This is a genomic window from Bacillota bacterium (genome assembly GCA_012837335.1).
Classification (GTDB): Bacteria; Bacillota; Limnochordia; order Darwinibacteriales; family DTU012; genus DTU012.
Map to the genome: position 1 here is coordinate 1 of DURM01000064.1, position 161,790 is coordinate 161,790.

175 protein-coding genes, 1 tRNA gene, 1 pseudogene and 1 riboswitch are annotated in these 161,790 nt (G+C 47.4%); of the genes and pseudogenes, 167 read left to right on the plus strand and 10 right to left on the minus strand.

All coding sequences use genetic code 11. From position 1 onward, the window contains the following. From GX019_08530 to GX019_08575, 10 genes are all read left to right on the plus strand, one after another. On the plus strand, positions 1-411 hold a 411-nt coding region (locus GX019_08530), incomplete at its 5' end, for a hypothetical protein (GenBank protein ID HHT37201.1). A 34-nt stretch (positions 412-445) separates the two neighbouring features. Further along, the gene (locus tag GX019_08535; protein HHT37202.1) at positions 446-1,969 is read left to right on the plus strand and encodes a carboxylesterase family protein; all 1,524 of its coding nucleotides are present in this window, start codon (positions 446-448) and stop codon (positions 1,967-1,969) included. A gap of 26 nt (positions 1,970-1,995) precedes the next feature. Beyond that, positions 1,996-4,203, plus strand: a complete 2,208-nt coding sequence (priA, locus tag GX019_08540; protein HHT37203.1) for a primosomal protein N' — start codon at positions 1,996-1,998, stop codon at positions 4,201-4,203. A 47-nt stretch (positions 4,204-4,250) separates the two neighbouring features. Beyond that, positions 4,251-4,721, plus strand: coding sequence for a peptide deformylase (gene def / locus GX019_08545; protein HHT37204.1), 471 nt, complete (start codon positions 4,251-4,253; stop codon positions 4,719-4,721). A 1-nt stretch (position 4,722) separates the two neighbouring features. Continuing rightward, positions 4,723-5,661 carry a methionyl-tRNA formyltransferase gene (locus tag GX019_08550; GenBank protein ID HHT37205.1) on the plus strand — a complete coding sequence of 313 codons (939 nt, stop codon included), beginning with the start codon at positions 4,723-4,725 and terminating at the stop codon, positions 5,659-5,661. After that, positions 5,651-6,376, plus strand: a complete 726-nt coding sequence (locus GX019_08555) for a DUF116 domain-containing protein (protein ID HHT37206.1) — start codon at positions 5,651-5,653, stop codon at positions 6,374-6,376. The genes GX019_08550 and GX019_08555 overlap by 11 nt, the downstream gene beginning before the upstream one ends. 43 nt (positions 6,377-6,419) lie before the next feature. Further along, positions 6,420-7,106 (plus strand): zinc metallopeptidase, encoded by a 687-nt coding sequence (locus tag GX019_08560; protein ID HHT37207.1) that lies wholly within the window; start codon positions 6,420-6,422, stop codon positions 7,104-7,106. 44 nt (positions 7,107-7,150) lie between these two features. Continuing rightward, positions 7,151-8,482, plus strand: coding sequence for a 16S rRNA (cytosine(967)-C(5))-methyltransferase RsmB (rsmB, locus tag GX019_08565; GenBank protein HHT37208.1), 1,332 nt, complete (start codon positions 7,151-7,153; stop codon positions 8,480-8,482). Positions 8,483-8,566: 84 nt separating this feature from the next. After that, a complete protein-coding gene (gene spo0A / locus GX019_08570; protein ID HHT37209.1) occupies positions 8,567-9,340 on the plus strand; it encodes a sporulation transcription factor Spo0A in 774 nt (257 codons plus the stop codon). A 114-nt stretch (positions 9,341-9,454) separates the two neighbouring features. Further along, positions 9,455-9,531: transfer RNA gene (locus GX019_08575), tRNA-Pro, on the plus strand. 22 nt (positions 9,532-9,553) lie between these two features. On the opposite strand, the gene GX019_08580 is transcribed toward GX019_08575, so the two are convergent. Then, positions 9,554-9,835, minus strand: a complete 282-nt coding sequence (locus GX019_08580) for a hypothetical protein (GenBank protein HHT37210.1) — start codon at positions 9,833-9,835, stop codon at positions 9,554-9,556. 70 nt (positions 9,836-9,905) lie between these two features. Between GX019_08580 and rlmN the strand changes: the two genes are divergently transcribed. From rlmN to GX019_08625, 9 genes are all read left to right on the plus strand, one after another. Next, the gene (gene rlmN, locus GX019_08585) at positions 9,906-10,955 is read left to right on the plus strand and encodes a 23S rRNA (adenine(2503)-C(2))-methyltransferase RlmN (protein HHT37211.1); all 1,050 of its coding nucleotides are present in this window, start codon (positions 9,906-9,908) and stop codon (positions 10,953-10,955) included. Next, positions 10,942-11,691, plus strand: coding sequence for a DUF3662 domain-containing protein (locus GX019_08590; GenBank protein ID HHT37212.1), 750 nt, complete (start codon positions 10,942-10,944; stop codon positions 11,689-11,691). Before rlmN ends, GX019_08590 begins: the two co-directional genes overlap by 14 nt. Before the next feature lie 106 nt (positions 11,692-11,797). Beyond that, a complete protein-coding gene (locus GX019_08595) occupies positions 11,798-12,508 on the plus strand; it encodes a Stp1/IreP family PP2C-type Ser/Thr phosphatase (GenBank protein ID HHT37213.1) in 711 nt (236 codons plus the stop codon). Between the two features lie 12 nt (positions 12,509-12,520). Beyond that, positions 12,521-15,034, plus strand: a complete 2,514-nt coding sequence (locus GX019_08600) for an FtsW/RodA/SpoVE family cell cycle protein (GenBank protein ID HHT37214.1) — start codon at positions 12,521-12,523, stop codon at positions 15,032-15,034. A gap of 15 nt (positions 15,035-15,049) precedes the next feature. Next, a complete protein-coding gene (gene pknB / locus GX019_08605) occupies positions 15,050-16,978 on the plus strand; it encodes a Stk1 family PASTA domain-containing Ser/Thr kinase (protein HHT37215.1) in 1,929 nt (642 codons plus the stop codon). Positions 16,979-16,982: 4 nt separating this feature from the next. Further along, complete coding sequence (rsgA, locus tag GX019_08610) at positions 16,983-17,855, plus strand: ribosome small subunit-dependent GTPase A (GenBank protein HHT37216.1); 873 nt, start codon at positions 16,983-16,985, stop codon at positions 17,853-17,855. A gap of 5 nt (positions 17,856-17,860) precedes the next feature. Next, entirely contained in the window at positions 17,861-18,505 is a 645-nt protein-coding gene (gene rpe / locus GX019_08615) for a ribulose-phosphate 3-epimerase (protein ID HHT37217.1), read from the plus strand. A 471-nt stretch (positions 18,506-18,976) separates the two neighbouring features. Further along, a riboswitch (TPP riboswitch) is annotated at positions 18,977-19,079 on the plus strand. Between the two features lie 71 nt (positions 19,080-19,150). After that, entirely contained in the window at positions 19,151-19,702 is a 552-nt protein-coding gene (gene thiT / locus GX019_08620) for an energy-coupled thiamine transporter ThiT (GenBank protein ID HHT37218.1), read from the plus strand. Then, on the plus strand, positions 19,677-20,342 hold the full coding sequence (locus GX019_08625) for a thiamine diphosphokinase (protein ID HHT37219.1): 666 nt from the start codon (positions 19,677-19,679) through the stop codon (positions 20,340-20,342). The genes thiT and GX019_08625 overlap by 26 nt, the downstream gene beginning before the upstream one ends. 42 nt (positions 20,343-20,384) lie before the next feature. Here the strand turns inward: GX019_08625 and GX019_08630 are convergent, their stop codons facing one another. Beyond that, the gene (locus tag GX019_08630) at positions 20,385-20,576 is read right to left on the minus strand and encodes a 50S ribosomal protein L28 (protein HHT37220.1); all 192 of its coding nucleotides are present in this window, start codon (positions 20,574-20,576) and stop codon (positions 20,385-20,387) included. A 171-nt stretch (positions 20,577-20,747) separates the two neighbouring features. Between GX019_08630 and GX019_08635 the strand changes: the two genes are divergently transcribed. The 7 genes from GX019_08635 to GX019_08665 all read left to right on the plus strand — a co-directional run bounded on the left by GX019_08635 (position 20,748) and on the right by GX019_08665 (position 27,452). Then, a complete protein-coding gene (locus GX019_08635) occupies positions 20,748-21,119 on the plus strand; it encodes an Asp23/Gls24 family envelope stress response protein (protein HHT37221.1) in 372 nt (123 codons plus the stop codon). 16 nt (positions 21,120-21,135) lie between these two features. Beyond that, positions 21,136-22,809, plus strand: coding sequence for a DAK2 domain-containing protein (locus tag GX019_08640; protein ID HHT37222.1), 1,674 nt, complete (start codon positions 21,136-21,138; stop codon positions 22,807-22,809). An 18-nt stretch (positions 22,810-22,827) separates the two neighbouring features. Continuing rightward, entirely contained in the window at positions 22,828-23,679 is an 852-nt protein-coding gene (locus GX019_08645; protein ID HHT37223.1) for a DegV family protein, read from the plus strand. Positions 23,680-23,730: 51 nt separating this feature from the next. Next, positions 23,731-25,737 (plus strand): ATP-dependent DNA helicase RecG, encoded by a 2,007-nt coding sequence (gene recG, locus GX019_08650; protein ID HHT37224.1) that lies wholly within the window; start codon positions 23,731-23,733, stop codon positions 25,735-25,737. Positions 25,738-25,912: 175 nt separating this feature from the next. Next, positions 25,913-26,470, plus strand: a complete 558-nt coding sequence (rsmD, locus tag GX019_08655) for a 16S rRNA (guanine(966)-N(2))-methyltransferase RsmD (GenBank protein HHT37225.1) — start codon at positions 25,913-25,915, stop codon at positions 26,468-26,470. A 1-nt stretch (position 26,471) separates the two neighbouring features. Continuing rightward, a complete protein-coding gene (gene coaD, locus GX019_08660) occupies positions 26,472-26,963 on the plus strand; it encodes a pantetheine-phosphate adenylyltransferase (GenBank protein HHT37226.1) in 492 nt (163 codons plus the stop codon). A gap of 6 nt (positions 26,964-26,969) precedes the next feature. Continuing rightward, positions 26,970-27,452 carry an ATPase gene (locus GX019_08665; protein HHT37227.1) on the plus strand — a complete coding sequence of 161 codons (483 nt, stop codon included), beginning with the start codon at positions 26,970-26,972 and terminating at the stop codon, positions 27,450-27,452. Position 27,453: 1 nt separating this feature from the next. Here the strand turns inward: GX019_08665 and ylbJ are convergent, their stop codons facing one another. Then, entirely contained in the window at positions 27,454-28,668 is a 1,215-nt protein-coding gene (gene ylbJ / locus GX019_08670) for a sporulation integral membrane protein YlbJ (GenBank protein ID HHT37228.1), read from the minus strand. Positions 28,669-28,851: 183 nt separating this feature from the next. Here ylbJ and GX019_08675 point away from each other — a divergent pair, with 183 nt between their 5' ends. From GX019_08675 to rnc, 14 genes are all read left to right on the plus strand, one after another. After that, positions 28,852-29,775: an iron chelate uptake ABC transporter family permease subunit gene (locus GX019_08675; GenBank protein HHT37229.1), complete on the plus strand. Its 924-nt coding sequence runs from the start codon at positions 28,852-28,854 to the stop codon at positions 29,773-29,775. After that, the gene (locus GX019_08680; protein HHT37230.1) at positions 29,772-30,716 is read left to right on the plus strand and encodes an iron chelate uptake ABC transporter family permease subunit; all 945 of its coding nucleotides are present in this window, start codon (positions 29,772-29,774) and stop codon (positions 30,714-30,716) included. The genes GX019_08675 and GX019_08680 overlap by 4 nt, the downstream gene beginning before the upstream one ends. A gap of 3 nt (positions 30,717-30,719) precedes the next feature. After that, positions 30,720-31,475 (plus strand): ATP-binding cassette domain-containing protein, encoded by a 756-nt coding sequence (locus GX019_08685; GenBank protein ID HHT37231.1) that lies wholly within the window; start codon positions 30,720-30,722, stop codon positions 31,473-31,475. 20 nt (positions 31,476-31,495) lie between these two features. Beyond that, the gene (locus GX019_08690; GenBank protein ID HHT37232.1) at positions 31,496-32,416 is read left to right on the plus strand and encodes a siderophore ABC transporter substrate-binding protein; all 921 of its coding nucleotides are present in this window, start codon (positions 31,496-31,498) and stop codon (positions 32,414-32,416) included. A gap of 163 nt (positions 32,417-32,579) precedes the next feature. Further along, positions 32,580-33,098: a DUF177 domain-containing protein gene (locus GX019_08695; protein ID HHT37233.1), complete on the plus strand. Its 519-nt coding sequence runs from the start codon at positions 32,580-32,582 to the stop codon at positions 33,096-33,098. A 23-nt stretch (positions 33,099-33,121) separates the two neighbouring features. After that, positions 33,122-33,304 (plus strand): 50S ribosomal protein L32, encoded by a 183-nt coding sequence (rpmF, locus tag GX019_08700; protein ID HHT37234.1) that lies wholly within the window; start codon positions 33,122-33,124, stop codon positions 33,302-33,304. 114 nt (positions 33,305-33,418) lie between these two features. Beyond that, a complete protein-coding gene (gene fapR, locus GX019_08705; GenBank protein ID HHT37235.1) occupies positions 33,419-33,997 on the plus strand; it encodes a transcription factor FapR in 579 nt (192 codons plus the stop codon). Continuing rightward, positions 33,993-34,979: a phosphate acyltransferase PlsX gene (plsX, locus tag GX019_08710; GenBank protein ID HHT37236.1), complete on the plus strand. Its 987-nt coding sequence runs from the start codon at positions 33,993-33,995 to the stop codon at positions 34,977-34,979. Before fapR ends, plsX begins: the two co-directional genes overlap by 5 nt. Then, positions 34,976-35,929 carry a ketoacyl-ACP synthase III gene (locus GX019_08715; GenBank protein ID HHT37237.1) on the plus strand — a complete coding sequence of 318 codons (954 nt, stop codon included), beginning with the start codon at positions 34,976-34,978 and terminating at the stop codon, positions 35,927-35,929. The genes plsX and GX019_08715 overlap by 4 nt, the downstream gene beginning before the upstream one ends. Then, complete coding sequence (gene fabD / locus GX019_08720) at positions 35,926-36,795, plus strand: ACP S-malonyltransferase (GenBank protein ID HHT37238.1); 870 nt, start codon at positions 35,926-35,928, stop codon at positions 36,793-36,795. The genes GX019_08715 and fabD overlap by 4 nt, the downstream gene beginning before the upstream one ends. A gap of 11 nt (positions 36,796-36,806) precedes the next feature. Next, positions 36,807-37,529, plus strand: coding sequence for a 3-oxoacyl-[acyl-carrier-protein] reductase (fabG, locus tag GX019_08725; GenBank protein HHT37239.1), 723 nt, complete (start codon positions 36,807-36,809; stop codon positions 37,527-37,529). 26 nt (positions 37,530-37,555) lie between these two features. After that, complete coding sequence (locus GX019_08730) at positions 37,556-37,789, plus strand: acyl carrier protein (protein HHT37240.1); 234 nt, start codon at positions 37,556-37,558, stop codon at positions 37,787-37,789. A gap of 67 nt (positions 37,790-37,856) precedes the next feature. After that, positions 37,857-39,095: a beta-ketoacyl-ACP synthase II gene (gene fabF, locus GX019_08735; GenBank protein ID HHT37241.1), complete on the plus strand. Its 1,239-nt coding sequence runs from the start codon at positions 37,857-37,859 to the stop codon at positions 39,093-39,095. Further along, a complete protein-coding gene (gene rnc / locus GX019_08740) occupies positions 39,096-39,785 on the plus strand; it encodes a ribonuclease III (GenBank protein HHT37242.1) in 690 nt (229 codons plus the stop codon). Here the strand turns inward: rnc and GX019_08745 are convergent. Beyond that, the gene (locus GX019_08745) at positions 39,776-40,357 is read right to left on the minus strand and encodes a hypothetical protein (protein ID HHT37243.1); all 582 of its coding nucleotides are present in this window, start codon (positions 40,355-40,357) and stop codon (positions 39,776-39,778) included. The two genes, rnc and GX019_08745, sit on opposite strands and share 10 nt — an antisense overlap. A gap of 239 nt (positions 40,358-40,596) precedes the next feature. Here GX019_08745 and GX019_08750 point away from each other — a divergent pair, with 239 nt between their 5' ends. The 16 genes from GX019_08750 to GX019_08825 all read left to right on the plus strand — a co-directional run bounded on the left by GX019_08750 (position 40,597) and on the right by GX019_08825 (position 54,613). Then, the gene (locus GX019_08750; protein HHT37244.1) at positions 40,597-41,298 is read left to right on the plus strand and encodes a sigma-70 family RNA polymerase sigma factor; all 702 of its coding nucleotides are present in this window, start codon (positions 40,597-40,599) and stop codon (positions 41,296-41,298) included. Between the two features lie 75 nt (positions 41,299-41,373). Continuing rightward, positions 41,374-44,913 carry a chromosome segregation protein SMC gene (smc, locus tag GX019_08755; GenBank protein HHT37245.1) on the plus strand — a complete coding sequence of 1,180 codons (3,540 nt, stop codon included), beginning with the start codon at positions 41,374-41,376 and terminating at the stop codon, positions 44,911-44,913. 18 nt (positions 44,914-44,931) lie between these two features. Continuing rightward, entirely contained in the window at positions 44,932-46,002 is a 1,071-nt protein-coding gene (gene ftsY / locus GX019_08760) for a signal recognition particle-docking protein FtsY (protein ID HHT37246.1), read from the plus strand. 65 nt (positions 46,003-46,067) lie between these two features. After that, entirely contained in the window at positions 46,068-46,454 is a 387-nt protein-coding gene (locus tag GX019_08765; GenBank protein ID HHT37247.1) for a putative DNA-binding protein, read from the plus strand. Positions 46,455-46,466: 12 nt separating this feature from the next. Beyond that, positions 46,467-47,807 carry a signal recognition particle protein gene (ffh, locus tag GX019_08770; protein ID HHT37248.1) on the plus strand — a complete coding sequence of 447 codons (1,341 nt, stop codon included), beginning with the start codon at positions 46,467-46,469 and terminating at the stop codon, positions 47,805-47,807. Positions 47,808-47,856: 49 nt separating this feature from the next. Continuing rightward, on the plus strand, positions 47,857-48,111 hold the full coding sequence (gene rpsP, locus GX019_08775) for a 30S ribosomal protein S16 (GenBank protein HHT37249.1): 255 nt from the start codon (positions 47,857-47,859) through the stop codon (positions 48,109-48,111). A gap of 29 nt (positions 48,112-48,140) precedes the next feature. Beyond that, entirely contained in the window at positions 48,141-48,371 is a 231-nt protein-coding gene (locus tag GX019_08780) for a KH domain-containing protein (protein HHT37250.1), read from the plus strand. Next, entirely contained in the window at positions 48,371-48,904 is a 534-nt protein-coding gene (gene rimM / locus GX019_08785; protein HHT37251.1) for a ribosome maturation factor RimM, read from the plus strand. Before GX019_08780 ends, rimM begins: the two co-directional genes overlap by 1 nt. Before the next feature lie 11 nt (positions 48,905-48,915). Then, a complete protein-coding gene (gene trmD, locus GX019_08790) occupies positions 48,916-49,677 on the plus strand; it encodes a tRNA (guanosine(37)-N1)-methyltransferase TrmD (protein ID HHT37252.1) in 762 nt (253 codons plus the stop codon). Beyond that, positions 49,664-50,011, plus strand: coding sequence for a 50S ribosomal protein L19 (gene rplS, locus GX019_08795; GenBank protein ID HHT37253.1), 348 nt, complete (start codon positions 49,664-49,666; stop codon positions 50,009-50,011). Before trmD ends, rplS begins: the two co-directional genes overlap by 14 nt. Before the next feature lie 72 nt (positions 50,012-50,083). Then, positions 50,084-50,638, plus strand: coding sequence for a signal peptidase I (gene lepB / locus GX019_08800; GenBank protein HHT37254.1), 555 nt, complete (start codon positions 50,084-50,086; stop codon positions 50,636-50,638). Positions 50,639-50,653: 15 nt separating this feature from the next. After that, a complete protein-coding gene (ylqF, locus tag GX019_08805) occupies positions 50,654-51,469 on the plus strand; it encodes a ribosome biogenesis GTPase YlqF (protein HHT37255.1) in 816 nt (271 codons plus the stop codon). Between the two features lie 6 nt (positions 51,470-51,475). Further along, complete coding sequence (locus tag GX019_08810) at positions 51,476-52,084, plus strand: ribonuclease HII (protein HHT37256.1); 609 nt, start codon at positions 51,476-51,478, stop codon at positions 52,082-52,084. After that, on the plus strand, positions 52,081-53,142 hold the full coding sequence (locus tag GX019_08815; GenBank protein ID HHT37257.1) for an HD-GYP domain-containing protein: 1,062 nt from the start codon (positions 52,081-52,083) through the stop codon (positions 53,140-53,142). The genes GX019_08810 and GX019_08815 overlap by 4 nt, the downstream gene beginning before the upstream one ends. Then, positions 53,139-53,474, plus strand: coding sequence for a YraN family protein (locus GX019_08820; GenBank protein ID HHT37258.1), 336 nt, complete (start codon positions 53,139-53,141; stop codon positions 53,472-53,474). Before GX019_08815 ends, GX019_08820 begins: the two co-directional genes overlap by 4 nt. Next, complete coding sequence (locus tag GX019_08825; GenBank protein ID HHT37259.1) at positions 53,471-54,613, plus strand: D-alanyl-D-alanine carboxypeptidase; 1,143 nt, start codon at positions 53,471-53,473, stop codon at positions 54,611-54,613. Before GX019_08820 ends, GX019_08825 begins: the two co-directional genes overlap by 4 nt. Positions 54,614-54,638: 25 nt before the next feature. Here GX019_08825 and GX019_08830 read toward each other — a convergent pair whose 3' ends face one another. Continuing rightward, positions 54,639-54,908 (minus strand): cell wall hydrolase, encoded by a 270-nt coding sequence (locus tag GX019_08830; GenBank protein ID HHT37260.1) that lies wholly within the window; start codon positions 54,906-54,908, stop codon positions 54,639-54,641. 236 nt (positions 54,909-55,144) lie between these two features. Between GX019_08830 and GX019_08835 the strand changes: the two genes are divergently transcribed. Both GX019_08835 and GX019_08840 read left to right on the plus strand, forming a co-directional pair. Further along, entirely contained in the window at positions 55,145-55,636 is a 492-nt protein-coding gene (locus GX019_08835) for an Lrp/AsnC family transcriptional regulator (GenBank protein ID HHT37261.1), read from the plus strand. Further along, positions 55,623-56,084 (plus strand): Lrp/AsnC family transcriptional regulator, encoded by a 462-nt coding sequence (locus GX019_08840; protein ID HHT37262.1) that lies wholly within the window; start codon positions 55,623-55,625, stop codon positions 56,082-56,084. The genes GX019_08835 and GX019_08840 overlap by 14 nt, the downstream gene beginning before the upstream one ends. Here the strand turns inward: GX019_08840 and GX019_08845 are convergent, their stop codons facing one another. After that, on the minus strand, positions 56,085-57,539 hold the full coding sequence (locus GX019_08845) for a YifB family Mg chelatase-like AAA ATPase (GenBank protein HHT37263.1): 1,455 nt from the start codon (positions 57,537-57,539) through the stop codon (positions 56,085-56,087). A gap of 126 nt (positions 57,540-57,665) precedes the next feature. Between GX019_08845 and GX019_08850 the strand changes: the two genes are divergently transcribed. From GX019_08850 to GX019_09295, 90 genes and pseudogenes are all read left to right on the plus strand, one after another. Continuing rightward, complete coding sequence (locus GX019_08850) at positions 57,666-57,902, plus strand: hypothetical protein (GenBank protein HHT37264.1); 237 nt, start codon at positions 57,666-57,668, stop codon at positions 57,900-57,902. Between the two features lie 16 nt (positions 57,903-57,918). Next, positions 57,919-58,962, plus strand: a complete 1,044-nt coding sequence (gene dprA, locus GX019_08855; protein ID HHT37265.1) for a DNA-protecting protein DprA — start codon at positions 57,919-57,921, stop codon at positions 58,960-58,962. 93 nt (positions 58,963-59,055) lie between these two features. After that, positions 59,056-61,122, plus strand: coding sequence for a type I DNA topoisomerase (topA, locus tag GX019_08860; GenBank protein ID HHT37266.1), 2,067 nt, complete (start codon positions 59,056-59,058; stop codon positions 61,120-61,122). Continuing rightward, complete coding sequence (gene trmFO, locus GX019_08865; GenBank protein ID HHT37267.1) at positions 61,119-62,411, plus strand: FADH(2)-oxidizing methylenetetrahydrofolate--tRNA-(uracil(54)-C(5))-methyltransferase TrmFO; 1,293 nt, start codon at positions 61,119-61,121, stop codon at positions 62,409-62,411. The genes topA and trmFO overlap by 4 nt, the downstream gene beginning before the upstream one ends. Continuing rightward, on the plus strand, positions 62,411-63,295 hold the full coding sequence (xerC, locus tag GX019_08870; protein ID HHT37268.1) for a tyrosine recombinase XerC: 885 nt from the start codon (positions 62,411-62,413) through the stop codon (positions 63,293-63,295). Before trmFO ends, xerC begins: the two co-directional genes overlap by 1 nt. 28 nt (positions 63,296-63,323) lie before the next feature. Next, entirely contained in the window at positions 63,324-63,881 is a 558-nt protein-coding gene (gene hslV / locus GX019_08875) for an ATP-dependent protease subunit HslV (GenBank protein ID HHT37269.1), read from the plus strand. Next, positions 63,878-65,275 carry an ATP-dependent protease ATPase subunit HslU gene (gene hslU, locus GX019_08880; GenBank protein ID HHT37270.1) on the plus strand — a complete coding sequence of 466 codons (1,398 nt, stop codon included), beginning with the start codon at positions 63,878-63,880 and terminating at the stop codon, positions 65,273-65,275. Before hslV ends, hslU begins: the two co-directional genes overlap by 4 nt. Positions 65,276-65,311: 36 nt before the next feature. Beyond that, complete coding sequence (codY, locus tag GX019_08885; protein HHT37271.1) at positions 65,312-66,094, plus strand: GTP-sensing pleiotropic transcriptional regulator CodY; 783 nt, start codon at positions 65,312-65,314, stop codon at positions 66,092-66,094. A 153-nt stretch (positions 66,095-66,247) separates the two neighbouring features. Then, positions 66,248-66,625: a flagellar basal body rod protein FlgB gene (gene flgB / locus GX019_08890; protein HHT37272.1), complete on the plus strand. Its 378-nt coding sequence runs from the start codon at positions 66,248-66,250 to the stop codon at positions 66,623-66,625. Positions 66,626-66,630: 5 nt separating this feature from the next. Continuing rightward, positions 66,631-67,056, plus strand: a complete 426-nt coding sequence (flgC, locus tag GX019_08895; GenBank protein ID HHT37273.1) for a flagellar basal body rod protein FlgC — start codon at positions 66,631-66,633, stop codon at positions 67,054-67,056. 13 nt (positions 67,057-67,069) lie between these two features. Beyond that, complete coding sequence (fliE, locus tag GX019_08900; GenBank protein ID HHT37274.1) at positions 67,070-67,360, plus strand: flagellar hook-basal body complex protein FliE; 291 nt, start codon at positions 67,070-67,072, stop codon at positions 67,358-67,360. 19 nt (positions 67,361-67,379) lie between these two features. Continuing rightward, positions 67,380-68,891 (plus strand): flagellar M-ring protein FliF, encoded by a 1,512-nt coding sequence (gene fliF / locus GX019_08905; GenBank protein HHT37275.1) that lies wholly within the window; start codon positions 67,380-67,382, stop codon positions 68,889-68,891. A gap of 11 nt (positions 68,892-68,902) precedes the next feature. After that, a complete protein-coding gene (fliG, locus tag GX019_08910; GenBank protein ID HHT37276.1) occupies positions 68,903-69,907 on the plus strand; it encodes a flagellar motor switch protein FliG in 1,005 nt (334 codons plus the stop codon). Then, positions 69,900-70,670, plus strand: coding sequence for a hypothetical protein (locus GX019_08915; GenBank protein ID HHT37277.1), 771 nt, complete (start codon positions 69,900-69,902; stop codon positions 70,668-70,670). The genes fliG and GX019_08915 overlap by 8 nt, the downstream gene beginning before the upstream one ends. After that, the gene (gene fliI / locus GX019_08920; protein HHT37278.1) at positions 70,660-71,979 is read left to right on the plus strand and encodes a flagellar protein export ATPase FliI; all 1,320 of its coding nucleotides are present in this window, start codon (positions 70,660-70,662) and stop codon (positions 71,977-71,979) included. The genes GX019_08915 and fliI overlap by 11 nt, the downstream gene beginning before the upstream one ends. Positions 71,980-71,993: 14 nt before the next feature. Then, entirely contained in the window at positions 71,994-72,419 is a 426-nt protein-coding gene (gene fliJ, locus GX019_08925; GenBank protein ID HHT37279.1) for a flagellar export protein FliJ, read from the plus strand. 12 nt (positions 72,420-72,431) lie between these two features. Further along, on the plus strand, positions 72,432-72,950 hold the full coding sequence (locus tag GX019_08930) for a hypothetical protein (GenBank protein ID HHT37280.1): 519 nt from the start codon (positions 72,432-72,434) through the stop codon (positions 72,948-72,950). 12 nt (positions 72,951-72,962) lie between these two features. Next, positions 72,963-74,678, plus strand: a complete 1,716-nt coding sequence (locus GX019_08935; protein HHT37281.1) for a hypothetical protein — start codon at positions 72,963-72,965, stop codon at positions 74,676-74,678. A gap of 14 nt (positions 74,679-74,692) precedes the next feature. Beyond that, positions 74,693-75,142, plus strand: coding sequence for a flagellar hook assembly protein FlgD (flgD, locus tag GX019_08940; GenBank protein HHT37282.1), 450 nt, complete (start codon positions 74,693-74,695; stop codon positions 75,140-75,142). 22 nt (positions 75,143-75,164) lie between these two features. After that, on the plus strand, positions 75,165-75,524 hold the full coding sequence (locus GX019_08945; protein HHT37283.1) for a hypothetical protein: 360 nt from the start codon (positions 75,165-75,167) through the stop codon (positions 75,522-75,524). A 72-nt stretch (positions 75,525-75,596) separates the two neighbouring features. Continuing rightward, positions 75,597-76,856 (plus strand): flagellar hook protein FlgE, encoded by a 1,260-nt coding sequence (locus tag GX019_08950; GenBank protein HHT37284.1) that lies wholly within the window; start codon positions 75,597-75,599, stop codon positions 76,854-76,856. 51 nt (positions 76,857-76,907) lie between these two features. Next, positions 76,908-77,711 (plus strand): flagellar motor protein, encoded by an 804-nt coding sequence (locus GX019_08955; GenBank protein HHT37285.1) that lies wholly within the window; start codon positions 76,908-76,910, stop codon positions 77,709-77,711. A gap of 40 nt (positions 77,712-77,751) precedes the next feature. Continuing rightward, a pseudogene (locus GX019_08960) lies at positions 77,752-78,429 on the plus strand (OmpA family protein). Positions 78,430-78,435: 6 nt separating this feature from the next. Continuing rightward, positions 78,436-78,894 carry a flagellar basal body-associated FliL family protein gene (locus GX019_08965; protein ID HHT37286.1) on the plus strand — a complete coding sequence of 153 codons (459 nt, stop codon included), beginning with the start codon at positions 78,436-78,438 and terminating at the stop codon, positions 78,892-78,894. 12 nt (positions 78,895-78,906) lie between these two features. Further along, positions 78,907-79,854 (plus strand): hypothetical protein, encoded by a 948-nt coding sequence (locus tag GX019_08970; GenBank protein HHT37287.1) that lies wholly within the window; start codon positions 78,907-78,909, stop codon positions 79,852-79,854. Positions 79,855-79,917: 63 nt separating this feature from the next. Next, a complete protein-coding gene (locus tag GX019_08975) occupies positions 79,918-80,205 on the plus strand; it encodes a hypothetical protein (protein ID HHT37288.1) in 288 nt (95 codons plus the stop codon). Between the two features lie 20 nt (positions 80,206-80,225). Continuing rightward, complete coding sequence (gene fliP / locus GX019_08980) at positions 80,226-80,867, plus strand: flagellar type III secretion system pore protein FliP (protein HHT37289.1); 642 nt, start codon at positions 80,226-80,228, stop codon at positions 80,865-80,867. An 11-nt stretch (positions 80,868-80,878) separates the two neighbouring features. Further along, positions 80,879-81,148 carry a flagellar biosynthesis protein FliQ gene (fliQ, locus tag GX019_08985; GenBank protein ID HHT37290.1) on the plus strand — a complete coding sequence of 90 codons (270 nt, stop codon included), beginning with the start codon at positions 80,879-80,881 and terminating at the stop codon, positions 81,146-81,148. Positions 81,149-81,161: 13 nt separating this feature from the next. Beyond that, positions 81,162-81,908: a flagellar biosynthetic protein FliR gene (fliR, locus tag GX019_08990; protein HHT37291.1), complete on the plus strand. Its 747-nt coding sequence runs from the start codon at positions 81,162-81,164 to the stop codon at positions 81,906-81,908. Positions 81,909-81,917: 9 nt separating this feature from the next. Continuing rightward, the gene (flhB, locus tag GX019_08995) at positions 81,918-83,021 is read left to right on the plus strand and encodes a flagellar biosynthesis protein FlhB (GenBank protein ID HHT37292.1); all 1,104 of its coding nucleotides are present in this window, start codon (positions 81,918-81,920) and stop codon (positions 83,019-83,021) included. Positions 83,022-83,042: 21 nt separating this feature from the next. Continuing rightward, on the plus strand, positions 83,043-85,127 hold the full coding sequence (gene flhA / locus GX019_09000; GenBank protein HHT37293.1) for a flagellar biosynthesis protein FlhA: 2,085 nt from the start codon (positions 83,043-83,045) through the stop codon (positions 85,125-85,127). After that, positions 85,102-86,148, plus strand: coding sequence for a flagellar biosynthesis protein FlhF (locus GX019_09005; protein HHT37294.1), 1,047 nt, complete (start codon positions 85,102-85,104; stop codon positions 86,146-86,148). Before flhA ends, GX019_09005 begins: the two co-directional genes overlap by 26 nt. Before the next feature lie 2 nt (positions 86,149-86,150). Beyond that, the gene (locus GX019_09010; protein ID HHT37295.1) at positions 86,151-86,987 is read left to right on the plus strand and encodes a MinD/ParA family protein; all 837 of its coding nucleotides are present in this window, start codon (positions 86,151-86,153) and stop codon (positions 86,985-86,987) included. 13 nt (positions 86,988-87,000) lie between these two features. Beyond that, complete coding sequence (locus GX019_09015) at positions 87,001-87,624, plus strand: hypothetical protein (protein HHT37296.1); 624 nt, start codon at positions 87,001-87,003, stop codon at positions 87,622-87,624. A 13-nt stretch (positions 87,625-87,637) separates the two neighbouring features. After that, positions 87,638-88,399, plus strand: a complete 762-nt coding sequence (locus GX019_09020) for a FliA/WhiG family RNA polymerase sigma factor (GenBank protein HHT37297.1) — start codon at positions 87,638-87,640, stop codon at positions 88,397-88,399. A gap of 22 nt (positions 88,400-88,421) precedes the next feature. Then, on the plus strand, positions 88,422-88,679 hold the full coding sequence (locus GX019_09025) for a hypothetical protein (GenBank protein HHT37298.1): 258 nt from the start codon (positions 88,422-88,424) through the stop codon (positions 88,677-88,679). 14 nt (positions 88,680-88,693) lie between these two features. Continuing rightward, the gene (locus GX019_09030) at positions 88,694-89,071 is read left to right on the plus strand and encodes a DUF2802 domain-containing protein (GenBank protein HHT37299.1); all 378 of its coding nucleotides are present in this window, start codon (positions 88,694-88,696) and stop codon (positions 89,069-89,071) included. A 139-nt stretch (positions 89,072-89,210) separates the two neighbouring features. Next, the gene (gene rpsB / locus GX019_09035; protein HHT37300.1) at positions 89,211-89,969 is read left to right on the plus strand and encodes a 30S ribosomal protein S2; all 759 of its coding nucleotides are present in this window, start codon (positions 89,211-89,213) and stop codon (positions 89,967-89,969) included. An 86-nt stretch (positions 89,970-90,055) separates the two neighbouring features. Beyond that, a complete protein-coding gene (gene tsf / locus GX019_09040) occupies positions 90,056-90,709 on the plus strand; it encodes a translation elongation factor Ts (GenBank protein ID HHT37301.1) in 654 nt (217 codons plus the stop codon). A gap of 94 nt (positions 90,710-90,803) precedes the next feature. Continuing rightward, on the plus strand, positions 90,804-91,535 hold the full coding sequence (locus tag GX019_09045) for a UMP kinase (GenBank protein ID HHT37302.1): 732 nt from the start codon (positions 90,804-90,806) through the stop codon (positions 91,533-91,535). After that, positions 91,528-92,085 carry a ribosome recycling factor gene (frr, locus tag GX019_09050; protein HHT37303.1) on the plus strand — a complete coding sequence of 186 codons (558 nt, stop codon included), beginning with the start codon at positions 91,528-91,530 and terminating at the stop codon, positions 92,083-92,085. The genes GX019_09045 and frr overlap by 8 nt, the downstream gene beginning before the upstream one ends. Beyond that, complete coding sequence (locus tag GX019_09055; protein HHT37304.1) at positions 92,082-92,306, plus strand: hypothetical protein; 225 nt, start codon at positions 92,082-92,084, stop codon at positions 92,304-92,306. The genes frr and GX019_09055 overlap by 4 nt, the downstream gene beginning before the upstream one ends. Positions 92,307-92,326: 20 nt before the next feature. Next, positions 92,327-93,037, plus strand: coding sequence for an isoprenyl transferase (locus GX019_09060; protein HHT37305.1), 711 nt, complete (start codon positions 92,327-92,329; stop codon positions 93,035-93,037). Between the two features lie 34 nt (positions 93,038-93,071). Continuing rightward, positions 93,072-93,830 carry a phosphatidate cytidylyltransferase gene (locus GX019_09065; GenBank protein ID HHT37306.1) on the plus strand — a complete coding sequence of 253 codons (759 nt, stop codon included), beginning with the start codon at positions 93,072-93,074 and terminating at the stop codon, positions 93,828-93,830. A gap of 25 nt (positions 93,831-93,855) precedes the next feature. Further along, positions 93,856-94,791, plus strand: coding sequence for a sporulation integral membrane protein YtvI (ytvI, locus tag GX019_09070; protein ID HHT37307.1), 936 nt, complete (start codon positions 93,856-93,858; stop codon positions 94,789-94,791). A 36-nt stretch (positions 94,792-94,827) separates the two neighbouring features. Next, complete coding sequence (locus GX019_09075; protein ID HHT37308.1) at positions 94,828-95,967, plus strand: 1-deoxy-D-xylulose-5-phosphate reductoisomerase; 1,140 nt, start codon at positions 94,828-94,830, stop codon at positions 95,965-95,967. A 1-nt stretch (position 95,968) separates the two neighbouring features. After that, the gene (gene rseP, locus GX019_09080) at positions 95,969-96,991 is read left to right on the plus strand and encodes an RIP metalloprotease RseP (GenBank protein ID HHT37309.1); all 1,023 of its coding nucleotides are present in this window, start codon (positions 95,969-95,971) and stop codon (positions 96,989-96,991) included. A gap of 10 nt (positions 96,992-97,001) precedes the next feature. Next, complete coding sequence (gene ispG, locus GX019_09085; GenBank protein HHT37310.1) at positions 97,002-98,060, plus strand: flavodoxin-dependent (E)-4-hydroxy-3-methylbut-2-enyl-diphosphate synthase; 1,059 nt, start codon at positions 97,002-97,004, stop codon at positions 98,058-98,060. 15 nt (positions 98,061-98,075) lie between these two features. Then, on the plus strand, positions 98,076-99,773 hold the full coding sequence (locus GX019_09090; protein HHT37311.1) for a proline--tRNA ligase: 1,698 nt from the start codon (positions 98,076-98,078) through the stop codon (positions 99,771-99,773). A 10-nt stretch (positions 99,774-99,783) separates the two neighbouring features. Further along, positions 99,784-100,410 (plus strand): glycosyltransferase family 2 protein, encoded by a 627-nt coding sequence (locus GX019_09095; protein HHT37312.1) that lies wholly within the window; start codon positions 99,784-99,786, stop codon positions 100,408-100,410. 23 nt (positions 100,411-100,433) lie between these two features. After that, positions 100,434-103,841 (plus strand): PolC-type DNA polymerase III, encoded by a 3,408-nt coding sequence (locus GX019_09100; GenBank protein HHT37313.1) that lies wholly within the window; start codon positions 100,434-100,436, stop codon positions 103,839-103,841. A gap of 211 nt (positions 103,842-104,052) precedes the next feature. Continuing rightward, positions 104,053-104,514: a ribosome maturation factor RimP gene (rimP, locus tag GX019_09105; protein HHT37314.1), complete on the plus strand. Its 462-nt coding sequence runs from the start codon at positions 104,053-104,055 to the stop codon at positions 104,512-104,514. Between the two features lie 19 nt (positions 104,515-104,533). Further along, entirely contained in the window at positions 104,534-105,982 is a 1,449-nt protein-coding gene (gene nusA, locus GX019_09110; GenBank protein HHT37315.1) for a transcription termination/antitermination protein NusA, read from the plus strand. A 9-nt stretch (positions 105,983-105,991) separates the two neighbouring features. Then, positions 105,992-106,255, plus strand: a complete 264-nt coding sequence (locus GX019_09115) for a YlxR family protein (GenBank protein HHT37316.1) — start codon at positions 105,992-105,994, stop codon at positions 106,253-106,255. After that, on the plus strand, positions 106,248-106,571 hold the full coding sequence (locus GX019_09120) for a 50S ribosomal protein L7ae (GenBank protein HHT37317.1): 324 nt from the start codon (positions 106,248-106,250) through the stop codon (positions 106,569-106,571). Before GX019_09115 ends, GX019_09120 begins: the two co-directional genes overlap by 8 nt. An 11-nt stretch (positions 106,572-106,582) precedes the next feature. Further along, positions 106,583-108,679, plus strand: a complete 2,097-nt coding sequence (gene infB / locus GX019_09125) for a translation initiation factor IF-2 (protein ID HHT37318.1) — start codon at positions 106,583-106,585, stop codon at positions 108,677-108,679. Positions 108,680-108,698: 19 nt separating this feature from the next. After that, complete coding sequence (rbfA, locus tag GX019_09130; protein ID HHT37319.1) at positions 108,699-109,058, plus strand: 30S ribosome-binding factor RbfA; 360 nt, start codon at positions 108,699-108,701, stop codon at positions 109,056-109,058. Then, positions 109,051-110,007, plus strand: a complete 957-nt coding sequence (locus tag GX019_09135; GenBank protein HHT37320.1) for a bifunctional oligoribonuclease/PAP phosphatase NrnA — start codon at positions 109,051-109,053, stop codon at positions 110,005-110,007. Before rbfA ends, GX019_09135 begins: the two co-directional genes overlap by 8 nt. Continuing rightward, the gene (gene truB, locus GX019_09140; GenBank protein ID HHT37321.1) at positions 110,004-110,939 is read left to right on the plus strand and encodes a tRNA pseudouridine(55) synthase TruB; all 936 of its coding nucleotides are present in this window, start codon (positions 110,004-110,006) and stop codon (positions 110,937-110,939) included. Before GX019_09135 ends, truB begins: the two co-directional genes overlap by 4 nt. Then, positions 110,940-111,866 carry a riboflavin biosynthesis protein RibF gene (gene ribF / locus GX019_09145; GenBank protein ID HHT37322.1) on the plus strand — a complete coding sequence of 309 codons (927 nt, stop codon included), beginning with the start codon at positions 110,940-110,942 and terminating at the stop codon, positions 111,864-111,866. Between the two features lie 87 nt (positions 111,867-111,953). After that, positions 111,954-112,220: a 30S ribosomal protein S15 gene (rpsO, locus tag GX019_09150; GenBank protein ID HHT37323.1), complete on the plus strand. Its 267-nt coding sequence runs from the start codon at positions 111,954-111,956 to the stop codon at positions 112,218-112,220. Between the two features lie 85 nt (positions 112,221-112,305). Further along, positions 112,306-114,402 (plus strand): polyribonucleotide nucleotidyltransferase, encoded by a 2,097-nt coding sequence (gene pnp, locus GX019_09155; GenBank protein HHT37324.1) that lies wholly within the window; start codon positions 112,306-112,308, stop codon positions 114,400-114,402. Positions 114,403-114,460: 58 nt separating this feature from the next. Beyond that, positions 114,461-115,555, plus strand: a complete 1,095-nt coding sequence (locus tag GX019_09160; GenBank protein HHT37325.1) for a DUF3866 family protein — start codon at positions 114,461-114,463, stop codon at positions 115,553-115,555. Positions 115,556-115,703: 148 nt separating this feature from the next. Beyond that, positions 115,704-116,321, plus strand: coding sequence for a histidine phosphatase family protein (locus GX019_09165; GenBank protein ID HHT37326.1), 618 nt, complete (start codon positions 115,704-115,706; stop codon positions 116,319-116,321). A 59-nt stretch (positions 116,322-116,380) separates the two neighbouring features. Then, positions 116,381-116,998 (plus strand): stage II sporulation protein M, encoded by a 618-nt coding sequence (gene spoIIM / locus GX019_09170; GenBank protein HHT37327.1) that lies wholly within the window; start codon positions 116,381-116,383, stop codon positions 116,996-116,998. 15 nt (positions 116,999-117,013) lie between these two features. Then, the gene (gene xerD / locus GX019_09175) at positions 117,014-117,931 is read left to right on the plus strand and encodes a site-specific tyrosine recombinase XerD (protein HHT37328.1); all 918 of its coding nucleotides are present in this window, start codon (positions 117,014-117,016) and stop codon (positions 117,929-117,931) included. Positions 117,932-117,936: 5 nt separating this feature from the next. Further along, complete coding sequence (locus tag GX019_09180; GenBank protein HHT37329.1) at positions 117,937-119,103, plus strand: phosphopentomutase; 1,167 nt, start codon at positions 117,937-117,939, stop codon at positions 119,101-119,103. A 5-nt stretch (positions 119,104-119,108) separates the two neighbouring features. Further along, entirely contained in the window at positions 119,109-120,419 is a 1,311-nt protein-coding gene (locus GX019_09185; protein ID HHT37330.1) for a thymidine phosphorylase, read from the plus strand. 46 nt (positions 120,420-120,465) lie between these two features. Then, the gene (locus GX019_09190; protein ID HHT37331.1) at positions 120,466-121,647 is read left to right on the plus strand and encodes a D-alanyl-D-alanine carboxypeptidase; all 1,182 of its coding nucleotides are present in this window, start codon (positions 120,466-120,468) and stop codon (positions 121,645-121,647) included. Between the two features lie 108 nt (positions 121,648-121,755). Continuing rightward, positions 121,756-122,088 carry an anti-sigma factor antagonist gene (locus tag GX019_09195; protein HHT37332.1) on the plus strand — a complete coding sequence of 111 codons (333 nt, stop codon included), beginning with the start codon at positions 121,756-121,758 and terminating at the stop codon, positions 122,086-122,088. A gap of 16 nt (positions 122,089-122,104) precedes the next feature. After that, entirely contained in the window at positions 122,105-122,536 is a 432-nt protein-coding gene (locus GX019_09200; protein ID HHT37333.1) for an anti-sigma F factor, read from the plus strand. Between the two features lie 5 nt (positions 122,537-122,541). Continuing rightward, a complete protein-coding gene (locus GX019_09205; GenBank protein HHT37334.1) occupies positions 122,542-123,282 on the plus strand; it encodes a SigB/SigF/SigG family RNA polymerase sigma factor in 741 nt (246 codons plus the stop codon). Between the two features lie 6 nt (positions 123,283-123,288). Then, entirely contained in the window at positions 123,289-124,107 is an 819-nt protein-coding gene (locus tag GX019_09210) for a PHP domain-containing protein (protein ID HHT37335.1), read from the plus strand. A gap of 118 nt (positions 124,108-124,225) precedes the next feature. After that, positions 124,226-124,768 carry a GNAT family N-acetyltransferase gene (locus GX019_09215; protein HHT37336.1) on the plus strand — a complete coding sequence of 181 codons (543 nt, stop codon included), beginning with the start codon at positions 124,226-124,228 and terminating at the stop codon, positions 124,766-124,768. A 183-nt stretch (positions 124,769-124,951) separates the two neighbouring features. Continuing rightward, positions 124,952-125,575 carry a MotA/TolQ/ExbB proton channel family protein gene (locus GX019_09220; GenBank protein HHT37337.1) on the plus strand — a complete coding sequence of 208 codons (624 nt, stop codon included), beginning with the start codon at positions 124,952-124,954 and terminating at the stop codon, positions 125,573-125,575. Beyond that, complete coding sequence (locus GX019_09225) at positions 125,565-125,969, plus strand: biopolymer transporter ExbD (protein ID HHT37338.1); 405 nt, start codon at positions 125,565-125,567, stop codon at positions 125,967-125,969. Before GX019_09220 ends, GX019_09225 begins: the two co-directional genes overlap by 11 nt. 19 nt (positions 125,970-125,988) lie before the next feature. Next, positions 125,989-127,002 carry a TonB family protein gene (locus tag GX019_09230; protein ID HHT37339.1) on the plus strand — a complete coding sequence of 338 codons (1,014 nt, stop codon included), beginning with the start codon at positions 125,989-125,991 and terminating at the stop codon, positions 127,000-127,002. A 20-nt stretch (positions 127,003-127,022) separates the two neighbouring features. Continuing rightward, positions 127,023-129,056, plus strand: coding sequence for a hypothetical protein (locus GX019_09235; protein HHT37340.1), 2,034 nt, complete (start codon positions 127,023-127,025; stop codon positions 129,054-129,056). Positions 129,057-129,076: 20 nt separating this feature from the next. Next, positions 129,077-130,423 carry a hypothetical protein gene (locus tag GX019_09240; GenBank protein ID HHT37341.1) on the plus strand — a complete coding sequence of 449 codons (1,347 nt, stop codon included), beginning with the start codon at positions 129,077-129,079 and terminating at the stop codon, positions 130,421-130,423. Between the two features lie 173 nt (positions 130,424-130,596). Then, the gene (locus GX019_09245; GenBank protein ID HHT37342.1) at positions 130,597-131,100 is read left to right on the plus strand and encodes a chemotaxis protein CheW; all 504 of its coding nucleotides are present in this window, start codon (positions 130,597-130,599) and stop codon (positions 131,098-131,100) included. Positions 131,101-131,136: 36 nt separating this feature from the next. Next, entirely contained in the window at positions 131,137-132,114 is a 978-nt protein-coding gene (gene fliM / locus GX019_09250; protein ID HHT37343.1) for a flagellar motor switch protein FliM, read from the plus strand. A gap of 4 nt (positions 132,115-132,118) precedes the next feature. After that, positions 132,119-133,171, plus strand: coding sequence for a flagellar motor switch phosphatase FliY (gene fliY, locus GX019_09255; protein ID HHT37344.1), 1,053 nt, complete (start codon positions 132,119-132,121; stop codon positions 133,169-133,171). A gap of 20 nt (positions 133,172-133,191) precedes the next feature. Next, complete coding sequence (locus tag GX019_09260; protein HHT37345.1) at positions 133,192-135,252, plus strand: chemotaxis protein CheA; 2,061 nt, start codon at positions 133,192-133,194, stop codon at positions 135,250-135,252. Then, positions 135,245-135,607 carry a response regulator gene (locus tag GX019_09265; GenBank protein HHT37346.1) on the plus strand — a complete coding sequence of 121 codons (363 nt, stop codon included), beginning with the start codon at positions 135,245-135,247 and terminating at the stop codon, positions 135,605-135,607. The genes GX019_09260 and GX019_09265 overlap by 8 nt, the downstream gene beginning before the upstream one ends. A gap of 11 nt (positions 135,608-135,618) precedes the next feature. Next, a complete protein-coding gene (locus tag GX019_09270) occupies positions 135,619-136,224 on the plus strand; it encodes a hypothetical protein (GenBank protein ID HHT37347.1) in 606 nt (201 codons plus the stop codon). After that, positions 136,221-136,703, plus strand: coding sequence for a chemotaxis protein CheD (locus tag GX019_09275; GenBank protein HHT37348.1), 483 nt, complete (start codon positions 136,221-136,223; stop codon positions 136,701-136,703). The genes GX019_09270 and GX019_09275 overlap by 4 nt, the downstream gene beginning before the upstream one ends. 50 nt (positions 136,704-136,753) lie before the next feature. Then, positions 136,754-137,779, plus strand: a complete 1,026-nt coding sequence (locus tag GX019_09280; protein ID HHT37349.1) for a chemotaxis response regulator protein-glutamate methylesterase — start codon at positions 136,754-136,756, stop codon at positions 137,777-137,779. A gap of 2 nt (positions 137,780-137,781) precedes the next feature. Further along, a complete protein-coding gene (locus GX019_09285) occupies positions 137,782-138,540 on the plus strand; it encodes a protein-glutamate O-methyltransferase CheR (protein HHT37350.1) in 759 nt (252 codons plus the stop codon). 23 nt (positions 138,541-138,563) lie between these two features. After that, complete coding sequence (locus GX019_09290) at positions 138,564-140,522, plus strand: FapA family protein (GenBank protein HHT37351.1); 1,959 nt, start codon at positions 138,564-138,566, stop codon at positions 140,520-140,522. Between the two features lie 16 nt (positions 140,523-140,538). Continuing rightward, positions 140,539-141,045: a Gx transporter family protein gene (locus GX019_09295; protein ID HHT37352.1), complete on the plus strand. Its 507-nt coding sequence runs from the start codon at positions 140,539-140,541 to the stop codon at positions 141,043-141,045. A gap of 1 nt (position 141,046) precedes the next feature. Here GX019_09295 and GX019_09300 read toward each other — a convergent pair whose 3' ends face one another. Both GX019_09300 and GX019_09305 read right to left on the minus strand, forming a co-directional pair. Beyond that, a complete protein-coding gene (locus GX019_09300) occupies positions 141,047-141,427 on the minus strand; it encodes a DUF4363 family protein (GenBank protein ID HHT37353.1) in 381 nt (126 codons plus the stop codon). A 1-nt stretch (position 141,428) separates the two neighbouring features. Beyond that, a complete protein-coding gene (locus GX019_09305; protein HHT37354.1) occupies positions 141,429-142,106 on the minus strand; it encodes a DUF421 domain-containing protein in 678 nt (225 codons plus the stop codon). A gap of 128 nt (positions 142,107-142,234) precedes the next feature. Between GX019_09305 and miaB the strand changes: the two genes are divergently transcribed. From miaB to GX019_09380, 15 genes are all read left to right on the plus strand, one after another. Further along, positions 142,235-143,569, plus strand: a complete 1,335-nt coding sequence (gene miaB, locus GX019_09310) for a tRNA (N6-isopentenyl adenosine(37)-C2)-methylthiotransferase MiaB (GenBank protein HHT37355.1) — start codon at positions 142,235-142,237, stop codon at positions 143,567-143,569. 21 nt (positions 143,570-143,590) lie between these two features. Further along, positions 143,591-143,941 carry a hypothetical protein gene (locus GX019_09315; protein HHT37356.1) on the plus strand — a complete coding sequence of 117 codons (351 nt, stop codon included), beginning with the start codon at positions 143,591-143,593 and terminating at the stop codon, positions 143,939-143,941. Between the two features lie 89 nt (positions 143,942-144,030). After that, positions 144,031-146,628, plus strand: a complete 2,598-nt coding sequence (gene mutS / locus GX019_09320) for a DNA mismatch repair protein MutS (GenBank protein ID HHT37357.1) — start codon at positions 144,031-144,033, stop codon at positions 146,626-146,628. Further along, positions 146,625-148,472 carry a DNA mismatch repair endonuclease MutL gene (gene mutL / locus GX019_09325; GenBank protein ID HHT37358.1) on the plus strand — a complete coding sequence of 616 codons (1,848 nt, stop codon included), beginning with the start codon at positions 146,625-146,627 and terminating at the stop codon, positions 148,470-148,472. Before mutS ends, mutL begins: the two co-directional genes overlap by 4 nt. Before the next feature lie 4 nt (positions 148,473-148,476). Next, positions 148,477-149,409: a tRNA (adenosine(37)-N6)-dimethylallyltransferase MiaA gene (gene miaA / locus GX019_09330; GenBank protein ID HHT37359.1), complete on the plus strand. Its 933-nt coding sequence runs from the start codon at positions 148,477-148,479 to the stop codon at positions 149,407-149,409. 101 nt (positions 149,410-149,510) lie between these two features. Then, positions 149,511-150,449 (plus strand): AAA family ATPase, encoded by a 939-nt coding sequence (locus GX019_09335; GenBank protein ID HHT37360.1) that lies wholly within the window; start codon positions 149,511-149,513, stop codon positions 150,447-150,449. Continuing rightward, entirely contained in the window at positions 150,446-151,054 is a 609-nt protein-coding gene (locus GX019_09340) for a GTP-binding protein HSR1 (GenBank protein ID HHT37361.1), read from the plus strand. Before GX019_09335 ends, GX019_09340 begins: the two co-directional genes overlap by 4 nt. Further along, positions 151,035-151,631, plus strand: coding sequence for a hypothetical protein (locus GX019_09345; protein HHT37362.1), 597 nt, complete (start codon positions 151,035-151,037; stop codon positions 151,629-151,631). The genes GX019_09340 and GX019_09345 overlap by 20 nt, the downstream gene beginning before the upstream one ends. Positions 151,632-151,886: 255 nt before the next feature. Further along, a complete protein-coding gene (locus GX019_09350; protein ID HHT37363.1) occupies positions 151,887-153,017 on the plus strand; it encodes an MFS transporter in 1,131 nt (376 codons plus the stop codon). Further along, positions 153,014-154,222 carry a hypothetical protein gene (locus GX019_09355; GenBank protein HHT37364.1) on the plus strand — a complete coding sequence of 403 codons (1,209 nt, stop codon included), beginning with the start codon at positions 153,014-153,016 and terminating at the stop codon, positions 154,220-154,222. Before GX019_09350 ends, GX019_09355 begins: the two co-directional genes overlap by 4 nt. Positions 154,223-154,335: 113 nt before the next feature. Then, positions 154,336-154,971, plus strand: coding sequence for an RNA polymerase sporulation sigma factor SigH (sigH, locus tag GX019_09360; protein ID HHT37365.1), 636 nt, complete (start codon positions 154,336-154,338; stop codon positions 154,969-154,971). A 70-nt stretch (positions 154,972-155,041) separates the two neighbouring features. Beyond that, the gene (locus GX019_09365; protein ID HHT37366.1) at positions 155,042-155,698 is read left to right on the plus strand and encodes an MgtC/SapB family protein; all 657 of its coding nucleotides are present in this window, start codon (positions 155,042-155,044) and stop codon (positions 155,696-155,698) included. Between the two features lie 10 nt (positions 155,699-155,708). Continuing rightward, the gene (gene surE / locus GX019_09370; GenBank protein HHT37367.1) at positions 155,709-156,464 is read left to right on the plus strand and encodes a 5'/3'-nucleotidase SurE; all 756 of its coding nucleotides are present in this window, start codon (positions 155,709-155,711) and stop codon (positions 156,462-156,464) included. Between the two features lie 140 nt (positions 156,465-156,604). Further along, positions 156,605-156,814 (plus strand): hypothetical protein, encoded by a 210-nt coding sequence (locus tag GX019_09375; protein HHT37368.1) that lies wholly within the window; start codon positions 156,605-156,607, stop codon positions 156,812-156,814. Positions 156,815-156,898: 84 nt separating this feature from the next. After that, positions 156,899-157,258, plus strand: coding sequence for a hypothetical protein (locus tag GX019_09380; protein ID HHT37369.1), 360 nt, complete (start codon positions 156,899-156,901; stop codon positions 157,256-157,258). A gap of 98 nt (positions 157,259-157,356) precedes the next feature. Here the strand turns inward: GX019_09380 and lexA are convergent, their stop codons facing one another. Beyond that, complete coding sequence (gene lexA, locus GX019_09385; protein ID HHT37370.1) at positions 157,357-157,986, minus strand: transcriptional repressor LexA; 630 nt, start codon at positions 157,984-157,986, stop codon at positions 157,357-157,359. Between the two features lie 180 nt (positions 157,987-158,166). Between lexA and GX019_09390 the strand changes: the two genes are divergently transcribed. The 3 genes from GX019_09390 to GX019_09400 all read left to right on the plus strand — a co-directional run bounded on the left by GX019_09390 (position 158,167) and on the right by GX019_09400 (position 159,982). Further along, positions 158,167-158,472 carry a LysM peptidoglycan-binding domain-containing protein gene (locus GX019_09390; GenBank protein HHT37371.1) on the plus strand — a complete coding sequence of 102 codons (306 nt, stop codon included), beginning with the start codon at positions 158,167-158,169 and terminating at the stop codon, positions 158,470-158,472. Positions 158,473-158,567: 95 nt separating this feature from the next. Continuing rightward, entirely contained in the window at positions 158,568-159,617 is a 1,050-nt protein-coding gene (locus tag GX019_09395) for a putative lipase (protein HHT37372.1), read from the plus strand. Positions 159,618-159,664: 47 nt separating this feature from the next. Next, positions 159,665-159,982, plus strand: a complete 318-nt coding sequence (locus GX019_09400) for a hypothetical protein (GenBank protein HHT37373.1) — start codon at positions 159,665-159,667, stop codon at positions 159,980-159,982. A 94-nt stretch (positions 159,983-160,076) separates the two neighbouring features. Here the strand turns inward: GX019_09400 and GX019_09405 are convergent, their stop codons facing one another. Next, complete coding sequence (locus GX019_09405; GenBank protein ID HHT37374.1) at positions 160,077-160,640, minus strand: GNAT family N-acetyltransferase; 564 nt, start codon at positions 160,638-160,640, stop codon at positions 160,077-160,079. Between the two features lie 151 nt (positions 160,641-160,791). Between GX019_09405 and GX019_09410 the strand changes: the two genes are divergently transcribed. After that, positions 160,792-161,595, plus strand: coding sequence for an AAC(3) family N-acetyltransferase (locus GX019_09410; protein ID HHT37375.1), 804 nt, complete (start codon positions 160,792-160,794; stop codon positions 161,593-161,595). The last annotated feature ends 195 nt before the right edge of the window (positions 161,596-161,790 follow it).

Below are 161,790 nucleotides of genomic sequence, written 5' to 3' on the forward strand. Positions count from 1 at the left end.
GTTCTGGGCGGATACCGCTTTGTTTCTGTAAACTACGGAAATGGACTTGGTCAAACTGTGCTGGCAACGGGACTCCAGGATCTGTTTGCCCATGTCGGTGCCTTCTCTAATGCTCCTACTTCCAGTACCGGGAGTGTGTTAGGCGCAGGTATTGCAGCAGCTGAGCACAAGCTGGATCTGCTCTACATTACCTGCGGCGATGCGGATCACATCTCGCTTCAGACCTACCGCGCCTCAGTTAATGGACTCGCGGATGCTGCCGGCGAAAACCTTAATGCCTTGTATCTAATTGAATTAAAGGGTGAAGACCACACCTTTGCAGTGTGGACCCACGGCTTGTATAATTTTGTGCGCTTATGTTTTAAAGGAAATTACCAGCCGCAGATTACTGCTTTAGCCCTTGATAAATAATGCCCGAGCGGGTAAGCTGAAAGGAGTGTTAGCTGTGCTGAGGGAAGTTAGGACTGAAAACGGGATTGTGCGGGGCCTGCCCGCTGCTGATCCCCGCATCACCAGCTTTAAAGGAGTTCCATTTGCCGCGCCGCCCATTGGCAAAAATCGCTGGCGGGCACCTCAACCGGCAGAAGATTGGGATGGAGTCTTGGAAGCGTTTCAGTTTGCGCCCATCTCGATGCAGGCGAGACCGGGGGTAAATAAGAAGGATCTGTACAGCCGGGAGTGGCATGTCGATCCGGATCTGCCCATGAGTGAGGATTGTCTGTACTTGAATATCTGGACACCGGCAGTAAGCGCCGATGAGAGGCTGCCTGTCTATGTCTGGTATTTCGGCGGCGGGCTCCAGATGGGCTACACCTCAGAAATGGAGTTCGATGGGGAGCGGATCGCCCGTCGGGGAATCGTAGTAGTTACAGTTAACTACCGGGTGAATGTGTTTGGGTTTTTAAGCCACCCAGAGCTGACGGCAGAAGCACCTGATGCTCCCACGAATTTTGGTCATCTGGATCAGCAGTTCGCCCTCAAATGGGTCAAACGCAACATCGCAGCTTTTGGAGGCGATCCGGATAACATCACCATCGGCGGCCAGTCTGCCGGTGGAGGCAGCGTATTGGTTCAGCTCACTTCGCACCAGAACGAGGGCTTATTCCAGAGGGCGATAATTCAAAGCGGCATGTTTGCTCCTGTGTATGGACGCCGCCGGTCGCCGCTGTTAGGCACAGGTTTAGCTGAAGCGGAGCAGAAGGGTATCGAGTTTTTCAAGTTTTTGGGCGTATCTTCCCTTGCTGAAGCCCGGGATTTAGATGCCCAGTACTTAATGGATAAGGCTTTAGAGTATAAAGGATTCTGGGGAACTGTGATTGATGGTGTGTTCTGCCCGGGCAGTCCTTTTGACATGTTTTTGGAAAACAAGCGCCTTCAGGTGCCGGTGATGGCTGGGCACACTTCTTCAGAGTTTTTTGCAGTGCTGCAGGCAGCATCGAAACCGGAGTTTGAGAATTTAGCAGTGGAGATTTTCGGTGACGATGCGGAGGAGTTTTTAAGCATCTGCCAGTTGGAATCCGGTGCCACTGCCGAAGTGGTCCGGCGCACAGCGGTCAACAGCATCGAGTATGCAATTAGGGTTGCTGGCAGGGCTAATGCCGAGACAGGCGGAAAAACACCGCTTTATTATTATAACTTTGACGGGGAAATACCGGGTTGGGATAATCCCGGAACATTCCATTCTGTTGATTTATGGTTTTTCTTTGAAACTTTAGCTAAGTGCTGGCGGCCTTTTGTAGGCAAACACTATGATTTGGCACGCCAGATGTGCAATTACTGGGCTTATTTTATCAAGAGCGGAGATCCCAACGGCCAAGATATTACCGGTGAAGAACAGCCCCACTGGCGCCCCTATACACCGGAACATCCTCACTGCATGGTGTTTCGCGAGGGGCCAGAGCCGGTTGAAGCTTACCCGAGTGAGCTGATGGAGTTCCTGGTCAACCGTTACTTTAAGACTAAAAAATAGATTTTTGGCAGATTAGCAGAGGGGAGGTGACACCAATTCTTAAGTTTGCTGGTGTAATTGTCGATGTAAAAGTCAGTTCAGTTAATAAACCATTTCACTACCGCATACCGGAGCACCTCCAAGATCTGAAGTGCGGTCATCGTGTTTTAGTCTCTTTTGGGCGGCGCCGGGTAGAAGGTTATGTGGTGGAGATCGTTGATAAAGTGGATCTGGCACCGGACAAAATTAAGCCGATCATCAAAATTCTTGATCCAGAACCGGTGTTAACTCCGGAGCAGCTGGATACAGCCCGCTGGATGGTGGAAACCTATGCGGGGCTGTATTCTCAAGCGCTCCAGTGTTTTCTGCCGGCCGGAACCAGGTATGGGAAAGAAAGAGTGAGCGAGAAAAAGCAGCTGGCAGCAGCGCTTGTCGATCCGGAAAAGGTGGATGGGTATTTGGCCCAGCTTTCTCCTCGCGCGGTAAAACAGCGGCAGGTACTTTTGGAACTTATGGAAAACCCGCGGCAGCTGGCGAGCGGCCTGTGTCAAAAGACAGATACGGGCTATCAAACGCTGCGGGCTTTAGAGGCCAAAGGCTTTATTACTCTGGAAGAGGAAACGATTGAGCGGGAGCTTAAGTTTAGAGCAGATGAAAAAGCGGTGCCAGTTTTAACACCCGATCAAAATCAAGCGCTGACCGCTGTAATTGAAGAGTGCACCGGTGCTAAAAAGCCCATCTTAATTCATGGTGTCACTGACAGCGGCAAAACCGAGGTTTATCTGCGGGCGATCGATCACTGCCTGAACCAGGGCAGACAGGCGATTATGCTTGTTCCGGAAATTGCCTTAACTGGGCAGACGATCGCCCGGTTTACCCAGAGATTTCCCGGACAAATTGCGGTGCTTCACAGCGGGTTATCGGAGGGTGAGCGCTATGATCAGTGGCTGAGCATTTTCCGCGGTGAGGTACCGATCGTGATTGGAGCAAGGTCAGCAGTGTTTGCGCCTTTGAAAAATATCGGACTGATTGTAATTGATGAGGAGCATGAAGGCGCATACAAACAAGCTGATGGCCTGTTAAAATATCATGCCAGGAGTGTGGCGATTAAAAGGGCAGAGCAGCATGGGGCAGTGGTGGTGCTGGGAAGCGCCACTCCTTCTCTTGAGAGCTACCACCGCGCTCTGAGGGGTGAATTCCGTCTGGTAGAGATGCCGCGGCGGGTAAACAATCGTCCTTTTCCGGAAGTCTCTTTAGTGGATATGCGGGAGGAGTTTGCTGCGGACAACCGCACTATGTTCAGCAGGCAGCTCACTGAGGAGCTTAACTTAACCCTGGCCAACGGCGAGCAGGCGATTATCCTCCTGAATCGGCGGGGGTACTCAGCTTTTGTCCTCTGCCGCGAGTGCGGTTATGTGGTGGGCTGCCCCAACTGCCATGTCTCACTGACCTATCATCAGGATAATAGGTTGAAATGCCATTACTGCGGCTATATGCAGGAACTCCCTCCAAGCTGTCCGGAGTGTGCCAGCCGCTATTTAAGGCAGTTTGGCACCGGAACGCAGCAGCTGGAGGCGTTTATCCGCCACAACTTTCCTCAAGCCCGAACAGTGCGCTTGGATTCGGATACAACTAGGCGAAAAGGCGCCCACGAGCGGCTGTTAAGTCAGTTTCGCCGTGGAGAAGCCAATGTGTTAATTGGCACCCAGATGATTGCTAAAGGTCTCGATTTTCCGGACGTGACTCTGGTGGGCGTAATCAGCGCCGATTTCGCCCTCAATTTCCCGGATTTTCGCTCGGCAGAGCGCACTTTTCAGCTGTTAATGCAGGTTTCAGGGAGGGCTGGACGGGGTGAAAAACCCGGTCGGGTGATCATTCAGTGCTATGATCCGGAACATTATGCGGTGGCAGCGGTAAAAAAACATGATTATCTTGAGTTTTACCGCCAGGAAGTTTCTTACCGCCGGGCATTGGCCTATCCTCCCTATGGGCATATGGTGCGGATCCTGATTCAGGGAAGTGAGGCTGCGGTTTCCCAAAAAAGCAGGGATCTGCATAAACTGCTGACAGAGCGGGTACCTGATGCAGTGATTTACGGACCGGCACCGGCACCGATTTCCAAAATCAAGGGACGCTACCGCTGGCATATTATCATCAAATCAGGCCGCAAGATCAGTCAACTATTGACGGATCTACCGCAGAATGACGGTGAGTTCACAGTCAGCGTTGATCCCGATCCCTTGTTCTTATTATAAGCAGTGTGGTATAATTAATTATGCTGATTTGGAAAGAAGGGTTAATAATGGCTGTAATGAAAATTGTAACAATAGGTGATCCGGTTCTGAGGCAACCGACAGAACCGGTTACAAAAATAACGAAGAAGATATCAAGACTGATCCAGAACATGATTGAAACCATGTACGCTGCTGATGGGGCAGGTTTGGCCGCACCTCAGGTGGGGATAAGTAAAAAGATCTGCGTAATCGACGTGGGTGAGGGACCGATTGTTCTAATCAATCCCGAGATCGTGTCCGGATCAGGTGAAGCTATCGATGTGGAAGGCTGTTTAAGCATTCCAGGCAAACAAGCCTATGTCAAACGCATGGCGGAGGTTGTCGTAGAAGCGATCAATGAAGAAGGCAAACCGATCCGCATTCAAGGTGAAGGATTATTAGCGCGGGCTCTGCAGCATGAAATTGATCATCTCAACGGTATTATGTATGTAGACTTAGTCGACAAAAAAGATATTTTTTCTGTAGAAGGGGACGAGTAGCATGCGGGTAGTTTTCATGGGCACTCCGGAGTTTGCCGTGCCGAGTTTGGAGGTTACCGCTCGTGACCATGAACTCTTGGCCGTGGTAACTCAGCCGGATCGCCGGCGGGACCGGGGCCAAAGCATTAAGTTTTCTCCGGTTAAGGAGAAGGCCCTTGAGTACGGTGTTCCGGTTCTGCAGCCAGAACGAGTGGGCACAAAAGCGTTTTTAGCCGAGATGGAGCAGCTGAAACCAGATGTAATTGTGGTGGTTGCTTTCGGCCAAAAAATTCCCAAAGCTCTGCTTGAACTGCCGCAGCATGGGTGTATTAATGTCCACGCATCACTTCTGCCTAAATACCGGGGTGCAGCGCCGATCCAATACGCAATTATCAATGGTGATGAGGTAACCGGTGTCACCACAATGTATCTCAGCGAAGGCTGGGATGAGGGAGACATGATTTTAAAAGCAGAGGAACCGATTTATCCCACCGATACCGCTGGTGCCCTTCATGACCGCCTAGCTGTCAAAGGCGCTGAGCTGCTGGGGGAAACCTTGAAGCAGATTGCAGCCGGCACAGCTCCCCGCATTCCGCAGGATCATGATCAGGCAACTTTTGCATATAAATTAGAGAAAAGCCATGGAGAAATCGACTGGAATCAGGATGCGGCAAGCATCCACAACCTGGTAAGGGGCCTGAATCCCTGGCCGACTGCTTATACTTATTTTGAAAGCCGGATTTTGAAGATATGGGAAACTGAAGTTATTGAAATCAGCGGCGGCAGCCCGGGTGAGATTTTGGAGATTGCGCCAGAAGGCATAGTGGTGGGAACAGGGAAAGGTGGTCTCCTTTTAAAGCAGGTACAGCGCCAGGGCGCTCGGATCATGTCTGCCTATGATGCGGCCAATGGAATGCGGCTTCAGATTGGCCAGTATTTAGGAGCACCCGATGAGAGTTAATCAAAGTCCCCGCCTGTTTGTGGGGTTAGTGGGCGGATGTTTAGCCCTGGTGTTCGCGCTTACCCTTGGTATCTTTTATTTCAGTTTTACCAGTTATTTTCTGCTCGCGGTGATTGGCATTATTTTCGCTGTGGGCATTCTGATCTTACTCGGCCTCTCAATCACTCTCCACCGCGGCAGAACCATACCCGGCTTGGAAGGTCCATCAATCTGGCTGATTAACTTCCTGTATCCGGCAGCTGTTGGTCTGGGCAGTTTGTTCGGAATTGATAAGGATCGGGTGCGGGGCTCGTTTATTGCTATCCGCAACCGTTTAACCAGCCTCCGGACTGTAAAGGCCAGACCTGAGCAGGTGCTGATTCTGCTTCCCCACTGTCTGCAGCTTGCCGACTGCCAGTATAAGGTTACCACCGATGCTGACAACTGCCGCCGCTGCGGCCGCTGTGTGATTGCTGATATTCTCAAGCTTAAAGACCGCTATGGGGTGAATGTAGCGGTAGCCACTGGCGGCACTCTTGCCAGACGGCAGGTGAAGGAACTTAGACCCAAGGTGGTGCTGGCTGTTGCCTGCGAGCGTGATCTTGCCAGCGGGATCGCGGACATTGAAAGGGTCCAAGTTTACGGCATTACGAACGAGCGACCCCATGGTCCCTGTTTTAACACTACTGTTGATTATCGGGAAATCGAAAAGGCGGTTCAGGCTGTATTAGAGTAAAATGGGCTGAACTGCAAAAACTATGAGTAAAGGGAGTGCTGAAATGTTCTTTTATTATGATCCTACCTGGATTTTAGTACTGCCGGCATTAATTTTTGCCATGTGGGCTCAGAGCAAGGTTAGCTCGACATTCCGCAAATATCTGCGGGTGTTCGCCTCTTCTAACTACACAGGGGCGCAGGTGGCCCGCTATCTTTTGGATGCCAATGGTCTCCATGATGTGCGGATTGAAATGGCCAGAGGTACTCTGACCGACCACTATGATCCGCGGACCAAAACCCTGCGGCTCTCCAAACCGGTTTATGAAAGCAGCAGTGTGGCTTCTTTAGGTGTTGCGGCCCATGAAACCGGTCACGCGGTGCAGCACGCGGAGAACTATGTTCCCCTGGGAATTCGCAATAATCTGTGGCCTGTAGCTAGCTTTGGCTCTCAGGCAGCGTTTCCGCTGTTTTTCATTGGTCTTTTATTCGGAATTCCGGTTTTAACAACGATCGGAATTTGGTTCTTTGTTGCTGCTCTGGCGTTTCAAGTTGTTACTCTGCCTGTTGAGTTTAACGCATCGCGGCGGGCACTGAATATGCTGACGGAAGCAGGGTTTATTACCCAGGCCGAGCGGCCTAAAGCAAAGGAAGTACTGTCCGCAGCCGCTTTAACCTATGTGGCGGCAGTAGCTGTTTCAGCAATGCAGCTGCTTCGGCTGCTGGTGCTGCGCAACGCAAGAGAACGATAAATCAGCCGGCGAGCTAATCGCCGGTTTTTTTGAGGTGTGTACCAATGAACAGCAAACTAAATCCACGGAAAGCAGCTTTAGATGTACTACTGATGGTCGAAAACGGAGCTTTTATCAGTGATGCCTTGAATCAAGTGTTTGGAGAATACCATCTTTCGGAGCTGGACAAGGCATTAGCGGCTGAAATTGCCTACGGCACTGTGAGAATGCAGAAAAGCCTTGATTATCTCTTGAACAAAGTAAGCCGCCGCAGAGTGGATCAGCTGCAGCCTAATATCCGCTCTATTCTCCGGCTGGGTGCTTACCAGCTCGAGTATCTGGATCGGATTCCGCCTGCAGCTGCCGTTAACGAAAGCGTGAAGCTGATTCCCAAAAAAGAGCGGCGGGGTGCCGGAGGCTTTGTTAACGCTGTGCTTCGCAATCTGATTAGAAAGCGCAGCGAGATAGATTTTCCTAGTTTAGAGGCGGATCCCGTGCGGCACATCGCGGTTAAGTACTCCCATCCCGAGTGGATGGTCAAGCGCTGGGTCAAGCGCTGGGGAGAACTTGATTCCATCAAGCTCTGCGAAACTAATAATCTTAATCCCAAATTCCATGTCCGGGTAAATACGCTTAAGATTACTCGAGATGAGCTGAAAGCCTATTTTTTGGAGCGGGGGATCAATGCGGTTCCCGCGCAGTTCGCGCCAGATGTTTTGATCTGTGATAAAAGCATTGATCTAGCGAGTGAGCCATATTTCCAAGCGGGGTACTACTACATCCAAAACGAAAGCTCTGCTTTGGCCGCCCACGCCTTGGGTCCCCGACCGGGTGAGACTGTCTATGATCTGTGCGCCGCTCCTGGCGGAAAAAGCACCCATTTGGCTCAACTGATGGACAATGAAGGCCGAGTTTTAGCTGTTGACCAAACTGAAGCTAAGACAGGTCTGATTCGGAATAATGCCGAGCGATTGGGTGTCTCCATTATTGATATTAGAGTAGGCGATGCCGCTGGGATTGAGCTTCCTCAGGCAGACCGAGTCTTGGTTGATGCCCCCTGCTCCGGATTGGGTGTTCTGCGCCATAAACCTGATGCCCGCTGGCATAAAACGGAGCAGAATATCTTCGATCTGGCTGAGATTCAGCGCAAAATTTTGGGAAATGCCGCCAGATTGGTAAAACCAGGAGGAATCTTAGTTTATTCCACATGTACATTAGAACCTGAAGAAAATGAAGACATGATCGCCTGGTTATTAGAAAAATATCCCTCTTTTCAGTTATCGCCCCTTCCGGAATGGTTTCCACCTTCCCAAACCGAGGGAATGCTCACCATTCTTCCATTTGTTTATGGTATTGACGGGTTCTTTATATGTAAAATAGCAAACAATCTATTTTGAGCAGGAAAGTGTAATTTTGTGGCGAATTGAAAAATTACTATCTTTAGAGAGGAGAAGGGGATGAAGGGATGAGGGAAAATTAAAATGATGCGGATCTTGGTTGTTGATAATAATGTCGAATTGTGCAGTATATTGGCGGAATTTTTCGACAGTCAGCCAGATATGGAAACGGTCGGAGTTGCTTATGATGGGGAAGAGGCTTTGGTCAAGCTGACTGAACTGCGGCCGGATGTAATGATTTTAGATATTACCATGCCGCATCTTGATGGAATTGGTGTTTTAGAGCGGATGGAAACAATGGATTTAGATCCTCGCCCGAGGATTATTGTCCTAACTGCTTTCAGCCGCGACGAACTCCTGTCCCGTCTCACCGAACTAGGTGTCGATTACTTTATAGTCAAACCCTTTAGCCTAGCCCTACTTGCAGAAAGAATCCGTGAATTTACACAGGAGGGTCCGGAAACTGGCCGGGAAATCAGCCATCAAGATCATGGAAAGTATCATAGGCCGGTGCGCGAGTTGCCGGAAAAGCGCATTGTTAAGCTCTTACATGAAATGGGGATCCCACCGCATTTTAAAGGATTTACTTATCTGCGGGATGCGGTGCTGATGTGCCAGAGCCGCGGCTATGTCGGGGGAGCCCTTACCAAAGAAATTTATCCGGCCCTTGCAGACAAATATAATGCAACGATTGGAGGCGTGGAAGCCGCGATCCGCAACGCTGTAGTAGCTGCGTGGGAAAACGGCAACACCGAATACATAAGCGAGTTATGCGGCACTCATCGAGGGGAAAGGGTGCCCACCAATTCGTTAGTAATTGCAAAACTGGCAGAAGAAATAGCTGTTGCCGCGATGTAAATCACTTCTGAGTCCCGCTCCGGCTGTGTCTGTGTGGAGTATAATCTTCAGCTGGAATAAAAAATTATGGTTGACAATTTCCAGCTTAAGGGTTATACTAAACAAGTAAGCATACGGGGCGTGGCTCAGCTTGGTAGAGCGTCGCGTTCGGGACGCGAAGGTCGCACGTTCAAATCGTGTCGCCCCGACCATGATTAAAAACTGGATGAGCAATCATCTGGTTTTTTTTAATATTAGGGAAAGATTTTCGATTGCCAGTACTTCGCTGCCGAAGACAAAGAACTTCCGGAGTGTTCTGCGCAGACGGTTTTTATAAGAAGTTGATTGGGCAGAATGATTGATGAAGTTGATTACATCTGCCTCAGTAATATTGGCTAAAAGATAGCGAAGGAAGCGGCTGGCATCGCCGACGTAGTATTCTTCAGAACGGATACCGCTGGTTAGTAGGTATTCTACATAGGCGGTCAGAAAGTGGACCTTGCTGCTTTTATGCATGACATCACCTCATTAAGTAGATTAACCTCTCGGCAGCAGCTCTATCCGATGGGATATAGGAGGAAAGATTGTGCAAAAACGGGATAAACTAGAGATCAATAGTCTCACATTAGATAATTTGCAGACAATTATCGGGGAAGATCAGTTTCCGCGGTTTCGCGCCGTGCAGATTTTCCAATGGATTCACAAGCATGGAATTAATGATCTGGACCTGATGAGCAACCTGCCAAAAGATCTTAAAGAGTATCTTCAGGAGCGGTTTCGTTTTACTGTGATGGATCAGGTGATCAAGCAGGTGAGCCGCGATGGCACAGTTAAGTACCTGTTTAGGCTCTATGATGGGCGGACCATTGAAGCGGTGATGATTCCAGAGCAGTCCCGCAGGACCATCTGCGTATCCTGTCAGGTTGGCTGCGCCATGGGCTGCACCTTCTGCGCTACAGGTAAGGCCGGCTTTGATCGCAACCTCACCAGCGGTGAGATCTGCCGCCAAATTGAGTTCATCAGCAGGGATTGGGGCGAAATAACGAATATTGTCTTTATGGGTATGGGCGAACCCTTTCACAATTATGACAAGGTGATGGAAGCGATCTCAATTCTTAACTCCAACGCGGGAATGAACCTGGGGTGGAGGCGGTTTACCATTTCCACCTGCGGGCTCGTACCTAAGATTTACCGGTTGGCCAATGAAAACGATCAAGTAGGCCTAGCGGTTTCCCTCCACGCTGCTGATGATGAGAAGCGTAGGAGCATCATGCCCATAGCCAGAGCTTACTCTCTGGCCGAGCTGATGGAAGCCTGCCGCTACTATTGCGATAAAACAGGCAGGCGGATTACTTTTGAGTATGCCCTGATTGCCGGCTTTAATGACAGCCCGGCTGATGCCAAAAATTTGGCAGATTTAATGTCAGGTTTAAACTGCCATGTCAATCTAATTCCGGTAAATCCTGTCTCTGCCGGGTATGAGCGGCCCCCGCAGCAAGTTACGGAAGGTTTTATGAATCTGTTGAGTGATTACCAAATCCCCACCAGCATCCGCCGAGAGCGCGGCACCGATATTGACGCGGCCTGCGGACAGCTAAAACAGTCAACTAGGGAGGATCTTGATGAAGATTCTTGACCGTATTGAGGATCTGATTGAAAATTTACTGGAAGGAGTATTTCGCAGAAATAATCCCAGTCCCATTCAGCCGATCGAGATCGGCAGGAAACTTTTAAAAGTTATGGAAGGCAATAAACGTGTCAGCATTGCTAAGACTTATGTGCCGAATCAGTATCAGATTTATCTCAATCCTAATCAGCTGATTGAATTTGAGTCCCTAAAGCAGACTCTTGCTCAGGAATTAAAAGGAGTTTTACAGCAAAAAGCCGAAAAAGAAAACTTAAGCTTTATTGGCAATTTATGGATCAATTTCACGGCAGATCCTGATTTGGATTTGGGTGCGATCCGTATCGAGGCTGGTTTTTTAGAACAGAGTGAAAGTGAGACCGGTGAGTTTTCGGTAACCGCACCCCAGGCTGATTTTGGTCACACGCAGATCTTTAGTATTCCAGATAAGATCAAAAAGCAGGCTCATCTAGTCATTGAGAACCATGAACATGAGTATGTCCATTCATTAAGCGGTGGACGGCAGAGCCTCGGCCGAAGCCACAAATGCGATATCGTTATTAAAGATCAGAACGTGAGCCGAGTCCACGCCTGGCTGGAGTCGGTGGACGGACAGTGGAAACTTATCGATAACGAAAGTACTAATGGCACTTTTGTCAATAACCAGCGGATTGGTGAGCAGGTATTACAAAGTGGAGATCAGATCCGAGTCGGAACTACCACCATCATTTTTCAGGATGGTGAATAAGGTGAGTCTGCTTCAGAGTTTAATCAAAGTGATAATTGTGCTTTGGCTCTTGAGTTTTGGCATCCGGATGGTAAAGGCGATGCTTAAGGAGTTCGACTGATACGAGGTGAGAAGCGTGCGAGTGGGAGCAGCAACAAGCAATGGATTAGTGAGGGACCACAACGAAGATGCCTACTGGATATCTGAACATGTCTTTGCGGTCTGCGATGGCATGGGAGGGCACCAGGCGGGGGAAGTGGCGTCGCAGCTGGCTGTTGATGTATTTAAAGATTACAGATTTAATGAGGAGGAGCCTTTAGAGGCCGTTTTGGGTGCCATTACAAAAGCTCACCGTGTGGTCCAGACAGAAGCTCAGACTCCAGATTACAGCGGAATGGGAACGACTGTCACTCTTGCCTATATAGCTGAAGAGCAGGGAGAGTATCAGCTGTATATCGGCCATGTGGGCGACAGCCGCGCCTATGTGTTAACAAACGGTAAGCTGGAGCAGGTTACCTCTGATCATTCTTTAGTGGGTGAGCTGATCCGCAACGGCAATTTATCAAAAGATGACGCTGTTAACCACCCCCACCGCCATGTGGTGACTCAGGCCTTAGGCATCGGTGAGATTGAGATTGAGACTTTTACCCGAACGCTTAATTCTGCAGATCTAGTGCTGCTCTGCACCGATGGTCTAACTGATGTAGTGGAAGATGCGGTAATTGCTGATATTTTAAAGGATTACAGTCCAGAGGAAGCGGCACAGAAACTGGTTGCTCTGGCCAATGAAAAAGGTGGGCCTGATAATATTACTGTAATAATAATCAAGATCCCCTAAGGGGTGAACAATTTGAGCTGGCCGATCAAAGCTTGCTTAGAGCTGGGAGCGCTGAGTTTTGCTGCTTTTTTATGGCTGACGCAGATAAGATCGTTTGCGTCTTGGTGGCAGTTGGCTTCAATCTGGGCAGTTTGGACAGTGTTTGTGATTTTCCTTAATAAACGCAAGCTGCCGGTGGATGGATTGGTCTGCTGCGGACTGCTCCTGATGATTGGATGGTTGTTTATTTTCCGCATCGACCCGGTTTTAGCTCTAAATCAATGGTGCGGTATTTTGCTTGGGTTTATCGGTTTTTCGGCCTGTCTCTTGGTTAATTGGCATGATTTTAAATATAAATATATCAGCGGTAGCGCAGCCCTGCTCCTGCTTCTAGTAACTCTTATCTTCGGCGAAACAGCAGGAGGCGCTAAGGCGTGGCTGCAGATCGGATCAATTAGATTTCAGCCGGTTGAAACAGTCCGGATTTTACTGCTGTTATTTCTCGCAGGTTATTTTTATGATCATGAAGAACTGCTGCGGTTAAACCGGCGCTGGCCGCAGTTGAAGTATTGGGGTCCGTTGCTGGTGCTGATGGCCGGTGTATTTTTGTTCTTGGCGGTCCAGCGCGATTTAGGTCCAGCGCTCTTATTCTTCGGCTTGTTTGTGACTTTGGCTTTATATATCAATTTTAACTGGTACTTGGTTTTGATTTATCTATTGGCAGCAGGCGGGGGAGTAGTGCTGGCTTGGTTTGGTTTTCCCCATATCCGCCGCCGCTTTCTGGTATGGGTGGATCCTTGGGTTGATTCTACCGGTGCGGGCTATCAAATTGTTCTGGGCTTATTTGCAGTTCATAACGGCGGTTTGTTCGGTAGGGGTCTGGGTTTCGGATTAGGAACGGATCTGCCGGCTGTGCACACCGATTATATTTTTGCGCTGATCAGTGAAGAACTTGGTTTGATCGGAACTGTGGTAATTTTGCTGATTTACCTGCTGCTGTTGTTTTTTGGTTTAAAGTCGGCCAAGAAACTTAAAGGCAGAAGCCATATTCTGGCGATCGGAATCGTATTAATCTGGGGATACCAGGTGTTTATTGTCAGTGGTGGGATTCTCAAGGTAATACCTCTAAGTGGTATGACCCTGCCTTTTATCAGCTATGGAACTACTTCGCTGATCGCAAATATGTGTTTGTTAGGCATATTGACGAAGCTTGGATCAGGATCAGATCCGAAGCAGGACGAGGGGAAACTTAGAGAAAAGCGCAATCCAAGGCTGGTCTTAAATTTAACTGTGCTTTTATTTGCAGTTTTATTGAGCGGACTAATCTACTGGCAGGTGCTGCGTCCGGATCTGGACAATCATCCGCAAAATCCAAAAGGGCTGATGGTATTTAAAACGGAACGGGGAACTATTTATGACCGCAACGGCACAGCTTTAGTCAGTACCGATAGCGAAACTTTACGGAGGATATACCACGGTCACCCCAGTCTGGTTCATCTAATTGGCTATTTCCATCCCCGCTATGGGATTACCGGTCTGGAATCGGCATATAACCGCCAGTTAAGCAGCAGACAAGATTTGTACCTCACTGTTGATGCCGAGCTGCAGGCCTTAATTGATGGATTATTTAAACCCCATCAAGGCGCTGTAGTGGCGATCAATCCCCAGACAGGTGAAGTGTTGGCATTATATGCTGCGCCTTATATTGATCCGAATCAGCTTGATCAAGCTTGGGAGCAGTTTCAAAAAGATCCCCACAGCCCATTTTTTAATCGGGCGGTAAGTGGAGCCTATCCACCCGGTTCAAGTATAAAACCGCTGTGGTTGGCGGCTGCGTACCAGACTAAAGCGGCGGCGCCGGAGCAGTTCTGGCAGGACCAGGGCTTGATCGAGTTTGGCGAGCAGAGCATTCAGAACTTTAACCGCCGCAGCTTTGGTTCGATTACAACTCAGCAGGCTTTAAGCCTTTCCTCAAATACAGTGTTCGCTGAGCTGGCAGTGCTCTTAAAGGCTGAAGGCTTAGAGTATCTGAGGATGTTCGGCTTGGGAACAGCTCCGGGCAATCTGCCCGAACCACAGCTGAGCGATTATGGCTGGGCACAGCTGGGCATCGGCCAGGGCAGTATTGCAGTGAGTCCGCTGCAGATGGCTGCTGCCATCGGCGCCATTGCCAATCGGGGGATGGGCATGGAGCCTTATTGGGTTGGATCTTTAACAGGCAGCTGGCTGACCAGAAGAATCTACCGGCCGCGGGTGAAGAGCCAGGTGATAACTGGGTTAACTGCAGGGCTGTTGCGAGACGCGATGGTGGAATGTGTCAACTCGGGCACCGGTCAGGCAGCCCGCATTCCTGGAATCACTGTCGCGGGCAAGACGGGAACAGCGGAAAATCCCCACGGGCAAGATCATTCTTGGTTTGTAGGGTTTGCCCCGGCGGATTACCCGGAAATTGCAGTGGCGGTGGTTGTCGAACATGGAGGTCAAGGCGGAGGGCTGGCAGCTCAGATAGCCCGAGAGGTTATGGCCGCTTGGCTGAACAGGCTTTAACGAAAGGTTGATACCATGATTGGCGAAGTACTTTCAAATAGATATGAAATCGTAGCTAAAATCGGCGATGGAGGCATGTCCCTGGTCTACAGCGCTAAGGACACACTTTTGAATCGCTTAGTGGCGGTCAAGGTGCTTAGGGAGCAGTATGCCAATGATCGGGAGTTTCTTGAGCGCTTTCACCGCGAAGCTCAAGCGGCTGCCAGTTTGTCCCATCCCAATGTGGTCAATGTCTATGATGTTGGCACCGTCAATGAGACTCCATTCATCGTGATGGAGTATGTGGAAGGGAAAAACTTAAGCGAGATTATCAGGGAGCAGGAACGCCTGAGTCCTGATTATGCTGTGAAAATTGTGCTGCAGATTTGTTCAGCCCTGGCGCATGCCCATAAGTATAAAATAGTGCATCGAGATATTAAGCCGCATAATATCTTGATCACCGGAGATAACCAGGTGAAAGTCACTGATTTCGGCATTGCCGCCGTATCATCCATGAGCATTACTCAAACCGGAGTTGTGCTGGGCTCTGTGCTGTATTTTTCACCAGAGCAGGCTCGGGGTACTAAGGTGGATCATTTATCTGATTTATATTCTTTAGGTATTGTGATGTATGAAATGCTCACCGGCAGAGTGCCTTTTCGAGCTGATACGCCCATATCCACCGCTTTAAAGCACATCCAAGATCTTCCCAAACCTCCGTCACAGCTTAATCCTGATATTCCAGCGGATCTGGAGCGGATAATTCTGAAACTGCTGGCGAAGAAGCCGGAAGAGCGATTTCAATCAGCACAGGAATTAAGCCGCGCTTTAGAGAAACTGGAATTTAATGCTGGTATTGAGAAGACCCAGAAGTTTGTAATAGATCCGGATCAGATTGCACCAGACGAGAGGGAGGAGGAAGATGATTTGGCCCGTGCCAGCAGGAAGATGAGCAGCAGAAAAAAGAAAAGCAAGCAGAAGAACCGTTTACCGCTAGTTTTACTGTCCTTACTTGTTCTGTCCGTTATGGTTTACGGTATTATTGAGTTCATTCCCCGGGTACTGTTTCCCGACGATGTGCAGGTACCTGATGTTACCGGTTTAAGTGTGGAAGAAGCAGAAAGACTGCTAAATCAGCGGAATCTGAAGATGGCAGTAGAAATCGAGGTGTTTGATAACGAGTTTCCGAAAGGGACAGTGATCAGTCAGGATCCCCGGGCGAACCGGATGAAAAAAGAAAATCAATTTGTTTACGTGCGGGTGAGCAAGGGTCCGGAGTTTGTGGATATGCCCAGCGTAATAGGAATGTCCAATCGGGAAGCCCAGGTATTCCTCACCCAGTTCGGATTCACTCTGGGTGAAATCAGCTACCAACCCACTGATGAACATCCGGTCAATACGGTTATCGGTCAAATACCGGAGCCGGGGGAACATACAGCTTTAGGAACTCCGATTGATCTGATTATCAGCCAAAGTATTGACGAAGCTCCATTGATTATGCTGCCTGATTTCCGCGGGCAAAACATTAACGATGTCCGCCAGCAGCTTGCGGAGCTTGGTCTTAAAGAAGGACTCTTGATCCAGGAGTACAGCACTACCGTTCCTAAGGATCTGGTTATCGAGCAGAATCCGCCGCCCCGCACCGAGGTAGAAGTGGGCTGGACGGTAGATCTGGTCTACTCCCAAGGTCTGCCTACCAGCGGCAGACCGGACAGCGAAGGTATCCTGCATTGGACTACCGGTGATGATTGGCATGAAGAAGTAATCAATATCTATGTTCCGGAAGGGCGCGACCAGGAAGTAGCGATTATTATCGTCGATGATTTTGGCGCTCGCGAAGTTTATCGAGAGATTCATAAGGGTGATACCAGTTTTACCTACACCGCTCGTGGTAGAGGAAATAATGCCCGGGTGCAGGTATATATTGGAGGCAGATTATTTATTGATCGCGATCTAGTGGAGTGATGCTATGCAGAATAATATCATTGTGCGTGGAATCGGAGGCTTCTATGATGTGCTCACACGGGATGCGAAGGTGATCCGGTGCAAGCTGAGGGGAAGACTCCGCCTTACCATGGATAGAGTGCTGGTTGGCGATTGGGTGGAAGTGACACCTCTCAATGATGAAGAGGGCGTGATTGAAGAGATCCTGCCCCGAAAGAATGAGCTGGTTCGTCCTGCCATCGCCAATGTGGACCAGGCTGTAGTTGTGCTGGCCTGCTCCGATCCTAAACCGGATTGGCTGTTTTTAGACCGGCTGTTAGTTTTGATTGAAGCGAACGGCTTAGAGCCGGTAATCTGCTTCAACAAGAGTGACCTGATTGATGAGATTGAGGGGTATTTAGATATTATTGAGATTTACCGGGCTGCGGGCTATCCAGTTGTGATTACCAGCGCTGCTGCGGGAGAGGGAATCGAAGAGCTGAGAACGCTGCTTAAAGATCGGGTCAGCACTTTTGCCGGTCCGTCAGGGGTCGGCAAATCTTCACTGCTGAATAAGATCGAGTCAGGGCTCGAACTGGCCGTGGGAGCGATCAGCGCTAAGTTAAGAAGGGGAAAGCATACAACCAGACAGGTAGAGCTGATTCAGCTTTCATTTGGCGGACTTGTTGCTGATACACCCGGATTCTCTCAGCTGAGTCTAACTGGGATCAAGCCCCAAGAACTGCAGCAGTATTTTCCTGAGTTCTACGAAGCATCGTTCGACTGCAAGTTTAGAGGCTGCATGCATGTCAAGGAGCCGGATTGCGCTGTAACAGAGTTGGTTAATTCTGGTAAGATTTCCAAGCTGCGCTATCAGAATTACCTAACACTGCTGGAAGAAATAGAGCAGATGAGGTGAGCAGAATGGAGAGAATCGCAGTATGTCCATCAATTCTTGCCGCAGATTTTACCCAGTTAGGAGCTGAGCTGGAGCGGGTTAAAAACGCTGATTATATTCATATTGATATTATGGACGGCCATTATGTGCCCAATCTCAGTTTTGGTCCGATGATTGTTAAGGCTGTTCAAACCGTTGTTGAGATTCCGTTGGATGTGCACTTGATGGTGACCAATCCCGAGGATTATCTTGATGTTCTGCTGCCCATGCAGCCAGGATTTATTACTGTTCATTATGAAACCTGCACCCATCTGCAGCGTACTTTGAGTAAAATCAGGGCGGAAGGGGTTAGGGCAGGTGTAGCCCTTAATCCCCACACACCTGTCTCTGGATTGGAGTATGTGCTGGATGATTTGGATCTGATTTTAGTAATGACTGTTAACCCCGGATATGGAGGGCAGCAGTTTATTCCCAGCATGTACCAGAAAATTCGCGACGCCCGGAGCCTAATCGGGGAACGAACGATCAGGCTGCAGGTGGATGGTGGAATCAGTTTAGAGAATATCGGCAGGATTGTGGAGGCTGGTGCCGACACCATTGTGGCCGGGTCAGCTGTCTTTCACGCTGATGATCCAGCCGCTTATATTGACCAGCTGCGAGCCGCACAGTAATGTGCGGTTTTTAATTTATCCGGTATAATGTAAAGTTATCCGAAATAAGGTTGACATATCAGAAAGTTTGTTTTATAATAGTGTTGCGGCTCTAACAGAGTAGTCGGCGAAGTTGCAGAAATTGCACAGAAAGGCGGTGATGCATGTACATTCTCAATACTAACCCAAGGACTTGCACCCAAAGAAGTGAGATCGATTACCACATAGACGCTATCTGTCTAGCACATCTCTTCTCTTGGGTGTGGATATGGGACTCCTTTAACCCAAGCGGATAGATAGCAGTAGCACCTCCGCTGCAAGTCTGATTCCCATATTAGCGCAGCTTCGTTGGCTATGTGGGCACTCTGGGGCTGTGTCGAAAGTAGTAGCACTAGGCGCCGACCGGGATGGTTGGCGTCTATTATTTTAGGTAAATAAAAATTAAAGCAGGAATTCTGCATGATCTAGAGAATAATATAGGCGTGAAACTTAATATTCCGCTGGGGGTGCTGGATACAGCTGAGAGCAGCGCAAGGCTGCAACCCTTGGAACCTGTCAAGGTAATTCTTGCGGAGGGAAGCGGTGATGCCTGGATAGAAAGTAATTTTGGAAACTGCGGCTTCACGGCTGCGGTTATTTTTTTACCATTTTTTAGGAGGGATTAATGTGAAGCGATTCAGTATCAGTGTACAGGTTGAGACAGCTATTGCCGTAGCTTTGGCAATCGTTCTCTCATACATCAAGTTTTTTCAAATGCCGCAGGGAGGATCGGTTTCTCTGCAGATGGTTCCCATTGTGCTGCTGGCAGTGAGAAGGGGACCGAAGGTAGGACTTCTGGGTGGACTGCTTTTCGGTGTTTTGAAAAGCATGCTTAATCCCAGCTTTTATGTTGATCCGGTTCAGCACATCCTGGACTACCCAGTTGCGTTTACCGTAATTGGTTTAGTGGGACTGTGGGTAAAATACGGAAAGACACGGAAAGATCTGATCGGCAACGCGGCAGCGGTCTGTTTCGTGTTCGGACTGCGCTTTCTGGTGCATGTGCTGTCGGGCAAGATCTTCTTCGGAATCTATGCGCCGGAAGGGATGAATCAGTGGTGGTACAGCTTGACCTACAACGCAGCCTATCTGCTGCCGGAAATGATTGTAACCCTGGTTGTGGTAATGTTTCTTTTAACCCGGAGGGATCTGGTTGAGGTTGACCAAAATGGAAGATAAATTCAAGCGGGCTGTGATTATCGGATCCGGGGAAGATGTACCTGGGGAAGCACCAATTATCGCAAAGGATACCCTGGTCATCGCTGCTGACGGAGGTCTGAAGCAAGCATATCAGTGGGGCTTGACCCCCGATTATCTCCTTGGTGATTTTGATTCCCTGGACCTTGGTAGAGAGCAGATTGATCTGCCGGCAGACAGGATTATTCGCTTTCCGGTAGAGAAAGATCAAACTGATCTGGAGCTGGCGGTGGATTTTGCCCTCGCCCGCGGCGTCGACGAGATTATCCTTACCGGAGCGTGGGGCGGCAGCATCAGCCACAGCTTGGGCAATCTGGAACTTTTGTATCTTTTAGCACAAAAACAGATCCAGGCTGAGATCATCACCAATTCAGCCCGCATCTATACAGTTAAGGGCGAGCTAAAGCTTGAGCTGCCAACTGATAGCCGCATCTCATTGGTACCCCTCAGTGAAACTGCAGCGGGTGTTACTACTAAGGGATTGTATTATCCGCTGCGGGATGCGGTAGTGGCTAAAGGAAGCACATGGACGATCGGTAATAAAACGGTGGAAAAATGCATACAAATAAGCTGTACATCGGGAATTCTCATAGCAGTGGTTGAATTGAAAAACCCCAGGTAATAACGCTTACCTGGGGTTTCGATCTCAATTTTAGCTAAGGGGTTAAATGACTCTCTCGATTTTGTTGCTTTTAATGCATCGAGTACAGACATAGGCACGCCGGGGAACCCCTTTAATCATCACACGGATTTTTTGAAGATTTGGTTTCCATGTGCGGCGATTCTTATTCATTGCATGACTGCGTGTGTTGCCAAATGCAGTACCTTTGTCACAAACAATACATTTTCTTGCCATAGCGTTAACCCCCTTTAACTCTTCGTTCCCTGTGCATAAAACGCCACTGTTATTCATTGTAGCACAGCGAATCTCAGTTTGCAAGCTAAAAATACTTTACAATTACACTCATAACGGATAAAATGAAGCTAGTATAAAATTGCTTTGGTAAATTTAGGGGGGATATTGTTGATGACCCAAAAGATTCAGACTGAACTCGGAACAATCAATATCAGCGAAGAGGTCATTGCTGTTATCTGCGGAGTAGCAGCCATGGAGTGTTATGGATTGGTTGGAATGGCCTCCCGCAATGTGCAGGATGGAATCACTGATCTGCTGCGCAAAGATTACTATGAGCGCGGCGTTGATGTTCAGTATATTGAAGATGATAAAGTGAGTGTTACACTTTATATTGTGGTGGAATACGGAGTGAAAATCTCTGAAGTGGCCCGCAACATCCAAGAGCGGGTCAAGTATGCTGTTGAAAACACGCTGGGACTGCAGGTAGTCAGCATTGATATTCGCGTGCAGGGTGTTAGAGTAACAGATGCGAAACGAAAGTGAGCAGGAGGATAAGAAATTGCAAGTACTAAATGGGGTAGAACTCAAAAGGATTATTACAGCGGCGGCGCAGGTGTTGGATGATCATAAAGAAGAAGTCAATGCTCTCAATGTGTTTCCAGTTCCGGATGGAGATACAGGCACTAACATGGCATTGACCTTAAAGGCTGCTGTTCGCGATTTAGATAATTTAGAAACCGATACTGTTTCTAAGGTTGCATCCACCATCGCCCGCGGTTCGCTGATGGGTGCCAGAGGCAACAGCGGTGTAATTTTATCCCAATATTTTCGTGGATTCAGCGATGGTTTAGCCAATCTCCAAACAGCGAACGGCCCTCAGCTTGCCCAAGCATTCAACCAGGCTGCTAAAACAACTTATAAAGCGGTGATGAAGCCGGTAGAAGGCACCATGCTTACTGTCGGACGCGCTGTTGCTGAAGCATGTATGGAAGCTGTTCAAAACGAGGAGTTGTCGCCGGTTGAGGTGTGGGGAATCGGTGTTGAAGCTGGTGCAAAAGCCCTAGCTAACACTCCCAACATTCTGCCGGTACTGAAAGAAGCCGGTGTAGTGGACGCTGGCGGCAAAGGCCTGCTTTTAGCGCTGGAGGGAGCGTATAAAGCGTTAATCGGCGAACTCGATTTAAAAACAGTCACGGAAAAACCAGCTGCAGCTGTTGTGCAGCCGCAGGAAGGCATTACCCGAATCGATGGGGTGCTGGTTAACAAGTACTGCACCGAGTTTATCATTAAAGGCAGCAATCTTAAGGTCGAGGAGATCAAAAAGACCCTCGAACCCCAGGGCGAATCCATGCTGGTAGTTGGCGATGAATTGGTAGTTAAGGTACACATTCACACCGACCATCCTGGAAAAGTATTGGAATACTGCAGTCAGCTTGGTGATTTGACTGAGATCGCCATCGATAATATGAAGCTTCAGAACGAAACGATAACCGAAACCGAGGACAATCACAGCAGTAATGTGGTTTCATTTCCGCTCAATAAAGTTAACTCCGCAGCTAATGCTCAGAGTGAGCCGAAACCCATCGGTATTGTGGCTGTTGTACCCGGTGACGGTTTGACGGAGATTTTTACCAGCCTTGGTGTAGACTATATCATTCACGGCGGGCAGACCATGAATCCCAGCACGGAAGAAATCGTTCGCGCTGTGGAAGAGATCAATGCCGAAACAGTGATCATTCTGCCCAACAATAAAAACGTGATTTTTTCAGCCAATCAGGCCAAAGAGCTGTGTGAGAAGAGGGTGGAAGTGATTCCTACCAAGACAATTCCCCAGGGTATTGCTGCCATGGTTGGCTTTGCAGAGCACTGCGATGCAGAAGAAAATCTCGAGTCAATGGAAGCGGAGATTGCCAATGTCCGCTCCGGTGAGATTACTTTTGCAGTTCGCTCCACTAAAGCGGGCGAGTTGGATATTGAGGAACAGGATTATATCGGACTGGCTGAAGGTAAAATCGTGACAGCCGGACGTTCACTTACAGCGGTTGGACTTGAACTGCTGGAAAAACTTGTTGACGATGATTCATCCCTGATCAGCATTTATGTAGGAAATGATCAGGATATGCAGGCAGCTGAGGAGTTCAAGGCAGAAGTTGAGGCCAAATTTGACTTTTGCGAAGTGGAGCTGTACCATGGAGGTCAACCACTGTACTATTACATCATGTCAGTGGAGTAAAAAAGGGAGGTATCAGCTATGCCAAGAATCCATATTGTAACCGATAGCGGCAGTGATTTACCGAAATCGACGAAGGAACAGTACAATATTCATGTAGTCCCTTTAAGCATTCAGTTTGGCGAGGAAATCTACCGCGATGGTGTGGAGCTGAGCGCAGAGCAGTTCTATCAGCGGCTGGCCGAATCGGCCGATCTGCCCAGTACCTGCCAACCCTCTCCCGCGGATTTTGTTAAGTGTTATGAAGAGATTTCTGAACCAGGCGACGAGATTATCTCGATCCATTTAAGCAGCAAGTTAAGCGGCACTTACCAATCAGCTGTTTTGGCAACAACTATGGTTGAGGATCGCAAGATTCATGTGATTGATACCAAAGCAGCATCGATGGGGATTGGACTGGTAGTAGTAGCAGTTGCAGAAGCAGTTCAAAACGGAGCATCGGTTCAGGAAGCGGTTGAACTGGCAGAGCGGGTAATCGATGAGCTCAATGTCTACTTTGTAGTTGACACGCTGGAGTATCTGCGGCGCAACGGCCGGATTGGCGCTGCGTCAGCATTGGTTGGTTCTCTGTTGAACATCAAGCCGGTGTTAACGCTGGAAAATGGCATCGTTACTCCCTTCGATAAAGTGCGCGGCAAAGCGAAAGCTGTAAGAAAAATCTATGATCTGCTAAGCGATTACGCTAAAGCGAGACCAGGACAGAAAATCCGCATTGGGCTGTCTCATGGTAATACAATGGAGGAAGCTCAGCGGGTAATAGATAAAATTAGAGAAGAGTTTTCCAATTATGATTTAATTGTAGAACTGGTTGGACCCACTATTGGAGTGCACGCCGGACCCGGTACAGTCGCTCTGATGTGGTATTCAATGTAAGATTAGACCCCTGGGGAAACCTAGGGGTTTTGGCTGTAATGGAGGTGGGCAATGTTAACACATCCAATCACGGTATTACCAGGAGTAGGTAAAGCCAAGGCCAAACTGGCAGCCAAGTTGAATCTCGAAACGATTGCCGATGTGCTCCACAGTTATCCCCGCACTTATAAGGATTTCACAAAAGTAATCAGCCCAGACCAGGCGGAAATCGGCAGCGAAGGCTTGTTTTACGGCCGGCTGATCGATCTTAATGAGCGAGAGGTGCGCAGCAGGCGCCGCTTAATTCAAGCCCGGCTGCTAGGCAGCCACAAAGCTCTAACATTAAGCTGGTTCACGGTGCCATACCGCCGCGGCCCAAGCTACCAGTATCAGCAGCTCGCTAGGGTAGGCGAACTGTGGGTATATGGACAGGTAAAACAGGGCTTCTATGGTCCGGAGATAGCCAGCGGCGAGTATTATACCTCGCGGCCTAAACACTTAGGCTTAGTTCCCGTCTATCCGCTGGTCGCCGGCATCACTAACCGGATGCGGTTGGAGTGGATTGAGTTCGCCCTAAAATACTTGGATCAGGTGGAAGAGTGCCTCCCTGCTCATCTTTTCGATCAGTTTATGGGCCGAAAGCAGGCGGTGCGAGCCATTCATTTTCCCAAGAATGATGCTGAGCTGGCTCAAGCTAGGAAGCGGCTTATTTTTGAAGAGTTTTTCCTGTTTCACCTTAGTTTGGGGGCCGGCAGCCAGATCAAGGAATCGATTGCCCATAAACCTGATGGGAAGTTAACTCAAGCGTTTTTAGCCGGGCTTCCTTTTGAGCTTACTCCCGGGCAGATGCGGGCAATCAGAGATGTGCGGGAGGATATGGAATCGAAGCTGCAGATGCGCCGGTTAATTCAAGGCGATGTGGGCTCCGGAAAAACAGTAATTGCTCAGTATGCCACCTTAAAAGCAGTTGATTCCTGCGGCCAAGCAGCAATCATGGTACCGACCGAGATTTTGGCTCGGCAGATGTTTGAGCGGATGGAAGCTGCTTTTCGGCCGCTTGGTGTCAAGATTGCGCTTTTGATCGGCAAAACCACTGCCAAGCAGCGGGAGCAGATTCTGGAGGACTTAGCATCGGGAGAGCTTGCGGTGGTCGTGGGCACCCATGCGCTGATCACTGATGAAGTCAAGTTTGCTAATTTAACCCTCGCTGTTATTGATGAGCAGCACCGCTTTGGTGTGCGCCAGCGGACTGCGTTAAGCGAGAAGGGCAGCGCTGATCTGTTGGTGATGAGCGCAACACCCATTCCGCGATCATTGGCACTGACTCTCTATGGAGATTTAAACACTACGATTATTCGTGATCTGCCCAAAGGCAGAAAGCCAATAGATACACGGTTAATTCATCCTAATCAGCGGGATGATGTCTACCGCTTTGTAGTTAAAAGAGTTAAAGCGGGCGAGCAGGCCTTTGTAGTCTTTCCTTTAGTTGAAGAGTCGGACAAGCTCGATGTGCGGGCAGCGATTCAGGAGATGGAAATGCTGACTCAACACCAATTGGCTGAAGTGCGTGTAGGACTCGTCCATGGCCAGATGGGAAAAGCTAAAGATGAAGTGATGCAGGACTTTTACGAAAAAAAGCTCGATGTGCTGATTTCCACAACGGTGATCGAAGTTGGCATGAATGTGCCTTCAGCCACAGTAATGGTTATAGAAAATGCTGACCGGTTCGGCCTGGCACAGCTGCACCAGCTGCGGGGGAGAGTCGGCCGGGCGGACCAGCAGGCCTACTGCTTCCTCATTGCTGATCCGAAAACCGATCATGCCAAACAGCGCTTGGATATTATCAGGCATACAAATGATGGTCTTAAAATCGCGGAAGAGGATCTAAAACTGCGGGGTCCCGGTGATCTGCTGGGAACCAGGCAGTCAGGGGAGCCCTGGTTTAAGCTTGCCGACATCGTCCGGGATCAGCCTCTGCTTGAGCTTGCCGCCCGGGAAGCTCGCAAGCTCGTTTTGGCAGATCCAGATTTGGACAACCATCCGATTCTGGCTGCAGAAGTTAAAAGGCAGCAGCCGTAACAGCTGCTGCCTATGGGAGAGGAGAAACCGGAGGAAGAATAGAACCAAATCAATGGTTGCACTTCCTGTGCCTTTTGGGGAGGGCCAATCTCTTCACTGCTATTATGTGGTAGAATGTCCATCAAATATTCAAAAATCACTGCGGTATTTTTTTCCAGTTTTAGGAGGAATGAATGTGCGGGTAATCTCCGGCAGTGCCCGGGGCCAAAAACTAAAGAGTGTGCCCGGTGTCACTACTAGACCAACCACTGATCGCGTCAAAGAGAATCTCTTTAATATTCTCGGCAGTCGGGTGATCGATGCCGTGTTTTTAGATTTGTTTGCCGGAAATGGCGGGATGGGGATTGAAGCTTTAAGTCGAGGAGCAAAACTAGCTGTCTTTATTGATAAAAGCCGCGCCTGCACGAAAATGATCAGGACAAATCTTGAGGAAGTAGGTTTTGTCGATCGAGCGCGAGTGTATACCAATGATGCCCTGAAAGCAGCGGCTGTTTTAGGCAGGCAGGGTGCAAAGTTTGATCTTATTTATGTCGATCCGCCTTATCAAACTGGCTTAGTCGCAAAATCTTTAGCTGCTATCAGCCAATTCAGCCTGCTGGCAGAAGATGGATTAGTGATCGCTGAATATGGAAAGAAAGAGGAAATTGCTCAATTTGCGTTGAACTTAGTTCGAGTAAGAGAAGAAAAATATGGAGACACAGTTTTAGGATTTTATCGCAGCAAGGGGGATTAGTGTGAGAATTAGCGTATGTCCCGGCAGCTTTGATCCGGTTACATATGGACATATAGACATCATCGAGCGGGCGTCCGAGTTGTTTGAGCATGTGTATGTGGCAGTACTTCAGAACCGCGGTAAAACAGCCTGCTTTACCACCGAAGAACGCCTGGAAATGCTGGCAGAATCAGTGAAACATTTAACTAATGTTTCGGTAGAAAGTTTTGATGGTTTGGTAGTGGACTACGCGCGGAAAAAAAAGGCGCTGGCGATTGTGCGGGGGTTAAGGGCTGTCACAGATTTTGAATACGAGTTTAAGCTGGCCGCTATGAACCGCAACCTTGCCCCAGAAATCGAGACCGTATTCATGATGACCAGCAGCCAGTACTCGTTCTTAAGTTCTTCAGCTGTTAAGGAAGTTGCCAGCTTTGGCGGCGATGTTTCCCAGTGGGTTTCGCCGGCTGTTGCTGAACGCTTATATGCCAAGTACGAAATCAGTGGAAAGGAGTAGGCTGAATTGAACAGGATCAATTTGATTATTCTCCTCGACAAATTAGAAGACATTATTGACAATGCTCCTGAAATTCCTTTGACCGGGCGGGTGCTATTAGACTCGGATGAACTGCTGGAATTAATTGAAAAAATCCGCAACGCTGTACCCGAAGAGGTTAAGCGGGCGGAAATGGTTTCCACAGAAAAGGATCGCGTAATTTCCGAAGGACAGCAGCGGGCAGAGCGAATTATTGCCCAAGCTAAGGAGCAGGCGGCGCGGATGCTGAAAGAAAGTGAGATTTACCGTCAAGCCCAGCAGGAAGCAAAACAGATTCTAGCGGAAGCGCATCAGCGGGCTCAGGAGCTGATTAAAGGCTCAGAAGAATACGCCTTTAATGTCCTTTCAGAGCTCCATGAAACCCTGGATAAGACTATCAAAGTTGTAGCTAGGGGTCAGGAAGAACTGCAGAAAGATAATCGGAATACTGCTGCCGCCGCAGCTGAGTAAGTTAGGATTTTGGTCCAATCCACACAAAGATAATGCGGTTGATTAAGCAGAAAACCACTGCAGTTAGAAACAGCAGGATACCGACTGCCACAGCCATTTTAGCCGACACGGCCAAGATGGCAATAAAGGATGGTTGGGCAGCTGCGTAGACTGCAGATGCTGGAGCAGAAAGTTTAAAACGGCTCCAGATGCTGGTCAGCGGTGGATAAACAAGGGCTGCTGTTATCCCTGCGCACAAAGCGTGAAGTACACGAGCAGTAATATATGGTTTCATTCTGATATCTGTGCCGTGGATCATGGCAGCTACTTGTGCATGGACCGAAAGGCCGCTCCAGGCAAGCACTGCGCTGACAGCGGTTACCATCTGCCGGATTGGTGCTCCGCTTTTACTGATTGCTAAAGCGCCGATGTCAATTTCCAAGACTCCGGCGATCACCGCTGCGGTAAGCTCGCGGCTGATCCTAAACCAGGATAGGATGGGGGCGAGCAGATCCGCGGCTAGAGGTGTAATGCCGGTTAGCACTAAGATGCGCGATAAAACTGAAAATGCTGTGATACAGCCGCCAATAAAAAGCAGTGAGGTAAAAGCTCCCGATACTGCCTCGTAAAACATAACGCCAAATGGCCGGCTGTTTTTTCTGCGTGCCTCGACCAGAGCCTGCACAGCTTTGGAAAGAGGTTTTTTTGTTGTTTTTTCGAGTTTAACCGGTTCGCGGCTCCCGTAAAAACGCATTAAAATCCCCACCATAAAGGCCGAGAGGTAGTGGGCGGTAAATAAAACTGCGGCTAAATCGGGGCGTCCGAACATGCCCACACTCACCGCTCCGGCAATAAAGAGGGGGCCGGCTGTGTTAGCAAAGCAAAGCAGCCGCTCTGCTTCAATTTGGGTGCAGAGTTCTTCCCGGCGCAGCTCAGCGGTAATCTTAGCTCCCATTGGATATCCTGAAGCTAACCCTAAAGCCACCGCAAAAGCACTAGCACCCGGTATGCGGAACAGGGGGCGCATCACCGGTTCCAGTAAAGCCCCGATAAACTGCACAACTCCCCATTCCATCAGAAGCCTGGCCATAACCATGAAGGGGAGCAGGGCAGGCAGAACCACTTCAAGCCACAATTTCAAGCCTTCCAGTGATGCCGCAAAAGCTTCCTGGGGGAAAATCACCAGGGCAGCTGCCAGCAGAAACCCGATCAAAGCTGTTAAATAGATGCGGCTCATTCCAGTCCCTCCCTAGTCTGTCTATACCAATACATATTGACTAAATTATCGTTTTATGCCGATGCTGTTTTTACTTGATTTTTCCTTTAGCAGGTGGTAGTATAAACATAAGACGAGAATGAGACTCGTTCTCAATCTAATGTAGATAAAGGAAATTAACAGCAGCGGTTAGGTAGGTGCACTATGAAAAACAGTTATCTTTTGATAATCCTGGTACTTTTAGCAGCAGCGTCAGTAATGATCGGAGCAGCAGATTTCATAAGCGGCGAAATCAATATTATCCTGTTAAGCCGCATTCCCCGAGTGGTTGCGATTATTATCGCCGGGATGGGAATGAGTATTGCCGGGGTGATTATGCAGCAGTTAAGCCGCAATAAGTTCGTGGCCCCGACCACTGCTACCACTGTTGATGCCGCTAAATTTGGAGTTTTACTAGCACTGATCTTATTTCCTGGATCAGGTTCACTGGTAAAAATGCTGATCGCGTTTGCCGCAGCCCTCCTTGGAACACTGCTGTTTATGGGGATTATGAGAAACCTCAAGCAGAAGAACATTATTTTTGTTCCGCTGATTGGGATCATGTTGGGCGGCGTTATCGATGCGATCACTACCGTGATCGCGTACCGCTATGAGCTGGTCCAGAATATCTCAACCTGGATGATGGGTAATTTCTCAATGATTATCAAAGGCCGTTACGAGCTGCTGTACTTAAGCATTCCGCTGTTAATTGTGGCATATTTATATGCGCAGCACTTTACCATTGCGGGTATGGGGGAGGATTTTGCCACAAACCTTGCCTTAAACTACAACCGCATTGTCAATACCGGTGTGACGATCGTGGCTCTGATTACAGCTTTAGTGATTATCACTGTGGGCCGAATCCCATTTTTAGGACTGGTTGTTCCCAATATTGTCGGACTTTACAAAGGTGATAATCTGCGCAACACCATTATCACAACAGCTCTGTTCGGTGCGGTTTTTCTTTTGGTCTGCGACATTTTCAGCCGCATCATCATCTTCCCTTATGAAATTCCCATCGGTCTAACCGTCGGGGTAGTGGGAAGCATCATGTTCTTGTATTTAGTGGTGCGGAGGAGAGAGCAATGAGTAATAAACGTCGACTTTTACTGCTGGGATTGATCGCTGCGGTCACCATCATCCTGTACCTTTCCATTGGTTTAAATGCCCGCAACTGGGATTACGCTTTATCAAGGCGGTTGCCCCGAATTCTTGCCATTGTGACTACGGGTGCTGCTATCGCCGTATCCACAACTATCTTCCAAACCATCACCCACAATCGGATCTTGACGCCAAGTGTGATGGGACTAGATTCACTGTACATGCTGTGGCAGACAGTAATTGTGTTCTTTTTTGGTTCCGGAAGTGTTTTGGTCCGCAATGTCAATCTCAATTTTGTGATTACCGCAGTCCTGATGGTTGGATTTACCCTGGTAATCTTCAAGTTTTTGCTGCGGCGCGAAGCAGGCAATGTGTTTTTCCTGCTGTTAATCGGATTAATCGTCGGGACACTGTTTCAAAGCCTCTCGTCATTTATGCAGATGATTATTGATCCGAATGAGTTTACAGTGCTGCAGGGAAGGATGTTTGCCAGCTTTAACAGCGTAAATGTCAATGTTTTGACCATCGCTGTGATCAGCTGCGGCGCTGTCTTGGTAGCGAGCATCCGCTATTTTCCCATTCTTGATGTATTAGCGTTAGGCCGCGAACAGGCTATCAATCTGGGGGTGGCTTATGACAAAGCAGTCTGGCGGCTGCTGATTATGGTCATAATTTTGGTCTCGACGGCTACCTCGCTGGTTGGACCAATTACCTTTTTGGGTCTGTTGGTTGTAAATTTAGCCTGGCAGCTGTTAGCAACCTACCGCCACCGCACGATTATCTGGGGAGCATTCCTTCTAAGCATCATCACCTTAGTGGGCGGACAGCTGGTAGTAGAGCATGTTTTGAATTTTGCCGTGCCGATCAGCACTTTAATCAATTTAATCGGCGGCATTTACTTTATCAGATTACTAGTAAAGGAGAAGTAGACTGTGATCGAGATCCGCAATGTTACCAAAAGCTATGGAGATTTAAAAGTAGTCGATGAAGTCTGCATCAGGATTCCTAAAGGTAAAATTACTTCCTTAATTGGGCCTAACGGCGCCGGGAAAAGTACCTTACTGTCGATTATCAGCAGGCTGATATCTAAAGATGATGGTGAGGTGTATATCGATCAGAAGGAACTGAGCGATTGGGATAATAGGGAGCTGGCGAAGAAAATCTCCATTCTCAAGCAGGCTAATCACACCGATCTGCGCTTAACCATTCGTGAACTGGTAAGCTTCGGACGCTTCCCGCACTGCCGCGGCAATTTGACTAAAGCAGACTGGGAGCAGGTGGATCAGGCAATTGAGTATATGGGCCTGGCAGATATCCAGCATAAGTATCTCCACCAGTTAAGCGGCGGCCAGCAGCAGCGAGCTTATATTGCCATGGTAATAGCCCAGGATACCGAGTATATCCTCTTGGACGAACCTTTAAACAACCTGGATATGAAGCACTCGGTGGAAATTATGAAAATGCTCCGCAGATTGGTGGCAGAGCTCGGCAAAACAGTCATTATCGTCATCCATGATATTAACTTTGCCTCCTGCTATTCTGACTATATTATTGCCATGAACGATGGTGTGGTGGTCAAAGTTGGCACGGCAAATGAGATCATCGATCAATCTCTTTTGACAGACATCTATGATCTTGATTTTCACATTGAAACTGTTAACAACAACCGCATCTGCATCTATTACTAAAAAATTATGGGGTGAATCTAATGCAAACAAAAAATAGAGTGGTACGCATGATCTTTGGTGTAGTATTTGCGCTGGTATTGGCGGCAGCAAGCTCGCCGGTGCTGGCAAAGGTAGAAGTCAAACATGAACTTGGGACAGCAGTCGTGGCGAAAAATCCTCAGACAGTTGTAGTTTTCGATTATGCAGCTCTTGATTCTTTAGATAATATGGGGATCGAAATTACTGGTCTGCCCAAAGCAAGTATTCCGGAGTACCTCTCCAAATTCAACGATAAAAAATATGTTGATGTAGGCACTCTTTTTGAACCAAACTTTGAAAAAATTTATGAGCTGAGACCGGATGTGATCTTTATCAGCACCCGCCAAGCCGAAGTGTATCCGGAACTAGCTCGGATTGCTCCAACTGTGTACCTAACCATTGATACTTCCGATTTCTTAGGCTCCTTTGCCGCTAACCTGCGGATCTTGGGCGAGATTTTCGAGCAGACAGAGTTTATCGAAGCAGAAATTGCAGGTATTGAGGAGGAGTTTGCTGCAGTAAATGCCAAGATCCAAGAGCTTGGAGCAAAGGGCCTTCTGATTATGGCTAATGACGGTGCTTTAAGCGCCTATGGACCTAACTCGCGCTTTGGTGTGCTCCATAAGGAATTTGGCTTCCCGCCAGCGGATCCGAATATTGAAGTTGCCAATCACGGGCAAAACATCTCCTTTGAGTATCTCGCCAGGATTAACCCTGATTACTTGTTTGTAATCGACCGGGCAGCCACTGTGGGCGGCAGCATTTCTGCTCAGCAGGTTTTAAACAACGATATTGTTAAATCTTTAAACGCTTATAAATCTGATCGGATCATTTACCTGACCTCCCAAGTTTGGTATGTAGCCTCCGGCGGATTAACCGGAACCAAGATCATGATTGAAGATATCAAGCAGGTATTTAAATAAAACACTGATAAAAACCGACCGGGAGCAGGAATTTACTTCTAACTGGCAAATATAATGATTTGAGTTTTGGTTAGTATCCCCTTGACGGAGAAATAATGAGGATATGGGCGCATTTGACTTGACAGTCAGAGCCAATCTTTGTATAATTTATGAGGTGAACAGCATGCAGATTAAGATTTCTGCTCTCAGTAAGGTCGGCAGTATGCTGACTTTTGAGGAAGTCGTTCCTGCTGAAAGTTTTCCGGATTTAATCCAGCTGGGTGAGTTTCATTCTCCCCTCGATATTCAAGTTACAGTAGTGAAGACTGAGTCCGGCTTTCTGGTATACGGGAGCGCTTCTGGCGATGTAACGCTGAGATGCTCTCGGTGTTTAGAGCCATTCGTATATCATGTTGAAGCAGAGTTTGATGATGAATTTGTACCCCAGTCAAGCATAAACAGCGAGCCTGAGTTTGCTGACCTGGGAGACGAAGTATCCACATATCAAGGTGATTATATCGACATTAAAGAGCTGATTACCGAATCGGTTCTCCTTGATGTACCAATGAAAGTCGTGTGCCGCGAAGACTGCAAAGGAATTTGTCCTGACTGCGGTCAAGCATTAAATGAAAAGACATGTCAGTGTAATCCACATAAGCCAGATCCTCGCTTGGCTGTATTAGCTGACTTGTTTAAGGAATAATAGCATGAGAGGAGGATGCAGCAATGGCAGTACCAAAGAGAAAGGTTTCGAAAAGAAGGGGTCGCAATCGCCGTGCCCACTGGAAGGTCAATCTTGTTAACAGCGTCGAATGTCCTCAATGTCATGAGCCCAGATTACCACATCGCGTATGCTCCAACTGCGGGTATTATAAAGGCCGTCAGGTTGTGGAAGTTAAAGCTGAGTAGTTTTTAACAGTGATAGAGAGAAATCTCTATCATTTTTTTTTGCCTTGGACTTTACAAACATCCTCTTTTTGGATATACTGATACTTGCTTAGTACCAGGTATTATTAGGAGGTCATGATAATGACATCCAATCGAGAACAGCGTCGCAGGCAGCTGCAGACTTTACTCAGCCAAGAACCATTTTTGACTGACCGCCAGATCGCAGAGCGGTTGGATGTCAGCGTTGCCACAGTCCGCTTGGATCGGATGGCTTTGGGAATTCCAGAGCTGAGGGAAAGAATCAAGACAGTAGCTAAGAAAAATTATTCCAAGGTGCGTGCCATGGAAGGGCACGAGGTGATCGGCGAGCTGATCGATCTCCACATCGGACAGCAGGCAATTTCGCTGTTGACTACGACCCAAGATATGACATTTAAGCGCACTGATATTCTCAGGGGCCATTACTTGTTTGCCCAGGCAAATTCTCTGGCAGTAGCACTGGTGGATGCAGAAGTCGCTTTAACTGCAGCGGCGAAAATTAACTATCTGCATCCGGTTCGCAGCGGGGAGCGGGTTGTGGCAAAAGCGGAGTTGATAAAAAAACAGGGTTCTCGGCACACTATAAGCGTTGACAGCCGGGTAAATCAGCGGGTTGTCTTTCGCGGTGAGTTTGAAATTGCTGCCTTGGACAATAAGGAGAGTGATTCCAATTAAGATTGCGGTGGATGGATTTGGCGGAGATTATGCTCCCGAACAGATTGTGATGGGATGTCTTCAGGCAGCCAGCATGGATGGGATACCCATTCTGCTCACGGGGGATGAAAAAGTGCTGGCTCCAATGATCGCCGGCAAACCCGGCAGCGAGCTGATTGAGATCGTCCACGCTTCTGAACAGATCGGCATGGATGAGTCGCCGGTAGAAGCAGTGCGGACGAAAAAAGACGCATCCATCAATGTGGCTGCCCGCCTGGTGAAGCAGGGTGATGCGGTAGGAATGGTAAGCGCAGGCAACACAGGCGCCTGCATGGCAGCAGCTTTATTCGGTATCGGCAGAATCAAAGGGATTGAGCGTCCAGCAATTACTTCGCTGATGCCAACCGTGAAAGGTGTCTGCTTGATGGTAGATGTGGGAGCCAATGTTGACTGCCGACCGAGCCAATTGGTGCAGTTTGCCCACATGGGCGCAATTTACGCCGAACGAGTATTAGGCAGAACACGGCCGAAAGTGGGACTGCTCAATGTAGGGGAAGAGCCGTCCAAGGGCAATGAGGCCGCGCAAAAAACCTATGCAGAACTGATCGAAGATGGGAATATAAATTTTATCGGTAATATTGAGGGCCGCGATATTCCCACCGGAGAAGTGGATGTTGTTGTCTGCGATGGATTTGTAGGCAATATCGTGCTGAAATTTGCAGAAGGACTGGGAACGGGACTGTTCAGCATGCTCAAAGATGAGCTGACCGCTTCCTTACCGCGCAAGCTGGCAGCTTTAGTTCTCAAACCCGGTTTTGCTAATATCAAGAAGAAAATGGATTATACTGAGTACGGCGGAGCCCCACTCTTGGGTGTAAAAGGGGCTGTGATTGTCGCCCACGGCAGCTCCAATCAGAAAGCAATCCGCAATGCCATCCGGGTGGCAAGAGAAGCTGCAGAAAACCAGGTAGTAGAAGCGATCGCTGAAAGGATGGGAAGGTGACACAAGTGCGTCCGGATGTCGGCATCTATGGTTTGGGCAGGGCAGTACCCAAGCGCATCTTAACGAATCAAGATTTGGAAGCAATGGTTGATACCAGTGATGAATGGATTACTACCCGCACCGGAATAAAACAGCGCTGCATTGCCGATCCGGAGATTGCCGCTTCAGATTTAGGCTGGGAAGCCGCGGTGCAGGCGCTCCAGGCAGCTGAAGTTGCTCCTGATGAGCTTGACCTGATTATTGTGGCAACTACAACACCGGATATGGCTTTTCCATCGACCGCCTGCTTAATCCAGGAGCGCCTCAAGGCGAAACGGGCCGCCGCTTTCGATCTGGCAGCAGCCTGTTCGGGATTTGTCTATGGATTAGAAATAGGACGCTCAATGGTTAAAGCAGGGTATCAAAAAGTGCTGGTCATCGGGGTAGATCTCCTCAGCCGCTTGCTTGATTACACCGATCGTTCCACCTGTGTGCTGTTTGGCGACGGAGCGGGGGCCGCTGTTTTAGGTCCCACATCAGCGGGGTACGGTATTTTAGCTTCTGAAATCGGAGCTGATGGTTCTGGTGCCAAAATGCTCCATGTTGATGAATACGTGAAAATGTCCGGCCGAGAAGTTTTCAAGTTTGCTGTTAAAGTGATTGTCGATTCCACTAAGCGGGTTGCGAAGCAGGCCGCCATCGATATCTCTGATATCAGCTGGTTTGTGCCTCATCAGGCAAATATCCGGATTATTAACGCTGCAGCAGAGCGCTTGCACATTGATTCGGAACGAATCTTTGTCAATGTGGATAGATACGGCAACACATCAGCTGCCAGCATACCCATTGCCCTGACAGAACTTGCTGAGTCAGGCAGGCTGCGGAACGGAGATTTAGTGTTATTGGTTGGATTTGGCGCAGGATTAACCTGGGGTTCAACAATCCTGCGGTGGGGAGGATTAATTACATGATTGCTTGCGCATTCCCCGGCCAGGGGGTACAAAAAGTCGGTATGGTCTCGGATCTGTATGCGTCCCAGCGCCGTTATTTCGAAACAGCCAGTGAAATATTAGGCTATGATCTTTTGCAGCTGTGCCAAGAAGGTCCACAGGAAAAGCTGTCCAGCACCCAGTTTGCACAGCCGGCAGTAATGGTAGCCTGCATTGCTTCCTGGTCAGAATATATTATGACGGCAACTCCTTCAATCTTACTCGGCCACAGCCTCGGGCTGGTCACAGCGTTTATTGCTGCCGGGGCGGTAGAGTTCAGTGATGGGGTAAGAATTGTCGCGAGAAGAGGAGAGCTGATGCATGATGCTCCAGTTCCGGGGCAGATGACAGCGATTCTCGGTTTAGAACTGGATGCTGTCCAAGAAATTGTGGAAGAAGCTGGAAGTAGGGGTACCGTTGCTGTCGCCAACTACAACTGTCCAGGCCAGTTTGTGCTGAGCGGTGAAACAGGGGCGGTTGAGTACGCGGGCGAACTAGCCCTGAAAAAGGGAGCTAAGCGGGCAGTTAAACTCGATGTCAGCGGACCTTTTCATTCCAGCTTGATGCAGGGACCGGCTGAGCACTTCGAAAGATTCTTAGAGCAGTTTAGATTTGCTGATCCGAAATATCCGGTGATAAGTAATATTAACAGCCGCTTGATTACTAGCGCGGAACAGGTTAAAATGGAACTGGTTGCTCAGCTTACTAACCCAGTAGACTGGATCGGCAATATTCAAGCTTTAGAACAGCTGGGGGGAACTCAGCTGGTAGAGATAGGTCCGGGCAGTGTGCTTACCGGTTTAACTAAGAGGATTACTAAAAATCTGGAACTGATCTCGTTTGCCTAGGAGTGGTAAAGATGAGCGAAACTAAAAAAACCGCAATTGTTACCGGTGCAACCCGAGGGATTGGCAGAGCCATTGCCTTTAAGCTTTTGGAAGCGGGTATGAATGTTGCTGTGTGCGGACGCAGTGAGGCCCAGCTTGCTGAGTTTGATCATCCGCAGGTTCTTCCGGTTAAAGCCGATATCAGCTCAGTAGAAGATGTTAACAATTTGGTTAAGCAGACGCTGGAGCATTTTGGCAGAATTGATGTGCTGATCAATAATGCCGGAATTACCAGGGACGGCCTTTTGATGCGGATGAGCGATGAGGATTGGGATGATGTAATCCAAGTGAATCTCTCCGGCACGTTTTATCTGTGCCGGGCAGTGATCCGCCATATGCTCAAGCAGCGGTCCGGACGAATTGTCAACATCTCATCAATTGTAGGTGTTGCCGGCAATCCCGGTCAGGCCAATTACGCTGCTGCTAAGGCTGGTATCATTGGATTGACTAAATCTTTGGCTAAAGAAGTTGCCTCAAGGCAGATACTAGTAAATGCTGTCGCTCCTGGGTATATTGATACTGAAATGACCCGTGTGTTAAGCGACAAGCAGAAAGAAGAAGTCACCAGGCTGATACCCCTGGGTAGAGTCGGTGATGTGTCAGATGTTGCGGAATTAGTATATTTTTTAGTTTCTGATGCTAACCAATACATTACAGGTCAAGTCATCCATGTTGATGGCGGCCTAGTAATATAAACAGTGTTTATGAGGAGGTGACTGGAATGGAAATTTTCGATCGCGTAAGAGATATCCTGGTTGAACAGCTTGGTGTTAAACCTGAGGATGTTACCATGGATGCGTCTTTTCAAGATGACTTAGGCGCTGACTCTTTGGATGTTGTTGAGCTGGTTATGGCCTTTGAAGAGGAATTCGACCTCAGCATTCCGGATGAGGATGCAGTTAGCATCAGTACTGTAGCGGATGCTGTGGAGTATATAAAAGCTCAAGTTAATTAATTTCAAACTGATTTTTGAGACCCCTAGTTAAGCTAGGGTCTCATTTTTCATATAGTGAGGTGGAAGTATGACTCGCAGAGTTGTTGTCACCGGAATCGGAGTGATCTCGCCTTTGGGTCCAAAGGATGCCCTTTGGGACAATCTCATTAACGGCGTCAGCGGTGTAGGCCGAATCACACATTTTGACGCCTCAGAGTATCCGGTCCAGATAGCTGCTGAAGTAAAAGACTTTGACCCTAGTGAATACATGGATTACAAAGCGGCTCGCCGCATGGATCTGTTCTGCCAGTACGCAGTAGCAGCAGCAGTGCAGAGCCTGGCGGATGCAGACTTGGAGATAACAGAGCAGAACGCCCATCGAATCGGAGTTCTGATTGGGTCGGGAATCGGTGGAATTAATACTATTGAAAACCAACTGCATGTCTTAAAAGAAAAGGGCGTTGGCCGGGTCAGTCCGTTTCTGGTGCCAATGCTGATTCCCGATATGGCAAGCGGTCAGACAGCAATCATTACCGGCGCTAAGGGGCCGAACTCCTGCACTGTCACTGCCTGCGCATCCGGAACCCATTCCATCGGCGATGCCTTTCGGATTATTGAGCGGGGCAACGCAGATGTGATGCTGGCAGGAGGAGCTGAAGCTGGAATTACCCCTCTGGCCATGGCCGGATTTATCGCTGCTAGAGCCCTGTCCAGCCGCAACGATGATCCGGAGAGCGCAAGCCGGCCGTTTGATTTAAACCGCGATGGATTTGTGATGGGCGAAGGCGCAAGTGTGCTGGTATTAGAAGAATTAGAGCACGCCAAGGCTCGAGGAGCGCGGATTTATTGCGAACTTGTCGGTTACGGCGCGAGTGGTGATGCATATCATATTACTTCGCCGGCTCCGGAGCATGAAGGTGCCCAGCGGGCTATGAAGGAAGCGCTGGCAGATGCGGGTCTTTCTCCTGAGGATGTCAGCTACATCAACGCCCACGGCACCAGCACTAAATATAACGACTACTATGAAACTGCGGCAATTAAGCGGGTTTTTGGAGAGAGGGCAAAAGAGATTCCCGTCAGCTCTACCAAATCCCTGACCGGGCATCTGCTCGGAGCTTCAGGCGCCTTAGAAGCAGCGATCTGCGCTCTGGCGCTGACCCATCAGCTTATTCCGGGCACCTACAACTATCAAGAGCCGGATCCGGACTGTGATTTAGATTATGTCCCGAACCAGGCGCGGGAAGCCAGCATTGAGATAGCGATGAGCAACTCCTTTGGTTTTGGCGGACATAATGCAGTACTAATTATGAAACGGTGGGTTGATTAGATGCGCGGTGAGCAGAAGTTATCTGAGTTAGAGCAGAAGTTGAAGTATAGATTTAGAAATAGGGAGCTTTTAGAGCTGGCCTTAACCCATAAATCTTATAAGGGATCAGACAGGGGCAATAATGAGCGTCTTGAGTTTTTGGGAGATGCAGTGCTGCAGATTGTGGTCAGCGAATACCTGTATAAAGAATATCCGGATCTGGCTGAAGGTAAGCTTGCAAAACTGCGGGCAGTTTTAGTCAGTCAGCCGACTTTGGCTGAGCATGCTCGGGAGCTGGGTTTAAACAGGTACCTTAAGGTGGGGAAGGGCGAAGTAAGGTCTGGAGCGCGCGAGCGCGATTCGCTGCTCTGCGATGTGTACGAAGCAGTAATTGGTGCTGTTTACTTGGATTCTGGATCAGACCTGGAAACAATGAGGCCGATTATCCTCAGCCATCTTCCGGAATTGGACAAGTCGCAGCTGCCAATTATTGATGCTAAGAGCACACTTCAGGAGCATCTCCAGCAGACCAGCCAGGTTTTACCCACCTATCATTTGGCAGAAGAGCATGGTCCGGATCATGATAAGAAATTTGTAATCGAGGTCTTATTTAAGAACAAGGTTTTAGGCAGAGGAGTAGGCAATACAAAAAAAGAAGCTGCTCAAAACGCAGCTCGCGAAGCATTGATGAAATTAGAACTTCAGGACTGAGGGTAGTTCCGCCACTGCTGAATTATCCCGCCGATAATGTCAAAATCCTTGCGGCAGAGCGGCTCAAGCGAGTTGATGTCAATCAGGTTTTTCTGATCATCGCAGCGGGCGATGAAGTGCGAACGGCCCTTTTTCAAAAGTACCCATCCTGCTTGGGAAGGCTCTGCTTCCGAGTTGACAATTATCATGTCGCCTTTTAAATACCAGGGTGCAAAGTCGTTAGATTCAACCGTCACTGCAAATAAGCCCCGGGGATTGGGCGTGTCGTAAAACAGATAAACCCAGTTATGGGTATTATCTGTTTTTTTTGGGTTCCACTGTTTAACTGGAATTTTAATTAAGAACTTAGTCTCACCATTTTGAATGACGCCGAGACCCTCTAAGGTTTCGGCTTGATCCTTTAAAATGGCCTGTTTAAAATCACCGATTCCCTGAAAATTAGCTTTGCCCAACCAGTAATAAACCGATTTATTATCAGCGAATTTAAGACGATCAGCTATTTCCCTAACAGTGATATTTGGATTTTCCCGAACCAAGTATGCCATGTATGCCAAGGTTTCATTAAGCTGCAAGCTGATTCCCACCCATCTTAGAAATATCCACGAATATACTGTTAGTTTATAATCCCGGCTCGGAAAACCTTTACACAATACATGGATATATCTGCGGTTTTGGCAAATTAGAGGCGGTTTTATCCATGGCTTATGGTTCGATTTAGGGGGAAATCTTAGTCTAAAAAGCATATCGCCTGTTTTTCCTCATATAGATAGTAGTGGAAAGACATGCCATTACAGTCTGGGGAGGAACATGAATGGCTGAGACTTCTCGTTCTGAAGCTAATCAAAAGAAGGATTACCAGCTGATCACCCGCATTCGCGTAGGGGATGAGCATGCAAAGGAAGAGCTGGTGCTCAAGTATGTGCCGATGGTTAAGCATATCGTTCGCAATTACTATGCTAGTTTTCTGGATTTCGATGATTTAATGCAGGAAGGTATTATCGGGCTGTTGAATGCTATAGAGGAATATAAACCGGAGCAGTACAATGTCAAATTCAGCTCTTTTGCCTACATCTGCATTATCCGTAAGATTTACAATGTAATTAAGCAGACGACCGGCAATAAACACAAAGCGTTAAATGATGCCCTTTCTCTCCAATCCCAACTCGGCATCGATGATAACCGGATCATGCAGGATTTGGTGATTAATCAAAACTCCACAGTCGATCCCCAGCAGCTGATCGAAGACAAGATTATCAATCAGCACTTAGATCAACTGTTAAGCAATCATCTGTCACTGCTGGAGTACTCGGTAATTATGATGCTGCTCAAAGGATACACCTGCGGTGAAATTGAAAACGAGATCGGTGTTGGGTCAAAAGTCGTGGATAACGCCCGCACCAGAGTAAAAGCTAAGCTGCGGCGGCTAATTCGAGAGTATGGTTCGCTGTTAAGTCCGAGGGTGCCGACCACTGTGCGCAAAAGAGAGGATCTGTACTTAAAACTGGGGGGCTGATTCCTCCAGTTTTATCAAATTATGAGCTTTTTATGATACAATACTTACAGTACTACTACCGCCCTGGAGGTCATTATGCGCTTAAAAAGGTTAGAGCTAGTGGGTTTTAAATCATTTGCCAATAGAGTCAAGCTAGAATTTGACGATGGAATTACCGCCATTGTCGGCCCGAACGGCAGCGGCAAGAGTAACATCGCCGATGCTGTGCGCTGGGTTTTAGGCGAGCAGAGCATTAAAAGTCTCCGCGGTTCTAAACTCGAAGATGTTATCTTTGCCGGCAGTGACGGGAAAAGACCGCTGGGAATGGCGGAAGTACAGCTCACTTTAGATAACTCTGATGGATTCCTGCCCATCGATTACAACGAGGTAACAATTACTAGACGGGTCTACCGCTCGGGTGAGAGTGAGTTTATGATCAACCGCCAGGCCTGCCGCCTTCGGGATATCCAAGACCTGTTCACCGATACCGGTCTAGGCCGCGAAGGCTGCGCAATCATTGGACAAGGCCAGATTGATGCTGTTCTGAGCGCCAATCCTATGGACCGGCGCTTTATTTTAGAGGAAACAGCGGGAATCTTAAAATATCGAAGCCGGAAAGAGCAGGCGCAGCGGAAAATGACTCAAACTGAATATGATCTAGTGCGAGTCTCGGACATTCTTTCCGAGCTAAAGGACCAGCTGGGACCTCTGGAAGAGCAGGCGCAGAAAGCCCGTAAATACCAGAACTTATCCCAAGAGCTGGAAGCAGTTGTTTTAGACCGCATGGCCCTAAAGCTCGCAGAGCTTGTCACTAAAGAAACAGAATCTAAAACCGCACTTGCTGCGTGCCGAGCTGAAGCTGAAGAACTAACTGAAGAACACCGCGAGCAGGAACAGACCCTCCTTCAGGATCAAGAGCAGCTCAATGACTTGGAGTACCGGATAGAACTCAATCAAGAGCAGATCGCTCAGATTAATGAGCAGATCAATCATACTATGCAGACGCTTGGTTTAATTGAAGAGCGGTTGAAGCATAATCTCGACAGCCGCGCAGAAAAAACTGAGCTATCTCAGGATTATGCGGAGCAGATTGAAGTCCTGTCTGCTAAGCTTGAACAGCTCCAGCATGATTTTGAGCTGAAGCAGGAGGAGCACAGAGAGCTCGATCAAATGGTGCGGGACAGCGAGCAGACAGTGGAGCAGAAGCGGCAGCAGCTCCAAAGACAGCGCCATGAGCTAGAGCAGAAGAAAAGTGCTTTTATTGAGTTTGTGCGGGAGCTTGCTGATGCCCGCAACTTTGGACTCAACTACCAGCAGCAGATGGGTCAACTTGAGCGGGAGCTGAAAGCTGCAGAACAAGATGTGGCGGAGTTTGGAAAAGCAGTCGCAGCACAGCAGGCACTGATTTCCGCGCAGAGACAAAAGAGCCTGGAACTTGAACAAGCAGTGCGCAGCGCTTCCCAACAGCTGGAGCAGGCTGCCCAGGCCTGCAGTGAACTTGAACAGAAACTGCAGCAGCTGGAAGTTCAGGAGCAGCAGGCCGTAAAGCAGTATCAGCAGACTAATTCCCGCCTAGAAGCGCTTCAGGATTTAGAAGCAGAATACGAAGGGTATAATTTCAGTGTGCGCCGCTTATTTGCCGCGAACATTCCCAATGTTACCCTGCTGGGAACAGTAGCGGATGTCATTTCCGTTCCGGAAGGGCTGGAAACAGCTATTGAGGTTGCTTTAGGCGCGGGACTCCAGTACATAATAACACCTCATGAGAAGGATGCGAAGCGGGCCATCGAGTGGCTCAAACAGCATCGCGCCGGACGCTGCACATTTTTACCACTGAATAATATCAAAGGCAGCACCTTCCCCCAAAACTATGCCAAGCACTGGCAGGAACCAGGATGTTTGGGACCGGCAGTTAATCTGCTGGACTTTGACCCTAAATACAGTCCCGCCCTCAACGCCTTATTAGGCAGGGTTGTAGTTGTGGAAGACTTAGATACTGCGCTGATGATGCAGCGCAAACTGCCAAGTTTCAGCCGCATTGTAACCCTAGCCGGCGAAGTGGTTATGCCTAACGGTTCTCTGACCGGCGGCAGCATCAACCAGAGATCATCTGGGATTTTAACGAGGAAAAATGAAATTGCTAGGCTTAAGCAGGAAGCGGCAGCTTATCAGGAAAAGACAGCAGCGATTAATCAAGCGAAAACTCAAGTCGAGAATCAACTCAAAACTGCGCGAACAGAGCAGGAGCAGATCAGCCAGCACCGCTACCAGCTGCAGCTGGATGGTCAAGCAGCAGTGGGTGAACTAAATAACCTCGAAGCCGAGTTGAAACGACTTGAGCAGCAGCTGGCGTCAAAACAGCAGCTGCTTCAAGATTACCACACAGCTAGGCTTGAGCTTCAGGACCAAGCCGCTGCATCTCGCGATAATGTCGCAGCGCTGGAGGAGGACGAGCAGGTTAAAAGGCGGGAAATCAACCAATTGGAAGATGCTGTGATCCGTCTTGAGCAGGAGTTGGAAGCAGAGTCTGCTAAACTTACCGGTCAAAAAGTTGCCGCAACCAGTGCAGCTGGAGAGGTGAACCGGGCAAAAGAACAGCTCACTGGTGCCGCTCAGCAGCTGGAGCACAACCGCAGTGCGCTTTTGACAGTGCTGGAAGAGATTGAAAAGCTGAAAGAGCAGCAGCGGCAGCTGGAAGCAGATTTGACTGCTAATCGGAAACTGGAAGAACAGCTGAAGGCCGACCGAGTTAAACTTCTGCAGGTTGCGGAGATAAAGAAACAGGAACGGGAAATGCTCAAAGAGAGCATTAATCAAACCAATCACAAGCTGAAATCGATCCAAGCTAGAATTGCAAGAATCGATAAAAACATGTACAATTACCGCCTTGAGCTGGAACGCATTGAGTTAGAGCTGAGAAGGATTGAAGAAGACCTAAGCGAGCGGGAACTGGAACCTGCCGTCCTTGCTGACAGGTCTGTTTCCACGAAAGTGACTGAGCTCATCGAGCAGGAAAAACAGCTCCGAGAACAGATTCGCGAGCTTGGAATTGTTAATCTGGCCGCACTGCAGGACTATGAAAATGTCAGGGAGCGGGTGTTCTTCCTCCAAGCCCAGTTCGATGACCTGTTTAATGCCAAAGAAACACTCAATCAAACCATTACCGAAATTGATGCTGCTTCCGCTGAGCGTTTAGAAGCAACTTATAAAGAACTGCGGAGAGAGTTTCAATCCACGTTCATCCAGCTGTTCAAAGGCGGCAGAGCGGATTTAGTGCTGACGGATCCCGACAATATCCTGGAAAGTGGTGTGAATATTATCGCCCAGCCTCCAGGCAAAAAGCCCCAGAATCTCCTGCTGTTATCAGGGGGAGAGCGGGCTTTAACGGCAATAGCACTGCTTTTAGCAATCAGGACCGTTCAGCCCACGCCATTCTGCGTAATGGATGAGATCGATGCAGCTTTAGACGAAGTCAATCTAAAGCGCTTTACGGAACAGCTGCGGGTTTTGGCGGAAACCACCCAGTTTCTGATCATCACCCACCGCACCAGCACCATGGAGGTAGCTGACCGCCTGTACGGAGTTACCATGTCGGATGATGCGGTTTCGCAGCTGATGTCTGTTCAATTAACATAGGAATAGGAGTCGATAACCATGCTGAGAAGACTATTTGGCAGCAGAAATGCTAAAAAAGACAAAGTCAACCAGGAGCCGGAAGTCAAAGCTGAAGCAGTAAAGGAACAGGAACCGGAGCTTGAACCGGAGCAGCCTCAAGCAGCTGCTGAGCCGGAAACAGCAGAACCGGTTGTTACGAAGAAAAGTTTATTTGCCCGCCTCAAGCAGGGGTTAAGCAAAACCAGAACCGGGTTTATCGATCGGATCGGACAGATTGTCACCGGTAGAGCTATCGATGAGGAGCTGTTTGAGGAGCTGGAAGAGATCTTAATCCAAGCCGATGTGGGCGTGACCACTACCTTAGAGCTGATGGATACGATCCGGGAGCGGGTTAAGGCTGAAAAAATAACCGATGGCGGCGCCCTGCAGGGACTCTTAAAAGAAGAGATTGTAGCTCTGCTCTCAAAATACCACAAACCCCTGGTGCTGTCTGATGACCGGCCGGCGGGAATTATGGTGGTTGGAGTAAATGGTGCGGGGAAAACTACCACCATCGGTAAGCTGGCGTATCGGCTGAAACAGGAGCAGGCTAAGGTGGTCTTAGGAGCAGGAGATACATTTAGGGCAGCAGCGGTTGATCAGCTCAAAGTTTGGGCTGACAGAGTGGGCGTTGATATGATTGCTCATCAAGAAGGGGCTGACCCTGGCGCAGTTGCCTATGACACTGTCGCGGCAGCCAAAGCCAGAAATGCAGATGTATTTATCCTCGATACCGCAGGCAGGCTCCAGACTAAGAAAAATCTCATGGCTGAGCTGGGTAAAGTTTACCGGGTTGCCCAAAGGGAATTAGGTCGGGATTTGGATGAGGTGCTGCTGGTAGTTGATGCCACCACCGGACAGAATGCCCTATCTCAAGCTAAGCTGTTCAGTGAGTCGGCGCCAGTCACCGGGATTGTTCTCACTAAACTTGATGGCACAGCCAAGGGCGGCATTGTGCTCGCTCTGGCCAACGAGCTGAAGCTGCCGGTTAAACTCGTGGGCGTTGGTGAGCAGATGCTCGATCTCCAGGACTTCGATCCCCAGGAGTTTACTGAGGCATTATTCAGCTAAAAATGGCAAGGATTTATGCTTGACAGCTGCATCGTTTTTTTATATACTACCTCTGTAAAGTTAAAATGCTTAACAGAGGTATTGTTATGGAAGATACACTGCGCAAAAATCTTATCTATGATTTTTATGGGCCCTTACTTACTGAAAGGCAGCGGGATATTTATCAGATGTATTATGCCCAAGATATGAGTTTAGGGGAGATCGCCGAGCAGCTGGAGATCTCCCGTCAAGCTGTCTATGACATGATTAAAAGGTCCGCTGCAATCCTAGAAGATTATGAGAGCAAACTGGGATTGTTAAGCAAATTTCAAAGACAGCAGGCGTATCTCGATCAGATTGAGGAACACTTAGATAGACTTCAAAAGCAGGCTGCTGCCGGCAGATCCGATGGGCAGCTGGAGATTATGGGAGAAATTCAGCAGCTGATCAATAAGATTCGCGCTGAAGCTTAGGAGGCGAAATTAGTGCCTTTTTCGAATTTATCAGGTCGACTACAAGAAACCTTACGCAAATTGCGTACCCGGGGAAAACTAACTGAGAAAGATGTAGAAGCCGCTCTAAGAGAAGTAAGATTAGCGCTGTTAGAAGCAGACGTCAACTATAAGGTTGTGCGGGATTTTACCGCAAGAGTTAAAGAGCGGGCAGTTGGACATGAGGTATTATCGAGTCTGTCCCCGGCCCAGCAGGTTATTAAAATTGTAAATGAAGAGCTCACAGAACTCATGGGTGGAACACAGAGCAAAATCGCACTTGCTCCAAAGCCGCCGACGGTGATCATGATGGTGGGTCTGCAGGGAGCAGGTAAAACTACTACCAGTGGAAAACTGGCCCTGTCTTTTCGAACCAAAGGGCATCGGCCGCTGCTGGTTGCTGCAGATATTTACCGCCCGGCTGCAATTAAGCAGCTGACAGTTGTGGGCGAACAGGTAGATGTGCCTGTGTTCAGCATAGGCGAAACTAATCCGGTTGATATCGCCAAAGGAGCTGTAGCTCACGCCGAGAAGTACGGCAATGATATCGTCATCATCGATACAGCCGGACGCCTGCACATTGATACTGAACTAATGGGAGAACTGGCAGAAATCAAGGATGCGGTCAATCCCCATGAAATTCTGCTCGTGGTCGACTCCATGACCGGCCAGGAAGCGGTCAATGTTGCATCCAGCTTTAATGACCAGCTCGGCATTGACGGCGTAATTCTCACCAAGCTTGATGGAGATGCTCGAGGCGGTGCTGCTTTATCCATTAAAGCCGTGACCGGCAAACCGATTAAGTTTGCCGCTATGAGTGAGAAAATGGATGGGCTGGAAGTATTCCATCCGGACCGGATGGCATCCCGCATCTTAGGCATGGGTGACGTGCTCAGCCTGATTGAAAAAGCGGAAGCCAGCTTTGATGAGCAGAAAGCCAGAGAGCTGACAGAAAAAATGCGCCAAGACGCATTTACCTTGGAAGATTTTAAGGAACAGCTGAGTCAGATCAAGCAGATGGGACCCCTGGATCAGCTGCTGGGCATGCTTCCCGGGATGGGAAAAATGAATCAGCTAAAAGATTTAGATGTGGATGAGAGTCATTTAAAGAAAATTGAAGCAATCATTGACTCCATGACAGTTGAGGAAAGGCGCAATCCCGATCTTATCGGGGGATCAAGACGGCGCCGCATCGCCAAAGGGTCCGGAACAAGAGTGCAGGATGTCAACCGGCTTTTGAAGCAGTTTAACCAAACCCGCCAGCTGATGAAACAGTTTGCGGGCATGGAGAAGCGAATGAAAAAAGGCCGGGGCAAATTTAATCTCTTTCGCTAGTCCTCTCTCAAGAGAGTGATATAGATAATTTTGAGTGGGAGGTGACATAATGGCAGTAAGGATTCGTCTAAAGCGGATGGGTGCGAAAAAACGTCCATTTTACCGTCTGATAGTAGCTGATTCAAGAGCAGCCAGGGACGGAAGGTTTATCGATACCCTCGGATACTACAATCCGATTGCAGAACCCGCTGAGATCAAGATCGACATCGAGAAAGCTAAGAGCTGGATTGCAAAAGGTGCTCAGCCTTCTGATACAGCAAGAGCGCTTTTGAAAAAGAGCGGTGTGTTTGATCAAGCAGATTAAGGCTCTTTATTAAGAAAGGAGGCGCAATGTTGAAAGAATTACTGGCATTCATGACCAAATCCCTGGTAGAAGATGCAGAAGCAGTCGAAGTAACATCTGAAGAAACCGATGCCGAAACTGTTTACCATATCAAAACTGCTGATTCCGATATCGGCAGAGTGATTGGCAAGCAGGGCAGAATTATCAAAGCCATCCGCACAGTAGCCAAAGCTGCTGCCGTAAAGGAAGGAACCAGAGTAAGGGTTGAAATTGTAGAGTAATGAGATACAAATGGATTCTCATTGGTGAAATTGTATCAGCCCAGGGGAATAAGGGCGAAGTTCGCATTGTTGGTCATACCGATTTTCCGGAACGCTTCTTGAGCATGGATCATGTGCTGCTGTTTAGAAAAGCAGCCAGTGAACCGGCTTATCGATTGGAAATTGAGCACAGCCGGATGCACAAAGGGTTTATCATCCTGAAACTGGCAGGCATCGATACAATCGATCAAGCGTTAGCTCTTAAGGGACTGGAGATTAAAGTGGACCGCAGCGATGTGGTGCCACTGCCTTCAGGCCGCAATTATATCTTTGAATTGATTGGATTGAAGGTAGTAACCACTGAAGGATTAGAGTTAGGTGAGATTACTGATGTGCTCCAGACAGGTGCTAACGATGTTTATGTGGTCAAACCGAATCCTGGTGTTACGCAAAACCGCGAGATTTTAATACCAGTTATCGCAGAAGTGGTGCTTGAGGTTGACCTGGATAAACAGCTAGTGCTGGTAAATCTGCTGGATGGACTATTGGATTAAGGATTGAAAAGATGAGAATCGATGTGTTAACGCTGTTTCCCAATATGTTTACAGAAGTAATGGGAACAAGCATTATAGGCAGGGCGCAGGCCCGAGACTTAGTTGAGATTAATCTCTGGAATATTCGTGATTTTGCCCTAGACAAACACCGCGTTGTTGATGATACTCCTTACGGCGGCGGTGCTGGGATGGTCATGAAACCCGATGTGCTTGCAGCCTGCATTGAGCATGTCAAATCAGAAACCAGCGGCAGGGTAATTTATCTTGCACCTCAAGGAAGCGTTTTTAACCAGGCTCTAGCGGAAAGGCTAGCCAAAGAAGCGAACTTAATATTCCTCTGCGGACACTACGAAGGCATCGATCAGCGCATTCGCGACCACTGGATAGATGAGGAGATTTCCATCGGCGACTATGTTCTGACCGGCGGAGAACTTCCGGCCATGGTTGTTATTGATGCAGTAGTCCGTCTGATTCCCGGTGTTCTGGGAGATGATAATTCTGCTCAGGAAGAGTCATTTGCTGATGGGCTTTTGGAGTATCCCCATTATACTCGACCCGCAGATTTTGGCGGCTTAAAGGTGCCCAATGTGCTTTTAAGCGGCAACCATGAGTTAATCCGCAGGTGGCGTTTAAAAGAAGCTCTGCGCATCACCATGCAGCGGAGACCGGATCTTATCGAGAAACGCCAACTTACTGAAGAAGAGAAAACCATGCTGCAGGAATTAGCAGCTGAAACCGTAGGGAAGGGAGGTAACAACTGTGGACGTGATTAAAGCCATTGAAAGAGAGTACATGAAAGAAGATCTGCCTGAATTTCGGGCTGGAGATACTGTCAAAGTTCATGTTAAGGTAGTTGAGGGTTCTAACGAGCGGATCCAGATTTTTGAAGGTGTGGTTCTGCGCCGTATGGGAACCGGTATCAGCGAACGCTTCACTGTGCGCAAAGTTACTCAAGGTATTGGTGTAGAGCGGACTTTCCCAATCCACTCACCAAGAGTAGCTAAGATTGAAGTAGTTCGCCGCGGTAGAGTCCGCCGCGCTCGCTTGTACTACTTGCGTCAGCGCTCTGGTAAAGCAGCTCGCATTAAAGAACGGAGATTTTCCTAAAATGGTGGGGAGTGAAACCATGCACTCCCTATCATTTTTGACTTGGCGATCTTGTGGAGATGAGGTGCTGCGATGAGCAAGTCAGAGATTCGTGAATATGTGGAAGCATTTATAATTGCAGTAGTTTTGGCTTTATTCATTATTACTTTCATTGCCCAATCCTTTAGAGTAGATGGATCCTCGATGGAACCGACTCTGCATGATGGGCAGCGCTTAATTGTTGATAAATTATCTTACCGATTCGGTGCCCCAAAGGTGGGAGATGTGGTGGTTTTTCGCTATCCCACTGATCTGAGCCGCATGTTTATTAAACGGATAATCGGCATTCCGGGGGATGAGATTCTGATTGAGGATGGAATAGTCTACCGCAACGGGCGGCCTCTAGTAGAGAATTACATCAATGGACCAACTCATGGCGCCTTTACCCGCGACTATGGTCCGGTAATTGTTCCAGAAGACAGTTACTTTGTTCTGGGCGACAACCGCCTTAACAGCGATGACAGCCGTTATCCCGATGTAGGCTTCGTGGACCGCGAGCTTTTCGTAGGCCGCGCTGTTTTCGTGTATTGGCCGCTTAATTCCATCGAAATCATCAGCGTACCAGATTCACTGAAGCAAGAACGCTAGTTGTGGAGGGTTGATATGGATATACAATGGTATCCTGGACATATGGCAAAAGCTCGGCGCCAGATTAAAGAAAACCTCAAACTCATTGATCTGGTGGTTGAGCTTACTGATGCCCGTGTTCCCCAAAGTGCCCGCAATCCTGATATCCCCGAAATTCATCACAAACCATACATCCTCGCTGTTACCAAAACGGATTTAGCTGATCCTGCCCGCACAGAAGTCTGGCGCCAATTCTGGCAGAAGAACCAGGAGGGGGCGGTTCTCCTCGATTTAGCGTCAGGAAAAGGAGTTGAAAAGCTGCGCACCGAAATTACAAAAAGTCTTCCCGCTCTGCGCCGGCCGCCCAGAGTATTGGTGGTGGGAATCCCCAATGTGGGGAAATCCTCGCTGATCAACCGCTTAACCGGTAGAAGCGGTACTAAAGTAGGTGCCAAGCCCGGTGTTACTAGAGGTAAGCAGTGGATCAACGCCAAGGGTCTGCAGCTTTTGGACACGCCTGGGATCCTCTGGCCTAAATTTGAAGATCAGGAAACAGCCAAGAAACTTGCGGCTACAGCCGCAATTCGCGATGAAGTTGTTAACATCGAAGAAGTTACCTATTGGCTCCTGAACTATCTCCGTGAACATTATCCCGAGCTTTTGGTAAAGCGCTACAGCTTAGATCTTGGCATCAATAATACTCTAGAACTCTTTGAGCAGATCGGCAGGCAGCGGGGATGCTTAAGAGCACAGGGAGAAATCGATTATTTACAAACAGCGCAAGCAGTATTAAAAGATTTCCGTTCAGGTCTAATCGGACCTGTAACACTCGAATTACCAGAAAAGGAATGACAGTTGATGAGGGAGCTAGAAAGAGAACTGTGGAATCAGGGTTATCGCTTTGTTGTCGGCGTTGATGAAGCCGGAAGAGGTCCTCTAGCCGGGCCGGTTGTGGCAGCAGCCGTCTTCCTGCCTCAGGATGTGGAACTGCCTGAAGTCAGGGATTCGAAAAAGTTGACTGCAAAGAAAAGGACCGAGCTTTCCAACCAGATCTATCAAGTTGGAATGGTCGGCATTGGCTCTGCTTCCAACAGCGAAATCGATGAGTTCAATATTCTGCAGGCAGCACTCTTGGCAATGAGAAGAGCAGTAGAACAGCTGCAGGATCAGATTGAGGTTGATTTCTGTATTGTCGATGGCAATCAGCTGATCCCAAATTTATCCATTCCTCAGAAAGCAGTGGTTAAAGCAGATGCCACGTGTGCAGCTGCCGCTGCAGCGAGCATAGTTGCCAAAGTTCACCGCGACCGAATTATGGAAGAATACCACCTGCAGTATCCTGAGTATGGATTTGCCCTGCATAAAGGCTATCCCACCAAAAAGCATCTCGCGGCTTTAGCCGAACACGGCCCGTCTCCCATCCACAGGTTTTCCTTCGCCCGCGTTAAAGGGGGCATGATTTTATGAAGTATGTGTCTTACGAGAAGCTTCAACCAGGGATGTGCGTTGCGCGTCCTATTTACAGCAACGATGGGCGGGTGCTCTTAAACAGCGGCGTGATTTTAAATGAGAATTACATAGCTCGGATTATCGAGAAAGGAATCCCGGGTGTGTTTGTGGTCACTGATCCTGATGAAATGGTCGATATTCCTGAAGTAGTCAGCCAGCAGAGCAGACAGGAAGCAGTTCGCCAAGTCAAAAATGTATTTGAATCGATTGAAGTAGGGAAGACTTTTGATGTAGCGCCATTGAGCAAGACAATCAATGCGCTGATTGATGAGATTGTGTCGAACTCGAACATTCTGATCCATCTTACCGATATCCGCACTTATGATGGTTATACCTTCTCCCACAGTGTTAATGTGTGCATTCTGTCTATTATTATCGGTTTGAAGTTTCAGCTGAACGAACTTGAGCTGAGGGAACTGGCCATCGGTGCTGTGCTCCATGACGTGGGTAAGACCAGCGTGCCGATGCAGATTCTGCAGAAAAAAGGTCCCCTATCCCCAAGTGAGTTCAGCTTAGTTCAGAAGCATACGGTCAATGGATGGCAGATTCTCAAAAGTAATCCTGCAATTCCCCTGTTCAGCGCCCATATAGCGTATCAGCATCACGAACAACCTAATGGTAAGGGTTATCCCCGGAAGCTGATCGATGAACAGATCGATCTCTATGCCAAAATTGTTTCGGTAGCTGACGCTTACGATGCGATGACATCGGCTCGTGTTTACCGGCCTGCCATGCTGCCGTCCCAAGCACTGCGGGTGATCCGACAGCTGAGGGACATTCAGTTTAACAATGAGGTCGCTAATCATTTAATCAATTCTGTAGCACTTTACCCGGTAGGCTCACGCGTACAGCTCACCAGTCTAGAGATTGGCATCGTGGTTGATGTAAATACCGCTGAGCGGGACCGGCCAATTGTGCGCGTATTGTTTCAGGCTGACGGCAGAAAATACCGCAATCCCTATGAAGTGGACTTAGCAAAAGAGCGCTCTCTGGGAATTATCAGAACTCTGCCGTGACCAGGTCCGTGGGAGACCACGCAGAAGAACTGGCAAGGCAGTATCTGGAGAAGCAGGGATTAATAACCAGGGAGCAGAACTACCGCACTAAGTTTGGGGAATTAGACCTGATTATGCAGGACGGTGAAGTGCTGGTATTTGTGGAGGTGAAATACCGCAGTTCGGATCGATTCGGAAACCCGTTGGAAGCGGTTGATCTTCGCAAACAACGCAGAATTAAAATGCTTGCCCGCCACTATATGGCGAAGTTAAGATGTGAGCCGTTATGCAGATTCGATGTCGTGGGGATATTAGGTAATGAGATTTATTGGGTGAAGGGAGCATTTACATGAAATCGAGAACAATTTTTCTGGTTGCTTTCCTACTGATTGCTGTAACCTGGTCAGCATCAGCGCAGAACTTCTCAGTTGACGCCAGTGTCGGCCTGCTTTATGATTTTAATTCCAGTCAGGTTCTATTTGCTCAGCAGGCTGATGATGAGTGGATTCCAGCCAGTCTAGTCAAAGTTATGACTATGTATGTGGCGCTTGACCGCATTGCAGCTGACAATGTTGCCCTCGATACTGAAGTAGTTGTCAGTGAGCGAGCGTGGCGCATGGGTGGTTCCCAGATGTTTTTAGAAGTAGGCGACCGTGTTACATTGGAGGATTTATTGTATGGTATAGCGGTTGTTTCCGGCAACGATGCCTGTGTTGCCATTGCTGAAGCATTAGCGGGAACTGAATCTTTATTTATCCAGTGGATGAATAATAAAGCGAAAGAACTGGGACTTAATCTTCACTTTGTCGACGTGCACGGTCTCTCGGAAGATAACCGGATCACTGCGCGAGATTTTGCCATCTTGATTGAAAACTATCTCCGCGATCATCCAGAAGCGCTCCAGTACCACAGCAGGCTTTCTTTTGGTTATCAACCCCGTTCCAGCTCCTCTCCCATTGTTCAGTCAAACCGCAATGGGCTGCTGCGCACCTATGAAGGTGCCGATGGGTTGAAAACCGGGTTCTTAAGCAAGGCTGGAAATAACCTAACTGCTACCGCCAAACGTGATGGTCGAAGGCTGATTGCGATCGTGCTCGGCGCCGACAGCGAAGCAAAGCGGGAGCAGGAGGCCGCCAAGCTGTTGGATTATGGTTTCCGAAGCTTTGAATCAATTCATATGGACGAACTCCTGTCTGAACAAGAGGTAAAGGTGTATAAAGGACGCAGTAAGAGTGTTGAGCTGACAGTCGATACCAGTGTCAGCTTCCTGCGGGGCAGCCGGGAACAGCTTAACACAGTTGTGATAATAGACGAGTTAGAAGCCCCGATTGAGGCTGGGGAAAAAGTAGGCACCATCTCTGTTTATTTGGAAGACGAGCTGTTAAAAGAAGCTCCAATCCTAGCCGCTCAATCAGTGGAACGGGGCGGATGGTTTACTGTATTAATCGATTCGATTATCCTCTTTTTCAAAAAACTGTTCAGTCAGGCGTAGAGAAGGACCCGCCGGTCCTTCTCTTTTAAACGCAGAAAACATGGTCTCCGATTAAATAGATGATTTCTCGGGAGCGGATCCAGGATGTTGGGCTGACTTTATCGGGATTGTAGAAAAAAAGTGCTCCACCGGTCGGATCAGCGCCAGCCATTGCCATTTCTGCAGCTTTAACACAATCAGGATGGGGCTTGGTAATGCTGAATAGGCGGCCATCGGAGACCGGGGAAAACTGCTGCGGCTGAAAAATAATTTCTCTAATTGAATTGGGAAAGCGGGGATCTTTGAGCCGATTCATCACTACTGCTCCAACCGCAACCTTGCCGATAAACGGTTCCCCTTCAGCCTCTGCGTGGATCAATCGAGCTAACTCATAGACATCGCTCAATAAAACTCACCTCCAGTATAGATTACTCACTGGATTTTTTATTGCCACAAATATAATAACGAGAGAGGAATTTTACGATTTTCGTTGAAAGGATTATGTGCAAGTCAAAAAAAAGGAACTGAATCAAGCGCAGAGGAGGGATTACGTTGCAGATTGATGATTTAGATCGCGGGATTTTACAGCGTTTGAAGGAAGATGGCCGAACTAGCTACGTAACTTTGGCTCAAGAACTGGATGTGTCAGAAGGCACGATTAGAAAGCGAGTTCGGAGACTAGAAGAAAACGGGGTTCTCAAAATCGCCGGGGTAACTGATCCGTTCAAAGTAGGGTTGGATACTGTAGCTTTTATCTGGATGAAAATTGAGCGGAGCAGGTTAGAAGCGGTAATCAATGAATTGAGTACGCTCGATGAACTCCGCTATTTAGTGATCACAACCGGAAGTTACGATGCTGTAGCCATGGCTGTGCTGCCGAATCGAGAGCGTTTGGTTCAGCTTCTCAATAAAAAGCTGGCGTTAATTCCGGGTGTGCAGAGCACCGAGACTTCGATTGTACTTGAGATTCACAAGCAGATTTACAATTGGAGTCCGTTTGATCAGGAGGAACAATCAGGAGGTGATGCTCATGTCAGCAGTTGAACTGGACGATATTGACCGCAGTATTATTCAGATACTCCAAGAAGACGGCCGAGTTCCGTTTTTGACCATTGCCAATCAGTTAGGCGTTGCTGAAGGGACAATCCGGCGCCGGGTAGCGCGAATGATGGACGAAAACATTCTGCAGATTGTTGGTATTACTGATCCTCAAAAAGTTGGCATGCACACAGTTGCCTTAGTTGGCCTGAGTGTAGAGCGCCGGAGGATTGAAGATACAATTGTGCGTTTAAAGGATATGCCTGAAGTGCGCTATGTCGCGGTCGCAACCGGCATGTACGATATTATTATTGAAATCGTTGTGCCGAGCAATGACGCTCTGCTCGAGTTTTTAATTGGGAAACTCAATGAAATTCCCTGGATTGTAGATACAGGCACATCCCTGGTTTTAAAGATCGCCAAACAAGATCTGGCCTGGGCAATGGAGAATTAATCAAAAGAGATTCATTGCCTCCCAGCGGTAACGAAGCGCTTCACCGACATGGTACGGTTGGATTTCGGACATCCCATCCAACTCAGCAATTGTTTTTGCTATTTTAATGGTTTTGTAGTAGCCGCGGCCGGATAACCGCAACCGCTGAAGCGCTTTGTCCAGCAGATTCTTCACCGCTGCAGACAGCTGGATTTTCTGCACTTCCTCATCGCTGAGTAAGCCATTAGGATGGCATGATTTAAGCGGAATTGTTTCACTAGGATCATGGTCATTGTAATAGTCTTCGGTTTTAAGGGGCTCTAGAAAAGTAAACAAATCAATCCGATCCAAAAGCGGTCCCATCAGTTTTTTCTGGTAGCGGTGGATCTCACTGTGACTGCAGCGGCACTCATGATAGGGGTCGCCGAGATATCCGCATGGACACGCGTTTGTGGTAGCGATCAACAGGAATTTGGTCGGATATGTAACTCGTTCATTAGCCCTAACAATTGTGATTTTCTTTGCTTCCAGCGGTTCTCTTAAACCCTGAAGCACGTCACTTTTAAATTCCAACAGTTCATCGAGAATTAATACTCCGCTGCTGGCGAGGGAAACTTCACCTGGCTGAATGTTAGTACCACCGCCTAATAAACCGGCTTTGGTGATGTTGTGGTGAGGCATCCTGACCGGTCTTTGGGTGATCAGTCCCGAGTTCGGCGGCAGCAGGCCCGCTGAGCTGTATATTTTGGTTACTTCAACTGCTTCAGCTCTGGAAAGGGGTGGCATCATACTCTGCACCGAACGGGCAAGCAGCGTTTTGCCGGTTCCGGGCGGACCAACCAGCAGGGCGTGGTGATGTCCCGCAGCAGCAATCGCCAGCATCCGCTTGGCAATCTGCTGGCCTTTAACAATTCCCATTGGCCCGCTGGGAACGCTAGGCACGTACGCCGCCTGTTTAATTGGCGGAATATTGATATTGTTATTTAAAAAGGAGAATGCGTGACTAAGACTCGAGACCGGATAGACTCGACTGCAGGCAGCAGCAGCTTCTTGGCTGTTTGCTGCTGGAATAAGGAGAGATTTGCCCTGCTCCTGAGCCAGCTCTGCAATACTGATTAATCCTGGAATAGCCCTCAGCTCACCGTTTAAAGACAATTCGCCAACAACAAGATAGTCCGCTAGGTTTTCTAGAGGGAGCTGACCGGTAGCCGCCAAAATGCCGATCGCAATCGGCAGATCATACAGCGTACCGGTTTTCTTCAGATCCGCCGGCGCCAGGTTAACAATGATTTTATGCATTGGATAAGTGAAACCGGAATTTTTCAGGGCAGAGCGAATTCGTTCTCGGCTCTCTTTGACCGACAATCCTGCCATGCCCACAATTTCAAAGCCCGGCAGACCGGAGCGAATGTCCACCTCCACATCGATTGGTACAGCTTGGATACCAAGCACTGCGGCACTTTTTACTGTGACCATGCCAGAACCTCCTTTTTTAACTCTAATATTTGGAATTCTTCAATAACAGGGAAAATCCTGCACTAACATATATTCACCCCGGTTTTGGAATTATAACAGCAGAGACATCTTGGGAAGGGGTTCTATATGGATTTTGATATCGGCAGCACGCGTATATTCAACTGTCCGCTCTGCGGTGTGGATACACCTCACAGCATCAGGGCCCATAACGGTGATATCTACGGAATCGTCTGCACAAACTGCAGCTCAGGCGCGATTGTTCACGAGCTTGATCTGAGAATTTACCAGCTGAAATGGGAAGAAGAACTGCGGGAGATCCTCGACAGTTTGGTAGAACAGTCTTTTGGAAGTGACGATGATTAGTTGGGGAGGGGATATTTTGCAGAAATGTTCGCGTGAATACCTGATTGCTTTTAACATGGTGGAAGGTTTTGGACCAAGAAGGCTGAAAGCGCTGATCTCCCACTTTGGCACCCTGGAAAAGGCATGGAGCAGCTCTTACCTGGAGCTGATTAAGGTGCCCGGTTTAGGTCCGAAACTAGCTGCGCAGCTTGTAGAGAGCAGAAATCACATTGATCCGGCTCAGGAAACTGCCTGGGCGCGGAAGCATGCAGCCCGGATTGTCACCTGGGATGATAATGAGTATCCTGCTTGGCTCCACAACCTCGCTGACCCGCCACCAGTGTTGTATTACCGGGGTACGCTTCCTGAGCGGATGGGAATAGCTATTATTGGGTCCCGCAAAGCTACTCAGACTGGAAAGACACAGGCTTATAGTTTTGCTGCTAGGCTAGCAGAAAGGGGGCTACCGATTATCAGCGGTCTAGCCCGCGGCATCGACACCCAAGCCCACAGAGGTGCACTGACTGCGGATAACGGCTACACAGCAGCTGTAATGGGCACTCCCATCAATGTCATCTATCCACCGGAGAACCGCGAACTGGCTGAAAAAATTGCCCAAAGCGGCTGTTTGATCACAGAATTTCCCAGCACAAGCCGCACTAAACCCAATCATTTTCCTAGGCGCAATCGCTTAATCGCAGCTCTTTCCAGAGGTATATTGGTAGTTGAGGCCGGTTTAAAATCCGGAACATTATCTACAGTTGACGCCGGTCTGGAAATTGGGCGGGATGTATGGGCGATTCCCGGAGATATTTCGCAACCCCTCCGCCAGGGAACCCATGCCTTGATTAAACAAGGAGCAGGGCTGGTTGATTGTCCTGAAGATATTCTTAACAGCATACCTGAACTGGGTGGTGAAATCGAAAAGCGGCTTGACCATTCCACTAAAACTGTGCTTAAATATTACCTGCAGGGTTGCTCACCGGAGAAAATTTCCGCGCTTACCGGTCTTCCAGTCCGTCAGATCCAGCATATCATGACAATGTTGGAGCTGGACGGTTTATTAGAAGATACAATATAATATTGCTGGTAAAGGAACTAAATATTTGCATTATAAGCATAAAACTACTATAATAGTAGGGAATGGTTGGAGAGTCAAATAGGGGGTGAAAATGTGGCAAAATCTCTGGTTATCGTCGAATCACCGACTAAAGCAAAGACAATCAAAAGATTCCTAGGCAGAAACTACACAGTCAAAGCATCAATGGGACATGTCAGAGACCTACCTCGCAGTCAATTTGGCGTAGATGTTGAAAACGGCTACCAACCGAAATACATTACGATCAGAGGCAAGGGGAGTATTCTGCAGGAGCTGAGAAACTCAGCGAAAAAAGCAGATCGCGTGCTGCTGGCAACGGACCCGGACCGAGAAGGTGAGGCGATTGCCTGGCACTTAGCCCAAGCCCTCAAACTTGATGAGGATAAATGCCGAGTTGAGTTTAGAGAGATTACAAAGCAGGCCGTTACCAGCGCAATCAAAAATCCACGGGAGATTGCAGATAATCTGGTCGCTGCTCAGCAGGGGAGAAGGATCTTGGACCGCATTGTCGGTTACAAGCTTTCGCCGCTTTTGTGGGCTAAGGTTAAAAAAGGCTTAAGCGCCGGTCGGGTGCAGTCGGTTGCTGTAAGACTAATCTGCGACCGGGAAGCAGAAATTGAGGCGTTTGTTCCTGAAGAGTACTGGTCCGCAACAGGGATTCTGCAAAACCAGGCTGGAGAACTGTTTGAAGCAAAACTAATCCAGTATAAAAATAAAAAGATTAAGCTGCATAACGAAGCGGAAGCGCAGAAGGTAAAGAGCGATATTCAGAATCTTCCTTGGATTGTTGCAAAAGTCACCAGGAAAGAGCGGAAACGCAATCCTTCACCGCCGTTCACAACAAGCACACTGCAGCAGGAAGCTGCTCGCAAACTGAACTTTACAGCTAAGAAAACAATGCATATTGCTCAGCAGTTATACGAAGGCCTAGACGTTGGTGATGAAGGCAGCGTAGGATTAATAACCTATATGCGTACTGATGCGGTTAGAGTGGCAGACGAAGCAGTGACTGAGGTTCGCCAGATGATCAGCAGCAAGTACGGTAAAAACTTTCTACCGGCGCGGCCCAATCGATATAAATCTAAAAATCAGGCGCAGGAAGCCCACGAAGCAATTCGTCCTACCAGTGCGCTGAGAACGCCTGAGGCAGTTAAGCCGTATCTCAACCGCGATCAGCTGCGGCTGTACCGCTTAATCTGGGAGCGCTTCGTGGCTAGTCAGATGACTCCGGCAGTATACGACAGCGTATCAGCAGACATTGCGGTTGGCGACTATCTGTTCCGGGCAACTGGTTCTACCCTAAAATTCCCAGGCTTTATGCAGATTTATGTTGAAGGCAGTGACGAGAATGAAGAAAAAGAAGGCGCTTTGCCTAACTTAAACGAGAAGGAAAACTTGGTCTGCAAAAAACTCGAGCTGAAACAGCACTTTACCCAACCACCGGCCCGCTATACAGAGGCAATGCTTGTTAAAACTATGGAAGAAAAGGGTATTGGACGGCCCAGCACTTATGCACCTACTATTGATACTATTCTTCGCCGGGGTTACGTGGAACTGGAGGACAAACGCTTTAAACCGACCGAACTGGGTAAAATTGTAGTTGAAATTCTTAAAGAAAACTTTGCTGAGCTGATTGATGTAGATTTTACTGCTTCTATGGAACAGAAACTTGATGACATAGAAGCAGGGAGAGCCGACTGGGTTGAAATTATTGATGAATTTTATCAGGAGTTTGCTCAGCATCTGGAAAAAGCCCATCAGGAGCTGGAAAAAATTGAAATTGAAGACGAAGTCTCCGATCAAAAATGCGATAAGTGCGGAGCGTATATGGTTATTAAGTGGGGCCGCTTCGGCAAGTTTTTAGCCTGCCCCAATTATCCGGAATGCAAGAACACGAAACCACTATTATCTACGATAGGTGTGCCTTGCCCTGACTGCGATGACGGAGATATCGTCGAACGCAGAACCAAAAGGGGCAGGTTATTTTATGGATGTTCAAATTATCCGGATTGCGAGTTTTCCAGCTGGTCCCGACCGGTGGACAAGAAATGTCCCCACTGCGGAAAGCTGATGGTAATTAAGCGGCAGAACCAGGATCCTGTCTGTGATAACAAAGATTGCCCGGGAGGAAGCAGTCGATGAGAATCAGTGTAATTGGTGGCGGACTGGCAGGCAGTGAAGCAGCCTGGCAGATAGCCGAGCGCGGACTTACTGTTGATCTGTATGAAATGCGTCCGCATAAATTTACGCCGGCTCACCACACCGGTAAACTGGCTGAATTGGTCTGCAGCAATTCGTTAGGTGGAAAACAGATTACTAGTGGAGGCGGGCTGCTGAAAGCTGAGCTGATGCAGCTTGATTCTTTGATTATAAAAGCAGCTTATCAGTGTGAAGTTCCAGCCGGCGGTGCCCTGGCGGTTGATCGCAACCAGTTTGCAGAGCTGGTTACAAAAGCTGTGGAAAACCATCCACGCATTAACCTAATCCGATCAGAGTGCACCGAGCTTCCCGAGGGGGTTGTGGTGATTGCCACCGGTCCCCTGTCTTCACCGGCTATGACCGAGCTCATTCAGAAGCTTACCGGAAGTAAGCAGCTGTCGTTTTATGATGCGGCAGCACCGATTGTAACTGGCGATTCCGTTGATTATGACCAAGGGTTCTGGGGAGCAAGGTACAACAAAGGAACAGCCGATTATTTTAACTGTCCGATGAGCAAGGAAGAGTATGAGCATTTTTGGCATGAGCTGGTAAACGCAGAACAGGCTCCGCTCCATGAAGGAGTTGAGGATCTCCAGGTCTTTGAAGGCTGCATTCCCATTGAGATTATGGCCCGCAGGGGAATCGAAACGCTGAGATATGGACCCCTTCGGCCGGTCGGCTTAGCTGATAAAGACGGCAGCCGACTCTACGCGGTGGTGCAGCTGAGATTGGAGAACACCGCCAAGACCTTGTTTAACCTGGTTGGTTTCCAAACCAGGCTGAAGTGGGGCGAGCAGAAACGAGTTTTCCGTCTGATACCAGCCCTTAAGAACGCCGAGTTTGTGCGATACGGCGTAATGCACCGCAATACCTTTGTCAACGCACCGAAGATTTTAGAGCGCACCTATCAGCTGCGTTCCCATCCGCAGATATTCCTGGCTGGTCAAATTACAGGTGTAGAAGGATATGTGGAAAGTGTTTCATCCGGTCTAACCGCGGGAATCAACGCTGCCCGTTTAGCAAACGGTCAGCCTCCAATTGCGTTTCCCGAAGAAACTATGATCGGAGCGCTGGCGAAGTATATCACCACTGCGGGTGAGGATTTTCAGCCTATGAATGCCAATTTTGGTATTCTGCCGCCGCTTGAAGAAAAAGTTAAAAACAAGCTTGCCCGCAAGCAGGCCTATGCCGACCGCGCTCTGGCCTATTTTACAGAGGGTAGGTTATTTTAATGGATCAGGTGCTCAGCGATTACTTGCAGTATCTGCGGGTTCAGCGGAATTTGTCTGAGAATACACTCAAGGCGTACGAACGCGATTTGAGTGCGTTTTTGGATTTCGTGACAGAATTCTGGCAGCTCGATTTCAGGGAAGTAGACCGCCATCTGATTCGCGACTATCTGGCTGCACTGCGCCGCAGAGGTTATAAAAGCAGCAGCGCTGCCCAACAGCTGGCGGCACTGCGCAGTTTTTATCAATACTTGACGCAGTTCGGACATATCAAATCTAATCCAACCCTGGCGGTCAAGGTTCCTAAGCAGGAGAAAAGGCTGCCCCAAGTATTAAGCGTGGGCGAAGCCCATGTCCTCTTGGAAAGCATCGACCCATCCACTCCGCTCGGACTGCGGGATAGGGCGGTTTTTGAGCTGCTGTATGCCGCGGGAATACGCTTGTCAGAGTTAACAGCTTTGGATGTAGATAAAGTTGATCTGAAATTCCAGTATGTGCGGGTTTTTGGCAAGGGACGCAAGGAGCGGATTGTGCCGATCGGCGAGTATGCTGTGGAGGCTCTTTCCGCTTATCTGAAGGATGGCCGTCCCCAATTGGCCAAGCCCGATGAAACTGCTCTCTTTGTCAACTACCGCGGCGAACGCTTAAGCCAGCGGGGTGTTCAATACCTGTTAGATAAGCACATTGAAAAAACAGCGATAGCTAAAAATATTTCACCCCACAGTCTGCGCCACAGCTTTGCTACTCATCTGCTGGATGCTGGTGCAGATCTGCGGGTGGTGCAGGAACTGTTAGGACATGTGAGTCTATCAACGACACAGGTTTATACGCGCATCAGCCAAAGCAAACTTAAGTCCGTGTACAACAAAGCTCACCCTCGCGCATAAATACTAGATAGTTTAAAGGAGGGTCTATATGAAACAGATTAGGTCCACAACCATAGCAGCGGTACGCAGAGATGGGAAAATCGCTATGGCTGGCGATGGGCAGGTAACCTTTGGGGAAAATATGATTATGAAGCATGGGGCCAACAAAATTCGCAAGCTCCACAACAATACGGTCCTAGTTGGATTTGCAGGAGCCGCTGCAGATGCCTTTACTTTGTTTGAAAGATTTGAACGCAAATTGGAAGAATACCGGGGTAATCTAGAGCGTGCAGCCGTAGAGCTGGTCAAAGAATGGCGGACCGATCGGGCAATCCGCAATTTAGAAGCCCTGATTATTGCCGCTAATGCGGAGAAAATGCTTTTAATTTCCGGCTCAGGAGATATCATTGAGCCGGATCAAGACGTTATGGCCATTGGCTCAGGCGGAGCCTACGCTCTTGCGGCAGCCAAAGCCCTTCTTGCGCACACACAGCTTTCGGCTCGTGAGATCGCTCTGGAAGCATTGAAAATTGCTGCGGATATCTGCGTATACACTAATGATCAGGTCAACGTGGCAGAATTACCAGATGCAGAAGGGAGGCGGTGAGAGTGGAACTTACTCCAAAAGAAATAGTAGCCGAACTTGACAAGTACATCGTGGGACAGCAATCAGCCAAAAAGGCGGTAGCAATCGCACTGCGCAACCGCTACCGCCGCAGCAAGTTGCCGCTGGAGATTCGGGATGAAGTAATGCCGAAAAATATTCTAATGATCGGACCGACGGGTGTCGGAAAAACTGAGATCGCCAGGAGATTGGCCAAACTCGCCAACGCGCCTTTTATCAAGGTGGAAGCGACCAAGTTTACCGAAGTCGGCTATGTCGGCCGTGACGTGGAATCAATCATCCGGGACTTAGTTGACTCAGCAGTTCGCATGGTGAAAGCTGAGCGGATTAAAGCGGTTGAAGAAAAAGCAATGCGGGCTGCCGATGAGCGGATCTTAGATATCCTGGTACCACGGCCCGGCGGCAAAAAGCAGGCTAATCCTTTTGGAATAATGTTTGGATTTGGCAGTACAGCTCAAACAGAAACTAAACCCGAACCGTCAGAAGTGACATCCGAGGAACTCAACGCTGAAAGAGAACGCTATCGCAAACTGCTAGAACTGGGCGAATTAGAGAATAATATCATTGAAATCGAAGTTGAGGATCAAGCCCCTCAGCTTTTCGAAGTTTTCGCTGGCACAGGTATGGAAGATGTCAGTTCATCGCTTCAGGATGCATTAGGTGGACTGATGCCGAAACGGACCCGCAAACGCCGCACCACGATCAGGGAAGCGAGGAAAATTTTGACTCAAGAAGAAGCTGACAAGCTGATTGACATGGATTCGATTACCTCCGAAGCTGTTGAGCGGTGCGAGCAGTCTGGAATTGTTTTCCTTGATGAGATCGATAAAATCGCAGGCAAATTCCAGTCCGGACCTGATGTTTCTCGGGAAGGTGTGCAGAGAGATATACTGCCTATCGTTGAAGGCAGTACAGTCATGACTAAATATGGCCCTGTGAAAACCGATCATATTCTCTTTATTGCTGCGGGGGCATTTCACACCGCAAAACCATCTGACCTCATTCCTGAGCTCCAGGGACGTTTTCCGATCAGAGTAGAATTATCCAGTCTGAAACGGGAAGACTTTAAACGAATCTTAACTGAGCCAAAAAATGCATTAATTAAACAATACTGTGAGTTAATGAAAACAGAGAATATCAAAGTCGAGTTTACCCCCGATGGAATCGACGCAATTGCCGCTATCGCAGAGGAAGTTAACCAGAATACAGAAGATATCGGAGCACGCAGGCTTCACACCGTTTTAGAGCGCCTGCTGGAAAACTTGATGTTTGAAGCTGATCAAGAAGAAATGCATGTTGCCATAAACAGAGCTTATGTTGAAAAAGAGTTAAGTTCAATCGTCGCTGATCGCGATTTAAGCAGGTATATTTTATAGCAGGATATTACTTACGAATTGGAGGCATTTAGAGATATGAAAACATTATTGGAAAAGACTAGACGAATCAATCGAACAATCCAACAATCCGTTGGATACCAAGTAGATTTTAATGAAATGGCTAAGTTAGTTTCCGAAGTGATGGAAGCGACAGTCTATGTATTCAGCAGAAAAGGCAAACTTTTGGGATCTGCGGTCCATGCAGCATTCGGGACCAGTGTAATGGAGGATGAAGTTTTAACCCAGGGCAGCTTATCTGCTGACTTTAACCAGGAGCTTTTAAAAATCGATATTACCAGCGCCAACCAAAAAGGGTCAGACCAAACAATCTACAACCCGGATGTAGTCAGTCCCTTTGCTGACAAAAACATCACTATCGTACCTTTAGCAGGTGGGGGAGAGCGGCTTGGCACTCTGATTATCGCCAAAACCGATCAGGAGTTTACCGACGCTGACTTGATTTTAGCGGAGTACGCTGCCACCGTAGTCGGCATGGAAATTGTCAGATCCAGATCTGACAAGCTTGACGATGAGGTCCGCAAAAAAGCAGCCTGTCAAATTGCCATCAGCACGCTCTCATTTTCAGAGCAGGAAGCAGTTGAGCACATCTTTGACGAACTTGATGGTGAAGAAGGTCTGCTGGTTGCCAGTAAAATCGCGGACAGTGTGGGCATTACCCGCTCCGTAATCGTTAATGCGCTGCGGAAACTAGAGAGCGCCGGTGTAATTGAGTCCCGCTCTCTGGGTATGAAAGGTACTTACATTCGTGTCCTGAACGATTTTTTCTTAGAAGAACTGGCCAAGCACCGCACCCGCTGAGTCGTTAAATAGAGAGCATTTTCGAGATGAGCAGTCAAATTGGGACTGCTCTATTTTATTTCCTATGAAATCTTCGTGTTTTGGAGGATTCTTACAGCAAATTGTAGAAATGTATGCCATAAATAAGCAAAAGTTATGTTGGAGGGTATGGCTATGTTTAAATTGGTCGATTTGATGTCCCAGGGGCTTGACGCAGCCAACCTGCGCCATAAGGTGCTGAGCAACAACCTTGCCAACGCCAACACACCAAATTTTCGCCGCTCTGATGTAGATTTTTCTGCTATTTTCCAGCAGACAACCACAATTCCTATCACCACAACTCACAAAAGCCATTTACCCAGTATCCGCAAACGCGGTTCCATCCAGATAGTTCAAGATCGCACCACCTCGATGCGCAATGATGGCAGCAATGTCGATATGGATCGGGAAATGGTACTTATACTTGAAAATCAACTGCATTACCAAGCCATGACTGATGTAATAACGCGCCGGCTCAGCTTACTGCGTTCAGTAATTGGAGAAGGGAGATAAGCTCAATGGGTATGTTTGATTCTTTTCGAATCAGCGGTTCCGGATTAACTGCCGAACGGGTGCGGATGGATACTATTGCCAATAATCTGGCCAATGCCAACACTACCAGAACTGAAGATGGGGGTCCGTATCGGAGACAGATGGCAGTTTTCGAAGCGGTTCAAACTGACAGCCGCAAAGGACAAGCTAAAAAAGTGGGCCATGGAGTGAGGGTAGTGGGTATTGTTGATGATCCTTCTCCTCCTCGGTTAGTTTATGATCCGCAGCATCCCGATGCAAACGCCGATGGATATGTGGAAATGCCCAATATCAATGTTGTCACGGAAATGGTAGATTTAATCAGCGCAACCCGGGCATATGAAGCAAACATTACCGCAATCAACGCAGCTAAATCAATGGCATTGAAAGCGTTGGACATAGGACGCGGATAGGAGCGATGAATAGATGAAGATTCATGGTGAGATAGCGAGTATTAATCAGCATCAGCTGCCTCGTTCTGGGAATGAGGTTAGGAATCAGACAGATTTCAGCGACCTGCTGAAATCCGCGCTGTCATCCGTAAATGATCACATCTGGCAGGCTGACGAAGCCGCTGTTATGCTGGCTTCAGGCCAGATGGAGATTCATGACGCGCTTATTATAGCTGAGAAGGCGAATCTTGCGCTGCAGCTGACTATGGCAATCAGAAACAAAATAATCGAAGCATATCAAGAAATAATGCGGATGCAAGTTTAGGTAGATTAAGGAGAATAAAATGGAGACACTAATATCTTCGTTAAAAAACACTTGGAACAATCTATCTCTGCCTACCAGAATAGCCGGTGGCGTAATCGTTTTGGCTGCTTTTATATCCTTGATTCTAATAGCAGTGCTGTCCGGACCGGATTATCAACCCCTGTATACCGGCTTGTCCCTGTCCGATGCTGCCGAAATAACAAGTACCCTAGCAGAGAACGGAATTGATTACAGTCTCAGCGACAACGGCAGTACCATTCTGGTCCCATCTGATTTAGTCTATCAGACTCGAATCACCTTAGCAGCCAAAGGACTGCCGAGCGGTGGAGTTGTCGGATTTGAAACATTTAACACCACTCGACTGGGTGAAACAGAAGCGGATCGACAGCTGCGCTATCGTGTCGCCTTAGAAGGAGAGCTTACGCGCACGATCCGTTCTTTAGATGAAATTGAGGATGCGCGAGTCCATTTAGTAATTCCGCCCAGCAGCTTATTTGTTCGCGATACACAACCTTCGACAGCCTCAGTATTACTGCGTTTAAAACCAGGAACATCCCTCTCTCAACAGCAGATTCGTGGTATTGCTCATTTGCTGGCAACCAGTGTTGAACGGCTGGCTCCCGAAAACATCACCATTGTTGATACCCGCGGTAATGTTCTTAATGACTTTTCCAGTGCAAATGGAATTAATAGCAGCGCTGTCAGCCAGCGTCTGGAAATGAAATCCGCTTACGAGCAGCAGCTAGCGGCTAATATCCGGGCAATGCTGGAGCGGGTTTACGGTTACGGCAAAGTAGTGGCCCTGGTTAGTGTGGATTTTGATTTTGATGTTATTGAGCAGTATCAGGAGATTTATTCTGCTCCCACTCGCGATGGCGGTTTAATTCGCAGTGAACAGCGATTCAATGAGTATTACTTTGATGATCTGCTTGCCTCGGGAGTTCCCGGGGTTGAGACTAATATCCCCGGCTATGTCCAAGTCGATCCTGAGCAGGGCGGGGTTATGCGGCTGGAGTCAATCATTAACTATGAGCTCAACCGCACTGAAATCCACCAATCAACGCCTGCCGGAAGCATAAGAAATATGAGTGTTTCCATTTGGATCGATGGTGAGCTGTCTCAAGCAGATATAGATGCGATTGAAGCATCGGTGGCAGGAGCCTTAGGAATGAAAACAGACCGGGGTGACTATGTCTCGGTGGCCGCAGTGCCGTTTCAGTCTGATTTCAGTTTTGTCTCCAGCGAGGAAGTTATTGCTTTGAGCAGCGAGTCATCTTGGCTGTATCTAGTGATTATTGGCGTATTGGTGGCGTTTTTGGTAATTGTGATCTTGCGTCAAATCCGAATTCAAAAATCTCAAAGCCAACTAGAGCAGGGCATCGAGATTGCTGCTGCTGTTGATGAACCAGACGAGGAACTCTCGTTGGAAGAAAAAGAAAAAGTCGATGTAATGCGGCGTTTGCGGCAGTATTCCAACGAACGTCCAAAAGAGTTTGCTCAGATGATCAGAAGTTGGCTGTTAGATGATTAAGGAGATGTACAATGAGAGGAAAATTATCTGGAAGAGAAAAAGCAGCTATCTTACTGATCTCCTTAGGGCCCGAGGCATCTGCAGAGGTCTTTAAGCACTTGTCTGATGAAGAGATTGAAGATTTGACTCTGCAGATCGCCAGCATGCGCAGAGTAGACCCGGAGATTCGCCAGCGGGTCTTAAGTGAGTTCAGTGAAATGATGCAGGCGCAGGAATATGTGGAGCAGGGTGGCATTAATTATGCCAAGGAAGTATTGGAAGCGGCCCTTGGTAAAGAGAAAGCGCGTCAAATTATTGAAAGATTGACTGCTACCCTTCAGGTTCGACCTTTTGATTTTGCCCGTAAGACTGAACCCACGCAAATTTTAAGTTTTATCCAAAATGAGCATCCACAGACAATAGCGCTGGTACTGGCTTATTTACGGCCGGAGCAGGCTAGTTTGATTCTATCTGCGCTTCCCCCGGAAAAACAGGTAGACGTGGCTAGAAGGTTAGCCACCCTGGACCGCACAACTCCAGAGGTCCTGGAAGATATTGAGAGTACATTAGAACAGCGTTTATCCGCTTACGAGATTCACGATTACACAGCTGCCGGCGGCATTGATGCTGCAGTTGATATCCTCAATCAGGTTGACCGGGCTACTGAGAAAACCATTATGGAAGCCTTGGAGGAAGATGATCCTGAGCTGGCTGAGGAAATCCGCAAGCGGATGTTTGTATTTGAAGACATTGTTACCCTGGACGATCGGGCAATTCAGCTGATTATCCGTGAAGTGGATGCGAGAGATTTGGCTTTAGCGCTTAAAACAGCTTCCGAAGAAGTGGCTGATCGGATTTTCCGCAATATGTCCAAACGCGCAGCCAATCTCCTCAAAGAGGATATCGAGTTTATGGGACCAGTGCGTCTGCGGGATATCGAAGAAGCCCAAACCCGCGTAGTATCAGTTGTGCGGCGCCTGGAGGATTCGGGAGATTTGATTATCTCGCGCGGTGGGGAGGATGAACTGATTGTCTAAGATCATTAAAGCTGCTCAACTGCAGATCTTAGTTCCGGACAAAAGTGACCAAATTTTTCGCCCGGAAGCCGTGATTTCTGCTGACAGCAGTGAAATGACCCAGCAATCTGAAGGAACAATTCTCCAAGCAGCAAACCTGCTTGACGATGCTAAAAAGAAAGCCGCCGATATTATTGAGATGGCTGAGCAGCAGGCTGAAGAGATCATTGCGAAAGCTGAAGCGGAGAAGGCTAAACTCGAAAATGAGCTGGATCAGCTGATCCAGCAAGCCCAGCAGGATGGGTACGCCGCTGGCTACCAGGAAGGGCTGGATGATGCGTACCAAGATGTGAACAAGAAAACCGAACAGTTTTTGGCTGAGTTGGAAGTTATTATCGAGGCTGCAGTCAAAGAGCGGAGCGCAGCTTTGAACCGGCTGGAAGAAGATTTTCTAAAGCTTGGGGTCCTTGTAGCCGAAAAATTAATCAAGAGGGAAATTGAATCAGACCCTGCTTGGCTGGTTCCAACCCTTCGCGCTGGTCTGGAACAGCTGACTAATCATGAGTATGTTACAATCCGAGTCAATCCCGATACATATGAGATCCTTGCCGAATCAACCTCATTTGCTGATATTTTCAGCGGCAAAATATCCTGGGAAAGCGATCCTGCCCTAGCCAGACAAGACTGTATCATCGAAACAGAATTTGGAGCCGTGGACGCCAGTCTTGATACCCGCTTTGCGAAACTGAGCGCTGCCCTAAAGGAGCAGATCTATGCTGAATAATGCACGCTTAGGGCACTACAGCAGCGTTCTGAACAGTTTCAATGATTTGGAGCAGATCGGCAGAGTAACCAAAATTGTTGGCTTGACGATTGAATCCCAGGGACCGGCGGCGAATGTGGGTGAAGTATGTGCGATTTCTACCCATGACGGCAGTGAGATTTATGGCGAAGTAGTGGGGTTTCGCGATCAAACGATTATCCTAATGCCGCTGTCAGATATGACCGGCATTGGACCGGGATGCTTTGTTCGCAGCTTAGGCCATCCTTTAAGGGTTGGAGTCGGGCCAAAGCTGCTCGGCAGAGTTCTGGATGCCTTTGGCAATCCAATCGATGGATTGGGGCCGATTGAATTTGAAGAATACCGTCCTTTAACCAACAGCACGGTTCAGCCCTTAGAAAGGCAGATGATCCGCGAACCTTTATCAGTTGGTGTGCGAGCCATAGACGGCCTGCTTACCGCCGGTAAAGGACAGCGTCTGGGTATTTTTGCCGGCAGTGGTGTCGGTAAAAGTACGCTGTTGGGCATGATGGCCCGCAATACCACAGCCGAGATCAATGTGATTGGACTGATCGGAGAGCGGGGCAGAGAAGTTAGAGAGTTTATTGAGAAAGATTTAGGTCCAGAAGGCTTGGCCCGCTCAGTAGTGGTAGTTGCCACATCAGATCAATTGGCGATGATCAGACTGAACGGAGCGTTAACAGCTACCACGATTGCTGAGTATTTTCGGGACTGCGGACGTGATGTGCTGTTTATGATGGACTCGGTGACTCGCTATGCTATGGCTCAGCGGGAGGTAGGTTTGGCATCCGGAGAACCCCCGGCTACCAGAGGTTATACGCCTTCAGTATTTGCCAATCTTCCCAAGCTTTTGGAGCGGACCGGACCAGGCAAAAACGGCACTATTACAGCCTTTTACACAGTTCTAGTTGATGGCGACGACCACAACGAACCAATCGCCGATGCGGTTCGCAGTATTTTAGATGGACACATTGTTCTGTCGCGAAAACTAGCTCAGCTTCAGCACTATCCAGCCATCGATGTTTTAGCCAGTGTGAGCAGGGTGATGACTGATGTCGTTGATTCCCGCCATCTGGAGCTAGCCGGCTTGTTTAAAGCCCGATTAGCAACCTATCGCGAAGCGGAGGATCTGATTAATATTGGTGCCTATTCCCAAGGTGCCAATCCGAGAATTGACGACGCGATTCACCATATTGACCGCATCAATCAGTATCTGCAGCAGCCCGCTGATAAAGGTTCCAGCTGGGAAGAAGCTTTAGAAATGCTGCAGTATGCTATGGAAAGCCGTTAAAGTAGGGATAGATCATGGCTAGATTTATATTTCGCCTCGAAAAAGTAAAGCGGGTTAGAACTATTCAAGAAAGCCAGAAAAAGTCGCTTTGGGCCCAAGCTCAAAATGCTTTAAATCTGGAAAAGCAGAAATTAACCAATTTGAAAGCCGTCAAGACAGAAACACTTAATTATGGTTACAATCAGGTAGATTTGAGTTTGAGAACAGCAGTGTACAATTATTTAGCAAAGCTTGACCGCCTGATTGAAGCTCAAGAATTGGCAGTTCAAAAAGCTGCTCAAGCCGAAACCAAAGCGCGGCAGATCTGGTTGTTGGCACGCCAGGAGAAGGAGAAACTGGAGCGACTGGAAGAGAAACACTATGAAGAGTATGTGCAAGAGGAACTGCGCGCAGAACAAAAACTACTAGATGACATGAAAAACAACGCAGCTCAAATTTAAGGAGGATGGATTGTGGTTAAATGGCTGACTGCAATTTATACGCTGATTATTTCCGTACTGATAGCGCTGGTAATTCTTACTTTTACCGGCACCATCCATCCCCAAGACACCTTAATTCGCTACGCCCAATCTGTACCGGCGTTAGCGCCATATGTTGAAACCTATTATATTGGGGCGGATTGGGAGAAATGGCACGGTCAGCGCCAAGCAGAGCTGGAAGCGGAGAAACTGGAGCTTGAACAAATCCGGACCGAGCTTGAACTTAAACAGCGCCAGCTCGAGGAACTCAGCGACCGCCTCGACCGCCAGGAAGAAGCTCTGGCAGCCGCTAGAGAAAAACAGCTGAATACAGCCAATTTAGCTCAGCTGTATACTCAAATGCGTCCCCAAGAAGCTGTGGCGATCCTGCAGCTGATGGAGCAGGATTTAGTTTTAGATATTCTGACTGCAATGGATCATGAAACCGCAGCTGTAATCTTAGCTGCCCTTCCTCCGGATATGGCAGCGCAGTTAAGTGCTAAATTTCGTTAACAGGGAAAGGGGGTGAAGGATATACGGGTAGATGCATTAAATCTGCTTCAGCTGGGCACCACCCAGCCAACTGACACCGCAGCGCTTGACAGCAATGCGTTCCATGAGCTGCTGTCAAAGCTGGTCAATTCAGAGGAGACTCTCCAACTGCAGGAAACCCTGTCTCAATTAACTAACAAGGGAGAGCATCAAAACGCCAAACTGCTGAAGTTACTTTTGTCGCTCGCGGATTCTGAGCAGATTGAACTCGATGAGAATCTTGACCTTGACTTAAACTTTGACCTTGAGCTTGAGCCGGAGGAAAATCTCCTGCTGCAGCTTACTGCCGCAGCATCCTTGTTCCAGAATCAGGTTGAGCCAGTACCAACTGCTCTTAACAGCGAACAAGGAAGTGAAGCTGCCGAAATAAGGTCAAATACCCAAGCAGTAACCGCTCCAAGCGTCAAGATTAGACCAGAAACAGCAGTTTTGGAAGCCAGCCGCTCGGAACCAGAACACCGGATTGCGTTTCAAACATCCCAAGAAAAACCGCTTTTGGAAACGGATGAACTTAAGGCAGCAGGGGTGCAGATCGAATTTGAGCCGATGGAACTAGCTGCGGATGCTGAAGTTTTGCCGCAGCCTATACCAGAGCAGGATCCTGAGCCGAGATTAGCACAACAGAACAGGTCTCAAACTGCAAGGGAGTCACTAGTCGAATATGAAACCGATTCAGCTTCCCAAACAGACTATCAATTAGATACTCCGATTCAAGCTGTGTCAGAATCTGCTCCGGTTGAACTCGAGAGTGCACCATTATTAACTGAAATTGAAACCATTCCGGAAAAACAACCAGCGGCAGCGTTGGAACAGCATCGCTCAGCTGAGCACAGCAGCGAATCTGAGCAGCTAACAGCTGTTTCTGCTCCCACAGAGCCTGCACAGCTGGTGGAAAGCGCACCTGTTCTTAGTGAAGTTCAGACTCTTGCTGGTCCAGAGGAATCAGCAAGTGCTGCCGAAACTCAAGAGCAGCTGAAATCACCAATCGAGAGACGGGATATCTCTGCTGAGCCTCAAAATCCAGCTGAAGAGCTAGAGTTGCCAGCTATTTCCGGTAACTTGGAAACAGCAGAAGAACAAATGCAGACGTCCCACGAGTCTTCTCAAGAACTTTTGACAGCTTCAGCTGTGAGAGCAGCAAGACAACCTCAGCCTGCAGAACCCATGACTTATGAACCGAAGGCAGCTGAGCCAGTGGAAATAAGCTTTAATCCAGCGGTAAACGACGCAGTAGTCAGTGACGCGCAGTCTGTGGATAATACTGGCGCAGAAATGATTCAAAATGCTGAACCCATTATTTCACAGATTGTTGAACGGCTCTCATTTCGAGTCAATAACGGTGGCCATGAAGTCCAAATTCAGCTTAAGCCGGATTACTTGGGCAGTTTAAACATTAAGCTGACCTTGGAGAGCGGAGTGGTAACAGCTGAATTTACCGCGGAGAACCCAATGGTCGGTGAGCTGATTCAGGCAGCTTTGCCGCAGCTTAGGCTGAGCCTGCAGCAGTTGGGAATGAATTTGGGGGAAGTGAATGTGGGATTCAATTTCAATGATAACTCACGCCAGTTCAGCGACGGCAGGCAGCAGCATTCCCAGAGCAGACGCAGCAGGTATTACTCCGAACTAAATCTCGGGTTTGAGCCTGAGGCAGACCATGACAGTCTGCTGCAGATTAATCTGCGAGCGTAGAAGGAGGTGAATAGATGCAGGTAGGAACTAATTATACTAACTCCGCAACAGAGACTCAGAAAACAAACACCAACCAGTCCATGTTTAATGTTAACAGTCTGGGTAAAGATGATTTTCTACAGCTGTTGATCACCCAGCTTCGCTACCAAGACCCAACCAGTCCGGTGGATGATAAAGAGTTTATTGCTCAGCTGGCCCAGTTCAGCAGTCTCGAGCAGATGCAGAACCTCAACCAGACTATGCAGACGATGATGGAGTCGCAGCAGAAACTGACAGCCCTTGCCCAAGCAACAACGATGATTGGCAAAATGGTTGAGATTTACGCTGAGAATGGTGAAAGTCTCTTTGGTAAGGTGACTGGTGTCCAGTTCAAGAATGGCTGGCCGGAAGTTGTTGTTGATGGTAAGCTGTACAGCTTCACCGAAATCGTCTCCATCATGGAGGAGGGGACAGAGATTGGATAACAGATTTCAAATACCGAACGGAATGCACATCAGACCGGTTGGACGCCCCGCGCCACAGCGGTCGCAGCAGGCACCCGGTCAGCAGACCACGAGCTTTAACCAAGTTTTGCAGCAAAAACTGACAGAGCCTTCGCTGAAGTTTTCCGCGCATGCTCAAAAGCGGATGGCAGCTAACGGTATTAGGTTGAGTGAATCAGACATGAAACAATTAGAAGACGCCGTAGCTAAGGTTGAAGCTAAAGGCGGCAGAGAATCCTTGATTCTTATGCGTGATCTAGCTTTCGTGGTTAGTGTAGCCAATAAAACTGTAATTACGGCGATCAATCATGAACGCTTAAAAGACAATGTTTTTACCAACATTGACAGTGCAGTAATATCATAGGGCTGGACCTGAAAAGGGGGCCCTTACCTTACTAAACGACAGCGGTAAGGATAAAGGGAGGTAGATTTATTTATGATGCGTTCGTTATTTGCAGGTGTTTCCGGACTGCAGAGCCATCAAGTGAAGATGGATGTAATCGGAAACAACATTGCAAATGTCAATACAGTCGGGTATAAAACATCCCGTGCTACTTTTAAGGAAGCCCTCAGCCAAACACTGCTGAATGCCACCGCACCTCAAGGTAACCGCGGAGGTACCAATGCCCAGCAGGTTGGACTCGGGGCAGGATTAGGTTCAATCGATGTAATTCACACTCAGGGCGGAACTCAAGCCTCCAGCAGCGACACTGACCTGGCAATTGAAGGTACCGGATTCTTTATTGTTACCGACGGTGAGCAGCAGTTCTATACTCGAGCCGGTATGTTTGAGTTTGACGGCACCGGAACCTTAATTTCCAAGCTAAACGGATTTGCGCTGATGGGCTATCTTCCCGGTCCTGACGGCAAGATTTCCAGCAACACTAGTGACCTGAGCAAACTGCAGATTACTGAGCAGATGCGCTCGCTGCCGCCAACCGCAACAGACAAGGTAGCGTTGTCCGGCAATGTCGCTTCAACCACAGAGGCCAACGAGTCAATAGTTCGTGTAGCCACTGTTTATGATGCCAACGGCGATACGCACCGGGTTATTATCAGCTTTACCAAAACAGACGTCAATAATTGGACCTGGAGTGCAGTTCTGGAAGGAGATGGAACCAATACTGAGCTGGGTCCGGCAGATCCAAATGAGCGAACCATTGTCTTTAATGATAATGGAACCATTTCATCCGGAGAGACCGGCACAGTAACTATTCCCGCTTCACTGCTTGCATTAGTGGAGAACACTGATGTTGAGTTCACATTGGACTTAACTGGAGTGCGCCAATACGCTGATGAGACAAGCGTTGCCGTAACTATGCAGACTGGCATTCCCAAAGGTGACCTTGACAGCATCTCAATTGATGAGAATGGCATTTTGATCGGCAGTTACTCCAACGGTTTAATCAGAGAGCTGGGTCAAATCGCGCTGGCGCGTTTTGAGAATCCACCGGGACTGCTCAAAGTCGGGAGTACCATGTTTGCAAAATCAGTTAACTCCGGTGATCCTGTAATTAGAACAGCTAACACCGGTGGAATGGGTGGAGTGCGATCCAATACGCTGGAAATGTCCAACGTGGATTTAAGTCAGGAATTCACCGAGATGATTATTACGCAAAGGGGTTTTCAGGCTAACTCCAGGATTATTACTTCGGCAGATGAAATGCTGCAGGAGTTAGTTAATCTCAAACGGTAAGTATGGATAGGGGCTTTACAGCCCCTATCCGATAAGAAATGGGGATTCAACATGGATATATCATTATTTCTTGGTTTAATCATCGGAACCGCCCTAATGATTGGATCAATTGTTTTAAGCGGCCCTTTAAGTGCTTTTTGGAGTCTATCAAGTGTCATGATTACAATTGGCGGATCCTTTGCTGCGCTGCTTGTGCACTTTCCTATGGAAGAATTAGCCAGGCTCGGATCAATCCTTAAGGTAGCCATCATGAATCCGGAACACGATCCGCATACAATTATCGAGACTTTAGTACGCTTTGCGGAAGTGTCCCGCCGCGAAGGACTGCTGGCATTAGAAGAGCGAGCCCAAGAACTTGACGATCCATTTCTTCAAAAAGGCATTCAGCTTGTTGTAGATGGTACTGATCCAGATCTGGTCCGCAGTATTCTTGAAATTGAACTGACTTATATGGAAGAGCGGCATGAGGTCGGTCAAGATATGTTCTCGCAGCTCGGCGCCTACAGCCCAGCATTCGGAATGATCGGAACTTTAATTGGATTGATCATCATGCTTCAGGAACTTAACGATCCGGGCAATCTGGGCACGGGTATGGCAGTTGCCCTGATTACAACCCTCTACGGAGCGGTATTGGCTAACCTGGTTTTCCTGCCTATTGCCGGCAAATTGAAGCTGAAACATGATAAGGAAATCTTGATCAGAGAAATCATGATTGAAGGCATTCTTTCTATCCGCGCAGGAGAAAACCCGCGCATTGTTGAGGAAAAATTAAACGCGTTCCTGCCGAGATACAGTAAAGTCGCACGCGGTGAAGCTTTAGAAAGCGTAGTAGAGGAAGTGAGAACCAGTGCGTAAGCGTAAGATTAAGCAGCCTAAGCAGGTTGGCTCACCGCTGTGGATGACAACCTACGCTGATATGGTTACACTGCTGTTATGTTTTTTTGTCCTGCTGTACGGAATTTCTAATGTTGATGCCGAGAAGTTTCGCGGACTGATGTCCTCGCTGCGAGGTGGATTTGGCATCTTGGACGGTACTGTCGTCAGCGATGAGACTGGAATTTTTTCATCTTCATCCAATATTGCTGTTGAGCAGCTGCAGGGAATCGAGAAGCAGTTAAGCGAGTTTATTGAGTTTGAAGGGTTGAGCGGAACAGTCTATATTGAGCATGAGGATCGGGGATTGGTTGTTCGCTTTGCGGACCAAGTGTTTTTTGACTTGGGTAAAGCGGACTTAAAACCGGAAGCAATTGAGATTCTTACCCGTCTAGGACCACTATTAAAAGACATCCCCAATCCAATTCGCATTGAGGGTCATACCGACAATCTGCCGATTAGTACCGCTCGTTTCCCATCTAACTGGGAACTGTCTACCCATCGCGCTACAAGCGTAATTCGATATTTAGTTGAAGAGTTAGGTTTCAGTCCGGACAAGCTTTCCGCAGCTGGATACGGTGAGTATCGACCGATTGCCGATAATGAGACCCCAGCAGGACGAGCGCTGAACCGCCGCGTTGATATTGTGATTATCAGCATGGATCACTGGGCTGAGGAACCAAAATCAGAGATGGAGTGATAGCTGGTGAGTAGAAAAGTAGAGATTGATCTGAAGTTTATAATTATTGCCCTGGCTTTCATGATTATAGCGTCGGTTGGCAGCGCCTTTACCGCCTATTTGATGCTCGCGCCCGAGCGGCAGGCTGCCAATGCTGCTAAAGCAGATCAAACTGCCAAGGATATCGGCCCTACTTATCAGGTTGGTGATTTTACCGTCAACCTGGCAGAAACTTCATCAATCAGATTCATCCGCACCGGTTTAGTGCTTGAACTGGAAAAAGAAGGCGATCTTAAAGAGGCCGAAAAACGTGAGCCGCAGATTCGCGATCGAGTTATTTCGGTGCTGCGCACCCGTACCTTGGCTGATTTGAAGGCCCCTGATGGATTAGATAAGCTGAGAACAGATCTTATTGAATCCATTAATGAGCTGTTTGTCTCCAGCACAGTTACAGACATATTTTTCGTTGATCTGGTTTTCCAATAAGGGGAGATCACTATGAATGAATTCTTTCTGACCAAGGCTGAAATAGACGCACTACTGGAACAAAACCGCCGTTTGCACTCTTTGTTTGATCAGGAATTAACCGACATTCTGCAAGGTGCTGTTTATCTCCTCGAGAAACACTTATCCTACTTTTTAAGCGCCGGTGTATCCATCGATGGATTTTATGTAGAACGTACAACCGGAATGATGGGGACTCCGATTAAGTCCAGTGATGCGGTCATCTTTCCGGTTGAGTTCCCGCTCGGGGAAACATATGTAATTATCCGCCGAAGCGATGCACAGCATTTAGCCGCTTTCCTCAACACTTCTCTCAACCGTTCTCTGGATCTCCTGGTCGAAGAATTTACCAATGCTCAATCTGAGTTTCTTACTGAACAAACCGGCTACTGGCAGCAGGGAAGAATCAGTCATCCCATAGAACTGCGGGATTTTGAGCTGAAAACACCGATCGCAGAACTCAGTCATTTTGCTCGCTATAATATCAACTTCAATTCTTCCAGCCTGGAGCTATTTTGGTTGATGCCAGGAGAGCGAACTCGACAAAAGATTAGGTTACAGCGGAGCAGTTCTGGTGCAAAAAGGAGAGTAGAGGGTCAAAAAATCATGAATGTAAAGAAGCCCAAAATCGTAAATATAGAGCCATTTGAATTTGATTCCCTTGCCGTGGATCATCCGGAAAAAGGGAATAACGCTATTGAGATCGTAAATGATGTCACCATCCAGATCACCGCTGAGCTGGGCAGTACTCAGATGCGTCTGGAGGATATCATGAAACTAAAGATTGGTGACGTTATCTCCCTGGAAAAAGCAGCTGGAGATCCGGCTGATGTGTATGTAAGCGACCTAAATATTGCTAAGGCTGAGATTACCGTGGTCGATGATCATCTTGGTTTGAGGATTTTGGCCATGGATAACCTAGAAAATCGAATAAAATACTAGATTATGCAGGAATAATCCGGATAAACAGCGAAAGGGTCACAAGATACTGCGAGGTGGCATCGGGTGAGTTTACTTGATATGGAAATGGTGTGGAGTTTGATCAAAGTTGTGGTTGTACTGGCGTGTCTAACACCTTTAATATACTTTACAACCCGATGGTACGGCAGAGTTCAAAAGTTCAATCAAAGCGTAATTGTTAAGGAAAGAACGCCCCTGGGCACCAACAGGACGCTGTTAGTGGTGGAATGGGAAGGAAACCAGTATCTTTTGGCAGTAACCAACCAGCAGATTATAATAATTGATAAAAAGGCAAAGCCGGTTGAGAAAGGTGGGGAGCAGCCATCTCCATAACAGAATTTGGCTTAAATTTAATGGAGAATCCCGGGGAAATGGCAGCGGCTCTGCAGATATTGATCTTATTGACAATCCTAACCCTTGCCCCAGCGATTCTCATTTTAATGACATCGTTTACACGCATAGTAGTTTCACTCTCTTTTGTCCGCAACGCAATAGCTACCAATCAGATGCCTCCGAACCAAGTGCTGATCGGTCTGGCGCTTTTCTTAACGTTTTTCATTATGGCGCCGGTCTTTACCGAAGCGTACACTACGGGGGTCGCTCCTTATTTAGCTGGTGAAACTGATTTCAACACTGCCTTAACTGCAACTATGGAACCGATCCGGGAGTTTATGTTCGCCCACACCAGAGAGAAAGATCTAGCACTTTTCCTAGAGATCCGAGGCGAAGAACTGCCGGAAACAAGAGCGGATGTCAGTACCTTTACCCTGATTCCCGCATTTGTAATCTCGGAGTTAAAGACCGCATTTCAAATTGGATTTATGATTTTTATCCCTTTCTTAGTAATTGATATGATTGTAGCAAGCATCTTAATGGCCATGGGTATGATGATGCTTCCACCAGTCATGATCTCGCTGCCGTTTAAGATTCTCTTGTTTGTACTGGTGGACGGTTGGAATTTAGTTGTGAAATCGCTTTTGGCCAGTTTTCTTTAGGGGATGATTAAATGAGTGAAGTAGAAATCATCGCTTTGGGCAAGGAAGCGGTCAAGACTGTTCTGCTGGTTTCTGGTCCAACTTTAGGCTTAGGACTCTTAGTCGGCCTGCTCGTCAGTATTTTTCAGGCAACTACCCAGATTCAGGAGCAGACTCTGACTTTTATTCCGAAAATCATTGCGGTTTTATTATCGCTTGTGCTGTTTGGACCATGGATGCTGAGGGTTTTGATCAGCTTTGGCCGTCAGATCCTGGAGAATATCCATACATATATTGCTTAAATGGGGTTTAACCATGTTTGGTTTAGAAGCTTATATATTAGCTTTTATTAGGTTTTCAACATTTATTGCAGCTGCTCCGATCTTCAGCCAGCGGGGAATACCACCTCAGCTGAAAATTGGTTTGGCAGCGCTGCTGTCTTTAGCAACTGCACCGCAGGTTTCCCTGGAAGGTTATAACTGGGTGCTGCTGATTGTGCAGGAAATTGGGATTGGATTGATTCTGGCATTTGCAGTAATGCTTGTCTTTGCCATTATCTATTTTGCCGGACAGTTGGTGGATGTGCCGATGGGGTTCGGTATGGCCACAATCTTCGATCCTCAAACTGGAATCCAGATGCCGATTTTTTCGCAGTTTTATTATTTTTTAGCGGTGGCCGTACTGCTGGCAGTAGACGGTCATTTGTGGATCATTAGAGCTTTAGCCCAGAGTTTCGAATTTGTGCCGGTCAGCACCTTTTTTGACCGAGAGTTTAGTCTTGGTGCACTGCTGGAGCTCAGCAAAAACATTTTTGGAGTGGGACTGCAGATTGCCGCACCAATTATGGGCACCATGGTTTTAGTCGACGTTGCCCTGGGAGTGATCACTCGAGTAGTTCCCCAGTTGAATGTCTTTGTTTTGGGTTTTCCCATCAAAATTCTCATGGGTATGCTGATTGTGATCTTAGCCGTTCCAGTTTTTATTTCAATAGCTGCCAAACTGTTTGGTTTTGACGGTCTGCTGATGGAAGTGATTATGGGTTTGATTACTTCCGGCAGTTAGGAGATGAAAATGGATACAGATCTCGCTTTAACCACAGTAAAACTGAATCTGCAGCTTTTTGCCGAGGAAAAAACTGAAGCCGCTACTCCTCATAAAAGGGAAGAGGTACGCAAGGAAGGCCAGGTTGCAAAAAGTGGTGAAATCGGTACAACTCTGATTATTTTGGTAGGTTTCTATGTAATAAAAGCAGCACTGACCTTTGCGATTGAACGCATTTATAACTTGGCGCGCCACATTCTGTCTCAAGCTGCAGCTTGGAACGGCACCGCAGACTACGTGTACTCCTTATATCTGCTGGTGCTGAAAGAAGCGTTGATTGTTGTGCTGCCTGTCTTTGCCGCCTTATTTGTAGTTGGATTTGCTGCCCAAGCTGTACAGGTAGGCTTTATGTTTAACTTAAATCTGATCAAACCACAATTTAACCGGATCAACCCGCTGGAGGGATTTAAACGGCTTTTCTCAAAGCGGGCGCTGGTTGAATTCTTAAAATCTGTGCTTAAAATTGCAGTAGTAGGCTGGATTGTATATTCCCAGGTCAGGCAGCGCATACCCTGGCTGGCCAATTTAGCATCAGTCGACATAACCCATTCGTTTCTGCTGATCAGCAATTCCGTTTTCAGCGTTGTGCAGATGATTGGCATGACTCTCTTAATCCTTGCTGTTACCGACTATTTCTACCAGCGCTGGGAATTCGAAAAAAATATCCGCATGACTAAGCAGGAAATCAAGGAAGAATTTAAGCAGACTGAAGGAGATCCCCTGATCCGCTCCCGCATCCGCCAAAAACAGCGAGAAATTGCCTCCAGACGCATGATGCAGGCGGTTCCCACTGCGGATGTTGTCATCACAAATCCGACGCACTACGCAGTCGCTCTGCTGTATCAGGCTGATAAAATGGCAGCGCCGGAAGTTGTTGCCAAAGGCGCGGGACTGATAGCTTTAAAGATTCGTGAAACAGCGGAAGAACATGGGGTACCTACAGTCGAAAATCCGCCTCTGGCACGGTCGCTGTATAAATCAGTTGAAATCGGGCAGCAGATTCCCGCTGAGCTTTATCCCGCTGTTGCAGAAGTACTGGCGTTTGTATATCGGCTTAAGAATCGGGCTCTATAATCCGCTCTTGGAGGGTAAAAGTTGATTAACGGTTTAGCACCACTGCAAAAATTAAATCAATATCGGGACCTCTATGTCGTAATCGCCGTAATTTTAGTTATTCTCATGATGATCATGCCGGTACCGGCCTTTTTGCTTGATATCCTACTGGCGTGCAACATCAGTCTTTCCCTTTTAATTCTGCTGCTGTCAATGAACATCCGGGAGCCTCTGGAGCTGTCTGCTTTTCCGACCTTATTGTTATTATCGACACTGTTCCGCTTGTCTTTAAGTGTTTCTTCTACCCGCTTGATCCTGCTTGAGGCTAATGCAGGAAACATTATTCGGGCGTTCGGCAACTTTGTTGTCGGCGGAAACTATATTGTGGGCTTTATTATCTTTTTAATTCTGGTTATAGTCCAGTTTATTGTTATTACCAAGGGTTCTGAGCGGGTTGCTGAAGTTGCCGCCCGGTTTACCCTGGACGCTATGCCGGGAAAACAGATGAGCATTGACGCTGATCTCAACGCTGGATTAATATCGGAGGCTGAAGCCCGACAGAAGCGGATTATGATTCAGCGGGAAGCTGATTTTTATGGATCCATGGACGGTGCTTCGAAGTTTATTAAAGGCGATGCTATTGCTGGAATCTTGATTGTAGTAATCGACTTTATCGGCGGCCTTTTAATAGGTATGTTCCAGCGCAATCTTGATTTCCAGCAGGCAATGAACTTATACACACTGTTAACAGTAGGGGACGGACTGGTTTCCCAGATTCCGGCACTGCTGATCAGTACTGCCACCGGAATCGTGGTCACCCGAGCGGCATCTGAAAATAATCTCGGCCATGACCTAAACGAACAACTCTTGAACAATCCTAAAGTGCTGGCTGTAACCAGTGGGGTGCTGCTGCTGTTTGCCATTGTTCCAGGCCTGCCTTTTGTGCCCTTTTTCATTCTGAGTGGATTGTTTGGCACAATTGCCTATCTGCTCTGGCGGGAGCAGGCTGCTGCGGAAACTACTACAGCCCAAACCCAATTGATTCAGGAGCAGGAGGAAAAACGCCAGCCGGAAAGTGTGCTCTCGCTGCTGCAGGTGGATCAGATTGAGCTGGAAATCGGCTACAGCCTAATTCCCCTGGTGGATACCGATCAGGGCGGAGATATGCTTGAACGAATTACCATGATCAGACGGCAGTGCGCTCTGGAATTAGGGATGATTGTCCCGGTGATCCGGATTAGGGATAATCTCCAGCTGCAGCCTGATGGATATGTAATTAAAATTAAGGGGATTGAAGTAGGCAGCGGTCAGCTGCTGCTGAGTCATTACCTCGCGATGGATGCTGGAAATGTAGTAGAAACCGTTCCAGGAGAGCCCACTAAGGAACCGGCCTTTGGACTGGATGCTCTTTGGATCAGTGAAGAAAATCGAGAACGGGCGGAGATTGCCGGTTATACAGTGGTGGATGCGCCCAGCGTTTTAGCTACCCACCTGACTGAAGTCATTAAAAGTCATGCCCACGAGCTTTTAGGACGCCAGGAAGTTCAGACGCTGCTGGACAGCCTGCGAAACGAATACTCAGCTGTAATCAATGAGCTGGTTCCAAATCTGATGAGCGTCGGCGAAATTCAAAAAGTGCTTCAAAATCTGCTCAGAGAGCAGGTACCAATCCGCAATTTGGTGACTATCTTAGAGGCATTAGCAGATGCTGCTCCCATCAGCAAAGATATCGATTATTTAACCGAATATGTCCGTGAAGCACTAGCCCGTCAGATTTCACGGCAGTATTTGGAGAATGACATTTTGTCCGTTCTTACTTTAGATCAAAATTGGGAGACCGTGATCGCGGAGGGGATTGAGCATACAGAACGAGGCAGCATTATTTCTGTTGGACCACGTTTACTGCAGAGTTTATTCGTACAGCTGAAAGCTGCTTTAGAAAGCACAGCCCTGCCTTATCCGGTCATTTTAGTCTCTCCAAGTATCAGATTAGCATTTAAGCGCTTGACCGAAAGGAACTTCCCGGGACTGATAGTCTTGTCTTTCGGTGAAATTGTTCCGGAAATCCAGGTTCAGGCGGCGGGGATGGTGAAATGGCCATATGAAAATCAAGAAATTCCAGGCTGATACGCTGCCTGAAGCAGTAGCAATGATGAAAGCTGAATTTGGAGAAGAAGCGGTAATTTTACACACGAAAGTTGTGAAAAAAGACCGGTTTTTTGGCCTTTTTGGCAAGAAATGCTATGAAGTGCTGGGCGCTGTTGACCCAAACCGTCAAGCAGCCAAAAACAGTTCAAAGAAAACTGCTGTAAACACAAATCCACCCAACACTGCTGCCGACGAGGAAGAATTAGTCGATATTGAAGAGCGCGCCAGCAGTGTGCAGGAATTATTTCAGCTGCTGCTTCGCCAAGATATCTCCCAAAAACTTGCAGTGGAGATTTTGAAGCCCGTTTTACAGCAGGTACCAAAGCGGGAGTGGACTAATTTGGTTCTGCTCAAACAGCACCTGCGCACTGCAGTCAGCGCCAAAATCCTGGTGGATCCTCCCTGGGATCTGATGGGAGAACAGAAAACTGTAGTGTTTTTAGGGCCTACTGGGGTAGGCAAAACCACGACCATAGCGAAAATTGCTGCTAATTATCATTTAATAGCGCAAAAAAAAGTGGGACTGATAACTTTAGATACATACCGCATTGCTGCCGTGGAACAGCTGAAAACCTACGCAGACATTATCAATGTGCCGCTTAAGGTTGTCTATTCAGGAGCCGAACTTGAGGAGGCGGTGGCTTCATATCAAGACCGAGATCTAATCTTGATTGATACTGCAGGTCGCAGCCATCAAAATGAGAAACAGATGGCAGAATTGGAGGCAGCTTTGGCGGGAATCAGCGCTGAAAAATACCTAGTTTTAAGTGCTACCACTAAGGGCTATGACCTAATGGCAATCATCGACGCATATCGTCCGATTGAAATTGATAATTTGATCATTACCAAACTCGATGAGACTCAAAGTTTCGGCATTCTAGTACAGGCTCCGTCATACGCCCAGGTTCCGATTGCGTTTATCACGAATGGACAGAGTGTGCCTGATGACATAGAAGTAGCCGATATTGATCAACTGACAAATTTGATTCTGGGGGACTAGCTATGAGTGATCAAGCCCAAGGACTACGAGATCTTGTCAAGCAAAATTCGGTCACGATTCCCCGCATACTTGCCGTAGCCAGCGGCAAAGGTGGAGTTGGCAAAACTAATCTCTCCATTAATTTGGCTTTGACACTGATAAAACAAGGTCAAAATGTGGCACTGCTTGACGCAGATCTAGGTCTAGCTAACGCTGACCTTGTTTTAGGAGTATATCCGCAGTACACTCTCTTAGACATTCTTAAGGGAGATAAACAGCTGAACGATATTATTGTATCCGGACCGCTAGGTCTCAAGATAATTGCCGGAAGTTCAGGCGTATATGAGCTTGCCAATATGGGTCAGATCACATTGAACCGGTTTATCCAGTCTGCAACCCATTTGAATCACAACCTGGATTTCCTGTTTATTGATACCAGCGCAGGGTTATCCCGCAATGTAATTCTGCTGACTATGGCTGCAGACGAAGTTTTGGTGGTTGCTACCTCTGAACCGAGCAGCATCGCAGATGCATATGGTTTAATTAAAACAATTCTGCAGCGTGATCGAGCCAAGGAGATTATTGTGATTGGCAATATGGTGCGCTCTCCCAACGAGGGGATTCTGATTTGGCAGAAAATCAATACTATGACAGCCCGATTCCTGCAGAGAGAGGTGAAATACGCGGGCAGTGTTCTGTATGATCGGAAGGTTGCTGCTGCAGTCCAAAAACAAAAAGCTCTGGTCCTAGCTTATCCAGGCTGCAGTGCGAGTAGATCTATTCGGAAAGTGGCTCTGAACTTGCTGAATCGCAAATATCTTGCTGCAAGATCCCCGAATGAAATCACACCAATGGCCTAACAGGAGGGATAGTTTGGTGCCTACCCCTAATCAAAATATTGAATTAATTATTGCCAACGAAGCTGATAAGGTATACCTAAGCCGCATCGAAGACATCGACGACGATCACTTGGTTGTGGCAGCTCCAATGGAAAATGGAGTGCTGGTAGCGGTACGTCCAGAAACCTCTGTACTTATTTCCTATAAAAGGGTGGGTCCGGTGGCAGAAGGCCGATACCAAGCTTCCGGAATTATAAAGCGTCGATTCAGGCAGGAGAATGTGCCTGTGCTGTTAATTAGACTGACCAGTGACTGGAAAAAAAACCAGCAGAGGGATTTTGTACGCGTCAATGTTTTGTTAGAGGGTATCTATAACGGTCTTAACGAGTGTATAGTAAAAGATTTGAGTGGCGGGGGTCTGCTTTTCGCCGCAGAAGAAGAGCTTGAAGTTGGTTCAGTTGTGTTTATTGACCTTAAACTCGATCAAAACGTGATTCGTTTGCACGGTAATATCGTAAGAGCTGTACCTAAAGAGTCAGGTTATGAATACGGCATGAGCTTTATAAATCTTGACGAACAAACGCGACAGCTGATCATTCAATTCGTCTATAAACGCCAAATCGAAATACATCGCAAGGTCAAAAACCAAAATTCGTAGGAAGTTGATTAAGATGAATAGAGAGACTGTTGATCTAGCAGAACTGTGGCAGCAGTACAAATTAAATAATGATCTGACTGCAAGGGAGAAGATTATTGAGGAGTATATTCCACTGGTGCAGTATATTGCGGGTCGAATCGCGATTCATCTGCCTGACAGTGTGGATTATCATGATCTGATCAGCTACGGGGTCTTTGGATTAATGGACGCAGTCGATAAGTTCGATCTTGAACGAGATATCAAGTTTGAAACCTATGCCAGCCTGCGCATCAGGGGTGGGATTATGGATGGCTTGCGGTCCACCGATTGGATTCCCCGCAGTGTGCGCAGTAAGGCGAAGCAGGTCGACCAAGCGATTATGAATTTAGAGCATCAGTTAGGCAGACGTCCTAGTGATCAGGAAGTGGCTGCTGCGCTGGAAATGCCCTTAGATAAATACTATGAAACAGTTGACCAAGTCAGAAGCATCGCTCTTTTGTCCCTGGATGACCAGATCAGCAGCGATCCCGATTCTGATTCCCTGACTTTGATGGATACGCTTGACGATCCAGCTGCCGCGGTGGATCAAGAGCTTGTAGACCAAGAAACCCTGCAGGAATTAGCTGCCGCGGTCGATCAATTGGAGGAAAGAGAAAGACTTGTAGTGTCCCTGTATTACCACGAAGGGCTGACATTAAAGGAAATAGGGCATGTGCTGGACGTATCAGAGTCGAGAATCAGTCAAATTCACAGCAAAGCGATTCGGACACTGCGGAGTAAACTCAAATTTGCTTAACCCAATCTAGGAGGTTTTGAGCATGTCGATTAAGTTTCCTGATATGCAGGTATTGGTAGGCAGAATCGATCAAATACCGAAGATTCTGCGGGAAGGAGATCCGACCGGCGCTGGAAAAGTCGCTCCCGCTGTTGTCCAGGAACATGCCGAAAAACCTAAAAAAGTAAATGACAGTCCAAAAACAGCCCGCCTGCGCAATCAAAAGCGCCATAAAAAAGAAAGCAATTCCGGCGGCAAGCAGCGCCGAACAACCGGCAGCAAATTAGATATCAGAATCTAGTTGGGAGGATTTCGATGAGTCAGTCCTTGATCTTCTTAATTGGTTTAGCAATCGGGTTTATCGGCGGCTTTGTAGTTAAATCTAATCTCGGCGCCGATTCAAAAACAGTAAGCTATCCAACAGATATGGATACTTTTGAAGCAGTTTTAGAGCAGTATTTAAACGAATTAGAGAGCAAACAGCAGGAAATTTTGCACGAGTTTAACCAATCGAAAGCCTCCCAACCCAGTCCTAATCAAGCCTTAGGACGAGCTTACCATGATAAAGCCGAGCAGGTAATCCACCTTTTGAGCCAAGGGTATAATTATACCGAAGTTGCTCAAAAACTAGGCTTAGGAACAGGAGAAGTCGAGCTGATTTATCAATTGAAAAATAATGAAATTACTCATTGATTAAGCTCGTCAACTGTGTTATAATCTGCATTGGTGTTTAAAACACACGCAGTTTGATGTGGAGCAAGGTGTGCCTTAATGGTCTTGTTCACAGATGATGCTGCGGAGGAATAAACAAAAAAGGGAGGAGGTGAGCGACTTGGCCGTTATCACCATGAAACAGCTGTTGGAGGCCGGCGTTCACTTTGGTCATCAAACCAGACGTTGGAATCCAAAAATGGCACCTTATATCTTCACAGAGCGCAATGGTATTTATATCATTGACCTGCAGAAAACTGTGAAGAAAGTTGAAGATGCTTATAACTTTGTCCGTGAAGTCGTTGCCGATGGCAAATCAATTTTGTTTGTCGGTACTAAAAAGCAAGCTCAGGAAACCATCAGAGAAGAAGCCGAACGCTGCGGCATGTACTATGTTAATCAGCGCTGGCTGGGCGGAATGCTGACCAACTTTAAGACAATTAACCGCAGTATCGCGCGTTTGCATGAACTGGAAAAGATGCGCGAAGATGGTTCTTTTGATCTGCTTCCCAAGAAGGAAGTCCTGCAGTTAGAAAAAGAACTGGTCAGACTCAACCGTTTCCTCGGCGGTATCCGCGAAATGAGAAAACTGCCTGGTGCTTTGTTTGTAGTAGATCCTCGCAAAGAGCGCATTGCTGTAGCAGAGGCTCGCAAGTTAGGTATTCCGATTGTAGCAATTGTGGATACTAACTGTGATCCTGATGAGATTGATTACGTAATCCCCGGCAATGATGATGCGATTAGAGCTGTCAAATTATTGACTTCCACAATCGCAGACGCTGTTATCGAAGCAAAAGAAGGTAATGTTGACACAGAATCGACTGCTGGCGAGACAGAAGACGAGGTCTTAGTTACTGTTTCTGAAGAAACAGAAGAGTAAAGAAATAACACGAGGGGAGCTGGTTTGAGGGTGTACACTCTCGTGATGCTCCCTTTTTTTATGAAAACGCAGAAGGAGGGATTTTGGTGGCAAATATTAGTGCTCAGATGGTTAAAGAGCTGCGCCAGAGATCCGGTGCAGGTATGATGGACTGTAAAAAGGCCTTAGTTGAGACTAATGGTGATATGGAAGCTGCCCTTAAATATCTGAAGGAAAAAGGTTTAGCTGCAGCGGCAAAAAAAGCTGGTAGAATTGCAGCCGAAGGTTTGGTTGACGCATACATCCACGCTGGTGGCCGCATCGGCGTATTAGTAGAGATAAACTGCGAAACAGACTTTGTCGCTAAAACTGATGAGTTCCAAGAATTTGTAAGAGACATCGCAATGCATATCGCGGCAGCTAATCCGCAGTATGTATCCCGGGAGGAAGTTCCGGAAAGCATTATTAATCAGGAAAAAGAGATTTTCAAAGCAGCTGCACTTAATGAAGGCAAGCCGGAACATATCGTTGACAAGATTGTTGAAGGCAGAATTGACAAATACTTATCTGAGATCTGCTTGCTGGAGCAGCCTTTTGTGAAAGACCCGGATTTAACTGTACAACAGGTACTCCACGATAAGATCGCGAAGATTGGGGAGAATATTTCCATCCGGCGGTTTACTCGCTTCGAACGCGGTGAGGGAATTGAGAAACGCCAAGAAGACTTCGCTGCAGAAGTAATGTCTCAGATCAAGCAGTAAGGAGCACCTTTTTGGTGTTCCTTTTTTCTTATACCGCAGGAAATAAAAGGGAAATCAGTCTCAACGCAGAATATTTTAGGGAGAGAGTGAAAGTATGACTAAAGCAAAATACAAGCGAATTGTGTTAAAATTGAGTGGAGAAGCATTGGGCGGGGAAAGTGGCTTTGGCATCGATCCCGATGTGGTCAATGAAATTGCTCTCAGCATCAAAAACGCGTTCAGCTTAGGTGTAGAAATCGCAGTTGTCGTTGGCGGAGGCAATTTCTGGCGTGGAGCGGTCGGCAGTGCCAAAGGCATGGACCGCAGTACCGCCGATTACATGGGTATGCTGGCGACCTGTATTAATGCTCTAGCGCTGCAGGATGCTTTAGAAAAGATTGGTATTCCCACCCGAGTTCAGACTGCTATTGAAATGCGGGAAATTGCCGAGCCCTATATCAGACGCCGGGCTATCCGCCATTTGGAAAAGGATCGAGTAGTAATCTTTGCATCGGGCACAGGCAACCCTTACTTTTCCACTGATACCACTGCGGCTTTAAGGGCAGCTGAAATCGAAGCAGAAGTCATCTTGATGGCAAAAAAAGGTGTTGATGGGGTTTATGATTCCGACCCTCGCATCAACTCTGATGCTGTAAAGTTTGATACCCTCGAATACATCGATGTTCTCAATCGTGGATTAGGGGTAATGGATTCTACAGCAACTTCACTCTGCATGGACAACGGAATCCCGATAATTGTGTTTAATTTCAACGAGGAAAACAGTATTGTTCGAATTATTCGCGGAGAATCTCTTGGAACAATCATAGGGGGGAGAAATAATGGTTAGTGAACTTTTGAAAGACGGAGAAGCGAGAATGAAACAGGTGATTGCCTCTACCAACGCCTCGTTTGGAGGTATTCGCACCGGAAGGGCAAACCCAAGTATTTTGGATCGAATTGTTGTCAATTATTACAACACACCGACGCCGTTGAATCAAATGGCCACCATTTCTGCTCCAGAACCTCGGCTCCTGGTTATTCAGCCTTGGGATAAAACATCGATTAAAGATATCGAAAAAGCAATCATGGCATCTGATTTAGGATTAACCCCAGCTAATGACGGCAATCTTATTAGGATTGCAATACCTCAGCTGACTGAGGAGCGGCGCAAACAGCTGGTCAAAGTTGTTAAAAAGGAAGCGGAAGAGCACAAAATTGCGGTCCGCAATATCCGCCGTGATCTTAACGATGAAATCAAGAAAATGGAAAAAGATGGAGAGATTACTGAGGATGAAAGCCGCCGCTATCTGAATGATGTGCAAGAGCTTACTGATAAGTATATCGGTGAAATCGACCGCTTAGCAGAATTGAAGGAAAAGGAGATTCTGGAAATTTGAGCAGTATCGATTGGACACTAATTATCGGGTATCCGCTGCACGAAGCTGTAGAATACCTGCGCGAGGAACAGCAGGATTACCGCGTGATTATGACCGCGCCGCCGAAGAAGCGTGATGCAGTTCCTGAGGATGCTGAGGACAGCGTACGCATCATTGGAATTCGCTCGGTTTCTGACTGCCTTGAACTTATCTGCGCAGCCTGCGATTGGTCAGTTAGGTAGCGGTTCGGGGCACTAGGAGGATGGGTATGAGCATTCCAGAGCATGTTGCAATAATTATGGACGGAAATGGGAGATGGGCAAAGCAGAGAATGATGCCCCGTTACTTTGGACACCGGGAAGGAGTTAAATCTTTAAAGCGCATCGTTAGGTACAGCGGCGACATTGGTGTTAAGATTCTTACAGTCTATGCGTTCAGTACCGAAAACTGGAGCCGCCCGGCAGGAGAAGTGCAGTACTTGATGGGACTGATGGAACGAACGTTCAGCGCTGAACTCGATGAATTGATCGATAATGGAGTTAAGATCCGCATCATTGGTGATATCAGCTCTGTTTCTGTTAAACAGCAGAAGATCTGGCGGGCCGCTGAAGAGCGGACCAAGGATAACAACCGCCTGCATTTAAATGTTGCCTTTAATTATGGCGGTCGAATGGAGATCACCGCAGCGATTCGAACCATAGCCGCAGATGTCTTGGCCGGCAGGCTCAACGCGGATCAAATCACTGAAGAGGTTGTCAGCCGATATTTATACACAGGCGATTTGGTTGACCCCGATCTGATCATCCGAACCGGCGGAGAGCTGAGAATGAGTAATTTTCTGCTGTGGCAGGCTGCTTATTCTGAGTGGTATTTCACGGAAACGCTTTGGCCGGATTTCAGCGTCGAAGAATTTCAGAAAGCCCTGGACAGTTTTAAACAGCGGGAACGCAGATTTGGCCGCGTTACTGAATAAAGGCTGGTAGGTGACAGTTTTGGTAACAAGGATTTTGACAGCAATCATAGGAATTCCGGTTTTTCTGGCAGCAGTTTATTTCGGTGGGCTTTATCTGCAGATCGGAACCGCACTACTTGTTTTAGTAGGATTGTATGAGCTTAACAGAATGCATGGAGGACAGGGATATTGGGACTACCTAATTCTCGCTGGACTATCACTGTTGATTCTGGCATATACTGGAGTGGATCCCTCTTTCCTGGCAGTGTGGTTTGCAGCGCAGTTAGTTTATCTCTTGGTTAGAGCAACCTTTACCACGGGCAGGCCGTTGATGCAGATGTGGCAGATGGCTGCAGTATTTTACGCTGCTGGTTTATTCAGCTTCTTGTGGTTGGTCAACGCTGAATTTGGCTTTATTTGGAGCTTATTCGGAATCGTAACTACATGGGCAACTGATACCGGTGCTTATTTTGCTGGTTCAGCTTTCGGAAAAACCAAATTGGCACCGGCTATCAGCCCCAATAAGACTAGGGAAGGTTCCCTTGGCGGAATTGCAGCTGCAGCTATGGCAGCGGTAATTTTTGCAGTAGCTGCCGACCAGCCCGTATTTTACCTGATCCTTACCGCGGTATTTTTATCGATCATCGGTCAAGTTGGAGATTTGGTTGAATCTGCCATGAAACGGGAAAGGGAGGTTAAAGACTCAGGAACAATCTTTCCGGGCCATGGCGGAGTACTCGACCGCTTTGATTCACTGCTGTTTGTAATGCCTGCGCTTTATTTTATTTTGAAATACATCCCAGTGTTTGTGTAATGGCCCTCGACCGGGAGGGTAGCGTGTGTTCCCATATATCACTCCATTTTTGATGGGAATCCTGATCGCAGCAGTAATTCATCCTGCTGTTGATTACTGTGAGTTAAAAGGCTGTCCAAGAGGACTCGTTTCACTGATACTTGTCTTAATTATATTTGGCAGCCTTTTGTTTTTAATCGGGTTTGCGGTTGTGGGGCTGTGGAACGAGGTTGATCAGCTGATCCAGTTGTTTCAAACACTGTACAGCGGTGGTTATCGCGCTTTTGAAGACATCAATCAATTTGTGCAGACCCTTCCGGAACCGATCCGGAACATGGTTCCCGCCATCACCGAAAATTTAAATCAATTTGTCATCGGACTGCTGATCGAGGTATTGAATTTTGTCAAACAAATTCCTAATACATTCTTTACTTGGATCCTAGCGGCGATGACTGCTTTTTTTGTATGCAGAGATAAAAGAGAAATAGCCAGATTTATCACTGGTCTTATGCCGAAAAGCTGGCACACCAAGTTCTTCGTCCTAAAACATCAGGTGGTGCAGGGATTATTTGCCTATTTAAAAGCTCAGTTGATTCTGATGTGGATTTCTGCCTGTATTGCGATCAGCGGGTTTTTACTTGTGAATCAGGCGTATGCCTGGGTTTTAGGAATTTTGGTCGGATTGTTCGACTTAATACCCGTGCTGGGGCCCGCAGCAGTTTTTCTTCCGGTCATTATATTTAATCTTTTTTCCGGGCTTACTGCAAAAGGTATTTTTATTGGTCTTGTATGGCTGATCCTGATGGTCATCAGGCAGATCTGGGAGCCTCAGATTATGGGCAGTCAAGTCGGCCTGCATCCCCTTTCCGCAACAGCTGCCCTTTACCTGGGAGTAAAAGCGATGGGAGCGGCCGGTTTCATCTTCGGCCCGATTATTGCTATCTTTGGAAAGGCCATTTACTTCATTCTCAGAGATGACTAACAGGAGACTTGATTAGGAACAGGAAGGAATATATTAATGATAAATGTTGCTATACTAGGTTCAACGGGTTCAATCGGAACTCAGACCCTTGATGTGCTGAAAAACTTACCAGGATTTCGAGTATATGGTTTAAGCGCATATCGAAGCATTGAGAAGTTAAGCGAGCAGATCAGCGAGTATATACCTCAGAAAGTGGTGGTCAATGATCCTGAGGCTGCCAAGCAGCTGAAACAGAAATACAATATCGAGACGGCTTCCGGCAGGGAGGGTCTGATAGAATTGGCCAGCGATCCTGAGGTAGATGTGGTTGTGATGGCTTTAGTGGGATTTGCCGGCCTAGAGCCGACGATAGCAGCTCTCGAAGCGGGAAAAAAAGTCGCTTTAGCCAACAAAGAAACACTGGTTGTCGGTGGCCATCTGGTAATGGAGCATCGTTCCCAGATTATTCCCATCGACTCGGAGCACAGCGCAATCTGGCAGATTATGGATGGAAAAAACCCTCAAGATATAGATGCAGTGATCCTTACTGCTTCAGGCGGACCGTTTTTATCAGAACCGGAGGACTTGTCTCAAGTTACAGTTGATCAAGCCCTCAAGCATCCAACCTGGAACATGGGCGGTAAGATTACCATTGACTCGGCCACTCTGATGAACAAGGGTCTGGAAGTAATTGAAGCCCATTGGCTGTTTAATCTTGACTATGATAAAATTGAAGTAATTATTCATCCCCAAAGCATCATCCATTCGATGGTGCGGTTCAGGGATGGATCGGTTTTGGCACAGTTGGGACCGGCGGATATGCGGATGCCGATTCAATACGCTCTCACTTATCCCCGGACTGTAGAGTCCCAAGTGTCTGCATTAGATTTTTCTAAGCTTACGGCACTAACCTTTAGTGACTGTGATTCTCAGCGCTTCCCATGCTTGGAATTAGCCTACCAAGCGGGAAGAATTGGCGGTACTATGACGACGGTTTTAAATGCAGCCAATGAAGTTGCGGTTAACTTGTTTTTGAAGAATAAGATCTGCTTTACTCATATTCCGGAAATTGTTCAATCCGCAATGAACAAACACAGTCCTGTAATGCAGCCGAGTTTGGCAGAACTGATTGCAGTTGATCGGGAAGCGAGAGCACATGCACTCAGGATCAGTGAAATTTTAGGAAGGATGGGGTAGTGTGCCTACTATAGTAGCTTTTATCCTTGTTTTTGGGACCATTGTTTTCTTTCATGAGCTGGGACATTTTATCGTAGCTAAACTGGCAGGAGTAATGGTATATGAGTTTGCGCTTGGGTTTGGACCGCGTTTACTGCACACCAAAAAAGGTGATACGGTGTATTCTGTCAGGCTGCTGCCTCTTGGCGGATTCGTCAAGCTGGCAGGGATGGATGAACCGGAAACGGGTCTGGACTCCGTTGATGAGCAGCATCCCGGCAATTTTAACAACAAGCCGCTGTTCGTTAGGTTAGCAACAATAGCAGCCGGACCATTCATGAACTTTGTTTTAGCTGCGCTGATTCTGACTTTGTACGCAGCATTAATCTTTATTCCGCCAACAATTGTTTCTCTCTCTCCCGGTATGCCGGCAGAGCAGGTGGGACTAGAACTAGGTGATCAAGTTATTAGGGTGAACAATTCCCCGGTGCGGGATCTAGACCATCTGATTAACGCAATCGAAGAGTCGGCTGGTCAGGAACTGCACTTAACAGTCAAACGTGATGATCAAACATTTGATGTGACAGTTATGCCTGAAGTTGAAGATGGCAGAGGCATTATTGGAGTTGGTTTAAATGCCAAGATGAAAACGCCGTTCTTCACCGCTATCGGCAACGGCATATCGCAAACTTGGATGTTTACAAAAGAGACAGTCCTTGCCCTTGGCGGCATGTTTACCGGTAAAGTAGAGCCTGAGCTTGCGGGTCCAATCGGAATCTATCAGATGGTCGGTGCATTTGCCGCGCAGGGAATTGCCAGCTTAATGATTTTAGCTGCTGTCCTTAATGTTAACCTGGGGCTGTTAAACCTGCTGCCCATTCCGGTACTTGATGGCGGCTGGATCTTGATTTTTATTGTGGAAGCACTGCGGGGCAGACCGTTGAAAGAAGAGCACCGGGGAGTGGCGCAGTTTGTCGGCGTGGCTCTCCTGCTTATGCTGATGGTTCTTGCAACCTACAGTGATATTTCAAAACTATTATCCTAAGGAGTAAATAATGGGAAGCAGTACACGAAGAGTTAGGATCGGCTCTACCGCAATCGGAGGTGGAGCTCCAATTGCAGTGCAGAGTATGACTAATACAGATACGCGGGATGTGGACGCAACTGTGGCTCAAATCACAGCCCTCGCTGATGCAGGCTGTGACATTGTCCGGGCAGCAGTGGTCGATCAGGAAGCGGCCCTTGCTTTAGGCAAGATCAAGGAAAAGATCCAAATCCCGCTTGTCGCTGATATTCATTTTGACTACCGCCTGGCACTGATCGCAATTGAGCAGGGCATCGACAAGCTTAGGATTAATCCCGGCAATATCGGTTCCCGCCCTAAGGTTGAGGCTGTGGTCAAAGCTGCCGAAGCTAATCAGGTGCCAATTCGGATTGGCGTCAACTCCGGATCGTTGGCCGACTGGGCAGTCGAGAAGTACGGCCACACGCCAAAAGCCATGGTAGAGAGTGCGCTGGAACACGTCAAGATTTTAGAGGACTTTGGCTTTACAGACATTGTCATCTCCTTGAAAGCTACCGGTGTTCCCTTTACCATTGAAGCTTACGAGCTGATTTCAAAGCTGGTTGATTATCCACTGCATGTAGGTATTACCGAAGCGGGGACCAAGTGGTTTGGCAGCATCAAGTCGGCTGTAGGGATCGGCGCACTGCTGGCAGCAGGAATTGGCGACACAATCCGTGTTTCTTTAAGCGGAGACCCGATAGAAGAGGTCAAAGTAGGGTGGGCGATTCTCCAGGCGTTAGAGCTGCGTTTTCGCGGTCCCGTCTTTATTTCGTGCCCAACCTGCGGCCGCACCAAAATCAATCTAGAGAAAATAGCTGAAGAAGTTGAGGAGAAACTGAGCAATCTTACCAAACCGCTGAAAATTGCTGTTATGGGCTGTGAAGTTAATGGTCCGGGAGAGGCCAAGCAAGCAGATCTGGGCATTGCCGGCGGCAATGGTGTAGGATTGATCTTTCGCAAAGGTAAGGTAATCCGTAAAGTTGCTGAGGAAGAGCTGGTCAACGCCTTAGTAGCTGAAGCGCTAAAACTAGAACAGGAAGTTCAGTAGGGGGTTCGTTTGGACATGCGTGTTACTCAAATATATGCTCCAACACTTAGAGAAGTGCCTGCAGAAGCAGAATTAATCAGCCACCAGTTTATGCTGCGCGCCGGACTGATGCGCAGAGCAGCATCGGGAGTCTATACCTATCTGCCGCTTGGTGTGCGGGTGCTGCAGAAAATTATGAGTATTATTCGGGAAGAGTTGAATAAAGCAGGCGGACAGGAAGTTATGCTGCCGATTATCCAGCCTGCCGAGCTGTGGCAGGAGTCAGGCCGGTGGAATGACTATGGTGATGAAATGTTTCGTCTCAAGGATCGCCACGACCGGGAATTTTGTCTTGGTCCCACCCATGAAGAAATCGTTACTGCCTTAGTTCGGGCTGATGTGCGTTCCTATAAACAACTGCCGCTGATGCTTTACCAGATTCAAAACAAGTATCGCGATGAAATTAGACCGCGCTTCGGAGTGATCCGCAGCCGCGAGTTTATTATGAAGGACCTCTACTCCTTTGATCGGGATGAGGAAGGGCTCGATCAGAGCTATCAGGCAATGTACGATGCATATACCCGCATTTTCACCCGCTGCGGATTAGAAACTCGACCGGTAGAAGCTGATACCGGTGCAATCGGCGGCGATAATTCCCATGAATTTATGGTATTAGGCGATGCGGGCGAAGATTTGGTTGTCTACTGTCAGGACTGCGATTACGCCGCCAATGTGGAGCAAGCAGAATGCGCTCCTTATGAAGCTGAGTCCGGCGAGATGCTGTCTTTAGAGGAGATTGCTACTCCCAATGTGACTACCATTGATAAACTGGTTGAGCTGTTAGGAATTGAAGGCAGCCGTTTGATCAAAACCATGATCTACCTTGCAGATGACCAACCGATAGCGGTCCTAGTAAGCGGCGATAATAACATTAACGAAATCAAACTTAAAAAAGTACTTAAATGCGAGAATCTAGTCCTAGCAGACAGTAGAACTATTGAAGAGGTGACTGGAGCTCCTGTGGGTTTTGCCGGACCAATCGGCCTGGAAATTCCCATTGTCGCTGACTATTCCGTAATCGGGCTGGTAAATGCGGTCGCAGGAGCAAATAAAAAAGATACCCATATTGCTAACGTTAACATCAACCGCGACTACAAAGCAGCTGTAACTGCAGATATTAGAGAAGCGCGCGAAGGAGATAAGTGCGTCCGGTGTGGAGGAACGCTCACCAGTGCCCGGGGGACCGAAGTAGGGCAGGTATTCAAGTTGGGAACCAGGTATTCCCAGACTTTGAAAGCCAACTTTGTTGATGAGAACGGAAAAGAGCAGCCGATCATTATGGGCTGCTATGGCATTGGTGTAAGCCGGACCATGGCAGCCATTATTGAACAGCACCATGATGAGGACGGCATCTGCTGGCCAGTCAGTGTGGCGCCATATCACGTGATCATAGTTCCGGTCAGCTATAAAGATACAGAACAAAGAGAGGCTGCGGAAAAACTCTACAATGAGTTGACTCAAGCAGGGGTTGAAGTAATTCTGGATGACCGCGATGAGCGTCCGGGTGTTAAATTTAAAGACGCAGATTTGATCGGATATCCAGTCAGAATTACCGTCGGTCCCAGACAGCTAAAGGAAGGCAATGTTGAGCTGTATATCCGCAGTTCGAAAACTCAGGTTGTGATTCCCATATCCGAAGTTGAGCAGCAGGTAAAATCCATATTGAACCGTTAGGAGAATGATTATGAAAGTTGCTGCAATTGTACCAGCTTACAATGAAGAGCGGACTGTTGGTACGGTTGTTTCAGCACTGTTAAGTTCACCGCTGATTGATGAAATAATTGTGGTCAGCGATGGTTCGCAGGATCGCACTGCTGAAGCTGCGCGAAAAGCAGGAGCAAAAGTATTAGAGCTGGAAGAAAATGTTGGCAAAGGTGGAGCGATGCTGGCTGGTACCAAAAATACTGATGCAGATGTGTTTTTGTTTATCGATGCCGACCTAGTCGGTTTAAATAAAAAGCACATTGCCGGTCTGCTGGGCCCCATCATTCATCAGAGGGCGGAAATGACGGTCGGGGTATTTGACCATGGTCGACTAGCTACTGATTTAGCCCAAAAAATCACTCCATTTTTATCGGGGCAGAGGGCTGTAACCAGAAGTTTCTTCCTGCAGATACCTGAATTGGAAAACAGCCGCTACGGGGTTGAGATGGCTCTATCTCGCTATGCTCGCCACCAGCATGCTAGAGTTGAAACGGTTCCGCTTCCGGATCTTTCCCAGGTAATGAAAGAAGAGAAGCGGGGCTTAATGCGGGGGTTTGCCCAGCGTCTAAAGATGTATTGGGAGATATTACGGGCGGTTAAGCTTTAACTTCCGATATAGGAGGAATAGGATTGGGATCAGTTTATGTGATTAAACCGGATCGCAGAGATTTCCTAGCGAATTTTTCTCCGGATCCTATCACTGAATCCGTTGAGATCAAGCAGATTGAAGTTGATCCGGTCAACCACAGTTGGAAATTCCTGCTTGTTGGCAGGCGGCAGGGAACTGCAGAGTTTTGGGATCAATTAGCCAAAGAACTGCAGGCTAAAATCCCCCAGGTAAAACAGGTCGAATTCGTTTGGGAAGAACCGGATCCAACCGACGATCTCAGTTATATGGATCATGTAATTAAAAACTTCACCCCGCCAGTAATCACTGTTGAAGATCAGCCTGACAAACCGGCCAATGGACGGAGAAGATGGGGGAGAAGACGGGCTAATCTTGAAGCCGAGATTAATCAGCCGCATATTCCTATTAGAGAGATTGAGATTGAGGAGAACAACATTGCTATTCAAGGTGAGGTTGTCGCTTTTGATAAACGCAATCTCCGCAGCGGCAAGGTTTTAGTAACTTTCGATGTTTGGGATCACACCGACTCCATAACCTGCAAATTGTTCTTAGATCCTGAAGATGATGTGCCCGAAATCCATGTCGGCGAGTGGCTGAAAGTGAAAGGCAATGTCCAGTTTCAAAGTTTTGAACAGGAACTGGCGCTGATGGTTAACCAGTTTAGCCGCGCTGAGCCACCTGCGCCGCTGATGGATAATGCGTCGAAGAAGCGGGTTGAACTCCATCTGCATACAAAAATGAGCGGATTAGACGGAGTACTGGATGTGGAGGATGCGGTACGGCAGGCGGCTGCATGGGGCCATGCAGCAGTAGCAATTACTGATCATGGTGTTGTGCAGGCCTTTCCATCAGCCTATTTTGCCGGTAAAAAACACGGCATCAAGATTATCTACGGCCTTGAAGGTTATCTGATTGACCAAGAAAATGATCGGCCTTATCATATTGTGATATTGGCTAAAAACCAGGCCGGCTTAAAGAATCTTTATAAGCTGGTTTCTTTTTCGCATATAGATTACTTTTACCGCAGGCCGCGCATCCCCCGCAAAGTGCTGGAGGAGCATCGGGAAGGATTGATTATCGGAGCAGCCTGCGAGCAGGGCGAAGTTTATCAAGCCTGTTTAAATCGGGATCCCCGCCTGCGGGAGATTGCCAGTTTCTATGATTATCTTGAAATTCAACCTTTAGGAAACAATGAGTTTTTAATTGGCACAAGCCGCGTAAGCACCACCGAAGATTTGAAAGAAATCAATCGCTTAATCTGCCGAATTGGGGCAGAGCTCAATATACCGGTTGTGGCTACATGTGACGTGCACTTCCTGCGTCCGGAGGATGCGGTATACCGCACAATCTTACTGCGGGGTCAAGGTTTTGAGGACGCAGAACGGCAGGCTCCGCTCTATTTCCGGACAACAGAAGAGATGCTGGATGAGTTCAGCTATCTGAGCGAAGAATTGGCGTACGAAGTAGTTGTGGAGAACTCCAACCGGATTGCCGAGCAAATTGAGGACATTACGCCGATACCCCAAGGTCTGCACCCACCCCATATTCCCGATGCGGAAGAAAAACTGGAGCAGCTGTGTTACGATACAGCTCGCAAGCTGTATGGTGATCCCCTGCCCCAGCTGGTGGAGGAGCGGCTGAAAAAGGAACTGAAAGCAATTATCGGCAATGGTTATGCTGCGCTGTACTGGACAGCTCGTCAGCTGGTGCAGAAATCCGAGTCAGATGGCTACATGGTGGGCTCTCGGGGTTCGGTGGGCTCATCGTTTGCAGCCTGTATGAGCGGTATTACCGAGGTAAATCCGCTGCCGCCCCATTATCTGTGCCTTGACTGCCACCACCACGAGTTTTTCACTGGCGGTGAAGTGGGCTCAGGTATCGACCTGCCGCGGAAAGACTGTCCAAACTGCGGCAAGCCGCTGCACAGAGACGGATTTGATATTCCGTTCGAAGTATTTCTTGGATTTGATGGTGATAAAGTTCCTGATATCGACTTGAATTTCAGCGGTGAATACCAGGCAACTATTCAGAAGTACACTGAAGAGCTGTTCGGTGAAGACTATGTGTTCCGGGCAGGAACAGTCGGCACCCTGGCTGATAAAACAGCTTTCGGCTTTGTAAAAAATTACCTGGATGAAACCAACCAAGTTAAACGCAAAGCGGAAATTAACCGCATGCTGAAAAAACTTGTGGGAGTCAAGCGCACTACTGGTCAGCATCCAGGTGGAATGATTGTCGTGCCGGATGATATGGAGATTTACGATTTTACTCCAATCCAGTACCCAGCCAATGACCCGAAGAGCGGGGTAGTGACAACTCACTTCGAGTTCAGCTACATTCACGACAGCCTTGTCAAACTGGACAACCTCGGCCACAAAGGACCAACCATGATGCGGATGTTTGAGGAATTTACCGATACACGAGTTACCGAAATCCCCATGGATGATCCGGCCACAATGGCAATCTTTAGGGGTTTAGAATCCTTAGGCGTTACTGAAGAGCAGATCGGCACTCCCATCGGAACTTTGGGAATTCCCGAGTTCGGCACCGACTTTACCCGCCAGGTTCTAGAGGATATTCTGCCGACAACTTTTGCCGATTTGGTAGCAATCATGGGATTAACCCACGGAACCGATGTATGGCTGAACAATGCCCAGAATCTGATCCGGGAGAAAGTCACTGACTTTAAGAATGTTATTGCCTGTCGCGACGATATTATGGTCTATCTGATGCATAAAGGCTTATCTGCAAGCGATGCGTTTCGCATCATGGAGCAGGTTCGCAAAGGCAGGGGTCTAAGCGAGGATGACATCCAGCTGATGAAGCAGTTTGATGTGCCTGATTGGTATATCGATTCTTGTTTTAAGATTAAGTACATGTTCCCGAAGGCCCACGCTGTTGCCTATGCGTTTACGGCTTATCGCGCGGCATACTATAAGGTGCATCATCCGGCTGCCTTCTACGCTACCTTCCTAAGCGTGGAAATCGATTCGGTTAACGCGGATATAATTGTTCAAGGCGAACAGCATATCCGGGATGAGATTGCCGGTATCGAAGCTAAAGGTAATGATGCGACCGCAAAAGACGCTGACACAGTCACAATCCTTAAGGCGGTCTTAGAAGCAATCTCAAGAGGGATAGAGTTTCTGCCGGTGGATCTCTACAAGTCCGATGCTGTGCGGGTGCTTCCGGTCGACGGCAATAAACTGCTTCTACCCCTAGTATCCCTTGACGGGGTAGGTATGAACGCAGCCGCTGCTATTGCTGAAGCCAGACAAGAGGGAGAGTTTATCTCCATTGAAGATCTGCGCCAGAGAGCCAAAGTGAGCCGCACTGTAATCGAGGCGCTGTCCAATCATGGCTGCTTGGAAGGGATGTCTGAAACAAACCAATTGAGTTTATTCGGTTAAGGCAGCCGGAAAACAGCAGTTGCTTCAATGTTTTGATTATGCTATAATAGGGGTGCCGCAAGAATATTGTCTTTGAAGGAGAGTGGGTTTTACCCACTCTTTTACATATTTTACAGCCTGATTCACAGCGATTTACCAAAGTATAATTGCGAAAGTGCAGGTAAAGATTAACCATACAAGCGTAATATAAATCGTGCGGGAGTGAATTTTAATGAAAAAAGGCGATCTCCTTAAACTGGTATCCGATTGGATGGACGAGATTATCGAGGGAACGGATCTGGAAGTCGTGGATATCGAGTATGTTAAGGAAGGCGGAACTTACTTCTTGCGGGTATATATAGATAAACCCGGCGGAGTAAATGTTGATGACTGCCGCGATGTAACATTAAAGCTCAGCGATCTGCTTGACGAAGCGGATCCGATCAGTCATGCGTATACCCTGGAAGTATCCTCACCGGGTATTGAGCGTCCACTGAAAAAACCTGAGGATTATGCCCGCTTTATCGGCAGAAAAATAAATGTAAGAACCTATCAAGCAATTGACGGCAGAAAACAGTTTGAAGGTAAGCTGACTGCTTTTGACTCTGGTATTGTTACCTTGGACATTCAGGGAAAGCAATATGAAATTCCCCATGATCAGATAGCAAAAGCTCATTTAGCTGTTGAGTTTTAATACGGGAGGCAAGTTAGAGATGAATCTGGAGTTAATTGGGGCACTCGAAGAATTAGAAAAGGAGCGAGGGATCGCAAAGGATGTCTTAATTGATGCAATCGAGACAGCCATAGTTTCAGCCTACAAGCGCAATTTTAATCTAAGTTCCAGCGCCAGCGTCAGGGTTGATCTGGACGAAACTACCGGTGCAATCCATGTATATTCCCGCCGCAGAGTAGTTGATGAAGTCACGGACGACAAACAGGAAATCACACTAGAAGATGCCCAAGAAATCGATCCCAACTACGAAGTCGGCGACATTGTAGAAGAGGAAGTAACACCAAAAGATTTTGGACGGATTGCTGCCCAAACAGCTAAGCAGGTAGTTATCCAGCGAATTCGGGAAGCAGAGCGCTCAATTGTTTTCAATGAATACGCAAACCGCGCCGGGGATGTTGTAAATGGAATTATTCAGCGTATTGATCACCGAAATGTTATAATTGATTTAGGTAAAGTTGAAGCAGTGCTTCCGGTCAGTGAGCAGATACCCGGGGAAAGATATGAGCCGAACCAGCGTATGAAGTTTTACATTAATGAGGTCAAGCAGTCCAGCCGCGGACCACAAATTTTTCTGTCTCGCACTCATCCCGGTCTGCTGAAATACTTATTTGAGCTTGAAGTTCCTGAAATTCAAGCTGGCGTGGTTGAAATTAAATCTGTTGCCCGAGAAGCAGGCTTCCGGTCCAAGCTGGCGGTTTTCAGCAGGGATGAAAATGTTGATCCGGTGGGTGCTTGTGTTGGCAGCAGAGGTATGCGCGTACAGGCTGTAGTGTCCCAACTAAACGGCGAAAAAATTGATATTGTTGCTTGGGTACCAGACGAAGTTCAATTTATCGGCAACGCTCTCAGTCCGGCAGCAGTTACCAATGTGCTGCTTGATGAAGAAACCAAAACTGCTCGGGTTATTGTTCCGGATGATCAGCTGTCTCTGGCAATCGGCAAAGAGGGGCAAAATGCTCGTCTAGCAGCGCGATTGACTGGATGGAAAATTGATATCAAGAGCGAGACTCAAGCCGCAGATGAACCGCTGTTCCAGCCGGAAGCATATGAAAAGACTGCGGAAGTAGAAGAAGCTGATGAGCTGGCCGATTCAGTTTTAGATCCAGATCTGGATCTAGATGCTGCTCCTGTTGAAGAGATTGATGCTGAGCCAGAGGTGGAAATTGAACAAACTGAGGCGGAATCCGCGGAAACAGTTGAGGATGAACCAAGTCCGGATGAGGTAGCGGCTCTGCTTGCTAAAATTGGTACTTCTGCTAAACGCAAGAGCTGGGAAGAACGATTTGGTTCTGTTAGCACAGAAGAAACTGCCCAAGAAAAATCTGACTCCGAGTCGGAGAAACCGAAGCAGAAGAAGAAAAAGGAAAAAGTTATCAAAGACTTTTCCATGCTGACCTTAGAAGATTTTCAATTTGACGAAGAAGATTAAGGTGATAGTATGAAGCCTAAACATGTTCCGATGCGCACCTGTGTAGGCTGTAGAGTTTCACGGCCGAAAAAAGAGCTAATTCGCGTGGTTAGAACACCGGAAGCTAGGGTTGAACTTGATTTCACGGGCAAGAAATCAGGACGCGGTGCTTATTTATGTCCATCTAAGGAATGTTTGCATAAGGCTGTTAAAGCCGCTCAGCTGGAGCGGGCTTTAAAAACAAAAATAAGTGATGAAGTAAAAGAGTTATTGGAGCAGCAGTTGGATGGATAAGGTCTTTAGTTTGTTAGGTTTTGCACAGCGTTCCGGCAAAGCAGTATCCGGTGAGCAGGGCGTGATGACAGCACTGCACAGAGGTAAGGTTCACTGCTTGATTGTGGCAAAGGACAGCTCCCAGAACACGCTGCGTAAATTTAGTGCTAAAGCTGCAGCTCAAAATGTTCCTGTCTATGTCTGCGGAACAAAACTAGAATTGGGACTCGCCATAGGCAAAGCACAGCGCTCATTGATTGCAGTCATCGATTCTGGTTTTGCTCGCGCGATTGCATCAGAGTTGGGGGGACAGAATTTATCTTGGGAGAAAGATTAGGAGTGATGTTTGTGAAGAAAGTAAGGGTGTATGAGCTGGCCAAAGAGCTCGATCTGGAGAGTAAGGCCTTGGTTGATTTTTTGGTTGAACTTGGTGCTGATATTAAAAACCACATGAGCACAGTTGAAGCTGATATTGCGGAAATGGTTAGAGAGCACTTCGCTGGCAGCGAAGCGATCGAAGACGATGATGACGATCTGGAAGCTGCTAAAGTCAAGAAGCGCAAAAAACATTCCAAGGAAGAAGACGATCCCGAGTTTGAAGACAAAAAGATCGTGAAGATTGCCAAAAACGGTAAGGGTAAGAGCAAAGGAAAGGTTAAGGGCAAGAAAGGCCATCCAAGCGAAGCCGATAAGAAGGACAAAAGCTTGGAGCTTCCCGATTCAATAACTGTCAAAGAACTGGGACAAAAAATTGGGGTTTCAGTGGCTGAGCTCATTAAGAAGCTGATGATGACAGGAGCCATGGTTACTGCAAATCAGTCCATCGACTATGAAACGGCTGCAGTTCTCTGCGCTGAATTTGGCATCGAAGTCAAGCAGGCTAAAGCTTTAGATGAAGCCATTTTTGAAGATGTCCAAGATGATCCTGATCAGTTGGAACTTCGTCCTCCAATCGTTACCATTATGGGCCACGTGGACCATGGAAAAACTACTCTGCTGGACGGAATTCGCAAATCCAGAGTAGCAGCAAGTGAAGCTGGCGGTATTACCCAGCATATCGGTGCTTACCAGGTTGAGCATGAGGGTAAGAAGATTACTTTCATTGACACACCGGGCCACGAAGCGTTTACCGCTATTCGCTCGCGTGGTGCCCAAGTAACAGATATCGCAATTTTAGTAGTTGCCGCCGATGATGGCGTTATGCCTCAGACTGTTGAAGCGATTAACCACGCTAAAGCAGCCAATGTACCGATCATCGTTGCGATTAATAAAATGGATCTGCCCGATGCTAATCCGGACCGCGTTAAACAGGGCCTGTCCGAACACGGTTTGATACCGGAAGCATGGGGTGGAGAAACTATCATGGTAGAACTCTCCGCGCTGACATTTGAAGGTGTGGATGAGCTGTTGGAAATGATTCTGTTAGTAGCCGAAATGGAAGAGCTGAAAGCTAATCCAAACCGCAGAGCGCGGGGAATCGTGATTGAAGCAGAACTCGACAAAGGCCGCGGACCTGTTGCTACTGTATTGATTACAGCGGGAACCCTGAGAGTCGGTGACGACTTTGTAGTAGGCAGCGTCTACGGACGCGTCCGGGCCATTGTTAATGACCGGGGTGAGAACATTAAGGAAGCAGTTCCGTCACAGCCGGTTGAAATCATCGGTATTTCCGATGTTCCGGAAGCGGGAGATCTTTTGGTTGTCACCAAAGATGAGCAGACAGCCCGCCAGGTTGCCGAAATAAGACAAGAAAAGCAGCGCGAGCAGGAACTGCGGGGACCGGCGCGAGCCAACTTAGAAGATTTGTTCGCCCAGATCCAGCAGGGAGAGGTTCAAGAACTGAATATCGTCATCAAAGCTGATGTTCAGGGTTCATTGGAAGCCTTGAGAGCTTCCTTAGAGAAACTATCCACTGACGAGGTGCGTTTAAATGTGATTCACCAAGGAGTAGGCGGCGTATCGGAATCGGATGTTCAGTTAGCCGCCGCATCCAACGCAGTTATTATTGCATTTAACGTTCGTCCCGATCCTAACGCTCTTCGGGCAGCCGAAAGAGAAAAAGTGGATATCCGTGGATACCGTATTATCTACGATGCAATTGAAGAAGTAAAAGCAGCCATGAGTGGTCTTCTGGAACCAGAGTACAAAGAAGAAGCGATCGGCCGAGCCGAAGTCCGCCAGACCTTCAGAGTTCCCGGTGCCGGAACAGTGGCCGGATGCTATGTTGTGGATGGTAAAATCACCAGAAGTGCCTTCGTCCGCATTCTCCGGGATAACGTAATTATCCATGAAGGCAAGATCAGCTCCTTGAAACGCTTCAAAGATGACGTAAGAGAAGTAATGCATGGATACGAATGTGGTATCGGTATCGAACGGTTTAACGATATTAAAGATGGCGACTTTATTGAAGCCTATATTATTAAAGAAATTGCCCGCACTTTGTAGTGCATAGTGGGGTGAGAGCATGAGTGAACGTTTAAAGAGATTACAGGAAGAAATAAAAAAAGAAGTTAGTTTTATTATCCAGCAGCGGGTCAAAGACCCAAGACTTGGCTTTGTAAGCATCACTGATGTAGAGCTGTCGCGGGACTACGCTTACTGCAAAATCTTCATCAGCGTGCTGGGCGATGAAACAGAGCGGGAACAGACAATGGAAGGTCTCACTAAGGCTACTGGGTTTATCCGTTCGGAGCTCGCTAAAAAAGTGAGATTCAGAACTGTGCCTAAGCTCAGCTTCCATTATGATCAATCCCTGGAATATGGTTCAAAAATTAACGCTATCTTAAAAGAGCTTAATCTTGACGGAGGCAGTGAAGGTGAATAGTCAAGCCGAGATTCTGGCTGCACTGGCAGAATACGATAACTACTTGATCTGCGGGCATGAAAATCCCGACCCTGACAGCATCGGGTCAATGTTGGCCATGTATCAATACCTGACAAGTATCGGCAAAAGAGCTTGGATGATGAGCGCCGATCCGATCCCGAATTATCCGTGGCCAAACATTGACCGGATTCTGCCTGTACAGGAGCTGGATTTCCAAGCTGTAGTGATCGTAGACTGTGAACCGGAGCGTACCGGACGGCTTCTGCCATTAGTTGAAAAGGCAGAGGTTACAATCAACATTGATCATCATAAGGGCAATCCCGGCAGCTGCACTTATAACTACATCGATACCAGCCAGGCTGCTACCTGCATGATTTTATACCAGCTGTTCCAGACTGGTGGTGTAGAGTTTGATTATCGTTTTGCTCAACCACTGTACGCCGGCATAATTGGCGATACAGGTGGTTTTCGCCACGCTAATACCACTAAAGAAGTGTTTTTAGCAGCGGCTGAGCTCACCGGTCATGGGGCGGTTCCAGATCAGACTGCACATGTGATCTATGGATCAAAGCCCTTGGAATTAATGCGCTTTCTAGGCTATGCTCTAGCAAAACTAGACACCCGCCATAACCGTCGACTGGTTTGGCTGGCTCTATCTAATCAGGACTTTGTCAATTTTGAAGTAGATCCGAGGCAGTGTGATCAGCTGATCGAGTATGTGCGGATGGTGGAAGGTTCAGAAATCGCCATCTTATTTAGGGAAATATCACCTGGGGTGGTAAGAATCGGCTTCCGCTCCCGCGGTATTGATATCCACCAACTCGCAGTTCATTTTGGTGGAGGCGGCCATCTCCTGGCAGCCGGTGCCCAGCTGGAAGGAAAACTTCCTGAGATCGTATCTGAAGTAATTGACACTGCATCTAGACTACTCGAGGGTGAAGCACTATGAATGGAATCATCAATGTAATTAAACCTCCGGGTATGAGTTCCCATCAGGTCGTTTCTCATGTCAGACGGACTCTGAAGATGAAGCGAATCGGGCATACAGGTACTTTAGATCCGGGGGCAGGTGGACTTCTGCCGCTGTGCGTAGGCAGGGCTACTAAACTGGTACCGTTTATGACGGAATATGATAAATCCTATGTTGCAGAAATGACCCTAGGTATCAGCACATCAACCCAAGACGCCGATGGTGAAACAGTGGAGATTGATACCGAGTTAGAAATCTCTCCGAATGAGCTGGGAACCGTTTTCAGCCAGTTTCTTGGTAAGATTGAGCAGATCCCGCCAATGGCCTCAGCTGTCAGAGTTGGGGGGGTACGCTTATATGAATTAGGGCGGCAGGGCATCAGTGTGGAGCGTAAACCGAGACAGGTTACTATAAAGGAACTTCACATCAATAAGATTTGGCCAGAAACGCAGCATTCGCTCCGGTTTGGCAGCCGCATACTATTCTTTGTTTGCTGTTCAAAAGGCACGTATATCCGAACCTTATGTCATGATTTAGGCCAAGCCTTGGGCACATACGCCCACATGTCCTTTTTAACTAGAGTCGGTGTGGGACCATTTTCGATCGAAACAGGCATTACCTTAGAGGAACTTGAGGCGAAGGTTAGTCAGGATAACTATGATTTTATTCTGCCGATGGAAAAAGCTCTTCCTGATTTTCCTCAGGTTAAAGTCGCGCCTACGATGGAGCGGCGCATTCTCAATGGCAATGCCATCACACCTGATTACTTGGTAGATGTGCCGCAGCAGCTTATGGTTGGCGATCAAGTCTTAATCACCGCAATCGACGGAGAGCTTTTAGCGATCGGCGAGATTAAGTATAGAGGACAGCCTGTCTGTCAGCCGGTCCGCGTTCTGAAGGAGGGAAACTAACTGAAGCTGCATTGGACAAACTCTCGCAAGAATAAAAAAGCAGTTGTTGCTCTTGGTACCTTCGACGGGGTACACCTAGGACACCAACAGCTTCTCAGCCGGGCGGTTGAAATCAAAAATACCTTCCATTACACCTGTTTGGTGTTTACTTTCGATTATCCTCCGGAACAGATGTTTAAAAACAATCTGAAGCTGGTAACGGATTTTGATACCAAAAAGAAGCTGCTGTTAGATTTCGGTGCCGACAGCGTGGTTTGGACGGAGTTCACTCCTGATTTTGCTTCCATACCTGCGGAGCAGTTTGTCAAAGAAATCCTGGTAGATGAACTTCAGGCTGCGGCTGTTGTCTGCGGATTTAACTACCGCTTTGGGTACAGAGCTGAGGGAAACATAGAGCTGCTGCAGAGGCTCGGACAAAAATTTGGATTTATAACTACTGTTATTCCACCCTTTTTACATAATAATGAACCGGTCTCCAGCAGCCGCATCAGACGCGTAATTGCAGCAGGAGACGTTAGGTTGGCTGCAGAGCTGTTAGGTCGCTACCATTCTTACCACGGCACTGTTGTCCACGGCAAAAAGCTGGGACGAGAACTTGGGTTTCCGACCGCCAATATCGAACTAAACAAAAATCTAATTCTGCCAAAAGCTGGAGCCTATCTTACTTGGTGTTTTCTTGCTGACGGTTCAAATTATCCATCAATGACATCGGTCAGTCCCAACGGCACTGTGGAATCGCATCTGTTTGGTTTTGACGGCAATCTCTATGGTCAGACTATCGAAGTCTGCTTTTTAATGACAATGCGCTTATGGCGTGAGTTTTCTTCCATCGAAAATCTGCGCGAACAGCTTGGCAGAGACCGTGATCATGCCCTCGCCAACATCGATAATTTTCGTTTACAAGGGCACAGAATTGTGTTAGAATAGGTGGGGAATAACCATATTCTAGGGAGAAATGCAGCACCGGCGTTCTGCTTGGATTATGGAGATCTTGATGATATGGAGGTGAATGTTATGATCGCCAAAGATCGCAAAGATGAACTGATTAAGAAATATCAGCGTCATGATAACGACACTGGTTCTCCTGAAGTTCAGATTGCTATTTTGTCTCAAAGAATCAGTGAGCTGACAGACCATCTGCGCGTGCACAAGAATGACCATCACTCACGCAGAGGACTGTATAAGATGATTGGACAGCGTCGCGGTTTGTTGAATTATTTAATGAAGAAGGATATCGATCGTTACCGTGCAATCATCGAAGAGCTCGGCTTACGTCGATAAAGATGAGCGGGGAGTCCCGCTCTTTTTTGCAACCATTACAGAATGGTAAAATGGGGAATACTAAAATGAAAAAGGAGGTATGTCGATGCCCGATAATTTTACAATAGAATTAGGTCATCGTACCCTATCCTTGGAGTTTGGCGAGCTGGCCAAGCAGGCTAACGGCTCTGTGCTTGTCCGTTACGGCGACACAGTGGTCCTAGTTACTGCTACCATGGCAAAACAGCCTCGTCCCGACATTGATTTCTTCCCACTGGTGGTGGATTATGAAGAAAAAATGTACTCCGTGGGGAAAATCCCTGGAGGATGGGGAAGAAGAGAGGGCAGACCGGGAGAAGAAGCAGTCTTAGCAGCTAGAATGATTGACAGACCGCTGCGTCCGCTGTTCCCGGAAGGTTTCCGCAACGATGTTCAGATTATTGCATCAGTACTGTCGGTTGACCAGAATAACTCGCCGTCAATTGCTGCAATGATCGGAGCAAGTGCCGCACTGACTGTTTCCGATATTCCCTTCGAGGGACCAATCGGAGGAGTGAAAGTGGGTCGGGTTGATGGCAAATATGTGATCAATCCAAATCAAGTCGAAGAAGAAAAATCAGATCTGGACCTGGTTGTTGCCGGAACAGCTGATGCAATTATGATGGTGGAAGCCGGAGCCAACGAAGTTGATGAAGAAGCAATGCTGCAGGCGATCTTGTTTGGTCATGAGGAAATCAAGAAAATCTGCGCGCTGCAGGAAGATATTCGTGCTCAAATTGGCAAACCCAAAATCGAAGTTGAACTGTTCCAGCCAGATCATGACGTCACCCAGTGGATTTCAGACTTCGCAACCGATAAATTGAAAGAAGCTTTATACAATCAAGATAAGCTCGAACGGGAAGATGACGTCAGCAAGGTGCGGGAGCTGGTTCACGAAACCTATCTCCAAGAATTTGGGGAAGAGAAGCATCTAGAAAATCAAAAAGCGATCAACACCGTCCTGGATGATCTTACTAAAACAATCGTGCGCAGCATGATAATCAAGGGGATCAGACCTGATGGCCGCAAGCTCGATGAAATTCGACCAATAACTGTCAACGTCGGTAAACTGCCGCGAACCCATGGTTCGGGACTGTTTACTCGGGGACAAACTCAGGTTTTAACAGTCTGCACTTTGGGCCTCAAGTCCGATGAACAGCTGCTGGACAACCTCACCGAGGAAGACCGGAAGCGCTATATCCATCACTACAACTTCCCGCCGTTCAGTGTCGGTGAAGTACGGCCTCTGCGCAGTCCTGGTCGAAGAGAGATTGGTCACGGTGCGTTAGCAGAAAGAGCTCTGCTGCCCATGATTCCGGGTGAGGAAGAGTTCCCATACACAATCAGGCTGGTATCAGAAGTTCTTGAATCTAACGGCTCAAGCTCAATGGCCAGTGTCTGCGGCAGTACTCTAGCGCTGATGGATGCAGGTGTGCCCATCAAGAGTCCGGTAGCCGGTATTGCCATGGGATTAGTCAAGTATGAAGACCAAGTCGCAATCCTCACCGACATTCAGGGACTAGAAGATGCTTTGGGCGACATGGACTTTAAAGTAGCAGGAACCGAACAAGGAATCACTGCTCTGCAGATGGATATCAAAGTCGGTGGAGTCAGCGAAGCTATTCTTAGAGAAGCACTGGCTCAAGCCCGCGAAGGACGTCTCTTCATTCTCGGCAAAATGCTGGGGGTAATAGATAAACCCCGCGAAGATCTGTCACCTTACGCACCAAGAATTATCACAATGGAGATCCCTGTCGACCGAATCCGGGATGTAATCGGTCCAGGCGGCAAGACCATCCGCAAGATTATTGAAGAAACCAATGTAGCCATCGACATTGATGATGACGGCCGCGTTTACATCGCTTCAACAGCCGATGGCGATGGCGAAAAAGCATCGAAGATGATTGAAAGCTACACTAAAGATGTAGAGGTCGGAGCTTCGTATCTGGGAGTTGTTAAACGGATTATGAAGTTCGGTGCGTTTGTAGAGATCCTGCCGGGTAAAGAAGGATTAGTCCATATTTCCCAATTGGCAAACGAACGCGTTAACAAAGTGGAAGACGTCCTCAATATAGGAGATGAAGTCTTGGTCAAAGTTACAGAAATTGACCGTCAGGGCAGAATCAATCTATCAAGAAAAGCTGTGCTTGCACAGACAGAGTAAACTTAAGCAGGTAATTGCCTGCTTTTTTTATTCCAATTTTTACCGAAGGTGGGTCGAAATGGATTGCTGGGTTAATCAAGGAACAGTAACTGAAATTATTAACGCAGGAGCTGAAAAGCAGGAATTGCGGATAAAAATTGGAAACAAAGAAGAAATGGCTGTAAATTTTCCTGATTTAACCGGAACCTGTCAAATTGGTGACCGGGTAATCTTAAACACTACAGCCATAACTTTAGGTCTAGGTACCGGCGGCAGTCATTTTGTGATGGGAGTTATTGGCAAAACGCACCAGCCCGAGCTAAATCAAGGTCATATTATCAAGGTGCGCTACACTCCCAGCCAAGGACGAGTTTTAAGTGTAGAAGAACCGGATAGTCCCTACCATGAGATTATGGCTTCCCAGTCCTCTATCAGCGGCATGCCAGTTATGGTCGGCTCCCTGCACAGCATGCTGGCCCCTGTGTGCATTGGGTTTAAGCATCTGTTTCCTGAGGGCAGAATAGTATACTTAATGAGCGATGGCGCTGCGCTGCCGCTGGCATTGAGCAAGCAAGTGACCGCTCTGCTCGAGCATGAGCTGTTGGATGATACCATCACTTTTAACCACGCCTTTGGAGGTCGATATGAAGCTGTCAATGTATACAGCGCACTCATCGCAGCGAGACATGTCTGTCGAGCTGATGCTGCGGTGATCTTGATGGGTCCTGGAGTAGTGGGCACAGGAACACCCTGGGGTACCACAGCTTTAGAGCAGGGAATCTATTTAAATGCGGTTAATACTCTAGGTGGGTATAGGATTGGAATAGCACGAATCAGCACCGCAGATCCAAGACCCCGCCACCAAGGAATCAGCCACCATACGCTTACAGCATTGACCAGAATCTGCGAGCATTCATGCGTGATTCCTCTTCCTGAGGTGCTGCAGGATAATCCGATCATTAAAGAGCAGCTGAAGCAGCTCACAAGCCATAAAATCAAATGGATAGCTACGCAGCGCTATCGGCAGCTGTTAGCAGAAGCTCCAGTAACTCTCAAAACAATGGGCAGGGATTTTAATGCAGATCCATTTTTCTTTGAATCAGCACTGGCGGCCGGCTTGTATGCCGGCAGTTTGTTAAATGACGGTGCCACTGGCCCAGATTCTCAAATCTAGCCGCCGCCTGGCGAAGCTGCTTTAAAACCCAGTCCCGTTTACCGATTATTACTATCACAAGCAAGTCCCCCTTTCGATCCAGTGATAGTATATGCACTTTCTGGCAGTAAATTCCAAATTTTGCAGTCTTTGGGTAAGGAGGTAGTCCGTGGGTTTATTAGTGTTGGTCCGCCATGGAGAAACGGAGTGGAATACAGCAAGCAGGTACCAGGGGCAGCAGGACATTCCCCTTTCGCCACAGGGGAGAGAGCAGGTGGAAGTCTTAGCAGAGTTTTTCAGAGACTGGCCATTAGATGCTGTCTATGCAAGTGATCTTAAGCGGGCATATGATACCGCGGCAGCGATTGCTCAAGTTCACCAGCTTCCAGTTAAAGCTGATATTCGCCTGCGGGAATACGCCTTTGGAGTTTGGGAAGGATTAACCCGCTCAGAAATCAAAATAAAGTACCCAGAGCTGTATTACGGACGCAGGCAGAATATCGATATTCAGATTCCCGGAGGTGAAACCGGGTCTCAAGTGCAGATAAGAGCCTTTCAGTGGCTTAAAGAAGTGGCAGCTTCTAATTTAGAAACAGTTATAGCAGTAAGCCACGGCGGAACCATCAGAACGTTAATTGCCAAAATTCTAGACGTTGACATCATTAAGTGCCACCGGCTGAGACTTGATAACTGTGGATTTACCATCATTACTTGGGAAAAGGGAGAGGAAGACCCGGAGTTTTTTGTTCACTCCTTAAACAGCAGGGTGAGTCCAAACTGGTTCTGACATATCTCACTCCATCCTGTCATATGATCCGATAGACAGGCAAGGGGGAGGGATTTGGGTTGTTGTACTACTTTCAACAGCGCCTGCCGATTCTGATCGGTGTTGTGCTCCTGTTTCTAATGGGAATTGCGTTTGGCTCAGCCGCGGTCAATACGCTGTCTCCAGCTCAGATTTCTGATTTAAATAACTATCTGAAAGATTTTTATCTCACTCTTCCGCAGGAATTGGCGGCAGTTAACCGGCACACTCTGGCAGCTAAAGCTGCTGCCGACAACATTCTGAAGCTCAGCGGCTTGATCTGGGTGTTGGGATTGACCATCATCGGGGTGCCTGTGATTCTTGGCCTCATCTTTGTGCGCGGCTTTGTTTTGGGATTTACCGTTGGCTTTATGATTTCTGAATTGCATTTAAACGGCGTACTGATGGCTGCTGCCTCGCTGCTTCCCCATAATTTGTTTTTGATTCCCGCTTTAATACTAGCCGCTACCACAGCTATCTCTTTTGCTGGATCTGCTGTCAAAACTCTCATTGGAACATCACATAAAAGTATTGTTGTGCACTTTTTAGCCACTACGATTATCATTCTTTTCAGCAGTGGGCTTTTAGCAGTCGCTTCGCTTGTGGAAATGTACATCACACCCATTTTGATGCAGCTTTCGATGCGCTTGATAGCCTGATCTGGAGGTGAGAAATTGGAACAAGAATTAAGCTACATCAGCGATTACCTCAATCATCTCTTAATCGAAAGGGGATTGAGTGATAATACGATCGCAGCTTACGAAACTGACTTAAACCAGTTTTATACATATCTAAGGGACAGAGACTTATCCCTATTTGAGGTAAGCCCAACCATTGTAATCGATTTCTTAGCAGTAATCGAAGCGGAACTGCAGGGCAAACCAGCCACTTTGGCTAGGAAGACAGCTGCTCTCAGAGGTTTTTATCAGTACTTGTTGATTGAAGATCTGATCGATGAGAATCCACTTAGTGTTTTGGAAGCAGCAAAATCAGAGACCAAGCTTCCCGAATTTCTAACTATCGAAGAAGTGGACAAGCTTTTGAGCGCACCCGATTTGACCAGTAGAACCGGTTATCGGGACTTAGCAATGCTTGAAGTGCTGTACGGCACTGGCTTAAGGGTAAGTGAACTAATCTGTTTAAATATGGGTGATATCGATCCCCTTGGTTTTGTTCGGTGTTTTGGTAAAGGAGCCAAGGAACGGATTGTCCCCATCGGCAGCAAGGCCCTTAAAGCTGTGGAACACTATATCCAGCGCTGCCGCAGTAAATTGGTTAAAGACCGGAGTGAGCAGGCACTGTTTGTTAATGCTAGAGGCAGGCGCATGACCCGCCAAGGCTTTTGGAAAATCCTCAAGCAGTACGGCAAGAAGTGCGAGATCGAAAAAACGCTCAGCCCCCATGTTCTGCGCCACTCGTTCGCGACTCATTTAATTGCCAATGGAGCGGATCTCCGCTCGGTACAGCAGATGCTTGGACATGCTGACATTGCCACTACCCAGATCTATACTCATTTAACCCGAGAGCATCTGCGCAGTGTCTATCAAACAACTCATCCCCGCGCGCAGGTTAGCTCTAATAGAAAGGATTAATGCTTATGGCTAGATTTGTTTTGATAGTCCTTGATAGTGTAGGAATTGGCGAGCTTCCTGATGCCTGGAAGTACAATGACCAGGGCAGTAACACCCTGGCCAATACCGCCGAGGCAGTTGGCGGCCTAGAACTGCCAAATTTGGAGCGATTTGGTTTGGGGAACATTCATCCTATTCAAGGTGTAAATCCTCACCAAGAACCGCTGGCAGCTTGGGGTAAAATGGCAGAGCAGTCTCCGGGAAAAGATACTACCACCGGCCACTGGGAATTAGCCGGAGTTGTTCTTGAGCATCCATTTCCAACCTATCCTGATGGTTTTCCCGATGACATTATTGACGCCTTTTCCCGAGCGATCGGCAGGCCAATCCTGGGCAATTATGCCGCTTCCGGTACAGAGATCATTAAGGATTTGGGAGCTGAGCATATGAAGGATGGAGCTCCAATCGTATATACTTCAGCTGACAGCGTCTTTCAAATCGCTGCCCATGAAAAAATTGTGCCTCTACCGCAGCTTTATGAGTGGTGCCAAATCGCCCGCCAAATATTAGTAGGTGAGCATGGGGTAGGCAGAGTGATTGCCCGCCCATTTCTTGGTGAACCAGGCAGTTTTTGGCGGACTGAAAACCGCAAAGATTTCAGCTTATCCCCGGTAAAGCCAACCGTTCTTGACTACTTAACAGCAAACCAGATTCCCACTACAGCCATAGGCAAAATCAAGGACATTTTTGCAGGAAGAGGAATCCGAAATCATCTTCCGTCCGGGAACAATCGGGAAACAGTATCCGCCGTGGTCCATGCCCTGCAGAGCCAAGCATCCGGCTTGATTTTTGCCAACTGTGTGGATTTTGACAGCTTATATGGTCACCGCAATAATCCCCACGGATATGCCGAAGCCCTGCGGGAGTTTGATAACAACCTGCCGGAAATCCTGGATAATCTTGCGGCTGATGATGTGCTCTGCATCACTGCAGATCACGGCTGCGATCCCACTACGCCAAGCACGGATCACTCGCGGGAGTACGTGCCTCTTCTGGTCTACGGTTCCCAAGTGCAGCCGGTGGAATTGGGCATTAGAGCCACCTTTAGTGATATTGCTCAAACCATCTGTGAGTTTTTCGGCCTGCAGCCGATATTTGCGGGCGAGAGTTTTCTTGGCAAACTGTGGAGGTGAAAGCGATGAGAGCTTATGATCTGATCTTAAAAAAGCGCAGTGGGGGAGAACTGAGCACCGCTGAAATTAAGTATTTAATCAGCGCGTACAATGCCGGCGAGATTGCCGACTACCAAATGGCCGCCTTCTGCATGGCAGTTTATTTCCAAGGCATGTCCCATCGAGAAACCGCCGATTTGACTTTGGCTATGGCTCAGTCTGGAGCGATTAATGATCTGAGCGGTATTGAAGGAAGCGTTATCGACAAGCATTCCACTGGGGGAGTGGGGGATACAACAACCTTAATCGTGGCACCCTTAGTCGCCAGCTGTGGTGTGCCGATCGCAAAAATGAGCGGCAGAGCACTGGGGCACACCGGCGGCACTATTGATAAGCTGGAAAGCATCCCCGGTTTTAAGGTTGAGCTGTCCCAGGCTGAGTTTATCCGTCAAGTGAACGAGATTAAAGTCAGCCTCATCAGCCAGACCGAAACAATTGCTCCAGCAGATAAAAAACTCTATGCTCTCCGGGATGTCACGGCAACAGTTGATTCGCTGCCGCTGATTGCAGCGTCCATCATGAGTAAAAAAATTGCCTCCGGTGCCGATGGATTTGTGTTAGACGTTAAAACCGGCAGCGGTGCCTTTATGCAGAAATTAGAAGACGCAGTAGAGCTTGCGAAGACAATGGTGGCAATCGGTAAGTTGGCTGGAAAACCGACCATCGCTCTGGTTACCGATATGGATCAGCCTCTTGGAACTGCCATTGGCAATGCTTTAGAAGTCAAAGAAGCAATCGCTGTCTTATCAGGAAATGGAGCTTGGGACTTAACTGAACTATGCCTGCGGTTAGGGGCAGAAATGCTGGTTCTGGCCGAGCATTCATCGGATTATCAGGCTGCTTATGACACCCTTTTGGAAAAGCTGCAGACAAAGGCAGGACTGGAGAAGCTCCGTGAACTGATCGCTAACCAAGGCGGCAATCCCGACGTAATTGACAATCCCTCCCTGCTGCCAGCTGCCGATTACCAAACGGTGGTAACATCCAGCCAATCCGGCTTCATTAAAAGCATTGATGCGCTGAAACTTGGCAGCTTAGTAATGCAGCTTGGCGCAGGCCGCATAGATAAAGCCAGCAGCATTGATTACAGTGTCGGCATCGAATTGAAAGTTAAAGCGGGAACCTATGTCGGTATTAATCAGCCTTTAGCAGTTGTTCACAGCAGCCAACCACTAAAGAATGAACCTGAAGCAGTAAGGGATTGTTTCGGCTTCAGCCAATCGCCGCCACCGTTTCGCCGCTTGATTTGGCGCAAAATAACCGGTGGTGATGTATAATAGAGCGCCAAGCCCCATATGCATTTAAAGAAGGGGGGCGGTGTTCATGCGTCAAATCCGCTGTAAATCTTGGCTTTTAGCAGCTGTCATCATTATCTGTATGGGAGCGGTGGGATCAGCTGCCGAACTAGACCTGACAGCTAAAGCAGCTCTATTGATGGATGCTGACAGCGGACAGATTTTTTATGAATTAAACATTGATGAACCGCTGCCAGTCGCCAGCATCTCGAAGCTGATGACTCTAGTGCTGGTTTTGGAAGCACTTAATGACGGAAAAGTAGCCCTTGCAGATCTGGTTACAACCAGCGAATACGCAGCTTCAATGGGCGGCTCGCAGGTATGGCTTGAACCCGGTGAACAGCTTACACTAGAAGAAATGCTTTATGCGATTGCTGTCGGCTCAGCAAACGATGCGGCGGTTGCTGCAGCAGAATATCTCGCCGGTTCGGAATCAGCTTTTGCATCTCTGATGAATCAAAGAGCTCGCGAGCTTGGATTAATCCATAGCGAGTACAGCAATGCCAGCGGCCTGCCGCCAACTCTATTGGGGTTGGGAGGCAGACAGGTCATGAGTGCAAGAGACGTGGCTGAGCTGGCCCGCCATGCATTAACAGTGCCGCGATTATTAGAATTTGTCTCAACGTATGAATATACTATGAGGTCAAATTCAACCAAAAAACCGGTCTTATGGAATAATAATAAACTACTTCGCCGCTACCAAGGGGTTGATGGTTTAAAAACCGGATTTACAACCGAAGCGGGATACTGTATCGCTGCCACAGCCAAGCGCGACGAGCTGAGGTTGATCGCGGTTGTGCTCGGAAGCAGCAGTGAAGCCAGCCGCGAGAGCGACATTACTAAACTATTGGACTATGGTTTTCGGGAGTATACAACCCATTTGGTTATACCCAAACAGACTGCTGTCGGAGAGATTATGATTCCGAAAGGTATTCCAGAAAAAGTAAATGTGGTTGTGAGCAGAGATTTTTATGTTACCGTAAAAAGGGGAGAGCAGGCGCAGATTACTACCGAGGTCAGCATTGATGATTCACTGCCGGTGCCTCTTACCACCGATATTTCGGTAGGGAAGATTACTGCCTATCTCAAAGATCAGCCTGTGGCTGAGATGGAACTAAAACCTGAGGTAGCCATAGAGAGGGCCAGCATCCCCGATTTGCTAATTCGCATTTACCAAAAAATGCTGCTCCTGTTAACTGAAGGAAGCTGATGAAGCTTCCTTTTTTCATTTCTGAGCAGGAATTATCACATTAAGGATGAATAAATACAAAATAGTGAACTTTTAAAAAACCGAAACACCAGAGGGGAGGAACAACAATTGCTGTCGGCAGAAACGGTGAACAACGCTCTGATCATTACGCTCGAGGGCGAACTCGACATGCATACCGCGCCGCCTTTTAAGCAGTACATCGACAACCAGTTAGCTACAAACCAGGTGATCAAGGATTTGGTGCTGCGCATGGATAAAATAAAGTTTATCGACAGCTCTGGATTGGGAGTGATTTTAGGCCGGTATAAGCAGATTCAAAAGCGCGGCGGTAGATTGATTTTTGTTGCCTGCAGCCCTCATGTCCACCGCATCCTCAAACTTTCGGGCATGCAGAAGATTGCTTACTTTACTGATTCGGTAAAAGAAGCACTATCTTTATAACGGGGAGGAGTAAGAAATGGAGGTCAAAAACTGGATTAGAATCGAGTTTCCGAGTGAATCAGTAAATGTGATGTTTGCTCGGACAGCAATTGCCTTGTTCGCATCCCAATTAGATTTGACGTTAGAAGAAATCGAAGATATTAAAGTTGCGGTTTCAGAAGCAGTCTCCAACTGCGTAATTCATGCCTACCGCAAAAGTTACGGCAATATAGTTTTGGCAGCGCAGTTCTCTGAAAATGAGCTGAGAGTAACGGTTGAAGATTTTGGCTGCGGTATCCCCGATATTACTAAAGCATCGGAAGCAAGCTACACAACCATACCGGAAGAAAGAATGGGACTGGGTTTGGTATTTATCCATGAACTGATGGATCATGTTGTAATCGAGTCCGAAGTTGATCAAGGCACCAAAGTAATGATGACCAAAAAAATTCCGGAAAATAGAGGCTAGGTTCGATGGATTTCGGTGGCTATCCGCTTTTGTCCAGTGACGAAACACGAGTTCTGCTTGAGACAGCGAAATTAGGGGATAATGAAGCTAGGCAGCGATTAATTGAATGCAATCTGCGCCTAGTCCGCAGTATTGTCGCTCGCTTTGCAAACCGCGGCGTCGAGATGGATGATTTGTTTCAGATTGGATGTATAGGGCTGGTTAAAGCAATCGATGATTTTGATCTCAGTTTTGATGTTAAGTTTTCCACATACGCTGTGCCAAAAATTATTGGCGAAGTTAAGCGCTATATCCGCGAGTCATCGCCATTAAAAGTATCCCGCTCTCTGAGGGAACTAGCGGCCAAGGCACTGACTGCTAAAGAAGAGTTAAGCAGAAAATTGGGGAGAGACCCAGTGATCAGCGAAATTGCAGCAGAAATTGGAGCAGCCAAGGAAGATTTGATTGCAGCTTTAGAAGCGGCAGCTCCGGTGCTTTCACTTCAGCAGGTGGTTCATGAAGATGAAGGCGATCCAATCCTCCTAGAAGACCAGGTCGCTGTTGAGCCGGAAGTATCCGGATTATACCTAAAAGATGCTGTGCGGCGGTTAGATGAAACTGAGCGCCGTCTGCTGCTGCTCCGCTACATTGCCGAGAAAAGCCAGATGGAGGTGGCTGCCGATATCGGCATTTCGCAAGCTCAGGTATCAAGAATTGAGAAAAGGATACTCCAGCAGCTTCGCAGTCAACTACAGGCGAAAGGATGAGCATAAGTGCCAGCAGATCTACACCTACACACAACAGCTTCCGATGGAAGCTGGGCTCCTGTCCAAGTAATCACCAAAGCAATAGAGCTGGGGTTATCAGCAATTGCAATTACCGACCATGATACGATTGATGGTATTGCTTCAGTAGACCGCAGTCGCTTCCCGCAGCTGGACATATTTACCGGTATTGAGTTCAGCACCGAGTACCAGGGCAGCGAAGTGCATATCCTCGGTTATGGAATTAATCTAGACAACACTGAGCTCCTGCAGATTCTTAAACAGCTAGAAGCAGAGCGCTGGGAGCGAGCCTATGCCATGGTGGAGAAGCTTAATCAGCTCGGCTGTTTTATCGACTTTGAGCAGGTACAGAAACTTGCCGGTACCGGAGTGATCGGCCGGGTGCATCTAGCACAAGCTCTGATGGAATCAGGATACACTGCAAGTATTCAGGAAAGCTTCCGCAGATTTCTGGCCTTTGGAGCTCCTGCCTATGTTTCCCGCAAAAAATTGAGCTGCGGACAAGCTGTAGAGCTGATCCGCGCAGCCGGAGGCGCGGCGGTGCTGGCACATCCGGGGCTGATTAGGAACCGTGACGTGGTGTTAGATGTGATCGGCATCGGTATAGACGGCTTAGAGGTAATCCATTCCAACCACAATTCCGACCAGGTCCGGGAGTTTTCTCAAATCGCTGAGCGGTTTAATTTATTATCGACCGGCGGATCCGACTGCCACGGTCCCAAAGGCAAGGACGAAGTGCTGATCGGCCGCTGTTTGATTCCAAATCAGTGGGTGGAAAGCTTAAGGGCCCATCTGTCAAAATCATGATTTATTCCCGCTTTTTACTTAAAGGTTAACATTCGGCGGGCAGCGAATAGAGCTAACATACACCAAACCATCCGAAATAGTTATTCAACCAATTTTCATAAAAGGAGTGGGGGGTTTCATGGAGCTTTATGGCGAAAAAGTTATGCTGCGGCCGATTCAACCGGCGGATTATCAGCGCATTATCAGCTGGAGCAATAATGATGAAATAGAGTATTTCAGCGATGGCAGTTATCCTAAAACAGTGCAGGAGTGCGAAGCTTGGGTAAAACGAACCGAAAGCAACCGGTATCAGATCAGATTTGGCATCATTCTTAACGGTATAATTATCGGTGATATCGAACTGGATCAGATTACCTGGCGCAGCGGGGATGCGGAACTGCGAGTGCGCATTGGTGAAAAAAATCTGTGGGATCGGGGTTATGGTACCGACGCGGTAACCGTTTTATTAAAACACGGCTTTAATCACTTAAATCTATCCCGCATTTATCTGAAAGTTTATAGCGATAATCTTCGGGCAATAAGATGCTATCATAAGGCAGGCTTTAAAAAAGAAGGCCGTTTAACCCGGGGAAGTGGAGCTGAGCAGAGGGAGATATATCTGATGCGGGTTCGTAAAACCGAATATGAGCGGAGACAGGCTCGGCTCAGCAGCGCAGGCTGACTTTTAGAAACAAGCTGTTTAAGCGCAGCTTGTTTTTTCTTTCCTGCCGACAATAACTGCATGTCCACGTCGAAAACTGTATTTGTGACCACAGAGGATTTTGTGGGATGTACAAGGATTTAGAATAATTATGTCGAACAGGTTTAATGTTACCTTTGTAGATGAACAATGGAGGGATAGTGAATGGTAAACATCATTATCAGTGGCGGTCCTGTCATGATTCCTCTGCTGCTCTGTTCGGTAGTAGCAGTAGCCGTAGGACTCGAGAGATTGTGGTATTTGTTGAGATCAAGAGTTGACACAGAAGATTTAATGGAAGATATTGAACTGGCATTGGGACAGGGCAAGGTCTTGGAAGCGATGCAGTTAGCCAGGAAATCGCGGGGACCAGTAGCTGCTATCCTTTCCGCTGGCATTGCGTTTTATGATCGTGATAAAGCGGAGATCAAAGAGCGCATGCACGAAATTGGCAACGCTGAAATCTACAAAATGGAAAAACGGATGAACATCCTCAATGTGATTATCAGTATTGCTCCTATGCTTGGTTTGTTAGGTACTGTAACCGGAGTTATCGATGCGTTTAACGTCATGGGAGCTATGCAGGGCATTCATCAACCGAGCGACTTAAGTTCTGGTATCGCAGAAGCTTTGATTACAACTGCAGCCGGACTGATTATAGCAGTTCCAACTATGGCAGTAACCGCTTATTTAAACAGCATTATTGAACGCAACATCGCGGAAATGTCGAGATGTTCCACCCAGCTGCTTGATATCTTAGGTGTCAGAGGTGACGATAATGGAGTTTAAACGCAGACAGCGCAACCCCTTCGCTCAACCTGACATGACACCGATGATTGACGTGATCTTTCACCTGTTGATCTTTTTTATGGCATTTTCCGTACTGCATCAGACCCAAATGTCCATTCAGGTTGAACTTCCCAAAGCTGTAAGCGGTTCTGATGTTCAATCCCAGGTTTTTGAGATCAGTGTTTCGCAAGATGGAGTCATCTATCTTAATAATAAAATGGTTACAGGTCCGGAGCTTGAACAAGCTTTAACGGAAGCACTTGCTGTGAATCCAAACCTCGCTGTTGTAGTCAGCAGCGACAGGCGCGCCACTGTTGAGCAGTGGGTCAGCGCGATGGATATCGTGTCCAAAGTAGGCATTGACACTATTCACATCGGTACACGGCAACCTTAAAAAAGGTGGATCAAATACTATGATGAATCTCGGAGATAAGAGAAATAACAATTTAAATATTTTCATTTTTATTTCCCTTGTGATCCACGCCGTAATTTTCTGGATGGTTCCCGAATGGAAAGACGTTCTGAATTTCGGCGTAGAAGGTCCGGCGCAGGGAGGAGTTGTTCGCGTTATTTACTCCCAGCCGAGTCCGGCCAAGGAACTGTCTCCGATTACTGATCCGACCTCGCAGACTACTGCTCCGCAGGTGGAGCAGCCTCGGCCTACCCAGGAACCTCCCAAGGACCACGCTGCATCTACACCTGTCGTTCCTGAATCACGCGATAACATTACTCCTCCTGCCCGGCCTCGTCCAGAAACAGTAGAAGTAGAGCCGCCGGCTCCGCCTACCGTGACAGAACCACTGCCTAAGCCGGAACCGGAGGAAGTTTCTACCCAGCTGGTTACCAGTGAGACAGGAGAAGAACTCCATATCGAACAGCAGGAAGAACCGGAATCAGAACCGGATCCTATCCAAGCACCAGTCGAACCGGAAGTGGAACCGGAAGAACCTATTGATCTCGAACCTGATCCAGAATCAGAGCGGGAACCCAATGACGAGCTCTCGGGAGTATCGGGAACTGGAACTGATATCATGGGAGACATTACGGATGGCTCTGGCTCCGTTCAAGAGTCAGGTATGGGTGAAGCAGAGTCTGCGCCACCACCGCCGCCGCCACCAGCGGGAGGTAGTGTTTTGAACATTGCCGGAAATGGGGGGGTCTCCTACCCGAAGAACGCTCAGGATGACAAAACCGAGGGCATTGTTCGTCTGCAAGTGCTGGTGGGCACGGATGGTCGGGCTCAAGATGTAGCAGTTGTAGAAACTTCAGGAGATATGCGGCTGGATCGCCAGGCACAGCTTACGTTCCTGAATAATTGGGAATTTCTTGGCGCAGAGTTTGACTATGTGCTGATTATCGATGTCAGCTTCTCCTTATCTGAAGGGATCAGAGTTATTCCTGTAGCGATCAACTGGGCTGAACTGTAATTTAGGAAGGAGTGCATGCTGTGCTGTCTTCAACAAAAAGGACAATCCTCATATTTATTGCGATTATTATGCTTGCAATGTGTGCTAGTGCCTCCGCTGAGGAGCAGCAGGTGAACCTAGAGATCGCCAATGAATATATCCGCATTATCATCAACACGCTTGAAGAGAATATGGGCAGATTCTCAGTCGGCACCACCGGCGGAGATCCTGATCGCGCAGGAGATGAGAATCAGCATTTAATCTATGGTGGAGAAGAGCCGTGGACTTCGTACACTACAGTTCGCATTGGCAATCAGAACTGGGTTTACGGCAATTCTACCAATCGACGTGCCGGCCGCAGCGGGAGCTATGGTACGGTGGTACAACCTCCTGCTGTAGTTGATAACAGCTTGGTGAGCAGCTGGCAGCTGGGTCCAATTTTGGTGACCCAGACACTGAGCTTCGCTAGAAGCATTACAACCGGATTGATGGACACGGCAAAAATAGAGTACGAGCTGTTGAATACTGACAGCGTATCCCATCTTGTAGGCTTAAGACTCGTAATTGATACGATGCTTGGCCAAAATGATGGAGCTCCTTTCCGTCTCCAAGACCGGGCGATTCTAACCGATACGGTCTTTTACAGAGATCAGATGCCTGCGTTTTGGCAGGCTTTCGACTCCCTTTCCAACCCAAGGGTAATGTCTCAGGGAACCTTGGTGGGAGGAGAAGTTACCACTCCTGACCGGGTTTATTTCAGCAACTGGGGCAGCATTGTTGATGGCTTGTGGAACTTTGAGTTTCAGCCGGGACGAGATTTTACCAGATCTGGAGAATTCGAATTGGATAGTGCCATCGCTATGTACTGGGATCAGAAACCTTTGGCACCAAACGAATCTCGTACTTATGTATCCTATTATGGTTTGGGCGGTGTCACCATATCTCCGGGTGAGCTTTCGGTAGGTTTGACCTCACCATGGCAGGTGAGGGGTGACCGCAGGCACCGCGAGTCCTTTACGATTGTGGCTTACATTCAAAATACAGGTAAGGGCGAAGCCCGTAATGTTACAGCGACCTTATCGCTGCCGCCTGAGTTAGAGCTGGTCAGCGCATCATCAACTCCGATGAGACGCAACTTTGGCACTTTGGATGTCAACGAGACAATCCAAACCAGCTGGCAGGTTATACCAACCGGTGATTTTTCAGGTAATGTTACATATCAGGTTAAAGTGGACGCAGAAAATAGCGAGTCCTCTACTGCCAGAAGAAGCATCGAGATTGTAAGACCAGACTATCTAGACATCAAACTGGAAGGGCCTTTGGCGCTGGGGATTGAAAATGAACGCCTCTCGCCGCTGCCAATGCAGGTAACGGCCGAGATTACCAACACCGGTGGCGCAGCAGCTCACAATGTGACTGCTGTACTGAGTCATCCGATGTTCCGTCTGCCCCAAGGCGAGCACGCTGTTAAACAGCTGGGTACAATCGAACCGAACCAATCTGCTACAGCGGTTTGGCATCTGGATCCGTCTGGGGTCTCCGGCCAGTTAGTCTATTCACTGACTGTCTCCTCAGATACAGATACCTATATCAAAGATAACTTTGTTCTTGTACCTTACATCGAACCCAAAGTATTTGTCGGGGAACCGCAGACAACCAAAGCCAAGATAACTGCGGGCGAATATTTCTCGATTCCGATCCTGGCTGCCAACCTTCCGGATTTCCGCAGAGCGGAATTGGAAATCGGTTTTGATCCGGACATGCTCGAAATTGTTGGCCGCTCACTTGATATCACACGGGGTACACTGTTTGTTGATACCTCCGGTGAAACAGCCAAACTTCTGGATTGGCAGACACCGCGAGTGGATAATATCAAGGGTGTAGTTTCAGGCATAAGCGGTGACCGAGGTACCGGCAATTCGCTGCCATCAGCATTTGGCACCTTGATTACCATTCACTTCCGAGCTAAACAAAGCGGTACGGCTGAGATAAACATCAATAATGTTTCGCTGTATGACAGCCAGCTGTATTCAATCACGGCGGCTGTGGAGAATCGGGAAATTGTGATCGAATAAGCTTAAGGGAGGAAATTTTGATGAAAAGCTCGCGGATAGTTAGTGGACTTTTATTGTTTGTGCTGTTATTAGGCTATGCGGCTCAACCGGTTTCAGCCAATGTGACCGATGTGCCGCAGGACCATTGGGCCTATCAAGCCGTACTGTCTTTGGTCAATCGTGGATTTTTAGCGACATATGAAGATGGCAGCTTCCAGGGAACCAACGCTGTCGATCGCTATACTCTGGCAGTTACTGTAGCCAGAATTCTTGACGAAATAGAAGCAGGCAGAGTGATGGGTTCCCAGGGTGACATTGACCTGCTGCGCGAGCTGACTACCGAATTCCGCGCTGAGCTGGTTAAGTTTTACACAGATAAGGAAAAAATCGTAAAAACACTAGATGATACCCAAAAATTGGGTTTGGCTACTGAGGAGCGGGTTAATAAGGTAGTAGCCAGCCAGGCTGAGCTGATTGAAGAAATTGCCCGTCTTAAGGCAGATATTATGCAGGAAGCGATAAAAACTGCGGAAAGCCTCGACGAGCACAGGGCTCTGCTTGATCAACAGCAGAGTGAAATTGAAGCTCAGAAGGGCACACTGCAATCTCAGCAGAAAGAACTTCAGGATCAGCGGGAGCGGGCAGATGCCCAGCAAACTCAGCTCGATGCTCAAAACGAAAGCATTACCGAGCTTCAGCAAGCTGTAATTAAAATAGACGAAGAAATCCGCATGCAGAAAGCAGACCTGAATAGAATCCAAAATTGGACTGCTGAAAAGGATGCAATTTTCTCCATGTTGGTCTTTGACCAAGATTTTAAAGCGTCCTTGGAGAAGCTAGCGAGCGAGCTGTCTCAGGAGATGCTGACTCGCGAAGAAGAACAGCAGCAGTTGCTTACAGAGCTGCAGAAGCGAGTAGATGAACTACTGGCAGCAATTGCTAGAACTGATGGTGAACTGCTCCGCAGCTATGAACAGCTGAAGGTTCAGTTAGAGAGCTTGAGCAGCCGCAATTTAGAATTAGAAAAAGATCTGCAGAATATTGCAGTTATGCTCGAGCAGGAGAAGCAAAACCGCGCTGCGCAGGCGCAATCCACCAGCTCCTCACTGGAACAGCTTCAGGCTGACATTGAAAGCCTAGCTGCTCAGGTAGGCCTATCTGAAGAGGAACTGGCCGCGTTAAACAAGCGGATTTCCGATGAAATTGCTGTGCAGATGAACGCTGCCATTATCCGGGAGCGGGGATTATCAAGCACGGTTGCTGAACTGCAGGCTGAGTTTGATCACTACAAGGCAGTAACCGAAAAAGAACTGAAATCGGCGAAAAGTACCGCAATGATCGCTATCGCTGCTGCCGCAGTCAGCGTCTTAATCGGATTTATTAAATAAGGCGATTGAAGTTAAAAATCTAACTTGCCTATTCTGGGCGAGTTAGATTTTTTTATTTTCAATTTAGATTTTGCGAGTTTGAAGTTTTTGCAGGGAATTACTGGATAATAATCGAATTTACTAGTAATATGGGGTATTGTAACCAATAACCAATTCCGAAAGGAGTAAAAGATATGGCGAATGAACTAACGGTAGACCAGGAAATGCAGTTAGTTGTCTTCGATCTTTACAATGAAGAGTTTGCCTTTGAAATAACTCAAGTCCGCGAAATCATTAAACCACCGAATATCACGAAGCTGCCACATTCTAGTGATTTTATCGAAGGAGTTACTAATATTCGTGGAGAGATCATCCCTGTTATTTCACTGCGGAAACGTTTCAGTGTTCCGGAAGCAGACAACACAGCTGAAACTCGGGTAATCATTGTGGATATCAATGACGGAAGTGTTGGATTTGTAGTTGATGCAGTTACAGAAGTTATGCGAGTGCCTCAATCGGCAATCGAACCGCCGCCGCGGAGCATTGCCGGTTTGCGGGCGGAGTATCTAAAAGGTGTTGGTAAAGTAGATGATCGTTTGATCATTCTGCTGGAAGTGGCTAAAATTTTATCTACTGAAGAGCAGATCGAGTTGAAAAACCTGGAAAGCGAGGCCGCTGCCGCTGGAGATCCCCAATAATCTGCCGATATATGTATTAAGAGAGGTGAGGTAAAGATGGAAGATATTCTCAGCCAATCTGAAATAGATCAACTGATCCAAGCTACACTGCAGCCGAAAGATGCCATTCAAGAAGTAATTGAAGATTTATCCGATGCGCCTTATGACTTTACCAAACCGAATAAGTTTTCTAAAGATCAGCTGAGGGGATTGCAGAGAATCCACGAGCAGTTCAGCCGCGCCTATTCGGGGTTAATGTCGGCTAAGTTCCGAACAAGGTTCGAGCTTAAATTTCAAGCTATCGATCAGTTAACCTTCGGAGAGTTTGTGCGTTCACTTCCGCATCCATCTGTCCTGAGTATTTTTGATGCGTCTCCACTGCCGGGCAGTATTGTGGTTCAGCTGACACCCGACAGCGCGTTTATCATGCATGACCGTCTCTGCGGAGGCAGGGGCGAGAGCTATGGGTTTTCCCGTGGTTTGAGCGATATTGAGATGGCTGTGTTTAAACGTCAGGTAATCACCAATTTTGGTAAGATCCTCAGTGATGCTTGGAAGGATGTTGAAGCAATAGATTTTAAACTTCAGGCGGTTGAACACAATCCTCAATTTCTCCAGATCGCAACCGATCGGGATGTTGTTGTCGTGGTTTCACTGCGCTTTGAGTTTAATGAGGTAACAGATAGTTTTAACATTTGCATCCCATTTAGGACACTTGAACCAGTTCTGTCCAAGATTACGCAGCATCGGCTGTTCGAATCACTGACTCCACCAGATCCAGAAAAGTTGGCTCAGCTGAGAGAACGGGTTAAGTCCGCAGTACTTCCAATAGAAGTAGAGCTCGGCGCCGCCATAGTCTCAGTTAATGATCTGCTGACTTTAGAAATCGGCGATGTCATAGAACTGGACCGCAAGCGGAGTGAAAATGTAGATGTAAAGGTTGGTTCACTAACCAAGTTCAAAGGCACCCCCGGTAAACTGGGTGATAAGCTTGGTGTCGTTATTACATCGATTTGTGAATCACAAGAGGAGTAGAAAAATGGCTAATGACAATATTTTAGATCAAAGTGAAATTGATGCTCTAATTCGTGGAATCGATTCATCAGACAAGAAAGACTTAACCGCAATGGAAAAAGATACACTCGCGGAAATAGGCAACATCTCAATGGGCTCAGCTGCCACTGCCTTGTCCACACTGATCAACCGGAAAGTTACAATTACAGTTCCGGATGTATCGGTGGCTTCGTTAGCGGATGTTCAGCAGAGCTATCCCATACCCTGCATCGTTGTGGATGTAAAATACCAAACAGGGCTGCAGGGATCGAATCTGCTGGTGATCAAGGAAGAAGATGCCGCTGTAATTGGAGCTTTAATGATGGGTTTGGACGAAAGTGAGTTTCCGGATGTTGTTGATGAAATCACCATGAGCGCCCTTTCTGAGGCCATGAATGTGATGATGGGCTCGGCAGCTACGTCCATGTCCGAGCTGTTTAATCGTCTGATCAACATTTCACCGCCAGATGCTTTCAGACAGAATCTTGGTGAGGATATTGATGTCCTCGGCGCTGGCGACGATATGGTTGCTGTTATCTCATTTCGGTTTAACATCTCTGATCTTGTTGACAGCGTAATGCTGCAGTTGATTGATCTGGATTTTGCTAAAGAGATGGTGGCAAGCCTATTTGCTGCGGAAGAAAGCGCTGAGATGGACAGCGCCGAAGTGGCAGACCCCGCCCCGGATATTCCGGTTGAGCCCGAGGTGGAACCTGCGGGAACTCTTGCGTGGGACAGCCTTATAGCTGACGAAAAACAGGCAATCCATGATTTAGGCAACCTCAATATTGAACTGATTAAAGATATTCCTGTCAAGGTGAGAGCAATATTGGGCAGGACCAAGATGTCAATCGAAAACATCTTAAAGCTCGGTCCTGGTCATATCATGGAGTTGGATACGCTTGATGGAGAACCTATCGATGTTTATGCCAACAACACCCTAATTGCTCGCGGAGAGGTTGTAGTAGTAGGGGAGCAGTTTGGAATTAGAATCACAGAAATATCTACCGCCAGCAACAGAATCAAAAGCATCAGCTGACACCAAAGGGGGGATTAACTTTGGATGCATCTGAATTCAAAGACGTGTTTGCTGCAGAAGCACACGAATATTTACAAGCTTTAAACCAATATTTACTGCGCCTAGAGAATAATCCAGATGATCGCACAGCTTTAAATGAAATGTTTCGGGCAGCCCACAGTTTAAAAGGGATGTCCGGTACTATGGGTTACCAAGAGCTTGCAGATTTTACCCATCAAATTGAGAGTGTTTTAGATCTGCTCAGAATCGGAGAGTTAAGTGCCACTGAACCGGTGGTGAACGTACTTTTTTCGGCGATTGACGGTCTCCAGACATTATTAGAAAAGACTCTGCTCGAGGAAGAACTGCCGGATTTAAGGCACCTCGCTGCTGAACTGAGAAAGTTAATGCAGAAACGCGATAATCTAGAGATCAGCCTTAAGCACCAAGAGGACAGTCAGAAGCTTGCTGAATCAAGCATTGATATTACATTTGAAGATTTTGAACTTGAAGTTGTGCAGTCGGCTGCTAACGAAGGTTATCTGCCGTATAAGATTGTCATAAGGCTGCGGCCGAAGACCCTGTTAAAGTCGGTGCGGGTCTATACTGTCTTTCAAGCTTTAGAGCAGGTCGGCACGATTATCAAAAGTAATCCTCCTGCTCAAGACCTTGAGGATGAAAAGTTTGATTTGGAGTTTGCAGTTATTCTGCTGTCGCAAAAGGACCGCGAAACGATCGCCAATACGGTCGAAAGAATTTCGGAAATCGAGTATGTGTCGGTTACACCTATTGAGTTTGTCCCCTCTAAGCCTGCAGCGCAAGCAGTTTCACCTCAAGAAAATCAACCCAGCAGCGAATTAGCTGCCGCAGTTGAAAAGACTTCTCCAGCACAACAGCATGCTAAGTCTGCACCTGTGATGTCCCGGGGGGCATTCGTTGATCGCTATATTCGAGTAGAGACAGAACGTCTGGATGGACTGATTAACTTAATCGGCGAACTAGTGATCAGCAAAACCCAGGTGATGGAGATTCAAACCGAGATGCTGACTGATAACACCAAAAATGCTCTAGTTCAGCTGGATCGGATCACAACCGAACTGCAATATGCAGCTATGAAGCTGCGGATGGTACCGATTAAGCAGGTGTTCGACCGCTTTCCCCGCTTAGTGAGAGACTTTGCCCAGACTTATGGAAAAGAAATTAACCTCGAGATTGTGGGTGAAGAAACAGAATTAGATCGCTCGCTGGTTAATCAAATCGGTGATCCTTTAGTTCACTTGGTTCGCAACAGTATTGACCACGGCATTGAAACCACTGAACAGCGGTTGGCTCTTGGCAAATCTGCTGAGGCAACCTTGAGATTGAGCGCATTTCATGAAGGTGGTCATGTGATCATTCAGGTTTATGACGATGGTCAAGGACTGGAACTGGAACGTATTAAGGAAAGTGCGATCGAAAAAGGACTACTTCCGCCCAATTATTCCGGCGATTTAACCATGGAACAGGCTGTCGATTTGATCTTCAGGCCCGGATTCAGCACAAACAAAGCTGTTACAGATGTCTCAGGGCGCGGTGTGGGAATGGATGTAGTAAAAAGCATCGTTGAAGGTTTGAGTGGACAGGTTGAAATTGAATCATCACCCGGCGAAGGTATCTGTGTTACCATTAAGCTTCCTCTCACACTGGCAATCATTAAAGCACTGCTGGTAACCTGCGGCAGCCAAGTTTACGCACTTCCGATCCAATCAGTGCGAGAAAACCTTCTGGTAATTAGCAGCCAGATCAAAACTGTTTCCCGCCAAAAAGTGATCGTGCTGCGCGATGAGATCCTACCGCTGCTCGATCTGAATGAAGCGCTTGGATTTGGCCAGGTAAACCATGGAGACACTCTTTCGGTCATCGTGGTAGAGTCCCAAGGTGAGAAAGCCGGTTTTATTGTAGATGATATAATCGGACAGCAGGAAATCGTAATCAAGTCATTACCAAATATACTTGGAGATATTCGCGGTATTAGTGGTGCTACGGTACTGGGTAATGGCGATGTTGCACTGATTCTAGACCACAATTCACTAATTAAGGGAAGGAGTGAATCCATTGGCTAAGACAGTATTAATAACTGATGACACTGCATTTATGCGGATGACCCTCAGAAATGTGATCCAGAAAAACGGGTTCCAAGTAATTGGTGAAGCCGCCGATGGAGAAGAGGCAGTAAGCAAATACAAAGAACTCAGGCCGGATTTAGTTACCATGGATATCACCATGCCAAAAATGGATGGCATTACTGCAATTAAGGAAATAGTGAAGTTTGATTCCGATGCGAGAATCATTGTCTGCAGTGCAATGGGTCAAAAACCAATGGTAATAGAAGCTCTAAATGCTGGTGCCAGGGATTTCTTAGTGAAGCCGTTTGACGCTCAGCGCGTTATTGAGGCTCTCCATAAGGCTTCCAGCTAGGGGGTCTGCAGGTGGATATAAAACTAGATTTTTTGCAGGAACTCGGTAACATAGGTGCCAGTCATGCAACAACCGCGCTGTCTCAGCTGCTGCAGGATGCAGAGTTAAAACTTACCGTTCCCAAAGCTCGCATGCTTTCCTTCAGCGAAGCAGCAAGCTTTATAGGCAGCCGTGAAGAAATAGTGGTATGTATTTACATGCGCATGATTGAATCCATCAAAGGCGATATGGCATTTATTCTGCCACTTGACTGCGCTGTAAGTTTAGCCAATCATTTAACCGGTAAACAGGGTGAGCATTTGAGTGAAATCGGTGAATCGGCAATCCTTGAAGTCGGTAATATCATGCTTAGTTCCTATGTAACTGCATTGAGCCTACTGTCAGATACAAAAATCAAACCAACGGTCCCGGGAATTGTAATCGATATGAATGGAGCAATTTGGGAGAGCATTCTTGCCAGCGCAGGAATTGTTGAAAACGTAACCATACTAGACACAACATTTAACACTGAAGCTCTAGAGCTTTCTGGACATCTCATCTTTATTCCCGACAATGAAGTATTTGAATCTCTCTACAAAAGAGTATCCAGTGGTTGGAATCTGGAGGACATTAAATGAATGAAGTTTTTGTCAACATGGGTGAGATCCGCGTCATGCGTGACAGCGGCATCTTAACCACCGTTGGTTTAGGTTCATGCGTAGGCGTAAGTTTTTATGACTCTGCAGCCAAGGTTGGAGCATTAGCTCATATTTTTTTAGCGGAAAGCCGCAGTAACTCAGACAGCAGTTCTATGCCGGGAAAATATGCCGATACAGCGATTCCGGCTCTGATTGATTTAACACTCAATGCCGGTGCCAGCAGGGAACGGCTGGTTGCAAAAATTGCAGGCGGAGCCCATCTATTCAGCAATATTACTCCCGAACACCTCAGTGTTGGTTATAAAAATGTTAAGGCAGTCATAAAGCAGTTGGAGTTATTTAATATCCCTATTCTTGGTAAAGATATCGCGGGAAATCGTGGTCGCAAAATGAAGCTTTTTGTAGATTCAGGAGTCGTTATGGTCACCACAATCGGTGGGGAACCTAAAGAGATTTAAGGAGGAGCACAGTGGCAATAAAAGTTCTCGTTGTCGACGATAGTGCTTTTATGCGGAAATTAATTTCTGAGATCCTTAATGAACAGCCGGACATAGAGGTTGTCGGTACTGCTCGCAATGGGTTAGATGCGCTGAATAAATTAGATCGCTGGGAAGTAGATGTCCTGACGCTGGATCTAGAGATGCCTGTACTGGACGGGCTTTCAACGATTAAACGAATTATGGCTTCTAAACCAATGCCGATTTTGGTGCTGGCTAGTACTACAGAACGCAGCTCGGAAAGTACGATTAAAGCCCTGTCGTACGGTGCAATAGATTTTATCGCAAAACCTTCCGGGAATATCTCCCTTGACCTGCGCAAAGTGGAGGAGGAGCTGGTTTCTAAGGTGCGCTCATTAGCCGGAGTTGTAGTCCACAAACCACCGGCGCGGGATATTCGGATCGAACCCACCCCCAAGCCTCCTGCGAAACCTGTTATGGGAGTAAAGACAGGTGCAGCCGAAAATATCGTTGTTATCGGTTCATCAACTGGCGGTCCTAAAGCTTTGGAAGAACTGTTTTTACAGCTACCTGCTGATTTGGACGCAGGTGTGCTGGTGGTTCAGCATATGCCGAAGAATTTTACAAAAAGTTTGGCCGCCCGCCTTGATAACCTGTCCCAATTAGAGGTACGCGAAGCACAAGAAGGAGATACCATAAAAAATGGTCTGGCTTTGGTTGCTCCTGGAGATTTTCATATGGAAATAGACCAGGATAAAAAGGTGCGGCTCAACCAAGATCCGCCAGTTAAGTATCTGCGTCCAGCAATCGATGTCACCATGCTCAGCCTGGTAAATGTGTTTTATGATCGAATTGTTGGGGTTGTGCTTACGGGTATGGGTAACGATGGTGCTGAAGGCATGGCAGCTATTAAGGAGAGAGGTGGATTTACGATTGTCCAGGATAAAGACACCTCTACGATTTTCAGTATGCCTAAGGCGGTATACGAAATGGGCAATGCTGATTATGTTCTGCCCATCGAGCAAATTGCCGATTCGATCACCAAATTAGTGAATCGGATCAGTGGAGGAAGTTAGAAATGGATTATGGCAGATTTAAACAGCAGGTTCATGATCTGATCCATCTCGATCTGAACAGCTATAAAGAACAGCAGATGCACCGCAGGATCCTCCAGTGGATCAGCCGCTATGATTTAAAAGATTTTGCCGGATTACTCAATATGCTTAAAACCAATCCAGAGCACCGCCGCAGTTTTTTGGACTATTTAACAATCAATACTTCGCATTTCTTCCGTGATCGGATTGTTTTTTCTTACATTGAAACGGATGTCCTGCCCGCGATTGCTGGGCCTAATGCCCGAATCTGGAGTGCCGGGTGCTCAATTGGAGCGGAAGCGTATTCCATCGTAATGCTGCTTTTAGAGCATAAGCTTCAATTTCGAGAAATCATCGGAACTGATATTGACCTAGACAGCTTAGAGAAAGCTGAAGAAGCTATATATCATGCCAATCAAGTCAATCAGGTTCCAGACCCGTTTTTGGAGAAGTATTTCATCCCTACTGATGATAGGTACGCAGTTATTGAAGACGTCAAAAAACATGTTGCGTTTTCTAGACATAATTTACTTACTGATCCCTTTCCCCAAAATTTTGATTTAATTTTGTGCCGCAATGTATTCATCTATTTTACAGCAGAAATCCAAAAAGAGCTGATTGAGCACTTTGTTAGTTCGCTTAATCCACGAGGGTTTTTCATTGTGGGTTCAGCCGAACATATCATTAATCCATCGCAATACGGCTTAGAGCGGGTGAGCTACTGTGTTTACCGGAAACAATAATCATGTTTAGAGGAGTCGTATAAATGGCAAAAGAAGTCATCTTTCAGGCAGAAACAGTCGAGAAAGCGATAGAAATTGGTTTGAAACAGCTGAGATTGGAGCGTTCTCAGGTCGATATTGAAGTCATCAGTGAGCCAAGGAAGAGTATTTTCGGTTTTCCGACCCGCTCAGCTGCTGTCAAGTTAATAGTTAAAGATGATGATCAGCATAAAAGCGAGATCAACAATGATGGGACCGTTTGGGTGGAGCATGGTGAGCTCAAATATTCACCGCCGGACGATGGCGGCAGGTATCCGATTATTATATTCGACAGCAGCATATCAGTCACCTATAATGGTGTTGAGCTTCATCAGAGACTGGAGCTGAATCAAGGACTCAAACCGCTCAAACTGACATTACCGCCAGAAGAGACACCGGTAAAGGAAGTGGCGGTTTTTATATCGCCTGATAAACTGAAAGCTTACCTGCACATTACTCGCAGCGACGGATTCAGGTATTATCTTGAGGATCAGCCTCCATCCCGATTATTAGAGCTGAAACTGAGGAAAGAACCAATCCCGGCGCCTCCGGTCACGACGGAAGAAATGGTTGCTGCATTAAGGAATGCTGGAGTTGTATACGGTTTAAAGACTGAGAAATTAAGCCGAACTGTGTACTCTGAGCAGGAAGAGATTCTGGCAGCCATCGGCAAAGTGCCTGTACCGCCGCAGGATGGATATATTAAATACGAGTTTAAAGATGAGGAGTCTGAACCTGATTTAGATCTGGATGCAGACCGCATTGATTACTACGAGCTGAAGCCAGTGCCGTCAGTTAATTCTCAAGATGTTCTCGCCCATCGAGTTTTAGGAGTACCCGGTGAAGAAGGTATCAATGTACTGGGAGAACCGATTCCGGTTGCTGAGCCAAAGAATCCTCAGCTCTTAGTGGGTGAGGGCGTACGTTTAAGTGACGATCAGCTGACTGCATTAGCTGAACGCGCAGGTCTGCCTGTAGTTCACAATGGGATTTTGAAAGTATTAAAGGTATTTGAACTTAATTCTGATGCTAACCTGGAAACCGGTAATATACGTTTTAATGGTGAAATAGTGGTTCGGGGCAGTGTAACCGATCAGGTTAGAATTGAAGCTGTTAGCGGCGGAGTGCAGGTCTTCGGTATGGTTGATCAAGCCTATATTGAAGCAGAGGGCAATGTGGTTATCAGGAAGAATGCTATCGCGGCAGAGATTAAAGCCGGAGGAGTAAGCGCTGTTTTCACTCGCGCGGCTTCCTATCTGCATAAATTGAGCGTACAATTCGGCCAGCTTATTCAAGCCTATTTTATAGTCGGCTCGCGCATGGTTTCCATTGATGCGGGCACCATTATTAAGAACTTAATTGAAATCAAGTTTAATGCTATCCCGAAAATGATCAGAGAATTTGATGCAGACTTCGGAACTGAACTAGATCTGTTTTCACCGGATTTTCGTACTCTATTGCTGGAGCTAAAACACTATTTTCTTGATCGAGGTCCCTTAAGGATTGGCGATATTACCTTTGTACAGCAGTTAATCGATAGGATCAATTTCTGGCAGTCTGAGTTCCAGAAGAGTTCAGATGAAACCGCCGATGTGCAGGTAGGATATCTGCAGAACACCACGATTGAGGCTTCAGGTATTGTTCGTGTGCAGGGCAAAGGCGTGTATTATTCAAACATCATCGCAGGCAGAGGGTACTATCAGCCTCAAGGGGTCTTTCGCAACAGCCATGTAACTGTCAGAACCGGAAATATTGAAGTCAAGGAAATGGGCAGTAGAAGCGGAAGCGCAGCCAGCGCGTCGATCACCACCGAAGGAAAGATCTTAATCGGTGCTGTCCATCCTAATGTTACGGTCGCCTACCGCAATCAAAAATACCAATTTCTGCAGCCTGCCACTAATGTGAAGGTATTGTGGCATGAAGATGGAATTGTAGTATACAGCGGAAAACAGAAATTAACTTAGCTGACGGAGGAACCCCATGACAGTTAATCGGACAAATAAAGTAGTATATCTGGGACTGATGGTGGGCATCGCCATGGGCCTGCACATATTTGAATCCTTAATCCCAATTCCCACACCTGTACCGGGAGCAAAGCTTGGGCTCGCCAATATTGCAGCGCTGTATGTTATTATCCGTTTTGGTTATAAAGAAGCAGTGGCAGTTACAATTGTACGCACCTTTTTGGGCTCCATGTTTGGAGCCGGTCTTTTTACACCTACTTTTTTTCTCAGCTTTTTCGGCGGTTTAACCAGCACGCTGGTAATGGGCATCTGTTATCAGCTGTGGTCTAAACATTTCAGTGTTATCGGTTTAAGTACTTTGGGAGCTTTTACACATAACACGACTCAGCTTGCTGTCGCCTGTTTTATGTATGAGCAGATCGGCTTCTTCTATCTGCTTCCGTATCTATTGTTTTTTGCAATTCCCACCGGTTTTTTTGTAGGAATCGTTACCCAACAGCTGGTGAAAAAAATACGGATATAGCTTAGAGTACATTTTGGAGGTTAAACAATTCATTGCGGTAGATGTGGCTGAAATGCATATCCAGCTGGGCCAGCTCCGCCAAGCCAGATGATAAGTCCTGGGAATCAATAAAGCTCACCAATCTTGCCAGAGCAACCTCCACGTTTTCAATATCTTCGTGGACGATATACCAATCCCAGTAATCCTGGACCCCATCCCATTTTTGCCGCAGCTGTCCAACCAAGTTTTGGGCTTGATGCCAGTCTTGATCCAGCATCACCTGGCGGAGCTGTTTAAGCTCTTCGCGATAGTTATTAATAAACTCCAGCGTCTGGTTAGTTACATAGCCAGCAGCGATCAAAAAAACGATGATTAAAACCGTTGATCCAATCAACAGGCGCATTTTAACGCTCCTCTCTGGTTTGATAGAACAGCTTTCCCTCAGTATCCAGACTCGCCAAAAAGACTTTGCTCACATCAGTAATTTCAAATTTTGCGAGTTCACCGACGAGCCACTCCGCGGTAAGATTTATTTCTGCAAGGTTATCGTACTGAATTCTACCGTCGATAATCAGGGGGACAGGTAGGCCTTCGTATTTAGTATCAATTTGCAGATCTTCTGGAGTTAAAGCCCGCTTTTGAGACTTTGGCACGATGCTGAGATTGCCGCTTGTTTCTAAAATTGCAAACTCAACATCGGCAATGTTAGGATAACCCTGGATCCGGAGCTGTTCCAAGAGCTCATTGACATTGTATCTGGCCTTAGACAGCTCATCGATCCGCATCTTGCCGTTTTGAATAACGATACTAGGACTGCCGTCCATAAAAGCTCGAAACCACAGGCTTTTCATGTTAAAATAAGAGATGGCCACCTGAATAAAAAGCAGTGTAAAAATAGGAACCAGCCCGTTAATGAGGGGAATTCTTTTATCTTGCATGGGAATAGCAGCTAATTCTGCAATCGTAATGGCTACTACCAGCTCATAGGGTTCAAGCTGACCAATTTGTCTTTTCCCCATGATCCGCATGATAAATACTACCACGGCATAGATTATAAAAGTGCGTGTGAATACTATTAACACCGATCAACCTCCTTAAGCAATCCTATTATTGTTAGTATCTCCAATTATGGTCAAATTGTGTCCAAATATGCCAGCAGGAAAAATGTGAGAAGCCAAGAATTAATCACCGGAAGGAGGACAGCAAAAGTATGAACAATATAAATACCAACCAAGATCGTAAATTTTATCTCAAAACTATGGGCTGTCAGATGAATGAGCATGACTCCGAGGTTATCATCGGTATTCTGGTAAACCTAGGTTATACTCAAACCGAGGAGCTTACCGAAGCTGATTTGATTCTATACAATACCTGCAGTGTTCGGGATAATCCTGAGCGCAAAGTCTACGGTCACATCGGCGCTTTCAAAGCGTTAAAGGAGCAGAATCCAAACCTGATCATCGGAATCTGCGGCTGCATGCCGCAGCAGGCAGCTGAGCGGGCTAATATTTTGGATAAACTGCCTCATGTGGATTTGGTCTTCGGTACCCACAACATCCACCGCCTACCTGAGCTTTTAGAGCGGGCACAAACCGGCGAGAGGGTGGTAGAGGTGTGGGAGGATTCCCAGGAAATCATTGAAGATTTACCTGTAATCCGCCAAAACAGTCTTAAGGCGTTTGTTAATGTTATCTACGGATGTAATAATTTCTGCAGCTACTGCATTGTGCCGTACACCCGCGGCCGGGAAAAGAGCAGACATCCTCAGGATATTGTCGATGAAATAACCAGACTCGCTGAAGCAGGATATAAAGAAGTAACCTTACTAGGGCAAAATGTAAATACCTACGGGGTCGATTTAGGTATTGGAACCGAGTTTGCTGATCTGCTGGCGATGATCAATGAAATCTCCGGCATAGAGCGGATCCGCTTTACAACCAGCCACCCGAAAGATATGAAAGATAGTCTAATTGAAGCCATGGCTTCACTGCCAAAAGTATGCGAGCATCTACATCTGCCGGTGCAGGCGGGCAGCGACCGCATCCTCAAGATCATGAACCGCCGCTATACTAGTGCATACTATTTAGATCTTGTGGCGAAGATAAAAGAAGCGATTCCAAATATCAGCCTAACTACAGACCTGATTGTCGGGTTTCCTGGAGAAACAGAAGAAGATTACGAGGATACACTAGCTTTAGTCGAAAAAGTCCAGTTCTCCTCAGCGTTTACCTTTATTTATTCTCCCCGAACCGGTACTCCAGCAGCAAAAATGAAGAATCAAGTGCCGGAAGAGGTAAAGAAAGACCGAATTTATCGCTTAATTGAGCTGCAGAACGATATCAGTCTCCGGTATATGCAGGCTCAGATTGGGAAAACAGAAGAGATCCTCGTTGATGAAGTAATGGCAAAGACCAAGGAGTTATCCGGCAGAACCCGCACGAACAAGCAGGTTTTATTCGAAGGCTCACCTGACCTAGTCGGCAAGCTGGTCAATGTAAAGATTACAGAGGCTAAAACCTGGAGTTTGAGGGGCGTTCTGCTGTAAGCACAGAAAGGAGGAATCAGCGTGTGGCTCGACCGAGATAGAACTCTAATTCTGGATCGCAACCGCGACACTTGGCAGCTGCCTTTAGTCGACTGCAGTGGTGATTATGTTGGGCAGGTGGTGGGCCAAATTGTGGAGCCTAAAGCCTGTATGGTCAGATATTTTCTGGTCTACGATCCGGAAAGCGAACGCAGATTTCCTCTGCCCTCGGATTTGGTGGTACAGATTGGAGACGAAATCCACTGCCAGATCAGCCCCCAGCAGATAGCCCGTCTGCCTGAGTATAAGCAGCAGCTGGAGCGGGAGCACGAAATTTTAATCTATCAAATAATTGACCGCATACCCTATTGGGAAGAGTCATTACAACCTTGAGAAGACTACGCAAGTAGTCTTTTCTTTATGGGCTAAGTGCAGGAGTTAGCTCAGTAAAAAGCGAAGAAACTAGAGATATGGAGGTGTATATAGTGACTCAAACGCCCATGATGCAGCAGTATACTCGCATAAAATCCCAATATCCGGACACATTATTGTTTTTCCGTCTGGGAGACTTTTACGAGCTGTTCGGAGATGATGCCAAAATAGCCGCAAAGGTTTTAGATATCACGTTAACTTCACGAGACCGCAATAAAGAGAATCCAATCCCCATGTGCGGTGTGCCTTACCACGCAGTGGATGGATATCTAGAAAAGCTAATCAAAAATGGATTTCGTGTCGCTATCTGTGAACAGCTAGAAGACCCTAAAACTGCGAAAGGTGTCGTAAAAAGGGATGTCATTCGCGTAGTCACACCAGGCACCTATTTAGAAGCCGATGTTGATGAAAATTCAAATATCTATCTGGTCGGAATTATCGAGCAAGATGGTAAATTTGGGATGGCAATTGTTGATTTATCTACAGGGGAGTTTAAGGTTACCCTGATCCAAGATCCCTCTAGTTTTAAAGACGAACTTACTCGGATTAAACCGGCTGAAATAATCATTCCTAATAACAACAGCATGGAGCTTTCATCCTATCTAGATGAAATAAATCCAACTATTACTAAAACAGAGCACCGGAATTGGTACCCCGATACCTGCGAATACCTTTTGATGGACCATTTCCAGGTCCAGAATCTTCATGTTTTAGGTTTAGACCACGAACTGCTGATTCAATGTGCCGGAGCAGTTTTAGCTTATCTGCGAGAAACTCAGAAAGCAGCCCTGACTCACATTACCCATATTACTAACTACTCACTGTCACAATATCTGCAGATTGATGCGTCCAGCTTCCGAAATTTGGAGCTGTCCCGCACTATTCGGGAAGGAAAGAAGGTTGGTTCGCTGTTAGGAGTAATCGATCAAACTGTTACCAGCATGGGAGCCCGACTGCTGCGTTCATGGATCGAAAAACCACTGATTGATCTGCAAGCCATCAAAAAACGGCAGGCAGCTATTGCTTACCTGGTCGATAACAGCATCATCCGCATGGAATTAGCAGAGCTTTTGGATCAAGTTCAGGATCTGGAGCGTTTAACCAGTCGATTGGTCTATGGCACCGGTAATGCTAGAGACCTGATTGCGCTGAAAAGATCGCTGCTGCAAGTTCCGAAAATCCAGGCTCTGCTGGAGCAAGAAGAGTCTGCGCTAACCGAATACATTCAAAAACTAAATCCTCTTAATGAATTGACAGAAATAATCGAGCGGGCGATTGTAGAAAATCCGCCGGTCAGCGTGCGGGAAGGTGGGCTGATCAAAGCTGGGTTTAACGCGGAGCTAGATGAACTGCGCCAAACTAATAAAGATGGGAAGTCCTGGATTGCAGCTCTGGAGGCATCAGAACGCGACAGAACCGGAATTAAATCGCTGAAAGTTGGGTTTAACAAAGTTTTCGGTTATTATATCGAAGTGACTAAGGCCAATCTTGATCGAGTCCCGGAGGATTACCAGCGCAAGCAAACCCTCGCTAATTCTGAACGCTACTTTACTCCAGAACTAAAAGCAAAAGAGGCAATGATTCTTGGTGCAGAAGAGCGGATTACTGAACTAGAATATGAACTGTTTACCCAAGTCAGGGATCAGGTCAATGCCCATGTGGTCGAGATTCAAAACAACGCTCACATCCTAGCTGTTCTCGACGTATTTCAATCATTGGCGAGAGTTGCGCTGGATCAGGGCTATGTCTGCCCTCAAATCACCACTGATACCAAGATCGAGATTATAGACGGACGCCACCCTGTCATTGAGGCTATCCAGTCTAGCTTTGTACCTAATGACTTATCGCTGACAGAAGACAAAAAGATCATTCTGCTGACAGGTCCGAATATGGCAGGAAAAAGCACATTCTTGCGCCAAACTGCCCTAATCGTTATCATGGCTCAAATCGGCAGTTTTGTGCCGGCGAAATCGGCTTCCATTGGCATTGTTGATAAAATCTTTACTCGAATTGGTGCCGCTGATGACCTCAGCACCGGACAGAGCACCTTTATGGTTGAGTGCAGTGAAACAGCAAACCTTGTCCGCAATGCTACAGAGCGCTCCTTAATCATCCTGGATGAATTAGGTCGGGGTACCAGCACATTTGACGGCATGGCTATTGCCCAAGCAGTTATCGAGTACATTCATGACCGGGTGAATGCCAGAACATTATTTTCAACCCACTACCATGAATTAACCCGGCTGGAGCAGACCTTGCCCAGTTTGAAGACATATCAAATGGCGGTAGAGGACCACGGCGGCAGAATCTATTTTCTTCACAAAGTAATTCCCGGCAACGCCGACAAAAGCTACGGGATCAACGTAGCGAGAATGGCCGGGATGCCAAACAGCATCATTAACCGGGCTGAAAACATCCTCTACCAGCTGGAAGCAGACCAAAAGAAGCCGGTGCAGCTTAATCTGTTCCAAAGTCTGCTCCATCCTCAGGCAGCGGCTGCCAGGGAACAGGAAGAGCAGGAGTGGGAGAACTACACAGCCCTGAAAGAGGAGCTCTTAGGTGTAAATATCAATGATATCACGCCGCTGGCTGCGTTAAATCTTATAGCAGAACTGCAGCGAAAACTAGTTGAGGGTGAAGGAAAATGAGTCGCATTCAGGTACTTCCGGACTTCATAGCCCATAAAATCGCCGCGGGAGAAGTAATTGAGCGGCCGGTGTCGGTTGTTAAAGAGTTGGTGGAAAACTCCATCGATGCCATGGCAACGAGCATTGAAATAGAGATCAAGGATGGCGGGAAGGAATATATTAGGGTGAGCGACAACGGTCACGGAATTCACCGTGATGATCTAAAAGTTGCTTTTTTATCCCATGCAACCAGCAAGATCATTACCGTGGACGATCTGTTCAACATTACTTCTCTTGGTTTTCGCGGTGAAGCGCTGGCCAGCATTGCCAGCGTATCGGATCTTGTGCTCCGCTCGAGAACTCGGGATACCTTGCAGGGGTATCAAATATCTTTTGGAGCGGATGACCAAGCGGTAATTGAGCCGGTGGGTATGGAAACCGGCACAACAGTAGAAGTCAGACGCTTGTTTTACAATACCCCAGCCCGGTATAAGTTTTTAAAGCAGTCTCCAACTGAGCGGCGCTATATTGTGGAGTTTGTAAGTAGGATTGCTTTGGCTCATCCTCAAATCGCTTTTAAACTGGTTGCTGACGAAAAGCTGGCTGTGCGAACTCATGGTCAGGGTGAGCTGAAAGCGGCGCTGGCGAATGTCTTTGATCACCGTACGATTAAGAATTTAGTGTCAATCGATGCTAAGACTGAGTGGGGAAGAATCAGCGGATATCTCAGCAAACCGAGCATAACCCGGAAAAGCCGCCAAGCCCAGCTGATTATTCTTAACGGCAGAATTATTGATAGTTCGTTAGTCTCCAGCGCTGTAGAAAGAGCCTACGCGGGCATGCTGGCTCACAGAGAGTATCCCATCTTTTTCTTAAACCTGAGTATGAATCCTACAGTAGTTGATGTAAATGTGCACCCTGCTAAGAGTCAAGTGCGGTTTCAGGATGACAGTGAGGTTTATCAGGAAATCAGCAGGGCTTGCAGAGATGCTCTGCTTACCAGTGACCTCAGCCAGACAATTACAAGTGTGAAACAAGAACCTGTTATCCACCAGGAGACTCAATCGGAGCAGATTAATCTGGATTTTCAGGAGTTTTTCCCTTGGCAGCCCCGCACTTGGAGCAGGGTGGACGAGTTTCTCCGCAGTGAAAAACGTCTTTCAAATTCTGCAGCAAGTTACCAGTCCGAGATTGCTGCTGTGGAAATTGAACAGCCGGTGAAATCGTCCGTAACAGCCAGAGAGTATGATGGGGGAGCGTTGGTTAAAGAAACTCCTTCAGCAGATGTGTATCAGGTTAAAGATCAGCTGTTGAACGGTCGGATTATTGGCCAGTTCAGACAGACTTACATTATCTTGGAAACAGATAACGGCCTTTGGCTCCTGGACCAGCATATTGTGCATGAACGCATTATTTACGAGTTCTTAACTAGGGATGGGGCAGCCCCCCACGTGCAGCAGGTACTTCCTCAGGCGCTGGAATTCAGCAGTGCGCAGGCGGAACTTGTAGCCGAACAGCTAGAAAAGCTGAACGGTTTTGGGGTAGAGCTGGAGGAATTCGGCACTAACAGTTTTCTTCTGCGAGGCATTCCTCAGTTCTTCGCATCGCGAGGGATTTCCGTAGATGAGCAGCTGATCTTGGATCTGGTAAGCAATCTTTCAGAGCGAAATAACTGGCGGGAAAAAGCTGCTGTTACGCTGGCCTGTAAAAGTGCGATCAAGGCCGGACAGAGATTAAGTGAAAAGCAGATTCATTCGCTGCTGGTACAGCTGGCTGATACTGAAAATCCCTTTACCTGTCCCCATGGACGTCCGATTATTGTCAGGCTGGAAGATAAAGAGATTGAACGACGCTTTGGTAGGTGATTTAATGCAGAAACCAGTTGTCCTGGTGCTGGTTGGACCGACAGCAGTGGGCAAAACCGAAACTGCCCTGACACTAGCACAGGAGTTAAACTGTGAGATCATATCTGCGGATTCCATGCAGGTTTACCGCGGGATGGACATTGGAACAGCAAAAGCAAGCCTAGAAGAGCAGAGTTTGGTTAAGCACCATCTCCTGGATATCATCAATCCGGATCAGAAGTTTACTGCTGCTGATTATGTGCGCCTTGCGGAGCAGTGCATCGCAGAGATTGCCGCACGCAATCGGTTCCCGCTGGTAACCGGAGGTACAGGATTGTACATTAATGCCCTGATTGACGGTTTTCTTTTTCCGGATCAGGGGGAAAACAGGAAAATCAGGACGGAGCTCCAAGCAAGAGCGGAGACTGAGCCGGAAGCTCTCCACGAAGAACTAAAACAGGTGGACCCAAAATCGGCTGCGAAACTGCATCCCAATGATTTAAGGAGAATTATCCGGGCTCTGGAAGTTTATTACACCCAAGGGATGCCTATCAGCGAACTGCAGGCTAAAAAAGAAGCGGAGCAGAAGTATCGAGCTGTTATGATCGGCCTGAACCGAAACCGCGAGCTGCTGTACCAGCGGATTGAAGCCCGGGTCGATCAGATGATTGCAGCAGGTCTCGTCGATGAAGTAAAGGAGCTGCTTACAAAGTATCCCCAGCAGCCGACCGCTCTCCAGGCCATCGGCTATAAAGAAATCGCGCTTTATTTAAACGATCAGCTGACTCTTGAAGAAGCGATCGAGCTGATTAAACGGGAAACAAGGCGGTATGCCAAACGACAGCTGTCATGGTTCCGCCGTGATAAAAGGATCGTATGGTATGATATGGATGTAACCGCGGTACCTGCGGTCGTCTCAGATACTAAAAAACGTTTAGAACAAGTCATGCAGCCTTAAGCTGCGTGGCTTTTTTTATAATCTATGAACAATTGGTCCTGTGCGGCGTATATATATTAGGTGAGGTTGGTTTTGGCGGATGCGGTGGCGGAGGGAAAATTATGGAGAATGAGATTATTACTCTGGTAGAAAATGGAGAGGTTACGGTGAGCGAAGCGCTATCTAGGCTGCGTAAGGCATATACAGGCACAGAAAAGGCAAAGCAAGAGTCAACGCCAAACGAAAAGGTGCTAGCTGCAAAAAAGCAGTTAGACGGTCTCATCGGTCTTCACTCGGTTAAAGAGCTTGTCCACGAGGTCCAGGCCTATGTAGAAATTCAACAGCGGCGGAGACAGTTAAATCTAGCCTCAGAACCAGTTGTACTCCATTCCATCTTCATGGGCAACCCGGGTACTGGCAAAACAACCGTTGCCAGGATTATCGGTGAACTTTTTCTTGCTATGGGCGTGCTCCAAAAAGGCCATCTAGTAGAAGTTGAGCGCGCTGATCTAGTAGCGGAATACATCGGCCAAACTGCTCAGCGCACCCGAGAACAGCTGCGGAAAGCCAATGGCGGTATTTTGTTTATTGATGAAGCCTATTCTCTAGCCCGCGGCGGCACCAGAGATTTCGGTAAAGAAGCGATCGATACCATCGTCAAAACTATGGAGGATCAGCGAAATAACCTGATTGTAATCCTCGCTGGTTATCCTGGTCCCATGGAAGCGTTTCTGCAGACTAACCCTGGATTGAGATCGCGATTTCCGATTGTAATCAAGTTTCCTGACTACTCCACGTTTGAGCTGTTCCGCATTGCCGAGCAGATGCTGAAACAGCGAGATTATCAGCTCACAAAAGCTGCTCGCCGCAAGCTTTTGCGTATAATTGAGGAACTTAAGAAACAGGATACAGAAAACTTCGGCAATGCTCGTATCGTCCGCAACATGGTGGAAAGTGCCATCCGCAAACAAGCAGTGAGACTGGTGAACATTTCCGACGCATCAATAACTCAGCTGATGGAGATCACCGAAGAAGATATCCAGGAGGTGGGCGATGCTTGAAACGAGTAATTGTGCTGGGACAGCCTAATGTTGGTAAAACTCTATTTGTCCTTAATTTCGCTGCTTATCTGGGTGTTGAGTTAGCGGTGTTGAACTTTACAAGCTGTGATCGGGGCAGTTACTCGAAAACGCTGCCGGTTTCTGAGGCGGTGCGGCTGCTGGTCAGCGATACTTCTCATTATACCAGAGATATTCAGGCACTCACTTTAGCCATGTCCTGGGGCAAAGGCGAAAAGCAGTTTGAGTTAATTGATACGGTCGGCCTTACTGATGGAATCGACCATGACGAAGAGATCAGAAAAGCGATGGCTCTGACATTGAGAACGATCCGTCAGGCTGATATTATCTTCCATCTCCTTGACTGCGCCCGTATTGCCGAAATCGGAATTCTAAGAGGTATCGGTGAAATTGACTACCAAATTGCCCAGTTTGGCCAGCTAAAGAAGGGATATGTGATCTTAGCCAACAAAATTGATCTCCCCAATGCCGAGGATGGATTAGTCATGATAAACCAGGAGTTTCCGGGCTGCCGCATCATTAGTATTTCCGCCCTGAAGCAAAAGGGATTTAAGGAGGTAAAACGCTTTGCCAAGCAGCTTCTCTGAGTGGATTGGGTTTGTGCCGGATTTGATCAGCATCGCGCTCACTGCGGTTGCTGTTAAATGGCTGGACGATTACATTGATGACGAACCATATATTGAATCATTTCGAGCTGGGCCCGCTTACGGTATGCTTGCTGTTCTGCTGGCAGCTGCTTTAGATTTTCCCCTTACATTTACCTTATTTGCCGCATGCTATATTGTCGGCATGTTTAACAGCTTGACTCTGAAGCTGCCGTCAGGGCTGCCAAGCTGGGCTGAAGCCCTGCTAATTTTTGGCGCATCTGCGTTATTGAGTGGTTTGTGGACAGCGTTATGGGCTGTAACGGTGATCATCAGCGTACAGATCTTGGACGACATGCTCGATCTCGGTGATGACCGCAACCACAACCGCACCAATACTGCTGCTCAGCTTGGAATCGAACGCACAGGATTGATTTTTTTATTCTGCTTTTATCTAAGCTTGGTGATCGAACCGCTTTTATCCACTGCAGTTCTTGCAGTCGCCCTGTTTGTTTCTAATGTTTTATTCACCAAACTAGCAGGAGGGGTCAACATCAATGCCAGTTTTAACAGCGATTGATCTCGTTATCTTGGCTTTGCTTACCATTATGTATTTCAGCTTTTCGCTGGGATATTGCCGTGGGCACAAGCGCGGCTATCATGAGGGAGAAATCGAAAACCTTATTACCCTAAGGGAAAAAAACTTAGAATTAGGACAATGCTGTCTATGTGGATATAAGCAGGATTCCAATGGGTTATTGCCGAATAATGGTATTTCGAGAAAGGATGATAACCTATTAACAAACTAACTATTGGTGCATTTGTTGGCTTGTTTTTGTTTGGGTTCATTCTCACCATTATTGGGCCTGCACTGCCATACCTTGCCGACGACTTTAATCTTAAACTCTCAGAAGTTGGCATTATCCTGTCCCTGCGGGGAATAGGCATGATTTTTGCCGTGCTCGCTGCCGGGGTTATCTCCGACCGTTATGGGCACCGCATTGTGGTGCTGAGCGGCATTGGCTTCTGGACAATCGGTCTGCTGGTTTTCAGCATCTGCCGGCATATACCAGTCATCTTTCTAGTCTGGATATTAATCGGCGTAGGTTTTGGCTCTGTAGATACAGCTTTGAATTCGCTGGTAGCGCAAACGAGCACTTCCAGAGGCAGTTCTCTCAATAAGCTCCATTTCTGGTTCGGGATTGGTTCGCTGACCGGACCTCTGGTGGCAGGGCTCCTGCTCGAGCTGTTTTCATGGCGGCTGCTGTTTTTTATAACCGCCCTCTTAACCCTGGGCTATGGGATTTTTATGTTTGGGCTCAACTACCCACAGCTAGAGACAAAAGCGGCCAAGCAGGCGCAGCAGCCTCTTAAAAGCATTTCATCAGTGCTGACAGTTCCCGTTCTCCTGCTCGGCATCATTTTGTTCAGCTACACCGGCGTCAACACTACTTTTACTGGCTGGATTAATACCTATCTGACCGGTGACCTAGCTCTAACAACCACGCTGGCATCAGTAATCTTGTCAGTATACAGCATTGGGCTAGCCCTGGGCAGATTAGTGGTCAGTCTGATGGCTGAGCGCGTACCGTATGTGCGCACGCTTTTAATCAGCGTCACAACAGCTTTAGTTTTTGCCTCAACAGCTCTGTTTGCACAGCACCCGGCGCTAGTTATGATTGCTTTCGGTTTAACCGGATTCTGCTTTGCAGCGCTGCTACCGATTGGACTTGCAGTAGGAGCCAAGCTCTATCCGGAAATAACCGGAACTGTTACAGGAGTATTGATCTTTTTCAGTTCTATGGGACGCACAGTACTGCCGGGTTTGGTTGGTATAATCGGAGATTATACCAGCTTGGCCTTTTCACTGAGGTTGACCCTCATCTTTATTGGAATCATGGTGATATCGACCATCGCCCTCATCGCCGCAAGAAATAAGCAAAGAAGGAAAGTGAATAACATATGAATTTAGTTGAAGCTGCAAAGGCTAAAATACAAGATCAATGGTCAGCCCTTGCAGAGATTACTAAGCAGAATCAGGCAAAGGTTTTAAAAGCATTTCAGGAATGCCGAGTCGGTGCCCACTGTTTTACAGATTCCACCGGCTATGGTTATCATGATTTGGGCAGAGATGCATTGGAAAATGTTTATAAAGCTGTTTTTAAAACCGAAGCAGCTTTGGTTAGACCGCAGATCGTTTCCGGAACCCATGCAATTAATCTCTGCTTATCCATATTAGATAGTGGAGACCAGCTGGTTTCGATCAGCGGTACGCCCTATGATACTCTCCAGCAGGTAATCGGCACTAGAGGCAATACGCGGACAAGCCTGCTGAAAAGAGGAGTTAAGTACCAGGAAGTGCCTTTAAATGAAGAAGGCCGATTAGATTATGATTTAATTGCTAAAACAGTTACTAAAGAGACACGTATGGCGATTCTCCAGCGCTCTCGCGGCTACAGCTGGCGCCCCTCCATTACCATCGAAGAGATTGAAAAAGCGTTTGCAATCGTCAAGCAGATCAATCCTGAGTGCATCTGTTTTGTCGATAACTGCTACGGTGAGTTCGCAGAGCTTCGCGAACCGACTGAAGTAGGAGCTGATTTGATAGCCGGATCCTTGATTAAAAACCCAGGTGGGGGATTGGCACCTAGCGGGGGATATATCGTCGGTAAAGCTGATCTGGTAGAGCTGTGCAGTGAGTATTTGACTGCTCCCGGAATTGGGGCAGAAGTAGGGCCTACCTTTAACATGATTCGTGATCTGATGCAGGGTTTTTTCATCGCCCCTCATGTTGTCGGGCAGGCTATGCGGGGAGCAATTCTAGCATCCCAGCTGTTTTCTGATTTAGGCTACGAAGTTGCGCCGCTGCCCAACGAAAAACGAACTGATATTATCCAGGCTATTAAGCTGGAATCCCGCGATAAACTGCTGGCATTCTGCCGGGCAATTCAGCACACATCCCCCATAGACTCGCAGTTTGCTCCGATACCCGAAGATATGCCTGGCTATGATGATGAAATAGTAATGGCGGGTGGCACGTTTATTCAAGGTTCATCAATTGAGTTAAGCGCTGATGCTCCTATCAGACCTCCGTATATTGTCTACCTCCAGGGTGGACTGTGCATTGAGCATATTGAACTGGCATTAGAAGCAGTAATTGAAGCTTTGTAAGAAGATACAGCCCTGTGTCGAAAATCGTCGGCACAGGGCTTCTTTATTGCATATTTAGCAGGATTTTACAATTAATTGTCGAATATTAAATGACAACTTGAGGAGGGAAATTTATGGGAGCACATGCTGATCAGTTAACCGCCACCGCCATTAATTGGGACAAGTTAACCGACGAAGAGATTGTATCCATTGCCCAAAAGGGCAATCGCGACGCGGAAGAGTACCTCATTAGGAAATACCAGAAAATGGTATTTGTTTGGACTCGGTCCTACTTTCTGCAGGGAGCCGAACCTGATGATGTAATCCAAGAAGGCATGATCGGCTTGTATAAAGCCATTCGGGATTTCTCTGTTGGGACATCTTCTTTTTGGTCATTTGCTAAACTGTGCATTATCCGCAACGTCATCAGTGCGATAAAAGGAACTACTCGCCAAAAACATCTGCCTCTTAACTCCTACACATCACTGCATCGACCAATTAACGACTATGAGGGTGACCGCACCCTGTTGGAAACACTGACTAACCACCGTGTTGACGATCCAGAAGTATTGGCTATCAACCGCGAAGAATTGCAGACTACCAGCACCACAATCCGAGCAATTCTCTCCAAATTTGAATTCGATGTCTTTAAACTCTATGTTTCCGGATTCACCTACCGCGAAATCGCTGAACACCTCAACACCCACACTAAATCCATTGACAACGCTTTATGCCGCATTAAAATGAAAATTGAGAAGAAATTATGCTAGCCACCGGAGTCTATCTGATGTAAAATAAATACACAAATAAAGATTTACTGCTTTCCAGGGAGTGTGATCTGTGGATTTATATTTAATCGCGATTATCACAATCAGGCTGCTGCTCGCTGTTGTCTTTGGCGGACTAATCGGTTTGGAGCGTGAAAGCCACGGTCGGCCAGCAGGATTTCGCACCCATATCCTAGTATCTCTGGGATCAACACTGGTAATGATGATTTCAACATATGGGCTGGGAACTATCAGCACAGATTATGATCCCGGTCGGATTGCCGCGCAGGTGATCAGCGGCATCGGGTTTTTAGGCGCAGGCACAATCATGCGGGAAGGCGCCAATATTCGGGGGTTAACTACAGCTGCCAGCTTATGGGCTGTTGCGGGAATCGGTCTCGCTGTTGGAATCGGCATGTATTATGCAGCAGCTGCTGCCACTATTCTGGTGGTAATCACTTTGATTTATCTTAATAAATTTGAATTAGGTCACCACAGCCACACCATCAGACTTACAACCAGCGATAAGATTAATCAGATGGCTGCTGTCATTTCTGTTTTGACCCATTATGGTGTGAGTATTAATCAAATTATGGTCAATAATCATCTTGATGGACTTGTTGTGATTGAGATCAACATCAACGCATCCAGGAAACATCAATTGCACGAGTTAATCCATAAACTGAATGAACTTGAAGGCATCAGTCGTGTTTCTATCGATAGGGAATAGGGGGAGTAGTGTGCGTTTTTTGGTAACAAACGATGATGGAATCTATGCAGAAGGAATTCGAGTTTTAATCGAAACCTTATCTGAACTTGGAGAAGTCTACATTGCAGCTCCAAACCAAGAGCGGAGCGGTGTTGGGCATGCAATTACGGTAAACAGACCACTGCGGATTGAAAAATTGTCAATTTTTCCGGGCATCAAGGAAGCGTATATGATGGACGGAACTCCGGCAGACTGTGTTAAGCTGGCTATTGAAGCAATGGAGCTTGAGGTTGACTTTGTTGTATCGGGAATCAATAATGGCGCCAATCTCGGCACAGATGTCTTCTATTCCGGTACAGTGGCAGCTGCTTTTGAAGGAGCTCTCCAGAGCATTCCCTCAATCGCTTTATCTTTGTGCAAGAAATCTGCAGTTGACCAAGGGCTTTACCAAACCGCAGCCCAGTGCCTGCAGGAGGTCTTGGCTAAAATCCAGGCTGCAGAAATCAAAGGGCTGTTGAATATAAATGTGCCAAATATATCCTATGAGCAGATAAAAGGTTTCAAAACTACCAAACTCGGTGTCGGCCGGTATAAAAATGAGTTCGAAAAACGCCTGGACCCCAGAGGCAAACCCTATTACTGGATGAAGGGCATTAAATATGAACCGGATAATCCGGAGGAGGATGACTACCGCGCTGTCGAACACGGTTTTGTTTCGATAACACCTCTTCAGGTAGATATGACAAATTACGAGCAGCTTAAAAGCCTCAAAGCTATTTTTAGTTAAACAATGGAATTTTACCTTCGCCCCTAGAGAACCCTGTTTCAATGCGAATGTTATAAGTAGAAAATAAGCATACTATCATTGAGATAGGGTTTTCACGGTCGTTAATATTTGCGCATAAGATTTACTAAGGAGGGGTGAAGGTGCGCAAGATATTCCCCAATGATACTGTCGGTCCAGATGTCAATCTAGAATTGTTGGGAGCGGAAAAAGCTGAGTTTCTCGGTTCCTTTAAACGGGACGAGGAGGTGTGTGACTATTATCTAGTTACTACCGGTGAAGAGGTTTTTTATTATTATGTGCCGCGCATTCAGAACGAAAATCTCAATGAAAGCTCAGAAAACACAAGCTAGATAGGCATTTTTTCAATCGAGTTAGATTAGATATATAGAAATGTTTTGATGTGGATCTCTAAAAATATAAAGGGGGAATCTACAATGATAGTGGTTGCCAAGGAAGACGTTCTCAAAGGCCTGAAGAAGTTTAAGCGGCTAGCCAAGCAGGATCTCTTAGTAAGCAATTTTACTGCTGATCCGGACTTCTGGGTTAAGCAGGCTGAAGGACGCCGAAATGAATATGGTAATTTAATGGAGTTAGTTAATGAGCAAGGGGTAGATCATGCGTACCGATATGCGGTTAAAAAATACGCTGGTCTACCTTTTACTTTTGCTGACAAAGACCAAGAAGCAGAAGTAATCGGAACCAGTCAGGCGCTTGAGATGTTCTTCACTATCTTAGGAGTGCAACCACCGGGCAGAAAAGAAGTAAAAGCCAAACATTCTGCAGCGCAGCTTTAGCGCTAAGTTAACCCTCAGCCAATTACTCAGCAGCGATAATAGAACTGAAAAAGCAGTTTGGCATTTCCTGCCAAACTGCTTTTATTTTTTTATGTAATCTATTTTATACTCCTGAATAAGCCGATGACTTTTCCCAAAATCATCACTTCATGAACGATAATCGGAGCTAGAGCTGAGTTTTCTGGTTGGAGTCTAACATGCGTTCCTTCATGAAAAAATCTCTTCACAGTAGCTTCTTCATCGCCAACCAGGGCCACAACAATATCACCATTTTTGGCAGCTGATGTTTTTTCAACCAATACATAGTCGCGATCGAAAATACCTGCCTCAATCATACTGTCTCCTTGGATTCGCAGCATAAATACCTCCTGGTCACGGACCAAATCTTGGGGAACAGGGAAGTAGTCTTCGATATTCTCGACAGCCAAAATCGGTTCTCCTGCGGTGACCCGACCGACTACCGGTACATTCACTACCGAACGATATATGCCGCTGTCTGGATAGATCCCTTCCTCGGTTTTTAAGATTTCAATAGCTCTCGGTTTAGTCGGATCTCGGCGGATATAGCCACGTTCCTCAAGTTTTCGCAAATGGGCGTGGACCGTCGAACTTGACGCTAAACCAACCGCTTCTCCAATTTCCCGGACGGATGGAGGATAGCCTTTAATTTGAACTTGTTCATAAATAAATCTAAGAATGCTTTTTTGCCGAGCACTTAAAGGTTTCAACTTCACAGAAATTCCTCCTAACCGAATCAGGAACGCTTTTGACGTAATTATATCATAGGCATGGATAGAAATCAAACTGCAGTTCGATTTTTTGCAAATTAGCCCTTGACAAAACATACGTTCTGGTTTATACTAAGTTCACAAGGACCGAACACACGTTCTTTAAGGAGGTAAGCCATAATGAATCAAACTGCAAATAGTAGACGCTCAACAGTAATCATCATGGCTGCCGCAGCAATAATCGTACTCAGTCTAGCAGGAATCGCACTTGCAATGAATCAATCTCAAACAAATAATGCAGCAACAGCAACTGCAGAAATAACCGTATCATATGGCGATACGCTGTGGACCATAGCCCAGAGAATTGCTCCGGGTATAGACCCCCGCAAGGTAGTCTGGGAGATCCAAACCATGAATGAGATAGAATCAGCGAGGATTTTTCCCGGCCAGACCCTGCAGGTTCCCCTGTACGAAACCAATATTTAATTGAAAACAAGCCCATTTGGGCTTTTTTTCTTTTATTGACAAGGGTATCGAAGGGGCATATACTTGGTTTATGCAGGCACGCAGGGGGTTTTGAGTTGGAACAACGATGGACCATGGTACTAACAGCTATTGCAGTAATTCTCATCAGCTGCAGCTCTATTCAAGCAAACAGCGCTGCTTTTGAGACAGATCCTTTTCATCAGCCTGACTTTCGAATTGGTGTCGGTGTTGGAACCGATGGTCCGTTCATTTTTGTTGGAATCGATCGAGCTTATCAATATTCAAACTTTTCCCTTGAACCTTTGGGAACAGTAATAGGTAAGACTTTTGAGCTGGGTCAGGACTTCTTTCAAGAATCCATGGAGGTATATGAGTATCAGGAAGATGGCTGGACTGATGAGGCAGTATACACATCAGATTTTCCTCCTTATCGATTCATGGGCACCAGAAACAATCGGGTGATTCTGATGGTCCATGGCCTGTTTACTGGCGAGCACCTAGAATGGACAGAAGCAGCGGATTTGATCAGAAGCCGAGACTCAAACGTGGAGATTTATGCCGTTGATTATGGAACTGGCTACCATCTAGAGCATTTAGGCAGAATATTAGCCCAAATCATTGCTGACTGTGTTAAAGAGGGCACTGAAGTCAGTATTATTGCACACAGTCAGGGCGGACTAATTTCCAGGACTGCGCTGGAGCTGTACAACACCGGCAGAACTAATGTTCGCAGACTGATTACGCTGGCAACACCGCATCTGGGAGTTTATTATGGAACAGCGGCTGTTAAGGCAGCTGATGGGCTGATCAAGATGATCCCAGAGATTAGTGATTTAATGAGCGAATCAGAGTTTCTGGAGACACTTAACAGCAGTATTAAGTATTTAGATGTGGAGTATTACTTTGCAGCCGGTATAGAGCGGCAGGTTTTTGCACCATTTTGGGACATAGCCAATCAGTTTGCTTCGATTGATTTAAGCCAGATTGTCAACGACGGTGTTGTTGAAAGAAGTAGCGCCTTAGGCAGCGGACTTAGGTTTCAACAGTATCGGCCCGTATTTGAAACGACTGAGTTTGCCGTCGATCATACCAGTATTATGTCAGATGAGGCTGTTTTACAGCAGGTTTGGGACTGGCTGTATTAACCTTGTTTCAATCTTTTCAATAAAGCGCGGAAGCTGCAACTGACTTAGTGTGCAGCGAAAAGGGCATAAAGTGGCATAGTGGAAAGGTGTTCAGCACAGATTCCATCTTTGCAGAGTTTGCCCATCTTGATGAAATCCTTAGTTTTGACTGTAATTTCATTGAAATGGAAACAGCAGCAGCTTTCAGGGCAGCCAAATTGGCCAACATTCCCGTGGTGGCTCTTCTCAGTGTTTCTGACAACGTAATGATAGATAAGTCTCTACTCGGTGGTCGTAACGAAGAAGAGATGAATTACTATCGAAAATATGTAAGACGAGAGATATTCCCACAAATTCTTCTGGGTATTTTTAAAGATTATCAATGATTGTCTCAATCTTTCTGATCTAACTTCGTATAATAGATATTATGTAAACTAAAATCTAAAAATAGATATAGAGGCTCGTTGAGAGCCCCTGCTTTTATGTCCGGATGGTTTCGTATTCTGACCTGAGGATTCCATAGTACACCAAATCATAATACTTACCGTTTTTGAGGATGTGGTTTCTCAACACACCCTCTTTCTGCATATCCAGTTTCTGCATGACTCTTCCCGAAGCTGGATTGTGGCTCATATGGGTTGCGTAGATTCTTGCCAGACTCATCTCATTAAACCCGTGGTCCACCATCAGTCTGGCTGCTTCCGTGCAGTAGCCTTGGTTCCAATAGTCTGTTCCGATCCAATATCCCAGTGATCCGCGACTGTGTTCCTGGCTGATCTCTAGTCCAACAGCGCCGATTAGAAGCCCAGAGTCCTTTAAGCAGACAGCCAAACTCACGTTTTGGCCGTTCTGAAAGCTTTCCCTGTGAGTCCCGATCCAAGTTTCGGCTAATCCATCTGGATATGGATACGGAATCAGAAGCGTTACAGCCGCTATCTCAGGTGTTCCTGCAAGCATCTGCACCCGTTTGGCATCTTTGAGTTCAAACGGCCTTAAGATCAGTCTTTCCCCTACCAAAACTGGCATTTCTTTGAGTTGTTTCATTCTCGGTCACACACCTTCAAATTAAAGTCATGATATTTATCAACATTTATATAATTAAATCAGCTCGCCCGGGAACAGGTATTTGAAATGATCTGTTGAACTACGTATACTTATGTGCGAAATTGCCGAACAAAAGCATTAGGAGGATTTTATGTATACTAAGCAGCAGTTACTAGAACACATTGAGCAGCTGGGTATAAAACCCGATGATACCCTGCTGATTCACTCGTCTATGAAATCGATTGGGCAAGTAGATGGCGGAGCTGATACAGTACTAGACGCCTTTATTGAATACATGAAAGATGGCCTGCTGATTTTCCCCACCCACACCTGGGCGCAGATGAATGCCAATTACAATGTCTTTGATGTAGTTAACGAACCATCATGCGTCGGGATTCTAACCGAACTGTTTCGCAAACGACCCGGAGTAATCCGCTCCTGGCATCCCACCCATTCGGTTGCAGCTTTGGGGCAAGACGCCGCCGAATACGTTAAAGGCGAAGAAAACACTAACACCCCCTGCCCCAGGCACGGATGCTGGGGAAAGCTTTATGATCGAAAAGCTAAGATCCTGTTTATCGGATGCGGTTTAAACCGGAACACTATTATTCACGGGGTCGAAGAATGGAACGGTATCGAAAACCGAGTCACCGCTGAAACTGAGCCTTTAAAAATTCTAACACCTGATGGCAAGCTGCTTGACTGCCCGCAGCACCGCCATCACAGCCCGGTACCGCATATTTCCGAAAACTATGTAATCCTGGAGGAACCTCTGGTAACCACCGGGATTGCAACAATCGGCCGTTTTGGCGATGCCAGAACAATTCTCTGCGATGTTGTTCCTATGGTGGAATTAACCAGTTCATTTCTCAAGCGAGAGCCAGATCTGTTCCTAAAGCGTGACTCAATCCCCGAAGAATGGTATCAACAGCTCGTTGAAGAGCCAATTCGCTGAATCGAGTAGGTAACCGCTAGGTGATCAGCCTAGCGGTTTTCCTCTCACAGAACGGTACGTACGGACCGTGTATACCGCTCCTGATAGACCTCAGTCATACTTCGTAGTATTGATGCAAAAGACCGACCTCATATTTCGTTAAATCCACCAGACCCATTTCGTGGTGAAACCATCGGTTTGGCAGAGCCATGTTGA

Coding starts and splice junctions, on each gene's coding strand:
- def (HHT37204.1), top strand. CDS start 4,251: ATGGCTGTAATGAAAATTGTAACAATAGGTGATCCGGTTCTGAGGCAA.
- GX019_08550 (HHT37205.1), top strand. CDS start 4,723: ATGCGGGTAGTTTTCATGGGCACTCCGGAGTTTGCCGTGCCGAGTTTG.
- GX019_08555 (HHT37206.1), top strand. CDS start 5,651: ATGAGAGTTAATCAAAGTCCCCGCCTGTTTGTGGGGTTAGTGGGCGGA.
- GX019_08560 (HHT37207.1), top strand. CDS start 6,420: ATGTTCTTTTATTATGATCCTACCTGGATTTTAGTACTGCCGGCATTA.
- rsmB (HHT37208.1), top strand. CDS start 7,151: ATGAACAGCAAACTAAATCCACGGAAAGCAGCTTTAGATGTACTACTG.
- spo0A (HHT37209.1), top strand. CDS start 8,567: ATGATGCGGATCTTGGTTGTTGATAATAATGTCGAATTGTGCAGTATA.
- GX019_08580 (HHT37210.1), bottom strand. CDS start 9,835: ATGCATAAAAGCAGCAAGGTCCACTTTCTGACCGCCTATGTAGAATAC.
- GX019_08590 (HHT37212.1), top strand. CDS start 10,942: ATGAAGATTCTTGACCGTATTGAGGATCTGATTGAAAATTTACTGGAA.
- pknB (HHT37215.1), top strand. CDS start 15,050: ATGATTGGCGAAGTACTTTCAAATAGATATGAAATCGTAGCTAAAATC.
- rsgA (HHT37216.1), top strand. CDS start 16,983: ATGCAGAATAATATCATTGTGCGTGGAATCGGAGGCTTCTATGATGTG.
- rpe (HHT37217.1), top strand. CDS start 17,861: ATGGAGAGAATCGCAGTATGTCCATCAATTCTTGCCGCAGATTTTACC.
- GX019_08630 (HHT37220.1), bottom strand. CDS start 20,576: ATGGCAAGAAAATGTATTGTTTGTGACAAAGGTACTGCATTTGGCAAC.
- GX019_08635 (HHT37221.1), top strand. CDS start 20,748: ATGACCCAAAAGATTCAGACTGAACTCGGAACAATCAATATCAGCGAA.
- GX019_08645 (HHT37223.1), top strand. CDS start 22,828: ATGCCAAGAATCCATATTGTAACCGATAGCGGCAGTGATTTACCGAAA.
- recG (HHT37224.1), top strand. CDS start 23,731: ATGTTAACACATCCAATCACGGTATTACCAGGAGTAGGTAAAGCCAAG.
- ylbJ (HHT37228.1), bottom strand. CDS start 28,668: ATGAGCCGCATCTATTTAACAGCTTTGATCGGGTTTCTGCTGGCAGCT.
- GX019_08675 (HHT37229.1), top strand. CDS start 28,852: ATGAAAAACAGTTATCTTTTGATAATCCTGGTACTTTTAGCAGCAGCG.
- GX019_08680 (HHT37230.1), top strand. CDS start 29,772: ATGAGTAATAAACGTCGACTTTTACTGCTGGGATTGATCGCTGCGGTC.
- GX019_08690 (HHT37232.1), top strand. CDS start 31,496: ATGCAAACAAAAAATAGAGTGGTACGCATGATCTTTGGTGTAGTATTT.
- GX019_08695 (HHT37233.1), top strand. CDS start 32,580: ATGCAGATTAAGATTTCTGCTCTCAGTAAGGTCGGCAGTATGCTGACT.
- rpmF (HHT37234.1), top strand. CDS start 33,122: ATGGCAGTACCAAAGAGAAAGGTTTCGAAAAGAAGGGGTCGCAATCGC.
- fapR (HHT37235.1), top strand. CDS start 33,419: ATGATAATGACATCCAATCGAGAACAGCGTCGCAGGCAGCTGCAGACT.
- fabD (HHT37238.1), top strand. CDS start 35,926: ATGATTGCTTGCGCATTCCCCGGCCAGGGGGTACAAAAAGTCGGTATG.
- fabG (HHT37239.1), top strand. CDS start 36,807: ATGAGCGAAACTAAAAAAACCGCAATTGTTACCGGTGCAACCCGAGGG.
- GX019_08730 (HHT37240.1), top strand. CDS start 37,556: ATGGAAATTTTCGATCGCGTAAGAGATATCCTGGTTGAACAGCTTGGT.
- fabF (HHT37241.1), top strand. CDS start 37,857: ATGACTCGCAGAGTTGTTGTCACCGGAATCGGAGTGATCTCGCCTTTG.
- rnc (HHT37242.1), top strand. CDS start 39,096: ATGCGCGGTGAGCAGAAGTTATCTGAGTTAGAGCAGAAGTTGAAGTAT.
- GX019_08750 (HHT37244.1), top strand. CDS start 40,597: ATGGCTGAGACTTCTCGTTCTGAAGCTAATCAAAAGAAGGATTACCAG.
- smc (HHT37245.1), top strand. CDS start 41,374: ATGCGCTTAAAAAGGTTAGAGCTAGTGGGTTTTAAATCATTTGCCAAT.
- ftsY (HHT37246.1), top strand. CDS start 44,932: ATGCTGAGAAGACTATTTGGCAGCAGAAATGCTAAAAAAGACAAAGTC.
- GX019_08765 (HHT37247.1), top strand. CDS start 46,068: ATGCTTAACAGAGGTATTGTTATGGAAGATACACTGCGCAAAAATCTT.
- rpsP (HHT37249.1), top strand. CDS start 47,857: ATGGCAGTAAGGATTCGTCTAAAGCGGATGGGTGCGAAAAAACGTCCA.
- rimM (HHT37251.1), top strand. CDS start 48,371: ATGAGATACAAATGGATTCTCATTGGTGAAATTGTATCAGCCCAGGGG.
- trmD (HHT37252.1), top strand. CDS start 48,916: ATGAGAATCGATGTGTTAACGCTGTTTCCCAATATGTTTACAGAAGTA.
- lepB (HHT37254.1), top strand. CDS start 50,084: ATGAGCAAGTCAGAGATTCGTGAATATGTGGAAGCATTTATAATTGCA.
- ylqF (HHT37255.1), top strand. CDS start 50,654: ATGGATATACAATGGTATCCTGGACATATGGCAAAAGCTCGGCGCCAG.
- GX019_08810 (HHT37256.1), top strand. CDS start 51,476: ATGAGGGAGCTAGAAAGAGAACTGTGGAATCAGGGTTATCGCTTTGTT.
- GX019_08815 (HHT37257.1), top strand. CDS start 52,081: ATGAAGTATGTGTCTTACGAGAAGCTTCAACCAGGGATGTGCGTTGCG.
- GX019_08825 (HHT37259.1), top strand. CDS start 53,471: ATGAAATCGAGAACAATTTTTCTGGTTGCTTTCCTACTGATTGCTGTA.
- GX019_08830 (HHT37260.1), bottom strand. CDS start 54,908: ATGAATCGGCTCAAAGATCCCCGCTTTCCCAATTCAATTAGAGAAATT.
- GX019_08840 (HHT37262.1), top strand. CDS start 55,623: ATGTCAGCAGTTGAACTGGACGATATTGACCGCAGTATTATTCAGATA.
- GX019_08845 (HHT37263.1), bottom strand. CDS start 57,539: ATGGTCACAGTAAAAAGTGCCGCAGTGCTTGGTATCCAAGCTGTACCA.
- GX019_08850 (HHT37264.1), top strand. CDS start 57,666: ATGGATTTTGATATCGGCAGCACGCGTATATTCAACTGTCCGCTCTGC.
- trmFO (HHT37267.1), top strand. CDS start 61,119: ATGAGAATCAGTGTAATTGGTGGCGGACTGGCAGGCAGTGAAGCAGCC.
- xerC (HHT37268.1), top strand. CDS start 62,411: ATGGATCAGGTGCTCAGCGATTACTTGCAGTATCTGCGGGTTCAGCGG.
- hslV (HHT37269.1), top strand. CDS start 63,324: ATGAAACAGATTAGGTCCACAACCATAGCAGCGGTACGCAGAGATGGG.
- codY (HHT37271.1), top strand. CDS start 65,312: ATGAAAACATTATTGGAAAAGACTAGACGAATCAATCGAACAATCCAA.
- flgB (HHT37272.1), top strand. CDS start 66,248: ATGTTTAAATTGGTCGATTTGATGTCCCAGGGGCTTGACGCAGCCAAC.
- flgC (HHT37273.1), top strand. CDS start 66,631: ATGGGTATGTTTGATTCTTTTCGAATCAGCGGTTCCGGATTAACTGCC.
- fliE (HHT37274.1), top strand. CDS start 67,070: ATGAAGATTCATGGTGAGATAGCGAGTATTAATCAGCATCAGCTGCCT.
- fliF (HHT37275.1), top strand. CDS start 67,380: ATGGAGACACTAATATCTTCGTTAAAAAACACTTGGAACAATCTATCT.
- fliG (HHT37276.1), top strand. CDS start 68,903: ATGAGAGGAAAATTATCTGGAAGAGAAAAAGCAGCTATCTTACTGATC.
- fliI (HHT37278.1), top strand. CDS start 70,660: ATGCTGAATAATGCACGCTTAGGGCACTACAGCAGCGTTCTGAACAGT.
- fliJ (HHT37279.1), top strand. CDS start 71,994: ATGGCTAGATTTATATTTCGCCTCGAAAAAGTAAAGCGGGTTAGAACT.
- flgD (HHT37282.1), top strand. CDS start 74,693: ATGCAGGTAGGAACTAATTATACTAACTCCGCAACAGAGACTCAGAAA.
- GX019_08945 (HHT37283.1), top strand. CDS start 75,165: ATGCACATCAGACCGGTTGGACGCCCCGCGCCACAGCGGTCGCAGCAG.
- GX019_08950 (HHT37284.1), top strand. CDS start 75,597: ATGATGCGTTCGTTATTTGCAGGTGTTTCCGGACTGCAGAGCCATCAA.
- GX019_08955 (HHT37285.1), top strand. CDS start 76,908: ATGGATATATCATTATTTCTTGGTTTAATCATCGGAACCGCCCTAATG.
- GX019_08970 (HHT37287.1), top strand. CDS start 78,907: ATGAATGAATTCTTTCTGACCAAGGCTGAAATAGACGCACTACTGGAA.
- fliP (HHT37289.1), top strand. CDS start 80,226: ATGGAGAATCCCGGGGAAATGGCAGCGGCTCTGCAGATATTGATCTTA.
- fliQ (HHT37290.1), top strand. CDS start 80,879: ATGAGTGAAGTAGAAATCATCGCTTTGGGCAAGGAAGCGGTCAAGACT.
- fliR (HHT37291.1), top strand. CDS start 81,162: ATGTTTGGTTTAGAAGCTTATATATTAGCTTTTATTAGGTTTTCAACA.
- flhB (HHT37292.1), top strand. CDS start 81,918: ATGGATACAGATCTCGCTTTAACCACAGTAAAACTGAATCTGCAGCTT.
- GX019_09005 (HHT37294.1), top strand. CDS start 85,102: ATGAAAATCAAGAAATTCCAGGCTGATACGCTGCCTGAAGCAGTAGCA.
- GX019_09010 (HHT37295.1), top strand. CDS start 86,151: ATGAGTGATCAAGCCCAAGGACTACGAGATCTTGTCAAGCAAAATTCG.
- GX019_09020 (HHT37297.1), top strand. CDS start 87,638: ATGAATAGAGAGACTGTTGATCTAGCAGAACTGTGGCAGCAGTACAAA.
- GX019_09025 (HHT37298.1), top strand. CDS start 88,422: ATGTCGATTAAGTTTCCTGATATGCAGGTATTGGTAGGCAGAATCGAT.
- GX019_09030 (HHT37299.1), top strand. CDS start 88,694: ATGAGTCAGTCCTTGATCTTCTTAATTGGTTTAGCAATCGGGTTTATC.
- GX019_09045 (HHT37302.1), top strand. CDS start 90,804: ATGACTAAAGCAAAATACAAGCGAATTGTGTTAAAATTGAGTGGAGAA.
- frr (HHT37303.1), top strand. CDS start 91,528: ATGGTTAGTGAACTTTTGAAAGACGGAGAAGCGAGAATGAAACAGGTG.
- GX019_09060 (HHT37305.1), top strand. CDS start 92,327: ATGGGTATGAGCATTCCAGAGCATGTTGCAATAATTATGGACGGAAAT.
- GX019_09075 (HHT37308.1), top strand. CDS start 94,828: ATGATAAATGTTGCTATACTAGGTTCAACGGGTTCAATCGGAACTCAG.
- ispG (HHT37310.1), top strand. CDS start 97,002: ATGGGAAGCAGTACACGAAGAGTTAGGATCGGCTCTACCGCAATCGGA.
- GX019_09090 (HHT37311.1), top strand. CDS start 98,076: ATGCGTGTTACTCAAATATATGCTCCAACACTTAGAGAAGTGCCTGCA.
- GX019_09095 (HHT37312.1), top strand. CDS start 99,784: ATGAAAGTTGCTGCAATTGTACCAGCTTACAATGAAGAGCGGACTGTT.
- rimP (HHT37314.1), top strand. CDS start 104,053: ATGAAAAAAGGCGATCTCCTTAAACTGGTATCCGATTGGATGGACGAG.
- nusA (HHT37315.1), top strand. CDS start 104,534: ATGAATCTGGAGTTAATTGGGGCACTCGAAGAATTAGAAAAGGAGCGA.
- GX019_09115 (HHT37316.1), top strand. CDS start 105,992: ATGAAGCCTAAACATGTTCCGATGCGCACCTGTGTAGGCTGTAGAGTT.
- GX019_09120 (HHT37317.1), top strand. CDS start 106,248: ATGGATAAGGTCTTTAGTTTGTTAGGTTTTGCACAGCGTTCCGGCAAA.
- rbfA (HHT37319.1), top strand. CDS start 108,699: ATGAGTGAACGTTTAAAGAGATTACAGGAAGAAATAAAAAAAGAAGTT.
- truB (HHT37321.1), top strand. CDS start 110,004: ATGAATGGAATCATCAATGTAATTAAACCTCCGGGTATGAGTTCCCAT.
- rpsO (HHT37323.1), top strand. CDS start 111,954: ATGATCGCCAAAGATCGCAAAGATGAACTGATTAAGAAATATCAGCGT.
- pnp (HHT37324.1), top strand. CDS start 112,306: ATGCCCGATAATTTTACAATAGAATTAGGTCATCGTACCCTATCCTTG.
- GX019_09160 (HHT37325.1), top strand. CDS start 114,461: ATGGATTGCTGGGTTAATCAAGGAACAGTAACTGAAATTATTAACGCA.
- GX019_09180 (HHT37329.1), top strand. CDS start 117,937: ATGGCTAGATTTGTTTTGATAGTCCTTGATAGTGTAGGAATTGGCGAG.
- GX019_09185 (HHT37330.1), top strand. CDS start 119,109: ATGAGAGCTTATGATCTGATCTTAAAAAAGCGCAGTGGGGGAGAACTG.
- GX019_09190 (HHT37331.1), top strand. CDS start 120,466: ATGCGTCAAATCCGCTGTAAATCTTGGCTTTTAGCAGCTGTCATCATT.
- GX019_09200 (HHT37333.1), top strand. CDS start 122,105: ATGGAGGTCAAAAACTGGATTAGAATCGAGTTTCCGAGTGAATCAGTA.
- GX019_09205 (HHT37334.1), top strand. CDS start 122,542: ATGGATTTCGGTGGCTATCCGCTTTTGTCCAGTGACGAAACACGAGTT.
- GX019_09215 (HHT37336.1), top strand. CDS start 124,226: ATGGAGCTTTATGGCGAAAAAGTTATGCTGCGGCCGATTCAACCGGCG.
- GX019_09220 (HHT37337.1), top strand. CDS start 124,952: ATGGTAAACATCATTATCAGTGGCGGTCCTGTCATGATTCCTCTGCTG.
- GX019_09225 (HHT37338.1), top strand. CDS start 125,565: ATGGAGTTTAAACGCAGACAGCGCAACCCCTTCGCTCAACCTGACATG.
- GX019_09230 (HHT37339.1), top strand. CDS start 125,989: ATGATGAATCTCGGAGATAAGAGAAATAACAATTTAAATATTTTCATT.
- GX019_09240 (HHT37341.1), top strand. CDS start 129,077: ATGAAAAGCTCGCGGATAGTTAGTGGACTTTTATTGTTTGTGCTGTTA.
- GX019_09245 (HHT37342.1), top strand. CDS start 130,597: ATGGCGAATGAACTAACGGTAGACCAGGAAATGCAGTTAGTTGTCTTC.
- fliM (HHT37343.1), top strand. CDS start 131,137: ATGGAAGATATTCTCAGCCAATCTGAAATAGATCAACTGATCCAAGCT.
- fliY (HHT37344.1), top strand. CDS start 132,119: ATGGCTAATGACAATATTTTAGATCAAAGTGAAATTGATGCTCTAATT.
- GX019_09275 (HHT37348.1), top strand. CDS start 136,221: ATGAATGAAGTTTTTGTCAACATGGGTGAGATCCGCGTCATGCGTGAC.
- GX019_09280 (HHT37349.1), top strand. CDS start 136,754: ATGCGGAAATTAATTTCTGAGATCCTTAATGAACAGCCGGACATAGAG.
- GX019_09285 (HHT37350.1), top strand. CDS start 137,782: ATGGATTATGGCAGATTTAAACAGCAGGTTCATGATCTGATCCATCTC.
- GX019_09290 (HHT37351.1), top strand. CDS start 138,564: ATGGCAAAAGAAGTCATCTTTCAGGCAGAAACAGTCGAGAAAGCGATA.
- GX019_09295 (HHT37352.1), top strand. CDS start 140,539: ATGACAGTTAATCGGACAAATAAAGTAGTATATCTGGGACTGATGGTG.
- GX019_09300 (HHT37353.1), bottom strand. CDS start 141,427: ATGCGCCTGTTGATTGGATCAACGGTTTTAATCATCGTTTTTTTGATC.
- miaB (HHT37355.1), top strand. CDS start 142,235: ATGAACAATATAAATACCAACCAAGATCGTAAATTTTATCTCAAAACT.
- mutL (HHT37358.1), top strand. CDS start 146,625: ATGAGTCGCATTCAGGTACTTCCGGACTTCATAGCCCATAAAATCGCC.
- miaA (HHT37359.1), top strand. CDS start 148,477: ATGCAGAAACCAGTTGTCCTGGTGCTGGTTGGACCGACAGCAGTGGGC.
- GX019_09335 (HHT37360.1), top strand. CDS start 149,511: ATGGAGAATGAGATTATTACTCTGGTAGAAAATGGAGAGGTTACGGTG.
- GX019_09355 (HHT37364.1), top strand. CDS start 153,014: ATGAATTTAGTTGAAGCTGCAAAGGCTAAAATACAAGATCAATGGTCA.
- sigH (HHT37365.1), top strand. CDS start 154,336: ATGGGAGCACATGCTGATCAGTTAACCGCCACCGCCATTAATTGGGAC.
- GX019_09380 (HHT37369.1), top strand. CDS start 156,899: ATGATAGTGGTTGCCAAGGAAGACGTTCTCAAAGGCCTGAAGAAGTTT.
- GX019_09390 (HHT37371.1), top strand. CDS start 158,167: ATGAATCAAACTGCAAATAGTAGACGCTCAACAGTAATCATCATGGCT.
- GX019_09405 (HHT37374.1), bottom strand. CDS start 160,640: ATGAAACAACTCAAAGAAATGCCAGTTTTGGTAGGGGAAAGACTGATC.
- GX019_09410 (HHT37375.1), top strand. CDS start 160,792: ATGTATACTAAGCAGCAGTTACTAGAACACATTGAGCAGCTGGGTATA.